General features: G+C 71.2%; 220 protein-coding genes, 6 tRNA genes, 1 other RNA gene and 6 pseudogenes (1 of these 233 cut by a window edge). 94 read left to right on the plus strand and 139 right to left on the minus strand.

Annotated features, from left to right (window positions below):
* Nucleotides 1-36 precede the first annotated feature (36 nt).
* The 3 genes from CV755_RS23660 to rplI are packed head-to-tail and all read left to right on the plus strand — an operon-like array spanning nt 37 to nt 1,368.
* Nucleotides 37-624 carry a single-stranded DNA-binding protein gene (locus CV755_RS23660; RefSeq protein WP_109282300.1) on the plus strand — a complete coding sequence of 196 codons (588 nt, stop codon included), beginning with the start codon at nt 37-39 and terminating at the stop codon, nt 622-624.
* A 42-nt stretch (nt 625-666) separates the two neighbouring features.
* On the plus strand, nt 667-903 hold the full coding sequence (gene rpsR / locus CV755_RS23665) for a 30S ribosomal protein S18 (RefSeq protein WP_004950692.1): 237 nt from the start codon (nt 667-669) through the stop codon (nt 901-903).
* An 18-nt stretch (nt 904-921) separates the two neighbouring features.
* Entirely contained in the window at nt 922-1,368 is a 447-nt protein-coding gene (rplI, locus tag CV755_RS23670) for a 50S ribosomal protein L9 (protein WP_109282301.1), read from the plus strand.
* A 253-nt stretch (nt 1,369-1,621) separates the two neighbouring features.
* On the opposite strand, the gene CV755_RS23675 is transcribed toward rplI, so the two are convergent.
* Nucleotides 1,622-2,962 (minus strand): MATE family efflux transporter, encoded by a 1,341-nt coding sequence (locus CV755_RS23675; protein ID WP_241561369.1) that lies wholly within the window; start codon nt 2,960-2,962, stop codon nt 1,622-1,624.
* A gap of 482 nt (nt 2,963-3,444) precedes the next feature.
* Between CV755_RS23675 and dnaB the strand changes: the two genes are divergently transcribed.
* Complete coding sequence (gene dnaB / locus CV755_RS23680) at nt 3,445-6,123, plus strand: replicative DNA helicase (protein WP_338323688.1); 2,679 nt, start codon at nt 3,445-3,447, stop codon at nt 6,121-6,123.
* Nucleotides 6,124-6,138: 15 nt separating this feature from the next.
* Here the strand turns inward: dnaB and CV755_RS23685 are convergent.
* Nucleotides 6,139-6,983: pseudogene (locus CV755_RS23685) on the minus strand (IS5 family transposase).
* Between the two features lie 127 nt (nt 6,984-7,110).
* Nucleotides 7,111-7,989, minus strand: a complete 879-nt coding sequence (locus tag CV755_RS23690) for a serine hydrolase (RefSeq protein ID WP_193553502.1) — start codon at nt 7,987-7,989, stop codon at nt 7,111-7,113.
* Between the two features lie 212 nt (nt 7,990-8,201).
* Here CV755_RS23690 and CV755_RS23695 point away from each other — a divergent pair, with 212 nt between their 5' ends.
* Both CV755_RS23695 and CV755_RS23700 read left to right on the plus strand, forming a co-directional pair.
* Nucleotides 8,202-8,780: a TetR/AcrR family transcriptional regulator gene (locus tag CV755_RS23695; protein WP_109282304.1), complete on the plus strand. Its 579-nt coding sequence runs from the start codon at nt 8,202-8,204 to the stop codon at nt 8,778-8,780.
* Nucleotides 8,781-8,866: 86 nt separating this feature from the next.
* Complete coding sequence (locus CV755_RS23700; RefSeq protein ID WP_109282305.1) at nt 8,867-9,649, plus strand: oxidoreductase; 783 nt, start codon at nt 8,867-8,869, stop codon at nt 9,647-9,649.
* 30 nt (nt 9,650-9,679) lie between these two features.
* Here the strand turns inward: CV755_RS23700 and CV755_RS23705 are convergent, their stop codons facing one another.
* Nucleotides 9,680-10,132: a carboxymuconolactone decarboxylase family protein gene (locus CV755_RS23705; protein WP_109283477.1), complete on the minus strand. Its 453-nt coding sequence runs from the start codon at nt 10,130-10,132 to the stop codon at nt 9,680-9,682.
* Nucleotides 10,133-10,179: 47 nt separating this feature from the next.
* Here CV755_RS23705 and pdxR point away from each other — a divergent pair, with 47 nt between their 5' ends.
* The 4 genes from pdxR to CV755_RS23725 all read left to right on the plus strand — a co-directional run bounded on the left by pdxR (nt 10,180) and on the right by CV755_RS23725 (nt 15,264).
* Nucleotides 10,180-11,586 (plus strand): MocR-like pyridoxine biosynthesis transcription factor PdxR, encoded by a 1,407-nt coding sequence (pdxR, locus tag CV755_RS23710; protein ID WP_109282306.1) that lies wholly within the window; start codon nt 10,180-10,182, stop codon nt 11,584-11,586.
* Nucleotides 11,587-11,684: 98 nt separating this feature from the next.
* A complete protein-coding gene (locus CV755_RS23715; protein WP_109282307.1) occupies nt 11,685-13,049 on the plus strand; it encodes a serine hydrolase domain-containing protein in 1,365 nt (454 codons plus the stop codon).
* A gap of 63 nt (nt 13,050-13,112) precedes the next feature.
* Entirely contained in the window at nt 13,113-14,279 is a 1,167-nt protein-coding gene (locus CV755_RS23720; RefSeq protein ID WP_109282308.1) for a pyridoxal-phosphate-dependent aminotransferase family protein, read from the plus strand.
* A gap of 208 nt (nt 14,280-14,487) precedes the next feature.
* Nucleotides 14,488-15,264: a TetR/AcrR family transcriptional regulator gene (locus CV755_RS23725; RefSeq protein WP_109282309.1), complete on the plus strand. Its 777-nt coding sequence runs from the start codon at nt 14,488-14,490 to the stop codon at nt 15,262-15,264.
* On the opposite strand, the gene CV755_RS23730 is transcribed toward CV755_RS23725, so the two are convergent.
* Nucleotides 15,248-15,700, minus strand: a complete 453-nt coding sequence (locus CV755_RS23730) for a GNAT family N-acetyltransferase (protein WP_109283478.1) — start codon at nt 15,698-15,700, stop codon at nt 15,248-15,250. The genes CV755_RS23725 and CV755_RS23730 overlap by 17 nt on opposite strands.
* Nucleotides 15,701-15,912: 212 nt before the next feature.
* Between CV755_RS23730 and CV755_RS23735 the strand changes: the two genes are divergently transcribed.
* Nucleotides 15,913-16,542, plus strand: coding sequence for an HAD family hydrolase (locus CV755_RS23735; RefSeq protein ID WP_109282310.1), 630 nt, complete (start codon nt 15,913-15,915; stop codon nt 16,540-16,542).
* A gap of 41 nt (nt 16,543-16,583) precedes the next feature.
* Here CV755_RS23735 and CV755_RS23740 read toward each other — a convergent pair whose 3' ends face one another.
* Together CV755_RS23740 and CV755_RS23745 are read right to left on the minus strand one after the other, a co-directional pair.
* Nucleotides 16,584-17,066 (minus strand): NUDIX domain-containing protein, encoded by a 483-nt coding sequence (locus CV755_RS23740; protein WP_109282311.1) that lies wholly within the window; start codon nt 17,064-17,066, stop codon nt 16,584-16,586.
* A 42-nt stretch (nt 17,067-17,108) separates the two neighbouring features.
* Nucleotides 17,109-18,005, minus strand: a complete 897-nt coding sequence (locus CV755_RS23745) for a LysR family transcriptional regulator (RefSeq protein ID WP_109282312.1) — start codon at nt 18,003-18,005, stop codon at nt 17,109-17,111.
* Nucleotides 18,006-18,261: 256 nt separating this feature from the next.
* Here CV755_RS23745 and CV755_RS23750 point away from each other — a divergent pair, with 256 nt between their 5' ends.
* Nucleotides 18,262-18,495, plus strand: coding sequence for a hypothetical protein (locus CV755_RS23750; protein ID WP_109282313.1), 234 nt, complete (start codon nt 18,262-18,264; stop codon nt 18,493-18,495).
* A 76-nt stretch (nt 18,496-18,571) separates the two neighbouring features.
* Here the strand turns inward: CV755_RS23750 and CV755_RS23755 are convergent, their stop codons facing one another.
* Complete coding sequence (locus CV755_RS23755) at nt 18,572-18,952, minus strand: phage holin family protein (RefSeq protein ID WP_109282314.1); 381 nt, start codon at nt 18,950-18,952, stop codon at nt 18,572-18,574.
* A 94-nt stretch (nt 18,953-19,046) separates the two neighbouring features.
* Between CV755_RS23755 and CV755_RS23760 the strand changes: the two genes are divergently transcribed.
* From CV755_RS23760 to CV755_RS23770, 3 genes are all read left to right on the plus strand, one after another.
* Nucleotides 19,047-19,364: a cupin domain-containing protein gene (locus CV755_RS23760; protein WP_109282315.1), complete on the plus strand. Its 318-nt coding sequence runs from the start codon at nt 19,047-19,049 to the stop codon at nt 19,362-19,364.
* 154 nt (nt 19,365-19,518) lie between these two features.
* The gene (locus tag CV755_RS23765; RefSeq protein WP_109282316.1) at nt 19,519-19,737 is read left to right on the plus strand and encodes a DUF5326 family protein; all 219 of its coding nucleotides are present in this window, start codon (nt 19,519-19,521) and stop codon (nt 19,735-19,737) included.
* A gap of 625 nt (nt 19,738-20,362) precedes the next feature.
* Nucleotides 20,363-20,809, plus strand: a complete 447-nt coding sequence (locus CV755_RS23770; RefSeq protein ID WP_109282317.1) for an SsgA family sporulation/cell division regulator — start codon at nt 20,363-20,365, stop codon at nt 20,807-20,809.
* Nucleotides 20,810-21,026: 217 nt separating this feature from the next.
* Here CV755_RS23770 and CV755_RS23775 read toward each other — a convergent pair whose 3' ends face one another.
* From CV755_RS23775 to CV755_RS23785, 3 genes are all read right to left on the minus strand, one after another.
* Nucleotides 21,027-22,607: an SPFH domain-containing protein gene (locus CV755_RS23775; RefSeq protein ID WP_193553467.1), complete on the minus strand. Its 1,581-nt coding sequence runs from the start codon at nt 22,605-22,607 to the stop codon at nt 21,027-21,029.
* A 76-nt stretch (nt 22,608-22,683) separates the two neighbouring features.
* A complete protein-coding gene (locus CV755_RS23780; protein ID WP_364854428.1) occupies nt 22,684-22,890 on the minus strand; it encodes a hypothetical protein in 207 nt (68 codons plus the stop codon).
* 37 nt (nt 22,891-22,927) lie between these two features.
* Nucleotides 22,928-24,289, minus strand: a complete 1,362-nt coding sequence (locus tag CV755_RS23785; RefSeq protein ID WP_109282319.1) for a YibE/F family protein — start codon at nt 24,287-24,289, stop codon at nt 22,928-22,930.
* Nucleotides 24,290-24,483: 194 nt separating this feature from the next.
* Here CV755_RS23785 and thiC point away from each other — a divergent pair, with 194 nt between their 5' ends.
* Nucleotides 24,484-26,277 carry a phosphomethylpyrimidine synthase ThiC gene (gene thiC / locus CV755_RS23790; RefSeq protein WP_109282320.1) on the plus strand — a complete coding sequence of 598 codons (1,794 nt, stop codon included), beginning with the start codon at nt 24,484-24,486 and terminating at the stop codon, nt 26,275-26,277.
* Nucleotides 26,278-26,499: 222 nt separating this feature from the next.
* Nucleotides 26,500-26,856, plus strand: a complete 357-nt coding sequence (locus tag CV755_RS23795) for a toxin-antitoxin system YwqK family antitoxin (protein WP_109282321.1) — start codon at nt 26,500-26,502, stop codon at nt 26,854-26,856.
* Between the two features lie 119 nt (nt 26,857-26,975).
* Here CV755_RS23795 and CV755_RS23800 read toward each other — a convergent pair whose 3' ends face one another.
* The 4 genes from CV755_RS23800 to CV755_RS23815 all read right to left on the minus strand — a co-directional run bounded on the left by CV755_RS23800 (nt 26,976) and on the right by CV755_RS23815 (nt 31,562).
* The gene (locus CV755_RS23800) at nt 26,976-27,437 is read right to left on the minus strand and encodes a hypothetical protein (RefSeq protein WP_109282322.1); all 462 of its coding nucleotides are present in this window, start codon (nt 27,435-27,437) and stop codon (nt 26,976-26,978) included.
* A gap of 457 nt (nt 27,438-27,894) precedes the next feature.
* Nucleotides 27,895-28,725: a hypothetical protein gene (locus tag CV755_RS23805; protein WP_109282323.1), complete on the minus strand. Its 831-nt coding sequence runs from the start codon at nt 28,723-28,725 to the stop codon at nt 27,895-27,897.
* Between the two features lie 181 nt (nt 28,726-28,906).
* Complete coding sequence (locus CV755_RS23810) at nt 28,907-30,055, minus strand: metallophosphoesterase (protein ID WP_109282324.1); 1,149 nt, start codon at nt 30,053-30,055, stop codon at nt 28,907-28,909.
* Between the two features lie 394 nt (nt 30,056-30,449).
* Complete coding sequence (locus CV755_RS23815) at nt 30,450-31,562, minus strand: LacI family DNA-binding transcriptional regulator (RefSeq protein WP_109283480.1); 1,113 nt, start codon at nt 31,560-31,562, stop codon at nt 30,450-30,452.
* Between the two features lie 326 nt (nt 31,563-31,888).
* Here CV755_RS23815 and hisC point away from each other — a divergent pair, with 326 nt between their 5' ends.
* The 6 genes from hisC to CV755_RS36795 all read left to right on the plus strand — a co-directional run bounded on the left by hisC (nt 31,889) and on the right by CV755_RS36795 (nt 42,235).
* Nucleotides 31,889-32,968, plus strand: a complete 1,080-nt coding sequence (hisC, locus tag CV755_RS23820; RefSeq protein WP_109282325.1) for a histidinol-phosphate transaminase — start codon at nt 31,889-31,891, stop codon at nt 32,966-32,968.
* A gap of 247 nt (nt 32,969-33,215) precedes the next feature.
* Complete coding sequence (locus tag CV755_RS23825; protein ID WP_109282326.1) at nt 33,216-34,787, plus strand: cytochrome ubiquinol oxidase subunit I; 1,572 nt, start codon at nt 33,216-33,218, stop codon at nt 34,785-34,787.
* 33 nt (nt 34,788-34,820) lie between these two features.
* A complete protein-coding gene (gene cydB, locus CV755_RS23830; protein WP_109282327.1) occupies nt 34,821-35,822 on the plus strand; it encodes a cytochrome d ubiquinol oxidase subunit II in 1,002 nt (333 codons plus the stop codon).
* Between the two features lie 13 nt (nt 35,823-35,835).
* The gene (gene cydD / locus CV755_RS23835; protein ID WP_109282328.1) at nt 35,836-39,339 is read left to right on the plus strand and encodes a thiol reductant ABC exporter subunit CydD; all 3,504 of its coding nucleotides are present in this window, start codon (nt 35,836-35,838) and stop codon (nt 39,337-39,339) included.
* Nucleotides 39,340-39,348: 9 nt separating this feature from the next.
* Nucleotides 39,349-41,010, plus strand: coding sequence for a sensor histidine kinase (locus CV755_RS23840; protein WP_109282329.1), 1,662 nt, complete (start codon nt 39,349-39,351; stop codon nt 41,008-41,010).
* 169 nt (nt 41,011-41,179) lie between these two features.
* Nucleotides 41,180-42,235, plus strand: a complete 1,056-nt coding sequence (locus tag CV755_RS36795; protein ID WP_109282330.1) for a M23 family metallopeptidase — start codon at nt 41,180-41,182, stop codon at nt 42,233-42,235.
* A 93-nt stretch (nt 42,236-42,328) separates the two neighbouring features.
* Here the strand turns inward: CV755_RS36795 and CV755_RS23850 are convergent, their stop codons facing one another.
* Nucleotides 42,329-43,189: a Cof-type HAD-IIB family hydrolase gene (locus CV755_RS23850; RefSeq protein ID WP_241561371.1), complete on the minus strand. Its 861-nt coding sequence runs from the start codon at nt 43,187-43,189 to the stop codon at nt 42,329-42,331.
* Nucleotides 43,190-43,237: 48 nt separating this feature from the next.
* The gene (locus CV755_RS23855; protein WP_109282332.1) at nt 43,238-44,140 is read right to left on the minus strand and encodes an LLM class flavin-dependent oxidoreductase; all 903 of its coding nucleotides are present in this window, start codon (nt 44,138-44,140) and stop codon (nt 43,238-43,240) included.
* A 175-nt stretch (nt 44,141-44,315) separates the two neighbouring features.
* On the opposite strand from CV755_RS23855, the gene htpX reads away from it, so the two are divergent.
* Nucleotides 44,316-45,218, plus strand: a complete 903-nt coding sequence (gene htpX / locus CV755_RS23860) for a zinc metalloprotease HtpX (protein WP_109282333.1) — start codon at nt 44,316-44,318, stop codon at nt 45,216-45,218.
* 60 nt (nt 45,219-45,278) lie between these two features.
* The gene (pspAB, locus tag CV755_RS23865) at nt 45,279-45,893 is read left to right on the plus strand and encodes a PspA-associated protein PspAB (RefSeq protein WP_109282334.1); all 615 of its coding nucleotides are present in this window, start codon (nt 45,279-45,281) and stop codon (nt 45,891-45,893) included.
* Nucleotides 45,894-45,947: 54 nt separating this feature from the next.
* Here pspAB and CV755_RS23870 read toward each other — a convergent pair whose 3' ends face one another.
* Entirely contained in the window at nt 45,948-46,475 is a 528-nt protein-coding gene (locus CV755_RS23870; RefSeq protein WP_109282335.1) for a PadR family transcriptional regulator, read from the minus strand.
* Nucleotides 46,476-46,606: 131 nt separating this feature from the next.
* Here CV755_RS23870 and CV755_RS23875 point away from each other — a divergent pair, with 131 nt between their 5' ends.
* Both CV755_RS23875 and CV755_RS23880 read left to right on the plus strand, forming a co-directional pair.
* Nucleotides 46,607-47,200 carry a hypothetical protein gene (locus CV755_RS23875; RefSeq protein WP_193553469.1) on the plus strand — a complete coding sequence of 198 codons (594 nt, stop codon included), beginning with the start codon at nt 46,607-46,609 and terminating at the stop codon, nt 47,198-47,200.
* A gap of 50 nt (nt 47,201-47,250) precedes the next feature.
* A complete protein-coding gene (locus tag CV755_RS23880; RefSeq protein ID WP_109282336.1) occupies nt 47,251-48,579 on the plus strand; it encodes a carotenoid oxygenase family protein in 1,329 nt (442 codons plus the stop codon).
* Here the strand turns inward: CV755_RS23880 and CV755_RS23885 are convergent.
* The 4 genes from CV755_RS23885 to CV755_RS23900 are packed head-to-tail and all read right to left on the minus strand — an operon-like array spanning nt 48,552 to nt 53,136.
* Nucleotides 48,552-49,541 carry a MerR family transcriptional regulator gene (locus CV755_RS23885; RefSeq protein WP_109282337.1) on the minus strand — a complete coding sequence of 330 codons (990 nt, stop codon included), beginning with the start codon at nt 49,539-49,541 and terminating at the stop codon, nt 48,552-48,554. The genes CV755_RS23880 and CV755_RS23885 overlap by 28 nt on opposite strands.
* Nucleotides 49,538-50,410, minus strand: a complete 873-nt coding sequence (locus tag CV755_RS23890; RefSeq protein ID WP_109282338.1) for a metal-dependent hydrolase — start codon at nt 50,408-50,410, stop codon at nt 49,538-49,540. The genes CV755_RS23885 and CV755_RS23890 overlap by 4 nt, the downstream gene beginning before the upstream one ends.
* Before the next feature lie 54 nt (nt 50,411-50,464).
* Nucleotides 50,465-52,291 carry an SDR family oxidoreductase gene (locus CV755_RS23895; protein ID WP_109282339.1) on the minus strand — a complete coding sequence of 609 codons (1,827 nt, stop codon included), beginning with the start codon at nt 52,289-52,291 and terminating at the stop codon, nt 50,465-50,467.
* Nucleotides 52,288-53,136, minus strand: a complete 849-nt coding sequence (locus CV755_RS23900) for a M24 family metallopeptidase (RefSeq protein ID WP_109283481.1) — start codon at nt 53,134-53,136, stop codon at nt 52,288-52,290. The genes CV755_RS23895 and CV755_RS23900 overlap by 4 nt, the downstream gene beginning before the upstream one ends.
* A gap of 243 nt (nt 53,137-53,379) precedes the next feature.
* On the opposite strand from CV755_RS23900, the gene CV755_RS23905 reads away from it, so the two are divergent.
* From CV755_RS23905 to CV755_RS23920, 4 genes are read left to right on the plus strand one after another with little or no spacing between them, the layout of a single operon-like run.
* Nucleotides 53,380-54,369: an ABC transporter ATP-binding protein gene (locus CV755_RS23905; RefSeq protein ID WP_241561372.1), complete on the plus strand. Its 990-nt coding sequence runs from the start codon at nt 53,380-53,382 to the stop codon at nt 54,367-54,369.
* On the plus strand, nt 54,359-55,258 hold the full coding sequence (locus tag CV755_RS23910) for an ABC transporter permease subunit (protein ID WP_109282341.1): 900 nt from the start codon (nt 54,359-54,361) through the stop codon (nt 55,256-55,258). Before CV755_RS23905 ends, CV755_RS23910 begins: the two co-directional genes overlap by 11 nt.
* A complete protein-coding gene (locus tag CV755_RS23915) occupies nt 55,255-56,166 on the plus strand; it encodes an ABC transporter ATP-binding protein (RefSeq protein ID WP_109282342.1) in 912 nt (303 codons plus the stop codon). The genes CV755_RS23910 and CV755_RS23915 overlap by 4 nt, the downstream gene beginning before the upstream one ends.
* A 16-nt stretch (nt 56,167-56,182) precedes the next feature.
* The gene (locus tag CV755_RS23920; protein ID WP_109282343.1) at nt 56,183-56,902 is read left to right on the plus strand and encodes an ABC transporter permease subunit; all 720 of its coding nucleotides are present in this window, start codon (nt 56,183-56,185) and stop codon (nt 56,900-56,902) included.
* 30 nt (nt 56,903-56,932) lie between these two features.
* Here the strand turns inward: CV755_RS23920 and CV755_RS23925 are convergent, their stop codons facing one another.
* The 3 genes from CV755_RS23925 to CV755_RS23935 are packed head-to-tail and all read right to left on the minus strand — an operon-like array spanning nt 56,933 to nt 59,950.
* Nucleotides 56,933-57,868, minus strand: coding sequence for an aminoglycoside phosphotransferase family protein (locus CV755_RS23925; RefSeq protein WP_109282344.1), 936 nt, complete (start codon nt 57,866-57,868; stop codon nt 56,933-56,935).
* Nucleotides 57,869-57,911: 43 nt separating this feature from the next.
* Nucleotides 57,912-59,180 (minus strand): CynX/NimT family MFS transporter, encoded by a 1,269-nt coding sequence (locus tag CV755_RS23930; RefSeq protein WP_109282345.1) that lies wholly within the window; start codon nt 59,178-59,180, stop codon nt 57,912-57,914.
* A 53-nt stretch (nt 59,181-59,233) separates the two neighbouring features.
* Nucleotides 59,234-59,950 carry a FadR/GntR family transcriptional regulator gene (locus tag CV755_RS23935; protein ID WP_109282346.1) on the minus strand — a complete coding sequence of 239 codons (717 nt, stop codon included), beginning with the start codon at nt 59,948-59,950 and terminating at the stop codon, nt 59,234-59,236.
* Nucleotides 59,951-60,033: 83 nt separating this feature from the next.
* Between CV755_RS23935 and CV755_RS23940 the strand changes: the two genes are divergently transcribed.
* The gene (locus tag CV755_RS23940; protein ID WP_241561373.1) at nt 60,034-60,708 is read left to right on the plus strand and encodes a rhomboid-like protein; all 675 of its coding nucleotides are present in this window, start codon (nt 60,034-60,036) and stop codon (nt 60,706-60,708) included.
* A 17-nt stretch (nt 60,709-60,725) separates the two neighbouring features.
* On the opposite strand, the gene CV755_RS23945 is transcribed toward CV755_RS23940, so the two are convergent.
* From CV755_RS23945 to CV755_RS23985, 9 genes are all read right to left on the minus strand, one after another.
* Nucleotides 60,726-61,532 (minus strand): HAD family hydrolase, encoded by an 807-nt coding sequence (locus CV755_RS23945; protein ID WP_109282348.1) that lies wholly within the window; start codon nt 61,530-61,532, stop codon nt 60,726-60,728.
* The gene (gene serS, locus CV755_RS23950; RefSeq protein WP_109282349.1) at nt 61,529-62,806 is read right to left on the minus strand and encodes a serine--tRNA ligase; all 1,278 of its coding nucleotides are present in this window, start codon (nt 62,804-62,806) and stop codon (nt 61,529-61,531) included. The genes CV755_RS23945 and serS overlap by 4 nt, the downstream gene beginning before the upstream one ends.
* Nucleotides 62,807-63,471: 665 nt before the next feature.
* Nucleotides 63,472-64,419: a prephenate dehydratase gene (gene pheA, locus CV755_RS23955; RefSeq protein ID WP_109282350.1), complete on the minus strand. Its 948-nt coding sequence runs from the start codon at nt 64,417-64,419 to the stop codon at nt 63,472-63,474.
* Between the two features lie 86 nt (nt 64,420-64,505).
* Nucleotides 64,506-65,774, minus strand: coding sequence for an iron uptake transporter deferrochelatase/peroxidase subunit (gene efeB, locus CV755_RS23960; RefSeq protein ID WP_109282351.1), 1,269 nt, complete (start codon nt 65,772-65,774; stop codon nt 64,506-64,508).
* Complete coding sequence (locus CV755_RS23965) at nt 65,767-67,686, minus strand: copper resistance CopC/CopD family protein (protein WP_109282352.1); 1,920 nt, start codon at nt 67,684-67,686, stop codon at nt 65,767-65,769. Before CV755_RS23965 ends, efeB begins: the two co-directional genes overlap by 8 nt.
* A gap of 6 nt (nt 67,687-67,692) precedes the next feature.
* The gene (locus CV755_RS23970; protein WP_109282353.1) at nt 67,693-68,154 is read right to left on the minus strand and encodes a copper chaperone PCu(A)C; all 462 of its coding nucleotides are present in this window, start codon (nt 68,152-68,154) and stop codon (nt 67,693-67,695) included.
* Nucleotides 68,154-68,813, minus strand: coding sequence for an SCO family protein (locus tag CV755_RS23975; RefSeq protein WP_109282354.1), 660 nt, complete (start codon nt 68,811-68,813; stop codon nt 68,154-68,156). The genes CV755_RS23970 and CV755_RS23975 overlap by 1 nt, the downstream gene beginning before the upstream one ends.
* Nucleotides 68,814-68,897: 84 nt before the next feature.
* Complete coding sequence (locus CV755_RS23980) at nt 68,898-69,629, minus strand: YcnI family copper-binding membrane protein (protein WP_422070604.1); 732 nt, start codon at nt 69,627-69,629, stop codon at nt 68,898-68,900.
* Nucleotides 69,630-69,768: 139 nt separating this feature from the next.
* Nucleotides 69,769-70,539 (minus strand): hypothetical protein, encoded by a 771-nt coding sequence (locus tag CV755_RS23985; protein WP_109282355.1) that lies wholly within the window; start codon nt 70,537-70,539, stop codon nt 69,769-69,771.
* 178 nt (nt 70,540-70,717) lie between these two features.
* Between CV755_RS23985 and CV755_RS23990 the strand changes: the two genes are divergently transcribed.
* Nucleotides 70,718-71,203: an ATP-binding protein gene (locus CV755_RS23990; protein WP_109282356.1), complete on the plus strand. Its 486-nt coding sequence runs from the start codon at nt 70,718-70,720 to the stop codon at nt 71,201-71,203.
* An 80-nt stretch (nt 71,204-71,283) separates the two neighbouring features.
* Here the strand turns inward: CV755_RS23990 and CV755_RS23995 are convergent, their stop codons facing one another.
* The 3 genes from CV755_RS23995 to CV755_RS24005 form a co-directional block, all read right to left on the minus strand.
* A complete protein-coding gene (locus tag CV755_RS23995) occupies nt 71,284-72,279 on the minus strand; it encodes a polyprenyl synthetase family protein (protein WP_161968737.1) in 996 nt (331 codons plus the stop codon).
* Between the two features lie 173 nt (nt 72,280-72,452).
* The gene (locus tag CV755_RS24000) at nt 72,453-73,922 is read right to left on the minus strand and encodes an aminopeptidase P family protein (RefSeq protein WP_109282358.1); all 1,470 of its coding nucleotides are present in this window, start codon (nt 73,920-73,922) and stop codon (nt 72,453-72,455) included.
* Between the two features lie 99 nt (nt 73,923-74,021).
* The gene (locus tag CV755_RS24005) at nt 74,022-75,428 is read right to left on the minus strand and encodes a PP2C family protein-serine/threonine phosphatase (protein ID WP_193553470.1); all 1,407 of its coding nucleotides are present in this window, start codon (nt 75,426-75,428) and stop codon (nt 74,022-74,024) included.
* A gap of 820 nt (nt 75,429-76,248) precedes the next feature.
* Between CV755_RS24005 and CV755_RS24010 the strand changes: the two genes are divergently transcribed.
* Entirely contained in the window at nt 76,249-76,974 is a 726-nt protein-coding gene (locus tag CV755_RS24010) for a bifunctional DNA primase/polymerase (RefSeq protein WP_109282360.1), read from the plus strand.
* A 333-nt stretch (nt 76,975-77,307) separates the two neighbouring features.
* On the plus strand, nt 77,308-77,916 hold the full coding sequence (locus CV755_RS24015; RefSeq protein WP_241561374.1) for a hypothetical protein: 609 nt from the start codon (nt 77,308-77,310) through the stop codon (nt 77,914-77,916).
* Nucleotides 77,917-78,253: 337 nt separating this feature from the next.
* Here the strand turns inward: CV755_RS24015 and CV755_RS24020 are convergent, their stop codons facing one another.
* From CV755_RS24020 to CV755_RS24030, 3 genes are all read right to left on the minus strand, one after another.
* Nucleotides 78,254-79,222, minus strand: a complete 969-nt coding sequence (locus CV755_RS24020) for a DUF5926 family protein (protein WP_109282361.1) — start codon at nt 79,220-79,222, stop codon at nt 78,254-78,256.
* A gap of 325 nt (nt 79,223-79,547) precedes the next feature.
* Nucleotides 79,548-80,054, minus strand: coding sequence for an ATP-binding protein (locus tag CV755_RS24025; protein ID WP_241561466.1), 507 nt, complete (start codon nt 80,052-80,054; stop codon nt 79,548-79,550).
* Nucleotides 80,055-80,276: 222 nt separating this feature from the next.
* Nucleotides 80,277-81,119: a glycerophosphodiester phosphodiesterase gene (locus tag CV755_RS24030; protein WP_241561375.1), complete on the minus strand. Its 843-nt coding sequence runs from the start codon at nt 81,117-81,119 to the stop codon at nt 80,277-80,279.
* A gap of 260 nt (nt 81,120-81,379) precedes the next feature.
* Between CV755_RS24030 and CV755_RS24035 the strand changes: the two genes are divergently transcribed.
* The 4 genes from CV755_RS24035 to CV755_RS24050 all read left to right on the plus strand — a co-directional run bounded on the left by CV755_RS24035 (nt 81,380) and on the right by CV755_RS24050 (nt 85,444).
* Nucleotides 81,380-82,993, plus strand: coding sequence for a S1C family serine protease (locus CV755_RS24035; protein ID WP_109282363.1), 1,614 nt, complete (start codon nt 81,380-81,382; stop codon nt 82,991-82,993).
* Between the two features lie 893 nt (nt 82,994-83,886).
* Nucleotides 83,887-84,216 (plus strand): hypothetical protein, encoded by a 330-nt coding sequence (locus tag CV755_RS24040; protein ID WP_109282364.1) that lies wholly within the window; start codon nt 83,887-83,889, stop codon nt 84,214-84,216.
* A 49-nt stretch (nt 84,217-84,265) separates the two neighbouring features.
* Nucleotides 84,266-84,355, plus strand: a tRNA-Ser gene (locus CV755_RS24045).
* A 483-nt stretch (nt 84,356-84,838) separates the two neighbouring features.
* Nucleotides 84,839-85,444, plus strand: coding sequence for a GOLPH3/VPS74 family protein (locus tag CV755_RS24050; protein ID WP_109282365.1), 606 nt, complete (start codon nt 84,839-84,841; stop codon nt 85,442-85,444).
* Between the two features lie 123 nt (nt 85,445-85,567).
* Here CV755_RS24050 and CV755_RS24055 read toward each other — a convergent pair whose 3' ends face one another.
* On the minus strand, nt 85,568-86,668 hold the full coding sequence (locus CV755_RS24055; protein WP_109282366.1) for an alkene reductase: 1,101 nt from the start codon (nt 86,666-86,668) through the stop codon (nt 85,568-85,570).
* Between the two features lie 66 nt (nt 86,669-86,734).
* Between CV755_RS24055 and CV755_RS24060 the strand changes: the two are divergent.
* The 4 genes and pseudogenes from CV755_RS24060 to CV755_RS24075 form a co-directional block, all read left to right on the plus strand.
* Nucleotides 86,735-87,082: pseudogene (locus CV755_RS24060) on the plus strand (MerR family transcriptional regulator); the annotation flags it as partial.
* Nucleotides 87,083-87,580: 498 nt separating this feature from the next.
* The gene (locus tag CV755_RS24065) at nt 87,581-88,918 is read left to right on the plus strand and encodes a hypothetical protein (RefSeq protein ID WP_241561376.1); all 1,338 of its coding nucleotides are present in this window, start codon (nt 87,581-87,583) and stop codon (nt 88,916-88,918) included.
* 452 nt (nt 88,919-89,370) lie between these two features.
* The gene (locus CV755_RS24070) at nt 89,371-90,129 is read left to right on the plus strand and encodes a YhjD/YihY/BrkB family envelope integrity protein (RefSeq protein WP_241561377.1); all 759 of its coding nucleotides are present in this window, start codon (nt 89,371-89,373) and stop codon (nt 90,127-90,129) included.
* Entirely contained in the window at nt 90,126-90,662 is a 537-nt protein-coding gene (locus tag CV755_RS24075) for a potassium channel family protein (RefSeq protein WP_109282368.1), read from the plus strand. The genes CV755_RS24070 and CV755_RS24075 overlap by 4 nt, the downstream gene beginning before the upstream one ends.
* Nucleotides 90,663-90,685: 23 nt before the next feature.
* Here the strand turns inward: CV755_RS24075 and CV755_RS24080 are convergent, their stop codons facing one another.
* From CV755_RS24080 to CV755_RS24090, 3 genes are all read right to left on the minus strand, one after another.
* Nucleotides 90,686-91,360: a hypothetical protein gene (locus CV755_RS24080; protein WP_109282369.1), complete on the minus strand. Its 675-nt coding sequence runs from the start codon at nt 91,358-91,360 to the stop codon at nt 90,686-90,688.
* Nucleotides 91,361-91,638: 278 nt separating this feature from the next.
* Entirely contained in the window at nt 91,639-91,842 is a 204-nt protein-coding gene (locus CV755_RS24085) for a DUF7848 domain-containing protein (RefSeq protein WP_109282370.1), read from the minus strand.
* Complete coding sequence (locus CV755_RS24090) at nt 91,839-92,081, minus strand: hypothetical protein (RefSeq protein WP_109282371.1); 243 nt, start codon at nt 92,079-92,081, stop codon at nt 91,839-91,841. Before CV755_RS24090 ends, CV755_RS24085 begins: the two co-directional genes overlap by 4 nt.
* Nucleotides 92,082-92,231: 150 nt before the next feature.
* Between CV755_RS24090 and CV755_RS24095 the strand changes: the two genes are divergently transcribed.
* Nucleotides 92,232-92,474: a GntR family transcriptional regulator gene (locus CV755_RS24095; protein WP_422070605.1), complete on the plus strand. Its 243-nt coding sequence runs from the start codon at nt 92,232-92,234 to the stop codon at nt 92,472-92,474.
* A 361-nt stretch (nt 92,475-92,835) separates the two neighbouring features.
* Here the strand turns inward: CV755_RS24095 and CV755_RS24100 are convergent, their stop codons facing one another.
* A complete protein-coding gene (locus tag CV755_RS24100; RefSeq protein ID WP_109282372.1) occupies nt 92,836-93,552 on the minus strand; it encodes a GbsR/MarR family transcriptional regulator in 717 nt (238 codons plus the stop codon).
* A gap of 228 nt (nt 93,553-93,780) precedes the next feature.
* On the opposite strand from CV755_RS24100, the gene CV755_RS24105 reads away from it, so the two are divergent.
* Genes CV755_RS24105 through CV755_RS24115 form a run of 3 tightly spaced genes read left to right on the plus strand, consistent with a single transcriptional unit; the run spans nt 93,781 to nt 96,200 of the window.
* Entirely contained in the window at nt 93,781-94,446 is a 666-nt protein-coding gene (locus CV755_RS24105; protein WP_109282373.1) for a DUF4097 family beta strand repeat-containing protein, read from the plus strand.
* A 12-nt stretch (nt 94,447-94,458) separates the two neighbouring features.
* Entirely contained in the window at nt 94,459-95,412 is a 954-nt protein-coding gene (locus tag CV755_RS24110; RefSeq protein ID WP_109282374.1) for an ATP-binding cassette domain-containing protein, read from the plus strand.
* Nucleotides 95,409-96,200, plus strand: a complete 792-nt coding sequence (locus tag CV755_RS24115) for an ABC transporter permease (protein WP_109282375.1) — start codon at nt 95,409-95,411, stop codon at nt 96,198-96,200. The genes CV755_RS24110 and CV755_RS24115 overlap by 4 nt, the downstream gene beginning before the upstream one ends.
* Before the next feature lie 119 nt (nt 96,201-96,319).
* Here the strand turns inward: CV755_RS24115 and CV755_RS24120 are convergent, their stop codons facing one another.
* Nucleotides 96,320-96,991 carry a GGDEF domain-containing protein gene (locus CV755_RS24120; protein WP_109282376.1) on the minus strand — a complete coding sequence of 224 codons (672 nt, stop codon included), beginning with the start codon at nt 96,989-96,991 and terminating at the stop codon, nt 96,320-96,322.
* Nucleotides 96,992-97,487: 496 nt separating this feature from the next.
* Between CV755_RS24120 and CV755_RS24125 the strand changes: the two genes are divergently transcribed.
* From CV755_RS24125 to CV755_RS24145, 5 genes are all read left to right on the plus strand, one after another.
* Entirely contained in the window at nt 97,488-97,856 is a 369-nt protein-coding gene (locus tag CV755_RS24125; RefSeq protein WP_109282377.1) for a hypothetical protein, read from the plus strand.
* Nucleotides 97,857-98,013: 157 nt separating this feature from the next.
* On the plus strand, nt 98,014-99,324 hold the full coding sequence (locus CV755_RS24130) for an OB-fold domain-containing protein (RefSeq protein WP_109282378.1): 1,311 nt from the start codon (nt 98,014-98,016) through the stop codon (nt 99,322-99,324).
* Nucleotides 99,321-100,487 (plus strand): lipid-transfer protein, encoded by a 1,167-nt coding sequence (locus CV755_RS24135; protein WP_109282379.1) that lies wholly within the window; start codon nt 99,321-99,323, stop codon nt 100,485-100,487. The genes CV755_RS24130 and CV755_RS24135 overlap by 4 nt, the downstream gene beginning before the upstream one ends.
* 54 nt (nt 100,488-100,541) lie before the next feature.
* The gene (locus CV755_RS24140) at nt 100,542-101,375 is read left to right on the plus strand and encodes a glycoside hydrolase domain-containing protein (protein WP_164503316.1); all 834 of its coding nucleotides are present in this window, start codon (nt 100,542-100,544) and stop codon (nt 101,373-101,375) included.
* Between the two features lie 147 nt (nt 101,376-101,522).
* Nucleotides 101,523-102,053, plus strand: coding sequence for a SigE family RNA polymerase sigma factor (locus tag CV755_RS24145; protein ID WP_109282381.1), 531 nt, complete (start codon nt 101,523-101,525; stop codon nt 102,051-102,053).
* Between the two features lie 19 nt (nt 102,054-102,072).
* Here the strand turns inward: CV755_RS24145 and CV755_RS24150 are convergent, their stop codons facing one another.
* Complete coding sequence (locus CV755_RS24150; protein ID WP_109282382.1) at nt 102,073-102,417, minus strand: hypothetical protein; 345 nt, start codon at nt 102,415-102,417, stop codon at nt 102,073-102,075.
* 34 nt (nt 102,418-102,451) lie between these two features.
* On the opposite strand from CV755_RS24150, the pseudogene CV755_RS24155 reads away from it, so the two are divergent.
* Nucleotides 102,452-102,700, plus strand: a pseudogene (locus tag CV755_RS24155) (AMP-binding protein); the annotation flags it as partial.
* 122 nt (nt 102,701-102,822) lie between these two features.
* On the opposite strand, the gene CV755_RS24160 reads toward CV755_RS24155, so the two are convergent.
* From CV755_RS24160 to CV755_RS24175, 4 genes are all read right to left on the minus strand, one after another.
* A complete protein-coding gene (locus CV755_RS24160; protein ID WP_109282383.1) occupies nt 102,823-103,269 on the minus strand; it encodes a hypothetical protein in 447 nt (148 codons plus the stop codon).
* A 13-nt stretch (nt 103,270-103,282) separates the two neighbouring features.
* A complete protein-coding gene (locus CV755_RS36325) occupies nt 103,283-103,708 on the minus strand; it encodes a hypothetical protein (RefSeq protein WP_109282384.1) in 426 nt (141 codons plus the stop codon).
* A gap of 336 nt (nt 103,709-104,044) precedes the next feature.
* Nucleotides 104,045-104,353 carry a hypothetical protein gene (locus CV755_RS24170; protein ID WP_109282385.1) on the minus strand — a complete coding sequence of 103 codons (309 nt, stop codon included), beginning with the start codon at nt 104,351-104,353 and terminating at the stop codon, nt 104,045-104,047.
* Nucleotides 104,350-104,739 carry an ATP-binding protein gene (locus tag CV755_RS24175; protein WP_241561378.1) on the minus strand — a complete coding sequence of 130 codons (390 nt, stop codon included), beginning with the start codon at nt 104,737-104,739 and terminating at the stop codon, nt 104,350-104,352. The genes CV755_RS24170 and CV755_RS24175 overlap by 4 nt, the downstream gene beginning before the upstream one ends.
* A gap of 250 nt (nt 104,740-104,989) precedes the next feature.
* Here CV755_RS24175 and CV755_RS24180 point away from each other — a divergent pair, with 250 nt between their 5' ends.
* Nucleotides 104,990-106,144, plus strand: a complete 1,155-nt coding sequence (locus CV755_RS24180) for a helix-turn-helix domain-containing protein (RefSeq protein WP_109282387.1) — start codon at nt 104,990-104,992, stop codon at nt 106,142-106,144.
* Between the two features lie 21 nt (nt 106,145-106,165).
* A complete protein-coding gene (locus CV755_RS24185; RefSeq protein ID WP_109282388.1) occupies nt 106,166-106,741 on the plus strand; it encodes an HD domain-containing protein in 576 nt (191 codons plus the stop codon).
* Here CV755_RS24185 and CV755_RS34330 read toward each other — a convergent pair.
* Entirely contained in the window at nt 106,659-107,420 is a 762-nt protein-coding gene (locus tag CV755_RS34330; RefSeq protein ID WP_153068744.1) for a DUF6461 domain-containing protein, read from the minus strand. The genes CV755_RS24185 and CV755_RS34330 overlap by 83 nt on opposite strands.
* Nucleotides 107,421-107,703: 283 nt before the next feature.
* Between CV755_RS34330 and CV755_RS24190 the strand changes: the two are divergent.
* Both CV755_RS24190 and CV755_RS37375 read left to right on the plus strand, forming a co-directional pair.
* Nucleotides 107,704-108,405 (plus strand): annotated as a pseudogene (locus tag CV755_RS24190) (AMP-binding protein); the annotation flags it as partial.
* A 161-nt stretch (nt 108,406-108,566) separates the two neighbouring features.
* Nucleotides 108,567-108,914 (plus strand): DNA-directed RNA polymerase subunit alpha C-terminal domain-containing protein, encoded by a 348-nt coding sequence (locus CV755_RS37375; protein WP_109282390.1) that lies wholly within the window; start codon nt 108,567-108,569, stop codon nt 108,912-108,914.
* A gap of 54 nt (nt 108,915-108,968) precedes the next feature.
* Here the strand turns inward: CV755_RS37375 and CV755_RS24200 are convergent, their stop codons facing one another.
* The 20 genes from CV755_RS24200 to CV755_RS24295 all read right to left on the minus strand — a co-directional run bounded on the left by CV755_RS24200 (nt 108,969) and on the right by CV755_RS24295 (nt 125,338).
* A complete protein-coding gene (locus tag CV755_RS24200) occupies nt 108,969-109,415 on the minus strand; it encodes a hypothetical protein (RefSeq protein ID WP_109282391.1) in 447 nt (148 codons plus the stop codon).
* A gap of 13 nt (nt 109,416-109,428) precedes the next feature.
* Nucleotides 109,429-110,226, minus strand: a complete 798-nt coding sequence (locus tag CV755_RS24205; protein WP_241561468.1) for a protein kinase family protein — start codon at nt 110,224-110,226, stop codon at nt 109,429-109,431.
* Between the two features lie 84 nt (nt 110,227-110,310).
* A complete protein-coding gene (locus CV755_RS36800) occupies nt 110,311-110,442 on the minus strand; it encodes a hypothetical protein (RefSeq protein WP_277751856.1) in 132 nt (43 codons plus the stop codon).
* A 16-nt stretch (nt 110,443-110,458) separates the two neighbouring features.
* A complete protein-coding gene (locus CV755_RS24210) occupies nt 110,459-111,574 on the minus strand; it encodes a radical SAM protein (protein ID WP_109282393.1) in 1,116 nt (371 codons plus the stop codon).
* A 167-nt stretch (nt 111,575-111,741) separates the two neighbouring features.
* Nucleotides 111,742-112,218, minus strand: a complete 477-nt coding sequence (locus CV755_RS24215; RefSeq protein ID WP_109282394.1) for a pseudouridine synthase family protein — start codon at nt 112,216-112,218, stop codon at nt 111,742-111,744.
* A complete protein-coding gene (locus CV755_RS24220; protein WP_109283487.1) occupies nt 112,215-112,631 on the minus strand; it encodes an ATP-binding protein in 417 nt (138 codons plus the stop codon). The genes CV755_RS24215 and CV755_RS24220 overlap by 4 nt, the downstream gene beginning before the upstream one ends.
* 52 nt (nt 112,632-112,683) lie before the next feature.
* A complete protein-coding gene (locus CV755_RS24225; RefSeq protein WP_109282395.1) occupies nt 112,684-112,917 on the minus strand; it encodes a hypothetical protein in 234 nt (77 codons plus the stop codon).
* A gap of 115 nt (nt 112,918-113,032) precedes the next feature.
* Nucleotides 113,033-114,265 (minus strand): helix-turn-helix domain-containing protein, encoded by a 1,233-nt coding sequence (locus tag CV755_RS24230; protein WP_109282396.1) that lies wholly within the window; start codon nt 114,263-114,265, stop codon nt 113,033-113,035.
* A gap of 188 nt (nt 114,266-114,453) precedes the next feature.
* Nucleotides 114,454-114,711 carry a hypothetical protein gene (locus tag CV755_RS24235; RefSeq protein ID WP_109282397.1) on the minus strand — a complete coding sequence of 86 codons (258 nt, stop codon included), beginning with the start codon at nt 114,709-114,711 and terminating at the stop codon, nt 114,454-114,456.
* Nucleotides 114,708-114,953: a hypothetical protein gene (locus CV755_RS24240; RefSeq protein ID WP_109282398.1), complete on the minus strand. Its 246-nt coding sequence runs from the start codon at nt 114,951-114,953 to the stop codon at nt 114,708-114,710. Before CV755_RS24240 ends, CV755_RS24235 begins: the two co-directional genes overlap by 4 nt.
* Nucleotides 114,954-114,988: 35 nt before the next feature.
* Nucleotides 114,989-115,855, minus strand: a complete 867-nt coding sequence (locus CV755_RS24245) for a peptidoglycan-binding protein (protein WP_109282399.1) — start codon at nt 115,853-115,855, stop codon at nt 114,989-114,991.
* A gap of 74 nt (nt 115,856-115,929) precedes the next feature.
* On the minus strand, nt 115,930-117,516 hold the full coding sequence (locus tag CV755_RS24250) for a collagen-like domain-containing protein (protein ID WP_109282400.1): 1,587 nt from the start codon (nt 117,514-117,516) through the stop codon (nt 115,930-115,932).
* Nucleotides 117,517-117,529: 13 nt separating this feature from the next.
* Entirely contained in the window at nt 117,530-118,234 is a 705-nt protein-coding gene (locus CV755_RS24255; protein WP_109282401.1) for a hypothetical protein, read from the minus strand.
* A complete protein-coding gene (locus CV755_RS24260) occupies nt 118,234-119,331 on the minus strand; it encodes a hypothetical protein (RefSeq protein WP_109282402.1) in 1,098 nt (365 codons plus the stop codon). The genes CV755_RS24255 and CV755_RS24260 overlap by 1 nt, the downstream gene beginning before the upstream one ends.
* A 20-nt stretch (nt 119,332-119,351) precedes the next feature.
* On the minus strand, nt 119,352-120,344 hold the full coding sequence (locus tag CV755_RS24265; RefSeq protein ID WP_109282403.1) for a hypothetical protein: 993 nt from the start codon (nt 120,342-120,344) through the stop codon (nt 119,352-119,354).
* 11 nt (nt 120,345-120,355) lie between these two features.
* Nucleotides 120,356-121,258: a phage distal tail protein gene (locus tag CV755_RS24270; protein WP_109282404.1), complete on the minus strand. Its 903-nt coding sequence runs from the start codon at nt 121,256-121,258 to the stop codon at nt 120,356-120,358.
* Between the two features lie 3 nt (nt 121,259-121,261).
* Entirely contained in the window at nt 121,262-123,667 is a 2,406-nt protein-coding gene (locus CV755_RS24275) for a phage tail tape measure protein (protein WP_241561469.1), read from the minus strand.
* 233 nt (nt 123,668-123,900) lie between these two features.
* Nucleotides 123,901-124,389, minus strand: a complete 489-nt coding sequence (locus tag CV755_RS24285) for a DUF7426 family protein (RefSeq protein WP_109282406.1) — start codon at nt 124,387-124,389, stop codon at nt 123,901-123,903.
* Nucleotides 124,389-124,898, minus strand: a complete 510-nt coding sequence (locus CV755_RS24290) for a phage tail tube protein (protein ID WP_109282407.1) — start codon at nt 124,896-124,898, stop codon at nt 124,389-124,391. Before CV755_RS24290 ends, CV755_RS24285 begins: the two co-directional genes overlap by 1 nt.
* A gap of 8 nt (nt 124,899-124,906) precedes the next feature.
* A complete protein-coding gene (locus tag CV755_RS24295; RefSeq protein ID WP_109282408.1) occupies nt 124,907-125,338 on the minus strand; it encodes a minor capsid protein in 432 nt (143 codons plus the stop codon).
* Between the two features lie 38 nt (nt 125,339-125,376).
* Between CV755_RS24295 and CV755_RS37240 the strand changes: the two genes are divergently transcribed.
* The gene (locus CV755_RS37240) at nt 125,377-125,952 is read left to right on the plus strand and encodes an HNH endonuclease (protein WP_206608448.1); all 576 of its coding nucleotides are present in this window, start codon (nt 125,377-125,379) and stop codon (nt 125,950-125,952) included.
* On the opposite strand, the gene CV755_RS24305 is transcribed toward CV755_RS37240, so the two are convergent.
* The 12 genes from CV755_RS24305 to CV755_RS24365 all read right to left on the minus strand — a co-directional run bounded on the left by CV755_RS24305 (nt 125,949) and on the right by CV755_RS24365 (nt 137,291).
* The gene (locus CV755_RS24305) at nt 125,949-126,299 is read right to left on the minus strand and encodes a minor capsid protein (RefSeq protein WP_109282410.1); all 351 of its coding nucleotides are present in this window, start codon (nt 126,297-126,299) and stop codon (nt 125,949-125,951) included. The two genes, CV755_RS37240 and CV755_RS24305, sit on opposite strands and share 4 nt — an antisense overlap.
* On the minus strand, nt 126,296-126,613 hold the full coding sequence (locus CV755_RS24310) for a hypothetical protein (protein WP_109282411.1): 318 nt from the start codon (nt 126,611-126,613) through the stop codon (nt 126,296-126,298). The genes CV755_RS24305 and CV755_RS24310 overlap by 4 nt, the downstream gene beginning before the upstream one ends.
* Nucleotides 126,610-127,002: a head-tail connector protein gene (locus CV755_RS24315; RefSeq protein WP_109282412.1), complete on the minus strand. Its 393-nt coding sequence runs from the start codon at nt 127,000-127,002 to the stop codon at nt 126,610-126,612. The genes CV755_RS24310 and CV755_RS24315 overlap by 4 nt, the downstream gene beginning before the upstream one ends.
* Before the next feature lie 134 nt (nt 127,003-127,136).
* Nucleotides 127,137-127,997, minus strand: a complete 861-nt coding sequence (locus CV755_RS24320) for a N4-gp56 family major capsid protein (RefSeq protein WP_109282413.1) — start codon at nt 127,995-127,997, stop codon at nt 127,137-127,139.
* Between the two features lie 15 nt (nt 127,998-128,012).
* Nucleotides 128,013-128,687 carry a hypothetical protein gene (locus CV755_RS24325; protein ID WP_109282414.1) on the minus strand — a complete coding sequence of 225 codons (675 nt, stop codon included), beginning with the start codon at nt 128,685-128,687 and terminating at the stop codon, nt 128,013-128,015.
* 641 nt (nt 128,688-129,328) lie between these two features.
* On the minus strand, nt 129,329-129,508 hold the full coding sequence (locus CV755_RS24335) for an Rmf/CrpP fold protein (protein ID WP_109282416.1): 180 nt from the start codon (nt 129,506-129,508) through the stop codon (nt 129,329-129,331).
* A 9-nt stretch (nt 129,509-129,517) separates the two neighbouring features.
* A complete protein-coding gene (locus tag CV755_RS24340; protein ID WP_109282417.1) occupies nt 129,518-131,740 on the minus strand; it encodes a phage minor capsid protein in 2,223 nt (740 codons plus the stop codon).
* Between the two features lie 446 nt (nt 131,741-132,186).
* The gene (locus CV755_RS24345; RefSeq protein WP_109282418.1) at nt 132,187-133,665 is read right to left on the minus strand and encodes a phage portal protein; all 1,479 of its coding nucleotides are present in this window, start codon (nt 133,663-133,665) and stop codon (nt 132,187-132,189) included.
* Nucleotides 133,666-133,723: 58 nt separating this feature from the next.
* Nucleotides 133,724-134,968, minus strand: a complete 1,245-nt coding sequence (locus CV755_RS24350) for a PBSX family phage terminase large subunit (RefSeq protein ID WP_109282419.1) — start codon at nt 134,966-134,968, stop codon at nt 133,724-133,726.
* Between the two features lie 3 nt (nt 134,969-134,971).
* Nucleotides 134,972-135,502 carry a helix-turn-helix domain-containing protein gene (locus tag CV755_RS24355; RefSeq protein WP_109282420.1) on the minus strand — a complete coding sequence of 177 codons (531 nt, stop codon included), beginning with the start codon at nt 135,500-135,502 and terminating at the stop codon, nt 134,972-134,974.
* A 101-nt stretch (nt 135,503-135,603) separates the two neighbouring features.
* Nucleotides 135,604-136,596, minus strand: a complete 993-nt coding sequence (locus CV755_RS24360) for a DUF2637 domain-containing protein (protein ID WP_161968738.1) — start codon at nt 136,594-136,596, stop codon at nt 135,604-135,606.
* A 68-nt stretch (nt 136,597-136,664) separates the two neighbouring features.
* The gene (locus CV755_RS24365) at nt 136,665-137,291 is read right to left on the minus strand and encodes a hypothetical protein (RefSeq protein WP_109282422.1); all 627 of its coding nucleotides are present in this window, start codon (nt 137,289-137,291) and stop codon (nt 136,665-136,667) included.
* Nucleotides 137,292-137,725: 434 nt separating this feature from the next.
* Between CV755_RS24365 and CV755_RS24370 the strand changes: the two genes are divergently transcribed.
* A complete protein-coding gene (locus CV755_RS24370) occupies nt 137,726-137,911 on the plus strand; it encodes a hypothetical protein (RefSeq protein WP_109282423.1) in 186 nt (61 codons plus the stop codon).
* Nucleotides 137,912-138,177: 266 nt separating this feature from the next.
* Here the strand turns inward: CV755_RS24370 and CV755_RS24375 are convergent, their stop codons facing one another.
* The 13 genes from CV755_RS24375 to CV755_RS34340 all read right to left on the minus strand — a co-directional run bounded on the left by CV755_RS24375 (nt 138,178) and on the right by CV755_RS34340 (nt 144,577).
* Complete coding sequence (locus CV755_RS24375) at nt 138,178-138,417, minus strand: RNA recognition motif domain-containing protein (RefSeq protein WP_109282424.1); 240 nt, start codon at nt 138,415-138,417, stop codon at nt 138,178-138,180.
* A gap of 150 nt (nt 138,418-138,567) precedes the next feature.
* A complete protein-coding gene (locus CV755_RS24380) occupies nt 138,568-139,353 on the minus strand; it encodes a hypothetical protein (protein ID WP_109282425.1) in 786 nt (261 codons plus the stop codon).
* 83 nt (nt 139,354-139,436) lie between these two features.
* Complete coding sequence (locus CV755_RS24385; RefSeq protein WP_109282426.1) at nt 139,437-139,898, minus strand: single-stranded DNA-binding protein; 462 nt, start codon at nt 139,896-139,898, stop codon at nt 139,437-139,439.
* A 97-nt stretch (nt 139,899-139,995) separates the two neighbouring features.
* A complete protein-coding gene (locus CV755_RS34750) occupies nt 139,996-140,169 on the minus strand; it encodes a hypothetical protein (RefSeq protein ID WP_161968739.1) in 174 nt (57 codons plus the stop codon).
* A complete protein-coding gene (locus tag CV755_RS24390) occupies nt 140,166-140,396 on the minus strand; it encodes a hypothetical protein (RefSeq protein WP_109282427.1) in 231 nt (76 codons plus the stop codon). Before CV755_RS24390 ends, CV755_RS34750 begins: the two co-directional genes overlap by 4 nt.
* 33 nt (nt 140,397-140,429) lie before the next feature.
* On the minus strand, nt 140,430-140,612 hold the full coding sequence (locus tag CV755_RS24395) for a hypothetical protein (protein WP_109282428.1): 183 nt from the start codon (nt 140,610-140,612) through the stop codon (nt 140,430-140,432).
* Nucleotides 140,609-141,322, minus strand: coding sequence for a zinc finger domain-containing protein (locus CV755_RS34755; protein ID WP_161968740.1), 714 nt, complete (start codon nt 141,320-141,322; stop codon nt 140,609-140,611). The genes CV755_RS24395 and CV755_RS34755 overlap by 4 nt, the downstream gene beginning before the upstream one ends.
* Entirely contained in the window at nt 141,322-142,167 is an 846-nt protein-coding gene (locus CV755_RS34335) for a hypothetical protein (RefSeq protein WP_153068745.1), read from the minus strand. The genes CV755_RS34755 and CV755_RS34335 overlap by 1 nt, the downstream gene beginning before the upstream one ends.
* A 160-nt stretch (nt 142,168-142,327) precedes the next feature.
* Complete coding sequence (locus CV755_RS24410) at nt 142,328-142,876, minus strand: hypothetical protein (RefSeq protein ID WP_109282430.1); 549 nt, start codon at nt 142,874-142,876, stop codon at nt 142,328-142,330.
* On the minus strand, nt 142,873-143,874 hold the full coding sequence (locus tag CV755_RS24415) for a hypothetical protein (protein ID WP_109282431.1): 1,002 nt from the start codon (nt 143,872-143,874) through the stop codon (nt 142,873-142,875). The genes CV755_RS24410 and CV755_RS24415 overlap by 4 nt, the downstream gene beginning before the upstream one ends.
* Nucleotides 143,871-144,071 (minus strand): hypothetical protein, encoded by a 201-nt coding sequence (locus tag CV755_RS24420; RefSeq protein ID WP_109282432.1) that lies wholly within the window; start codon nt 144,069-144,071, stop codon nt 143,871-143,873. Before CV755_RS24420 ends, CV755_RS24415 begins: the two co-directional genes overlap by 4 nt.
* 75 nt (nt 144,072-144,146) lie before the next feature.
* Nucleotides 144,147-144,368 (minus strand): hypothetical protein, encoded by a 222-nt coding sequence (locus CV755_RS34760; RefSeq protein WP_161968741.1) that lies wholly within the window; start codon nt 144,366-144,368, stop codon nt 144,147-144,149.
* Nucleotides 144,365-144,577, minus strand: a complete 213-nt coding sequence (locus tag CV755_RS34340) for a helix-turn-helix domain-containing protein (RefSeq protein ID WP_153068746.1) — start codon at nt 144,575-144,577, stop codon at nt 144,365-144,367. Before CV755_RS34340 ends, CV755_RS34760 begins: the two co-directional genes overlap by 4 nt.
* Before the next feature lie 339 nt (nt 144,578-144,916).
* Between CV755_RS34340 and CV755_RS24430 the strand changes: the two genes are divergently transcribed.
* The 4 genes from CV755_RS24430 (at nt 144,917) to CV755_RS24445 (ending at nt 149,244) form a co-directional block, all read left to right on the plus strand.
* Nucleotides 144,917-145,336 (plus strand): helix-turn-helix domain-containing protein, encoded by a 420-nt coding sequence (locus tag CV755_RS24430; protein WP_161968742.1) that lies wholly within the window; start codon nt 144,917-144,919, stop codon nt 145,334-145,336.
* A gap of 26 nt (nt 145,337-145,362) precedes the next feature.
* Nucleotides 145,363-145,743: a hypothetical protein gene (locus CV755_RS24435; protein ID WP_109282434.1), complete on the plus strand. Its 381-nt coding sequence runs from the start codon at nt 145,363-145,365 to the stop codon at nt 145,741-145,743.
* Between the two features lie 89 nt (nt 145,744-145,832).
* Complete coding sequence (locus CV755_RS24440; RefSeq protein WP_109282435.1) at nt 145,833-147,497, plus strand: recombinase family protein; 1,665 nt, start codon at nt 145,833-145,835, stop codon at nt 147,495-147,497.
* Between the two features lie 94 nt (nt 147,498-147,591).
* Complete coding sequence (locus CV755_RS24445; RefSeq protein WP_109282436.1) at nt 147,592-149,244, plus strand: long-chain fatty acid--CoA ligase; 1,653 nt, start codon at nt 147,592-147,594, stop codon at nt 149,242-149,244.
* Nucleotides 149,245-149,347: 103 nt separating this feature from the next.
* Here CV755_RS24445 and CV755_RS24450 read toward each other — a convergent pair whose 3' ends face one another.
* A complete protein-coding gene (locus CV755_RS24450) occupies nt 149,348-150,610 on the minus strand; it encodes an MFS transporter (RefSeq protein WP_109282437.1) in 1,263 nt (420 codons plus the stop codon).
* Between the two features lie 84 nt (nt 150,611-150,694).
* On the opposite strand from CV755_RS24450, the gene CV755_RS24455 reads away from it, so the two are divergent.
* Nucleotides 150,695-151,276, plus strand: coding sequence for a TetR/AcrR family transcriptional regulator (locus CV755_RS24455; RefSeq protein ID WP_109283490.1), 582 nt, complete (start codon nt 150,695-150,697; stop codon nt 151,274-151,276).
* Nucleotides 151,277-151,343: 67 nt separating this feature from the next.
* Here the strand turns inward: CV755_RS24455 and CV755_RS24460 are convergent, their stop codons facing one another.
* Both CV755_RS24460 and CV755_RS24465 read right to left on the minus strand, forming a co-directional pair.
* A complete protein-coding gene (locus CV755_RS24460) occupies nt 151,344-155,534 on the minus strand; it encodes a response regulator (protein WP_109282438.1) in 4,191 nt (1,396 codons plus the stop codon).
* Nucleotides 155,535-155,731: 197 nt separating this feature from the next.
* Nucleotides 155,732-156,154, minus strand: coding sequence for an SSI family serine proteinase inhibitor (locus CV755_RS24465; protein ID WP_109282439.1), 423 nt, complete (start codon nt 156,152-156,154; stop codon nt 155,732-155,734).
* Between the two features lie 253 nt (nt 156,155-156,407).
* Between CV755_RS24465 and CV755_RS24470 the strand changes: the two genes are divergently transcribed.
* The 6 genes and pseudogenes from CV755_RS24470 (at nt 156,408) to CV755_RS24495 (ending at nt 159,747) form a co-directional block, all read left to right on the plus strand.
* Nucleotides 156,408-156,498 (plus strand) — tRNA-Ser (locus CV755_RS24470).
* Nucleotides 156,499-156,656: 158 nt separating this feature from the next.
* Nucleotides 156,657-156,729: transfer RNA gene (locus CV755_RS24475), tRNA-Arg, on the plus strand.
* Between the two features lie 47 nt (nt 156,730-156,776).
* Nucleotides 156,777-156,850 (plus strand) — tRNA-Met (locus CV755_RS24480).
* Nucleotides 156,851-157,026: 176 nt separating this feature from the next.
* Nucleotides 157,027-157,326: pseudogene (locus tag CV755_RS24485) on the plus strand (winged helix-turn-helix domain-containing protein); the annotation flags it as partial.
* A gap of 101 nt (nt 157,327-157,427) precedes the next feature.
* On the plus strand, nt 157,428-158,933 hold the full coding sequence (locus CV755_RS24490) for an MFS transporter (RefSeq protein ID WP_109282441.1): 1,506 nt from the start codon (nt 157,428-157,430) through the stop codon (nt 158,931-158,933).
* A gap of 46 nt (nt 158,934-158,979) precedes the next feature.
* Nucleotides 158,980-159,747: a TetR/AcrR family transcriptional regulator gene (locus CV755_RS24495; RefSeq protein WP_109282442.1), complete on the plus strand. Its 768-nt coding sequence runs from the start codon at nt 158,980-158,982 to the stop codon at nt 159,745-159,747.
* 268 nt (nt 159,748-160,015) lie between these two features.
* On the opposite strand, the pseudogene CV755_RS24500 reads toward CV755_RS24495, so the two are convergent.
* Together CV755_RS24500 and CV755_RS24505 are read right to left on the minus strand one after the other, a co-directional pair.
* Nucleotides 160,016-161,569: pseudogene (locus CV755_RS24500) on the minus strand (MDR family MFS transporter); the annotation flags it as partial.
* A 93-nt stretch (nt 161,570-161,662) separates the two neighbouring features.
* Entirely contained in the window at nt 161,663-162,142 is a 480-nt protein-coding gene (locus tag CV755_RS24505; protein WP_109282444.1) for a MarR family winged helix-turn-helix transcriptional regulator, read from the minus strand.
* Nucleotides 162,143-162,309: 167 nt separating this feature from the next.
* On the opposite strand from CV755_RS24505, the gene CV755_RS24510 reads away from it, so the two are divergent.
* On the plus strand, nt 162,310-162,525 hold the full coding sequence (locus CV755_RS24510) for a hypothetical protein (RefSeq protein ID WP_109282445.1): 216 nt from the start codon (nt 162,310-162,312) through the stop codon (nt 162,523-162,525).
* 5 nt (nt 162,526-162,530) lie between these two features.
* Here CV755_RS24510 and CV755_RS34765 read toward each other — a convergent pair whose 3' ends face one another.
* From CV755_RS34765 to CV755_RS35215, 5 genes are all read right to left on the minus strand, one after another.
* Entirely contained in the window at nt 162,531-163,154 is a 624-nt protein-coding gene (locus CV755_RS34765) for a hypothetical protein (protein WP_161968743.1), read from the minus strand.
* A gap of 187 nt (nt 163,155-163,341) precedes the next feature.
* On the minus strand, nt 163,342-164,175 hold the full coding sequence (locus CV755_RS24520) for an RNA polymerase sigma factor SigF (protein WP_109282447.1): 834 nt from the start codon (nt 164,173-164,175) through the stop codon (nt 163,342-163,344).
* A gap of 199 nt (nt 164,176-164,374) precedes the next feature.
* Nucleotides 164,375-165,271, minus strand: coding sequence for an RNA polymerase sigma factor SigF (locus tag CV755_RS24525; RefSeq protein ID WP_422070586.1), 897 nt, complete (start codon nt 165,269-165,271; stop codon nt 164,375-164,377).
* Nucleotides 165,272-165,472: 201 nt separating this feature from the next.
* Entirely contained in the window at nt 165,473-165,766 is a 294-nt protein-coding gene (locus tag CV755_RS24530) for a Dabb family protein (protein WP_109282448.1), read from the minus strand.
* A 28-nt stretch (nt 165,767-165,794) separates the two neighbouring features.
* Nucleotides 165,795-165,959 (minus strand): hypothetical protein, encoded by a 165-nt coding sequence (locus tag CV755_RS35215; RefSeq protein ID WP_164503317.1) that lies wholly within the window; start codon nt 165,957-165,959, stop codon nt 165,795-165,797.
* Between the two features lie 593 nt (nt 165,960-166,552).
* On the opposite strand from CV755_RS35215, the gene CV755_RS24535 reads away from it, so the two are divergent.
* On the plus strand, nt 166,553-166,930 hold the full coding sequence (locus tag CV755_RS24535; protein ID WP_109282449.1) for an STAS domain-containing protein: 378 nt from the start codon (nt 166,553-166,555) through the stop codon (nt 166,928-166,930).
* A gap of 41 nt (nt 166,931-166,971) precedes the next feature.
* On the opposite strand, the gene lanKC is transcribed toward CV755_RS24535, so the two are convergent.
* Together lanKC and CV755_RS24545 are read right to left on the minus strand one after the other, a co-directional pair.
* Nucleotides 166,972-169,431, minus strand: a complete 2,460-nt coding sequence (gene lanKC / locus CV755_RS24540; RefSeq protein ID WP_109282450.1) for a class III lanthionine synthetase LanKC — start codon at nt 169,429-169,431, stop codon at nt 166,972-166,974.
* A 291-nt stretch (nt 169,432-169,722) separates the two neighbouring features.
* Complete coding sequence (locus CV755_RS24545) at nt 169,723-170,745, minus strand: radical SAM protein (RefSeq protein ID WP_109282451.1); 1,023 nt, start codon at nt 170,743-170,745, stop codon at nt 169,723-169,725.
* 291 nt (nt 170,746-171,036) lie between these two features.
* Between CV755_RS24545 and CV755_RS24550 the strand changes: the two genes are divergently transcribed.
* The gene (locus CV755_RS24550; RefSeq protein ID WP_153068748.1) at nt 171,037-173,094 is read left to right on the plus strand and encodes an ATP-binding protein; all 2,058 of its coding nucleotides are present in this window, start codon (nt 171,037-171,039) and stop codon (nt 173,092-173,094) included.
* Nucleotides 173,087-173,797 (plus strand): response regulator, encoded by a 711-nt coding sequence (locus CV755_RS24555; RefSeq protein ID WP_241561380.1) that lies wholly within the window; start codon nt 173,087-173,089, stop codon nt 173,795-173,797. Before CV755_RS24550 ends, CV755_RS24555 begins: the two co-directional genes overlap by 8 nt.
* A gap of 77 nt (nt 173,798-173,874) precedes the next feature.
* On the opposite strand, the gene CV755_RS24560 is transcribed toward CV755_RS24555, so the two are convergent.
* From CV755_RS24560 to CV755_RS24575, 4 genes are all read right to left on the minus strand, one after another.
* Nucleotides 173,875-173,961: transfer RNA gene (locus tag CV755_RS24560), tRNA-Ser, on the minus strand.
* A gap of 47 nt (nt 173,962-174,008) precedes the next feature.
* Nucleotides 174,009-174,485: a tRNA adenosine(34) deaminase TadA gene (gene tadA, locus CV755_RS24565; protein WP_109282453.1), complete on the minus strand. Its 477-nt coding sequence runs from the start codon at nt 174,483-174,485 to the stop codon at nt 174,009-174,011.
* Nucleotides 174,486-174,514: 29 nt separating this feature from the next.
* A complete protein-coding gene (locus CV755_RS24570) occupies nt 174,515-175,045 on the minus strand; it encodes a tRNA adenosine deaminase-associated protein (RefSeq protein ID WP_109282454.1) in 531 nt (176 codons plus the stop codon).
* 200 nt (nt 175,046-175,245) lie between these two features.
* A complete protein-coding gene (locus CV755_RS24575; protein WP_193553471.1) occupies nt 175,246-175,485 on the minus strand; it encodes a hypothetical protein in 240 nt (79 codons plus the stop codon).
* Nucleotides 175,486-175,644: 159 nt separating this feature from the next.
* Between CV755_RS24575 and upp the strand changes: the two genes are divergently transcribed.
* Nucleotides 175,645-176,280, plus strand: a complete 636-nt coding sequence (gene upp / locus CV755_RS24580) for a uracil phosphoribosyltransferase (RefSeq protein WP_109282455.1) — start codon at nt 175,645-175,647, stop codon at nt 176,278-176,280.
* 67 nt (nt 176,281-176,347) lie between these two features.
* Here upp and CV755_RS24585 read toward each other — a convergent pair whose 3' ends face one another.
* The 7 genes from CV755_RS24585 to CV755_RS24615 form a co-directional block, all read right to left on the minus strand.
* Nucleotides 176,348-177,019, minus strand: a complete 672-nt coding sequence (locus CV755_RS24585; protein WP_109282456.1) for a LytR C-terminal domain-containing protein — start codon at nt 177,017-177,019, stop codon at nt 176,348-176,350.
* A gap of 100 nt (nt 177,020-177,119) precedes the next feature.
* The gene (locus CV755_RS24590) at nt 177,120-177,416 is read right to left on the minus strand and encodes a type II toxin-antitoxin system VapB family antitoxin (protein ID WP_004943146.1); all 297 of its coding nucleotides are present in this window, start codon (nt 177,414-177,416) and stop codon (nt 177,120-177,122) included.
* A gap of 50 nt (nt 177,417-177,466) precedes the next feature.
* Complete coding sequence (gene lepB / locus CV755_RS24595) at nt 177,467-178,330, minus strand: signal peptidase I (RefSeq protein ID WP_109282457.1); 864 nt, start codon at nt 178,328-178,330, stop codon at nt 177,467-177,469.
* 93 nt (nt 178,331-178,423) lie between these two features.
* Nucleotides 178,424-179,200 carry a putative protein N(5)-glutamine methyltransferase gene (locus CV755_RS24600; RefSeq protein WP_109282458.1) on the minus strand — a complete coding sequence of 259 codons (777 nt, stop codon included), beginning with the start codon at nt 179,198-179,200 and terminating at the stop codon, nt 178,424-178,426.
* 129 nt (nt 179,201-179,329) lie between these two features.
* Complete coding sequence (locus CV755_RS24605; protein WP_109282459.1) at nt 179,330-180,793, minus strand: sensor histidine kinase; 1,464 nt, start codon at nt 180,791-180,793, stop codon at nt 179,330-179,332.
* Between the two features lie 4 nt (nt 180,794-180,797).
* Nucleotides 180,798-181,496: a response regulator transcription factor gene (locus tag CV755_RS24610; RefSeq protein ID WP_109282460.1), complete on the minus strand. Its 699-nt coding sequence runs from the start codon at nt 181,494-181,496 to the stop codon at nt 180,798-180,800.
* Nucleotides 181,497-181,646: 150 nt separating this feature from the next.
* On the minus strand, nt 181,647-182,381 hold the full coding sequence (locus CV755_RS24615) for a TetR/AcrR family transcriptional regulator (protein ID WP_109282461.1): 735 nt from the start codon (nt 182,379-182,381) through the stop codon (nt 181,647-181,649).
* A gap of 595 nt (nt 182,382-182,976) precedes the next feature.
* Between CV755_RS24615 and CV755_RS24625 the strand changes: the two genes are divergently transcribed.
* Nucleotides 182,977-184,971 (plus strand): M6 family metalloprotease domain-containing protein, encoded by a 1,995-nt coding sequence (locus tag CV755_RS24625; protein ID WP_109283494.1) that lies wholly within the window; start codon nt 182,977-182,979, stop codon nt 184,969-184,971.
* Between the two features lie 175 nt (nt 184,972-185,146).
* Nucleotides 185,147-185,734 carry an HdeD family acid-resistance protein gene (locus CV755_RS24630; RefSeq protein ID WP_109282463.1) on the plus strand — a complete coding sequence of 196 codons (588 nt, stop codon included), beginning with the start codon at nt 185,147-185,149 and terminating at the stop codon, nt 185,732-185,734.
* A gap of 12 nt (nt 185,735-185,746) precedes the next feature.
* Here the strand turns inward: CV755_RS24630 and CV755_RS24635 are convergent, their stop codons facing one another.
* A complete protein-coding gene (locus CV755_RS24635) occupies nt 185,747-186,163 on the minus strand; it encodes a rodlin (RefSeq protein ID WP_277751858.1) in 417 nt (138 codons plus the stop codon).
* A 165-nt stretch (nt 186,164-186,328) separates the two neighbouring features.
* Nucleotides 186,329-187,417, minus strand: a complete 1,089-nt coding sequence (locus tag CV755_RS24640) for a PP2C family protein-serine/threonine phosphatase (protein ID WP_422070588.1) — start codon at nt 187,415-187,417, stop codon at nt 186,329-186,331.
* A 99-nt stretch (nt 187,418-187,516) separates the two neighbouring features.
* Here CV755_RS24640 and CV755_RS24645 point away from each other — a divergent pair, with 99 nt between their 5' ends.
* Nucleotides 187,517-188,305: an Fpg/Nei family DNA glycosylase gene (locus tag CV755_RS24645; RefSeq protein ID WP_109282465.1), complete on the plus strand. Its 789-nt coding sequence runs from the start codon at nt 187,517-187,519 to the stop codon at nt 188,303-188,305.
* A 685-nt stretch (nt 188,306-188,990) separates the two neighbouring features.
* Here CV755_RS24645 and CV755_RS24650 read toward each other — a convergent pair.
* Nucleotides 188,991-189,884 carry a phosphorothioated DNA-binding restriction endonuclease gene (locus CV755_RS24650; protein WP_109282466.1) on the minus strand — a complete coding sequence of 298 codons (894 nt, stop codon included), beginning with the start codon at nt 189,882-189,884 and terminating at the stop codon, nt 188,991-188,993.
* A gap of 566 nt (nt 189,885-190,450) precedes the next feature.
* Between CV755_RS24650 and CV755_RS24655 the strand changes: the two genes are divergently transcribed.
* The 3 genes from CV755_RS24655 to CV755_RS24665 all read left to right on the plus strand — a co-directional run bounded on the left by CV755_RS24655 (nt 190,451) and on the right by CV755_RS24665 (nt 194,306).
* Nucleotides 190,451-190,981: a SigE family RNA polymerase sigma factor gene (locus CV755_RS24655; RefSeq protein WP_109282467.1), complete on the plus strand. Its 531-nt coding sequence runs from the start codon at nt 190,451-190,453 to the stop codon at nt 190,979-190,981.
* Nucleotides 190,978-191,781, plus strand: coding sequence for a hypothetical protein (locus CV755_RS24660; protein ID WP_109282468.1), 804 nt, complete (start codon nt 190,978-190,980; stop codon nt 191,779-191,781). Before CV755_RS24655 ends, CV755_RS24660 begins: the two co-directional genes overlap by 4 nt.
* A gap of 113 nt (nt 191,782-191,894) precedes the next feature.
* Nucleotides 191,895-194,306: a non-reducing end alpha-L-arabinofuranosidase family hydrolase gene (locus CV755_RS24665; RefSeq protein WP_109282469.1), complete on the plus strand. Its 2,412-nt coding sequence runs from the start codon at nt 191,895-191,897 to the stop codon at nt 194,304-194,306.
* Nucleotides 194,307-194,401: 95 nt separating this feature from the next.
* On the opposite strand, the gene CV755_RS24670 is transcribed toward CV755_RS24665, so the two are convergent.
* Together CV755_RS24670 and CV755_RS24675 are read right to left on the minus strand one after the other, a co-directional pair.
* A complete protein-coding gene (locus CV755_RS24670) occupies nt 194,402-197,050 on the minus strand; it encodes an RICIN domain-containing protein (protein ID WP_109282470.1) in 2,649 nt (882 codons plus the stop codon).
* A 250-nt stretch (nt 197,051-197,300) separates the two neighbouring features.
* Complete coding sequence (locus CV755_RS24675; RefSeq protein ID WP_161968744.1) at nt 197,301-198,029, minus strand: TetR/AcrR family transcriptional regulator; 729 nt, start codon at nt 198,027-198,029, stop codon at nt 197,301-197,303.
* Between the two features lie 100 nt (nt 198,030-198,129).
* On the opposite strand from CV755_RS24675, the gene CV755_RS34770 reads away from it, so the two are divergent.
* The 4 genes from CV755_RS34770 to CV755_RS24695 are packed head-to-tail and all read left to right on the plus strand — an operon-like array spanning nt 198,130 to nt 200,834.
* Nucleotides 198,130-198,477, plus strand: coding sequence for a darcynin family protein (locus CV755_RS34770; RefSeq protein WP_161968745.1), 348 nt, complete (start codon nt 198,130-198,132; stop codon nt 198,475-198,477).
* Nucleotides 198,474-198,905, plus strand: a complete 432-nt coding sequence (locus tag CV755_RS24685) for a hypothetical protein (RefSeq protein WP_109282472.1) — start codon at nt 198,474-198,476, stop codon at nt 198,903-198,905. The genes CV755_RS34770 and CV755_RS24685 overlap by 4 nt, the downstream gene beginning before the upstream one ends.
* Entirely contained in the window at nt 198,902-200,455 is a 1,554-nt protein-coding gene (locus tag CV755_RS24690) for a multicopper oxidase family protein (protein ID WP_109282473.1), read from the plus strand. The genes CV755_RS24685 and CV755_RS24690 overlap by 4 nt, the downstream gene beginning before the upstream one ends.
* Nucleotides 200,456-200,477: 22 nt before the next feature.
* On the plus strand, nt 200,478-200,834 hold the full coding sequence (locus CV755_RS24695) for a transcriptional repressor (protein WP_109282474.1): 357 nt from the start codon (nt 200,478-200,480) through the stop codon (nt 200,832-200,834).
* On the opposite strand, the gene CV755_RS24700 is transcribed toward CV755_RS24695, so the two are convergent.
* The 4 genes from CV755_RS24700 to CV755_RS24715 all read right to left on the minus strand — a co-directional run bounded on the left by CV755_RS24700 (nt 200,798) and on the right by CV755_RS24715 (nt 203,172).
* A complete protein-coding gene (locus tag CV755_RS24700; protein WP_109282475.1) occupies nt 200,798-201,097 on the minus strand; it encodes a hypothetical protein in 300 nt (99 codons plus the stop codon). The genes CV755_RS24695 and CV755_RS24700 overlap by 37 nt on opposite strands.
* A gap of 388 nt (nt 201,098-201,485) precedes the next feature.
* Nucleotides 201,486-202,721 (minus strand): GTP-binding protein, encoded by a 1,236-nt coding sequence (locus tag CV755_RS24705; protein ID WP_109282476.1) that lies wholly within the window; start codon nt 202,719-202,721, stop codon nt 201,486-201,488.
* A gap of 6 nt (nt 202,722-202,727) precedes the next feature.
* A complete protein-coding gene (gene rpmF, locus CV755_RS24710; protein WP_109282477.1) occupies nt 202,728-202,898 on the minus strand; it encodes a 50S ribosomal protein L32 in 171 nt (56 codons plus the stop codon).
* 189 nt (nt 202,899-203,087) lie between these two features.
* Nucleotides 203,088-203,172: transfer RNA gene (locus CV755_RS24715), tRNA-Ser, on the minus strand.
* Between the two features lie 111 nt (nt 203,173-203,283).
* Between CV755_RS24715 and ffs the strand changes: the two genes are divergently transcribed.
* The 9 genes from ffs (at nt 203,284) to CV755_RS24760 (ending at nt 212,510) form a co-directional block, all read left to right on the plus strand.
* Nucleotides 203,284-203,378, plus strand: an RNA gene (gene ffs / locus CV755_RS24720) — signal recognition particle sRNA small type.
* A 66-nt stretch (nt 203,379-203,444) separates the two neighbouring features.
* Nucleotides 203,445-205,757: a DNA polymerase III subunit gamma and tau gene (locus CV755_RS24725; protein WP_109283497.1), complete on the plus strand. Its 2,313-nt coding sequence runs from the start codon at nt 203,445-203,447 to the stop codon at nt 205,755-205,757.
* Nucleotides 205,758-205,861: 104 nt separating this feature from the next.
* Complete coding sequence (locus CV755_RS24730; RefSeq protein ID WP_109282478.1) at nt 205,862-206,200, plus strand: YbaB/EbfC family nucleoid-associated protein; 339 nt, start codon at nt 205,862-205,864, stop codon at nt 206,198-206,200.
* Between the two features lie 106 nt (nt 206,201-206,306).
* Nucleotides 206,307-206,906 carry a recombination mediator RecR gene (gene recR, locus CV755_RS24735; RefSeq protein WP_109282479.1) on the plus strand — a complete coding sequence of 200 codons (600 nt, stop codon included), beginning with the start codon at nt 206,307-206,309 and terminating at the stop codon, nt 206,904-206,906.
* Nucleotides 206,899-207,555, plus strand: coding sequence for a DUF5063 domain-containing protein (locus tag CV755_RS24740; protein WP_109282480.1), 657 nt, complete (start codon nt 206,899-206,901; stop codon nt 207,553-207,555). The genes recR and CV755_RS24740 overlap by 8 nt, the downstream gene beginning before the upstream one ends.
* 248 nt (nt 207,556-207,803) lie before the next feature.
* Complete coding sequence (locus tag CV755_RS24745; RefSeq protein ID WP_109282481.1) at nt 207,804-209,075, plus strand: aspartate kinase; 1,272 nt, start codon at nt 207,804-207,806, stop codon at nt 209,073-209,075.
* 484 nt (nt 209,076-209,559) lie between these two features.
* Entirely contained in the window at nt 209,560-210,147 is a 588-nt protein-coding gene (locus tag CV755_RS24750) for a SigE family RNA polymerase sigma factor (RefSeq protein WP_109282482.1), read from the plus strand.
* Entirely contained in the window at nt 210,144-211,574 is a 1,431-nt protein-coding gene (locus CV755_RS24755; RefSeq protein WP_109282483.1) for a hypothetical protein, read from the plus strand. The genes CV755_RS24750 and CV755_RS24755 overlap by 4 nt, the downstream gene beginning before the upstream one ends.
* A 69-nt stretch (nt 211,575-211,643) precedes the next feature.
* Entirely contained in the window at nt 211,644-212,510 is an 867-nt protein-coding gene (locus tag CV755_RS24760) for an SURF1 family protein (protein ID WP_109282484.1), read from the plus strand.
* Here CV755_RS24760 and CV755_RS24765 read toward each other — a convergent pair.
* The 10 genes from CV755_RS24765 to CV755_RS24810 all read right to left on the minus strand — a co-directional run.
* The gene (locus tag CV755_RS24765) at nt 212,410-214,278 is read right to left on the minus strand and encodes a S9 family peptidase (RefSeq protein WP_109282485.1); all 1,869 of its coding nucleotides are present in this window, start codon (nt 214,276-214,278) and stop codon (nt 212,410-212,412) included. The two genes, CV755_RS24760 and CV755_RS24765, sit on opposite strands and share 101 nt — an antisense overlap.
* A gap of 298 nt (nt 214,279-214,576) precedes the next feature.
* Nucleotides 214,577-215,875 carry an alpha/beta fold hydrolase gene (locus CV755_RS24770; RefSeq protein ID WP_109282486.1) on the minus strand — a complete coding sequence of 433 codons (1,299 nt, stop codon included), beginning with the start codon at nt 215,873-215,875 and terminating at the stop codon, nt 214,577-214,579.
* A 45-nt stretch (nt 215,876-215,920) separates the two neighbouring features.
* Nucleotides 215,921-216,658, minus strand: a complete 738-nt coding sequence (locus CV755_RS24775; protein WP_109282487.1) for a GntR family transcriptional regulator — start codon at nt 216,656-216,658, stop codon at nt 215,921-215,923.
* Nucleotides 216,659-216,700: 42 nt separating this feature from the next.
* Nucleotides 216,701-218,080 carry an aldehyde dehydrogenase family protein gene (locus CV755_RS24780; RefSeq protein ID WP_109282488.1) on the minus strand — a complete coding sequence of 460 codons (1,380 nt, stop codon included), beginning with the start codon at nt 218,078-218,080 and terminating at the stop codon, nt 216,701-216,703.
* Nucleotides 218,077-219,081, minus strand: coding sequence for a proline racemase family protein (locus CV755_RS24785; protein ID WP_109282489.1), 1,005 nt, complete (start codon nt 219,079-219,081; stop codon nt 218,077-218,079). The genes CV755_RS24780 and CV755_RS24785 overlap by 4 nt, the downstream gene beginning before the upstream one ends.
* Nucleotides 219,082-219,132: 51 nt before the next feature.
* Complete coding sequence (locus CV755_RS24790; RefSeq protein ID WP_109282490.1) at nt 219,133-220,041, minus strand: dihydrodipicolinate synthase family protein; 909 nt, start codon at nt 220,039-220,041, stop codon at nt 219,133-219,135.
* A gap of 90 nt (nt 220,042-220,131) precedes the next feature.
* On the minus strand, nt 220,132-221,547 hold the full coding sequence (locus CV755_RS24795) for an FAD/NAD(P)-dependent oxidoreductase (protein WP_241561382.1): 1,416 nt from the start codon (nt 221,545-221,547) through the stop codon (nt 220,132-220,134).
* Complete coding sequence (locus CV755_RS24800) at nt 221,537-221,842, minus strand: (2Fe-2S)-binding protein (RefSeq protein ID WP_109282492.1); 306 nt, start codon at nt 221,840-221,842, stop codon at nt 221,537-221,539. Before CV755_RS24800 ends, CV755_RS24795 begins: the two co-directional genes overlap by 11 nt.
* Nucleotides 221,843-221,984: 142 nt before the next feature.
* A complete protein-coding gene (locus tag CV755_RS24805; protein WP_109282493.1) occupies nt 221,985-223,172 on the minus strand; it encodes an NAD(P)/FAD-dependent oxidoreductase in 1,188 nt (395 codons plus the stop codon).
* Between the two features lie 86 nt (nt 223,173-223,258).
* On the minus strand, nt 223,259-224,056 hold the 3' portion of the coding sequence (locus CV755_RS24810) for an aminopeptidase P family protein (protein WP_109282494.1). It continues 582 nt past the right edge of the window; the window shows 798 of its 1,380 coding nt (coding positions 583-1,380); its start codon lies beyond the right edge, outside the window; it ends in the stop codon at nt 223,259-223,261.

Here is a 224,056-nt window from a genome sequence, read left to right on the forward strand (position 1 = left end):
AGCAAGCAGCCAGCACACCCGCCGAGAGGTTCATCCATGGCAGGCGAGACCGTCATCACGGTCGTCGGCAATCTCGTCGACGACCCCGAGCTGCGCTTCACCCCGTCCGGTGCGGCGGTCGCGAAGTTCCGTGTCGCGTCCACTCCCCGCACCTTCGACCGCCAGACCAACGAATGGAAGGACGGCGAAAGCCTCTTCCTGACGTGCTCGGTGTGGCGTCAGGCGGCGGAGAACGTCGCCGAGTCGCTTCAGCGCGGCATGCGCGTCATCGTGCAGGGCCGGCTCAAGCAGCGGTCCTACGAGGACCGCGAGGGCGTCAAGCGCACGGTCTTCGAGCTCGACGTCGAAGAGGTCGGGCCCAGCCTGAAGAACGCCACGGCGAAGGTCACCAAGACCACCGGTCGCGGCGGCCAGGGTGGTGGCTTCGGCGGCGGCAACGGCGGTGGCCAGGGTGGCAGCTGGGGCTCCGGTCCCGGCGGCCAGCAGGGCGGCGGCGGGGCTCCCGCCGACGACCCCTGGGCGACCGGCGCTCCGTCCGGCGGCCAGCCGGGCGGCGGCGGAGGCGGCTGGGGCGGCGGCTCCGGCAACTCCGGCGGCGGCTACTCCGACGAACCGCCCTTCTAGGGCGAACAGCAACAAACTTCTTGATCACACTGGAGAGAGACAATGGCTAAGCCGCCTCCGCGCAAGCCCAAGAAGAAGGTCTGCGCTTTCTGCAAGGACAAGACCGCTTACGTGGACTACAAGGACACGAACATGCTGCGGAAGTTCATTTCCGACCGCGGCAAGATCCGTGCCCGTCGCGTGACCGGCAACTGCACCCAGCACCAGCGCGATGTCGCCACGGCCGTGAAGAACAGCCGTGAGATGGCGCTGCTGCCCTACACCTCGTCCGCGCGATAAGGGAAGGGTGACCAACTAATGAAGATCATCCTCACCCACGAGGTCTCCGGCCTCGGCGCCGCCGGTGACGTTGTTGACGTCAAGGACGGCTACGCCCGCAACTACCTGGTCCCGCGCGGTTTCGCGATCCGCTGGACCAAGGGTGGCGAGCAGGACGTCGCGCAGATCCGCCGCGCTCGCAAGCTGCGCGAGATCGCCACGGTCGAGCAGGCCAACGAGGTCAAGGGCCGGCTCGAGGGCGTCAAGGTCCGCCTTGCCGTCCGCGCCGGCGAGGCCGGCCGCCTGTTCGGCTCGGTGACCCAGGCCGATGTCGCGTCCGCGATCAAGGCTTCGGGTGGCCCCGAGGTTGACAAGCGCCGCGTCGAGCTGGGCTCGCCGATCAAGACCCTGGGCGCCCACGAGGTGTCCGTGCGTCTGCACGCCGATGTCGTCGCCAAGCTTGGCGTCGAGGTCGTCGCCGCGTAAGCGTCGCGCTCGGCAGAGCATCACAAAGGGCCGCATCCCCCCGGGATGCGGCCCTTTGCCATGGGTACGGCCGGTTCATGGGTGCGCCCGGTGCCGTGCGGGCGGCGCTCCGGTCGGCGGTGTCTCGCTCCGGCGCGGCGCCCGGTGGTGCCTTCGCTGGGCCTCGGCGGAAGCGGCCCCGCGAAAGCGCCTCAGCGATGCGCCTCAGCGGACACGGCCGTTCCGCGGCCCGCCGCAGGCCCATACCCGTCGGTCAGGTCCGCACCGCCCCCGTCACCAGCCAGCGGCCGGAGCGGGTGCGCAGCAGCAGCGTCACCATCCGGGTCAGCAGCATCAGGCCCATCGCCCACCACAGCGCCCCCAGCCCGCCCCCCAGCACCGGCACCAGCAGGGCCACCGGTGCGAACACCGCCAGCACCGCCAGCATCGCCCAGGCGAGATAGGGCCCGTCCCCGGCCCCGGTCAGCACCCCGTCCAGCACACAGACCACACCGGTCACCGGAAGGGAGACGGCCATGATCAGCAGCGCGGGCAGTGCCATGTCCCTTACCGCCGCGTCCGTGGTGAACAGCGGGAGCAGCAGCGGCCGTACGGCCACCAGCAGCAGCCCCAGCACCACTCCGGCGGTCACGCCCCACCGCACCATCCTGCGGCAGGCCGCCCGTGCTCCCTCGGTGTCCCCGGCGCCCAGTGAGCGCCCTATGATCGCCTGCCCGGCGATGGCGATGGCGTCCATGGCATAGCCCAGCAGAGACCACAGGGACAGCACGATCTGGTGGGCGGCGACCTCTCCGTCGCCCAGCCGGGCCGCCACCGCGGTGGCGATCATCAGCACCGCGCGCAGCGCCAGGGTGCGGACCAGCAGCGGGGCCCCGGCCTGGGCGCAGGCCCGGATCCCGGCCGCGTCCGGACGCAGTGAGGCGCCATGGCGGCGGGCGCCGCGCACCACCACGGCCAGGTAGCAGACGGCCATGGCGCACTGGGCGAGCACGGTGCCCCAGGCGCTGCCGGCGATCCCCAGGCCGGCCCCGTAGACCAGGCCGAGGTTGAGCGCCGCGTTGGCGGTGAAGCCGCCGATGGCGACATAGAGCGGGGTGCGGGTGTCCTGCAGTCCGCGTAGCACCCCGGTGGCCGCCAGCACGGCGAACATCGCCGGGATGCCCAGGGCGCTGATGCGCAGATACTCGGCGGCGCAGGGCGCGGCGGAGGGGGAGGCGCCGAAGAGCCGGACGACGGCCGGGGCGGTGGGCAGCAGTGCCAGCGCGATCACGGTGCCCAGCAGCAGTCCCAGCCAGATGCCGTCCATGCCCTGGCGGATGGCCCCCTGGTGGTCCCCGGCGCCCAGCCGGCGGGAGACGGCGGCGGTGGTGGCATAGGCGAGGAAGACAAAGACGCCGACCGCGGTGGTCAGCAGGGTGGCGGCCACCGAGAGCCCGGCCAGCTGGCGGGTGCCCAGGTGGCCCACGATGGCGCTGTCTGCCAGGACGAACAGGGGCTCGGCGACCAGCGCGCCGAAGGCGGGCAGGGCCAGCGCGAGTATCTCGCGGTCATGGCGGCGGGCGGCGCGCCGGGACCACGGAAGCGTATGACTCACAGGTCCCATTCAATCTTCCACAGGTAATGAGCGCAATGGCCATTGGTCACTTACGTCACCCCTCGGTGGGCGATCTTCTCTGCGTCGTTTGTCGTGATCTCATCCCAACCACAGAAGTTTTTCTCCTCAACAGCCGGTGGATGGCAAAACCGCAGGTCAGTGCGGTGGGCTGGCGCCGACTGTGGGTTTGTCCACAGCGGTTTCCCCCGCCCCGTGCACAGGTTGGGGCGAGTTCTCCACAGGATGGGGCCGCTCATCCACAAGCCCTGTGGATAACCAGATTGGCTGACGGTGCCCGCGGGCCTACCGTGGACCGGCGCCCGCCGTCTGTTCCCCGTCTCACGGACCCTCCACAGAGGGTAGGAGACCGACCCGAACCCGACGCCTCCCAACCGGAGCAGGGCGACCTGATTGTCAGAGCCGTGCCCTAAGAAGGATGGGGCACTGCGAGGTCCGCACCGCGGACGGGAGGAGGTGGCAGGGTGAGCGTCCCCGAGCCCATGGACGACCCCTGGGCCGACGGCGGCCCCGGCGACCGGCTGCCCTTCCCCCGCTCCCGGCGCGGCGAGGGCAAGCCCCGCGGCGGCGAGGAGGACGCCCCCTGGCAGAGCTCCCAGGGCGGCTTCGAGCGGGTGCCCCCGCAGGACGTCGAGGCCGAGCAGTCGGTGCTCGGCGGCATGCTGCTCTCCAAGGACGCCATCGCGGATGTGGTGGAGGTGCTCAAGGGCACCGATTTCTACAAGCCCGCGCACGAGACGATCTACCAGGCCATCCTGGACCTCTATGCCAAGGGCGAGCCCGCCGACCCGATCACGGTCGCCGCCGAGCTCACCAAGCGCGGTGAGATCACCCGGGTCGGTGGCGCGGCCTATCTGCACACCCTGGTCCAGACCGTCCCCACCGCGGCCAACGCGGAGTACTATGCCGAGATCGTCCATGAACGGGCCGTGCTGCGCCGCCTGGTGGAGGCGGGCACCCGCATCACCCAGATGGGATACGCGGCCGATGGCGATGTGGACGACATCGTCAACAACGCCCAGGCCGAGATCTACGCGGTCACCGAGCAGCGCACCAGCGAGGACTATCTGCCGCTGGGCGACATCATGGAGGGCGCGCTCGACGAGATCGAGGCCATTGGCTCGCGCAGCGGCCAGATGTCCGGGGTTCCCACCGGCTTCAGCGACCTGGATGCCCTCACCAACGGCCTGCACCCCGGCCAGATGATCGTCATCGCGGCCCGGCCTGCCATGGGTAAGGCGCTTGCGCTGGACACTCCGCTGCCCACCCCTGCCGGCTGGACCACCATGGGCGAGGTCCGGGTCGGGGACTTCCTGCTCGGGGCGGACGGCAAGCCGACGAGGGTGGTCGCCGTGACCGACATCATGGTCGATCGCCCTTGCTACGAGATCGTCTTCGACGACGGCACCACGGTGGTCGCCGATGCCGATCACCAGTGGCTCACCGACACCCGCGCCTCCCGCCGTTCCGGCACCGCCGTGGCCTCGGTCAGGACGACCAAGGAGATCGCCGCGACGGTGCGTTGTGGTGCCGAGCGGCGGATGAACCACTCGGTGCGCAACACGGCGGCCCTTGACCTGCCCGCACAGGAGTTGCCTGTCCCGCCCTATACGCTCGGCGCCTGGCTCGGCGATGGCAGCAGCGGTGCGGCTCAGATCACCACGGCGGATCCGGAAATTCTGCGCCGTGTCGAGGCGGACGGGTTCCGCACCCGGCAGGTGGGCACCACGCTGACCTACGCCCTGCGGCTCTCCGTTGACGAGCCGGAGCTGCTGGAGCGTTCCTGTGTGGTGTGCGGCAAGAGCTTTGTGCCCAAGGTCGCCCATGTGCGCAGCTGTGGTCAGTCGTGCGGCGGCAAGGCGCGATTCATCTCCGAGCCGGTGCCGCACACCACGTGCGCCGACTGCGGCGCGGTGTGTTTCTCGCCATACGCCATTCCTCGCTGCCAGCGGTGCACCCGGGACCATGGCAGCCTGCTGGTCAGGCTTCGAGAGCTTGGTGTACTGGGCAACAAGCATATTCCGCAGGTGTACCTGCGCGGCTCCATCGCCCAGCGCAGGGCGCTGCTGGCCGGGCTGCTGGATACGGACGGTACGGTCAACCGAACCGGATCCGTGCAGTTCACGGTGACCAACAAGGCGCTGGCGGACGGGTTCTGCGAGCTGCTGGCCGGCCTGGGTTACCGGTATGGGCGGCAGGCCAGGCGCGTCAAGGGGCGCTCGGCGGATTCAGCGGTGGCCCATGTCATCACCTTCACGGCACTGGAGGATGTTTTCGGGCTGGAGCGCAAGCGCAAGACGCACCGGGAGCGTCGGCGTCCCGCCACCCCCCGGCTGGGGCAGCGGTACATCGCCGAGGTGCGCGAGGTCGCGAGCGTTCCGGTGCGTTGCGTCCAGGTGGACAACGAGGATCACATGTACCTCGCCACCCGGTCGATGGTCCCCACCCACAACTCCACCTTGGCGCTGGACTTCGCCCGCGCCTGTTCCATCAAGCACGCCCTGCCCAGCGTGATCTTCTCGCTGGAAATGGGCCGCAATGAAATCGCCATGCGCCTGCTGTCGGCCGAGGCCCGGGTCGCCCTGCACCATATGCGTTCCGGTTCCATGACCGACGAGGACTGGACCCGGCTGGCCCGCCGGATGCCGGATGTCTCCGCCGCGCCGCTCTATATCGACGACTCCCCGAACCTGTCGATGATGGAGATCCGCGCCAAGTGCCGCCGGCTGAAGCAGCGCAATGACCTGAAGCTGATCGTCATCGACTACCTCCAGCTGATGCAGTCCGGCGGCGCCCGGCGCCCCGAGTCGCGTCAGCAGGAGGTCTCCGACATGTCCCGTAACCTCAAGCTCCTGGCCAAGGAGCTGGAGGTGCCGGTGATCGCGCTCTCCCAGCTGAACCGAGGCCCCGAGCAGCGCACCGACAAGAAGCCGATGGTCTCCGACCTGCGTGAGTCGGGTTCCATCGAGCAGGACGCCGACATGGTCATCCTGCTGCACCGCGAGGACGCCTATGAGAAGGAGTCCCCGCGGGCCGGTGAGGCCGACCTGATCGTCGCCAAGCACCGTAACGGCCCCACGGCCACCATCACGGTGGCCTTCCAGGGCCACTACTCGCGCTTTGTGGACATGGCGCAGACCTAGGGCCTTTCGTTTGGATCATCGTGCTGACCAAAGGAAGATGCCCGCGATGTGAAGTCCGGCCATGTAGATGGTGGCGGTCTTCTCGTAGCGGGTCGCGATCCCTCGCCACTGCTTCAGGCGGTTGATGCACCGTTCGACGGTGTTGCGCAGCCTGTAGGTCTCGCGGTCGAAGGCCGGTGGCCTGCCGCCCCGGCTGCCGCGTCGAAGCCGGTGGCCCCGCTGGTCCGCCGGGACCGGGATGACCGCTCGGATGCCGCGCTTGCGCAGGTGGTCGCGGATCGCGCGGGACGAGTAGGCCCTGTCCGCCAGGACCATGTCCGGCCTGGTGCGCGGACGACCACGTCGTCGGGGAACGCGCAGGCGGGCCATGACGGCGGTGAAGGCAGGTGCATCACCAGCCTGGCCGGCGGTGAGGACGAAGGCGAGGGGCCGGCAGCGGGCATCGGCCGCGAGGTGGATCTTGGTGGTCAGTCCGCCCCGGGACCGACCGATGGCGTGGTCGGCCGGTTCGCCGGCCGGGGCCCCTTTTTGCGGGCTCCGGCCGCGTGCTGGTGAGCACGCACGATCGTGGAGTCCACCGACACGGCCCAGGCCAGGTCCTCATCGGCATCGGCCTGGGCCATCAGCGTGGTGAAAACCCGCTGCCAGGTGCCGTCGAGGGCCCACATCCGCAGCCGGTTGTAGACACCTCTCCAGTTGCCGTACTTCTCCGGCAGGTGGACCCACTGCGTCCCGGTCTGGAACTTGAAGGAGATCGCGTCGATCATTTCCCGGTGATCCCGCCAGCGACCACCACGCTGCGGTGTCCGGTCCGGGAGCAACGGCTCAATCCGCGCCCACTGCGCATCTGTTAACGGCACACCCGGACCAACGACCGACTGATCCAAACGAAACTGCCTAGGCCCTTTCAAGCAGGGGGTGGACCTGCCGCACCCGCACGCCGCACCGGCCCTCATCAGCCAGGCGTGGCCGGGGAGTTGAGCTACCTCACCACCCCGGCACCGGCGGCATGACCTCTGCCGGATCGGTCGGCGGAGCGACCGTCATCGGCGGTCTGGCATCGGGGTTGAGGTTCCGGTGCACCGCCCTTGCCACGGCGTTTATGGTGCTCACCCCGGTATTCATGGTGCGGTTGTGCTCGGTGAGTACCGAGATGGTGTAGTTGTGGCCGCCGCCGGTGAAGGCCCCAATGCTGTGCACCCGCCAGTCCTTTGAGGCGCTGCGCTGCAACCAGCCGTTCTTTACATGGACCTTGGCGTCGCCCGGCGCCCCGGTCGGGGTGCCCCAGCGCTGGGCCGGGATGACCTCGCTCATCAGGTCCAGGACATAGGCCCGCGAACTCGCCTTGAGCACCGCGTTGTCGGCGGTCAGCAGGGCCAGCAGCCGCTGCTGGTCGCGGGCCGTGATCTGGGTCAGGCCCCAGTAGCCATTGGCCCCGGGGACGGTATGGGTCATTCCGGCGGCCCGTACAAAGGCTCTTACTCTGGCCACGCCCAGCCGTTTCCAGAGTGCGGTGGTGCTGGCGTTGTCCGACTCGGTGATCATCTTCCGCGCCCACCGGGTCTCCTCCCGGGTGAGGGTCCGGTGCCGCTGGTCCGCGTCCCAGAGCAGGGTGGCCAGTACGGTCACCTTGACCACGCTGGCGGAGTCGAAGCGCTGGTTCTCCCGCAGGGTGCAACTGGTCCCGGTGGCCGGGTCGTGCAGGGCGAGCGCGGTGACGGACGACCGTCCGCGCAGGGCCGCCTCAATGTCCTTGACCAGCTTCGCCGCCAGTCCCGGCTTCGCCGAGCTGCAGACCACCCGGGGAGTTGCCGCCGCCGCAGGGGGTATGGCGGCGGCCATCAGGGTTCCGGCGGCCAGAGCCATGGACAGTAAGCCGCCGGTGCGCCGGGATATGCGGTGGTGCGTCACTAACGGTCCCCCCTCGATCGGTCACGGGGAGCACACCGGCGGTGTACTCATCGCACTTGACTGGCCGACCAGGTAAAAGGTTGCGCACCCGTCAACCGGCACAACCGGCTCAACCGGCCGAAGAAGTTCTTGACTTGCGAGTACATTAACCGGCTAGGCTGTGGCACATGGGCAGACCGAAGCAGTTCGACCCCGAACTCGCCGTGGAACGGGCGATGGAGGTCTTCTGGCGCAAGGGCTATGCCGCCACCACGCCGCAGGACCTGGTGGACGCTCTGGGCATCGGCAAGGGCAGCCTCTACCACGCCTTCGGCAGCAAGCGCGCCCTGTTCGACCTGGCGCTGCGCCGCTACCGGGACAGTCGGGCGGTTGCCCTGACCGAACTGCTGGACCGGCCGGGTCCGGTGAAGGAACGGCTCCGCGAGGTGCTGCTGTTGCTGCTGGAGAGGGACTTCGCCGACCCCGACCGGCGCGGCTGTCTGGCCGTCAGCACCGCTGCGCAGCTGGGAAGTTGTGATGAACAGGCCGTGGTCCAGGTGCGCCGGATGTTCGACCGCACCGAGGGCGCGTTCCGGTCGCTGATCGAAGAGGGCCGGCGCACGGGCGAGATCGACGCCTCCCGGGACGCCGCCGCCCTGGGCAGTCTGCTGCTGACCACCCTGGTGGGCCTGCGGACCACCGCCCGTGTCGAGGAGGACCCCCGGCGCCTGCGGCGCGCCGTGGATGCCCTGCTCGACTCACTCTGACCAACGTCTGCTCCATTACGGCCGGTTGACCACCGGCCGCTTTTCAGCCGTAGTTCTGTACCTGTGATTCAAAAAAGGGAGATCCCATGGACCTGCGACTCCACTCCAAGACCGCCGTGGTCACCGGTGCCGGCCGGGGCATCGGGCTGGCCACCGTCAAGGCGCTGACCGCCGAGGGCGTACGCGTCCTGGGCGCCGCCCGCACCATCACCCCGGAGCTGACGGCCACCGGCGCGTTCACCGTCGCCGCCGATCTGAGCACCGCCGAGGGCGCCACCCACCTCATCGAGCGCGCCCTTGACCAACTCGGCGGCATTGACCTGCTGGTGAACAATGTGGGCGTCAATGAGACCGTCAAGCCCGGCGGTTTCGGCGAGACCGATGACGCCGACTGGCAGGCCGTCCTGGATCTGGTGCTGCTGAGCGCGGTCCGGGTCACCCGGGCCGCCCTGCCCAGCCTGATCGAACGGCGCGGCTCGGTGGTCAATGTCTCCTCCATCAACTCCCGTCTCCCCGCGGCCGGTCCGGTGGCCTACAGCGTGGCCAAGGCGGCGCTCACCGCGCTGGGCAAGTCGCTGGCCGAGGAGTTCGGGCCGCAGGGCGTGCGGGTGAACACCGTCTCCCCGGGCGTGGTCCGCACCGCCGTCTGGGACGACCCGAACGGATACGCCGGACAGCTGGCCGAGTCCCTGGGCACCGACCTGCCCGGGCTGCTGAAGTCGGTGCCCGAGCGGTTCGGCATCACCAGCGGCCGGATCACCGAACCGGAGGAGGTGGCCGCCCTGATCGTCTTCCTGCTCTCCGATGCCGCCGGGAACATCCTCGGTACGGAGCACCTGATCGACGGCGGAACGGTCAAGACTCTCTGAACGGTCAAAGCCCTCTGAGCCCGGGGAAGTTCAGCGGACACCAGGGGTGGCGCGGGTGGTGACATTGATGCGGTTCCACACATTGGCCGTGCAGATCACCGAGATCAGACCGGCCAGCTGTGGCTCGTCGAAGTGCTCGGCGGCCTGCCGGTACACCTCCTCCGGGACGCCACCCGGCAGCAGGGTGACCGCCTCGGTGAGGGCCAGCGCCGCCCGCTCGGCCGCGGTGTAGAGCAGCGACTCCCGCCAGCCGCTGAGCTGGTAGATGCGCTGCTCGGTCTCGCCCGCCCCACGGGCGTCACTGGTGTGGTACTCGATGCAGTAGGTGCAGTGGTTGAGCTGTGAGGTCCGGATCTGCACCAGTTCCAGGACCACCGGGTCCAGGCTCTCCTTGGCGGCCGCGTCCAGGGCCAGTACGGCCTTGAAGACCTTGGGGGCGGTGGTGCGGAAGTCCAAGCGGGGGGTGTGCCGTAGCTGAGTCATAAGCACCACGCTAGGCAGCCGGGCGACCCCGGATAGGGTGCGTTTCCATGGCAGAATCCCGGGTCAATTCTCCGCTGGGCACCGATCTGCACCTCCAGCTGTCCGGCACCGGCAGCCGCCGCGCCCGGCTGACCGCCGCACTGCGCCAGGCGATCCGCGACGGCCGGCTGGCGCCCGGCACCCGGCTGCCGCCCTATCGCTCGCTCGCCGCCGACCTGGGCATCGCCCGTAACACCGTGGCCGAGGCCTATGCCGAACTGGCCGCCGAGGGCTGGCTGGCCGCCCGGCAGGGCTCCGGCACCCGGGTCGCCCACCGGCCCGCGCCCCCGCCGCCACGGCGCCATACCGCCGCAACCGAGCAGGCACCCGCCCACAACCTGCGCCAAGGACAGCCGGACGCCGCCTCCTTCCCCCGCACCGCCTGGCTGGCCGCCGCCCGCCGCGCCCTGAACGCCGCCCCCAACTCCGCCTTCGGACCCGGCGATCCCCAGGGCCGTCCCGAACTGCGCCGCGCCCTGGCCGGCTATCTGGCGCGCGCCCGAGGGGTACGCACCGACCCCGAACGCATCGTGATCTGCGCCGGGTTCGCCCATGGCCTGCGGCTGCTGGGGGCGGGGGTGCTGCGCGGCACGGTGGCGGTGGAGTCCTATGGCCTGCCCTTCCACCGCTCCCTGCTGGACGCCGCCGGGCTGCGCACCCTGCCGCTGCCGGTGGACGAACACGGCGCCGACACCGGCCGGCTGGCCTCGGCCAGGGGCGTACGGTCCGTACTGCTCACCCCCGCCCACCAGTTCCCCACCGGCGGCCCGCTGGACCCCGCCCGCCGCACCGCCGCCCTGGAATGGGCCCGCTCCGGATCCGGCCGGCTGGTGCTGGAGGACGACTACGACGGGGAGTTCCGCTATGACCGCCAGCCGGTCGGCGCCGTCCAGGGCCTGGACCCGGAACGGGTGGTGTACCTGGGCTCGGTCAGCAAGAGCCTGTCCCCCGCACTGCGCCTCGGCTGGCTGGTACTGCCCGACCACCTGGTGGACGATGTGCTGCGCCTCAAGGGCGAACGCGAGGGCTACACCAGCGCCCTGGACCAGCTCACCCTGGCCGAGTTCCTGGACTCCGGCGGCTATGACCGCCAGGTGCGCCGGATGCGCCAGCGCTACCGCGACCGGCGGGACCGTCTGCTGGCCACCCTGGACCGGCGCGCCCCGCATATCGCGGTGTCCGGCATCGCCGCCGGACTGCACGCGGTGCTGCGGCTGCCGCCCGGCACGGAGCAGTCGGTGGTACGGGCGGGGGAGCGGCGCGGGGTCGCCCTGGAGGGGCTGGCGGGCTACCGGCACCCGCAAAGCACCGATGCCGCCTATGACGGCCTGGTGGTGGGCTATGCCACGCCCCCCGACCACGCCTTCGCGGGAGCCCTGGACGCTTTGTGCCGGTCGTTGCCGGCGCTGCCCTGAGGGCTGCTTCCCGGTGCGGCCGGGTCGTAAGCACGCCGCCGAACCGCATGGTCACCGGCACCCCGAGCCTCTGACGAGGGCGCCCGTACGCTGCCGGGATGACCGTTGATGAACTGCTGCCCACCACCCGGCGGGCCCTGCTGCACCGGGCCGCCACAGCCCAGCGCGAAGGCCGCCTCCCCTCGCTCTCGGCGGCGGTGATCCGGGGCCGCGAGACGGTGTGGTCCATTGGACGCGGCGAGGTGGCCGGCCGGCCGCCCACCACCGACACCCAGTACCGCATCGGCTCCCTCACCAAGACCCTGGTCGCCGTGCTGGTGCTCCGCCTGCGCGAGGAGGGCCTGCTGGACCTGGGCGACCCGCTGGAGAAACACCTGGAGACCACCGAGGGCGGCGAGGCGACCATCGCCCAGCTGCTGTCCCACACCTCCGGCCTGGCTGCCGAGGCGCGCGGACCATGGTGGGAGCGCACCGAGGGAGCGCTGCGCCCCCAGCCGGCCGATGTCTTCGGCGCGCACCCCCGGCGCCATCCGGCGGGCCGGATCCACCACTACTCCAACCCCGGCTACGCCCTGCTGGGGGCGCTGGTGGAACGGCTGCGCGGGGCCCCCTGGCACCAGGTGCTGCGCCAGGAGGTGCTGCGGCCCCTGGGCATGGAGCGCACCGGCTATGCGCCCCGGGCACCGCACGCGGACGGCTGGGCCGTCCACCCCTGGGCGGACGCGCTGCTCCCCGAACCCGCCGTGGACACCGGGCTGATGGCCCCCGCCGGACAACTATGGTCCACCACCGCCGACTTGAGCCGGTTCGCCGCCTTCCTGCTGCACGGCGACGACCGGGTGCTGGGCGCGGACACCCTGGCCGAGATGCGCGCCCCGATGGCCGGACCCCAGGGCGCGGACTGGTCGGGCGGCTATGGCCTGGGCATCCAACTGCTGCGCCGGGACGGCCGGTTGCTGCACGGCCACACCGGCTCCATGCCGGGCTTTGTGGCCTGCCTATGGACCAGCCCGCGGGACGACCTGGCCACCGTGGTACTGGCCAATGCCACCTCCGGGGACGTCGCCGGCCCCGCCGCGGACCTGCTGGACACCGTGGCCCGCCTGGAACCCCGCATCCCGGAGCCCTGGCGCCCTGCCCCGGACCTCGACCCGGCACTGCTGGAACTGACCGGCCCCTGGTACTGGGGCACCCAGCCCATGACGGTACGGCTGCGCCCGGACGGCACACTGGACCTCGCCCCGCTCGACGGCGGCCACGGCCGCGCCGCCACCTTCCGCCCCGGGCCGGACGGCACCTTCACCGGCCTGGACGGCTACTACGCGGGCGAGCCCCTGCGGCCCGTCCGCCGCCCCGACGGCACCCTCAGCCACCTGGACATCGGCACCTTTGTCCTTACCCGCCGCCCCTACGCCCCCGAGGACGCGATCCCCGGCGGGGTGGACGAGCAGGGCTGGCGCTGAACCGCGCCCGGCAACGTACCCATGCCAAGCCCCACCACCCCCCGTAGGGTCACCCCAGGACCCATGCGCCATCAGACCGGCGCAAACGATTTGGAAGGCACCGTGACCGCAGACACCGCACCGGACCTGCTCCACCTCCCCCCGCTGAGCGCCCCCCACTTCGCCCTTATCGAGGACAAGGTCGCCGCGCTGCTGCGCACCGAGGAGACCGTCATCGCCACCCAGGGCGAGGCGCTGCTCCCCCTGGAGGCATGCATCCGCTCGGCCGTACGCCCCGGCAGTACCGCGCTCAATGTGGTCACCGGCCCCTACGGCGAGACCTTCGGCGGCTGGCTGCGCTCCTGCGGGGCCGAGGTGGTCACCGTGGACGCGCCGTTCAGCGGTGCGGTGAGCGCCGAGCGGATCGCCGACGCGCTGCGCGCCCACCCCGCCATCGACTTTGTCAGCCTGGTGCACGCCGAGGCGGCCACCGGCAATACCAACCCGGTGGCCGAGATCGGCGCCGTGGTGCGCGAGCATGGCGCGCTGCTGATGCTGGACGCGGTGGCCTCGGTGGCCGCCGAGCCGCTGCTCACCGATGAGTGGGGCGTTGACCTGTGCGTCATCGGCGCGCAGAAGGCGATGGGCGGACCGGCGGGCGTCTCCGCCGTCTCGGTCAGTGCCCGCGCCTGGGAGCGGATCGCCGCCAATGAGCGGGCCCCGCGCCGCTCCTATCTGTCCCTGCTGGACTGGAAGGAGCGCTGGATCGACGCCGGGCGCACGGTACTGCCGCACGCCCCCGCCCAGTTGGAGATGCTGGCCCTGGAACAGGCCCTGGACCACATCGGCGAACTGGGCCTGGAGTCGGTGATCACCCGCCACCGCGCGGCCCGGGACGCGGTACGGGCGGGGGTACGGGCCCTGGACAGCGCCCTCGCGCCCTATGTGGTGCGCGACCAGGACGCCGCCCCGGTGGCGACCACCCTGCGGACGCCGGACGGGCTGGACGCCCGGGAGCTGGTCCGGGCCGCCCTGGCGGCCGATGGCTCGGTGCCGCTGCAGGCGGCGGGCGGGGCGCTGGCCAAGGAGATGATCCGGGTCAACCACTACGGGCCGGCCGCCGCCCGCGATGTGGTGCTGGCCTCGGTGGCCGCCCTGGCCGAGGGACTGCGGGCGCTGGGCCATGCCGAGCACCCCGCCGAGGCGCTGTCGGCGGCGGAGACCGCCTGGGACGCCACGCTGATGGGCTGACCGGGGAGCCGTCCCGCCGCTTCGGGCCGCGTTCCGGTGCTTTTCCGCACCGGGACGCGGCCTTTTCTCTTGCCCGGATGCCCGGACGGCGGCCCGGCCGCGCCGTCCATGATCGCGTCCAGCGGCCCGGATAGAATCGGAACTCCTGACCCGGTTCTCTCCGGATCTCTTCCGGCCCCCGTCCGCCCCCCCTCAGAGGTCCCCGCCCATGTCCCGGAACGCCGCCTCCGCCGCCTCCGCCGCCTCCGCGCCGGTCCGCTCCGATGCCCGGCGCAACCGGGCGCTGGTGCTCGGCGCGGCCCGTTCGGCCTTCGAGGAGGCGGGGTTGGCGGTGCCGCTGAGCGAGATCGCCCGCCGGGCGGGGGTCGGCGCGGGCACCGTCTACCGTCATTTCCCTTCCAAGGAAGCCCTGTTCAGGGCGACGGTGGTGGACCGGATCCGGCTTTTCGCCGATACCGCACGGGAGTTGGCGCACTCCGCCGAGCCCGGCCCGGTGTTCTTCCGCTATCTCGCCTCGGTGGTCCGGCTGTCCGCCCTCAACAAGGGGCTGTGTGACGCCCTGGAGGCGGCCGCCAAGGGCCGTTTCACGCTCTCGGCGGGCATCGAGCGGGAGTTCCGCGAGGCGCTGGCGGTGCTGCTGGACAGGGCCCAACAGGCCGGTGCGGCAAGGCGGGACGTCACCGTGGACGATGTGCTGGCGCTGCTGCTGGGCTGTCTGTCCATGGAGCAGCGGCGCGGCCCGGACGGGGTGCCCGGCCGGATGACCACCCTGGCCTGTGACAGTCTCCGTCCGGGGCGGTCCATAACGAAACTCTCCCCGGTTCCGCCCGTCGGCCGTAACGAAACCGGCTGTGCGGTGTGCGGTGAGCCGGTTCCGGCGGCCCGTACCGGCCGGCCGGCCCGCTACTGCGGCGGCGCCTGCCGGCAGAAGGCGCACCGGCAGCGGGCCGCAGCTCGTGCCAAGCGGGTCAGAGCGGGTACTTGAAGCCCAGGTGGGTGGCCTGGAAGCCGAGCCGTTCATAGAAGCGGTGGGCGTCCACCCGGGTGGCGTCCGAGGTGAGCTGGAGCAGGGCGCAGCCCTCGGCACGGGCGGTGTCGATCGCCCAGCGCAGCAGCTCGGTGCCCAGCCCGTGGCCGCGCTCCTCGGGGTGCACCCGTACCGCCTCCACCAGGGCGCGGGTGGCGCCGCGCCGGGACAGGCCGGGTATCAGGGTGAGTTGCAGGGTGCCCACCACCCGTCCGTCGCGTACCGCCACGGTGAGGCGTTGGTTGGGGTCACGGTCCAGTTCGGTGAAGGCCGCCCGGTAGGGGGCCAGGTCGCCGGGGGACTCGCGCTGGGCGCCCAGCGGGTCGTCGGCGAGCAGGGCCACGATGGCGGGGATGTCGTCGGCGGTCGCACGCCGGAACTCCAGATCGCTCATGGGCCGGACCCTATGGCCCGGCCGCTCGTCCCACCAGGCCGGCCGGCGCGCCGCCGGGGCCACCGGAGCCAGGGATTCCACCGCTGCCACCAGGGGTGCCGGCTCCGGCCGCCGGGCCCGTACCGGACCTGGCCGGCGCCCGGCACTGAAGCACCCCGGCGCCGGGAAAACGCGGGCGCATCCGCTCACCGGGTGCGCCTACGCTCGCCCCCATGAGCAGACTCCACTTGTTCGACCTCGACGGCACGCTGATCCACAACTCCGCGGCGGCGATCGAGATATCCCGCCACCTGGGCACCGAGCGGGAAACCGCGGAACTGGAACGGGACTTCGCCGCCAGGCTGCTGACCCCGGCCGAGTTCGCGGCCAAGGCCTGTGCCCTGTGGGGCGAGCGGCTCACCGAGGCGGTGCTGGCCGCCACCTTTGAGGCCGCCCCCTGGCTGGAGGGCATCAAGGAGGTCTGGGCCCGGATCGCCGAGCGCGGCGAGCGGATCGCAGTGATCTCGCTCTCCCCGCACTTCTTTGTGGAACGCCTGCTGGACTGGGGCGCCCACACCGCACACGGCTCCCGCTGGCCCGAACTCCCGCTGCGCGGGCCCATCGACCCGGCCGGCATCCTCAACGCCCGGGCCAAGGTACGGATCACCGACGAACTCTGCGCCCGCTACGGCCTGGGCCGGGCCGACTGTGTGGCCTATGGCGACTCCATGTCCGACGCGGCGCTGTTCGCCGCCGTCCCGGTCTCCGTCGCGGTCAACGCCGATCACCATGTACGCGACCTGGCCACCCACTGCTACAACGGCCGTGATCTGCGCGAGGCTTATGCGCTGACGGCGAGCTGAGCCGGGCCCGCGACCGCAATGCCGTGCGCCCGGCGGGGAGTTCAGCCGAGATCCGGGGCCAGCAGGGCCCGTACCCCCTCCACATTGCCGTCGAGGTAGTGGCGCAGCGAGGGCGGCACCACCTCCACCGAGGCCATGCCCTGGCGGGTGAAGGGGATCCGGACCACCTCATAGGTCCCGCGCGGCTCGTCCACCTCGGGGCCATGCCGCAGCGAGAGGTCCATCGAGGCCAGCCGGCAGACAAAGAAGTGCTGCACCTTGACGCCATGGCGGTGCGGCACCGTGTCCACAAAGGCCGGCACCACATCCACCACCTTGGCGCCCAGTTCCTCGTCCACCTCCCGGTGCAGTGCGGCGACCACCGACTCGTCCTCCGGCTCCACGCCCCCGCCCGGGGTGATCCAGTACGGCGGCTCACCGGGCTTGGTGCGTTTGATCAGGATCAGCTGGGGCTCGCCGGAGGCGGGATCCTCGGCCAGCAGAATGGCGCGGGCGGTGCGTTTGACCACCGGTCGTACGGTCATAAGCGACATCTGCCGCGGGGAACAACCGCCAAAACCCCCGTCTCACCAGGAGACGGCGGCGCGCAGCAGCCACTCATGTGCCCGGGCCAGGTGCGGCAGGGCCAGTGACCCGGTCCGTACCACCAGGAAGTAGGTGCGCAGCGGTGGTACCGGCGGGCTGAGCAGGGCCGCCACCTCACCGGTGTCCAGGGCCTCGGCACACAGATAGCGGGGCAGTACCCCGATCCCGGCGCCGGCCGCCACACAGGAGAGCACCGCCCGCAGATCGGGGACGACCACCGTGCCGGCGGCCACCGGCTTGGCATCGAATACCGCGCTCCAGTAGCGCGAGACAAAGGGCAGGCTCTCATGCACCTCCACCACCGGCAGATGCTCCAGCACCGCCACCCCCTTGTCCCGGACCACGGCGGCCCCGCCCAGCCGGGCGGCATAGCGGGGAGCGCCGATCAGGACATGCTCCTCGTCGCAGAGCGGGGTGGCGGTCAGCAGCCGGCCGCGCGGGCGCGAGGTGGTGATGGCCAGCTCATGGTGGCCGTCCGCCAGCCCCTCGAAGAGCTCCTCGGCCATGCCCTGGGCCACCCGCACGGTCAGCCCCTGGACCACCAGCGGGGCGAGCGCGGGCAGCGCGCGCAGGGCGGTGAACTCCGGGGGACCGGCCAGATGCAGGGTGCGCTGCGGCCACTGCTCGTCCAGCCCGGCCTCGGTGATCTCCTGGAGGGCGTCCACATGCGGCGCAACCTTGTGGGCCAGCTCATCGCCGAGGGTGGTGGGCACCACTCCCCGGGCCTTGCGCAGGAACAACGGGTGCCCCAGGCGGCGCTCCAGGGTCCTTATCTGGCCGGTGACGGCCGGCTGGGACAGGCCCAGCAGAGCGGCGGCGCGGGTGAAGGAGCCTGCCCGGTGGACCGTGACAAAGGTGCGCAACAGGGTCAGATCCATGCCGTCTCCCCGGCTAGCCCGAGCACCGACCGTAGAGAACTATAAATAAGTCGATAGGGCTGTGTCGCCAGGGTGATTGGACACTGACGCTGAGTCAACTAGCCTGATTCGGGCGGAACTTCTCCGTGCGATTCGCATGGAGATCCCGGGCGGCTCGAGCCAAGAGGGGGGAGGCTCGAGCCGCCCTTCCCCATGCGTGCTCCATGTGTGCTCCCGCGCTGTCGCCCATGGCGGGGCGCGTGGCAGTCTGGGGCGCATGGATGAGCACCCATGGAGCTCGCCGGCGCTGCCCGGCGAGCCGCCCTACTACACCACGGACACCTGCGCCGGCTGCGGGGCGATCGTCCACGGCATCCACGGCCGGTGGACCTGTGCCGCCTGTGGCAGCTGCAGCCCCTACCAGGAGCCTCCCGAGGGCTGGGCCAGCGAGATCACCCCCGAGGAACTGGCCACCAATACGGTGGGCTACGACGGGCCCGCATCCCGGTAACGGGTCTTCGATCACTGACCGGTTGATGGTCCGCACGGCCAACCGGTCTGCCGGGGTGCCGGATTGGGCACCGGGCTCAGTCGTTCTCGTCCGGCAGGATCACATGCATCGCCCAGGCCACCACCGAGACGATCACGCCACCGACCAGTGCGGAGCCAAAGCCGTCCACATGGAAGGCCAGATGGAGCCGGTCCGCCAGATAACTGGTGAGCAGCAGCATCAGGGCGTTGATCACCAGGGTGATCAGGCCCAGGGTGAGGATGAACAGCGGGAAGGCCAGAAACTTCACCACCGGCTTGACCAGGAAGTTCACCAGGCCGAAGACGATTGCCACCAGCAGCAGTGAGACCGCCTTCTTCACGGTGGTCGCGCCGCCCAGGCTGATGCCCTTGAGCAGCCAGATGGCGGCGGCCAGGGCCGCGGCGTTGGCGATCGTCTTTACTGCGAAATTCTTCATACATGAGATCGTGGCAGACGGGTCCGACAGGCGGCATAAGTGCCGTCGGAACGAGCGGAGGCGCGCGGGAGCCGCGCGGAGAGGAAGACGGCGCATGAAGGCGTTCCGGCTGGACGAGCTGGAGGCGGAGCGGGCCGCCAACAACGGGGCGTATCTGCAGTTTCTGCGGGAGCGCAATATGTCGGTGGGGCTCTACGCCCTGGACGCCGGCAGCCCGGACCCCCAGGGGCCGCACCAGCAGGACGAGGTCTACCTGGTGATGAGCGGCCGGGCGTCGATCACGGTGGGCACCGAGACCACCGAGGTGGGGCGGGGCAGTGTGGTGTACGTCCCGGCGGGGCAGCCGCACCGTTTCCACCACATCAGCGAGGACCTCAGGGTTCTGGTGGTCTTCTCTCCCCCTGAGAGCTGAGCCCGGCCTCCCCCATCCCGTAGGGGTCCGCTCAGGGGTCTACGGGGGCCGCGAGGCCCCCGCCGGGCCCCCTCGCCGCCCTAGCATCGACAGCAGACGGAAGCGGCTTCCCGCTCCGCAACCATCAATGACGCACAGGAGAGCAGGGGACGACATGACGGAGAAGGGGATACTCGCGGGGCTGCCTTGGTGGGTCCAGTGGATTGTGCTGCCGGTCCTGGTGATCGCGGTGTGCGGCTCGCTGATCCTGAGTGTGCTGGGCTTCCTGATCAGCCTGGTGTTCAAGGCCCTGTTGCTGGTGGCGCTGATCGGCGGCCTGATCTTCGTCTTCAAGAAGTTCACCTCCTCCTCGTCCTCCAGGGGCGACTGGTAGGCGCATGACGGCACATGGGCCCCGGGGTGTCCGATGCCCGCGCCGAACTCGGCGCGGGCCGGACGGACTCCGGCGGTTCGGTGTATTTGTCGCTTCGGCGTCTTTCGCTGACTGTGCCCGCCGATTTAAGTCCTCGGCGGAATTCGGGTGGTTCGTCAACTCAGCGCGGTAATGCCCGGGGTGTACTTTTCCCGTCAGCGGCTACCGGCCTTTCACCCCGGCACCGCGTGTGCGAGCGGGCGCCTTGCGGCTTCTGCCCGTCCTGTCCATCTCGCCACGATTCCAACCTGTTTGCCTGTGACAGGAGTAAGTCCTCGGTACTGCTTGCCGCCCGTGTTTCGCCCGCACGTCCGGCGGTTGGCCGTCCGGATTCCCAGCAGCCCTGCCCCGGCTGCCACTTTGGCCAGTTCCTCGCTGTTGCCCGGAACCGATTCTGCCGGGAACGACTCCGCCCCGTAGTCGAGTCGCTACGCTCCAGAGTCGGAGAGCTCGTACTCTCAGTCTCTATCGGTAACTGAAAAATCACTCCTTGTGATCCGGGCCACCTTGTTGTCAGACTATGGCGTCATTAGAGGGTCATGAGGATCCAATCCCGGCCAAACCGACGAAGACGGGGCATTGGGCGATGCGCGACACAGTTCAGGCAGAAGTGATCATGACGTTCCTCGTCTCCGAGGAGCTGTCCTTCCGTATCCCGGTGGAGCTGGGCTACGACAGCAGCGACCCCTATGCGGTGAAGTTCACCTTTCATCTCCCCGGCGATGCGCCGGTGACGTGGGCGTTCGCAAGGGAGTTGCTGCTGGACGGGCTGAGCCAGCCGTCCGGCGAGGGCGATGTGCATATCGCCCCCGCCTCCGCGCAGCATCTGTCGGACGTCTTCATCCGGCTGCAAGTGGGCGGCGAGGGCGCGCTGTTCCGGGCCGGTGCGGCCCCGCTGGTGGCCTTCCTGGACCGCACCGACCGAGTGGCCCCGCTGGGCGAGGAGCACTCGGTCGCCGACTTCGACTACGAGCTGGCCGCCGCGCTGGACAGCATCCTTGCGGGCAACCCCGAGGGCCAGAACGCGGGTTAACCCCGCGCCCCGCCAGGCGCCCCACCAGGGGCCCACCAGGGGCGCGGGAGCGCTGCTCAATATGCGGCTCCCGCCGCGTGGGCGTGCCCAGCCACGTACGTCCCGCACCCGGCAATCGCACCGGGGCGCCCCGCCAGGGGCGCGGGGCGCTGCTCAATATGCGGCTCCGCCGCGTGGGCGCGCCCAGCCACGAACGACGCGCACCCGGCAAACGCGCTCAGCCCTCCCCGGCCGAGTCACCCTCCCCCGCACCCTCTTCGGAAGGCTCCGCCTCAACCCGCACCCGCTCGGCCCGCGGCGAAGCCGCACCGTCCCCGGCCACCCCGGCCGAACCCGGCACCCCAACCGGATCCGCCACCCCGGCCGAACCCGGCACCGTACTCGCCGGCCCCATGGACGCCAGCAACTGGCGTGCCAGCCCCAGCCCCGTACCCCCCATGGTCAGCGCCTTCGCCAGCATGTCGGACACCCCGTCCGCCCCATTGAGCAGCACCATGTGCTCGACACTGCCAAACGCTTCCGCCCCGGCCCGGACGATCTCCGGCCAGTTCTCGGCCAGTTGCTGGGCCACCACCGCGTCCTGGTTGTCCGCCAGCGCCAGGGCCCGGGCCTTGATGGCCTCCGCCTCGGCCAGGCCCTTGGCCCGGGCCGCCTCCGCGGCCGCCAGACCCTTCGCGCGGGCCGCCGCGGCCTCCGCCTCACCCGTGGCCCTGGTCGCCTCGGCCGCCGCCGTGCCCCGCGCCTTGGTGGCCTCCGCCTCGGCCGAGGCCGCCGCCTTCACCCGGGTCGCCTCGGCCGCGGCCGCCAGCTCCGTCTCCCGGGCCTGGGCCTGGGCGGCCGAGATCCGGGCATCCCGCTCGGCCTCGGCCAGCGTCCGCTTCTCGTAAGCCGCCGCATCGGCCGGCTTGCGCACCTCCGCCTGGAGCTGCTGCTCCTTGCGGTGTGCCGCCAGCTCGGCCACCCGGGTCTCCTGGACCACCACCTCCTGGCGGGCCGCCGCCTCCGCCAGCGGCCCGGCCTGCCGGGCCTTGGCCGCCGCGCTGTCCCGCTCGGCCTGGTAACCGGCCTGGAGGATCTCGCTGTCCCGCTTGGCCTGTGCCATCCGGGCCGCCGCCTGCTGCTCCGCCTCGGTGGCCAGCCGGTCCGCCTCGGCCTGGGCGATCCGGGCGTCCCGCTGCACCGCCGCCGCATGCGGGGCGGAGAGGTTCTTGATGTAACCGGTGGGGTCCTGGATCTCATGGATCTGGAGCGAATCGATGATCAGGCCCAGCTTCTCCATCTCCGTGCCGGAGGCGGCCCGGGTCTCCCCGGTCAGCCGCTCCCGGTCCCGGATCATGTCCTCCACGGTGAGCCCGCCGACGATGGACCGCAGATGACCGGCGAAGACGTTGTGCACCCGGTCGGCCATCACCTTCTGCTGGTCCAGAAAGCGCCGGGCGGCATTGGCGATGGACACCAGATCATCGCCGACCTTGAATATCACCACGCCATGGACCTTGAGTGGAATGCCCTGCTTTGTCACGCAATCCACATGCAGATCGGCCTCGTTGAGGTCCAGCGACAGCTTGCGCACCGCCTGCACCCCGGGCAGCACCAAGGTGCCCCGGCCGGTGACGATCCGGAAGCCCATGCCCTCGCCCAGACCCTCGGTGCGGTGCTTGGAACCGGAGATGACCAGCGCCTCATTGGGCTCCGCCACCCGCCACATCAGCTTGAACAAGCCGATCAGCACGGCGGCCGCGACGACCACGACCCCCGCGACGACTCCGAAGAACACAGTTGAACCCCCCTCTGTCATACGCCCTTGAACAGGGCAAGATGATCAATTCCCCTGGAAACAACGGGGCATGGGCCGGCCGCACAGAACGCGGCGGTCAGCCGCCGTCATAGGCGGCGGTCACATAGACCGTGCGCGGCGGCTGGTAGTCCACCACCATCACCATCGTGCCCCGCTCCAGCCGGGTGCCGGGCTCCGCCGGATACGCCAGGAACGCCTCCGCGCCGCCCCGTACCCGGACAATCACCTCGCCCACCAGTCCGGGACCCACTGTCCCGCTGACTCTGCCCAGTTCACCGACCACCGGTGATCCCCCGTTCTCCCCCAACACCGGCCGCGGTTCAGCCGGCTCGGCGCCGGTGCCCGCCCCTGGCTCTTGCCCTGCCCCTTGCCCCGGGACGCCGCCCGGTACTCACAGTGTGGCGGTCGGCACTGACAACCAGCGCCGCCAGGGCGGTGGTCACCGGCACCGAGAGCACCAGCCCGATGCTGCCGATCAGGGTGCGGACGATCTCCTCCGCCACCAACTCGCTGTTGGCCACGGTGCTCACCCCGCTGTCCGCGATGGAGAACAGCAGCAACAGCGGCAGCGAGGCCCCCGCGTAGGCCATCACCAGGGTGTTGACCACCGAGGCGATGTGATCCCGTCCGATGCGCATCCCGGAACCGTACAGTTTGCGCCAACTCGCCGAGGGATCGGCCTCCTTCAGCTCCCACACCGCCGAAGTCTGGGTCACCGTCACATCGTCCAGCACCCCCAGCGAGCCGATGATGATCCCCGCCAGCAGCAGCCCCCTGATCTCGATATGCGGATACAGGGTGTGCACCAGACCGGTCTGGTCGTCGGTGTCCCCGGTCAGATGGGCCCAGCCGATGAACAGCGAACCCAGCAGCCCGATCACCAGCAGTGAGCCCAGCGTCCCCAGCACCGCCACCGAGGTACGGGCGTTGAGGCCATGGCACAGATAGAGCGCCATCAGCATGATGGCGCTGCCGCCGATCACCGCCACCAGCAGGGGGTCCGAACCCTGCAGGATGGCCGGCAGGATGAACAGGGTCAGCAGCCCGAAGCTGAGCACCAGCGCCACCAGGGCGAACACCCCGCGCAGCCGTCCGATGACCACCACCGCCAGGGCGAATACCCCGGCCAGCACGCCCATCGGCAGCTTGCGGTCCACATCCATCACCGAATAGCGCAGATTCGGCGGGGCCTTGGGGGCATAGGCCAGCACCACCTTCTGCCCCACCGAGTAGTGCCGGGAGGCGCCGGGCTGCACGATCTCGTCAAAAGTGCGCCCCTGGTCCGGCCCCGAGGCGACCTCCACGGTGGTCTTCTCGCACGGCCCCTGCACCGGTGCGGGCTGGCCCTGCCCCTGCGGCGGGGCGGCGGGCTGGGCGCCCAGGGCGGCGCAGTCGGCCCGCTGCACGCCCACCACCCGCCCCGCGCGCGTCTGTTGGTCCAGCCCCACCCCCGAGTGCTGGTGCGGTGGCGCGCCGCCCGGCCAGAGCACCACCAGCCCGGTGGCCACCGCCAGGGCGAAGGGGATCAGTACCGCGGCGATCACCTTGCGCAGATGCGCGGAGACCGGGGCGGCCGGACCATGCGCATGCGCATGGGAGTGCCCGGGGGCGTGGGTGTGCTCGTGCGCGGGGGAGTGCGCCGGGGGTGGGGGCGCAGGGGGCACGGGATCGGTGCGGCTCACCGCCGCATCATGCCAAGGCCCACTGGCCGTGTCCCCGGGCGAGGCGTTAGCGTGGTGCCACCTTTGCAATCGCGGGAGCTCGGAGCACCGGGCTGAGAGGGCGCTGACCTCCGTACGAAGAACAGGTACGGAAGCCGCTGCGTCGACCGCCGAACCTGTTACCGGGTAATGCCGGCGTAGGGAGTTACGGTCTTATGGCCACGCAGGACGCACACACGTCTGCAACCACGTCCACCCACATGTCCGCCGATGCCTCCGCCGAGCGGATCGGCTGGCACAAGGACTACCTCACCGGCTCACGGCCGGACCTCAGGGTGCCGGTGCGCCGGGTGCATCTCAGCAATGGACGGGACGTCCGGCTGTACGACACCTCCGGCCCCTACACCGACCCCGCCGTGGCGACGGATGTACGGCGCGGGCTGGCCCCGCTCCGGGAGAACTGGATCATCGCCCGGGGCGACACCGAGGAGTACTCCGGACGCCCCGTCCGCCCCGAGGACGACGGCATCAAGCACACCTCGCCGCGCGGGGGACTGCGCAATCTGGACGCCGTCTTCCCCGGCCGCCCCCGCCAGCCGCGCCGCGGCCGGGACGGCGCCGCGGTGACCCAGCTCGCCTATGCCCGGCGCGGCGAGATCACCGCCGAGATGGAATATGTCGCGCTGCGCGAAAACGTCTCCCCCGAGGTCGTCCGGGAGGAGATCGCCGCGGGCCGGGCGGTGCTCCCGGCCAACGTCAACCACCCCGAAATCGAGCCGATGATCATCGGCAAGCGGTTCCTGGTGAAGGTCAACGCCAACATCGGCAACTCCGCGGTCACTTCCTCCATCGAGGAGGAGGTGGAGAAGATGACCTGGGCCACCCGCTGGGGCGCCGACACGGTGATGGATCTCTCCACCGGCCGCAATATCCACACCACCCGGGAGTGGGTGCTGCGCAACTCCCCCGTCCCCATCGGCACCGTGCCGCTCTACCAGGCCCTGGAGAAGGTGGACGGCAAGGCCGAGGAACTGAGCTGGGAGATCTACAAGGACACGGTCATCGAGCAGGCCGAGCAGGGCGTGGACTATATGACCGTGCACGCCGGAGTGCTGCTGCGCTACGTTCCGCTCACCGCCCGCCGCAAGACCGGCATCGTCTCCCGCGGTGGCTCCATCATGGCGGCCTGGTGCCTGGCCCACCACAAGGAGTCCTTCCTCTACGAGAACTTCGAGGAGCTCTGCGAGATCCTCGCCTCCTATGACGTCACCTTCTCCCTGGGGGACGGGCTGCGCCCCGGCTGTATCGCGGACGCCAACGACGAGGCGCAGTTCGCCGAGTTGAGGACGCTGGGTGAGCTGAACACCATCGCCAAGCGGCACCACGTCCAGACGATGATCGAGGGCCCGGGCCATGTCCCGATGCACAAGATCAAGGAGAACATCGACCTCCAGCAGGAGATCTGCGAGGAGGCCCCGTTCTACACCCTGGGCCCGCTGACCACCGATGTGGCCCCGGCCTACGACCACATCACCTCCGGCATCGGTGCCGCGATGATCGCCTGGTGGGGCACCGCGATGCTCTGCTACGTCACGCCCAAGGAGCATCTGGGCCTGCCGGACCGGGACGACGTCAAGACCGGCGTCATCACCTACAAGATCGCCGCCCATGCGGCGGACCTGGCCAAGGGCCATCCGGACGCCCAGGAATGGGATGACGCGCTGTCCGACGCCCGTTTCGAGTTCCGCTGGGAGGACCAGTTCAACCTGGCCATGGACCCCGAGACGGCCCGCGCCTTCCATGACGCCACCCTGCCGGCCGAACCGGCGAAGACGGCGCACTTCTGCTCGATGTGCGGGCCCAAGTTCTGCTCCATGCGCATCTCCCAGGACATCCGCCGGGAGCATGGCGGCGAACTGTCGGCCGCCGAGGTCGAGGCCGGAATGGCGGCGAAGTCAAAGGAGTTCGCCCAGGCGGGCAACAGGGTCTACCTGCCGATCGCCGACTAGCTGAAAGCCGGAGGGCTCCACCACACGGAGAGCCCTCCGGCCTGCGTCTGCATGACGACAGTCGGGCAGCTGGGTCAACGGGGCGTGATCAGTTCCAGGTGTGCCGTAGCCGAGCTGGACAAGCTGTCCAGGATCGCACGCTGCTTGACGTCGCGGACGCCCCGAGGAGACGCTGGTCCGCGGTCCGAGAGAGCGGTCATAACCCCCGTGATGGAGCAGGCGATGCGAATCGGCGCTGATCAGGTGCAGCTGGACGAGTACGGGCGCACCTGTTACCAAGACGCACTCTTCACCGGCGAGGTCGAGAGTCACGCGGACAGCGGGCAGCTGGTGATGCTCTTCAGCTACGCCGACGGCATCGAACACGGGCCGCAGCAGGCGTGGTGGCCGGACGGGACCAAGCAGACCGAGGGCGTCACCCGGATGGGCGCCGCCGTGGGTGAGTGGCGGCACTGGCACTCCAACGGCCGGCTGTCGGAGCTGGTCGTCCTGGACGAGCACGGCCGGCTGATGAGCAGAAAGCGCTGGAACGCCGCCGGTGAGCTCACCATGGACAGAGCGATCCGCCGACCCGGCTGATCCGGCCGCGCCGGGCGAGCCGGCCTGAGGTTTCAACGCTCGACCGAGTCAACCGAGTTACTCGTCCTGGCCCGGCAGTCTGTGGGGCCGAGGCCCAGCGGGTGATGCCAGGCCCGTCGTCAGCGGACGAAGATCCGGTGCGGATTGCGGGTGGCGGCGGGCTGGTCCCGGTCCAGGCCGGCCCCCGGGTACGCCTTGCTCGCGCTCCTCACCCCGAAGCTGCCGAGCACGGCGCACAAGCCGGTCACGCCGGCCAGGCCGGGAACAGCGCCGCCGCCCCCGATGAGGCAGGCGGTCACGATCAGGGCCACCCCGGCCAGGAGCATGACCCAGCCGAGCATGCTGCGGTTCTGCTTCTTCTGCGCCGCGGTCGGCGCCGAGTCCAGCACGACCCTGACCGGGACGCGGCAGTGGCCGCAGACAGTGTCCAGGACGACGGACCCCGACTCCGGCCGGTGGGCCGCACCGAGCGGGAACAACTGCCACTGCGAGTGGTAGGTCGTGCTCCGCAGCCCTTCGGTGCGGGTCAGACTCGTCCGGTGGCCCAGGCGTAGCTGCGACACATGCACCGGCGTACTCATCGCTCTTGTCTCCCTCCCCGCACCCGGCTTCCCCAGGCGCCCCCGCGGTCGGCATGTTAGCGAACGAATGTATCCACCATCCGCCGCCCGGCGAGGACATCGGAGCCCGCGGCGAGGACCAGCCATCCGAGCAGGACGGGAGCCGGCAGCCCGCCTGGCTCTGTGCCCGGCAGAACCTTCCCGGCGGCCTGGCCGTGGCTTCCGTACCGAACGTGCCTTACGCGCCGGCGCCAGCCGTTGATCACCGACTCGGCCGTCACCGGGGCCGGGCGGGTGCCTGCTCGCGGGCCGGTCCGGCGGGGATTTTCTGGTGCTCATGGTGAGCATCACCGCCACACCGGACCGTAAGCAGGCGGAAACCCCGACTGCCGCCGTATAAACGGAAGTTCCCTCAATCGGGGCGGATCGGCCGGCTTCCGCTGCGTGAGCCGCTCGCTCGAATGCAAGAGCGGTCTGCTCACTCCTGCCGCTCCTCCGAGGAACCCCCGCCGAAATCAGGGCTGGTGAAACCGGGCCGCGAGTAACCCAGGTGCGGGGTACGGCCGTTCCGGTCCCGGGGCCGGGGCAGGGCGGAAGTGCGGGTCGAGGACGGGGGGTTGGCCAGGGCCTCCCGGAGGAACGGCAGGATGCCGCGCTCCAGCAGGGCCTCCCGCCAGGCGTCCCGGGCCAGATCGACCTCGGTCGGCCGGCGGTGACCGCCGCCCTCCGCACCCGCCCCGCGCCCATTGCGCAGCGCGGTGATCAGCAGTGCGGCCATGGCCACCAGCGCGCCGGCGGCGGTCAGTCCGGCGAACCACCAGCCCACCGTGACCATGGGCCCGCCGACCGAGTCATGGGCCGCGGTCAGCCGCAGCGCATAGCCGATGACCAGGAAGAGCAGCGCGGCGATCCCGGCCAGCACCGGGGCCAGTACGGCCAGCACCGCACCGGCGCCGGCGCCCTCGGAGCCGGTCGCCGCGGTGTCCGTGGCGGAGGTGTGCTCGCCGCCCTCGCCCCGGGCGGACCCGCCGGCGGCGACGGGCTGGGGCGCGGCGGCCGTGCTGTGGGCGCGCTGTTTCTCACGCACCCTGACATAGGTGCGGTATTCCGCCATCGCGCACGCCGAGATGGCGGCCATGGCACCCAGCGCCATGGTGCGCAGTTGTTCGGTGTTCAGCCGCTGTCCCACGGCGGCGATCAGTGCGCTGATTTCCGGGTCTCTGTCCGCTGAACGCAACGCCTGGTCCAGAACCCGCTCGAACTCCGGGCGGTCCTCGGCCAGCAGATGCGGAGCGCTGTTCATGTGCATCCCCCGATGCTCCGTAGGGCCTAGTAGCCGGCTGGTACCGGTCGGTGGGCGGAAACGGAGGAGAGCCTGCTACGGATAAGCCGATGGTAGAGCCGCACCGGCATGGGGTGACAGTGCGTTTTGCGAATTAGCCCATGCCGGTGGAACTCCGTACTTGCCCGTCGTCGGCGCGGGTGAATCGTCAGATGGCCAGGGGAAGTTGCACGACCAGCAGTTTTCCGGCCATGGTGACGCCGCCGTCCATGGCCAGCGCCAGCCCGTCCGCGTAGAGATGCGGACCGCTGACCACCGGCGCGCCTTCCTCGCCGTCCTCGTCCTCGCCGCCGACCTCGCCCAGCAGATAGGGGATGGGGCTGTGGCCATGCACCACCCGGCTGCCGCCATAGGTGTCCAGCAGCTCCCGGGCGGCCTCGCCGCCGGCCTCGTCACGGAAGGCGAACCGCTTGGTGAACTTGCGGAACAGCTCCCAGACCTCATCGGGGTCATTGCGCTGCAATGCCTCGGTGACCGCGTCATTGACGGCCTCGATGGAGTCGCCGTACTCCAGGTACGCGGTGGTGTCGGAGTGCACCAGCAGGTGCCCGTCCTCCTCGGCCATGGCGTCCAGCCGGGACATCCACTGCAGGTGGTGGTCCTCCAGGCGCTCCATATCCGTGCGCTGGCCGCCGTTGAGCAGCCAGGCCGCCTGGAAGGAGGCGGTGCCGGCGCCGGAGTTGACCGGGGTGTCGGCGAACCGCTTGGCGCCGATCAGCAGCAGTTCATGATTGCCCATCAGGGCCTTGCAGTAGCCGCCGGCCGCCGCGGCCTCCGCGGACAGCCGCATCACCAGGTCGATCACGCCCACGCCGTCCGGGCCGCGGTCGGTGAAGTCGCCCAGGAACCACAGCCGGGCGTTGCCCGCGGCCCAGTGGCCCTGGGCGTCGATCAGCCCCTGGGCGGCCAGGGCCTGGTGCAGCTCGTCCAGATAGCCGTGGACATCGCCGACCACATAGAGCGGGCCGGGCCCCGGCGGCAGCGGCTGGGTCTGCGGCGCGCTCAGCGGGGTCAGCTCCACCGTGGGCACATCCTGGGGGGCGGCCTGGGCGATCACCGGGAGATCCCGGGCGGTCGGGGTGTAACCGGCGAGGTGAGCGGTGCCCTCGGCGGGCACGGTCGGGTGATCCATGGCAGGGAATTCCGGGTGCGCGACGGGACGGGCGTATTCGGCGGCGTACGGGGCGGCGGCCTCGGCGGCGTACGGGGAAGCGGCGGGAGGCGCGAGGTATCCGGGGTAGGGCGTGGCCGCCTGAGTGACCCTTCCCGCTGGTTCCTGTCCGGCCCCCTGAGCCATCGACCCCTCCACCGTCGCGCCGCAGTGCACCTTGTGGACCCTGCCTGGTCGCCGGCGGCCCGTGGTGTCGTTCGCCCATCATAGGAATGACCGTCGCGGCTTGTGACGCACCAGGGGCCGTCAATCGGGGAGCGGACCGGGGTTCGCTGGTCATTTCTCCCCAATTGCGTCATTCGCGGCGGTCAACGAGGTGGCGGGCCGTGCCGTCACGGCCGTCGGCCGAACTGCTCGCTTTGCCGTACCCGGGGTGGCCTGTGTTGACGCCGTACGGGCTTGCCGCCGGTGGCGGGCCGTTGCCGCCGGTGGACCGCTGACGTGGTGAGCCGGGGACGGCCGGAGCGCGCCGGAGGGGGCGGGAACGGGATCGGAGGGGGCGCGCGGGGTCGGGCAGGGGTCAGGTGGTGGCCGGGCCGCGCGGGGCGCTGACCGTGGCGCGCGGGGGACGGCGCTCGGAGGAGGTCCGCACGATCAGCTCGGTGGGTATGACCTGCTCAACCAGGCGGCCCTGGTCCAGGCCTTCGATGGCGTCGATCAGCAGCTGGACCACGGCGGTGCCGATCCGGCGCGGCTTGAGGGACAGGGTGGTGATGGGTGGCTCGGTGGTGGCGTAGACGGTGGACTCGCTGCAGCACACCAGCAGCAGATCGTCCGGCACCCGCAGGCCGTAGCGGCGGGCGGCCGCCAGCAGGTCGGTGCCATTGGGGTCGAACAGGCCGTAGACCGCGTCCGGCCGGTCGGGGCGGGCCAGCAGCCGGTCGGCGGCGACCGCTCCGGCGCAGGGGTCGTGGGCGGGGTACTCCTCGTAGACCGGGTCCTGGCCCACCCTCCGGCACCAGTGCAGATAGGCATGGGTGGACAGCCGGGTGTAGGTGTCGGTGGTGGTGCCGGTGAGCAGGCCGATCCGGCGGGCACCGGCGTCGGCAAGGTGGTCCAGGATGCCCAGCACGGCGGCCTCGTGGTCGTTGTCCACCCAGGCGGTGACCGGCAGGCTGCCGGCCGGGCGGCCGTCGGAGACCACCGGGATGCCCTGGCGCACCAGGTCGGAGACGACCGGGTCATGGTCGGAGGGGTCGATGACCACGGTGCCGTCCAGGGCCACATTGGACCAGACATCGTGCCGGGAGGTGGCGGGCAGGATCACCAGGGCGTAGCCGCGGGCCAGCGCCGCGGAGGTGGCGGCCCGGGCCATTTCGGCGAAGTAGGCGAACTCGGTGAAGGTGAAAGGTTCATCCCCGTAGGTGGTCACGGTCAGCCCGATCAGCCCGGACTTGCCCGTGCGAAGGGTGCGGGCGGCGGCCGAGGGCCGGTAGCCCAGCCGGTCGGCGACCTCCCGGACATGGCGGCGGGTGGCGTCCGGCAGCCGGCCCTTGCCGTTGAGGGCGTCGGACACGGTGGTGATCGACACTCCGGCGGCGGCGGCCACGTCGCGGATGCCCGCCCGACCCGCCCGGCCGCCCCTGCGCGCCGACTCCGCGCGGCTCACCTGATGCTTCCCTGGTGCTGTCATGGCGAGCCGATAGTAGGGCTCGGGTGGCTGGTTGGCAGGGCGCTGGAATTCACTGTTGACAGGCACGTTTCTGCATGCCGGTATCCCGGCAATGACCTTTGAAGCAGAGGAAGTTGGGCCGTTCGGCGATAAACCCTCGGCGCCTGGCATATCCACGTCTGATGACCGGTCCGGGTCTCCCCCGGTGCCCAACTCACCTTCACGAGCGATGCGCGCCACGGCGCACGCCAGGGCGCGCGCCGGACCAAGAAGCGCGTCTTCGGCTCTGGACGCCGTATGGGGCAATCCTCATAAGGTGTGCGGTATTCAAGCGAGGAGGATCCACGGTGACCGAGAAGACTCCCAGGCTGCGCCCCGAGCTGGACAGCGTGCCGACCTACAAGCCGGGCCGCCCGGCCGCCCCCGGGGGCCCGGTCGCCTACAAGCTGTCCTCCAATGAGAATCCCTATCCGCCGCTGCCCGGGGTGCTGGAGAGCGCCCTGGCCGCGGCCGGATCCTTCAACCGCTATCCGGACATGGCCTGCGCCGGGCTGATGGCGGAGCTGTCGGACCACTTCAAGGTGCCGCTGACGCATCTGGCCACCGGCACCGGTTCGGTGGGCGTGGCCCAGCAGCTGGTGCAGTCCACCGCGGGTCCCGGGGACGAAGTGATCTACGCCTGGCGGTCCTTCGAGGCGTACCCGATCATCACCCGGGTCGCCGGGGCCACCCCGGTGGAGGTCCCGCTGACCCCCGGTGAGGTGCACGACCTGGACGCCATGCTGGCCGCGATCACCGAGCGCACCCGGCTGATCTTTGTCTGCAACCCCAACAACCCCACCGGCACCGTGGTTCACCGGGCCGAGCTGGAGTCCTTCCTGGACCGGGTGCCCTCCGGCGTTCTGGTGGTGCTGGACGAGGCCTACCGCGAGTTCATCCGGGACGAGAGGGTGCCGGATGGCATCGAGCTCTACCGGGACCGGCCCAATGTCTGTGTGCTGCGCACCTTCTCCAAGGCCTATGGCCTGGCCGGCCTGCGGGTGGGCTTCGCGGTGGCGCATGAGCCGGTGGCGGCCGCGCTGCGCAAGACCGCGGTCCCCTTCGGGGTGAGCCAGATCGCCCAGGACGCGGCGGTGGCCTCGCTGCGCAGCGAGGCGGCGCTGCTGGAGCGGGTGGAGGCGCTGGTGGGCGAGCGCACCCGGGTGGTGGAGGGGCTGCTGGGCCAGGGCTGGACCGTGCCGGAGACCCAGGCCAACTTTGTCTGGCTGCGGCTGGGGGAGCGCACCATGGACTTCGCGGCGGCCTGTGAGCGGGCCGGTGTGGTGGTACGGCCGTTCCCGGGTGAGGGGGTACGGGTGACCATCGGCGAGGTCAAGGCGAACGACCTGTTCCTGCGGGCGGCCGAGGACTTCCGCAAGGAGCTCTGAGCCCGCCGGCTCCGAAACGGCTGAGGCGCCCCGGACCGCAACCCGGTCCGGGGCGTTGTCCTGTCCGGGCTTGAAGTCAAGGGCCGGAGGGGACCCCCCTCACTGGGCCGGAAGGGCCGTGCGTCATAATGGCTTGTGAATGTGAACGCGTTCACAAGCTCGCCTTTATGTCCCGCTTTCAGTGGGGCATACGGGGCAAAAGCGTCGGCGTATGGCGCCGGCGGTGCACGAGGCAAGGAGGGGCAGAGTGAATCTGGCTCTGGCGCCGGAGACCCTGGCGCGCTGGCAGTTCGGCATCACCACCGTCTACCACTTCCTGTTCGTCCCCCTCACCATCAGCCTGGCGGCGATCACCGCCGGGCTGGAGACGGCCTGGGTGCGTACCGGGAAGCAGAAGTACTTCCACGCCACGAAGTTCTGGGGAAAGCTCTTCCTGATCAATATCGCCATGGGCGTGGTGACCGGCATTGTGCAGGAGTTCCAGTTCGGGATGAACTGGTCCGACTACTCGCGCTTCGTCGGCGATGTCTTCGGTGCTCCGCTGGCCATGGAGGCGCTGCTGGCCTTCTTCTTCGAGTCCACCTTCATCGGTCTGTGGATCTTCGGCTGGGACAAGCTGCCCAAGAAGATCCACTGTGCCTGTATCTGGATCGTCGCGGTGGGCACCCTGCTCTCCTCGTACTTCATCCTGGCCGCCAACTCCTGGATGCAGCACCCCACCGGCTACCGGGTGGACCCGGCCACCGGCAAGGCGCAACTCACCGACATCTGGGCGGTGCTGACCCAGAACACCACGCTGGTGGTGGTCTTCCACACCCTCACCGCCGCCTTCCTCACCGGCGCCGCCTTTGTCGTCGGCATCGCCTCGCTCCATCTGTGGCGGGCCAAGCGGCGCCGGCTGCGCGGGGAGGAGCTGGGCGAGAAGCAGCGCCACCAAGTGGGCGCCATGCGGGCCTCGTTGCGGCTGGGGCTGGTGGTGGCGGTGATCGCCGGACTGGGCACCGCCATCAGCGGCGACAGCCTGGGCAAGGTGATGTTCGAGCAGCAGCCGATGAAGATGGCCGCCGCCGAGGCACTGTGGGACACCCAGGCACCGGCGCCCTTCTCGGTGTTCGCGGTGGGGGACGTCTCCAAGGGCCACAACAGCGTGGAGATCGAGGTGCCCGGGGTGCTCTCCTTCCTGGCGCACAGCAACTTCTCCGAGGCGGTGCCCGGCATCAATGACATCGCCCGGCAGGAGGCGGCCCGGTACGGCGGCAAGCCCGATGACTACATCCCCAGCATCTTTATGACCTTCTGGGGCTTCCGCCTGATGATCGGCTTTGGGATGACCTCCTTTGTGGCCGGGGTCATCGGACTGTGGACCACCCGCAAAAAGCTGTGGCTGGCACCGGAGTTCCGCACCGGTGAGGACGAGGTGCCCCGGCTGATGCTCACCCGGACCAGGGAGATGGGGCCTTTCCTCACCAAGTGGTCCTGGCGGATCGGCATCCTCACCATGGGCTTCCCGCTGATCGCCAACTCCTTCGGCTGGATCTTCACCGAGATGGGCCGCCAGCCCTGGGCGGTCTATGGGCTGCTGAAGACCGGCAAGGCCGTCTCGCCCGGAGTGGGCCAGGGCGAAGTCATCACCTCCCTGGCCGTGTTCACCGTGCTCTATGCGGTGCTGGCGGTGGTCGAGGTGCGGCTGCTGGTCAAGTACGCCAAGGCCGGGCCGGACACCGACGAGCTGCCCCCGGCCAGGGATCCCCGGCTGCGGCTGCCCTCGGCACGGACCGGGGCCGAGGCCGACGAGAAGCCGCTGACCTTCGCGTACTGATCCGGCTCAGTCGCCGAACGGAGACAACTCCCCATGCACCTCCATGACTTCTGGTACCTGCTGATAGCCCTCCTGTGGACCGGCTACTTCTTCCTCGAAGGCTTTGACTTCGGCATCGGCGTGCTGACCAGGACCCTGGCCAGGGACCGCACCGAACGCCGGGTGCTGATCAACACCATCGGCCCGGTCTGGGACGCCAACGAGGTCTGGCTGATCACGGCCGGCGCCGCCACCTTCGCCGCCTTTCCCGACTGGTACGCCACCCTCTTCAGCGGCTTCTATCTGCCCCTGCTGGCCATCCTGGTCTGCCTGATCCTGCGCGGGGTGGCCTTCGAGTACCGCCACAAGCGCAATGAGGAGCGCTGGCAGCGCAATTGGGAGCAGGTCATCTTCTGGTGCTCGCTGCTGCCCGCCTTCCTCTGGGGCGTGGCCTTCGCCAACCTGGTACGGGGCGTGCCCATCGGCCCCGACAAGAACTTCACCGGCTCGGTGCTCGATCTGCTGGGCCCCTACGCCCTGTTGGGCGGGCTGTTCACCCTGGTGCTGTTCACCTTCCATGGCGCGGTGTTCGCCGCGCTGAAGACGGTGGGCGAGATCCGTGACCGGGCCCGCGCCCAGGCCATGTGGTACGGACTGGCCGCCGGGGTGCTGGCGGTGGCCTTCCTGGTGTGGACCCAGGTCCAGTCCGGCAACGGCCGCAGCCTGCCCGCGCTGGTGACGGCGGTACTGGCCCTGGCCGCCGCGCTGGGCTGCACCCGGCTGGGCCGCGAGGGCTGGGCCTTCACCTGCTCGGCACTGGCGGTTGTGGCCGCCTTCGCCGTGATCTTCCTGGCGCTGTTCCCGGATGTGATGCCCTCCACCACCGACCCCCGGTGGAGCCTGACGGTCGCCAACGCGGCCTCCAGCCCCTACACCCTGAAGATCATGACCTGGGTGGCGGGCTTTATGACGCCCCTGGTCATCGGCTACCAGGCCTGGACCTACTGGGTGTTCCGGCAGCGGATCGGCACCCGGCACATCCCGGCCGCGCACTGAGGGACCGGTTCACATGAAGCCCGTGGACCCCCGGTTGCTGCGGTACGCCTCCGCCACCCGGTTCTTCCTGGCCGCTTCGGTGCTGCTGGGGCTGGCCGGCGCCGGACTGGTGATCGCCCAGGCGATGCTGATCGCCCAGATCGTCACCGGTGCCTTCCAGCACGGCCGCGGCACCGGCCAACTCACCGGCCCGCTGGTGCTGTTGGCCGTGGTGGCGGCGGGACGGGCGCTGGTGGCCTGGCTCACCGAGCTGGCCGCCCACCGGGCCGCCGCGGCGGTCAAGTCCCAGCTGCGGATGCGGCTGGTGGAGCATGCCACCCGGCCGGGCCCGGACCTGCCCGGCACCGGTGAGCTCACCACCCTGGCCACCCGGGGCGTGGACGCGCTGGACGACTACTTCGCCCGCTACCTCCCCCAGCTCGGGCTGGCGGCCGTGGTGCCGGTGGCGGTGCTGGCCCGTATTGTCACCGCCGACTGGCTCTCCGCCCTGGTCATCGTTCTCACCCTCCCGCTGATCCCGCTGTTCATGGCCCTGATCGGCTGGGCCACCCAGGCCCGGATGGACCGGCAGTGGCGGCTGCTGGCCCGGCTGTCCGGCCACTTCCTGGATGTGGTGGCCGGGCTGCCCACGCTCAAGGTCTTCGGCCGCGCCAAGGCCCAGGCGGAGTCCATCCGGGCCATCACCGCCGACTACCGCCGGGCCACCCTGCGCACCCTGCGCATCGCCTTCCTCTCCTCCTTCGCCCTGGAGCTGCTCTCCACCCTCTCGGTGGCGCTGGTCGCAGTGGGCATCGGGATGCGGCTGGTGAGCGGCGGACTCGACCTCTACACCGGGCTGCTGGTGCTGGTCCTGGCCCCCGAGGCATACCTTCCGCTGCGCGAGGTGGGCGCCCGCTACCACGCGGCGGCGGAGGGCCTGGCCGCCGCCGACCAGGTCTTCGCGGTGCTGGAGCGTAAGCCGCTGCCGGCCGGGGACCGTCCCGCGCCGGACGCCCGCCGGGCGGTGCTGAGCGTGGACCGCCTGATGGTGCGCCACCCCGGACGGGATGCACCGGCCCTGCCGGAGACCTCCTTCGAGCTGCGGCCGGGGGAGACCCTGGCGCTGACCGGGCCCAGCGGAACGGGCAAGTCCACCGTGCTGAACGCGCTGTTGGGACTGGTCCGGCCGAGCGCCGGGCGGGTGCTGGTGGACGGTATGGATCTGGCATCGCTCTCCCCCGAAAGCTGGCGGGCCCAGGTGGCCTGGGTCCCGCAACGGCCCCATCTCTTCGCCGGGACGGTCGCCGAGAACGTACGGCTGGCCCGCCCGGACGCCACCGACGCCGAGCTGCGCGAGGCGCTGCGGGCGGCGGGGGCGCTGGACTTTGTCTCCATGCTGCCGCAGGGCACTGACACCCGGCTGGGCGAGAACGGTGCCGGCCTGTCCGCCGGGCAGCGCCAACGCCTCGCCCTGGCCCGGGCGTTCCTCGCCGACCGGCCGGTGCTGCTGCTGGACGAGCCGACGGCCAACCTGGACGGGGAGACCGAGGCGGAGATCGTCGAGGCGGTCCGGCGGCTGGCCCGGGGCCGTACGGTGCTGCTGGTCGTCCACCGTCCCGCCCTGCTGGCGGTGGCGGACCGGGTGATCGACCTGGGCCGCCCGGACACCGGGCCCGGTGCCGGAGCCGCCAGGGAGGGCGAGCGGGCCGAGGCGCCGCCGCCCGCTCCGTCCGCCGGGGACGCGCCCCGGCCCGCACCCATGGGCGCACCGGTGCGAGGCGCCGGCGCACTCGCCCGGGTACGCGCCCAAGGCAGGCCCTACCGGGGCCGGTTCGCGCTGGCCATGCTGCTGGGGACGCTGGCGCTGGGCAGCGCGGTGGGCCTGATGGCCACCTCCGGCTGGCTGATCTCCCGGGCCTCCCAACAGCCCCCGGTGCTCTATCTGATGGTGGCCGTCACCGCCACCCGTACCTTTGGCATCAGCCGTTCGGTCTTCCGCTATGCCGAGCGCCTGGTCTCCCATGACGCGGTGCTGCGCGCCCTGGCCGGGCTGCGGGTCTCGGTCTACCGGCGGCTGGAGCGCCTGGCCCCGGCCGGGCTGCACCTCACCCGCCGTGGTGATCTGCTCTCCCGGCTGGTGGCCGATGTGGACGCGCTCCAGGACTACTTCCTGCGCTGGCTGCTGCCGCTGGGCGCGGCGCTGGCCGTGGGCGCCGTCTCGGTGGCGGGTGCCGCCTGGCTGCTGCCGGAGGCGGGAATCGCCCTGGCCGCCGGGCTGTTGCTGGCCGGAGCGGCGGTGCCGGTGCTGTCGGTGGCGGCGGCGCGCCGGGCCGAGCGGCAACTTTCCCCGGCGCGCGGTGAGTTGTCCGTACAGGTGGTGGATGTGCTCAGTGGTACCGCCGAGTTGACGGTGGCGGGGGCGCTGGGCGGAAGGCTGGAGCGGGTGCGGCGGACCGACGGCGCACTCACCGGGATCGCGCGCCGGGCCTCCGCCGCCACCGCGCTGGGCGCCGGACTGACCGCGCTGGCCTGCGGTCTGACCGTGGCCGCCACTGCCTGGGCGGGTGTGTCCGCGGTGCGGGACGGCAGGCTGGACGGGCCCTGGCTGGCCGTGCTGGTGCTCACCCCGCTGGCCGCCTTCGAGGCGGTGGCCGGTCTGCCGCTCGCGGCCCAGTACCGCCAGCGGGTCCGCCGCTCCGCCGAGCGGGTGCATGAGGTGCTGGACGCCCCCGAGCCGGTGCGGGACGGCACCGGCCCGGCCCCCGACTCACCCTTCCCGCTCCGGCTGACCGGCCTGACCGCCCGCCATCCGGGCGCCGGGGCCCCGGCCCTGGACGGCTTCGGCATGGAGCTGACCGAGGGCCGCCGGATCGCCGTGGTGGGCCGGTCCGGGGCGGGCAAGTCCACCCTGGCCCAGGTGCTGCTGCGGTTTATGGACGCCGAGTCCGGCTCGTACACCCTGGCCGGCCGGGAGGCCGCCGGTATGGACGGGGACGCGGTGCGGCAGCTGGTGGGGCTGTGCGCCCAGGACGCGCATGTCTTCGACAGCTCGCTGAGGGAGAACCTGCGGCTGGCCCGGCCGGGTGCCGGGGAGGCCGAACTGCGCCGGGCGCTGGCCCAGGCCAGGCTGCTGAGCTGGGTGGACGGCCTGCCGCAGGGGCTGGACACGCTGGTCGGGGAGCATGGTGCCCGTCTGTCCGGCGGCCAGCGGCAGCGGCTGGCGCTGGCCCGGTCGCTGCTGGCCGGCTTCCCCGTACTGGTGCTGGACGAACCGGCCGAGCATCTGGATCTGGCCACCGCCGACGCGCTCACCGCCGACCTGCTGGCGGCCACCGAGGGCCGTACCACCGTACTGATCACCCACCGGCTGGCCGGTCTGGAGGCGGTGGACGAGGTGATCGTGCTGGACGGGGGACGGGTGGTGCAGCGTGGGGCGCCCGGTCAACTGGCCGTGGCGGAGGGCCCGTTCCGGCGGATGCTGGAGCGGGAGGCGGCAGCCGAACAACTACCGCTTTCCATGGCAAAAGGTGCTTATTAGGCTCTGGCTATGGCAGCCACCGCTCAGCCCCCCGACCCCCCGCTCCGCGCCGACTCCCTGGCCCTGGCCACCGAGGCCACCCGCAGTCTGCAGGGGATGTCCACCGAACTGACCGCGCGGATCCCGCAGCTGCTGGAGGCCATGCGCTCGGTGGGCACCGGGCTGGAGCTGCACACCACCCTGGACCGTATCGCGGAGACCGCCGCCGAACTGGCCGACGCCGGGTACGCGGCCATCGGCGTACTGGACGAGACCGGCGAGGGGCTGGCCGACTTCATCACCCATGGCAGCGCCCCCGGCGGCACCGAGGAGGCGGACCGGCTGGCCGAACTGGCCGCCGACCCGCGCTCCCGGGGGCTGTCCCCGGGGCGCGACCTGCTGGCGGTGCCCATCCAGGTGGAAGGCGAGATCTTCGGCAACCTCTATCTGGCCGGGAAACGCGACGGAGGCGAGTTCGGCGTCGCCGACCTGCATATGGTGCGGATCCTGGCCGCCGAGGCGGGCATCGCCATCGGCAACGCCCGGGTGCACCAGCAGGGCCTGCAGCGGATGCGCTGGATCGACGGCTCGGTGGCGGTCACCACCGCCCTGCTCTCCGGCGGCGACGCCGAGGACGCGCTGGCGGTGGTCGCCGAACAGGCCCGCCGGCTGGCCGGTGCCGACGCGGGCATCGTGCTGCTGCCGGACGGGGACGGCGGCCTGGAGATGGCCGCGGTGGCGGCCGGGCCGGACGACCGGTCCCGGCTGCTGGGCACCGTACTGCCGCCGGACCTGCCGGTGGTCGGCCAACTGCTGGCCGGACAGCCGGTGTTCACGGACGACGCGGCCACCGACCCCCGGCTGCGCAGTGCACCCGCCCGGCGCTTCGGCCCCGCCATGCTGCTGCCGCTGAAGAGCGGCGACCGGGTGCTGGGCGCCCTGGCCACCCCACGGCGGCGGGGCACCGCCACATACACCGCCGCCGAGCGCACCCTGGCCGGGCAGTTCGCCGACCAGGCCGCGCTGGCCCTGGTGCTGGCCGAGGCCCAGCGCGACCGGGAACGGCTGGCCGTCTACGAGGACCGCGACCGTATCGCCCGGGACCTGCACGACCTGGTGATCCAGCGGCTGTTCGCCACCGGGCTGGTGCTGGAGAGCGCCCAGCGCCGCGCGGTGGAGGCGGAGGTGCGGCAGACAGTGGCCCGGGCGGTGGACGAACTGGACCGCACCATCCAGGAGATCCGCACCGCCATCTTCGCCCTCCAGCAGGAGCCCACCGAGCTGCCGGCCGGGCTGCGCACCCGGGTGCTGCGGGAGATCGGCACCGCCGCGGTGCCCCTGGGCTTCCAGCCCTCCGCCCACTTCATCGGGCCGGTGGACGCCAAGGTCGGGGAGCGCACCGGAAAGCACCTGATCGCGGCGCTGCGCGAGGCGCTCTCCAATGCCTTCCGGCACGCCAGGGCGTCCCGGATCGAGGTGGTGGTGGACGCCACCGCCCGGCTGGCCGACGGCCGGGAGGCGGTACGGCTGACGGTGGCCGACGACGGGGTGGGCATCCCCGCGGGCGGCCGCCGCAGCGGGCTGCGCAATCTGGCAAAACGGGCGGAGTCGCTGGGCGGCTCCAGTTCCTACGGCCCGGGGCTGGGCGAGGACGGCGGCGGGACGCGGGTGGTGTGGGAGGCGCCGCTGTAGCCGGTCCGGCGGGGCGAAGGGGGGTGCTCCGAACGGTCCTCTGCGGGGGCGGGCAGCCGGACGGCGGGCCACGATCGCGTTCATGCGATCTCTTTGTCGCTTTTCTCGGCTGACCGGGTGCTTTCGCACGCCCTGTCCGGGGCGCGGCATCCGGCGACGGCGCATCGCAGTGGCCGTATGCGCCCTGTGCACGGTGCTGGCGCCGCTGCCGCTCGCCGAGCCCTCGGTGACGGCGCGGACCTCGGCCCGGCCACCGGGCCGGCTGGCCCGGGTCGGTTCGGAGGTGTACCGGCTGGCCCAGGAGGCGGGCCGGGCCAAGGAGCGCTACCAGCGCGGGATGGCGGAGGTACGGGAACGCCGGGAGCTGGCCCGGCGCGCCACCCGGCGGCTGTACGAGCAGCGCCGGATCGCCCGCGAGCTGCACGAGGCCGCTGGGGCCGAGGCCCGCGAGCTCTACCGCACCGGCGGCTTCACCGCACCGGGCAGCGCACTGGCCGCCGATGACCCGGTGGAGCTGCTGACCCTTCAGGAACAGGAGTCCGAGCGGCGGAACCTGCTGGTCACCAGGGTGGCCCAGGCAGATGACCGCAGCCGGGCGCTGGAAGCGGAACAGCGGTCGGCGGCGAACTCCTGGCAGGAGCTGGAAGAGGAGGTGGGGCGGCTGCGCCGGGCCAAGGGCGAGCTGGACGAGCAGCTGACGGAGGCCCGCGAGGAGCTCAGCGGCCTGGCCGAGGCGGCCGTCGGCCATGGCCGGTGCCGACCGGTGGACCGGTCAATTGTGGACGGGGGCGACTCCGCCCACCCGGCGGGCGAGGCGCGGCAGGGCTGGACGCGTCCGGTGCTGGAGTACCAGCTGTCCGCCGGCTACGGCGGCACCGGCGCCAACTGGTCCGGGGTGCACACCGGCCAGGACTTCGCGGTTCCGGTGGGCACCCCGGTGCGCTCCGTCGGACCGGGGACGGTGGTGGCGGCGGGCTGCGGCGGGGCCTTTGGCATCAGCCTGGTGATCCGGCACCCGGGCGGCTGGTACTCGCAGTACGCGCATCTCTCGGCGCCCTTTATGGCCCCGGGGCGGCCGGTGCGGGCGGGTGAATGGATCGGGCTGTCCGGTACCACCGGCAACTCCACCGGTCCGCATCTGCACTTCGAGGTCCGTACCACCCCGGAGTTCGGCTCGGCGGTGGACCCGGTGGCGTGGCTGCGGGGGCACGGGGTGCTTCTGTGAGGAGGGCGGTGCCCGGGGCGTGTTGTTGCCCCGGGCGCTCCGGTGGCGAGGGCGGCGCCCCCGGCACGTCGGTGCGGAGGGCGGTGCCCCCGGTCAGCCCGCCAGCAGCCGCTCGATGACCTTAGCGACCCCGTCCTCGTTGTTGGCCGAGGTATGGCGGTCGGTGGTGGCCAGCACATCGGGGTGGGCGTTGGCCATCGCGTAGGAGGTCCCGGCCCAGCCCAGCATCTCCAGGTCATTGGGCATGTCCCCGAAGGCCACCACCTCCTCGGGGGCGATGCCCCGCTCGGCACAGCACCGGGCCAGGGTGCTGGCCTTGCTGACGCCCGGACCGCTGATCTCCAGCAGGGCGGTGGGGCTGGAGCGGGTGAACGAGCCATGCTCCCCGGCCACCGCGCGGGCGATGGACAGGAAGTCGTCCGGGGGCAGGTCGGGGTGGTGGGCGAGCAGCTTGAGGACGGGGCCGACGTCCGCTCCCCGCTGGGCCAGCAACTCCTCGGCGGCGGCGACCGTGGCGGCGGGGTCGGTCTGGAAGGGCGGGTACTGCGGCTCGTAGTGCATCCCGGTGGTGCGCTCCACGGCGAAGGAGGACCCGGGCACGGCCGCGCGTATGGCATGGACGATGGCCAGCGCGTCGGCGGTCTCCAGCGGCCGGACCTCCACAAAGCGGCCGCCGTCGTGCAGGTCCACCACGGCGGCGCCATTGGCGCAGATGGCCAGGCCATGGCCCTGCACATGGGCGCTGACCACATCCATCCAGCGGGCCGGGCGTCCGGTGACGAAGAAGACCTCGATGCCCGCGGCCTCGGCGGCGGCCAGGGCGGCGACGGTACGGTCGGAGACCGTCTTGTCGTCGTGCAGCAGGGTGCCGTCGAGGTCGGTGGCGATCAGCCGCGGGCGGGGAGCTCTTCGCCGGGCGGCTGGGGTCTCGGGCTGCTCGGTAGCGGAAGTCACCCTCCCATTCTCCGGGAGGGGGCCGGGGCCCGGCATACCGGGAGCGCCTCAGCCCAGCTTGGCCAGGCCCTCGGTGGCGATCCGCTCGAAGACCCCGGGGTCGGCGGCGAAGGCGGAGTCCGGAATGGGCGAGTGGATCACGATCTCGGTGAAGCCCAGCTCGGCATGGCGGCCGGCGAAGTCCACAAAGGCGTCGAAGGACTCCAGCGGACGGTCCGGAGTGAAGCCGGTGAGCAGGATCTTCTCCAGGCCCTGGGGATCCCGGCCGGCCTCGGCGCACTTCTCCTCGATCCGCTCGACCTGCCCGCGCAGGGCGGCCAGCGACTGCTCGGGGGTGCCGGTCTCGAACAGCTTGGGGTCACCGGTGGTCACCCAGGCCTGGCCGTGGCGGACGGCCAGCCGCATGCCGCGCGGCCCGGTGGCGGCCACCGCGAAGGGGATCCGGGGGCGCTGGAGGCAGCCGGGGACATTGCGGGCCTCCTCGGCGGAGTAGAACTCGCCCCGGTGGGAGACGGCCGGCTCACTCAGCAGCCGGTCCAGCAGCGGGACGAACTCGGCGAACCGGGCGGCGCGCTCCCGAGGGGTCCAGGGCTCCTGGCCCAGGGCGGTGGCGTCGAAGCCATCGCCGCCCGCGCCGATGCCCAGGGTGATCCGGCCACCGGAGACGTCGTCCAGCGAGATCAGGTCCTTGGCCAGGGTCACCGGGTGCCGGAAGTTGGGCGAGGTGACCATGGTGCCCAGCCGCATCCGGGAGGTGACCTGGGCGGCGGCGGTCAGGGTCGGTACGGCACCGAACCAGGGGCCGTCCCGGAAGCTCCGCCAGGACAGGTGGTCATAGGTGTACGCGGCGTGGAACCCCAGCTCCTCGGCCCGCCGCCATTCCGCTTCGCCGCCCTCCCGCCAGCGGCGGACGGGAAGGATCACGGTGCTGAGGCGCAGGGAAGTCGTCATGCTTCTGAAGCCTACGTTTCCCCTGTGGCGTTTGAGGCGCCGGCCGTTCGGTAACTGTTCGGCGGCCGCCGACGGCCCTTCTTACCCTGCCTTTTACCGCGCGGGCCGGCGCCGGCGAGGGAGAATCGGGGCAGAGGCACCTACGGGGGCGTGGTGCAGAGCCTTGGAGGTCTCCATGCAAGGCACCCGTTTCGCTCCGGACCGAGGGCTGACCGCCCGCATGGTGAGCACGATGTTCTTTATCGGGCTGCTCTATGTGGTGTTCGTCGGTGTGCTGATGGTGGCCCTGCGCGGAGCCTGGCCGGTCGTCCTGGTGCTGGCGGGCGCTCTGTTCGTCGCCCAGTTCTGGTTCAGCGACAAGATCGCCGCTTTTGGCATGGGTGCCCGGGAGGTCACCCCGGAGCAGGCCCCGGAACTGCATGGCGCGGTGGACCGGCTGTGTGCCCTGGCCGATATGCCCAAGCCGAGGGTGGCCATCGCCGACAGCGATGTACCCAATGCCTTCGCCACCGGGCGCAATCGCGACAACGCGGTGGTGTGCGCGACCACCGGGCTGCTGCGCCGGCTGGAGCCGGAGGAACTGGAGGGGGTGCTGGCCCATGAGCTGTCCCATGTGGCGCACCGGGATGTGGCGGTGATGACCATCGCTTCCTTCCTGGGGGTACTGGCCGGGGTCATCACCCGCGTCGGCCTCTGGGGCGGTTTCAGGCGCGTGGGCGGCCGGGACAGCAACACCGCTCTCCTGGTGGTGCTGATTCCGCTGATCAGCGCGGTGGTCTATGCCATCAGCTTCCTGCTGACCCGGCTGTTGTCCCGCTACCGCGAGCTGTCCGCCGACCGGGCGGCCGCCCTGCTGACCGGACGGCCCTCGGCCCTGGCCGCCGCGCTCACCAAGGTCACCGGGGAGATGGCCCGGATCCCCACCCGGGATCTGCGCCAGGCCGAGCCCTTCAACGCCTTCTTCTTCGCCCCCGCCTTCGCCAAGGACAGCGTCGGCCGGCTGCTGTCCTCGCACCCGACGCTGGAGCAGCGGCTGGACCAGCTCGGCCGGATCGCCGCCCAGCTCGGCCGCCCCTGAAGCCCCGGCCCTCCAAAGCCCCGCCCCCAAAGCTGGCCCGTTCCGAAAGGAGCCTGGTCCATGGGTCTTCTGGACGTCATCCTGGGCCGCAGCAAACCCGTCCGCCCGGATCTCGACCGGCTCTTCGCCCTGCCCTCCGCCGCCCTCACCCTGCAGGCGGGGGCCGGGTTCCGGCCGACCGGGCTGGGCTCGGTGTGCTTCGCCACCGTGGAGGGCGGAGCCTTCGACGGCCTGCGGCAGGAGGTCGGGGAACTGCTGGCCGCGGGCCTGCGGGAGGACACGGAGGACAGCGGGCCACAGGTGGAGTTCAGCCAGGACGGCTACGGCTACACCTGGCTGCTCTCCCGGCACCCGGCCGAGGACACCGCGGGCCTGGTCAACGACCTGCATGCGGTCAACACCCTGCTCCAGGAAGGCGGGTTCGGACCGCAGCTGCTCTGCTCCCTGATGGGCTTCCGCGATGCGGGGCAACGCCCGCTTGCCCTGGTCTACCTCTATAAGCGCGGCACCTTCTACCCCTTCGCCCCGGTGCCGGGCGGGGAGGGCGCAAGCGGCGGGCCGGGCAGGCGGGACAACGGGCTGGAGCTCCAGGTGCGGGCCCTGCTCGGCGATGACCTGCGGATCGAGCCCGACCTGGCCCGCTGGTTCCCGGTCTGGGGCGCACCGGGGCTGTGAGCTCCGGGCTTTACGGCGGCGGGACGCTCCCGTGGCCGGCCCGTCCTTCTTCCGCTACTCGGGGCGCTGCTTGGCGTACTGCTCGGCCGCCCAGCGGGCCCACTCCTCCTGCATGGCGGTCAGCCGCAGCCCGTACTCCAGGGCTATCCGGCCATTGACCGACAACGGGCCTTCGTCCCAGTCAACCCGGGCCTCCACCTCCCGCATGGCCGCGTGCCGGCCGGCCGCGTGGTGTGCCTCGGACTCCAGATAGGCCACCGCTTCCAGCCGGGTGAGGCTGTTGAGGAAGAAGACCCGCAGCATGGCATCGCTGCGCATCTTGCGCTCGGGCTCCGTCTCGGTGAGCCAGCGGTGCAGCTCATGCCGGCCTTCCTCGGTGATGACGTACTCCTTGCGGCCGCGGGCGCCCTCGGTGGAGACCTCCACCAGGCCGGCCGTGGCCAGCTTGCCCAGCTCGCCATAGACCTGGCTCTGGGTGGCCGGCCAGACATTGGCCAAGGAGCTGTCGAATGCCCTCATCAGGTCGTAGCCGCTGGCCGGGCGGTTGGCCAGCAGACCCAGCACCGCATGTCTCAGACTCATGGCGACAGCCTGACATTCCAGTATTGACATGTCAAGGGTGGAGGTTCTAGCTTCGACATGTCACAGTTGGAATGTCGGAGTCATCGGTCGATGACGGACCGGCGAGACCACCGCAACCTGGGGGGCCTGTCATGAACTACCTGCGCGGCTTTATCGCCTGGATCGCCTTCTCGATCGCCGCCACCCTCGACTGGCGCCTGGGAGCCGTCACCGCGCTGATCACCGGGGCGGCGCTGCTGGTCAAGGAGCGCCTGGACGGTTCCCTGGCCGGCTCGCTGATCCTGGAGTACAGCTCGGTGGCCTTCTTCGCCGCCCTCACCGCTCTGGCCCTCGCCCGGCCGCACAGCTGGCTGGGCGCGCACACCGGTGCCGTGTCCTCGCTCTGGCTGGCGCTCACCGCCTGGGCCACCCTGGCCATCGGCCGTCCCTTCACCGAGGAGATAGCCAAGCGCCAGACCTCGCCCCGGGTGTGGAACCACCCGCTCTTCCGCCGGGCCAATGTCGTCATCACCGCCGCCTGGGCCACCGCCTTCACCCTCAGCGCCGCCGCCATGACCGTCGTCTACGCCACCGGCCTCGGCAGCGTGGCCTCCGCCGTCATCCATCTCGCCGGGTTCCTGGTGCCCGCGGTGTTCACCAACCGCTACCGCGCCCGGATGAGGCGGTATGCCGTCCAGGCGGGCCTGCTGGGGCCGGCAGAGGGGAACGCGGCGGTGAGCGGCTGAGCACGGCGCACCCGGCACGGCAGCAACCGACCGACCACAGGAGATTCATCATGACCGCCTCACCCGCCCACCTCGCGGGCAACTACGCTCCGGTATCAGAGGAGTTGACCGCCCACGATCTGCCGGTCACCGGAGCGATCCCGCCCGAGCTCAGCGGCTGGTATCTCCGCAATGGCCCCAACCCACGGGACGCGGCCTCCGGCCACTGGTTCTTCGGCGACGGCATGATCCATGGCGTCCGGCTGGAGAGCGGCCGGGCCACCGCCTACCGCAACCGCTGGGTGCGCACCAGCACCTTCACCCATGGCGCCCGGTACTACGACGAGCAGGGCAGGATCGACCTCACCGCCGGCCATGCCAACACCCATGTGGTGCACCACGCCGGCCGCACCCTGGCGCTGGTGGAGTCCTCACTCCCCTATGAGGTGGACGGCCGGCCGGGGCATGAGCTGGAGACGCTCGGCGTCCATGACTTCGGGGGGCGGCTGACCACCTCGATGACCGCCCACCCCAAGACCTGCCCCAGCACCGGGGAGCTGCACTTCTTCGGCCGCGGCGGCAGCGGGCACCAGCTGGTGTACCACCGGGCCGACAGGGACGGGGAGTTGACCATCAGCAGGCCCATTGATGTGCCCGGCATCACGATGATGCATGACTTCCATCTCACCTCCCGCCATGTGGTGTTCATGGATCTGCCCGTGGTCCTCGATCCGGAGCTCGTCCGGCGGGGCGGCGGCCTGCCCTATGCCTGGGATCCCGGGTACGGGGCCCGGCTGGGCGTGCTGCGCCGCGACGATCCCTTTGGCGAGGTGCGCTGGCTGCCGGTGGACCCCTGCTATGTCTTCCATGCCTTCAACGCCTATGACCAGGGCAAGACCGTCGTCCTCCATGTGGTGCGCTACCCGCACTACGCCGCCCCCGCCCTGGGCCGTGCGGTGCCCGTGCTCTGGCGGTGGACCATCGACCTGGCCCGGGGCACCGTGGCCGAGGAGCAACTGGACGACACCCGCTGTGAGTTCCCGCGCATCGACGACCGGCTGGCCGGGGCGCCCGCCCGGTACGGCCATGCCACGGTCACCGGATCCCCGGGCATCGAACCGGAGCCCGGCACCCTGCTCCGCTATGACCTGCACAGCGGAGCAGTGAGACGGCATGAGTTCGGCCCCGGCCGGATACCCGCCGAGGCGGCCTTCGCCCCGGCCGATGACCGGCCGGGCGGCGCGGGCTGGCTGCTCAGTTATGTCTATGACGCCGCCACCGACACCAGCGATCTGGTCATCCTGGACGCCGATGAGCTCTCCGCACCGCCGGTGGCCGTGGTCCACCTGCCCCAGCGAGTGCCCTATGGCTTTCACGGCAACTGGATAGCCGACCGCTGAGCACCGGCGGCGAGATCGTCCATCACCCTTGCCCGCACCTCCCGTTCGGCGGCCGCGGCGATGAACTCCCCGACATGCTCCTCCCCGACCAGCCGGCGCACCGCCTCTACGGTCCCTGCGGGCAGCGTCACCGGTTCGGTCCGGGGGAGGCCGGGGGAAGGGGCCCCGGTCCCGTCGGGAGCCGGGGGCGGAGCCGAGCGGGGAGCTTGCGGGGCCTGCTCCGGTATCGCGGTCTCGCTGAGGTGGCTGCGCAGGAAGCGGGTGGCCAAGTCGCGCATTGCGCGGGCGAGTTCGGCGTCCAAGGTCTGCTGGGCCAGCGGGCGCAGCCGGCGCACCAGCTGGGCGGCCTCGGCGGCCTCCTCATCGGACGGGGGGTGGTCCAGATAGGGGCGGAAGACATGCTCGGTGGTGAAGTCCAGGAACCGGCCGGCGATGTGCTCCACCTGAACCCGGAGTTCGCGCAGATGGCCCGTGATGGCGGTCAGCGGCACCCCGGCCGCGTACAGCTCGGCGGCCACCGCCAGTTCCCGGGGGCTGGGCACCAGAAACAGGTCGGGGCAGCCCGGCAGCCGTTCCAGGACGCCGAGTTCGACCGCCTCCTCGATGGCGGATTCATCCTGGATGCCGCCGAAGCGGGCGGAGAGCTCGGCGCGGTTGATCCGGATGGCCCGTTCATCGCTCCAGGGGCCGTTGACCTCGGCGACCAGGCCGAGCACCCCGCCCAGGTCCTGGCCGGTGTCCCAGGCGTCCAGCAGCTCCTTGATGCTGGCCAGGGTGTAGCCGCGCTCCAGCAGGGCGGCGATCTGCCGCAGCCGCGCCAGATGGACCTCGCGGTAGACATTTGCCCGGCCGCTGCGCTCCGGCCTGGGCAGCAGGCCCCGGTCCTGGTAGGCGCGGATGGTGCGGACGGTGGCCCCGCTGTGCCGGGCCAGGTCCTCGATCCGGTAGGCCGGCTCGGTCACGAGGCGGCCCGGGCCGCCGCCGGGGAGGAGGCGAGATAGGCGACCGCCGCCTGCAGCGAGCCCTCCTGCGAGGGGTGGTAGGTACGCCGCAGATAGCGCGGGACGGCCGCGCCCAGTTCACGCCAGCTGGGCAACAGCCCTTTTCCGATCGCCCGGTTGTGGGAGCGCAGGGTGTAGCGCACCCGGCCGGCCAGCCGGGGATCGTGCCGGATCAGATAGGTGGCGCCATAGCCCCACAGATAGAACAGCACCGGCGCGGTGATGGCCATGCCCCAGACCCGGCGGGCATAGCGCCCGGGCTCCTCACCGCCGCAGTGCTGGTACATATCGAAGGCCACCGAGCGGTGCTCCACCTCCTCCGCGCCGTGCCAGCGCAGCAGGTCCAGCATCACCGGGTCCGGGCCGGCCCGGTCAAGTGCCTCGGTGCGCAGCACCCAGTCGCCCAGCACCGCGGTGAACTGCTCCACCGCGGCGATCACCGCCAGCCGGAAGCGCAGCCACTCAAGGTCCGGGATCCGCAGTCCGAAGGGGGGCTTGTCGCCGAGCAGCACATCGAAAAGGAAGTCCACCCGCCGGGTGTACTCGGTGGTGTCCAGCCGCTGCTCGGCCAAGTGGTCCAGCACATAGGAGTGCTGCACGCTGTGGGTGGCCTCCTGGCCCATAAATCCCTTGACGTCTCTGAGCAGTTGGGGGTCCCGCACCAGGGGCAGGGCCTCCTTGAAGACCTTGACGAACCACCGCTCCCCGGCGGGCAGCAGCAGATGCAGCACATTGATCACATGGGTGGCGGTGGGCTCGCCCGGTATCCAGTGCAGCGGGGTGCGGTGCCAGTCGAAGGACACCCTTCTCGGCGATATGTGATGGCTCATCCTCACTCCTCAAGATGCTCAGGTCCCCGGGGCCGGGACCCTCAACGGCCCTGGCTACAGCCGGGGTTCGATCCGTGACAGGGCCCGCAGCAGCCGGGGGGCGAAGCGGGACAGCAGCAGTGCGCCATGGGCCTCCGGGGTCACCGGCACCACCGCCCGGTTCTCCAGCACCGTCCGCAGCACGGCGTCCGCCACCTTCTCCGGCGGGTAATTGCGCAGCCGGTAGGCGCGGGCCGCACGGTTGCGCAGCCGCTGCTGCTCCTCCTCCGGCACCCCGGCGAAGCGCGCGGTGCTCACTATCCCGGTGTTCACCACCCCCGGGCAGATCGCCGAGACCCCGATGCCCTGGCCGGCCAGCTCCGCCCGCAGCGTCTGGCTGAGCATCAGCACCGCCGCCTTGGAGGCGCCATAGGCGGACAGCCTCCGCACCGGCTGGAAGGCCGCCGCCGAGGCGATATTGACGATATGGCCGCCCTGCCCGCGCTCGGCCATCTGCCGGCCGAAGAGCCGGCAGCCATGGATGACCCCCCAGAGATTGACGTCCAGCACCCGGCGCCAGTCCTCCGGCGAGGTGTCCAGAAAGGAACCGCCCAGCCCGATACCGGCGTTGTTCACCAGGACGTCCACCACGCCGTACTCCGCGGCCACCCGGTCCGCCAGCTTCTCCATGGCCTGCTCGTCGGAGACATCCACACACTCGGCCCAGGCCCCGGCCGCGCCGGAGAGCCGGGCCAGTTCGGCGGTGCGGGCCGCGCCCTCGGCGTCCCGGTCCACCACGACCACCCGAGCCCCGGCCTCCGCGAAGGCGAAGGCGGTGGCCCGCCCTATGCCGCCGGCCGCCCCGGTCACCAGGACCAGCTGTCCGGCGAAGCGCTGGGCGTAAGCCTCCCGCGCCGTGGCCGGCCGCCGGGCGGCGGCCGCCCGGCCGCCCTGCCGGGTGTGCTGCCGGCCGGCCTGCCGGTCGTTTTCCCGGTCGTTCTGCCGGTTCAGGACGAACTCGGTGATCCAGGCGGCCAGTTGGTCGGGCCGGTGCCGGGGCACCCAGTGCTTGGCCCGCAGGGTGCGGCGCACCAGGCCCGGCGCCCACTGCTCCAGGTCGTCATAGAGGCGCTCGGAGAGATAGGGGTCCCCGGTGGGCGTGATCAGCTGCACCGGCGCATGGGCGTAGGCGTCCCGGCGGGGGTGCCGCAGCCGGGCGCGGACATTGTCCCGGTAGAGCCAGGCGCCGTGCGCGGCGTCCTCGGGCAGCGAGGCGGTGGGGTAGCCGTCCGCCGGGAGCCGTTCCAGCCGCTCCAGCAGGGCGGGCCAGCGCCTGCCCAGCGGCCCCCGCCAGGCCGCCTCCGGCAGCCGGGGCAGATGCAGCGCGGAGACATACCAGGATCTGCGGCCCTGCCCCAGCAGCTGGGCCACCGCCCGCGGGGTGGGCCGGGCGGCCCGGCGCCGCAGCCATAGCCCCAGGTGGTCCAGCGAGGGACCGGAAATGCTGGTGAAGGAGGCCACTCGCCCCTCGGTGCGCCGGGCGGTGGCGAACTCCCAGCCCTGCACCGAGCCCCAGTCATGGCCCACCAGGTGCACCGGGGCATGCGGGCTCACCGCGCCGGCCACCGCCAGGAAGTCATCGGTGAGCTTCTCCAGGGTGAAGCCGCCGCGCAGCGGCCGCGGCGCGCTGGACCGGCCATGGCCCCGGACGTCATAGAGCACCACATGGAAGCGGCCGGCCAGCCGCCGGGCGACCTCGGACCACACCTCCTTGCTGTCCGGATAGCCGTGCACCAGCACCACCACCGGCCGCCCGGCCTCGCCCAGCTCGGCCACGCACAGCTCGACCCCGCCCGAGACCACCCGGCGCTCCCGCGCCCCCTCGATCCCCGCGCCGCTCACGCGGCCACCTCCTCGGCTCGGTGCCGCAGATGCGGCAGGTCCTCGTCCAGCCAGAACGCGCTCTCCACGGGATCCCGGGAGTCGGTCACCACCAGCAGCTCCTCGAACTTGGCGCCGGTGCCGCGGAAGCCCAGATGCGGCTCCACCGCCCACAGCCCGGGCACCGGCGGATGGCCGGAGACCCGGTACGGGCTCCACAGCGGCGACCAGCCCTGACGGTGCCCGCGCAGGGCGTCCGCGGCCAGCCCCCGCAGCGAGTGCACACCGAACCCCAACAGGCTGGGCGCCCAGCGGTGTTGGGGCACCCGGTGCACCTTGTGCGCTATCACCCCGAAGGGATAGGCGCGGTGCCGGTTGGCATAGCCCTGGCGCACCATCAGCGCGTCCACCTCCCGGTAGATCTCGCGCAGCGGCCGCCGCTCGCGCACCTCGCGCAGGATCAGCGCCCGGTGCTCCAGCAGATCCGCGGCCAGCCGTCGGTGCAGGGCGTTGGGCCCCAGGCAGCCCGAGTAGCCGATATCGGCGGTGAAGCCCCGGTACACCGGAGCCAGGTCCAGGATGAACGGCATGCCCGGCGCCAGCTCGCGGCCGGTGGGGAAGAACTGGTGCGGCAGCCGGAAGCCCGTGAAGGCCGTACGGTCGCCGAACCAGGCGAAGGGCAGATGGAACCAGTCCCGCACCCCGCGCTCGCGCAGCCACTCCCGCAGCATCCGCGCGGCCTCCCGCTCGGTCACCCCCGGCCGCAGCCGCCCGGCCACCGCCTCCGCGCAGGCATAGGCCAGCCGCTGCACCTCACGGAAGCCGCGCAGCTCCCCGCCGGGCCCGTCCATGGCATCGGCCGTCATGCCCACCCGCCCGTTCACTGCGCACCGAGTGAAACCCGTTGCGGAATCGGTAAGTTGACAGCAACGAATGTGACAACGTTCAGCGGCTGCGTCAAGGGTCGTGGTCCGGTGCACCGGGGAATGCCAGGGACACCCACCCGTACTTCCGGCCGACCCCCTACGGGTGGGTCAGCCCCGAGGACTACGAATAAGCCACGCTCCAGGCTGACGACGACGGCGCCCGCCCCCACTAGCGTCGAAGGCGTGACAGTGATCGCCATCGACGGCCTCAGCAAGCGGTTCCCCAAGGTGACCGCGCTTGACCGGCTCACCGTGGACATCACCCCCGGAGTGACCGGGCTGGTGGGTGCCAACGGAGCCGGCAAGTCCACGCTGATCAAAATCCTGCTGGGGCTCTCCCCGGCCACCGAGGGCAGTGCCCGGGTGCTCGGCCTGGACGTCGCCACCCAGGGCGCGGCGATCCGGGAGCGAGTGGGCTATATGCCCGAGCACGACTGTCTGCCGCCGGATGTCTCGGCGACCGAACTGGTGGTGCACCTGGCCCGGATGTCCGGCCTGCCGCCGGCCGCCGCCCGGGAGCGCACCGCCGACACCCTGCGCCATGTGGGCCTCTACGAGGAGCGCTACCGCCCCGTCGGCGGCTATTCCACCGGGATGAAGCAACGGGTCAAGCTGGCCCAGGCCCTGGTCCACGACCCCCAGCTGGTGTTCCTGGACGAGCCCACCAACGGCCTGGACCCGGTCGGCCGGGACGAGATGCTGGCCCTGATCCGCCGGATCCACACCGACTTCGGCATCTCGGTGCTGGTCACCTCGCACCTGCTGGGCGAGCTGGAGCGCACCTGTGACCAGGTGGTGGTGATCGACGGCGGCAAGCTGCTGCGCTCCTCCGCCACCAGCGACTTCACGCAGGCCACCGGCTCCCTGGCGGTCGAGGTCACCGACAGCGACACCCACCCCGACGGCACCGCCGCACTGCACTCCGCGCTCACCGCGGCCGGGCTGATGGTGCAGCCTTCCGGCGAGCACGGAGCCCCCGGCTCCGGCCGGGTGCTGCTGGTCGGCCTGGCCGGCGAGGAGACCTATGACATGGTGCGCGACGCGGTGGCCACCCTCGGCCTCGGCCTGGTCCGGATGGAACAGCGCCGGCACCGCATCGCCGAGGTCTTCCAGACCACCGCCGTCCCGACGGCCGGCCCCGCGCAGAAATGGGACAGCCCCGATGCCGCCTGAGTCCTCCCTGGCCCCCGCCCAGGACGTCATCCACAACATCGGCTACCGCAACTACACCGGCGCCCGCCTCGGCCGCCGCTACATCCGGCGCTCGCTCTATGTGCAGAGCCTGCGTGGCGCCTATGGGCTGGGCCGCTCGGCCAAGTCCAAGGTGCTGCCGATGATCCTGTTCGCCGCCATGTGCCTGCCCGCCGCCATCATCGTGGCGGTGACGGTGGCCACCAAGGCGAACAAACTCCTGGTGGCCTACACCGCCTACGCCCCCTATCTGCAGGCGGTCATCGGCCTGTTCCTGGCCGCCCAGGCGCCCCAGTCGGTCTCCCGGGACCTGCGGTTCAAAACCGTCCCGCTGTACTTCTCCCGCCCGATGGAACGCTTCGACTATGTGGTGGCCAAGTTCGCCGCCCTGGCCTCCGCCCTGTTCATCCTCACCGCCGCGCCCCTGCTGATCCTCTATCTCGGCGCCCTGCTGGCCAAGCTGGGCTTCGCCGGTCAGACCAAGGGCCTAGCCGAAGGACTGGTCTCCGTGGCCCTGCTGTCGCTGCTCTTCGCCGGAATCGGCCTGGTGATCGCCGCGCTCACCCCGCGGCGCGGCTTCGGCGTCGCCGCCATCATCGCGGTACTCACCATCTCCTATGGCGCGGTCAGCACCATCCAGGCCATCGCCCTGGCCCGGGACACCACCGACGTCATCGGCTGGCTGGGCCTGTTCTCCCCGCTCACCCTGATAGACGGCGTACAGACCGCCTTCCTCCAGGCCACCTCGGACTTCCCCGGCGGCCATGGCCCGGGCACCGGCGCGGGCGTGGTCTATCTGCTGGTCGTCCTCGGCCTGATCGCGGGCTCCTACGCCCTGCTGATGCGCCGCTACCGAAAGGCCGGGCTGTGACCTCAATCGAGATCGACAAGGTCTCCCGCTGGTTCGGGAATGTGGTCGCCGTCAACGATGTGACCATGCGGGTGGGCCCGGGCGTCACCGGGCTGCTCGGTCCCAACGGTGCCGGGAAGTCCACCCTGATCCATATGATGGCCGGCTTCCTGGCCCCCTCCAGCGGCACCGTCACTCTGGACGGAGCCGCGATCTGGGGCAATGAGCAGATCTACCGGCAGATCGGGCTGGTCCCCGAGCGGGAGGCCATGTACGACTTCCTCACCGGCCGGGAGTTCGTCCGGGCCAACGCCGAGCTGCACGGCCTGGGCGAGGACGCCGCCCAACGGGCCCTGGCCACCGTGGAGATGGAGTACGCCCAGGACCGGCGCATTTCCACCTACAGCAAGGGCATGCGGCAGCGGGTGAAGATGGCCTCCGCGCTGGTCCACGACCCCGCGGTGCTGCTGCTGGACGAGCCCTTCAACGGCATGGACCCCCGCCAGCGCATGCAACTGATGGAGCTGCTGCGACAGATGGGGGCCGAGGGCCGCACCGTGCTGTTTTCCTCGCACATCCTGGAGGAGGTGGAGCAACTCGCCGCCCATATCGAGGTGGTGGTGGCCGGCCGCCACGCGGCCTCCGGTGACTTCCGCAAGATCCGCCGGCTGATGACCAATCGCCCGCACCGCTATCTGGTGCGCTCCAGTGACGACCGGGCGCTGGCCGCCGCGCTGATCGCCGACCCCTCCACCGCGGGTATCGAAGTGGACCTCCAGGAAGGCGTGTTGCGCATCCAGGCCGCCGACTTCGGCCGTTTCACCACCCTGTTGCCCGTCGTCGCCCGGGCCCGGGGCATCCGCCTGCTGGCCGTCTCGCCCTCCGACGAGTCGCTGGAATCGGTCTTCTCCTACCTCGTCGCGGCCTGAAGGGAGCCCCACCGCCATGTTCCATCCCACCGTCGCCCGGCTCACCTACCGCGGGCTCCTCGGCCGCCGCCGGATTGTTGTGCTGCTGGCCCTGCCCGTCCTGCTGTTGCTGGTCTCGGCCGTGGTCCGCGCGCTGACCGGCGCCGACGACGCGACCGCCACCAATGTGCTGGGCGGCTTCGCCCTGGCCACCATGGTCCCGCTGATCGGAGTGATCGCCGGTACCGGAGCCATCGGCCCGGAGATCGACGACGGCTCGGTGGTCTATCTGCTGGCCAAACCGGTCAAGCGGCCCACCATCATCGTCACCAAGCTGCTGGTGGCCATTGGGGTCACCATGGCCTTCTCGGCGATACCCACCCTGATCGCGGGGCTGCTGCTCAATGGCAACAGCGAGCGGATCGCCGTCGCCTATGCCGCCGCCGCGGCTGTCGCCTCCATCGCCTACAGCGCACTGTTCCTGCTGCTGGCCACCCTCACCCGGCACGCGGTGGTGGCCGGGCTGGTCTACGCCCTGGTCTGGGAGGCGTTCTTCGGCAACCTGGTCCCCGGCGCCCGTACCCTCAGCATCCAGCAGTGGGCCCTGGCCCTGGCCGAGAAGATCGGCGCACCGGGAGCCATCACCTCCGATGTCGCCCTGCCCACCGCCCTGGTGCTGCTGGCCGCGGTGACCACGGCCGCCACCTGGTACGCCGGGCAGAAGCTGCGCCGGCTGACGCTGGCCGGAGAGGAGTGAGCACGGCGGCAGGGATCAGGGGAGCAGGGGTCAGCGGCCGAGCAGGGCGCGCACAATGGTGACCTGCTCGGGGATCAGGGAGGTCTCCCCGTCCTCGATGTCCCACAGCGCGTTCTGCAGCACCCGGCCCAGCGTCCAGCACACCGCCCGGTGCCGGTCCAGCTCCAGCACCTCGGTCAGCAGATCGAAGCGGCGCAGCACCGCCCGCGCCGGGTCACCGGTGGCGGCGATGTCGGCCCAGCGGTTGTCCAGGGCCGGGAGCAGGTCGAAGCCCGGGTCGCCGACCAGCGGCTTGGGGTCGATGGCCAGCCAGGGCTCGCGCTGTACTCCGGGCAGCGGGGCCAGGACGTTCTCATAGTGCAGGTCCCAGTGGAGCAGCCGGCGGCCCGGCTCGGCGATCACCTCCCGTACCGCTGCCGCGCAGTCGGCCAGCAGCCGGCGCTCGGCGGGATCCGCCAGCGCGGGGGCGGCCTGCGGCGCGCGCTCCAGCAACCCCTGGGCGATATCCGAGAGTTGGCGCAGCCCGGCGGGGGCGGGGATGGCGTGCAGCCGGTCCAGCAGCCCGGCCAGGTGGTGCAGCGCCACGGTGTCATCGGGGACGGTGGCCAAGGACCGGGCCCCGTCCAGCCGTTCCAGCAGCATGGTGCCCGACTCCGGGTCATGGCCCAGGAGTTGGACCGCGCCATCGCCGCCCCAGGCGCGCAGGGCCAGCGGCTCGCCCACGCTCTCCTCGTCCACCGGCTGGAGCTTCAGCGCGGCCGGGGTGCCGTCCTCGCAGCGGACCGGCAGGATCAGGGCGACCATGCCATGCGCCGGCCGGCCGTCCGGCCGGAGATTCCAGCGGTCCAGGAACTCCGCCGCCAGGTCGGGCAGTGCGGCCACCCACTCCCGGCCGGAGGCGGCGTTGAAGCGTTCATGGAAGGAGGCAAGCTCGGCGGGAACGGTGAGCGATGATGCAGCGGGCACGGCGGCGTCTCCTCACATCGGGGTCGTCACCTCTCCCAACGTCTCAGACCTTGCGATCGCGCCCGGCGCCCAGCCCCAGGAACAGCAGCGCCGCACAGGCCACCAGCAGCAGCCCGATCGGCAGCGTCCAGCCACCGGTCAGCTGGTGCACCGCGCCAATGGCGAAGGGTCCCACCGAGGCCAGCAGATAGCCCCAGGTCTGGGCCATGCCGGAGAGCCGGGAGGCGGTGTGCGCATCCCGGGTGCGCAGCACCATCAGGGTCAGCGCCAGGCCCAGCATGCCGCCCTGGGCCACGCCCATCAGGGTTGCCCACAGCCAGGCGCCGGCCACCGGGGCGGTGAGCAGCCCCACGATGCCGCAGGTCATCAGCGTCACCACGGCCACCGCCAGCGGCCGCTGGTCGCGCAGCCGCCCGGCGATCACCGGGACGAAGAAGGAGCCGACCATCTGGATCAGGGTGTAGAAGGCATAGACCACCCCGGCCTCGCCCTTGCTCATCCCATGGTCGGTGAAGACGGTAGGCATCCAGGCGATGCAGACATAGGCGATCAGTGACTGGGTGCCCATCAGCAGGGTGACCTGCCAGGCGAGCGGGGAGCGCAGCAGATTGGTCTCGGTGCCGCCGGCCGCGGCGCGGGGCGCGGGACCGGTGCCCTGCTGATGCGCCCGGCGGGCGATGACCGCCTGGGGAATCCAGGCCACCACCGCCACCGCGGCCAGCAGCGCCCAGAAGGCCAGCGAGCCCCGCCAGCCGCCCAGGGCGTTCTCCAGCGGCACCGCCAGCGCGGCGGAGCCGGTGGCGCCCAGGATCAGGGTGGTGGAGTACAGGGCCGTCATGGCGGCCGCCCGGTCCGGGAAGTCCCGCTTGACCAGGCCCGGCATCAGTACGTTCAGCAGGGCGATGGCGGTGCCGACCAGGGCGCAGCCCAGGAACAGCGCCACCACCGGGGGTGCCACCCGCAGCAGGATGCCGCCGCACAGCAGCAGCAGCGCACCGCAGAGCACGGTCTCGGTGCCGAAGCGCCGGGCCAGCCGGGGCGCGATGATCGAGCCCAGGCCCATGAACAGCAGCGGGATGGTGGTCACCAGGCTGCCGGCGGCCGCCGCCAGATGGAAGTGGCCGCTTATCTCGCCCATCAGCGGCGAGACCCCGGCCAGCGCGGCCCGCATATTGAGCGAGGCCAGCACCACGCCCAGCATCACCAGGGCGGGGTGGGCACGGACCGCGGCCGGGGCGGCGGCGGTGACGGGGGTGACGGGGGTGGTGGTGTGGGTGATGTCCGGAGGTGTCTGGGACCTCGTTTCCGACATGAAGTGCCTTTCACAAAAGGGGTGTTGCCCGGCTCGCCGGTGGTGCGGCCGGCTCAGCCGTTCTCGGCGAGCAGTGCCTCGACCGCCTGCCTGGGGCGGTCCAGCAGCTCCCGGGCGGCCCGCTCGGCCGCCTCCGGGTCGCCGGAGGCGATGGCGTTCATCAGGGCGTGGTGGTCGCCGTGCACAATGCGCGGCATATCCCGGTCGCCCAGGGCGGTGATCAGCGCTTCGCGCACCGAGCTGCTGAACCAGGCATAGGTGGCGGTGATCGCCGCATTGTGCGCGGCCTCCACCACGGCCCGGTGGAACTCCACGTCATGGTCGGCGTAGAGCTCCAGGCTGCCGGAGTCCGGCTGGCCCTCGGCGTCCTCGAAGGCGGCCTGGGCGGCCAGCGCCCGGCTCATCCGCTCGAGGTCGGCCGGCTCATGGCGCAGCGCGGCCAGCCGGGCCGCCTCCGCCTCCAGCGCGATACGCAGCTCCAGTACGTCCCGGACACCGGCCCGGCGCAGGCCGCGCATGATCTCGGCCGGGTCGGCGGAGGAGACCACAAAGGTGCCCTCGCCCTGCCTGGAGCGCAGCATTCCGGCGTGCACCAGGACCCGTACCGCCTCCCGGACGGTGTTGCGGCCGACGCCCAGCTGCTCGGCCAGGGCGTGCTCGGTGGGGATGCGCTCACCCACCGGCCACTCACCGGCGGTGACCTGGGTACGCAGCTGCTCCACCACGGTGTCCACCAGGGACTGCCGGCCCGCTGCCCGCAGTGCTGCCATGCGCTTGGCCTCTCTCCTTATTCGCCCGGTTGCCCAGTCATCCTACAACTGCGCCCCGACGGTCGCTCGGCTACCGTCGAATGGTGGATCTCCGCACCCGGCTGGCTTCCTGGGTACGCTCCTCGCCCGGCACCCATATCTGGCTGCTGATCATCGGGATCACCAGCCTGGTGATCGCCGCCGCCAGCGAGGGCCTGGAGTTCTTTCTGCTGCACCGCACCAGCAGCAATATCCACGAGCTCAACAAGCATCCGCTGCAGTCGCTGCTGATCAGCGGGTTCTGGATCCAGGACCCGTCCTCGTTCCTGCTCTACGCGGTGCTGTTCGAGCTGATCCACGCCAATCTGGAGCGATGGGTGGGCACCCTGCGCTGGCTGTGGACGGTGGGGGTGGCGCATATCGCGGCCACCCTGATCAGCCAGAAGCTGCTGCTGCTGGCGATCCAGAGCCACCGGGCGCCGCGGGCGATGCGGCATGTGGTGGACATAGGGGTGTCCTATGGGCTGGCCGCGGCGACCGGCCTGCTGGTGTACCGGATCCCCCGGCCCTGGCGGTGGCCGGTTCTGGCCGGAGTGGTGCTGTTCTTCGCGGTGCCGCTGATGACCGGGGCCACGACTTTTACGGATTTCGGGCATGCGATTGCTGCCGCTATTGGGCTGGCTTGCTGGCCGTTTGCCCGGGGGCGGGCGCCGTGGGGCTTCCGGGGGGTCCGGGTGCGGGACGTCCGTGGCTGGTCGCGCAGTTCCCCGCGCCCCTGAGGGGCGCCCAACCGTCCCTACCCGAAGAGCCGTTCCAGGACCACCGCGATGCCGTCCTCGTCATGGGAAGCGGTGATCTCATCGGCCACCGCGCGCAGTTCGGGGTGGGCGTTGGCCATGGCCACGCCATGGGCCGCCCAGCCGAACATCGGGATGTCATTGGGCATATCGCCGAAGGCGATGGTGTCCGCCGCCCGCATCCCCAGCCGCCGGGCCGCCAGCGAGAGGCCGGTGGCCTTGCTCAGGCCCAGCGGCAGCAGCTCCACAATCCCGGCGCCCGCCATGGTCACCCCCACCAGCCCGCCCGCCACCGAGCGCGCCACCTCCACCAGGGCGTCATCGTCCAGGGTGGGGTGCTGGAGGTAGAGCTTGGTGATCGGGGCGGCCCACAGCTCGGCCGCCTCGGTGATCGGGACGGCCGCCACCGGGCCCTCCTTGACCCGGTAGCCGGGGCCGGTGAGCACCTCGCCGTCCAGCCCGTCCCGGCTGGCGGCCAGCCGCAGCGGCCCGGTCTCCGCCTCGATCTTGGCGACCGCCAGCCCGGCCAGCTGCCGGTCCAGGGTCACCTCGGTCAGCAGCCGGTGCTCACCGGCGTGGTAGACCTGCGCCCCCTGCCCGCACACCGCCAGCCCCCGGTAGTCCAGGGCGTCGAGGATGTGCCGGCACCAGGCCACCGAGCGCCCGGTGACCACGATATGGGCGGCCCCCGCCGCCGTGGCCAGGGCCAGGGCGGCGCGGGTGCGCTCGGAGACGGTCTCGTCGGAACGCAGCAGCGTCCCGTCGAGATCCGTGGCGATCAGACGGAACGGCGGCTCGACGCTCACTCGGCGACCGGCTCCAGCAGCTCGCGTCCGCCCAGGTAGGGGCGCAGCACCTCGGGCACCCGCACCGAGCCGTCCGCCTGCTGGTGGTTCTCCAGCAGCGCCACGATGGTGCGGGGTACGGCGCACAGGGTGCCGTTGAGGGTGGCCAGCGGCCGGACGCCCTTGCCCTCGCGCATCCGCACCGAGAGCCGGCGGGCCTGGAACTCGTCGCAGTTGGAGGTGGAGGTGAGCTCGCGGTACTTGCCCTGGGTGGGGATCCACGCCTCGCAGTCGAACTTCCGCGAGGCGGACAGGCCCAGGTCACCGGTGGCCGTGTCGATCACCTGGAAGGGCAGCTCCAGGCTGGTCAGCCACTGCTTCTCCCAGTCCAGCAGGCGCCGGTGCTCGGCCTCGGCCTCCTCCGGGGCGACAAAGGAGAACATCTCCACCTTGTCGAACTGGTGGACGCGGAAGATGCCGCGGGTGTCCTTGCCATAGGTGCCGGCCTCCCGGCGGAAGCAGGGCGAGAAGCCCGCGTAGCGCAGCGGCAGCCGGTCCGCCTCGATGATCTCGTCCATGTGGTAGGCGCCGAGCGGCACCTCGGAGGTGCCCACCAGGAAGAAGTCGTCCTTCTCCAGGTAGTAGACGTCCTGGGCGGCCTGGCCCAGGAAGCCGGTGCCCTCCATGGCGCGCGGCTTGACCAGCGCCGGGGTCAGCATGGGCGTGAAGCCGGCCGCGGTGGCCTGGGCGATGGCCGCGTTGACCAGGGCCAGCTCCAGCAGCGCGCCGATGCCGGTCAGGTAGTAGAAGCGGGAGCCGGAGACCTTGGCGGCCCGCTCCACGTCGATGGCGCCCAGCGCCTGGCCGAGCTCCAGGTGGTCCTTGGGCTCGAAGCCCTCGGCCGCGAAGTCGCGCGGGGTGCCCACCGTCTCCAGGACCGTGAAGTCGTCCTCGCCGCCCTGCGGGACGTCCGGGTGGACCAGGTTGCCGATGCGCAGCAGCAGCCGCTGGGCCTCCTCGGCGGCCGCGTTCTGCTCGGCGTCGGCGGCCTTGACGGCCGCGGCCAGCTCGCCGGTCTTCTTCAGCAGCTCGGCCTTCTCCTCGCCGGCGGCCTTGGGGATGAGCTTGCCCAGCGCCTTCTGCTCGGCGCGGAGCTCGTCGAAGCGAGCGCTGGACGACCTGCGCCGCTCGTCGGCGGAGAGCAGTGCGTCAACGAGCTCGACGTCCTCTCCACGGGCGCGCTGGGAGGCGCGAACACGGTCGGGGTCCTCACGAAGCAGGCGAAGGTCAATCACCCCTCAAGGCTACCGTCGCGCGCTGCGATCACTCGACGCGATATTCCTGTTTGTTGGACTTTGTCCCATTCTGGGATTGCGGAAAAGGCGGAGAGATCCAGAGGGTATCGGTGTTCCGGATAACCGGGAAATTCGGTCTTCCGCCCCAGCGGCCGTTTCCCGGAAAACGCCGGGCAGGTTGCCGGAAAGCTGCCCAGGAGCGGCCGGAAAATGGCCAAAGGGTGCTCAACCGGTGCAGATGATGGCCTGGCCGCGGCCCTCTGACGGGCTGTTGTCCACAGGAACGACCTCTTCCGCTTCTCTGTCCACAGGCTGTGCGTGAAATCTGTGGATCTCGGAAGCTGTTCTTCCGTTTCTATTCACCGGCCCCGCTTCCTTTACGAGGCCGCGGCGGGGTAAACCTCGCGACAGCACTCTTTCGGGTGGCGATTGCTCACCCCAAGGGATTGTTCGAGGCTTTTCGGCTGACGGGTGCTCAGTGGATGACGGCTGTTGACGGGCGCCGGATCTGTGGATAGTCCGATGGGGTGGCTACAGGGATTTGTCGATGTTGACCGTTTTGCGCCCTCGCGGCGCGTCTCGCTCTATCGACTTATCCCCAGATCGAGACCCCCCTGTGGAAAACCTCCCAGGTTTTCCACAGGCCCGGTTTGGATCCGGCCGTCTCAGATCCGGCCGTCCTGGCAGCGGGCCAGCCACTCCGCGGCCGCCACAAAGTCCTCGTCCGAGGTTCCCGGCCGCGGCCGGCCGGTCCGGTCCGTCCGGCCGGCCGGCTCCTCGCCGGCCCGGGGGTAGGAGCCCAGGAACCGCACCTTGGGGCAGGTCCGCTTCAGCCCCATCAGCGCCTCGGCCACCCGCCGGTCCATGATGTGCCCCTCGCAGTCCACCGAGAAGCAGTAGCGGCCCATGCCCTCGCCGGTGGGCCGGGACTCGATGCGCATCAGGTTCACCCCCCGGGTGGCGAACTCCTGGAGCAGCTCCATCAGCGCACCGGGGTGGTCGTCGCGCAGCCAGACCACCATCGAGGTACGGTCCGCGCCGGTGCGCGCGGCCGGCCGGGCGGGCAGCCCGGCCAGCACAAACCGGGTCTGGGCGTTGGGCACATCGTGGATCTCCGTGACCAGCGGCTCCAGTTGATAGGTGGCCGCCGCGAACTCCCCGGCAAAGGCGGCGTCATAGCGCCCGTCCCGCACCAGGCGCGCACCGTCCGCGTTGGAGGCCGCCGACTCCCAGTGGGCGTCCGGCAGTTGGGCGGCCAGCCAGTTGCGCACCTGGGGCTGGGCGACCGGGTGGCCGGTGACCGTCTTGATGTCGGACAGCCGGGTGCCGGGCCGTACCAGCAGCGCGAAGCTGATCCGCAGCAGCACCTCGCGGTAGATGGTCAGCGGGGCGCCGGTGGCCAGTTCGTCCAGGGTGGCGGTGACGCCGCCCTCCACCGAGTTCTCGATCGGCACCAGGGCCGCCGCCGCCTCGCCCTGCCGCACCGCGTCCAGCGCCGCGGGCACCGAGACCATGGGCACCAGCTCCCGGGTGGCCGCCTCCGGCAGGGTGCGCAGCGCGGCCTCGGTGAAGGTCCCCTCGGGGCCGAGATAGGTGTACCGGGTCGCTGACATCACGCGGTCTCCTTGCGGTGGTCGGGAGTGTCCTGGTGATCGAAAGGGCGGGCTGGCCACGATAGCGGTGCCCCGGAGGGAGCCGGTCACCCCTCCAGCAGCCGCTGCCCCACGTACTCGCCCTCGGCACAGCCGCCCGGCACCGCGAACAGGCCGCTGGCCTCGTGCCGCAGAAAGCGCGAGAGCCCGTCCCCCCGGTCCAGCTTCCGCTGCACCGGGACAAAGCCCTTCATGGGGTCGGCCTGCCAGGCGATGAACAGCAGCCCGGCGTCCGGAGCGCCGTCGTCCAGGAAGCCGTCGTGGTAGGAGAAGGCCCGGCGCAGCATGGCCGCGCCCTGGTTGGAGGCCGGTGCCGCCACCCGGATATGGGCGTCCCCGGCGATGGCCAGCGAGCCGTCCGGCAGCGTCTTCGCCAGATCCACCGGGGTGGTCTCGGTGCCGCCGGACAGCGGGGCGCCATCGGACTTGCGGCGGCCTATCACCCTCTCCTGGCGGGCCAGGGAGAGCTGCTCCCAGCTGTCCAGCAGCATCCGGATGCGCCGTACCACCGCATAGGAGCCGCCCGCCATCCAGCCGTCGGCGCCGCCGTGGTCCCCGGGGACGAAGACCTTGGCGGCGAAGTCGGAGTCGGTGGGCTTGGGGTTGTTGGTGCCGTCCACCTGGCCCATCAGATTCCGCGCGGTCCTGGGCCGGTCGGTGGCGCCGGGGGTGCGGTTGAAGCCGTTCATCTGCCAGCGCAGCCGGGCGGTGTCCTGGGCCTGGCGTTGCAGCAGGCGCAGCGCGTGGAAGGCGACCAGGGCGTCGTCGGCGCCGATCTGCACCCAGAGGTCGCCGTCGCTGCGCTTCGGGTCCAGCGCGTCCTGGGTGAAGGCCGGCAGCGGCTCCAGGGCGGCGGGCCGTCTGGCGGTGAGCCCGGTGCGGTCGAAGAAGCTGCGGCCGAAGCCGAAGGTGACGGTGAGGGAGGAGGGCCCGGCGTCCAGGGCGATGCCGGTGCTGTCGCCGTCCGGGACCTGGCCGGCGGTCAGCGCGGCGGCCGTGGCCGACCAGCGCCGCAGCAGGGCGGCGGCGGCCTTGCGGCCGGCGCCCGGGGCCAGGTCGAAGGCCAGCAGATGGCCGTGGGCCTGGGCCGGGTCGGCGATCCCGGCCTGGTGGCTGCCGTGGAAGGGCAGGGCGGCGGAGCCCACGGTGGTGAGCGCGGTGGGCCGCTCGCGCAGCGCCCGGTCCCCGAAGGCGCCCGCGGCGCCGCCCGCGACCAGTCCGGCCGCACCGGCGGCGGAGGCGGTGCCCAGCAGCCGGCGGCGGGTCAACAGCGGCCGGTCGGCGGCCTGTTCGGTCTTGTCAGCCTTCTCAGCCATTGGCGATCTTCACGTTCCCGGTCTCGGTGACCTGGTCGATCTCGGAGGTCCGTACGGTCAGGGTGAGCTGCCACTGCCCGCCCATGGGCAGCTGGAAGCCGGTGGCCCGCCAGTGCCCGGCGGCCTGGTGGGCCAGGGGGGCGCGCAGCGGTCCGATGTTCTTGGTCTGCTGGGTGAACGACAGGCCCAGCTCGGCGACGTCCATGGGGCGCCCGGCGGGGTCGGTCAGCCGGACGTCAAGGGTGTTGCCGCCGGGGCGGGCGGGGTCCATGGTGATGTAGGCGGTGCCCTTGCCGTTGGTGCCGCCGGTGTCGTAGCCGATCCTCAGCCGGGCCGGGCCGGCGGGCGCCTGGGCGGCGGCGGCCTGCCGCTGCTCGGTCTCGGCGCGGCCGGGCTGGGTGCCGGTGAGCACGGTGGTGACGGCCAGCAGCACCACCGCGACCGCGGTTTCGGCGAGCACGGAGCGGCGCAGGCCGCTGCGCCCGGGGTCGGCGTCCCGCTGCCGCTTTTCCGCGGCCTTGGCCAACGCGGCCTGCTGGAGGGCGAGTTGGGCGGCGCGTACGCCGGTGGGGCGCTCGCCCGTGGTCCGGGGCGCCTCGGCGGGCTCGGCGGGCTTCCCGGCCCCGACAGGCCTCCCGGACCCGCCGGACTTACCCCGCGTCGCGGGCCTCGGCCGGGCAAGTGGGGAGCGGTCGGTGAGTTGGGCGGTCCAGCGGCGGGAGAACCAGCCCAGGCCGACCAGTACGGCCACCAGTCCGATCTTGACCAGCAGCCAGCGTCCATAGCCGGTGCCGGTCAGCGCGTCCCAGCTGCCCACCTGGCGCCAGGACTGGTAGAGGCCGGTGACCACCAGGACGCAGACCGCCCCGAAGGCCAGGGCGGAGAAGCGCCGCACCGCGGCCCGTTCGATCGGTTCGCCCGCCCTGAGCACGGCCAGCAGTGCGGCCAGCCCGCCCAGCCAGACGGCGACCGCCAGCAGGTGCAGGATGTCCGCCGGCATGGCCAGCCAGGGCTGGATGCCCACCGAGGCGTGCTCGGCCAGCGACCAGGTGGCCGCCAGTCCGCCCGCCACCAGCGCCCCGCCGGCGCCCAGGCCCCAGGCCACCGCCCGGCGGTCACCCGGCACCGGGGCACCCTCGCGGGCGTGGCCGCCGAAGAGCACGGCCAGGAACACCGCCGCCGCGCTCAGCAGCACCAGCCGGCAGAGCATGGCCGCGCCGGGCTTGGTGGACAGCGCGTCCCCCAGCAGCGAGAGGTCGGCCACCGAGCCCAGTCCCTTGCCGCCGGTGTAGGCGCCGCGCAGCAGCAACAGGGCGCCGGTGGCGGCGAACAGGGCCACCCAGCCGCCGACCGCCACCCGCTGCACCGGCCGCGAGGACCGGCACACCCCGGCGAACACTCCGGCCCCGGCCAGCAGCGCGAAGCCGCCGTAGGCGGTGTAGCGGCCGATGCCGTAGAGGGTGCCGACCAGCGGGTCGGTGGTGGCGGCGGCCGCCTTCACCACGGTCTTGGAGGGGGCGCCGACGGAGAAGGTGAAGGCACCGGCCACCGGGTGGCTGTCGGCCGAGACCGCCTGCCAGGCGACGGTGTAAGTGCCGTCCGCGATACCGGAGTTCAGGGCCACCTCGGCGGTGTCGGTACGGCCGCCGGAGTGCGCGGGCCGGCCCTCGTCCACCCGCTTGCCCTGCGGATCCAGCACCCGCACCGAGTCGGCGGAGAGCAACACCCCTTCGGAGAAGGTGAGTTGCACCCGCTGGGGCGCGCTGGGCAGCACCGACCCGCTTTTGGGGTCAGTGGCGACGAGCGCGGCGTGCGCGGCGGCGGTGCCCGCGCCCACGGTCAGGGTGCACAGCAGCGCGGCCAGGAAGGTGCCCAGCAGCGCCGCTATCCGTCCGGCGGCCGTTGTCCTCATCCGCGCTCAGCCCTCGGGGCGGTAGGTGGGGCTCTCCACCGGCACCTGGATCTTCACCGGCGCGGAGTCGGCGAAGTGCAGGGTGAACTCCACCTTCTCGCCCTGCCTGGGCAGACGGGAGAGCTTGCCCAGCATCAGATGGGTGCCGCCCTTGGCCAGCTTGAGCTCGCCCTTGGCGGGCACCGGCAGCTTCTCGCTGTGCTGCATCCGGGAGCCCTCGGTGGTGTGCAGGGTGATGTCGGCGGAGAGCGGGCTGGTGACCTTGGTGAGCTCATCGGCCTTGCCGCCGTCGTTCTTCACGGTGAAGTACGCGGCCGCCATGTCGTCCATGGCCGGCTTGGGCATATAGGCGCCGCTGACCGAGAGTTCGGCCTTGTCCTTGCCCGAACCGCAGCCGGTGACCAGCACCAGGCCCCCGGCCAGCAGCAGCGGAAGCGCCGCGGCGGCGGCCACGGTGGTCCTGCGCATCACGGGTTCTCCCCCTTGACGATCTTCGGCAGGGCCTTGGCGTACTGGTCCTCGGTGGTCTCGGCGGTGAAGATCCAGTGCGCCTTGTCGTCCTTGGGGGAGAACCCCACGACCTGGGCGCCATGGCTGACGGTGACCGAGCCGTCCTTTTCCTTCTTGGCCTTCTCCACCAGGATCCCCAGCGACTTGGCGGCCGCCTGGATGGTGGCGAAGTCACCGGTCAGACCGGCGATGTCCTGTCCGCCCTGGGCGTCCAGCCACTTGCGCATCCGCTCCGGGGTGTCCCGGTCGGGGTCGGTGGTGACAAAGACGGTCCGCAGGTTCCGCTGCTCGTCCTTGGGCAGCGTCTTGGCCGCGGCGGCCACATCGGAGACCACGGTGGAGCAGACGTCCGGGCAGTAGGTGTAGCCGAAGTAGAGCAGCACCGGGTGGCCCTTGGTCTCCTTGACCAGCTCGTACTTCTTGCCGGAGGTGTCGGTCAGGACCAGGTCCGGCTTGTCCTTGGGGGTGTCGATCGGGTAGGCGAGCGGCTTGTCGGTCGCGCCGGAGACCTCGGCGGCGGGCTTGTCGCCGGAGGACGAGCCGCCGGAACCGCCGCAGGCCGTCAGGGTGAGCGCGGCGGCGGTGGCCAGCGCCGCGCCCAGGAGCTTGGTGCGCATGGAGCTTCTTCTCCAGGGGTGGGTCGGGTGGCGCGGGAGGGCGGAGGTGCGGCTCCGCCCTCCCGGCCGGGTTCCGTACGGGGGTCAGGCGGAGGTGCGGCGGCGTCCGGCGAACACGCCATAGCCCACACCGGCCGCGCCGAGGACGATGCCGGCGATGCCCAGCACCCGGGCGGTGGTGTCGGAGGACGAGCCGCCGGAGCCGCTGTCCTTGGCCGGGGCGGGTGCCGCCTGCTTGGTGTCATCGGTCTTGGCGAGCAGCTTGAGGACGGGCGCGGGGTGCTCGGGCTCCTTGCCGCCCGGCATGGACGGGTCGATCCAGCGGACCACGTCATTGTCCGAGTAGGTCTGGAGCGCCTTGAACACCAGCCGGTCGGCGTCCGAGGGCAGCTGGCCGACGGACAGCGGGAACTGCTGGAACTGGCCCGGCTGGATCTTGCCGCCGGTCCAGGTGACCTTGGTGACCGCCTCGGTGACGGTGCCGTCGTCGGTCTTGACCGGCTGGTCCAGCTTGCTCTTCTCCACCTTGACGTCCCAGCCCGGCACCGGCTGCGGCATCACCGAGGCCAGCGGGTGCTTGGGGTCCAGATCCAGCTCGACCTTGACCGTGTCGGCGTTGTCCTTCTCATTGGGGACCTTGACGGCGATGGTGGCGTAGCCGCCCTTCTGGGCGGTGCCCGGCTGCACGGTGACATGCGCGAAGGCGGGTCCGGCCAGCAGCAGCACCCCGGCGGCGGCCAGTGATCCGGCCACCGGGAGGCGGCGCAGCAGGGACGAGCGGGTACCCGAGGCGTTCATCACGGGCATGGCGGGCATGGCAGACGTGACGGACTTCAAGGACTTGACGGACATGGCGAAACACTCCAGGGACTGTGGAGGCGGTTGAGGGTGTGGACGCGCGCATACGGCCACGCCGCGACCGCCCCCAGCCATAAAGCCGGAGTGCGTCGCGTGATCAGGCCGCGAGAACCGGCCGCGGCGGGCCCCGCCTGATCACAAAGTGCTGGAGTTCCGGCTCTCGCGCCGGACGCCGCTCCCGGCGCTCGCCGCGCCGCACCGGCGCGGCCGGCTCCTCGGCGCCCGGGCCGAGGAGGGTGCGTATCAGGGCCAGCGCGGCGCGCAGCGCACGGGCCGGCGCCACCTCCGCGATCCCGCGCGCCGACAGCCGTACCAGGCGCCACAGCGCGGCCTCGCCACGCCGCAGCAGCCAGCCCAGGGCCAGCGCGGCGAGCAGATGGCCCAGCAGCATCTGCGGCGACAGCGGCAGCAGATGGCCGAGCGTGTCATGACCGGCGGGGGCGGGCATGGCGGCAGTGCCCGGGTGGGTCATCGGGTCCAGCCCGGCGTCGGTGATCACCCGCCGGGCCTGGTCGGGGGAGAGTCCGGGGTGCTGGTTGCACAGCAGCCGGCCGGCGAAGCCGGCCAGCGGGCCGTCGGCCGGCCGCGGGGCGGGCATGCCCCGCTGCCCCAGGCCGAACAGTGCGTGCAGCGCCAGCTGGCCCAGGGCCAGGGCAGCCGCGATGCCCGGCAGCGAGCGCTCCCGCCCGGCCAGCGGCGCGGCCACCGCGAAGACCCCCAGGCCGCCGGCGGCCAGTGCCCACAGCGGCACGCTCATCCCGGAGGCCAGCGCATGCCCGCCCGCGGACAGCACAACGCAGACCGCGGTGAACACCGCGGCCCGGATCAGTCGCAGATCGGCGCCGGCTCGCGCGACGGGGTGAGGCATGACCGCGCCATCATCCCACCGGACCCGTCCCTTCCCCACGGCAGGGTGGGGCCGCATACCTCAATGCGCCGTCCCGTCGCATCCGCCGAATGAGCGGTGTCGGGCACCCGGCAGGCTTACTACCCGTCGCGCGTGGCTATAGGTATCGATATGTCGAGCCGCAGCCAGGAGGCTGAGCATGAGCATCTGGTGGTCACTCCATTTGCGGCGCGAGGCTGCGAGCGTTCCGCTCGCCAGGCGGCTGCTGGTCGGTGCGATGGAGACGGCCGGAGTCGATCCGGAGACCGCTTATGACCTGGCGGTGGCCCTCAGCGAAGCGTGTGCCAATGCCGTGGAGCACGGTGGCGACTCCTCCACCGGTTATCGCGTCACCGCCCGCATCGAGGGGGACACCTGCCGGATCGAGGTCATCGACTCGGGGCCCGGCTTCACCCCACGGTCCCGCCCCTGCCAAAGCCGCCCCGCCCGCCGCAGGCACAAGCAGACCCCGGCCGCCGTCCATGACGAGCATGGCCGGGGTCTCTTCTTGATCGAGTCCCTGGCGGACAACGTACGGGTCCGCAACCGCCCCGGCCACCGGGGCGCGGTGGTCAGCTTTGACAAGATCCTCAAGTGGAGAGAGGGCGGGCCGCCGCCGGCGGTGGCGCTGCTACGGGCCTCCTGACCTGCGCGGCGCGTTCTCAGGATGTCCGCCGTTCAGAACCTCCGTCGTTCAGAACCTCCGTCGTTCAGAACCTTCGCCGGTCAGAAAACCTCCACCGTGCGCGCCAGCGCTGCCAGCCGCTCCCGGTGTTCACCGGCGGGCAGCGCGGCCAGCCGGCCGCGGGCCCGCTCCGCGTGGCCGCGCAGCAGCCCCGCCGCCCCGTCCAGCGCCCCCAGCTCCCTTAGCAGCGCGGTCAGTTCGCCCAGGGCGCGCGGGCCGCGTCCGGCCCGGGGGACCAGCCGCCGCAGCCGGCGCGCCTGGCGCGGTGCCGCCCGTTCCATGGCCAGCAGCACCGGCAGGGTGGGCCGCAGATTGCGCAGATCGCTGCGGGAGGGCTTGCCCGCGGCCCGCCGGGCGCCCTCGTCCCGGTAGGGCAGCAGATCGTCGCGGATCTGGAAGGCGATGCCCAGCGCCTCCCCGTAATCGGCCAGTGCCTCGGCGACGGCCGGGGCGGCCCCGGTGAGCAGGGCGGCGGCCAGGCAGGTGCCGCGCAGCAGGGCGGCGGTCTTCATGGTCACCATGGCCAGATAGGCGTCCGTACCGCAGTCCAGATCGCCGCGCAGCCGCTCCTCCAGCAGCTGGCCCCGGCAGACCTCCACCCCGGTGCTGCCCACCAGGGCGATGAAGTCCAGCTGGCGGCGCGGTCCGACGCCCTCCAGCCGGTGCTCGGCCAGGTCCGCGAAGTACCGGCAGAGCATGGCGTCCCCGCCCAGCAGCGCCTGGGTGGCGCCGAATCCGGCGGGCACCGAGGGGCGGCCCCGGCGTTCGGCGTCCCCGTCGATCAGGTCGTCATGGACCAGGCTGGCGGTGTGGTGCCCCTCCAGGGCCACCGCCAGCGCCGCCGCCTGTCCGGGGTCGCCGCCGAGGGCCGCCATGCACAGCAGGAACAGCCGGGGCCGCAGCAACTTGCCCTGGGGCAGCAGGGCATGGCGGGCCAGCCGGTCCAGCGGGTCCCCGTCCTCGGGCCAGAGCTCCAGGGTGCGCCGACGGTAGTAGCGGGCGAATTGGTCGTCGCTGAAGGGCTGCGGAGAGTTCAAGGCTCCTCGCGAGGGCTCGGCGGGCGGGCTGACACTCCAGCCTTCCAGCGCCTGCCCCCGGTCACACCCCCACCAGCCACGGAAGGGCGCCTTCCGGCCGCGTACCCGGCACGTTCCGCCAGCACGTTCCGCCGACTGATAAGTTCCGCCGGGTACGCGGCCGTTGGAAGGCGTCAGCCCTTGAGGGCCGCCATCCAGGCCTCCACATCCGCGGAGGTACGCGGCAGCGCGTCCGACAGATTGCGGTTGCCGTCCTCGGTGACCAGGATGTCGTCCTCGATCCGGACGCCGATGCCCCGGTACTCCTCCGGCACGGTCAGGTCGTCGGCCTGGAAGTACAGTCCGGGCTCCACGGTGAGCACCATGCCGGGCTCCAGGACGCCCTCCACATAGGTCTCCCGGCGGGCCACCGCGCAGTCGTGCACATCCATGCCCAGCATGTGGCCGGTGCCGTGCAGGGTCCAGCGGCGCTGGAGGCCCAGCTCCAGTACGCGCTCCACCGGGCCCTCGACCAGGCCCCACTCCACCAGCTTCTCGGCCAGCACCCGCTGCGCGGCGTCATGGAACTCGCTGTACTTGGCACCGGGCTTGACCGCCGCGATGCCGGCCTCCTGGGCCTCGTACACCGCGTCGTAGATCTTGCGCTGGAGCTCGGTGTAGCGGCCGTTGACCGGCAGGGTGCGGGTGACATCGGCGGTGTAGAGGGTGTGCGTCTCCACGCCCGCGTCCAGCAGCAGCAGTTCACCGGAGCGGACCGGGCCGTCGTTGCGCACCCAGTGCAGGGTGGTGGCGTGCGGGCCGGCGGCGCAGATGGAGCCGTAGCCGATGTCGTTGCCCTCAACCCGGGCCCGCAGGAAGAACGTTCCCTCGATATAGCGCTCCGAGGTGGCCTCGGCCTTGTCCAGGACCTTCACCACGTCCTCGAAGCCGCGCACCGTGGAGTCCACGGCCTTCTGCAGCTCGCCGATCTCGAACTCGTCCTTCACCAGCCGCTGTTCGCTGATGAAGACCCGCAGCTCCTCGTCGCGCTCGGCGGTGACCTTGTCGGTGAGCGCGGCCTCGATGCCGGCGTCATGGCCGCGCACCACGCGCACCGGGCCGGTGGCCGCGGCCAGCGCCTCGGCCAGCTTGCGGACGTCCGCGCAGGGCAGACCGTAGAGCCGCTCGGCCTCGGCCAGGCTGTTGCGGCGGCCGACCCACAGCTCGCCCATGCCGTCCAGCCAGAACTCGCCGTTCTCCCGGCTGGAGCGGGGCAGCAGATAGAGGGTGGCGTCGTGGCCCTTTTGCCCGTCCGGGGATGCCGTGGGCTCCAGCACCAGCACGCCGTCCTGGGTCTGGTCACCGGTGAGGTAGGCGTACTCGGTCGAGGCGCGGAAGGCGTACTCGGTGTCGTTGGAGCGCGTCCTGAGGTTGCCCGCGGGGATCACCAGGCGCTCGCCGGGGAAGCGGGCGGAGAGCTCGGCGCGGCGCCGGGCGGTCTGTTCGGCCTGGGGTATCGGCCGCAGGTCGCGCTGCTCGGTGTCGGCCCAGCCGCTCTTCATGTTCTCGGCAAGCTCATCGGAGACGGCCGGGTAGAGGCCGTTCTTCCGCTGCTTGATGGGCTCGTCGCCTTCGGGGTTCTCGGGCGCGGGCTGCTCGGTCATGCTCTCCTCCTCGAACGGGGCCGCCCTCCATCGTAGGTGTGGCCGAAAGCGGGGGGAGAGGGCCGAAAGCCATCGGCAAACGGCCGTTATCGGACGTATCTACTCAAAGTAGGCGGCCATGAGCACCACATCATCGGTGACCTCGGCCGTCCCCTCCGGCAGCACGGTGCGCAGCACATGATCGGCGATGGTCTCCGGGTCGTGCCGGGCGGTCCTGGGCACGGTCGCCGCGGCCAGGTGCAGCCGGGCGAAGGCCCGGTCCATGGCGGCGCCGGTGCCCCTCAGCAGCCCGTCGCTGTAGAACAGCAGGGTCTCGCCGGGGGCCGGTTCGATCTCCACACTGGGCGCCTCCCAGCAGGCGAGCATGCCCAGCGGCGCGGACAGCGTGGTCTCCACATAGTCGGTGCGATGGTCGCCCATGATCAGCGGGGAGCAGTGCCCGGCCCCGGCCACCACCACCTTGCGCAGCACCGGCTCGCAGTAGGCGAACAGGGCGGTGGCCGCCCGGGTCGGCTCGGTCAGCCGCAGCAGCAGCTCCAGATCGGACAGGACGGCGACCGGATCCTCGCCCTCCATCACGGCGTAGGCGCGCAGCGAGGCCCGCAGCCGGCCCATGGCGGCCACCGCGGTCGGCCCGGAGCCGGTGATCGACCCTACCGCCAGGCCCAGCGCGCCCTCGGGCAGCGGCAGGGCGTCGTACCAGCTGCCGCCGCCGCGGGAGCCGGGCCGGTGCCGGACGGCCAGCCGGACACCGGGCACCCGGGGCAGCCGGCTGGGCAGCAGCTCGGAGCGCAGGACGGCCAGGGTCTCCCGGGTCCGGTCCAGCTCCAGCAGCCGGGACAGGTGCTCGGTGGCATAGCCGCAGTAAAGGCCGGCCAGGTGCCGGCGCCGCTCGGTGGGCTCGGCCGGCTCCTCGTAGAGCCAGACGGCGGCGCCGATCCGGTGCGGCCCGGCGGCCGAGTCCAGCGGGACGGCGTAGCTGGCGGCGTAGCCCAGCCGGGCGGCCACCTCGCGATGACGGGGGTCCAGGCCGTCCTCGCCGGTGATGTCCGGATGGCTGACGCCGTCCCGGGTGCCGACCTCGGGCAGGTCCTCCAGCAGGCGCACATAGGGGGACCAGGCGCGGGGGGCGGGGTGCTCATGCGGAATGGTCTCCAGATGGCCCAGGTCCGCGCGGTCCAGGCCCAGGCCCACGGTCACCGGACGGCCGTCGTCCGGATGCAGGGTGACCAGGCCGCGTCCGGCACCCACCAGGGACGCCCCGGCGCGCAGCAGTTCATGCAGGGCCTCGTCCAGGGTGGCGGTGCGCAGCAGCCGCTCGATCAGTTCCTGGAGGGTGGTGAGATCGGATACCCAGCGCGCCAGATGGTCCTGGACCAGGGCGCCCGCAGTGGGTGAAGTGGCCGCGGAGGTAGGGGAGTCGGCGGCGGAGGGAGCAGAAGCCGGAGCGGGAGCGGGAACCGGTGGATCGATTCCGGCCACTTTCGGGAGGTGGGGCGCGCTCATGGCCGTCTGCCCCGGCGGGGCGGGGGTGGTCCGGCCGCGCGGCTGGTTGCCCACCGTACGGGCCGCAGCTCACCGGGGCCTTTGCGGTTCCCCGCCGACCTGCGTGATTTCTGGAATAGCACCGCAAACCCCCTGTCGTGGTGCGCGCTATCGGTGGCTCCACATGTACACGCCCTGGTGAGCGGATGTCCAGCATTGGACCTGTGGGAATGATGGTGTCTGAGGGGTTTTGAAGTTGGCCGGAAAATAGTGCTGTGGCGGCCCGATTGTTGTCGACTGGCGTCGTTCGACAGCGCGTCACCGTTACCGCGGTGGGTACGTACTCGAGGACGGGCAAGGGGAGTTGACGGGCTCCGGAACCCGCTGGCGGGTGCCGGGCGTCCTACCCGGCAACGGCCGCGTCCGTCCCCGGGCGGCGTGGGGCGACCCATGCCGATCGGCGAGGGGCGCACCGGTCCAGCACAAAGCGCCACACCCGCGCCACCCTCCGCCAGGTTTCACGCTCGGCCCCCGGCGTGATGCGCTGCGTTGTACGCGCAGTGACTTGTGATCCATGTGGTGCGCCGGTCCCCGAGGGCCACGGCGCGTTGAGCGCCGCGTCCGCGGTGCCCGTAGTGCCATGCAGTTCACGCAGTCCACGTAGTTCACGTAGGCCATGTAGTTCCGCAGTCCACGCGGTGTTGACGCGTTTGACACCGGCGCAGGCGAGTTCTACCCCAGTTCGACCAGCAGTTCCGACAGGCAGTGCAAGACGGCCCTGGTCAGCGGACCGGGACCGCCTTCGGCGTTCACGGACGTTCACGGAAAGGAACGAGCGCTCATGCGCGAGATCCTCGGCAGGCGACGCAAGCTTTCGCTCCGGCGGACCGGCCGTTCCGCGGGGCTCACCGCGGCCCTGACCTACGCCACCGAGTGGCGCTGGCCGGTACTCCCGGGGGTGGGACTGCGGCCCGGCATCGGCCGGGTACGCGAATGCGGCTGCGCCCATCCGGACTGCGCGGCTCCGGGTGCCCACCCCTTCGACCCCGGGCTGCTGGCCGCCACCACCGACGCCAGGATGGTGCGCTGGTGGTGGACCAACCGCCCAGAGGCCCCCATCGTGCTGGCCACCGGCGGCCGGGCGGCCTGTGCGGTGAGTCTGCCGGCGGTGGCCGGGGCCCGCTCGCTGGCCGCCTTCGCCCGGGCCGGGGTACGGCTGGGCCCGGTGGTGGCCACCCCCACCCGCTGGACGCTGCTGGTGGCCCCCTACTCGCTGGAGGTGCTGGGCGAACTGCTGCACCGCCAGGAGTGGGTGCCGGGCTCGCTGCGCTTCCACGGGGAGGGCGGCTATGTGGTGCTGCCGCCCTCGATGACCGGCTCCGGCCGGGCCCGCTGGGAGGTGGCGCCCAAGACCCCGGCGGCGGGGCTGATCCGCGGCGCCCGCCCGTCCCGTGCGTCCCGCCCGGCCGGTCCCTGGCTGCCGGATGTGGCCACCGTGGTGGACATCCTGGTCGAACAGAGCGCGGCCACCGGGATGCCGGAGGGCGGCAGCCGGCTCGCCCACTGACCGGGCTCCACTGACCGAGCTTCACTGACCGGATTCGGCGCGCGGAGCATCCGCCGCGAGCGAGAGTGGGAGCGCGTACGGACGGGAGACGCACGCGCTCTCACTCGTACGGGTGTAAGCCGCGCCGAGAACTGCGGGAATCGGGCGTACTACGGCCGGTCGCGGGGGGTCGGGACCGCTATGTTCGGGCGAGGGCCCGCTTTGGATGCCGCGCAGGGAACCGCCGTCGGGCGGTACGCGCCCGAGGCCCCCGTCGAACGCAGCAGAACGCAGCAGAACCCCATCAGTACGCAGCAAACGAATCAGTCCGCGGCTAGTTCAGCAGGTGGTCCCATGGAGCGTGTGCTCGCCCGCGCCGACGGCGGATGCCGACGGCGTGCGGTGAATGTCCGGATGATGGTGCTGGCCGGCGTGGTGACGCTGGCCGTGGCGCTGCCGCTGGCGGCCGCCACCGCGGGACCGGCCGGGCTGTCCGGCCGGGTCAAGACCGGCCCCGGCAAACGCCAGGACGCGGCCCGCGCCCGGCAGCGTGCGGCCGTCGCCTCGTCCGCCGGCAGCGCCCCGCGCGCCCAGCTCGGCGACGGCGCCCGCCAGGCACCCCGGGACGGCGCCCAGTGCGGCCCCGAACTCGACTCCGGCCAGGGCCTGCAGGCCCAGACCTGTGTGCTGGCCGACGGACCGGACACCTGGGCGCGCACCTACTACCGCAATGGCACCGGCGGCCCGCTGTCGGCCGTGCTGAGTCTGATGGCGCCCGGCGGGCAGACCCTCCAGGTGCGCTGTCCGATGCCCGCCGCCCAGGCTCCGGACGTCTGTGAGACCCCGCCTTCGGCGACTCCGCGCGGACATGGCGCGTATGCGGCGGTCGCGGAGATCGCGGACGGTCAGGGGAATCTGTTGCTCCGCTCCGGTAGCAACTCGCCGGAGCCGGACGAGGATTAGCCGGGGCGGGGGCGCGCGCCGCGGATACCGCGGCCGGACGGTCTGGACCAGGAGAACAAGGGCCTGGTGGGGACGGCACCGGCGGGAGCGCGCGGGCCGGGCCCGGACATGGAAGCGCCCGGTCGCTGGCGACGGGGGATGCACCAGCGACCGGGCTTTTAAAACCGTAACAAGAGATCGGCCGTTCGCAAATTCGATCGTGGATTTCCGGACGCCGATTTCCGGACTCAGAGCGGGAGTTGTGACAGGAGTCACGTAAGTGACGCCTCCCAGCGCCCGGAATGCTTCGTTCCGCAGATTCCGGGCCGACCGGTGGTCGTCTTCCGTTCTACTTCCGCTAGTTGAGGGTGACCTGACGGCTCGTAAGGCCGCTGCGCGCCCGCCGCTCCTCGGCGGACAGCGGAGCGGAGTCGGCCAGCGCGCCGGCCAGCCGCTCCGCGAAGGCGGCGGCGGGCTTCTCCACCTCCGCCGCACCGGTGTCGGACGGCAGGTCCCACACCGGCACGGTCAGCCCATGCGCCCGGAACGAACCCACCAGGCGGGTGCCCTCGCCCAGCGAGGAGGCACCGGCGGCGTGCAGCCGGGCCAGCGCGTCCAGCAACTGCTCCTCGGGGTGGGTCATCACCCACCGCAGGTGGTTCTTCTCCGGCGTGCGGCACCAGTAGGCACCGTCCACCGAGGACAGCTTGGCGGTGGGGATGGCGGCCGCGTTGGCCCGCTCCAGCGAGGCGGCCACCTCGCCGGTGGCGTTCTCGGCGTTCTCGATCCAGAACTCGAACCCGGTGTGCACCACCGGCTCGAAGGGTGCCTCGGCATCCAGCAGGTCCTGCAGCCGGGGCCCGTCGGCGGCCGGCCGGGCGGAGCCCACCGGGGTGCCGGGCTCGGCGGCCAGCGCCCGCAGCAGGGTGTCGGCCAGCTCGCGGCTGATGTCACCGGAGGCGATGTCGTTCTGCAGGCCCAGCAGCACGGCGCCGTTGTCCCGGCGCAGCGCGGGCCAGGCCATCGGCAGCACGGTGGCCAGGGTGACCGAGGGCACCCCCTCGGGCAGCCCGTCCTTGAGGGTGAGCTCCACGGTGGCGGCGGGCACCAGCTCGCGCAGCGCCACCCAGTCCGCCTCGCCGGGCAGCCCCTCGAAGGGGCGCTGCACCAGCTCGGCCACCGCGTGTGAACTCTGGCGCCCATGGCAGGCCTTGTAACGCCGCCCCGAGCCACAGGGGCAGGGCTCCCGGGCGCCGACGACGGGGATCGCACCGTCGCCGGTTACGGGGGTGGCGGCCTTGGTCTGGGGGCGGCGCTTCTTGGCCATGCGTGCGGGTCTCCCGATCGTGCGTCCGGCTCGTGTGCCGGACGGCACACGCGTTGACGGGCGCGAGCCTAGCGCTCGGCCGGGGCGAGGCCCGGCACGCTCGGACATCGTTGTCCGGGCGGAGGCGCCCGTACGCACCGTCACCGCGGCCGGGAGCCGTGGCCGGAGCTGCGGATGCTCCTGGGTGCTGCCGCGCGTACTCCCGCCGACACCGGCGCAGTTGATCTACGCGTCGGTCTGCGCGTCGAGCTACGCGCCGGTCTACGCGTGCTGCCCCGGCAGTTGATCCACGCCTGGCGATCCCGCAGTTGATCTACGCGCGTCGTCAGGCCGACTCGTCGAGATCGGCGAAATCCAGCTCGTCGGGTTCCAGCCCCGCGTCGAGCCGCACATCCGCGTCGAGCTCAACGCGCGTAGCGAAACCGGTGTATGCGGAGAGCGCCGCCCACACCGTCACCTCGCCCGCGCAGTCGCGTACGCCCCAGCTCTGGGAGAGCGCGCTGATGATGTTCAGGCCGCGGCCGCCGCGAGCCGTGACCGAGGGGGTGGCCGGAAACGGGCGGGTCGGCCCGCCGCCGTCGGTGACCTCCACGGTCAGCCGGCCGCGTTCGTCCACCCGCCAGGCGGCCAGCACACCGCCACCGCCCTGCCCCGCTTTCCCGCCGTTCTCCCGGCTCAGCGGGCGTCCATGCCGGTACGCGTTGCTGAGCAACTCCGAAAGAATCAGTACGGCGTCGTCGATGACCGGCTCCGGTACCCCGCTGTCGCGCAGTTCCCCGCGCATCCGGTGTCTTGCCTCACCCACACCGGCGGGACCATGGGGTACGGCCATGATCGACGACGTGGGCACCTCCTGTGCCACCACCAACGCCACCCCCGAGACCTCCTTTGCCCCACGTCAGGGGATGGATGCCCCAATGGCCTGGACCGGAAACCGGCCAACGGCGAACGGCCGGGGTCACTCAGCGGCCCCGGACACGGACCGAACGCGCCGGTGCACTCCGGGTAATGGGGCACGCGCGTACGGTTGTTGGCGAACCCTGGCCAAGGCGCCCTAGCGACGGCCGAGTTGGGTGAGCACCGCCCTGGGGCGGTTGGTGATGATCGCGTCCACGCCCAGCCGCAGGCAGAGTTCGACATCCTCGGGTTCATTGACCGTCCATACATGCACCCGGTGTCCCGCGCGGTGCAGCCGGGCCACATAGCCGGGGTGGCTGCGGACGATCCGGACGCTGGGCCCGGCGATCCGTACGCCGCCCGGCAGCCGTCCGTCCCGCAGCCGGGGAGAGACGAACTGCATCAGATAGACGGTCGGGATGCCCGGCGCCGCCGCTTGGATCCGTTGCAGGGAACGGGCCGAGAAGCTCATCACCCGCACCGGGGAGACCTGGCCGGGCGGCGGCTCGGCCAGGCCGAACCGGCCGAGCAGCGCCAGCAGCCGCTCCTCCACCTGCCCGGCCCAGCGGGTCGGGTGCTTGGTCTCGATGGCCAGCTCGATCCGCCGGCCGGAGTCGGCGACCAGCTCCAGCAGCCGCTCCAGAGTGAGCACCGCGGTGCTGTCCGGGTCGGGGGTCTGCTGGTCGGGCTCCTCCGGGTCGGCGGCCCGGCCCTTCCAGGAGCCGAAGTCCAGGGCGGCCAGATCGGCCAGCTCCAGGGCGGAGACGGCGCCGCGGCCGTTGGAGGTGCGGTTGATCCGGCGGTCGTGCACACAGACCAGGTGGCCGTCGGCGGTCAGCCGGACGTCACACTCCAGGCCGTCCGCGCCGTCCTCGATCGCCTTGCGGTACGCGGCCAGGGTGTGTTCCGGCGCGTCCTCGGAGGCTCCGCGGTGGGCGACGACGGCCGGCGAGTGGCGCCCGAGCCGCAGACCGTCCCGGGCGGGGTGCGCATAGGTCACCGCGTTATGGTGCCACCGCCTGGCACAATCGCGCATGGACCCGTTGTCCGGCCCTGGTCCGGCCGGCCGCCCGGAGCTCCGGCCGCCTGGTCTCCAGTTGGCTGCCATCTGGTTGCCGGCTGGTTTTCCTGCGGCTCTCCGGTGGCATCCGTTCTCGGCGCACAGACTCCGTTTACGACGCTCTGATGCGTCATGGGGGATGCTGGGGCCGGAGTGGCCCGGGCGTGAACCGACTGACGTGTACCTGATGAGGAGAAGCCGTGAGCACCGAGAACGAGGGCGCCGCGACTACGTCCGCGGCCGGGCCGCAGACGGAGTCTCCGGCCACGGGGGTGCCGGAGACTCCGCGCTCCGACGCCGGGTCTTCTGCGCCCGCGGACACTCCGGCCGCGGACACTCCGGCCGCGGGCTCTTCGGCCGCCCCGGCTGCGCCGCCCGCCCCGGCCGTACCGGACGCTCCGGCCGCTCCCCCTGCCTCGTCCGCCTCGGCCGCATCGTCTGCCGCGCCGCCGGTGCCGCCGGCCGGTGCCCCCGCTTCTCCCGGTGCCCACGAAGCCGCCGCTTCCGCCGGTGCGCCCGGCGCCACCGCTCAGCAGCCCGCTGTCTCCCCGGAGGCGGCCGGTGCCCCCACCGGCGCCTGGTACAACGCGGCCGGCGCCCCGCTGCCGTACGGTCCGCCGCCCGGCGGCCCCGCCGGTCCGGGCGGTCCCGGCGCGCCCTGGGGCATGCCCGCTCAGCCGCCCCGCCGCAAGGGCGTGGGCGGGCTGCTCGCCGCGGTGGTGGCCGCCGCCCTGGTTGCGGGCGGCATCGGTGGCGGTATCGGCTACTGGGCCGCCACCCACAACGACAATGGCTCCACCACCATCTCCGCCGCCGCGGACCCCAAGGTGCAGAGCCGTACCCCCGGTTCGGTGGCCGACATCGCCAGCAAGGCGCTGCCCAGCGTGGTCACCATCGAGGCGCAGAGCAACAGCGGTGACGGCGGCACCGGCACCGGCTTCGTCTATGACAAGCAGGGCCACATCCTCACCAACAACCATGTGGTCGCCTCGGCCGCCGACGGCGGCAAGCTCTCGGTGACCTTCTCCAACGGCAAGCAGTACGACGCCGAGGTGATCGGCCGGGCCCAGGGCTATGACGTGGCCGTCATCAAGCTGAAGAACCCTTCCGGCGCCACCCTCAACCCGCTGCCGCTGGGCGACTCCGACAAGGCCGCGGTGGGCGACGCCACGGTCGCCATCGGCGCCCCCTTCGGGCTCTCCGGTACGGTCACCACCGGCATCGTCAGCGCCAAGAACCGCCCGGTGGCCTCCTCGGACGGCGGTGGCGGCGGCGCCTCCTCCTATATGAGCGCCCTGCAGACGGACGCCTCCATCAACCCCGGCAACTCCGGTGGCCCGCTGCTCAATTCGCAGGGCGCGGTCATCGGCATCAACTCCGCGATCCAGTCCGCGGGCAACGGTGGCGGCCTCGGCGGCGGCCAGGGCCAGTCCGGCAGCATCGGCCTGGGCTTCGCCATCCCGATCAACCAGGCCAAGAATGTGGCCGAGCAGCTGATCAAGACGGGCCAGCCGGTGTACCCGGTCATCGAGGCCACGGTGAACATGAAGGACTCCGGCGGCGGCGCCAAGATCGCCTCCAGCGGCAGCAACGGCGACCCCGCCGTCACCCCCGGCGGTCCGGCCGACAAGGCGGGTCTCAAGCCCGGCGATGTGATCACCCGCCTCGACGACACCAAGATCGACAGCGGCCCCACGTTGATCAGTGAGATCTGGACCCACCAGCCCGGCACCAAGGTCACGGTGACCTACGTCCGCGACGGCAAGCAGGCGACGACTCAGGTCACGCTGGGCGAGCGCAGGGGCGACAAGTAGGACTCGCGGTTACTTGCGGTTAATGCGAACTCCCGGCGCCGTGCCGGGAGTTCGGCTTTGCGGCTGCTGTCGGATCACATGCCGGGCGCGGGCCGTCCAAGGCTGGCGGCGCCCACCCGGCGACGCCGCATACCGGACGGCGCCCTGCGCCCCTTACGGGCTCCGGCGGTCGGCCATGGGCCGGCGGCCCGCTTACCGGCAGCGGCCGATCCTGGCCGGGCGGTCGCCCGGCGCGGGCCCGAGGCACGTCCGCCCCGAGCGCAAAGACCGTCCTGGCCTGGGCGGTAGGGTCCGTCCTGCGCCGGGCGGCAAGACGCGTCCGCCCGGCACCAAGTGGTAGGGGTGGCCCTGTGTCGAGTGTGAACGGCCGGTCTGCGCCGGGTGCCAAGGGGCGCTCGGTACCGGGCGGGAAGGGCCGTCCGGTACCGAGTGGCAAGAGCGGTTCCGTCTCGGGAGGTGGGGCCCGTCCGGCACGGGCCGGAAGGGGCCGGCCTCAGACGGGAGGCCAGGTTCGCTCTGGGGCGAGCGGCAAGGGACGCCCTGCGGTGAATGGCAAGGCCCGCTCGGTGCCGGGCGGCACGGGACGTCCTGCACCGGGCAGCAAGGGCCGCCCCGCGCCGAGCGCGCAACGTCGTCCCGTCCCGGCCGGGAAGGGACGTCCCGCCTCGGGCGGCAAAGGGCGACCTGCCGGGAGCGCGAAGCCTCGCCCCACGCCGAGCACCCGAAGCCGTCCCGCCTCGGGCGGCCCGGCCCCAAGCAGCAAAAGCCGTGCCCTCCCCGGCAGCGGAGCCCGCCGTCCCGCACCCGGCCGCACTCGCCGTCCGGCAGCGGGCAGCCCTAAGCGCCGTCCCGTCTCCAGCCGCAAGCGGCACGGGGCAGGACGTCGCTGGATCGTGCCCATCACCGTCAACCTCGTGCTCGGCTACTTCGGCACCGTACCCTTCGGCTACGCCTGGTCGTTCCTTGCCAACTACCCGCTGGCCGCGCTGGGTTGGACCGAGCGCGACCCCTCCGGTATCAGCGGTCTGCCGCTGTGGACCGTCCTGCTCACCGGTGTACTCGGCGGCTTCCTGGCCGGCTGGGCGGGCATCAACGTGCTCGTCCGGAGACTGACCGGGCTGCCCGCCCGCCGCTACTGGACGATGGTCACCCTCGTCCTACTCCTCCCCACCGCCGTCTTCGCCCTGCTCCCCGAGGCGTGGCAACCCCTGGGCCATCCCTGACCCCGACCCGGTAGGCTGTCCCCGCGCAGCGGCGGGCAGCCGGGCGCGGGGAGGCTTGCCCGAGCGGCCGAAGGGAACGGTCTTGAAAACCGTCGTGGCAGCGATGTCACCGTGGGTTCAAATCCCACAGCCTCCGCCAAGGTCAGCGTAGGTGCTGGTCAGAAGGGGTGTCCCTGGTTCGGGGACGCCCCTTTCGCATGGGGCCTGCCTCCCTTTGGCTCACCGGTCTCCTGGAGTTGAGCGGTGCGTGTGGCCCATCTGTGGCCTGTGCCAGAGCGGGCCCGGACGGGGCTTTGGATGTGACGGGACGTCTCCTGGCGCCGGCCTCGGGATGTTGCGCCAAGTCCCGCGGTTGTCGGCCAACTGCTCTGCTGTCAGGAGGTCGTCCATGCTCTTCTTCCGCAGGCGGATCGCGGCCCCGATCAGCGCGTGAAGCGGGGCATGGGTTGCGGTGCGCCGGGGTCGGCGAGCGCGCCGCTGGGGGATGGCGGAGCTGTGGTGCGGGGGTGGGTCGCAGGCCCGGCGGCCCGGGTTCGGGTGGCGTGCCGTCTCCTCGGGCTCATGCTCGGATAGGAAGGACAGGGGGAGGACAAGGAGCCGACGAGGCTGAGGTGGAGTTGCCATGACCACACCCCGGGACTTGATGATCATCGCCATGGACGTGGCCCCCAGCCGCCCCGTGGAGCAGGGCGAGATGTCGCTCGCGCTGGCGGGAGCGGAGCTGGTGGAGCTGCTGGGGGCGGGGGCCGTCACGCTGCGGGACGACCGGATTGTGCCGGGAGGCGCGATGGTGCCGGGGGACCGGTTGCTGGAGCAGGCCGCGGGATCGCTCGTGCGGGAAGAGCCGTATGAGTCGGTCGAGGACTGGCTGTGGCGCAGGGGCCGTGATCTGGCCCCGGCCTATCTGGCCGCTCTGGAGGGGGAGGGGCTGGTCAAGCGGCAGGGGCATGGGTGGATGCCGTTGCGGGAGGGGCGGGTGGCGCTGGTCGATTCGTCCGATCGCCGCCGGGCGGCGGACCGGTGGGCGGCGGACGAGCCGGTGCTGCTCGCGCTGGCGACGGCGGTGGGGATCCGCGACGAGGGGGCCGGAGACACCCCGGAGGTCGCTGATGAGGAGGTGGAGGCGGTGCTGGCGGTGGTCGTCGGGGCGGTGGTGGAGCTGGAGGGGGTACGGCAGCGCCGGGCGATTGAGCAGGAGGCGTTCGACAACATTTGGCGGGTGCCGTAGGGGACCCCCGGGGCCTGCCTGTGCGGTTGGCCGTTGGCCGATCGCTGGGACGCTGCGCGCCGGGCGGACCGGACCAGAGGGGCCGTACCCGGCCGATGGCATGGCCCTGCCGCCAGACGCTGCCTAAGCGGCCGCGGCCAGCGGGGGGTAGTCGGTGTAGCCGGTCTCGCCGCCGGTGTACATGGCGTACTCGTCCCGTACGGGGTTGAGCGGGGCGCCGGTGCGTAGCCGTTCCAGCAGGTCTGGGTTGGCCAGGAAGGCGCGGCCGAGGGCGATCAGCTCGGCGCCGGCGTCCAGCAGCCGTTCGCCCGCCCGGCGGCCGCCGTCGGCGGGGAGGACGGGGCCCAGTGCCGGGTTGGCGATCAGGGTGCCCGGCCACAGCTTGCGGATCTCCTGGAAGAGGGGCTGGTCCGGATCGGCGAAGACCAGGTGCAGATAGGCGAGGCCGGTGTCCGCCAGGGCCTGGACGAGGGTGGGGTAGAGGGCCTCGGTGTCGTCTTCCCGGATGCCGTTGACGGTGTTTCCGGGGGATATACGAATCCCGACCCGCTCGGGGCCGATCGCCTCTGCCACGGCATGGGCCACCTCCACTACGAACCGGACGCGGTGGGAGGCCGGGCCGCCATAGGCGTCGGTGCGGTGGTTGGTGTTGCGGGAGAGGAACTGGTGGAGGAGGTGGCCGTTGGCGGAGTGCACCTCCACGCCCTCGAAGCCCGCCGCCACGGCGTTACGGGCGGCCGTGGCGAAGTCGGCCACGGTGGAGCGGATGTCGGCGGTGCTCATCTCCCGTGGGACCAAGGCCGGTTGACGTCCACTCGGGGTGTGGATCGTCTCGGGGAGCGGGATGGGAGACGGGGAGACGGGCGTCAGCCCGCTGTTGTCGGGGTGGCCGACCCGGCCGCCGTGCTGCAGTTGCAGGAACATCCGGCCGCCTGCCCGCCGCACCGCCTCGGTGACGCCGCGCCATCCGGCCACCTGGGCCTCGGTATGGATTCCGGGGATGTTGGGGTAGGTCTGGCCCACCGCGTTGGGCGTGGTGCCCTCGGCGATGATCAGACCCGCGGAGGCCCGCTGGGCGTAGTAGGCGGCCATCAGCGGGCCGGGGACGCCGTCGGCGCCGGCGCGGTTACGGGTCAGCGGGGCCATCGCCAGCCGGTTGGGGAGTGGGAGCGGGCCGAGGCGGGTGGGGTCGAAGAGGCGGGAGTCGTGTGGGGTGTTCGCCATGTCCGTACGGTAGAAGTTGACACCGGTGTCAGATTCAAGTGCGCGGTCAGGGAGGGGGGATGAGGGTTGCGGATAGGTGAACTCGCCCGGCGCAGTGGAGTCAGCGAGCGGTCGCTGCGCTACTACGAACAGCAGGGGCTGCTGCGTTCGGAGCGGACACCCGGTGGTCACCGCAACTATGGGGAATGGGCGGTGGACCGGGTGATCCGCATCCAGGCTCTCTACGCGGCCGGGCTGTGCAGCAGGAAGATCGCTCAGCTGCTGCCCTGCCTGCGGGACGAGGACGGGGGTCCCAGTGAGGCCGCCACCGGTCGGCTGGTCAGCGAGCTGGTCGCGGAGCGGGATCGCATCAACGGGAAAATCGCCGACCTGATCCGGTCCCGGGCGGTCCTGGAGGAGGCCATCGACTCCGCCTTGGGTGGGCTGGGCGCGGTGGGGGTTGGTGCGGACGGCACGGACAGTGCGGACAGTGCGGACGGGGCCTTGGCCGATTTGGGCGCCGCTTCGGCTTTGGACGGTGCGTCGGGGGTGTCCGGCGCGTCAGTACCCAACTCGTAGGGAAACGCGGGAAGTTAGCCCCTCCGGGGACAGTCCTCCCGGCCCGGACCGGGGCAGCCCGCCCTCGGAGGGGAGCCCTCATGGGACCGCCCTTGGGGCGCAGGCCCGAAGGGCAGGCTGTCGGCGGCTCGGACATGTGCCAGGTGCGGGCTGTGTGTGGCTGGTCGCGCAGTTCCCCGCGCCCCTGATGGGGCGCCCCAGCCGTAGGCCAAGAGCCGTCAGCCGGCCAAGCGCCCGCACCCCTCGCCGCCCGCTCGGCGGAGTTCCGGTCGCCTTCGGGCGGCGGCCGGGTTTGACTGGCGAGCAGTCGAAACCACCTCGCCTTGTGGCGGAATCACGCGCGGAGAGGACGACATGCCGCCCAGTGACGAGGGTCCGGAGCCGGAGGGCCCGCCAGAGCCGAGCTCGGATGAACTACGCAGGCTGCGTAACCGGCTGGACCGGCTGGAGGCCGGTGCGGCGCGGCGCGGCCCTGGGCGGCCGCTGCGCAACGCCGCCGCCGTGGTGCTGATCGTCATCGCCGCGGTGCTGTCCATGCCGGCCGTACTGGCGGTGTGGGCGCACGATCAGGTGGCGGACACCGACCGCTTTGTGGCCACCATGGCGCCGTTGGCCGGCGACTCCGCGGTGCGGGACGCCGCGGCCAAACGGATTGCCACCACCGTGGTGGACAAGGCCGATATCCCGTCCCTGGTCGGCCAGTTGTCCCGGGCGGCGTCCGAGCAGGGGGTGCCGCCCCGGGCGGCCGACCTGATCCATCGGCTCAGCGGGCCGATCGACAAGGGTCTGACCAGCCTGGTGCACGATGTGGCGCACCGGGTGGTGTCCAGCAAGCAGTTCGCCACCGTCTGGACCGGCGCGCTCCGCGCCTCCCACAACGCCTTTGAGAAGGCGTTGAGCGGCCGGGGCGGCGGGGTGCTGGGGATCAAGGGCGACCAGGTGACCGTGGACCTGGCACCCGCGCTGGACCGGGTCAAGAAGCGACTGGTGGACGCCGGGCTGGACGTCGCCGGGCGCATTCCGCCGGTGCATACCGACTTCGTGGTCTTCGACTCCCCGGACCTGGCCCGGTACAAGACCTGGTTCCGGCTGCTGGGGCTGGCCGGTGACTGGCTGCCGCTGATCACCGTGCTGATCGCCGCGCTCGGCGTCTTCCTGGCCACCGGCCGGCGCAAGGCGCTGATCGGGGCGGCGCTGGGCCTGGTGGTGGCCATGGTGGTGCTGGGGGTCGCGCTGGCGGTGTTCCGGTCCTTCTATCTGGACCACCTTCCGGGCGGTGTCTCACCCGGCGCGGCGGGCGCCGTCTATGACGCACTGGTGCGGTTCCTGCGACAGGCGGTACGGGCGGTGGGCGTGCTGGCGGCGGCGGTGGCGATCGGGGCCTTTCTCACCGGGCCCTCGCACCCGGCGGTCACCGTGCGCACCGCCTGCGGCAGCGGGATCGCCGCGATGCGGCGGGTCGCGGAGTCGGCCGGGTTCCGGGCCGGTCCGGCCGAGCGGTTCACCCGGCGGTTCCGGCGACCGATCGGGGTGGCGATCCTGCTGGTCGCCGCCCTGGTGTTCGCATTCTGGGCGCATCCGACCGCGCTGGTGGTCTTCTGGTTCGTGGTGGCCGTGCTGGGGGCGTTCGCCATCCGTGAGTTCCTCGCCCCGGGCCGCGCCGGGGACGTGGATTCCCGGGCGGTGCCATGACGGACCACGGCCCTGAGGGGGCCGGCTCTTCCGGCTCTTCCGGCTCTTCCGGCCCGTCTGGCCCTTCGGGGTCGTCCGGGCGGTCCGGGCGGTCCGGGCCGTCTGGATCGTCTGGTCCGTCGGGGGCATCCGGGCCGTCCCAGCCATCCGGGTCGTCCGGGCGGTCTGGGCCGTCTGAGCCGTCCGGGCGGCCTGGGGCCTCTGGGTCGTCCGAGCCGTCCCAGCCGCCCGGGCCATCCGGGCGGTCGGAGCCGTCCGGCCCGTCCGAGCCGTCCGAACGGTGTGGCCCGTCCGAGCCGTCCGGGCGCCCCTGGCGGTTCGGGCGGCCCCGGCGGTCCGAGCGGTCCGGGCGGTTCCGGCCGCACGGGCATGGGACGGCCCGGCACCCCGGTCACCGGGGCGGGCATGAGCACCCCCGGCTGACCGCCCTGGATCACAAGCGGCGTACCGCCGTGGAGCACCTCAGGGCCGGCGAGGCCGGCACCCTGTGGTCCCGGCTCACCGCGGTGGACTTCTTCGGCAACTCCTTCCAGCTGGCGGCGCTGGCGATCCTCTGCTTCTTCCCCCTGCTGATCGTGATCACCAGCGCGGCGGACCGCAGTACGGCCGCGGTGCTCGCCGGCTGGCTGGGCCTGGACCACCGGGCGTCCCAGGCCGTGGCCACCCTCTTCAACTCCGGCAGCAACTCCAGCGGTCTGACGGTGGTGAGCGTGGTGATGCTGGTGCTCGCCGCCCTCACCGTCGCCGGCACCCTGCAGAACTGGTACGCCAGGGTGTTCGGGGTATCGGTGCACGGCTGGCGGGTGATGGCCGTCCGGCTGCTCTGGCTGGCCTCGATCCTCGGCTACGGGGCCGCGCATGCCGTCGCCGGGCGGGCGCTGGGCAAGGTCGGCGGTCCGGTGCTGCCCTTCCTCGTCGGGTTCGTCCTGTCCACGCTGTTCTGGTGGTGGAGCATGGCGGTCCTGCTGGCCGGAACGGTGCCCTGGCGGGAACTCCTTCCGGCGGCGCTGGTCACCGCCTTCTGCTGGATGGGGCTGGGCGTCTTCTCCGCGCTCTACTTCTCCCAGGCGATCGTCACCAATGAGCAGCGCTACGGCCCCATCGGCGTAGTCATGATCATCCTGTCCTGGGTGGTGGCGGTGGGGGTGGTCATCCACCTCGGCTCCGTCATCGGATACCGCTACCGCGAACGCCGGGAGGCCCGCCGATGAGGGCGCCGGACCGGCGCCGTACGCCGGTTATGGCGGCCCTGCGCCCGCTGGCCACCGCGACCGGCCTGGTGCTGGCCTACTATCTGCTGCCGCTGGACGAGCGGGTACGGGGCGGTACCGGCGTCAGCCTGGTCCTGGGACTCCTCGGGGTGCTGCTGCTCTTCCTCCGGCAGTGCCGTTCCATCGGGTACTCCGCCACGCCCCGGCTGCGGGCGGTGGAGATGCTGGCCACGGTGGTGCCGCTGTTCCTGCTGCTGTTCAGCGCCGTGTACTACCTGCTGGAGCGCAATGAGCCCGGCAGCTTCAGCACTTCGCTCAGCCGCACCGCCGCCCTGTACTTCACGGTCACCGTGTTCAGCACGGTCGGTTTCGGCGATATCGTCCCGCACTCGGACAGCGCCCGGATCGTCACCATGGTGCAGATGGCCGCCGACATCCTGCTCCTGGGCGTGGCCGCCCGGGTGGTGATCGGGGCCGTGGAGACGGGGCTGCGCCGCCGGGACGGTACCGATGAACCGCCCGACGACGCCTGAAACCAGGGGAGTTGGCCCCGGTCCTACTTCCAGGTGATGCCCTTGCCCAGGGTGAAGGGCTCGCCCCAGTACTCGGCCGCGGCGACCTTCACCGAGGACGAGGGTGCGAGCGACACGGCGCAGCCCTGAGCGGTCTTGCCCTGGGTGAAGCCGCTCGGCAGGTCCTCGCGCTTGCACTTGTCGAAGTCGCCTATGACCATGACGTCTTGCGCCTCGGTGCCGTCCGGCAGCAGGCCCTTCATATGGCCCACGGTGCTGTAAGCCAGGTCCGTGTTACCGGTGTTGGTGATGGTGTAGCGGATGTAGTAGGGCACCTTGCCCTTCACCTGGTCGCCGAGGTTCAGCGAGGCCAGGTCGGCCGGGTTGCCCTGCTCGATCGAGGTGACGGCCAGGTCGATCCTGCCCTTGGTGGTGGTGCCGTAACTGAACGGAAGGTGGGCCGCCTGACCCATCTTCAGGGTTTGCCCGGCCTGGGCGTCGCCGCTGTTGGTGTCGCCGCTGTTGCCCGGAGTGTTCGCGCCGGTGGGTGCGGTGGCGTTGGCACTGGCGCCGGCGGCCGGCTTGGACGAGCTGGACGAGCTCGGCGAGCTGGCGTCGGCGGGCTTGTCGTCCGGACCGCAGGCGGTCAGGGCGAGAGCGCCGATGGCCAGGAGACCGCTCAGCCGCAGGGCGGCCTTACGGGTGTTGATGGCGTTCATTGCGTGGTTCCCCCGTGGTGCGTGATGCGTAGTGCGTGGTGCGCAGCGCTGTGATCAGGCTGCTCACTGAGTGACTGTCATGATCATTGCATGACGTGGTGAGGTGTCCGGTCCGCTCGGGTTCGGCTATGTACGGTTCGCTACGGCCTTGCGGCGGGACGGTGACGGTCGTGACAGTGGTGACACGTGGGAGAGGTCAGGCACGGGGAACTGCGCGTCCGGCCACGCACGGGCTGCGGCCGGACGGCGAGGGCCGAGAAAGTGTGAGGTCTGTCAGGTCAACTCGCTCGCCAGTGGCGGTGGATGACCTCGCGGTAGGTGGTGTGGGTGGGGTTGCCGTCGAGGTGCTGGGTGGCCCAGTCGTGGGCCGCTTCGAATTCCGGGTCCGGGCGGGAGGCGGCGCCGCAGACGGTGCAGTGCATGGCGAAGGTGACGGGTGTGGCGCACTCGGCCTCCGGCCGGAGGGTGCGGGTTGTGCTCATCCGGTGCGCCTGCTCGCGGAGTTGGCGGCCTGGACGTTGGCGGTCAACCGCTCGGCGGGGGTGGCGGGGCGTACGGCGTGGGGTTCCGCGTCCCATTCGAGCCCGCCTCGGGGTGGGCGCAGTTGCAGGAACTTGCCTTCCCTGGCCATGACTTGGCCCAGTCGGCCGGTTCGGGTGTCTACGACGTAGGTGCCGGGTTGGGGGTCTTGGGTGGGGGCGGGGTTGGGTTGCGTAGGCATGGGGCTCCGCTCCTGTTGGGTGGGTGGTCGGAGTCACCGGTCGGTGGTGTGCCCACACGGTAGGCGGACCTGTTCAGCCCTGTCCATGGATATACACGGACATCCAGGTCTATGAGCACACGGATATTCGTGCGTACAGTCACCCGCGTGATGGAGTTCAATCCCACGCGCCCGAAGTGGGCCCAGATCGCCGAGGTCATCCGCAAGCGCATCGCGACGGGCGAGTACCCGGAGCACCACAAGATTTCGGAGGTGCGGCTGGAAGAGGAGTTCGGCGTCGCCCGTGGGACGGTGCGCAAGGTTACGGCCGCTTTGCGCGAGGAGGGGCTGATCATTACGACCCAGGGCATGGGGTCGTTCGTTGCGGAACGGGGCGGCCGGAAGCGGGGCTAGCCCCTGCGTTTGGGGGTGCCCCCTCAGGGGCGCTGGGAACTGCGCGACCAGCCACGTGCGGCCCGCACCCGCGCTCCTGCGTATGTCCGTTGCCGGGTGCGGCGCCGTTTCCGCCTGCGGCGGGCTTGCCCCGCCCCGCGCCACCCGTGGAGGTAGTCCGGGTTGGTTGGGCTTTCCTGCTGGGGCTGGGCGCCGTTGGCGGGTGCGGGTGCGTTGCGCCTGCGGCGGGCTACCCCACCCCGCGCCACCCGTGGAGGTCACCCGGGTTGGCTGGACTCTCCTGCTCGGGGCGGGCGCCATTGGCGGCTGCGGGTGCGTTGCGCCTGCGGCGGGCCAAGGGCGCCGTGCGGCTGCGGCCGCGTTAGGAACCCGGGCTCGTGTGGAGGACTTCCCGCACCTGGTCCGCCGCCCGCTCCATGCTCTCGGAGATGAAGTCCAGGAAGCGCGCGACGTTTTCCAGCCGCTCCGCGGCCGGCGTGCCGCGGCCCAGGACGCCGACGCCCTGCCGTGCGGTCTCGGCGATACTCCTCGTGCCGTGAACGCTGGCCATCATCGACTGGTACCAGACATCGTTGTCCACGATGTACCGCTCGCGGCGGCGCTCGTCCCGCTCCCGGCGGATAAGGCCCTGGCTCTCCAGGAACGCCACCGCCTTGGAGATGGACGCCGGGCTGACCTGAAGCCGCTGGACCAGCTCCGCCGCGGTGAGGCTGCCCGTATCGCTGATGCACAGACAGGCCAGCACCCGGGCCATCATCTTGGGCGTGCCGGATGCCATGAGGACGGTGGTGAACACCTCCTCGTACTCGCGCACCGCCTCCGGGTCGCGGCCATGAGCCTGCTCGGACACCGCCGGCCCCCGGGGCGCGGCCTGCTTGCGCCGGTGGGCGCGGCGCTCGGTGGCGCGGTGGGCCAGGTCGGCGCGGTAGGCGGTGGGGCCGCCGTTGCGCATCACCTCACGGGTGACCGTTGAGGTCGGCCGGTCAAGGCGTCTGGCGATCTCCGCATAGGCCAGGCCGTCGGCCAGTCCCAGCGCGATCTGCTGGCGTTCCTGCTGAGTGAGCCTGCCTCCCGGCACTGCGATCTCCCTTCGCGTTTCCCCGATGCCCCCAGTATAGCGTTTCCTTCCACTTCATTGCAACGGCGGTCACGGCTGACGTTGCGTTACTTGTAGGACCGTTGCAACGATTTATCGGCTGTGACCTGCAAATACGTCAATGTTGCGCAACGAGTGTGTTGCCAGGACCTCGAACGCAACGTAGCTTTTCCGTTGTCGGAAACGAACGGCACGGCCAAGGAGCAGACAATGCAGAAGTTCACCACCCCCGCCCCCATCTCCGCCGTCCTGGACATCTCCGCCGGGCGCGTCCAGCTCATCGCCGCCGACCGCGCCGACACCGTCGTCGAGGTCCTCCCCGCGAACCCCGCCAAGGGCCGCGATGTAAAGGCGGCCGAGCGGGTCGAGGTCAGCTACGCCGACGGTGTGCTGCGGATCCGGGACCGCGAGCCCAAGAACGAGATCTTCGGGCCCTCCGGGTCGCTGGAGGTCACCGTCAAGCTGCCGGCCGGCTCCCGGGTCGAGGCCAGGACCTCCTGCTGCGAGCTGCGCGGCGTCGGCCGCCTCGGGGACGTCGAGTTCCGGGGCGCGTACCGCCAGATCAAGATCGATGAGGCTGCCGGCCTCCGCCTCACCGCGATCGACGGCGATGTCGAGATCGGCCGGCTGGGCGGCCCGGCGGAGGTCAGCACCGCACGGGGTGACATCCGGATCCGCGAGGCGATGCGCGGCGAGCTCGTCCTCAGCACCCAGTCCGGCGACATCTCGGTCGGCGCCGCCCCCGGTGTCTCCGCCGCCCTGGACGCCGGCACCGCGTACGGCCGTATCAGCAACTCCCTGAAGAACGACGGCAACACCGAGCTCGACATCCGTGCCACCACCGCCCACGGCGACATCACCGCCCGCAGCCTCTGAGGAGCAGCAGTCATGACCAACCTGGCGATCGCGGCGAAGGGGCTGCGCAAGTCCTACGGCGACAAGGTCGTGCTCAACGGCATCGACCTGGCCGTTCCGGAAGGGACGATCTTCTCCCTGCTCGGCCCCAATGGCGCCGGCAAGACCACCGCAGTCAAAATCCTCTCCACCCTGACCGGCGCCGATGACGGCCAGATCCGCGTCGGCGGCCATGACCTCGCCGCCGAACCGCAGGCGGTACGCGCCGCGATCGGCGTCACCGGGCAGTTCTCCGCCGTGGACGGCCTGATCACCGGCGAGGAGAACATGCTCCTCATGGCGGACCTGCATCACCTGTCCAAGCGCGAGGGGCGGCGGGTCGCCGCCGAGCTGCTGGAACGCTTCGACCTGACCGCGGCCGCGAAAAAGCCCGCCGCCACCTACTCCGGCGGTATGAAGCGCCGCCTGGACATCGCCATGACCCTGGTCGGCAACCCGCGGATCATCTTCCTGGACGAGCCGACCACCGGCCTGGACCCGCGCAGCCGCCACAACATGTGGGAAATCGTCCGGGAGTTGGTCTCCGACGGTGTCACCGTCTTCCTCACCACTCAGTATCTGGAGGAGGCCGACGAACTCGCCGACCGCATCGCGGTGCTCAATGACGGCAGGATCGCCGCCGAGGGCACGGCGGACGAACTGAAGCGGCAGATCCCGGGCGGCCATATCCGGCTCCGCTTCACCGACCCGGGTACGTACCAGTCGGCCGCCTCCGCCATGCGTGACATCACACGGGACGACGAGGCGCTGTCGCTCCAGATCCCCAGCGACGGCAGCCAGCGCGAACTGCGCTCCATCCTCGACTGGCTGGACTCCGTCGGCATCGAGGCCGACGAACTGACCGTGCACACCCCCGACCTCGACGATGTGTTCTTCGCCCTGACCGGCACCGGCCGGACCGACCAGCCCAAGGAGGGCGTCCGATGAGCTCCTTCTCCCTCGCCCTGCGCGACTCGTCCACGATGCTGCGCCGCAATCTGCTGCATGCCCGCCGCTATCCGTCCATGACGCTGAATCTGCTGCTCACCCCGGTGATGCTGCTGCTGCTCTTCGTCTATGTCTTCGGTGATGTGATGAGCGCGGGCATAGACGGCGGCGGTCCGGACCGGGCCAAGTACATCGCCTATATCGTTCCCGGCCTGCTGCTGATGACCACCGGCAGCACCACCATCGGAACCGCGGTCTCCGTCTCCACCGATATGAACGAGGGCATCATCGCCCGCTTCCGCACCATGGCCATCCACCGCCCCTCGGTGCTCGTAGGACATGTCATCGGCAGCGTGCTGCAGTGTGTGATGAGCGTGGCTCTGGTGGGAGCCGTGGCGGTGGCCATCGGGTTCCGGTCCTCGGGGGCGGGCGTGCTGGAGTGGGTGGCGGCGTTCGGGCTGCTGGTGCTCTTCGCAACGGCGCTCACCTGGATCGCGGTGGGGATGGGGCTGAGCAGCCCCAACGCGGAGGCTGCCAGCAACAATGCGATGCCGCTGATTCTGCTGCCGCTGCTGTCCAGCACCTTTGTGCCGGTGCACTCGATGCCGGGCTGGTTCCGGCCGGTGGCCGAGTACCAGCCGTTCACTCCGGCGATAGAGACGCTCCGGGGGCTGCTGCTCGGCGGCCACATCGGCCACAACGGCTGGCTCGCGGTGGTGTGGTGCGTGGGGCTGGCGGTGCTGGGTTACTTCTGGTCAACGGCGAAGTTCAACAGTGACGCGAAGTAGGCCCGGTATCCCCGCCCAGGCGGCGGCTTACGGTCCGCAGCCGCCGACAACGCCCGGCCACTCACGGGCAAGCCCACCACAGGCGGGGAAGCGGCAACGAGCCCCCGACCCCCCGATCTCTACGACGCGCTGCGCCGCACCGGCGGCAGCAGCAAGGTCAGCTGCGCCCCCCGGCGCCCGGCCCCCGCGCGGCGCGCCGGCCCCGCCCGGTGCGCCAACTCCGAAGCGGCAGGACACCAATGGTGCCCCTGCCGCTTCGCTGCGTACATGGCCTCGTCCGCCGCGCGCAGCAGCTCCGGCAGCCCCGCCCCCGGCCACTGCGCCACCCGGCACAGCCCGATGGAGGCGTGCGGCGCCAGGGTCACGCCCCCCGCGTCCAGCGGTGCGGAGAGGTACGCGGAGAGCCCGTAGGCCAGTTCGGCATCCAGATCGGCGTCCGGGGCCAGCCGCACCACGGCGGTGAACTCATCACCGCCCAGCCGGGCGGCGAACCCGTGGTGCGCCTGGCACCAGGCGGCCAGCCGGCGGCCGACCGCGGCCAGCACCCGGTCCCCGGCCGCATGGCCATGGGTGTCATTGATCTGCTTGAAGCCATTGAGGTCCAGCAGCAGCACCGCCGCATGCGGATGCCGGATCGCCCGCGACGCCCGGGAGGTGAACTCCTCGCGGCACATCAGCCCGGTCAGCCGGTCCGTACGGGCGGTACGCAGCCGACGGACCAGGACAAAGGCGTGGGTGGCCCAGCCAATGGCCGGAGCGGCGACGGGCAGAGCCTGGGATATGAGGTTCATCGGACACCTTCCTGTGCGATCGCCGTGCAAGGGGTGGGTCGCGGCCCGTACCGCGGCAGCCGGTCGTGTTCTCGCGGACCGCAGAGGTGTTCGGTCGCGCAACCGGGCCCGGAATGCGGGCGGTTAATGCTGGACGTCCCCCGAATCACCGCCACCGCAGCGGCGCCGGCACATGGGAAATCGCGGCGAATTACCCCGTGGCGCGCGGTGGACGGCAGCCGGGCGTGCCCAATGAGGCGGGCCCCGGCCGGAGTTCATGCTGAAACGATTCATGAGGCGGGGCCTATGGGATTCGGGGGCGATATGGGGAGTCCGATGACAGTGCTCGGTGAGTGATGGAGGTTTATCCCGGGGCGGTCATGCTTGCGAGGGAATGGGGAGCAGCCGGGGGTTCGGTGGAGATTCGGTGGGCAATCTGGAGTCGCGACGTCGATCAAACGCCGGTCGGTCGGCCAACCATCCGGCACAGACGAGTAGTTCGTTCCTGGAGGAAGACATGGCAAGCACCCGCACTGCCGCCCGTGTATTCGCCGCCGCGGCCGCCGTCCCCATGGCGGCCGTGCTCTTCACGGGCGTGGCCCAGGCCGATGACGGCCACCACGGCCAGCGGGCGACCCACGGCGCCAACGCGGCCGTAGCGGAGGTCGTGGGGAGCGGCGTCGGAGGCAGCAACCACGGCAACGCCAGCACCACCGAGCAGGTGGCCACCGGAAGCAGCGCCACCAACCAGGCCAACACCGCCAGCGTCAACAACCCCCTGGGCTATGGCCACACCGCGATCTACCAGGAGAATGTGAAGATCGTCTTCACCAGCATCCACGACGAGCACGACAACCGCTTCTACAACATGCACGAGTTCCGCTGAGCGCGGCGGCCGCCGGGGGGTCCGGGCGGCCGGGGGGACGGTGACACCGATTCGGTGAGGGACAGGGTCTGAAGAGCGACCGCGCGGCGGCACCCCGGTGCCGCCGCGCGGTCGTTTCCCTTGACGGACCAGTCGAGCTGACGCACAGTCAGAAACCGTGAGCAGCGACCTGGACCGGCGGCTCAGGGCGTACCAGGGCAGGCCCGCCGCCTGTGGCACCGGCAAGGACCCGGTCAACGCCCCCATGATCAGGCACTGGTGCGAGGCCATCGGCGACCGCAACCCGGCCTGGGCGGGCAAGGAGCCGCTCGCCCCGCCGGCCATGCTTCAGGTATGGACCATGGCGGGGCTGTCCGGGGGTCCGCCGGTTGATCCGCCCGGAGGCCCCTCCGGCTCACCCCCGCCCTCCGCCCTCCCCGAACTCACCGCCCTGCTCGCCGAGTCGGGCTGTACGGCCGTGGTCGCCACCGACTGCGAGCAGGAGTATCTGCGGCCGCTGCGCCCCGGTGAGGTGATCACCTTTGAGTCGGTGATCGAGTCGGTCTCGCCGCGCAAGAAGACCAGGCTGGGCCACGGCCACTTCATCACCACCGTCATGGAGATCCGGGCGGACGGCATACCGGCCGGCCGGCACCGCTTCCGGGTGCTGCGCTACGCACCCGGCGCCCCGCCGGAGAAGCCGGCCGGGCCCCGTCCGGAGCGGCCGCGTCCGGTGGTCAACCGGGACAACGCCGGCTTCTGGGACGGGGTGGCCGAGCGGCGGCTGCTGATCCAGCGCTGCACGGCCTGCGGACGGCTGCGCTTTCCCTGGCTGCCCGGGTGCGCCGCCTGTGGCTCGCCGCACTGGACGACGGTGGAGTCGGCCGGCACCGGCACCGTCCATTCCTATGTGGTGATGCACCATCCGCCCTTTCCGGCCTTTGATCCGCCCTATGCGGTGGGACTGATCGAACTCGCCGAAGGGGTAAGGATGATCAGCAATGTGGTGGGGGTGGAACCCGGCCGGATCACCGTGGGCATGCCGGTGCGGCTGGAATTCCTGAGTGCCGGGGAGGGCCAACTGCTGCCCGTTTTCCGGGCGGTGGAACCGGGCCGCCGGATGCTGCCGCCGATGACCGTCCCGATAACCCGCACCCTGATCGTGGCGGGTGCGCTGGCCTCCCGGGATTTCCAGGACGTCCATCACGATCCGGAGGCCGCCCGGGCCAAGGGGGCACCCGACATCTTTATGAACATCCTGACCACCAATGGTCTGGTGGGCCGGTATATCGGCGAGAATTTCGGGCCCCGGGCGGTCATCGAGAAGATGGCGATCCGGCTGGGCGTGCCCAACTACCCCGGTGACACACTGACCTTGACCGGGACGGTCGCGGAGGACGGCGATCCGCGCGAGGTGACCGTCACCGGCGTCAATGCGCTGGGCCGTCATGTGAGCGCGGCGGTGGTGCTGCGGGAGGCCGGCCGATGAGCCTGCGGATCCCCGACCGGCTGGGCGGACGGGCGGCCATCGCCGGCATCGGCGCCACCGAGTTCTCCAAGGACTCCGGCCGCAGTGAACTCGCCCTGGCCGCCGAGGCGGTACGGGCCGCGCTGGCCGATGCCGGGCTGCGACCCGGGGAGGTGGACGGCCTGGTCACCTTCACCATGGACACCAGCCCGGAGATCACCCTGGCCCAGGCCGTGGGCATCGGCGAACTGTCCTTCTTCTCCCGGGTGCACTACGGCGGCGGGGCCGCCTGCGCGGTGGTCCAGCAGGCGGCGCTGGCCGTTGCCACCGGCACGGCCGAGGTGGTGGTCTGCTACCGGGCCTTCAATGAGCGCTCCGGCCGCCGCTTCGGCGCGGGCGCCCAGCGCCACCAGCCCTCCGCCGAGGGGGTGGCGCTGGGCTGGGTGCTGCCCTTCGGGCTGCTCACCCCCGCCTCCTGGGTGGCCATGACCGCCCGGCGCTATCTGCATGTCCACGGCCTGCGGCCGGAGGTGTTCGGCCGGGTCGCGGTCAGCTGCCGGCGGTACGCGGCCACCAACCCGGCCGCGTACTTCTACGGGCGGCCGCTCACCCTGGCCGAGCATGCCGCCTCCCGCTGGATCGCCGAGCCGCTGCGGCTGCTGGACTGCTGCCAGGAGACCGATGGCGGGCTGGCGTTGGTGGTCACCTCCCTGGAGCGCGCCCGTGACCTGCGGCATTCCCCGGCGGTGATCCGGGCGGCGGCCCAAGGGGCCGGACACGCCCAGGAGATGATGACCGGCTTCTACCGTGCGGACATCGCCTCCCTCCCCGAACTGGGCGTGGTGGGCCGCCAGTTGTGGCGCAGCACCGGACTGGGCCCGTCCGATGTCCAGGTCGCCATCCTCTATGACCACTTCACCCCTTTTGTCCTGATGCAGTTGGAGGAGCTGGGCTTCTGCGGACCGGGCGAGGGTGCCGAGTTCGTGGCCGAGGACGTCCTGCCGCTCAATACCCATGGCGGCCAGCTGGGCGAGGCATATCTGCATGGGATGAACGGGATCGCCGAAGCCGTACGGCAGTTGCGTGGTACCGCCGTGAATCAAGTTGCGGGAGCGGCGAATGTGCTGGTCACCGCAGGGACCGGAGTTCCCACGTCCGGGCTGCTTCTCGGCGCAGACGGATGAACCGAGGGCGTGTCACCGACCGGAAACCGCGCCGGGCCCCCTTGACTGCGCGGTATGGACCGACGGAGAAAGATCATCGGATATCTCGTCGCCCTATTGGCGGCCCTGGCCCAGCTCCCCGCGGCATACACCCCGGCCACGGCGGCCGCGCCCAAGCCGCGGGCGGTACGGGCCACCGTCTTCAAGGGCCGGGGATTCGACACCTGCGAGGCCCCGCCGCTGACCACGCTGCGCGCCTGGGGCACCTCGCAGTACCGGGCCGTCGGTGTCTACTTCGCCGGCCGCGCCCGCGCCTGTCCCCGCCAGCGCTATCTCAGCTACGACTGGCTCACCGGCGCCCGTGATCTGGGCTGGAAGGTGCTGCCGCTGTTCGTCGGCTCCCAGTCACCCTGTGTGAAGGCGTCCAACAAGCGCGGCTTCACCATTGGCTCCTTCCCCGAGGACCAGGGGGAGGACGAGGGCGACGAAGCGGTGCGCAAGGCCAGTGCGCTGGGCATCGCCCAGGGCAGCGCCCTCTACCTGGACATGGAGGCGTATGACATCAAGGACGAGAACTGCGCCGGCACCACCCTGGCCTTCGTCCAGTCCTGGACCGACACCGTCTACCGGCGCGGCTATGTGCCCGGCTTCTACAGCAGCGCCGAGTCCGGCGTACGGCATATGGAGCTCGCCCGCCGGGCCGGGGCGGACTCACTGCCCGAGATCATGTGGTTCGCCCGCTGGAAGGTGACCCCCTCCACCGACAAGGAGCGCAGCCTGTCCGCCGGCGCCTGGCAGCCGCACCGCCGGATCCACCAGTACGCGGGGGACGTCAGCGAGACCCATGGCGGCCGCAAGCTGACCATCGACCGCAATCTGATCGACGCCCCGGTCGCCGTGATCGAGTGACGTGATCGCGCGAGCCGCGCCCGGCGGATGAGGGCGGCTACCCCTCCAGGAGGTGGGGACGACCCGACCACTACGACCTGAGGGGGATCGCCCTTCGGCACCTCCGGCCGATACGCGGGGCACCGGGCCGCTCCTAGCGTTGAAGGCATGACCACGACCGTGTGCCCCAGCGCGTCCACCGCCGTGTACCCGTCATTCACCAGCTATGTACGGGCACGGGGCCCGGTGCTGCAGCGCACCGCCCGCTCACTGACCGCCAACCCCTGTGACGCCGAGGACCTGCTGCAGACCGCGCTCACCAAGACCTATCTGGCCTGGGAGCGGATCGAGGACCACCGGGCGCTGGACGGCTATGTCCGCCGGGCACTGGTCAACACCCGTACCTCCCAGTGGCGCAAGCGCCGGGTCGAGGAGTACCCCTACGAGGAGCTCCCGGAGCGCGAGGACAGCCCCCTGGCGGACCCCGCGGAGTCCCAGGCGCTCCGCGACGCCATGTGGCGCGCGGTCCACCGGCTGCCGGACCGGCAGCGGGCGATGGTCGTCCTCAGGTATTACGAGGACCTCAGCGAGGCCCAGACCGCGGAGCTGATGGGCGTCTCCATCGGCACCGTCAAGAGCGCCGTCTCCCGCGCCCTGGGCAAGCTCCGCGAGGACCCGGAACTGGCGGGGGCGGCGTGAGGCCGCCCGGGCCGGGCCGTCAGCTCGCGCCTTGCAGCAAGCTCGCCAGGGACGAGCCCTCCGGCAAGGCCAGCGTCAGCGGCGCCTGATCATTGCGCAGCATCTCCATCAGGGGGACGCCGAGGTCGGCGCACTGGTTGACCGGGCTGCTGCCGCCGAGGGTCACCACATCGCCGTTCAGCCCTCCCGCGGAGCGGGCGGAGGCGGCCCGGGCATGGGGGTGGCTGCTGTGGTTGCCGCAGAAGTTGTCGATCACGTCATTGCCGAAGCCGATGACGCTTGTGGCCTGGGCGGGCACGGCGGCGACCGCCGTGAAACAAGCGGTGAGCAGGGCAAGCGCGCCTGCGGTGAGAATCCGGTTCATGCAGGGGCAACGCCCCACGCCTGATCCGGGTACGGATACGGCAGCCCAAACGGTGCATGACTACGAGCGGCTGATCGCGGGCCGTCCGGTGGTGTACGACTGGCCCGGGCTGGACGAACGCAGTGCGGCGGCGATGTGCTACACCTCGGGGACCACCGGTGATCCCAAGGGCGTGGTCTACAGCGACCGTTCGGTGTAGCTGCACTCCATGGAGGTCAACTCCGGGACGTCCTTCGGTCTGAAGCCGGGCGAGATCTGTATGCCGGTGGTGCCGATGTTCCACGACAGTGGTTGTGAAGGGGCACAACGGTGCAGGGCCAGAAAACGACCTCTGACCAGGCACAACGCGGCCCCGGTACTCCTCGGAGTACCGGGGTCGCTCCGTTGGTGTGAGCTGATTGGCCGTTACGTGCCCACCGAGCGCAGGGTCGTGACGAGGTCGGGAAGCTGCTCGCGGGGGAAGTGCAGCAGCGCCTCGGGAGCGATGCCGTCCTGAACGAGAGGCACGTTCATGCGCCAGGAACCCGGGCGCCAGGGGTGGCGGATGCGGTCGCCGAAGGTCGGGGAGGCGTCGAGCAGCTCGACCAGGCGCAGGGCGTCGAAGACGGGGAGTTTCAGCAGGGCCCACCCTCGGTGGTAGGCGATGAACGCGTCACCGCCGTACCCGAGGGGGACGGCGCGCTGCTCGCGGACGCCGGCGGTTGCTTCGCCGACGTCTTGGCAGCAGGCGGTCGTCTTGATGCGCAGTCGCCATAGCTCTCGGACGACGGGGACCATGTCGAGGTCTATCTCGACGTCCTCGCCGGCCGGGGTCGTGAGGGTCTCGTGCGGGTGAATGACGGGGTCGGCCATGAGGTTCCCCTTGTCATCGGCGGTAGGTGGCCCATCGGTGCGCGGCTTCGGCGAGGCCGGTTTTCCATGGCACGTCGGGGGCGTCGTCGGCGATGTCGTGCCAGAGGCGTCGCTGTGCCGTGGCGAAGACGTCGAGGGCGTGGGGTGCTGCGGTGGCCCATGCGGGAGTCTTGGCCGTCCAGAGTTCGGCGTCGGCGGGGGTGTGGCCGGCGGCGATGAGCCAGACGACCCAGCAGGCGGCGTCGATCCACGCGGCGCCGCGGGTGGGCCATGCCCAGTCCACGACGCGTGCGGTGCCTCCGGCGATGAGGACGTTGTCAGGTGTCCAGTCGGTATGCAGCAGGGTGTCGCCGCGGAGCAGGGCGGCGTCGTCGGGGTGGAGCAGAAGGAACTCGCCGAGGAACGGCGCGGCAATGACTTGGTACGTGGGTGCGCTCATGAGGGCCCCCTTTGGTGAGCCGGCGACGGTCGCCGGCTGTTGTGTCTGGAACCCGCCCCAGCCGCCCATGCGTTTCTGCTATCGGCGGGCGGGGCGGAGACTGTGCCCCGTAGGGTCGAGGTGAGCGGGTCGGCCCGGGGTGTCTCAGACTCCGGGGCGGCTCGTTCGATGGTTCAGGTGGGTCCTTCGGCGGATGCTGGTGGTGCCCCACCAGACGGTCCCGGCTTGGGTGCCGGCCGCGAGGTGTTCGGCCATCTCGTCGTGGGTGTTTCCGGCGGTGGTGGGTTCGGCGGAGACGATCAGGCGGACGGGGCCGCCCTCGGCGATGTGCCGTTGTCACTCCTGGCGGGTGCCGGGAATGCACAGCCACCAACGCTCGCCATAGTCGAGGGAGACGACACCTTGATGCAGGTGCAGCCCTGGCCCGACGTAGGGCGGTTCCACGTAGGCGGGCGCGAGGCCGAGACAAGAGGCCAGGGCGCGCATACCGGCGTCGATCCAGTCGAGCGTATCGCCGGGTCGGCGCGGCGGGGTGTGGGTCATCAGGAGTTGGCCAATGGGCCCGTCGTCGCCGTAGTACATGCCGTATGAGTGCGTGATCTCTGCCAGGAAGGCGAGGCCCGGCGTGGTCTCGATGGTGGTCATAGTTTCTCCACTTCGGCCCACACGTACTTTCCCAAGGGCCTGGTGCCGGTGCCCCAGTTGGCGAGGGCGTCAACGATATGGAGGCCGCGGCCCCGGCCGCGTTCGTCGCTGTGCGGCTTCGGTTGGGGAAGCCGGCGGGCGGTGTCGTGGACCTCCACGCGTGTCCGGTCGTCGTCGGTGTCCAGGACGACAAGCAGGGAGTCGCCGGGCTCGGTGCCATACCGGACAGCGTTGGTCACCAGTTCCGATACCACGAGTACGAAGTCCTCGACGTGCTCAACTGGGTTGTGCCCCTCGGTGAGGATCTCGCGCACGAATTCGCGGGCAAGACGAGCGGACGGCGCCATGGCGTCAAGGACGAGCTGTCGGCGCGGGTGCCTGATCACTCCCAGGCGTTGTGGTTTCACAAGGGGACCTCCAGTAGTCCGGGACCGCTCCGGTCAGCCCTTCCTTCAAGAAGAGGGCGAGCCGATGGAGAGCCTCGGCGCCGGCGTGTGTATGCGGTCGCTGTCCGCGACTATGCTCAACGCGCCAGCGGAGGCCCTCGTCGGAGTCTTGAAACTACGGGGGCCGGGCCGGTGAAAAAACTGACGCACGGTACGAGTTGTCAGAGGCCACCCAGTCCGGGAGCAGGTCATGACTCCAACGCGGTCACCAGCACGGCGCGGAACACTGGCTGCCGGTCATGACCGGCCAACTCAGGGCGGTCAAGGGGCCGTTACCGGGCATCTGCTGAAGGTTATCCGCGAGCGCATTCCGCTTACGCAGACACAGCTCGCCGAACGACTGCGCGTCGATCCGACGACAGTGCAGGCGTGGGAATCGGGGCGGCGCCCTCTCGCCGCCGTGTCGGCCGCGCATCTGCTGACGCTTCGGCGTCGGTTGCTGGCCGAAGGGGCGGATCCCGCTTCCCTCGTCCTGCTTGATGTGGCCATGGATGCCGACTCCGTCATCGGCTACGCCCTTGACGAAGGGCGGTCGGCCGGAGAGGTCCGGGATCACCCCTTGGCGGGTTGGGTCTTCAACCGCGCCTCGACCCACGTGATCGCTTGGGCTCTCACAGGTACGCCCCCGGCGGCATTGCCGCCGGCCCCCGCCGTCACACCGCGTCGTCGCGGCCCGTCTCCCCACTCTCCTGTTCTCGCTGCTCCGCAGCGTCGGCAGTTCTTCTCTCATATGCGGCGGTCGGCCGAGATCGCTGAGCGCATCGGTGACGCCGGGGCCCTTCTGCGGCGCCAGGCCGTCTATCTGTGCAGTTACGACACGGCACCCGACACTCGGGAATGGCTTGCCGACATACAGGGCCGCAGGCCCCTACGGTTCAACTCCTCGGCCTGGTCGCCGCGGTGGGCCGATGCGCGGTCACTGGCAACATCGCTGACCAGGTACGGCGATCTCGACCAACTGCATGGCTTTATCGAGCACGGCCTGAGTGACGACTCAGGGGAACTGGCGAACCTGAACTACTGGGCTTATTGGCTCGGGCACGACGCTCTGCCTCGGTCGGACGACTCGTTCATGGCCGACTCGTCGGCGCAGCGGTGGGACGCCGGCGTCCTGCTGCGAAGCCTGGCGGACAGGCTTGACCCTGAGCTGGGGTGCATTGACCTCAATATCCACTCGGTCTGGTCGTTGCTGGCCAACAAGCCGGGACTGCCGACGAGTTATCCGGCTCTCGCGGGAGATCTCCGCCACCGAGTCGCGCGGCTGCTCGACAGCGGTTCGGTCTCGCGACAAGCGCGTCGTGAGCTTGACCAGGTGCACTACGGTCTGAAGCTGAGTACCTACTGATCCATCGGAGGGACGCGCCGCATGACGAACGATCAGCACGCCAAGGGTTCTGTGAGCTACCTGATGGAGATGGGTGCGCTGAAACGGGCCAAGCGCTCGGGTTGGTGGATCGCGGGTGTGAAGGACCCCGAGACGATCGCCGAACACAGCTTTCGCACCGCCGTCATTGGATCTGTGCTGGCCATGATGGAAGGGGTGGATCCGGCAAAGGTCGCGCTTCTGTGCACCTTTCATGACACCCAGGAGACGCGCGTCGGTGACATCCCCTGGATTGGCCGCCGTTACCTCAAGCCCGCCAAAAACGAGCAGGTTACGGCAGATCAGCTGGCGGAAGCGCATCCGGCGGTCGCCGCCGGCATTCAGGCCATCGTCGAAGAGTACGAGAACGGCGACTCTCCCGAGGTCGTGATCGCCCATGACGCCGACAAGCTTGAATGCATGATTCAGGGCCTTGAGTACCTGGAGCAGGGATACGCCAACGCCCAGGAGTGGGTTGACAGTACGCGGGCCAAGCTCAAGACGCCGTCCGCGATCGCGCTTGCGGATGCGGCACAGGGGATGTCGTCGATCGAATGGCAGCGTGTGTATCTGGCCTGATGTTCAACTTTCGCGGCCCTCGGCGAGCTCCCACTTGGCTGACGGTGACGGCACCTTCAGGCACCGGGCCAAAGGTTCCCCTGGGGAGTCCTTCGGGGCCGTGATGGATGGCAGGAATTCTGGCTGTGAGCCCCAGCATGGTCTGCGCTTCGCCGAGGGAGACACCTGTGATCTCGTGGAGCAGGGACAAACCCAAACGCCGGTGGGAACAGGCATGTTCGGCGAAAAACCCGACACGCTGCATCTCGCCGACGAATCGGTCGGGATCTATGCCGCCCTCCTCCGCCCGGCTTTCCGGTGCGGACATGTCGCACCGCATCACACACGTACCGTTCTGCCAGTACTCCACGTAGCACAGCGGTCCGGCCGCGGAGCAAGAGATCACATCGGTGCCGGTTGACGCGGCTTCAAGGCGCTCAGAGATGCTGCCCCAAGTGCTTGCCAGTTCCAGGGAAAAGGCCCACTCGCCTACCTCTCCCGCCCGCGCAGCGCCCCAAGTGTCGTAGTTCTCCATCCCCTCCCAGACAAATTGGAGCGCCGATTCCTCGTCTTCGGGTATGAACATGTCGGCTTCCTCGCAGGACAGCCGTAGCAGGAGCTCGCGCCCGCTGAGCCCCTTGGCGAGCGTCAGGCAGAACACGTCGTAGTCATCGGCGATCCAGTCAAGCGGACACTTCACTGTTGAGCGCCTCCTTCGGATCTCAAGCCGAGTCTCAACGTATGACACTGCAAACGACATCTTCTCGCCGGGGCGGCGGGGCGCCGGCTTGCCGGACGGAGATGATCGTCATGGCCAGGCCGGGCCGGAGTGGCCAGGGAAGGCCCTAGCCATCGTCCCTGTTCGACCGGCCGCGCGTGCGCTCCGCCGGCCGACCCGCCCGAGGTAGTGACTTACCAGGGGAAACCCCAGCACAATCACCCGGAGCAATCAGCCCGTAACGGCCCTCCGGGAGGCACCCCCGATGCAGAGCACCATGCAGGACGTACCACTGCTCGTCTCACGGATCCTGGTCCATGGGACGACCGTCCATGGGCGGGCCGAGGTCCGTACCTGGAACGGGGAAGCGGCGACCCGCCGGACCTATGCCGAAATCGGGGCGCGGGCGGCGCAGTTGGCGCATGCGCTGCGGGATGAGCTCGGGGTGCGGGAGTCGGATGTCGTCGGCACGCTGATGTGGAACAACGCGGAACACCTTGAGGCGTATCTGGCCGTGCCGTCCATGGGGGCGGTGCTGCACACCCTCAATCTGCGGCTGCCCGCCGAGCAGTTGGGGTGGATCATCAACCATGCCGCGGACCCGGTCATCATCGTGGACGGAAGTCTGCTGCCGCTCCTCGCGGCACTGATGCCGCACTTGCCGACCGTGCGGCATGTGGTGGTCAGCGGCCCCGGTGACCGCTCGGTGCTCGATGGTGCCGCCGCCACCGTGCATGACTACGAGCGGCTGATCGCGGGCCGTCCGGTGGTGTACGACTGGCCCGAGCTGGACGAACGCAGTGCGGCGGCGATGTGCTACACCTCGGGGACCACCGGTGATCCCAAGGGTGTGGTCTACAGCCACCGTTCGGTGTATCTGCACTCCATGGAGGTCAACTCCGGGACGTCCTTCGGTCTGAAGCCGGGCGAGATCTGTATGCCGGTGGTGCCGATGTTCCACGTCAGTGGGTCTAAAGGGGCACAACGGCAACCGCCCTGGTCAGAGGCTCGCAGGCCAGGCAGGGCGCGGCCCCGGTACTCAGCGGAGTACCGGGGCCGTTCCATGTGCGGGATCGGCTTGGGCCGAAGAGGTTCCGCTGGCACTTCCTGGTCTGAAATGATCACGCCATGTCTATAACCAAGGAAGACCTGTTGGCGGCTGTACACAGCATGTCCCGGGACGACCTCCGTGAAGTCGTTGAGGCGGTCAAGACCAAGCTGGCCGACCCCGACAGGGGCGAAGAGGGGATGCTGAATATCGATCCGATGCTCCTCCGGCCAATCGAGGACCTGGAACTCACCGTACGCAGCGCCAACTGCCTTAAAGCCGAGGACATCTTTTCCATCGGTGATCTGGTCTCACGCACCGAGGATGAGTTGCTCCGCTCCCCGAACCTTGGCAGAAAAAGCCTGGACGAGATCAAGGCCGCTCTCGCCGCCCGGGGGCTCTCCCTTGGGATGGCTGGGAAGAACTGACCGGCTGACGTCCAGGCGCCAACTGTGGCGGGTCGTACGACCCGTCGGGAGACCCTAGTTCCCCACGGTGCATAGTGCCTCGGCGAGGTCGGAAAGCTGCTCGCGGGGGAGGTGCAGCAGCGCGTCGGGGGCGATGCCGTCCCGGACGAGGGGGACATTCATGCGCCAGGAACCGGGGCGCCAGGGGTGGCGGATGCGGTCGCCGAAGGTCGGGGAGGCGTCGAGCAGTTCGACGAGGTGCAGGGCGTCGGCGATGGGGAGTTTCAGTAGGGCCCATCCGCGGTGGTAGGCGATGAATCCGTCGCCGCCGTACCCGAGGGGGGTGTCGCGCTGCTCGCGGACGCCGGCGGTTGCTTCGCCGACGTCTTGGCAGCAGGCGGTCGTCTTGATGCCGAGGCGCCACAGTTCGCGGACGACGGGGACCATGTCGAGGTCTATCTCGACTGCGTCGCCGGCCGGGGTGGTGAGCGTTTCGTGTGGGTGGATGAGGGGGTCGGCCATGGGGTTCCCCTTGTCATTGACGGAAGGTGGCCCAGTGGTCCGCGGCTTCGGCGAGGCCCGTTTTCCATGGCACGTCGGGGGCGTCGTCGGCGATGCCGCGCCAGAGGCGTTGCTGTGCCGTGGCGAAGACGTCGAGGGCGCGGGGCGGCGCGGTGGCCCATGCGGGGGTCTTGGCAGCCCACAGTTCGGCGTCGGCGGGGGTGTGGCCGGCGGCGATGAGCCAGACGACCCAGCACGCGGCGTCGATCCACGCTGCGCCGCGGGTGGGCCATGCCCAGTCCACGACGCGGGCTGCGCCCTCGGAGATCAGGACGTTGTCGGGTGTCCAGTCGGTATGCAGCAGCGTGTCGCCGCGCAGCAGTTCGGCGTCGTCGGGGTGGTCGAGGTAGTCGGCGAGGCGTTGCTCGATCAGTTTCAGGTCGAGGTCGCCGGGGGCGCGGACGCCGGACAGGGTGATGATCGCCTCGGCGACGAGCGGTAGGTCGTCGGAGTGGGGGCGGTAGTTGGCGGGCCGGCCGTCGAGGTGCTCGAAGCCGAGCAGGTGCCAGTCGTCGTCGCGGACGGTCCACAGCAGGCGGGGGGCGAGGCCGGCAACGTGCGGGTTGATGGCGGCCTCGCGCTGTTGTGTCCACGCGCGGGGGTGATCGTTGCGCAGGCCCTTGACGAAGACGCGGCCGGCGGGGGTGTCGAGGGTGGCGGCGATCTCGGAGTTGAGTCCCTTGTCGGTGGTCGTCGCGGCGTAGATCGGGCCGGTGCGGGCGGCGACGGCGTCGCGGGTGCTGGCGGGTAGGTCGTCCCATTGGAGTCTCATGGTCACCACGGGCGGGAGTGTAGGGCGCGGGTGTGGCGGTGAGGCCGCCCGCGTGGGGGCGGGCGGCCTCGATGGGGTGTCGGTCTAGTACGGGTTGTCGTCGCCGCAACCGCGCATGACCTCGTTGCCGGCGAGGTTGTCGAGGTCCTCGACGAACTCGATGTCGTCCTCGACGGCGGCCGGTGTCGTGGTGATCTCAACGGCGTTAGGTGCCATGGGTGTTCACCTCCTCTCAGGCGTGCTGGCAGTACCGGTCAAGGGGCGCGCTGGCCTTGCGATACAGCTTCACGAGCGGCATGCACGTGGTGCACTTCTCCTGGAGAAGACAGCCGGTGCAGCCGTCTTGGCGCTGTAGGGCGCGGTCGGCGACGTTCCCCAACCGGGCGAGCCCCGCGACCCCTTCTTTGAGGAGCGGAATCGGGTGGTCGCGGGAGACTTTGCAGACGGTCGCGAGGCCGAACGGGGAGACGTTCAGGGACGTGTGTCCGGCGTCGCATCCGGTGAAGGGGCTGCGGCTGTGCAGGTACTCCGGGGCCTGCTGGGCGAGGGGCTCATGTTCGCCGGCGAAGGTGGGCGACATGTGGGTGTACTCGCGGACGCGGGATGCGTATCGCTCGGCGAGGGCGCGCATGCCGGCGGCCTCGTGGTGGTTCTTGCCAGTGATCACGACGCTGAGGGACAGGGGCAGGCCGGCGTCGTGGGCGGCGTGAAGTCCGCGCATGAAGGCGCGGAAGGAGCCGCGGCGGTTGGTGAAGGTGTCCCAGGTGGCTTCGGTGGCTCCGTAGACGCTCATGGTGATGCGGTAGGGCCTGCGCGTAGTCAGCAGGTCGAGCATGCGCGGCCGGGCGAGGGTCGAGCCGTTGGTCAGGATCTCCACCATCATGCCGAGGTCGTAGGCGAGGGCGTACGTTTCGGGGAAATGGCGGTCGATGGTGCACTCGCCGCCGCCTAGCTCGATCCAGACAATCCCGGCGTCGCGCAGGATGTGCAGCAGCTTCTCGCGGGTGGGCCACGCGAGGCCCTCGTGCCGCTTGTGGCCGTAGACGCAGTGGTCGCAGCCCCAGTTGCATCCGTTGTTCACCTCGTAGGAGGCGCGGCCGTGGCCGTAGGGCGAGGGGTCGCGGACGAGCAGGGTCTCGCTGGCGCACGCGTCGGTGAGGTTGAGGCGCCATCGGGCGTAGGCGATGTTGCAGAGCCAGCCCGGCAGGGGACCGTCGGTGGTCGCGGCGCTGTGTAATTCGAGGTAGTGGTGCGCTTTGATCTTCACGCCGCGGGCGTCGCCGGGGTGGAGCAGAAGGAACTCGCCGAGGAACGGCGCGGCAATGACTTGGTACGTGGGTGCGCTCATGAGGGCCCCCTCGGTGAGCCGGCGGCGGTCGCCGGCTGTTGCGGCTGGAACCCGCCCCAGCCGCCCATGCCTTCCTGCTATCGGCGGGCGGGGCGGGGGCTGTGCCCCGTAGGGTCGAGGTGAGCGGGTCGGCCCGGGGTATGTCAGACTCCGGGGCGGCCCGCTCGCTAGTGCAGGTTGGATCGTCGGCGGAGGCTGGTGGTGCCCCACCAGGCGGTTCCCGCGGCGGCGCCTGCCGCGAGATGCTCGGCCATCTCCTCTTGGGTGCTGCTGGCTGCGGCGGGCTCGGCCGAGACGATCAGGCGGACGGGTCCGCCCTCGGCAATATGCCGCTGCCACTCCTGGCGGGTTTCGGGAATGCAGAGCCACCACCGCTCGCCGTAGTCCAGGGAGACGACTCCCGCATGAAGAAGCAGCCGCGAGCCGACATAGGGCGGGTCCTGGAGGATGGGCCCAAGGCCGAGGCATGAGGCGAGCGCCCGCATGCCGGCATCGATCCATTCGAAGGTTTCGCCGAGGCGTCGGGGCGGGGTGTGGGTCATGAGGAGTTGCGCCACGGGGCCGGCATCGCCGTAGTACATGCCGTACATGTGTGTGATCTCTGCCAGGAAGGCGAGGCCCGGCGCGGTCTTGACGGTGCTCACGACTTCTCCACTTCTGCCCATAGGTATTTGCCGAAGGGCCTTGAGCCGGTGCCCCATCGGGCGAGTGCATCGACGATGTGAAGGCCACGGCCTCGGCCGCGCTCGTGGCTCTCGGCCTTCATCCGGGGGAGCCGTCGCGAGGGGTCGTGGACCTCGATGCGCGTTCGGCGGTCGTCGGCAGCGAGTACGACGAGCAGGGAGTCGCCGGGCTCAGATCCGTACCGAACGGCATTGGTCACCAGTTCTGACACGACGAGTACGACGTCGTCGATGTGACCCGCACGGTTATGCTGGTTGGCGAGGACTTCTCGCGCGAAGTCGCGGGCGATCCGAGCGGACGGCTCGACGGCGTCGAGAATGAGCTGCTCTCGCGGGCGCAGAGGGAGGTTCCTAGCTTCGACTCTGGGCATCATCCGGATCACCTCACGCTCTCCCGACCGCGGGCGGGCGCGTGTTGTGGCGTAGTCACGGCGTCCCCCCGATCGAATCGATGGACGGCCCGTCTCCGTTTAGCAGGCGGGAGAGGTCGCGCACTAGTTCCTCGATGTCCGGCCCGCTCATGACCAGGCGGCCGGTCGTGGGCTCGTCGTCGTTCGCAAAGATGCGCAGCGGGATGAAAAAGCGGCCGGCCTTCGTTCGGCCCAACGGCTTGTCGGACAGACGCTCGATGCGCAGCCTGTTGTAACGGTCTTCAGGCATGGTCCCCTCGACTGGCCTTTGTTGTAAGAGAGTTCACCAGGCGTCAGACCGTAGGCCCGGCATGGAAAGGCACCCCGTAAGAAGTTCCGGGGTGCCTTTTTTCCGGGGGCGAGAGTCAGCCAGCGAGCACACCCACGTGTGCCGCGTGATCACGCAACTCGGCGCGATAGGAGGGGCGTTCCCGCTTGAGGAGATCACGTACGGCCTCGCGCACGAGAGGGAAGAACTTGACCTCTTCGGGTGAGGTCTTCCGGATGCGGCCGATCATGTACAGCGTCGCATAGTCGTCTTGCTTGAGCCTGTTGGCGTTCATGACTTCGACCAGGTACCGGGTGCGCCTTTCAAGGGGTAGAACCGGGTTGTCGTCATCGACGTGGTCGGCGAGGCGCAGTGCCTCAGTGGCGTCGCCTTCCTCGCCGGCCAGGTGTACCCCGTGCATGGCAACGTTCGTGGGGCCGAACGAGGTGCGCCAGTCATTGCGGTCGGTGCCGGCGCGGCGCGCGACGTGGTCTGCCTCGTGGAGCAGATCCCAGGCAGCGGCGGCCCGGCTGTCTCGCATGGTGGCGACGGCCGCGGCGAGATGTAGCGCGCCATGAACTGAGAGCAGTTCCGGGGTGGCGTCGTCCCCTGGTGTGGTGGCCTCTATTGCAGCTCGCGCGAGGTCGGCTGATTCTGTGACGTCGCCGCTACTGGTGAGCACGCTGCACATGTTCCATGCGGAGGCGCCGAGCAGTACGGGGTCGCCGATCTGGTCGGCGAGCTGTAGTGCGCGGTCGGCTGCGACGCGGGACAGCGTCCGCTCACCCACTCGACGAAGGTAGACCTGCAACAGGTGATAGAGGCTGATCACCGCGCGGGCGACTACTTCCTCGTCAGGCCCGACGACATTGCGCCATGTGTGCTGGGCTTCTGCGAGCAGTTGTGGCAACTGCGGCCCGACGAGGGCGTATCGATTGACCTCGTGTTCGTATGCGTGCCATGCATCGTCGATGCGCCGCCGTAGTTCGTCAGGCGCCAGGGGCGTTCCAGGCAGGCTGCCCCCGAGGTGGGATGAGATCGAGGTCAGTGCATGGCGGATGGCGGGCACCGACTCGTGTTCCGCCGAGCCATTGGCGGCGAATGTAACGTTTCGTCCGGTCAGCTCCGCCAGCTCCCGGATGTCGAGAACACGGGCGAGATCGAGCAGGACGGAGAGCTTGTCAACGGGGATGACGCCCCGTTCAACCTTGCTTACCCAGTCTTCCGAGCGACCGATCAGGCCAGCGAGGGCAGCCTGAGACAGGCCCTTACGCTGGCGGTATAGCTTGATGCGGTCCCCGGTGGTGAAGTCGTACGCGTAGCTGTTCACCGGTACCCCTTATGGGACGTGACGACGCAGGTCTACAGCCAGAGTACGCGGGCGGTTAGAAGAGGCTGCGACCGTTGAAGTAACGGTAGTTGGCAGCATGGGTACGGGATACGGCAAAAGGCGGCCCGCCCCCACATGGGGGCGGGCCGCGATGCTGTTCCGGCGGCCGTTCGCAGCCGGAGGAAGGTTCAGTGGCCGGTGGTGGCCTGCCAGATCGAGACAAGTAGGCCCGCGATGGCCAGGAGGGCGGCGAGGCTGGGCAGGGGCCAGCGGGCACGTTCGAGTTCGTCGAGGCGGTTCTCGTGGTCAGCGAGTTGCTTGTCGGTCTGGTCGGATCGCTGCACGAGCAGTGCAAGGGAGCCGTCGATGCGGGCGAACCCTACCTCGACGACGCCCCGAAGCCGTTCCAGTTCGAGGGCGACGTCATTCGGGCTGGGATCTGTCACACGGTGCCCCTGTCGGCGGGGTCCGGGGTGGACGGGTCGGTGCGCAGCCATCGGGGCATGAGGGCCTGGACGCCCGGTAGGGCCATGATCCGCGTGAGGGCGCCGGCGACGGCCAGGGCGCCGGCGACCCAGGGCAGGGATGCGGGGATGCCGGAGGCATCGACGATGGCGGGCAGCATGACCGCGATTGCGACGGCGGTCTGCACGATGGTGCGTGCGGTGTGTTTGGCGGCAGGGCTCAAGGGGGGTGGTGCTCCGTTTCGTGATGAGGGTGGGGCTAGACCTTGGGGACCTTGAGGGCGTCCCACTGCCGGCGGCCGGGGATTCCGTCGCAGAATTGCGGGGCGTCGCCGAGCTTCTGCTGCCAGCGTCGGAAGGACTGGGCATCGGCCGTGGTCCACTGGGGGCCGGGGCCGGAGTGGTAGGCCGAACATCCCTCCTCGACGAGCCGTCGGCCCATGGCGGTCACAATGGGGCTGCGGGGGTAGCTCTTGAAGAACTCGACGCCGGGGAACGGCTCGTAGGCCGGGGTGGGGACGGGCTTGCCGGCCTTGGTGGCGAGGCGCCGGTCGATGCGCTCGCGCATCGTCTGCATGGAGAAGCCGCGGGGGTCGGTCTTGGTGTCGGTCCACTCCTTGTGTCCGATCACGGATGCGGCCGACCAGCCGTAGGCGCGGCAGATCGCGGCGGCGGCGCGCTCGATGGCGTCGAGCTGCGCGTCGGGCCACGGGTCGGCGCCGTTGCCCAGGTTGACGCACTCGAATCCGTAGAAGCGGGCGTTGCCGTCCGCGTTCATCTCTGACGGCTCGGGCAGGGACTGCTCGGCGACGACCGCGGCCAGGACGTCACTGTCACCGGCGCCGGCGTGGTTGGCGCGGCCGGCGCTGATCAGGTACACGGTGCCGTCCTTGGCGATCACGCCGTGGCACAGCGGGCCGGGGAGTTCGGCGTATCCGTCGTAGCACAGCTCAACGGATGAGTCGGTGCCGCTGCTCACGGTGTGGTGGATCATCACGCCGTTGATCGGGCCCCACGCGCCGTGTCCGGCGCGGTCGTGGGTGCGCCACGAGCCGTATTCGACGACGCGCACGCCCTCGGCGCGCAGCGCGGCGAGCAGCTCGTCGGCGGTCAGGGGTGTTGCCATGGTGGGTGTCTCCAGACATGAAGGAAGCCCCGGCACACAGGTGCGCGGGGCGTTCGAACGGGGCGTGCTGGGGGTTAGGCGAGGGCCATCCAATAGCGGGTGCAGATGCCGGCCACGGCTGATCCGGTCCAGTTCACCGACGTGGGGAGGGCGGTATTGCCCTTGTCGCTGGACATGGCGAACCGCGGCGGCCTGCTGGCGCTGATGGCGCCGACCTTGCCGGAGGCGTCCATGCCTTGGCCGATGCTCGCGACGAGTGGTGTGTTCGCCGCGGTGGACCAGTTCAGGACGAACGCCAGGACGTACACGCCGGGGGCGAGGGTCTGCGCCTCGGTCAGCGAGAGGTAGGTCGTGCCGCCGCCGACGCTGTGTTCCTCGGCGTAGCGGCCGGCGGCGGACAGATCGGCGGTGGTCGCGAGGCGGGTTCCGCCCGCGGTGTAGATGCCGGCGTATGAGCCGCTGGTGATACCGCCGGACGCCCCGGAATAGCCGTAGGTGTGCAGGCAGATTTTCGAAACGGTGGCGGTGTCCCGCATGACGATCGACGAGTAGTAGATCCGGCCGGAGGCCGGCCGGTCGCCGGGGCCGCCCGCGCTGTTGGGCGTGGCGCCGTCCATGACGGACGGGTCCGCGTTCCACGCGACGAACCCGAGGTCCGCCGGGTACCAGACGTTCGGGTATGTGATCGGCGGGAGCTGCGCGAGGGGCACGTCGCCGGAGCCGTCGAGGGCTGCGACACCGCCGGCCTTCCCGCGGGCGGTGGTGGCCAGCGCGCCGACGTCGGTCGGGGTGAGGGTCACGGCGCCGGTCTTGCCCGCGACGGAGGTCACGGGGACGGCGGACGGCTGGACGTACCGGGCGTCGGCGGCGGCCTGGTCGAGCGCGCCGACATCGCCGGCGGTGAGCTGCACCGCTCCCGTCTTGCCGTTGACCGACTGCACCGCGCCGCCGCCGGAGGACGCGGGGAGCTGCGCGGCGGGCACCTTCCCGGAGGCGTCGAGCTGCGCCACGCCACCCGGGGCGCCGGCCGTGCTGGCCGGTAGGGCGCCGACGTCGGCCGCGGTGAGTACGACGTCGGCCGCGCTGTGCCCGTTGACCGACTGGACCAGGCCCGGGGCACCGGGAGCGCCGTCCCGGCCGGGGACGCCGACGGGGCCCTGTGGTCCCTGTGGGCCCGTGGCGCCGCGGGGGCCGATCAGAGAGGTGAGCCAGTCGGCGGGGGTGCCGGTGAAACCGGCGGCGAGGGCCACCTCGTAGGCGCTCGCGCCCTGCGCACCGCGTGGCCCCTCCGGGCCCACGATGGGGACGTAGTTCGGTTTGCTGGGGTCGGTTGGGGCAATGTCCGCGAGGTCCACGTGCGGCTGGTCGGCCGGTAGCAGGATGTTGTACGAGCGGCCGTTGGGGATGCCGGATAGGGCTTCGCTGACGGTGTAGGACCAGCCGGTGGGGTCCATGTGCGGGGCATCGGTTGCGGGCAGTGTCGCGCTGATCTGCCCTTGGGCGTCGAGCTGGGCGACGACGGGGCCGCCGAGGATGACGTCGGCCTCGGGGAAGGTCACCTGAGCCGGGGCGCGGAAAGTGACGCTGCCGGACAGCGGCCGGCCGTCGGGACTGAGGTAGCGGCCGGTCACCGTGACGACCGGGATGGAACTGGGCAGCAAGCGCCATTACTCCTTAAGTTCGGCAGCCATAAAGCATCTTCGGCTGTGCATAGACATGCCCGTTGCCGCTGGTCCTGCGGGCCTCGACGACGATTTCGACAAGCGATCCGGGGTCACCCCCCACAGCGCCGGTGTAGTCGAAATCCTGGCCGGCGCGCACGGCAGGCCCCCAGACTTGCCCGTTGACCAGCACGCGCACCTCACCGGCAGTACCGCCGTCCGCGGCCGTGTACATGAAAAGGCGGATCTTGGGTTGCCAAAGGGAGTTGAACGAGCGGGCAACGTCCGCGAACGATGCGGAATCGGTCTTGGGCCAGGACGCGGCAATGTCGGAGTTCTGGGGAGGAAGCAGAGCGATGTAGGGGCATGCGATGCCGCCGTTTTTGACGTCGTCGGCCCAGATCTCGTTTCCCTTCGGGTCGAACAGACGCACCGGCTGCGGCATCTTCTCGTCGGTGCCGTTACGGATGGTCATCGCAGGGCTTCCGTCCTGCCGCTTCATGCTCAGGCCGTACTCACCGTTGCCCCAGTGGCCAACGCCGAGGATCTGCTTTCCCTCGGGGGAGAAGACGCCGAACGCTCCGCCCTCGCCGATGCGGACGTAGCCCTTGCTCACCTGGTCCATGGCGGGCCGGATCTGAGACCGTCCGGCGAGTTCGCGCACCTGCCGTTCAAGCTCGCGGATGCGGTCGAGCAGGTCGAGGGGCACAGCGGCCATTAGGCGGCCTCCAAGAAGAGTCGGGCGGTCTCGGCGCGACCGCGCTCCGGTGGGGTGATGGCAAGCCCGACGATGCGGTAACGCCGGTCGAGGGTCTCGGACCACCAGAGATCGCGGATGCGCAGCCGGATGGTGGCGCCGAGCAGGGCCGGCGTGATGGAGCCGTCCATGCGCACGGTGATCTCGGGAATGGTCAGCGGCGCGCGGGCGCGCATCCAGTCCGCGCGGGCGTGGGCGTCGAGAACGCTCTGTGTGATCACGGTCGAGTAGTCGCTGCTGCCATCGAGGCGGGGCCAGCCGGCGGCGATATCAGCGTCGGCGACGAGCAGCTCGGACATGATCGGGTGCGACTCGGCGGCCTGGTTGCGGTTGTCGGTCGCCCCGCGGCACTGCCATGCGTTGGCCAGGGGCGTTGCATCGACCGGCCATGTGTAGGACAGGACGGGCCCGGGGTGGTCGAGGACGATCTCGCTCGTGCCCGTGCGGATGGGGGAGCCGAGCTGTAGCTCTTTGACGCGCCGGCCGGAATCCGGATCGCGATAGGCAGCAATGCGCCACTCGAAACCGTTCTCCGTGGCGGCGAGTTGGTTGATCAGGTCCCGGATCTTCGGCAGGTCATAGCGGCTGTACGAACGGTCGCGGGCGACGCCCGACGGCGCACCGTCGTAGGTGATGCCGATATCCCCGCCATTGGTGCCCTGCACGTAGTCGAGCAGCGTTCTGACGATGTCGTACTGGTCAACTCCCCTGCTGTCCAAGGAATCTGTCAGCATCCGGTGATCGAGGTAGGAGTCGAACGTTCCGGCCTGCACCTGCATGGAGAGAAAGCCGCGGGCGCTGGATTGTAGAGAGGCCGTCCAGATGATGCCGCCCCACCAGATTTCCCGGTCCCGCTCGATCCACAACGCGGTACGCCCGGGAACGACGGTGGCGCGCACTCGGGCGGCCAACTCCGGTGTGGCAATGGGGATTGTGCCGGAGGCGGTGCCCGTCTTGCCTATGTAGTCGTCGAGGGAAATCCCCTGCAACGGCAGGACGTCGAGCAGTTGGTCTGAGCGCAGGTCGCAGAACAAGGCGCGGTAGGTGGGGGCAGCCATCGTTCACCCCCCGGTGGTGCTTAGTCGGTGCAGTAGGTGACGCCGTCGAGGCTGATCCACGCGGGGGCGTCGAACAATTCGAAGGTGCGCAGGACGCCGGCGCCGGTGATCTCCACACGGGTGAGAGCGGGGCCCTTGCTGGTGACATCGCGGGGCGCGGCCCACGCGAATTCACGACCGCCGGCGGGCCGGATCGGCGCCGGAAGAGTGGCGATGGTCGCGCCGTTGGCAATGGTGGCCCCCGACTTGGTCGGGCCGATCCGGCCGCGCAACATCACCATGGCGCCCAGGCGGCGCCACGAGGCCGGCATGCCATGGCCCGGGTTGCCGTAGCCGGCGGCGAGGGTGAGCGGCTGCCAACCGGAGTCGTAGGGGTAGGGTAGCCACGCGCGGGCGGTGGCGTTCCAACGCTCCAGCCCTGTCACGCCGTTGTCGCGGAACTGGCCGTCGTAGGCGCCGTTGAAGGTCATGGCCCAGCCGTGGGGGATGATGCCGCCGTGCGCGGTGGTGTACTGCCGCCGGTCGGCCAGAGCCCGCGTCCAGTCCAAGCCGCCGACGCCGGCCGAGGCTCCGGCCGGTACGGTCACGTCCCACAGCCGGAGCGCGGCCGGGGGCAGCGTGGGCGGGTTCGGGGTCGCGGTCGGCGTGCCTTGGATGATCTCGGCGGCTACGCGGGTCTGCCCGCTGGTGTCGTACATCCCGTCGTAGACCCGCAGCACAACCGAATCGATACGGTCGAACTGCGGGTGCCCGTCGTCAACCGTGAGCGTCTCCGGGGAGGAGACGACGACCGGGTAAGCCCCCTGAGCGAGGGTGCCCTGCACCACGGCCCGGCCGATGCCGAGCTGCACCTGCATCGGGCCCGCGCTGGTGGCGGCAAGCGCCGCCCCGCCGGGAATCACGCCGGCGCGGCTGAGCAACTCCCCCTCGGGCGCGAGGACACCGACGGGGGCGAGGCGGGTGTCTTCACGGGTCTGTGCGTTCGGCAGCAGCCAAGCGGCGCGCACGGTCACGGGCGGCCTCCTTACCAGTAGGCGGAGCGCCACCGCATGGAGCAGGCGGCGCGCGGGTCGGATGATCCGGGCGCGGCCCGGAAGGCGAAGTTGTTCGTTCCCGGCGCGAGGACGAACGTTGCCTCGGGCACGGATTGCGGGGTCACGGTGTACAGGCGCGAGGCGCTGTGGTTGAGGGTGACCGTGCCGGCGGCGGTATCGACGAGCAGCTCGTCGTCGGGAGCGAGGGTGATGTCGTACTCGATGCGCTCGGCCGTGGCGACGTTGGTCAGCGACGGCAGGGTGAGCGGGCCGCGGAAGGAGATCACCGGGTGTACCGGGGCGTCTCCGTCGTTGACCGCCACCAGGGCGCCGGTTGCCCCTGGCGGCCCGAAGTCCAGCGGCCAGGAGAGACCCTCCGGGCCGGGGTCGAGGTGCCAGTCGAGACCGGGCTCGGCCGTGGGCAGGCGCGCGGTGACGAGCTGCTCGTCGAGCGCGTACCGGCGGGGGTCGGTGGCCTCAAACTGCAACGCCCCGCCCGTGGCGACGCCGGCCGCGTAGCCGCGGGTGACGGGCACGGACCGGCGGATGCAGCGGGCCCAGGACAGCAGGGGCGGGCTGTCGTCGAGCCGCACGACGAGCGGCAGCTCGCCGTCGCGCAGCGCGGTCGCCGCGGCAAGGTGCCGCACGACCGCCCCGACCGCTCCCGGTTCGGCGCGCACGACCAGGCCGTCAACGGTGATCGTGCGGGGCTGTGCGAGCAGCCGGCCGGGCCAAGCCCCGTGCGCGTCGGCGCGGTTGACCGTGCCGGAGTCCAGCCCCGGGGAGTCCTCCCACCCGGTGAGGCTCTGCCACCGGTAGGGGGTGCCGGGGCCGAGCAGGACGTCGCCGAACTGGATGTGCCCGGGGGCGGTGACTATGTCACCGGCGGCCATCGCTCACCCCCTGCCCTTGGCATGCCAGGCCAGCGCCGCGGCCGTCTGGTCCGCGGTCGCATCGCCTGCGTGCCAGTTCTCGATGTGGACGGTCGGCGCCGGGGGCCCGAACATCGCGCCCGCCCCCATGCCGGGGGCGCCGGCCAGGGCGAAGCGGGGAGCGGCCGGCACGGTCACGAGTTGGCGCATGGTGCGATCGACGGCCGGGGCGCCGGCCTCGATGCCCGCGACCAGACCGGCGGGAATGAATTTGCCGATCTGGTCGCGCATCAGCCGCGAGGGCGAATGAATTCCGAGGGCCTTGGCGATCGGGCCGGGAATCATGTTTTTCGCCCAGCTCATCAAAGTAGAGCGCAGCCACGATCCCATGGAGCGAATTCCGTTCCACAGGCCGCGTATAAGGTCTGCGCCCTTGTCGTACAGCATCGAACCGAAATTCCCGAAATAGCTTACGATGCGGCCAGGAAGTCCGTGCACATAATCGAGCATGGAACCGGCGACGCGCTGCGTTCCGCTCCTGATGGACGACCAATGGCCAATGATCAGTCCGACGAGCGTCCAGTTCAAAAAGAAACTGACGATGTGGCCGGGGATGTCGCGGACCCAATCAACGATGGCGTTCCAGACGCGCACGGTGCCGGATCGTATGGAATCCCAATGGCTGATGATGATGCCAACGAGCGTGAAATTCAGGAACAGGTCGAGTAGCCATTGCGCAACGCCCTTGATCTTGCCCCAGACCCAATCCCATACCGCCGCCGTGGCCGCCTTGATGCTGTCCCAGTTCGCGACGATCAACGCGACCAGGCCGACGACCGCGGCAATGATCAGCGGAATCGGGCCCATCGCGAGCAGCCACGCCGCAGCCATGCGGGCGCCCTGGGCCATGGCCTGTGCGCCCATAAGCAGCCATGAGCCGGCCACGCGTGCCGCTGCTGCCGCGGCGCCTGCGCCCTGCGCGATCCAGCCGGCCAGAATGACCGCGTTGGAGGCAACGAAGCGGACGGCCCCGGTTGCGGCTGCGGTGCCCTGCGTGGCCCAACTGACCACGACAGCCGTAGCGGTGGTGCCGGCCTGAACGGCAAGACCGATCAAAGCCGGGAGCATCACCACCGTGATCACGCCGGCCGCGATCGAAAGGCTCGTCGAGTGCTGGGAGACGAACGAGCCCGCCGCTTGGAAGGCGCCGCCGAACTTGCCGATCCACTGCGCACCGGTCATCAGCGCAGGAACCATGTAGTTCCCGAGAACGCCGACGACCTTCTGCGTCACACCCCGCTTAAACATCTCAAATTTCGTCGCAGCGTTGTCCCGCAGCGAATTACCGGCCTCATCGGCCGAGCCCTTCACCTTGCCGAGGGCATCAACGGCATGCGCGGGGTCGAGGGCGTAAATCGCCTGCTGCATGTCCTCGGCCTTGGTACCGAAAAGACCGAGGGCGATCTCACTTTTCTTGGCAGGGTCCTGAACCCCGCGAAGCTTGGTAATGACCTGCTCGAAAGCAGCGGCAGCAGACGGGCCACCCTCGCGGAAAACCTTTTGCATCTTCTCGCCGGACAGGCCGAGATCGGCATACGCCTGCTTCGTCTTATCCGACATGCCTTGGGCTTGAAGCGTGAATTCCTTCAAGCTGTCGGCGACGACGTCACTATCGCGCGCACCGCCCTGCAAACCCTGCTGAAGCAGGCCCATCGACGTCTTGGCATCGAGGCCGAGCTGCCGGAATTCGGTGGGGTACTCCGAAAAGGTGTCGAGCAAATCCTCGGCGGCATCGACACCGTTCTGCGAGCCCTTGACAAGGACGTCCATCGCCTCGTCAGCGCTCTTGGCGAGGCCGGTTTTCATCATCGTGCCCACCGCACGAGAGACCTTGCTGACGTCCTCGCCCATGACGGCCGCGGTGTCGGCGACCCGCCGGCCCATGGTCTGGATCTGCGCTTCCGTCGCCTCCGGCGGCAACAGACCATTGCGGGCTATGCCCTTGATGACCTCGGCGCCGCCCTCGACCGAATCGACGATCGCCCCGGCATACAGCGCACCGGCAACCTTGCCGTACTGCTTGGCGACCGGGCCCGTTGCGCCGAGCTGGGCCTGCAAATGCCCGGTGATCTTCGACTGTTCAAGGGCCTGCCCAATGCCGCCGATCAGCGCCGCGCCGATCGTCGAGCCCACCGCCGCGGCGGCGAACCCTTTCAGCGTGGTGACAAGACCCTGCTTGGCGCGTTCACCGCCGCGGGTGGCGCCCTCGGCGACGCCGTCGCCGAGCTGCTCGCCGGCGTGCTGCCCGGCCTGCCCGGCGGACGCGGCCATCTGGTCGCCTCCGGACTGCACGGCCGCCCGCGCACGAGCGACGCCCCGCTCGATGCCGGAGGGGTCAACGGTGATCGTCGCGGCGAGTTCACCCACCATGAGGGCCACGGCTCACCTCCTGGTGATCGGGCCCCCCTTCGCCGAGGGGGCATCGGGCGAGGGGGTGAGCAAGCGGGCGAGCCGCGATTCAGCGGAGAGAAGGCCGAGGACGCGCACGCGCAGCCACCGCCAGGAACGGGAGCGCAGCAGCGCGCGGTCGCCGAGATCGATTCCGTACACCTCGTGCAGGTCGGCCTCGACGAGCGGCCACTCGTCGAGAATCCGGCGCCAGGTCAGCGACTCGGCCGCGCCCGCTTGTTCTTGGCGCGGGTGGTGGCCGGGCGGGTACTCGTACCACTCGTAGAGCCCTGAGACTTCGTCGTATTCGCCCCGCCCGACCGGCTGCGCCGAGCCTGCCGGTTCGGGGCCAGCCGAGAAGGGTCGCCGGCCGCATTCCAGAAACGTTCCGCCGCGGCCTTGTCCTGCGCGATCCACACCATGGCCGTGATCGCGGCGTGCTTGAGCGCGGGCCACGACACGCCGTCGGAAACCATCTGGTCATGGGCGGGGCCGAGGACGTCGCGGAACACATCACGCTCGGCGGCGTCGCTGAGCACCTGCTCATCAACGCGGCCCCCGTCCGCCGCTACCGCGGCAGCGTTGATCAGGGCTTGAACGCGCAGCCCCACCTCGGCGGAGGGCGCCGCAATCGTGTAGGTGCGGCCCTCCACCGGCAGGGGCAACGATTCGGCGAGCAGCTCGCCGAGGGCCTCGAACGCCATTAGGACCCGGCCCCCTTCTGGATGCCGGCCACCGGGTTCGTGATCTCCACCAGCGGCCCGGACCCGGTCAGCTCCATCTTGATGGTGTCCACGTCATCGGCCTTGCCGCCGTCCGGCTCCCACTTCACCAGCGCGGTTCCCTGGTAGGCGTCCGGCTGGCCCGTGCGGTCGTAGTAGCGCACCCGCACATACGACCCAGCCCCGAACGACATGGACGCCTTGCGCAGGGCCTCCTGCGCCGCGTTGAAGGCACCGGTCACGGGGTGGGCGCGGTGCGCCATCGTGGCCTCAATGCTCCATGCCAGCATCGTTACGGCCTGCTCTGTCCACCCGTCGCTGTCGTAGGTGGTGACGTCTTGCTGCGTGGCCTCCACCTTCGGGGTGAACTCGGTGATCCCCGGGACGAGCGTCCATACCGGGGTGGTGCCGTCCTTACTCATGTCCAGCTCAAGCCGGTAGCGGCGGGCGAGTGCGGTGATCGTCTCGGCCGGCGGCGTCGGGGTGCTCAAGGCGCCTCCTATTCAAGGTGTTTGGCCCGGCGGTGCGCGCGGGCGTGGTAGTTGCTGCTGCGCTCCGCGCGCCCGCTGCTGTCGGCGCCGATCGGGGCGGCCGAGGCTCGAAAGATGAGCTGCACGTGGGCGGCGCCCCACTGGAATGGGCCGGCGCCGTGCAGCACGTCGAACACCGCGTCGTCGAGCGCGGTGACGTCACGCGGGTCGAGGCCGCCACGGGTGCGTACCTGGATGCCGGTGGTGGTGTCGGTGAGCGCGGACGACTCGGTGACCGGGTAGGCCGACAGGCAGATCACGCGATCGGGAGTGGGCGGGGTGGCATCGATGGTGATAGCGGTCTCGCTGGCGGCGTACGGGCCGTCGGTCCGGTAGACGCCGACACTCTGCTCGTGCAGCAGGCGGGCGAGACCGTCGAGCAGGTCGACGGTGTAGCTCATGAGGAGTGATGTCCTAGGTGGTGCCTATGCTCGGCGGCATGGCTGAAGGCAGACCGAACATCCCAACGGACCTGAAGCGGGCCGTACTTGTCGAGGCTGGGCATCGGTGCGCGATCCCTACGTGTCGACAGACCCCCGTCGACCTTGCGCACATCACGCCATGGGCCAAGGTGCGAGAACACACCTTTGAGAACCTGATCGCGCTCTGTCCAACGTGTCACGCGCGTTTTGACCGAGGAGAAATCGACCGGAAGGCAATGCTTCAGTACAAGGCCAACCTTGAGATCGTAAATCAGCGGTATACGGATACAGAGCGACAGCTCTTGAGGGTGTTCTTGCGTCAGCTTGAAATAGACGAACGGTTTCGGAAGTCCATTCCCCCGGGTGCTGTGCTGGCGATCTTTGAGCCGAAAGATGAAGCTCAGAAGCGACTCCGTGAAGTCATCCACATACACAGGCCGATGTGGTGGCTGATAGCGAATCTCCTGGATGACGAACTGGTCCGAATGGGAGAGCCTTGGGCGGTAGCGCCGGATCAGAGCCTAAAGCCGCTTGTGTTGACGGATAATGGAAAGGATTTCATTAGGCGCTGGGCAAGTGCGCAACCCCTCTAACGCAGAGTTCGCTTCACCTGCGCGGCGATGAGCGCCTGAACCTCGCCAGCGGTCTCGGGCAGCACGCTTTCGAGGTACTTCGCGCTGCGCCCGGGAGCGTGCCGGGCGGTCAGGTCTTCGTGGACCCTGCGCGCGTACGGGGTGTCGTAGGAGACGGCGGCGGTGGCCTGCTGTTCGTCGACGCTGACGGTGCCGCTGCGTTCGAGGGTGCCCTCTTCGATCGGTACTTTCTGCCGGCTGACCTGTAGGACGTGTTCGGCGCCCAGGCGCGCGCCGCGGGCGGCGGCCTGCCGGATCGCGGCCGTGGCGGCGGAGCCGTTCCAGCTCAGGTGTGCGGACTGGCTCATTCGCAAGCCACCTCCGTACAGGCCGGCACGGGCAGGCCGGGCGCGGTGTGGCGGGTGACGGTGATCGCGGTCGTGGTGCGTCCGTCGGGGAGCGTGATCCGGCTGCCGGGCGGGCAGTCGAGCGTCGGTCCGGCGATCACGGTTGCGGTGGCCTGGACTTGGCGGCCGTCGGCGGCGCGCACCATGCGCGTGCCCTCGCTCACCAGGGCGCGCACGTTCGGGATGGCGTGGCGGTGCTGCGCCCCGTAGGCGCCCTCACCTGCGTACGGCTCCACGGTGATCTGGTGGCGCAGCAGGGCGTCGGGCACTCTCACGAGATCACCCCCGGGAGCAGGCCGGCGGCCCGCAGGGCGCGATGGGCGCGCGGCGCGAGATCGACGCCGGACGCGGCGGGCGGACCGGCCTTGCGGCCGGACATGGACACCGGGCCGATGGATACCGAGTCCCACACGCCGGCGGCGCCGGTGCCGTCGTCGCCCGTGGCGACCTGCCATTCGACCTGTGCGCAGGTGGCATCCCGCAGGGCTTCGACGACGCGCTGCTCGGTGGGGTCGCCGTCGGCGTCCACCGGGTACACGGCCGTGAGCAGCGCGGCGTCAACGTCTTCGGACGCGCGGGCGAGCAGCCGCTCGGCCCCCTCGGGGGCGGGCTGCCCGGTCCACGCGGCGAGCTGCTCGGGGGTGGCGTAGATGCGGGCGGGCACGCCTCACCTCCCGTCGGTCGTGGTGGCCTTCCGCCGTCCGGCCGGGCGCCGGACGGGCTTGGCGGCCGGCGGGGCGTCCGCGGCCTGCGCGGTGGGTGCAGGGGCGTTTCTGCGGCTGTAGTGGCGGCGCAGGATCACGCGGCGCCCCGGGTCGTCAGGACGACGATCCCCTCGTCGTCGAGGCGGTGCGTTGCGTAGTGAACGTTGGTGGTGACCACGGTGGTTCGGGCGAGGATGTCGCGGTCGGTCTCCACGACGGGCTTGCGCTTGTAGAGCAGGCCCAGGGCGCCGCGGCGGATCATCAGCGCGTTGAACGTCTGCGTCTTGCCCTCACCGCCGGGGGCGGTGGTGACGCGGTCGGAGACGTAGACGTTGACGCCGCCGATCTGGCCGATAACGCCCTGCGGGATGACAGAGGCGGAGCCGAACTTGTCGGCGCTGATGAAGTTGGGGTCCTTGTAGATGGCGGCGCGCTGGAGCGAGTGAATCACCAGGCCGGCCATGGAATCGGGCTCCCACTCGTCACCGAAGCGGGCGATGCCGTCCACCAGGACATCCCACGACAGGGCCTTGTCGGCGGCGTTGACGGTGATCGCTCCGGGCGCCTCCGCGGCGGCCGTCAGGTCCTTGTCGATCTTGCGGGCGATCAACAGGGCGAGCTGTCGCTGCGTCTCGGCGAACGGGTCGCCGAAGGCGACAAGCTTCGCCTTGTCGGTGATCTCCACCGCCTTGCCGGCTTCCTTGATGACGGCCTTGCTGCCGGGGTCGGTGCCAAGCTGCTCGGGGCTCATCGGCGTGCCCTCGGTGAGGTCTTCGGCCTCGCCGAGCGCCTTCCACTTCGGGAAGTTCACGGAGTCGCCGGGCTTGCCTTCGAGGGTGGAGTCGTTGAGTGCCAGGGAGCCGAGCACGAGCTTGCCCTTGAGCTTCGCCTGCACCATGTCGGCCCAGACGTCGGGCACGATCATCTGTGCCGAAGTGGTCTTTCCGGTCGCCATGTTCGGCGGCCCTCCTTACTGGGATGCGGCGGACAGCCGCGCGTAGAGATCGGGGTCGGACTGGTGCAGCGCGACGCGCTCGCCGTAGGTCATGGCGACGAACTGCTCAGCGGTCGGGGTGGCAGGGGCGGCGGGGGTGAAGTCCGCGCCGCCCCGGGCGGGCCCGGCGGGCGGGGCGGCCTCGGCGCGCAGATGGGGGGCGGCCTTGACGGCGTCGGCAATGACCGCGGCGAGCTTGTCGCCGAACTGCTTGTCGTCCGGGTCGAGCGCGGCGAGCTGCTTCTCGACAGTGCGGGAGTCCAGCAGGCGGGCCGGGTCGGCGCCGACGGTGTGCGCGGCCTGGTGTGCGGCCAGCTCGACGCGCAGCTGCCGGGCCTCGGCGCGGGCGGCGTCGCGTTCGGCGGCGGCCTGCTCGGCAAGCCGGGCGGGATCAGCTTCGGCGGCGGCGCCGTCCGGGTCGAGGACGCGCCGCAGCGCGGCGAGTACCTCGTCGCGTTCGGCGGCGGCCTGCTGCGCGGCCTGCTCGGCGACGGTGAGGCGCTGCTCGGCGGCCGGATCGATCACCGGGGCGGCCAGGGCGGGGGCCGCGGCCGGCGGGGCGGTAGCCGCGTCGGGGGCGAGCGGGGCGCCGTGGTCGGCGGCCGGCACCGCGGGGGTGACCGGTGCGGCGGGAGCGTTGCTTTCGGACATCGGGGAATCGGCCTCCGGGCGGTGTGTGGGCATGAAAAAGGGGCCCGCAAAGGCGGGCCCCTCATGGGGAGTTGGGAAAGGGCGTGGCTAGGGCCTGGCCGATGGGTCGGACACGCCTTAGGCGAGCCGGGGTTACCCCTGCTCTCCGCAGCCCACCTTGCCCTTCAGGGCGTCCCCGAGGAGGGGGAGCGCGTCAAGGATCTGACACAGGTTCCCTGGGACCTGGTCGGGCCGGGTCGGGGCGGCAACTGCCGGAGTCGCGCAGAACCCGGCCAGGACGAGAACGGCAACGGAAACCGCAGAAACAACGGCAGTGCTACGACGGGCACGATGCATGAGACCCTCATTCCACGGGAAGTTGACTCGCGAAGCTCCTCCACGCTGTACGCCATAACTCCCCAGGCCAGTGCCGGGGTATGTGCAGCACCATACGCAAGCGGGAATCGATGGACGTCCGTCCGACAACTGCCCGGGTTGACAGTTCGAGGCCCTGGGGGGGCCTGTGCTGACCCATCGGACAGGCCCTAGAAGACTGCTGAAGATCTTGCTCCGGCCGCCCGGCTCACCCTGGATTGCCGGTAAATGTCAATCGTCATCAACCGATGCAAGTCGGGCGCGATTTCAAGATCTTCAGGACACTTCTAGTCGGCGGCGGTCTGGTCGTGCTCGTCGTCCAGCGGACGAGCCTTGGCGTATCCGCGAACCCACGCGCTACGCAGCAGGTCGCCCCGGGGGTACGGGCAGACGGTCACCGGTAGATGCTCGCGGCCGGCTGCTGCGCCTTCGTGGATGGCGCGGACCAGTTCGCTCCGCGTTCCCATGGCTGCCCCCTAGAGCTTGTTCTGCTGCGTGGTGCGCGCCTGCCGGGCGGTCTCGGCTGCGGCATCGCGAACCCCGGTCACCTTCTCGGTGTACTCGGCCAGCGTAGTTCGCGGGTGTTCCTGCCACCAGCGAATGAGATCCTCCGACGCACGGGCGTAAGCCACGTGCGACGGGCCCGTGAACAGGCTCCGCGGGTCCACGCCGGCGGCCTCGGCCTTCCGGTTGAGCAGGTGTCCGCGCAGCTCGGTCTCGGCCTCCAACCACTGTGCATAGATGTGCTCTTGGTACATGGCCCGGATCTGCTCGCGGGTGTAGGCCGTGCGCTGCGCGGCGGCGGCTTCCTCGCGTTCGGCGATCCATCGCTCGATAGCGGACAGGCCGGCGTGCCGGTCGCCGTCGAGGGCCAGGTGCGCCCAGTCGTCCGGGCCGGCGACCGGGGCGAGGGCCTCGTCGAGGGCGGCCCGGTCGGCGAGCTGTCCGGCGAGGGTGTGCGCGCCGCGTGCCTCGACGGCCGGGGCGGGCGGGTACCGGCGGTCGAGTTCGCCGGCGATCCGCTCGACCTCGTGCTCGCGGGCGTAGCGGATGGCCCAGCCGAGGACGTCGTCGCCCACGGTGGACAGGTCCGCGGCCAAGGCGCCGCCGGGGAAGACCTGCCGCAGCAGGTCGCGGCGGTCCGCCTCGGTGGCGAGGGTGGCCAGTTCCCCGGCGTCCGCATGGCGGGCGCGGGCGGCGAGTTGAGCGTCGGAGAGGCCGACAAGGTCCCGGCGGGCGCCGGGCAGGGATGCGGTGACGTCGCGGCGGTCCAGCTCGGCGGCTACCCGCAGAACGTCGTCGTCGCCCAGGTGCGGCAGCACGCGGGCGAGATCGTCGTCGCCGAACGCCGTCAGGTCGGCGAGTCGGCCGTGCGGCCGGACGCGGTCAAGCAGCGCATGCTCGTCGCGCCGGTCGGCCTCCGCCCGTATCCGGTGCTCGTCGCGCTCGTCCAGGTGGCCGGAGCCGTGGGCGACGGCGAGCTGCTCGTCGCTCATCTCCCGCAGGGCGCGCTCGTCCCCGGCGCGCACCCGCGCCGCCTCGACGGCAACCCGCGGCGGGCGTGGCGCAGTGCTGGGGAGGTTCCCGGCGCCGGGCTGCTCCCGGTGCCGCTTGCGGATCAACTCCGGGTGCTGCGCGAGGTGTTCGCGCTGCTGCTTCTGCCAGTGCCGCACCTTGGCCTCGGCCGCGCGCTTGGCGTCCGGATCGGTCGCGGCGGCGGCCCGGTTCTTCCAGCGGCGAATGTTGCGCTCGATGGCGCGCTGCCGCTGGGTGGCTTCGTAGCCGTAGGGGTCGGTGGAGTGCTCTACCGGCGCTCGGGTGACACCGGGCAGGTAGGCGCTCGTCGAGTGCCGGCAGTTGGGGTGTTGCAACCCGTGCCGGCGCGCCTCGTCGAGGGAACCGGCGACGTGCACGCGCACGGTGCGGCCGTCCTCGACGGCGTGCTCGGCCTCGACCGTGTGGGCACCGTCCGGTCCGTCGAGGGTCAGCACCTTGCCCTCGAACGGCTTGCACAGAGGGCACTCGTGCGGGGCGTTGGAGACGATGACCAGGGACACCCCCGCGGCGCGCAGCCGGTCGCCGTGCGCCTCGACCGCAGCGCGGCCCACAGCAGTGCGCACAGCCATCTCGGCATACGACGTCATGGACCACGCGCGGCCGGAGCGGTCCACGAACGTGCGCAGACCTCGGTCGGCAAACCGCGCCATGGCGGCCTGCGAGGCCGCGCGGCGGGTGCCCACGCCCAGAAGCGGCGTCGCGGCTACCTCGCTGACCACCTGCCGGTAACCGTCCTCCACGCCGCGAAGAATGCCGCGGTGGGTGGCGGTGACGCGGTCGATCGTCTCGTGCGCGAGGCGGTCAACGGCGCGCGTCCCGGGCGTGCTTTCACCGATCCGGCGGGCGTCCTCGTCGGCCAGGGCGCCGAGTTCGGCCAGCCCCGCGCGGGAGCCGACGTTGTACGCCTCGGCGACGGCGTCGAACACTTCGAGGGCCGTGGCCTTGCCGAGTTCCTCGACGACGCTCTGCGCGGCCCGCCGGAGCGGCTGAATGTCGCGCAGCTTGGCCACCGCCCACCCGGGCGCCTCAAGGCCGGCGGCAAGCTGCCGGGCGACGATGCCCAGCAGCCGCGCCTCGGCGTCCGCGTACAGGTCCCGGACGCCAGCCGACAGGTCGTCAACAAGGGCAGGGGAGGCGGGCACTCAATCCTCCCCCGGGAATTGTGACCTAGCCCACAAAAGCGCTATAGCCGCAGTTATAGTCCGGCGTCAAAAGATTAGCCGATCTTGGAAACGAAGGATAAGCCAGCTTTGAGGGCGACAAAGCTAGGAGTATCCGGCTTCTCCACTCTAATGCATCTGCTGTCGCCAGTCTCAGTCTTACTTTCGAAGGCACGGGCCTTCTGTCATATTGGCGTCGGACACGTCGCGCGCGCACACGCCTCTCCGCAATAGTCACTGGCCGTCACTTTGTAAAGGTCGTCGCCGCATGAACGAGCTAGTCAGCTTCCCGTCCTCGTTGCTGGCCTTCCTCTTATGCCTGGCAGGGGTGGCCATCTCACATCCTGATGAGGATTTCAGGAGACGCGCGGAGCGCATCCTCCTGGCGATCTTCCAGCGGAGGTAGAGCCGATAGTGCTCGGTCGAGATCAGTCCAAGGTGCCCGCCTGCATCGGGTCGGGCACCGCGGCGCCGGTTTCGGTGAGGATGCGCTCGACCTCCTCAGCAACCGCAACGTCGTCCCAGTCCGGATGCAGTGCGCGCACCTTCGTATCGGTGCTCACGGCCTGGGCCTGCTGGAGCAGGGAAAGCGTCTGCGCGACGCTCTGCGGGTCCTCGCTCACCGAGTCGCCGAACGTGATCGTCGGGCGCTCCGGTGTCAGTGCCGGGGTATACAGGGCCCGGTCGAGCTGGAGCATGACGAGCAGCATGTCGGCCAGGGCCGGGGCCCAGTACCGCGACTTCTTGTCGCGGGTGATCATGCTGCGCCGCTCGCGTGCGGTGACCTCGGTTGCGGTCGCCGCGGTCGAGTCGCCCAGCCCGAAGGACTGCGCCGAATACCCGGCGAGCTGCACCGCCTGCCGCATGATGGCGGCGGTGGTGCGCTCGTGCTCGTCCACACGGATGGCGAACTGGGACAGGGTGATGCCGGCGCCGCCGGAGTCGCCCGGCGGGATGGCAAGGGCCTGCCAAATCTCGCGGTCATCGTCGAAGCTCGCGCCGTGGCCGGGGCCGTGGTGGCGCAGGTAGCCGTCGGGGACGATCAGCCGTGCGCGGGCGAGACGGATGTCGCGCAGCCACGACGACCATGTTTCGTCGAGCGCGTCGAACAGGTCGTGCGCGCCCTGGTAGTCGGACCGGCCGAGCGGGGAACCGCGGTGCCGGCGGTTGGGCCGGATGTTGGGAACGTAGGCGGCGGTGAGCCGGTCGAGGCCGGTCGGGATGCTGTCGCCCTCGGGGCCGAGGGAGTCGGCGAGGCCGGCGGTATCGGGGTGCTCGGTGAGCGGTACGCGGGTGCCGAGGTTGTCGGCGGTGCCCTGGTAGAGGCCGTGGACGATCGTCCCGACCTCGTGGCGTTCAAGGTGGCGCCACACTTCCGTTGCCGAGTCGGTCGGCAGCTCCCGCCAGAAGGTGACGGCGGCGAGCTGCCCCCACTGGAATTCGGGGGCTGCGGCGTCGGCGTGTATCGCGGTGAGCAGCGGCCGGGGGGCAAGGGCGGTGTCCCAGGTGACGCGCAGGAAGACGCCGCCGAGGGCGGCACCGACTTCCGCGGCCTCAAGAAGGGTGTTCGCGATGCCGCCGGCCTCGGTGATCTCGTCGAGGCGGGCCTGCGTCGCCGGATCGGTCACGGTGAACACCGGCGGTTCGCTGAACAGAAGATCAGCGGACGTTGTCGCGATGTCCGCGGGAAGCGGGATATGCAGGCGGGTGTCGTGCCGGCCGGGCTGCGGGTGCTGGTGACGGGCCCACAGCCGGCGGCGGCCGTCCTCGCGGTGCTGCTGACCCCGGTAGACGGTGGCGAGGCGGTGGCGGTCACCGGAGTACCACGCGTCATCGGCGCGCATCTCCCGGTACAGGGCGTCGTGTTGGCGCGGCGGCCAGATGGCGCCGTTGTCGGGCAGGGGCACCGTGTCACCCCCTGCCGTGGTCGGACCGATCGCACGCGGCGGCGGTGAGCGGGCAGGGCTACGCGGCGCCGGCGGCCGGCGTGGTGATCAGGTGGCGCCATTCGTGCGCCGTGCTGTGCAGGGCGTAGCGCAGGGCGTCGAGGCTGTGGTCGTCCCGCTTGATGGGGCGGTCTTCGCCGCGGTCGGCCGCGGTGGGGTCCCATGTGTAGCCGGGGAACTCCGTGAGCAGCCCCTCGCATGAGGAGTGCACGGCCAGCAGGCCGGAGTCGAGCGCGGTCGAGACGCTGCGGATTCCGTCGAGCACCTCATTGCGGGCGCGGGCGACGCCGGGGTGTCCGTCTGTCCACAGCTGTGTGGAAAAGCTGGCGGCCGAGGGGTCCACGAACGTGAACTCGGGCTCGACGTCCAGCTCGGCCAGCCACCGGCGGACGGCGGCGCTGTACTGGGCGTCGGTCATCTGCCGGCGCGCGGCGCGCGAATCGTGGCGCCACTCGGAGCAGACGTACAGTCGGCCGTCGGTGCCCTCGCCGAGCAGTAGCGCGGCGAACGGGTTCGTCGTGCCGTAGTCGATGGCGCACCAGTGCCGGCGCATGGGCGGCAGGGTGGCGACGACGTGCCGCTGCTCGTCGAACATGTCGAAGATCGAGCCCTCGGCAACGACCCATGCCCCGTCGATCATGCGGCGGCGCCACAGACCGACGTACTCGGCGGCCAGCGACGCGACATACGCCGGTGACAACGACGGGTTGTCGTCGAGACGGAAGTGCCACGACCGCAGGTCGAGTTCGCCCTCGCGGTCGAGATAGCCCGTCTTGAGCCAGTGCCGCGGGCTGTCGGGGTTCGTGGTCGCGAGCAGCCGCGCCCCGGGAACGGACAGCCGCGCGAGAAGCTGCGTCCAAAACGCCTCGGGGAGCAGCGTTGCCTCATCGACGTAGGCCAGGGAGGCGGTCAAGCCGCGCAGTCGGCCCTCGGCGCGCGCATCGGCCGCGCCGATCAGATGGACGGTGCGGCCAAGCACGGTCGCTGTGGTGGCGCCGCGGGTGTGCCGGATCTGGGCGGCGACCGGCCCGAACAAAGCCGGGTCGGTGAGCGGCTCGAAGACGTTCCGTTCGATCGTCTGCAACGAGCGGCCGACAACGACAATCAGGCCGGACGGCGGGGCCTCGGCGACAGCGAGCAGCCACGCCAGAAGCGAAGAGATCGTCTTCCCGGAGCGTACGGCGCCGTGCCAAATGCAGATACGGGCCGTGGCCTGCGCGACGCTCCGAAGTTGCTTGCGGGACAGCGGCAGGGAGTCGAGCAACGCTCACCCCCTGGTGCCGGCCCCCTCGTCCCCGTCGGCCTGGTCCTCGTCGGCGAACGCGGCACGCAGGCCGCGGGCAAGGTCGGTGAGCATCGAACGGACCTCGCCGGTGCCGGTGCCGGAGTCGATCTCGGCGAGCCGGGCGGCGCTGGTCAGGTACGAGCCGATGGCCTGCGAATGGTGCCGCTCGTCCTGGGCGGGCGGTTCGTCGGAGACCAGCCGCACGGGCCGGCCGGTGGGCAGCAGCTCCACGCGCACGTACTCGGTGGCCTCGACACGGTCGAGATTGGCGGAGGCGCGGGCGTACAGGCGGGCGACGAGCTGTCGGCGCTGCTCGGCGAGATCGAGCTGCCGCGCCTCGGTGGCCGGGGCGATGCGGGCGCCGCCCTCGAACCTGAGCCCCTCCTCGCGGGCGATCTTCGACACGGTCGAGGACGAGCGGCCGATCGCGCGGGCGATCTGGTTCCGGGACCGGCCGGCCGCGTGCAGGCGGCGGACCTCGGCCCGGTCGTCGTCGGTGATGGGGGCAGCCATGGGCTCACCTCCCGGGCATACGAAAGCCCCGCCAACCGGGGGGTGGGTTGGCGGGGCGTTGCGATCAACTTCCGGGCACGCCGGAGGCGCCACCCATTAGATCACGACTTAATAACGGTCGCAACAGGGGTGCCGAGGGCCTGCTCGACCATGCGGCGCAGCTCCCCGCCGCGCGTGCGCTTCACCCCCAACGCCGCGCCGAGAACCTCCGCTGTCGGTCGGGCGCCGGTCTCCCGTCGTATGCGCCGGTACGCGGCAATGGCGGCGGCCGGCGGGGCGTCGGGCGCTGCTGCGTCGGCGGGAGCGCCGTCGTCGAGGACGTCGTCGGGCGGCGCGGGCGTCGGGAGCGGCGGCGCGGTGAACGTCGCGGCCAAGGGGAGCGGCGCCGGAGCGTCGTCGAGGGCGTCGTCGAGGACGGGCGGCGCCTCGACGGCGGCGACGGCGGCGGCGAGATCGACGAGGGCGAGCGGCGGCGCGGCGGTGGTGGTGGTGGTGGTGGTGGTGAGCGCGGCGGCGGCCTGCTCGGCGCGGGCGGCGGTGGTGGCGGCAGCCTCCGCGGCGGCCTGCGCCGTGTCGGCGGAGGTACGGGCGGCGTCGGCGGCGTCCTGCGCGCGCTGGACGGCGTCGGTGGCGGCGGCGACGGCCGGGGCGATGTCGTCGGCGGCCACGGTCTCGGGCGTCGGCAGCATGCGCACCAGGAGTTCCGTTGCGACGAGCTGCGCCACCGGCGGCACGACGGCGATTGCGGCACCGGCGCCGGTGCCGTCGCTGTGCGACACGTTGAAGCAGAGTGACGTCACGGCGAACGCGATGACCGTTGCCCAGTAGGGCGCCGTCGGTCGGCCGGCGCGCCGGGCGGCGATGACGCCGACGGTGCCGACGACGGCGCCGCCATCGACCAGGACAGCGAACATCCACACGATGTCAGGGGCGACGCCGTGCTCGGCGGCAAGCGTGGTGAGGGATGCGAAGGACAGCCGGAACGCCAAGGCGGCGAAACCGGCGGTGACGGCGACGGCCGCAGCCAAAGGCGCCCACGACGGACGGCTCGGGACGGCGGCCGGTGGGCCGACGATAGGGTTGTGCGTAGCCACGGGGTTAGCTCCCGTTCGGTTAGGGCCCGTTCCGGCATGTGGAGTGCTGGGGCGGGCCTGCTTCGTTTTTACTGCTTGTCGGCTTCGGCTGCGGGCCACTCGCGCACGTACACGGCCTCGTCGTCGAGGCCCATGTCGGGGCCTTTCCACATGAGGACGCGGGCGGCCAGGTGCGCGCGGCGGACGCCGAGCATGCCCTGCCGATGTTCGTCGGCGAGGCGGTCGGGGTCGGCGAGTCCGCCCGCCTCGTTGGCGTCGGCGACACCTTCGCCGTTCTCGTCCGCCTGCCACCCCAAGCCGATGTCGGGATCGTTGAACACGTCGATCCGGTACGAGTAGCGGACCTTCTCGCGCAGGATGCGGAAGACGTACGACGGGTTCATGCCGAGGTCCGCCGCGATTTCCACGCCGGAGACGCCGGCGGCGCGGGCGTCCAGAATCAGCGCGGGCACCTCCGGTTCGTACTTCTTCCACGCCTTCCGGGCGGCGCCGGCGGCGGCCAGCCGTGCCCGCACGTCGGCGGCCTCGTGTTCCTCGAAGGCGCGCACCATGTCGCGGGCGAAGGCGGCGAGCTGGGGCCGCTCGGCGATGTAGGCCGCGAGGGCAGAACGCTGCTCCGCCTCGCTCGCCTTGCCCAGCGCCCTATCAGGGCGCCTGCGGTATACGGCTTCGGAAGACTGGTTCTGCTCGCTCATCTGCTGTTCCCTCTGGGCGGGCCCGCCTCGCGGGTGCAGGTGGGTGTCAGGTGGAGTTCGATGAAGATCACTGTACTGGGTGCTCCACTAGGTACACAACGAGGGTGCGGAAAAGGGCCCGGATCAACTCCGGGCCCTCCTATGGCGTCGTGCGCCTGTGCGCTGCGTGATGGCCGGGCCCGGCGGCGCAGTGGCGGTCCGGGCTTCGATCGAGCGCGCGAGCGTGCGCGGTGGCGCAGGACAGAGGAATCGCGCAGGTTGTGCGCCGTTGGTACCCGTGTGGGTGACCTTGCCCAGGCGCTCACTGGGCATTTTCCCCCTGCCGCACTAGCCGCATGCGTTGACGGCCTTCCGCCTGAGCCCGTACTCCTGACGACGCTCGTTGGGGAGGCCATCGCCCACTGGGAACACATACTCCGGAAGGAGCTTCGCCTATGCGTCGCGCCATCGTCACCATGGCCATCGCCGCCTCGTTGGCCGTGCCCGCGCTGCTCGGCACCGCTGCCACGGCAACCGCCGCGCCCAACGTCAGCGTCCTGCTATGCATTCTCGGCCACGGCCGTCCCAGCTTCATCCAAACCTGCGTCGGCGGCGACTACGACGGCCAACCTCTCGGCTAACACCTACGCGGATGGTCCACCGCGGTGCCGTGTCGACCGGCACCGCGGTGGACCACGGGTGCCCCGGTCTCGCTTCCCCACCGCCGTGTGCGGCTGGTGACGAGGCCAGGGAGCCGGGCCCTTGATGGTCGGCAAGGTGCCGCCGCCGAAGAAGCAGGGCGGATTCCCCGACCATCGGCACTCTCAACGCCCGACTACGTAGTCAGCCAACTACACTCACAAACAAGCTCCTGACCAGCGGCAATAAGCGAACTGCAACTGGAGTACTAGGCGAAGTTCACGACGACGGAGCGTCCATCGATATTCTGTTGCTGCATTCCGTTGACGGCGGCCTCCGCTTCCTCCGCGGAGTCAAAGGAAACGAAGCCGAAGCCCCTCGACCTGCCTGTCTGCCGATCCATGATGACTTCTGCGTGCACCAACTCACCGTAGTCGGAGAACGCCTCCCTCAGCGTCTCATCCGTCGTCTTCCAGCTCAGGTTGCCTACATAGACCCTCACCGACATGCCCTGGTACCTCGCTCTCCTTGGCGGATGCCCGCCACGGCTGGGAGACCAGCCAATGGACAACGGTTGAGGAGACAAACTATTCCAGCAGTGCGAGGAAGGCACAACTGCTGCTAGTAGTGCCCGCGATATCGGAATCCTGAATGTCGCTCAACAGGCGGCCAAGGGGTACGACCCCCGTTCGTGCTGCTCCGCGGCGTCGAGTGCGGCGACCAGGGCGGGCAGGGCGTGCCACTCCCACACCCGCCGGCCCGCCGGGGTCAGGGGTACCGGGGCGGGGCACTGCGCCCCCCACCCGCATGTGACCCTCGGCCCCTCGTCCGGGCCGGTGTGCAGCGTCAGCTCGCCCCCACACCAGGGGCACGGCCGGCCGGGAACCGGGGTGGCGCGCTGGTCAAGGCGCAGCGTCCGCAGCAGGCGGCCGGCGCACTCGTGGGCGACGCGAGCGGAGTCGTGCAGCAGGCGCTCGGACACGGGCGCGAACGGCGCATCGGTCGTGGTGCCGTCGGGCTGTTCCTCGGGGGCGGTGTCCTCGTCGAGCAGTCGGCCCTCGACGTACAGCGCGGCCCAGTGCAGGCCGTGCGCCCGGCTGCCGGGGTCGGTGGCGCTGCGGATGATCCACCGGCGCGGGTCGTCGCGGTCAGTGCGCTGGACGGCGGCGGCGAGGACGTCGGCGAGGTCGAACAGGGCGTGCTCGATGGCGAGTCCGGCGTCGAGGGCGTCGAGGTTGAGCGGCGCCGAGTGCTCGCGCAGGACCAGGGGTGCGCGGTCGAGGACGTCGAGCGGCTCGTCGTCGGCCGGGCGCAGCGTGTGCGCGAGCTGCCGCGGGGGCCATACGTCGGCCGGCGGGGTCTCAATGGCGAGCAGCAGCTCGGCCCAGTGCTGCCGGATGATGGCGAGGTGGGCGGCGGCGCGGTGCGCGGCGGGGAGCGGCACGTCGGAATGTCTCCTGGGCGGGGCGGGAAGGGGCTGGGGCCTCGCGCGCACGGGGGGCGGGTTCGACCGGTCGCGGCGAGCGGTTAGAAGGGCGGCTGTTGGACGTACGCGGCGGGGTGTGGGGCCTGAGTTGCCCATGGGTCAGCGACGGCCTGCTGCGGCTGCTGGGGAGCCTTGTTACGGCCTGACTTGGCGACGGTGGCGGTGGCGTTCTTGAGGGTGGGGCCGACTTCTTCGACGTCCAGCTCGAAGACGGTTCGCTTGGCGCCCTCGCGGTCTTCGTAGGTGCGCTGTTTGAGGCGTCCGTGCGCGATGACGCGGGTTCCACGGGTGAGGGATTCGGCGACGTGCTCGGCGGTCTGTCGCCATACGGAGCAGCTCAGAAAGAGGCTCTCGCCGTCCTTCCATTCGCCGCTGGTGCGGTCATAGGTGCGCGGGGTGGATGCGATGCGGAAATGGGCGACGGCGGCACCGGCGGGGGTGAAGCGCAGTTCGGGGTCGTCCACGAGGTTGCCCACGACGGTGATGGTTGTTTCTCCTGCCACAGCGAGCCTTTCTTTCGTTGGCGCTAGATTTCTTTCTTGAAAGGATAGTACGCGGAAGGGTGCCCGTTGCCCCGCGGATTGCGGGCACCCCGCGGGGTCAGACGGTCTCCTGCGCCGTGACGGTCATCCCGTGCTCAGTGAGGGCGACGAGCAGGCGCTCGGCGGCCTCGACAGCAGCCGGATCAACCGGGTGCCCCTGCCGGTCGTAGCTGTCCGGGTGGAGTGCGTGCAGCTCCCCGGCGAGCAAGGCAACGACGGCCCGGGGCGTCACCGGATGCCCCGACGGTTGACCACATGCGCGGCGGCGGTGCGTCCCTCGGCGCGACGAGGGACGGGCGGGCGCTGCATCAGCCGCTCGTGCCGGTCGTGCTCGCCCTCGGCGTGCTCGGCGAGGACGCGCTCGACGAACGCGGCGGTCTGCTGGTCGAGCCGTTCCTCGACGGCCTGTCGGTGCGCGGCTTCCTCGGCCTGCCTGCGCGCCCGCTCCAGTTGGGCCACCAGGGCCGGGCCGTCGAGGGTCCGCTCGTGCTGCTACTCGTAGCCCTTGGATCGTTCGACGACCACCAGGGCGCCGGCGGCGGCCCACTTGCGGGCCTTGGCATAGACGTGGCGGCGGTCGGCGTGCCGGAACCCCACGTTGGTGGTCAGGCCGGGCCACAGGGCGGTGATGCGGTATTCGGTGAGGTTGCGTGTGTTGTCGCGGTGGCGGGTCATGCGGCGACGCCTTCCTGTGCGGCGAGCGCGGAGTCGAACCGGCCCGGGTGGGGCTTCTTGCGGGGCGCGTTGGAGGTCGCCCCACCGCGCGGGGTGATCCGGCGGGAGCGGCAGGGCTTGCCCTTCTCGGCCTCGCACCACGCGCAGGGCACGCTCAACGGGTCGGGCTGACCGGCGGCGACGGTGGCCTCACGCAGGGCGGCCGTCGGCCGGTACGGGGCGAGCTGCTGCCGGATGGCCGACGGGATGTAGGAGCCGATGGAGGCGAGGCGCGCCTCGATGGCGGGGTGAATGCCGCTGGTGAGTTCCCGATGTGTCGAGGGCGCGGCCTGCCCGGTGGCCACCGCGGCGCGGGTGCCGACCAACTCGGCGCGCCACTGCTCGACGTTGTCGGGGTCCACGCTCGGCAGGGGGTCGGTGTGGCGGTTCATCAGCTCGGCGCGGTGCGGCGCCCACGCGGCGAGCAGGTCGGCCGGCTCGATGGGCCGGAACTGGGCGCTGCGGTCGCCGTTGGCCTGCTCGTAGTAGCGGCGCACCGCGCGGGAGGCGTCCCACCCGGCGGTCTCGGCCATGGCCGGGACGTCAGTCAAGGCCGTGGCCCACGTGCGGATGGTGGCGGCGGCCTGCTCGTCGGTGGCCATGATCCGGCGTATCCGGCTGTCGAGGGTAGCGGCGTAGTTGAGGAGCGCGGCGACGTGGCGGGGTTCCATCAGGCGAGTCCTTCCTGCTCCAGCAGGGCAAGCCCTGCGGCGAGGGTGTTCGTGTGGCTGGTGGGCGCGGCGGTGGGGGCGCGGAACGGGACGACGTTCGAGCCGGTCGAGCCGGGCGCCGGCCGGGCGGGGGTGTGGTCGAGGTCGGCCCAGACCTTGAGCCAGTAACGGGCGCTCTTGGGCGGGTCGCCGGGCGTGATCCGGCGGGCGGCGAGTTCGACGAGGGCGGCGACGCCGTGCGTCTGGACGAGCCGGTACGCGTCGCGCTGCTCACCAAGGCCGAGCGTCCAACGGACCTCGACCCCGGCCGCGTCGAGGGCATCGGCGAGGGGGCGCAGTTGCTCGACCACGGGTGAGCGGCCTCGGGACGCGTGCGGCTGCTGTTCCTCTTGGTGTTTGCGTTCTCTTGCGTTCTGGGGTCCGGATTCCGGACCGGTAGGGGTCTCGTTTTCGGACCGGTGGGGTACGGAATCCGGACCGCCGGGGGTCTTGTTTTCGGACCGGTCCGGATTTCGGACCCCTCCGGATTTCGGACCACCAAAACGGGCGTCTTCGGATTCGGCGGCGCGGCGGTGCCCGACGGCGTGCGGGAGCCGGTAGACGGTCTCACCGCGCGGCCCTCGGGCACCCTCGACGATCTCCAACTCGCCGGACGCAATGAGCTTGTCTACAGCGGTCACGACCGACGAGCGGGCCGCGTTCGTGCGCTGGACGAGCATGGTCGTACCGGCGTACGCGACGCACCGGTCATCCGGGCACTTGTCGGCGATGGCGAGCAGCACGAGCCGGGGCGTGCCCTTAGCGGCGGACCGGGTCCACACCCAATCCATGGCGTCGAGGCTCAACAGGGGTTCCCTTACGGTCGGGGCGGCGGCGGTGCGGGCGCTTGGGTGCGCCCGGCGAGGGCGGCCGGCGTGTGGAGGGGGCAGCGGTAGCCGGTGAGGTACCGGCGGGCGCTCGGAGCGCCGCAGTAGCGGCGCCCCGAGCCGTCCCAGTGGCCGCACTTCACGCGGCCTCATCTCCTGCACCGGGGGCAAGGGCGGGCAGGACCAGCGGCGCCAGACCACCCGAGCGCCACGCCTCGCCGACCAACTCGCGCCCGCCCTTGGCGAACCGCACCGAATGCGACCGCTTGCGGGTGGGCCTGATCTCCACGCCCGGCACCTCGTGCACCTCGCCGGATGTCGGATCGACGACCTGCGGCACGCCGGCCGCGGTCATCTCGTCGAGCAGCCGCTCGGCGAACGCCTCGCGCACGTCCTTGACGATCCGTGTCACGCGCTCGGCCGGGAAGGTCTCCCGTGCCCAGGCGATGAACGCGGCGCGGTCGGTGACCTGCGCGGCCGGTTCACCCCCGGTGAGGCTGACCGTTCCCACCTTGCGCCCGTCCGGCAGTTCCGCGTTGAACTGCCGTGCCCCGCTGGCCTCCTGGGCGGCGTCGAGATGGTGCTGCACCTCGGTCCGGGCCTCTTCGTATGCGGCCTTCACTTCGTCAAGAAGGGCTTTCAGCAAGGCCTCACGGGTGGTCGCCTGCTTGATGTCCTCGGCACTCACGCGGCGCCCCCGGCGGCGTCGAGCAGGTCCTCACGCTGTTCGACCAGCTCGGCGACCGTGGCCTCGGCCGGCGTGTGCCCGTAGTGCGCGGCGAACGCCTCGTCGGCCTCCTCGTTGCTCAACTCCGCTGCACAGGCTGCGTCGTACATCGCGGCCAGGGCGGCGGCGTGCTCGTCGTCCTGGTCCTGGTGCTCCTCGACGACGGCCTCGGCCAGTTGCTGCTCGGCGACGCGGGCCCCGGGCTTGTCCCGTCCGATGGCGGCGAGTTGGTTGAGGTAGTGCTGCGGGACACCGGCCCCCTTGGCGTCCTCCCACACCGCCCGGACGGCGGCGGCATCGCTCGCCCGCCGTGCCTCGGCGAGGAAGTCACGCTGCGGCGCGGCGGCCGACGCGGGCGGCTCCTCCTTGGTGTCCTGCTGGATCTCCCCGGCGATGTAGACCGGGTTGCCTTCCTGGTCCACCACCGCGCCGAGTTCCTCGGGGGTGTAGTGGATGCCGAAGAGGGCTTCCTCGCAGGCATCGCGGGCCACCGCCGAGATGGCGCGGGCCTTGAGCATGGCGGCCGGGTACTTCTTCCATACGTCCTTGCCGAGCAGGCCGGCGCGGCGTGCGTCGTCGATGGTGAACCGGGCCTCGAACGTCCAGTCAGGGTCATCGGTACGGATGATCTGCGCTACGGCACAGGTGGCGTCGCCCTTGATGCGCAGCCGGTGCCCGGCGCGGCGGACGAGGGCGGATATCAGGGCGGCCGACGCGGTCGGCTTGCCCTCGATCACGTGCACACCCGTGATGGCGACCATGGGATGCAGGCCGAGGGACTCGGCGTACTCCACCGCGTAGAGCAAGTTCGCGGGCTGTCCGCGGAACTGACGGGGCAGCAGGCCGGACGCGGCGAACGCCTTGCAGTAATCGAGCTTGGACTCGACCGACATCCGCGGGAGGGCCGGGGCGGCAAGGTGCTGGTGGCTTTGGCGGTCGGCGAGGGCGACGACGGTCATGAGGTGATCCCTTCGGGCGTGGCGAGCAGCGGGTCGAGGACGGCGTCGGTGCTCACCGGGCGCCCTTTTGGCAACTGCCGCTCGACGGCGTCGGCGAGAGCGCGCAGACGTTCGGCAGGCGGGAGCGTGGCCAGCCATGACCACAGCGAGGGCACATCAAGCGCCCTGGGCTGCGGCAGGCGCGTAAAGTCGTGCATTGGACCTCTGTTCCTGGCAGGGAATCGGGTGTCTGTGGGGGCTGTCCGGGTGCGATCCGGGCGGCCCCGTTTTCGTCAGGCTGCGGCGGCCAGGGGCGCCGGCCGGGTGCGATCCGGGGCGGCGGCCTTGTGCAAGCGGCGCAGGATGAACTCGATTTCGTCGGCGCTCTTGGTGCTGCCGACGGCGGCGGCTTCGGCTGCGGCCCGGATGGGCATGGAGTCCCGGCGGGCGCGGGCCCGGTCGAGGACAGCGCGGGCTGCGGCGAACGCCTGCTCGCGGGGAGTGATCACGCTCATGCGGCCCGGTCCTCACTGAGCAAGTCGTCAGCGGTGAGTCCGTAAGCACGCTGGATGGCAGCAAGCCCGGCCGGTCCGGGGACATGGCGGCCGGTCGCCCACCGGTAGACGGTGAGGTACGGCAGTTCCATGCGCCGGGCCATATCGGCAGGCGTGTGATCACCGCGAGCCGCTGCGGCGGCGACCAGGGCGCCGGAGGCATAAGACATGCGTATTCCTTTCGCGAAACAACCGTCTCCGGTCTCTCTCATGCTTGAAACATAGCAGGTTCGTTTCGAGCATGAAAGAAGATGGCCGCGCCGACCCCCTGGTGAAACGTGATCATGAAAGGGGCGTAACCACCCACCTCGGGCGACACCCTGCCAGTACGTGCCGGTACCGTTACTGACGTGACAGCTTCGGCAAAGGAGTCCTAAACTCCGCGTCGAAGACTTGTTCGACAACGAGACGAGCCGCGCACTGCCATGTACTGCAACACGGGGGAGGGTGAACTGTGCCGATCAGTGATCCCGCTGTTGCATCCCTTTCATGCGCGATATCTTTCATGTATGACGTCCCGCGACGACTCCCACACACCAGCCACGTTCGCCCACTGGTTGAAAGAACAACTAAGGCTTCACCGTTACGCAGACCGCGGCGGCCAAACGAGATTCGCCGCGGACAGCGGCATCAGCCCCGCAACCGTGTCCCGGCTACTCCGCGGTGACGGACTCCCGGACCTGCGCACCCTCAACGCACTCTCCGAGGCTCTACAAGTCCCACTCTCCGAGATCCTCGTACGCGCCGGCGTCCTCTCCCCCGAGGACCTCGCCCGGACCGCGACCCGCCCCATCCACCCCGAATCCATCACACCCACACAAGCCGCCCGCGAACTCGGAATCACAAGCCCCGAAGGCGTCAAGGCGTTCGAACGGATGGTGAACGGACTCCGCGCCACCGAACCGGACGACAAACGCGCAAGCGGGTAACAGCACAAGAAAGGCACCGCCCCCTGATGATCACGCGCGCGCAGCTCGCAGTCATCGTCTCCAGCCTCGTGTTCCTCGTCGGCCTCGTCATGGTCGTCGCAGGCGCAGTGCTCGGAACGAACCCCCGACTCGCGGACACCGGCTCAACGGTGGACTTCGCAACCCTGCCTCTCGTGATCCTCGCCATCGTCCGGCACCAGCAATACATCTCCAAGGAGAAAGCGGAAGCATTCCGCCGAGAGGGATACCGCCTCGGTCTCGAACACGCCTCCCGCGGACTCCTCACCCCGCCGCCAGTCACAGACGGCGGCCCGCGAACCCCCGACCCCGACTTGGCAACCGTGCACCGCCTCTACGCGGTGCCCGGCCACGACGACGGCCTCGCCGCTTACCAGCAGGCGCAGTAAGGAGCGGCCCTCTGGCACGCACGCGCTACCGCGGGGGGTAGCGCAGCAGCCACCCCACCACCACAACCAAAGAGGGGGAAGACCGCGCAATGACCGAGCCGTACATCGGTTACATCAGAGTCAGCACGTGGCGAGAGGAGAAGATCAGCCCCGAACTGCAAAAGAAGGCCATCCAAGCGTGGGCGAGCCGTACCGGCCGGCGCATCATCGCTTGGATCGAAGACCTCGACATGACCGGCCGCAACTTCAAGCGGAAGATCATGCGCGGCATTGAGATGGTCGAGCACGGACAGGCCCGCGGCATAGCCGTCTGGAAGTACAACCGCTTCGGCCGCAACGACCTCGGCATAGCCGTCAACCTCGCCCGCCTCGAAAAGATCGGCGGTCAACTCCAGTCCGCCACAGAGGAGATCGACGCCTCCACCGCCGTCGGCAAGTTCAACAGGTCAATCCTCTTCGACCTGGCCGTCTTCGAATCCGACCGCGCCGGCGAACAGTGGAAGGAAGCCCACGCCCACCGCCGCGCCATGCAGCTCCCCGCCACCGGCGGACACCGATTCGGCTACATCTGGCACCCCCGCCGCGTCCCCGACCCCGAGCGACTCGGCGAGTGGAAGCTGCAAGACGAGTGGTACCAGGTCCACGAACACCAAGCCCCCTACGCGGAAACCGCCTACGAGCGAAAGGTCGAAGGCACCGGCTTCAACAACCTCGTCCACTGGTACAACGGCGCCGGCATGCGCACCAGCCGCGGCGGACTCTGGTACGTCTCCAGCCTCATCCGCTACATGGACAGCGGCTTCGCCGCCGGCCTCCTGCGCATCCACGACCCCGCATGCAAATGCGCCTACGGCGAGAACAACGGGTGCATCAACAACCGGTGGATCTTCATTCCCGGCGCTCACGAACCCATCATCTCGTGGGACCTATGGGAGGCATACCTAAAGCACAGGCAGGACACCAAGAAGACCCCACCGCGGGCCCGCAAAGCCAGCTACGCCCTTACCGGCCTCGTCCGGCACAACCTGTGCCGCCACCACCTCAGCGCCGCCTCCGACAGCGGTCGGCACGACGGCAAGAACGTGCGCGGTCACTACTACGTGTGCAGCCAGTACAAGCACCGCGGCAAGCAGGCATGCCCCCAGAACATCAACGCCCGACGCCTCGACGTCGAAACAGAAGTACGCCGGTGGCTCAAACGAGAAGCCGCTGCCGGCATCGACGCAGCACCGGCCACCGGGCAGACGCCTACCGCCAAGGACGAGCGAGCCATTGCGGCGCGCGAGCGGGCCCACCTGCAAGTCGAACTGGCCAAGACCGAGAAGGCACTCGACAGACTCGTCACCGACTCGGCCCTCAACCCGGACAAGTACCCCGAGGACGTGTTCGCCCGAGTACGCGACCAATTCACCAGAGAAAAAGCCCGCCTTACCGCCGAGCTGAACAAGGTCGCCGAAGTGGAAAGCATGCCCATGGCCGAGGACTTCCGCCCCATCGTCGTCGGACTCGCCGAAGAATGGGACACCCTCCTCGTTCAGGAGAAGAACGCGTTGCTCAAGCAGGTCATCCGCCGGGTAGTCGTCGGGTACGCAGACGACGGCAAGAAGCGCAACCGCGGAATCGTCGTCCAGGTGCACCCCGTATGGGAGCGGGACCCATGGGAGCCCATCAAGGGCGAAATCCTCGCCCGCGCAGACACCCCCCTCGCCGACGAAGCCCCGGACAAGCGGCCGACCGCCCTTGAGAACGCCTGAGCAACACACCCGAGGTAGTGACTTACCAGCGGGAACCCCAGCACAATCACCCGGAGCAACCACCGCGTAACCGGCCCTCCGGGAGGCACCCCCGATGCAGAGCACCATGCAGGACGTACCGCTTCTGGTCTCGCGGATCTTGACCCATGGGTCAACCATCCATGCCAAAGCCGAAGTTCGCACCTGGACCGGGGAGACCACCCGACGCCGGACCTACGCCGAGGTAGGCACCCGCGCCGCCCAACTCGCCCACGCCCTCCGCGACGAACTCGGAGTGCACGAGTCGGACATCGTCGGCACGCTCATGTGGAACAACGCGGAACACCTTGAGGCATACCTCGCCGTCCCCTCCATGGGCGCGGTACTCCACACCCTCAATCTGCGGCTGCCCGCCGAGCAACTCGCCTGGATCATCAACCATGCCGCGGACCCCGTCATCATCGTGGACGGGAGCCTCCTGCCGCTCCTCGCGGCACTGATGCCGCACTTGCCCACCGTGCGGCACGTGGTCGTCAGCGGCCCCGGTGACCGCTCGGTGCTCGACGGCACCGCCGCCACCGTGCACGACTACGAGCAACTGATCGCCGGCCGCCCGACGTCGTACGACTGGCCCGAGCTGGACGAACGCAGCGCCGCGGCCCTGTGCTACACCTCCGGCACCACGGGGGAGCCCAAGGGCGTGGTCTACAGCCACCGTTCCATCTACCTGCATTCCATGCAGATCAGCATGGCCGAGTCCTTCGGGCTGTCACCCGCCCACTGTTGTGCCCCTTTGGTTCCCATGTTCCATGTCAACGCCTGGGGGCTGCCGCACGCGGCGTTTATGTCCGGCGCCTCCCTGATGATGCCGGACCGCTTTCTGCAGCCCGCGCCGCTGGCCGAGATGATCGAGCGGGAGCGGCCCACCATGACCGCCGGGGTGCCCACCATCTGGCAGGGGCTGCTGGCCGAGCTGGACGCCCGGCCCCGGAATGTCTCCTCGCTCCAGGCGGTGATCAGCGGCGGTTCGGCCTGCCCGCCCTCGCTGATGAAGGACTTCGAGGTGCGGCATGGGCTGCGGGTGGTGCAGGCGTGGGGGATGACCGAGACCTCCCCGCTGGGGGCGATGGCCTACCCGCCGCCGGAGCTGGACGCGGAGGAGTCCTGGCCGTACCGGATCAGCCAGGGGCGGCTGCCCGCCTCGGTGGAGGCCCGGCTGGCCGGGCCGGACGGGCGGCTGCTGCCCTGGGACGGGAAGTCGGCGGGCGAGCTGGAGGTACGCGGGCCGTGGATCGCGGCCGCCTACTACGGGGGCGCGGGGTGCGAACCGGTGCGGCCGGAGGACAAGTTCAGCCCCGACGGCTGGCTGCGCACCGGTGATGTGGGGACCATCAGCCCCGACGGCTATCTGACCATCACCGACCGGGCCAAGGACGTCATCAAGTCCGGGGGCGAGTGGATCTCCTCGGTGGAGCTGGAGAACCATCTGATGGCCCACCCGGAGGTGACGGAGGCGGCGGTGGTGGCCGTCCCTGACGAGAAGTGGGGTGAACGGCCGCTGGCCGCCGTGGTGTTGCGGGACGGCTCCGCGCTGACCTGCCAGGAGCTGCACGCGTTCCTGAGCGGACGGGTGGCGCGCTGGCAGCTGCCGGAACGGTGGGTACGGGTGCCGGTGGTGCCCAAGACCTCGGTGGGGAAGTTCGACAAGAAGGTGCTGCGTCAGCGGTATGCGGACGGGGAGCTGGAGGTGAGCGTGCTGGGACGGTGAGTGCGGTGCCGGGCGGGTGCGGCGCCGTTTCCCCGGCTTCGGTGCGCTGTGATCACCAGCGTGCCGCAGGCGGAAACGAGTGCCGCACCCGCCGGCAGGCGGCTCAGCCCCGCGTCCCCGCGACGGGCCGGAGCCACCCCAGCAGCCCCACCGCCACGCAGGCGCAGGCGATCACACACACCCCGTTCCAGCCCCAGGCTCCGAACGCCGGCCCGGCCAGGGCGGACGCCCCGGCCCCGGCGAGAAACGCCGAGCCGACATAGGCCGTGTTGGCCGTGGACGGGGCATCCGTGGCCGCCAACGCCCGGGTCTGGTTGGCCACTTGCCCGGCGACGAACCCGGCATGGATGAGCACCGCGGCCACGCACAGCGCCCACAACTGCCGCCCGCCCAGCCAGAACAGCGGCACCGACACCGCCACCAGCACATACCCGGCCGCCAGCACCCGCCCGGTACCGAAGCGGTCGATGAACACTCCGCAGACCGGTGCCGCCACCGTGGAGGCCAGTCCGAACAGGCCGAACAGTCCGGCGGTGCCGGTGGACAGGTGGTACGGGCCGGAGGGCGCGGTCAGCAGCAGCGTCACCGCGGTCCACAGCGCGCTCCAGGCGCCGAACAGTCCGCCCTGGCGCAGACAGGCGGCACGCAGCACGGGTGAGGAGATCACCAGGCGGGGCAGTGAGGCGGCGGCCCGCAGCGGGTGGGAGGCGCGGCGGGGGCGGGTTTCCGGCGGCAGCAGCGCGGTGGTCAGCAGCCCCACCGCCACCGTCAGTACCGCCGCGCCCCAGAAGACGGCGCGCCAGCCGAAGGCCTGGCCGGCCAGTCCGCCCAGCACCCGGGCCGCCACCCCGCCGGTGAACAGTCCGGCCACCACGGCGGACACATGGCGCGCCCGCCGCTCGGCCGGGGCCCGCTCGGCCACCAGCGGCACCAGCAGCTGGGGCACCACGGTCGCGGCGCAGGCCACCAGTACGGCCGCCGCCAGGGCGGGCAGTCCGGGCGCCAGGGCGGCCACCACCAGCGCCAGCCCGGTCACCACCGAGAGCACGGCCACCAGACGCCGGCGGTCGGCGGTGTCGCCGAGCGGGGCGAAGAACAGCAGCCCCAGGGCATAGCCGAGCTGGGCCACCGAGGCCACCCAGCCGGCGCCGGAGGCGGGTATGCCAAAGCCCCGGGCTATCAGGGCGAGCAGCGGGATGGCCAGGTAGACATTGGCCGCGGTGACCGCCGTACACAGGGCGATCACCCCCAGCGGAACTCCGCGCGGCCGCCCGGACGGGGCGGCTGCCAAGGCGGGTCCGGCGGCGGGCCCGGGGGCGGACGGGGAGCGCTGCTCGGCGCGGGTGGCGGTGGACGGGGAAGGCATGGGGGGCTCCTAACCAACTGGTTGGTTGTGATCTTCGGCCAGGCCGCCCCGTCTGTCAACCAAACGGTTGGTTACCATGTCGCCATGGCAGCTCCCCGCGACCCCGAAGCGACAAAGGCCCGCATCTTCGACGCGGCCACCGCAGAGTTCGCCGCCCATGGCATCGCCGGCGCGCGGATGGACCGCATCGCCCGCGAGGCCAAGGCCAACAAGCAGCTGATCTATGCCTATTTCGGGAACAAGGCGGAACTGTTCTCCCAGGTGCTGGAGAAGCGGCTGACCCAGCTGGCGGTGGATGTACCGGTGGACGCCCAGGACCTGGACGGCTGGCTGGACCGCCTGATGGACTACCACCAGGCCAACCCGGAGCTGATCCGGCTCTTGTACTGGGAGGGCCTGGAGTACGGCAATGGCGCCTTCCCACGCGAGGAGACCCGCCGGGAGCACTACGACCGCAAGGTGGAAGCCTTCGCCGAGGCCCAGCGGCAGGGCGCCATCAGTTCCGACATCCCCGCCGCCGACCTGCTCTTCATGCTGATCGCCCTGGTCTCCTGGCCCAGCGTGCAGCCGCATATGCGGCGGCTGCTGACCGGGGACGGCGAGCAGGACCGCGAGCGGCTGCGCTCCTCGATCAGGACCGCCGCCCACCGGATGACCCGGCGCTGACCGCCGGACCGCCCGGTGGGGGCGGGATCAGCCGTCGTCCGCCCGGACCGCCCCGGTGCGGGCGGGATCAGCCCGCGTCCGCGCCGATCTTGCCCAGCAGGTCCACGATCCGGGTCTGCACCTCCGCGCTGGTGGACCGCTCGGCCAGGAAGAGCACCGTCTCGCCCGAGGCCAGTCCGGGCAGTTGGGCCGGGTCCATGCCCGCCGAGGTGTAGACCACCAGCGGCGTCCGGCTGAGCAGGCCGTTGGCGCGCAGCCAGTCGATGATCCCGGCGCGCCGGCGGCGTACCTGCATCAGGTCCATCACCACCAGGTTGGGCCGGAGCTGCCCGGCCAGGGTGACCGCCTCGCTGTCGGTGGCGGCACAGGCGACCTGTACCCCGCGCCGTTCCAGGGTCGCGGTCAGCGCGTTGGCGATCGGCTCATGCTCCTCGATCAGCAGCACCCGGGCCGGGTGCATCTCGCTGTCCCGGGGGGCCAGCGCCTTGAGCAGCACCGCGGGATCGGCGCCATAGGCGGCCTCCCGGGTGGCCTGCCCCAGGCCCGCCGTCACCAGCACCGGCACCTCATTGGCCACCGCCGCCTGACGCAGCGACTGAAGCGCGGTACGGGTGATCGGGCCGGTCAGCGGGTCCACGAACAGGGCGGCCGGGTAGGCGGAGATCTGCGCGTCCACCTCCTCCCGGGAGTGCACGATCACCGGACGGTAGCCACGGGCGGTGAGCGCCTGCTCGGTGGACGCGTCCGGCGCGGGCCACACCAGCAGCCGGCGCGGGTTGTCCAGCGGCTCGGGGGGCAGCTCGTCGTCCACCGGCGGGCGGGGGGCCGTCGGCCTGGTGATCTGGCCGGGCTCCGCACCGGCCGGGATCTCCACCGCGCCATTGGGCCCGTCCAGCGGCTCGGGTCCCTCCGCGCCCTCGTCCGGGGCGCCGATGGCGAAGGCCCGGCCCTCCGGAGCGGGCGCCGGGCGCGCGCCGGCCTTGGCCTCGCGCTCGCCCTCCGCCGGGTTGGCGAGCTTGCGCCGCCGGCCGGAACCCACACCGGTACCGCCGGGCGGGGTCGCGTCGGCGGGCATGGCGAAGGGCGCGCCCTGCCCCAGCGTGCGCACACTGATCGGCCGCGCGGCCGCCTCGGGCCTGGTCTGCTGCGCGCCGCCGGGTTCCTCGGCCAGCGGCCGCCGGGCCCGTCGCCGGGCGCCCGGGTTCTCGGGTACGGGCGGCTGCCCGCCGTCCCCACTGGGCCCCCGGTGGGTCCCCGGACGACCGGGCGCCTCCGGGCCCTGCTGCGCGGGCTGTTCCCCGTCAGGCGCGGCCGTCACCGACGCCTCGGTGGCCACCGAACCGTCCGGCGCCGACGGCGCGTTGAGCGGCCGGCGCCCGGCGGGCACGCCGGGGGCGGGGTGCTCGCCGGGGGCGAGGAAGGCGCTGGTGCCGCCGACGCCGGCGGGCCCGGTGTGTGCGGCGTACCCGCCGGGGCCGGCCGCGGTGGACGGTCCTTCGTGCGGCGCGGCACCGCTGTGGGCGGGGGGCGCGGCCGGCCCCTCGGGTGGGGCCGAACCGCCTGGCGCGGTGGGGCGGTTGGGCTCGTCGGGGGCGAGGAAGGCACTGGTGCCGCCGCGCCCGCCCGGTGCGGTGTGCGGGGCGTATCCGCCGGGGGTGCTCGCCGTGGACGGCCCCTCGTGCGCGGCCGAACCGCCCTGCCCGGCAGGGCTGTTGTGCTCCCCCGGGGCAAGGAAGGCGCCGGGAGCGCCCGGTCCGGCATGGGGGCCCGGCGCGCCGTACCCGTCCGCCGTGGACGGCCCCTCCTGGGCGGCCGGACCGCCGGGTGCGGAGGGGTGGTTACGGCCTGCCGGAACGCCGGAGGCGTTGGCGTCGCCGGCCGCCGAACCACCGTGCGCCGCCGCGCCGTTGAGCCCCGCGGGGCCGGCCGGTGCGCCGGGCCGGCCGTATGCGCCGGGGCCGGCGGCCGCCGCCGGGCCGTCGGGAGCGTCCGAACCGCCATGCGGGGCCGGACCGTTGGGCGCACCCGCGCCCCCCGGCCCGTCGGGACGCGGCGAGTTGCCGGGCGCGACCGGCCAGCCATGCGCCCCCGGCACCCCCTCCGCACCGGAAGGACCGCCGGAGCCACCCGGCACCGCGGCCGTGCCCGGACCGCCCGGGGCGGCCACGGCCTCGGGCGCGTCCGGAGCCGCCGCCGCCCCCCGGGCCGCCTGGGGCGGGACCGAGGGGTCCGGGGCGGGGGCATAGGGCGGGCGCGGGCCATCGGTGCGGTCGGCGTCGGCGGGGGGCAGGGCGAAGGCGGTGCGCGGGGCGTCCGGTTCGGTGTCCGCCTGGCCGGGGATGGGGCGCTCGGGGACCTCGGCGACGGCACGCCGGGCCCGGCGGCCGGCGGGAGCGGGGGCCGCCTCGGCGGTGGCGTCGGAACCGGGCGCACGGTCCGCCGCCGCGGGCGGCAGCGCGAACGCGGCCCGGGGCGCCTCGGGTTCGGCCGCCTCGCGGCGGGCCCGGCGGCCGCCGCCCGGCTGCGCGGGCACCCGGCCGGCGCCGGAGGTCTCCTCGGCGGCGGGCGCCCGCCGCCGCCCGGTCGGCTGGGCCGGAACGGTCTCCGGCCGCTCGCCCTCGGCGCCCTCGGCGGCATCCCGCCGGGCACGCCGCCCGCTGCCCGGCTCGGGGGCGGGAGCGGCGGGGGGAGCAGGAGTCTGCGGGGCCCGGGGCGCGGGCATCGGCATTATGGTCGTGCCGCTGCCGATGCTGGCGGGCGATTCGGGACGCTCCGGCGCCGCCGTCACCGGCCCGGCGGCCGCGGTCAGCGGCACCTCCAGGACATACGCCTGGCCGCCCGCCGCCCCCGGCAGCTCATGGGTCTGCAGCACTCCGCCGTGCCGGCGGATCACCGAGCGCACGATCGGCTGGTGCACCGGGTCCCCCCCGGCGTACGGGCCGCGCACCTCGATGCGTACCACCGTGTCCCGCTTGGCGGCGGCCACCACAATGGTGGAGTCCCCGGACGGCGGGCCGCCGGCGGGGGCGTTGCCGGTGGAGTCCACCCCGGCCACATCGGCGATCAGATGGGCCAGCGCCCGGGCGAACCACTCCGGGTCGATCTCGGCCTCCAGCTCGGGCGCGTGCACCGCGAACTGGGCGCGGCCCGGCCCGATCAGCTCGACGGCGCCCTCCACACCGGCCGCCACCACCTCGTCCAGCGCGGCCGGTTCCCGCACCAGCTTGCTCTCGCCGGCCTCCAGCCGCTGGTGGGCCAGGACGTTGTCCACCAGCTTGGCCATCCGCCCGTATCCGGCGGCCAGATGGTGCAGGATCTGGTTGGCCTCCGGCCACAGCTGCCCGGCCGGATCGTCGGCCAGCGAGCCCAGTTCGGCCCGCAGTTCCTTCAGCGGGCCGCGCAGCGAACCCTCCAGCAGCTCCAGCAACTGCTGGTGACGGGCGGCCAGCGCGTCATAGGGGCGGCGGTCGGTGAAGGTCATCACGGCGCCCACCAGCTGGTCGCCGTCGCGCACCGGGGCGGTGGTCAGGTCCACCGGCACCGAGCGGCCGTCCTTGGCCCACAGCACCTGCCCGCGCACCCGGTGCTTACGGCCGGAGCGCAGGGTGTCGGCGATCGGCGACTCCTCGTAGGGGAAGGGCGAGCCGTCCGCGCGGGAGTGGTGGATCAGCGGGTGCAGCTCACGGCCGCCCAGGTCGCTGGCCCGGTAGCCGAGGATCTGCGCGGCGGAGGGGTTGACCAGGACGACCTTGCCCGCGGTGTCCACCCCCACCACGCCCTCGGCCGCGGCACGCAGGATCATCTCGGTCTGCCGCTGCTGGCGGGCGAGTTCGGCCTCGGTGTCCAGGGTGCCGGTGAGGTCCCGTACGACGATCATCAGGAGCTCGTCGCCGGTGTACCCGGCGTGCGCGTCGGCGTAAGGGGTGCGGCCGTCCTCCAGGTTGGCGCTGGTCACCTCGACCGGGAACTCGGTGCCATCGGTGCGCCGGGCGATCATCCGGGTGGGCCGGGTGCGTCCGGCGTTCTTCTCCTCCTCCGGCAGCCGCATCGATCCGGGGATGCGGCGCGAGTCGAAGGAGGGCAGCAGATCCAGCAGCCCGCGCCCGACCAGGCCGGTGCCCGGCACCTCGAAGGTCTCCAGGGCGATGTGGTTGGCGTTGACGACCGTACCGTTGCAGTTGACCAGCAACAGCGCGTCCGGAAGGGCGTCGAGTATGGCTGCGAGGCGAGCAGCGCCTCGGGATGGCCTGCTGCTCACTGCGACGCATCCTCCCTGGTTACCGCACGTGCCACCGCCGGGCCGGTGCCCCAGCGCCCGGCTGGGGGACTGCCGCCGTTCCGGCGTGTTGTCGGAGGGAAGTCTACGGGCTGTGGAGTCCGGTGCGACGGCGGATGAGGGGTGTGCGGGACCCGCCGCGTGTCGCCGCCGCCCCGCTCACCCGGCGTCCGCACCGGCTAACGCGAACTCCCCAGCAGGCGCGAGAACTTGTTCCAGCGGGCGATCTCACAGCCGTTGAGACGGCTGAAATCGGCGCTGACCGGGCGTCCCGCCCAGGTGCCGCCGACATGGGCCCGCTCCGGCCCGCCGTAGATCATCGAGCAGTTACTGGCGGGTGGCACCGGTGCGAAGGGGTCGCTGCCCCAGCGGGTCAGCTGGTCCAGCTGGCGGCAGGCCTCGCCGGGGTGCGGCGCGGTGCCCCCGGTGGGGTGGCAGTAGAGGTCATAGCTGCCGTCATGGGTGGTGTCCCGGAGGGTGACCGTGAGGTGGTCCATCGGCTCGGGGGCGGGCAGCGGGATGGGGACGGCCGTGGCGGTGGCCGTCCCGAGCAGGGCGGGGGCCAGGGCGAGGGTGCCGAGCAGCAGACGGCGCAGGGGCATCGGTACTCCAGGACTGAGGGACGGGTGGCGGGCTTGCCGCCAAGACGGCGCGCTTGCCGCTGCGAGCGGCGGGGCTTGCCATGACGAGCGGCGGGGCTTGCACCTCTAACGCGCCGGGCCGGTGCGCGTTGCGCGCCGGGAAAGTGCTTTGCCCCGTCGGTGCAAAGCCCGGTACCGTAGAGTGCGATTGGTGATCGGCCCGCGGGCTGTGTCATCATCTGCAACGCAACACTCGCGCTCGCGCGGGTGTGCTGGAGGCGTCGCCTAGTCCGGTCTATGGCGCCGCACTGCTAATGCGGTTTCGGCTTTAAAGCTGATCGAGGGTTCAAATCCCTCCGCCTCCGCAGCCGGAGCCCCGGTCGTCCTAGGACGACCGGGGCTCTTCTGTTTGGTGTTTGCGCAGGTCAGGCCGGGTGCGCTTAACGGATTTCGTCTCTCGGCGGGGTTCATGTAATGTTGTTCCCGCAACGCCGACCGGCCGGGAAAACCGCCGGGAAGCCAAGCGCTCGTAGCTTAACGGATAGAGCACTTGACTACGGATCAAGAGGTTGCAGGTTCGAATCCTGCCGAGCGCGCAGCCGAGAGGTTGACATCGAGGTATTGATGTCGGTCTTTCGATCGTCGCGGGGTGGAGCAGCTCGGTAGCTCGCTGGGCTCATAACCCAGAGGTCGCAGGTTCAAATCCTGTCCCCGCTACTGGAGCCCAGGGCCCGGCACTCAGGTGCCGGGCCCTGGGTGTTTTTCCGTACGCGGCCCCGTTCGCGGCCCCGTCCGCACCGCGTTTTCTCAGGTGATTCCCAGACGGCGGCAAGAAGCCTCTCACCGGCGGGCATCACGCTGTGCGCATGACCCTTACAGCTACTGATGCGCGGGTGCTGGTCGTGGGGGATCTGGTGCTCGACGAGGAGAGCCGCGAGTGTTCCCGGGGCGGTGTCCCGGTCCGGCTCACCGGTACCGAGTTCGCGCTGCTGCGCTTTCTGATGCGCAACCCCGGCCGGGTGCTGGGCAAGGCGCAGATCCTGGAGCGGGTGTGGTCCCACGGCTTCTGTCCGGGGGCCCGGGCCAATGTGGTCGAGCTCTATATCTCCTACCTGCGGAAGAAGATCGATGCCGGACGGCCGCCGATGATCCACACCCGGCGTGGGGTGGGGTATCTGCTCAAGCCGGCCTGAGCCAGGGCGGGACCGCTCGCCGAAAAAACTCTTGTACGCCGTATGGCGGCCCTTGTACGGTGTACGACGACCATCGCTCGTACACCGTACAAGGAGTTGCCATGACGGCGTCCACCGCTGCTGCCGCCACCCGGCCACCGCGCCATGCCACACGCTGGGTGATCCTCGGTGCGATCTGTCTGGCGCAGCTCACCGTCCTGCTGGACAACACCGTGCTCACCGTGGCGATCCCCTCCCTGACCCGGGAGATGGGCGCCGCCACCTCCGACATCCAGTGGATGATCAACGCCTATTCACTGGTGCAGTCCGGCCTGCTGCTGACGGCCGGCAACGCCGCCGACCGCTATGGCCGCAAGAAGATGCTGGCCACCGGGCTGGTGCTGTTCGGACTGGGCTCGCTGTGCGCGGCCCTCTCCCAGACCACGGGTGAACTGATCGCCGCCCGGGCCGGGATGGGCGTCGGCGGCGCGCTGCTGATGACCACCACCCTGGCCGTGGTGATGCAGGTCTTCGACGCCGAGGAGCGCACCAGGGCCATCGGCATCTGGGGCGCGGTGGCCTCGCTGGGCTTCGCGGCCGGACCGCTGATCGGCGGCGCGCTGCTGGCCCGGTTCTGGTGGGGCTCCATCTTCCTGGTCAACCTCCCGGTGGCCGCGCTGGCTCTGGTGGCGGTGGTCCGGCTGGTGCCGGAGTCCAAGAACCCGGCCGGGGAGCGGCCCGATGTGCTGGGCGCGGTGCTCTCCACCATAGGTATGACCGGAGTGGTCTTCGCCATCATCAACGGCCCGCAGCATGGCTGGACTTCGAGCTGGGTGGTGGTATCGGCGCTGGTGGGAGCTGTGGTGCTGGCGCTGTTCGCCCTGTGGGAGCGCCGGATCGAGCACCCCATGCTCGATATGCACTTCTTCGCCGACCGGCGCTTTGTGGGCGCGGTGACCGGCGGCATCCTGGTGGCCTTCGGGCTGGGCGGCTCCATCTTCCTGCTCACCCAGCACCTCCAACTGGTGCTCGGCTACGGGCCGTTGGCCACCGGTCTGCGGATGACGCCGCTGGCGCTGATGGTGGTGGTGCTCAACCTCACCGGTGTGGGCGCCCGGCTGCTGGGCAAGGTGGGCACCCCGCTGAGCATCGCCCTGGGCATGGGGCTGCTGGCCGCCGGCCTGGCCGCGGTGGCGGTGCTGGGGGCGCACCACTACCCCGGGATGTGCTTCGGCCTGGTCCTGATGGGAACCGGTCTGGCCCTCGCCTCGCCCGCCATGGCCAACGCCATCATGTCGGCGATCCCGGCCGAGAAGGCGGGCGTGGGGGCCGGAGTCAACGGCACCCTGGCGGAGTGCGGCAACGGGCTGGGGGTCGCCGTGCTGGGCGCGGTGCTCAACTCCCGCTTCGGTGCCCTGCTTCCGGCGGTGGCGGCCGGCGCGGTCTCGCTGCCGGAGGCGCTGGGACGGGCCCGTACCGGCGCCCAGCGTGCCGAGGTGGCCGATGCCTTCGCCTCCGGGGTGCACACCGCGCAACTGGTGGGGGCGGCGGCGGTGCTGGCCGGCGGTCTGCTGGCGGCGGTGCTGCTGCGCCGGGCGGAGCTGACCGGTGACGGGCAAGCCGCTTAGCATTCGACCCGTACCATCACCGGCGCAGCCGAGAGGAAAGCCGCATATGGCCGGCGCAGGACGTACCCCCCAGACCAGCGTCTGGCTCTCCCAGCCCAAACCCCGCCAGGCGGCGGGGACCGGCGGAACGCTGGACCGCGACCGGATCGTCGCGGCCACCGTCCGGCTGCTGGACGCCGAGGGGCTGGCCAAGTTCTCCATGCGCCGGCTGGCCGCGGAGCTCAAGGTGACCGCCATGTCCGTCTACTGGTATGTGGACACCAAGGACGACCTGCTGGAACTGGCCCTGGACGCGGTCTGCGGCGAGATGCGGCTGCCCGATGCCTCGGACCGGAGCGCCGACTGGCGCGATCAGCTGCGCCAGCTGGCCACCGAGTACCGGGACGCGCTGGTCGCCCACCCCTGGGTGACCCAGCTGCTCACCCGGTATCTCAACCTGGGGCCCTCCGCGCTGGCGCTGTCCAACGCCGCCCTGTCGGTGATGAGCCGCAGCGGCGTCCCGGAGGAGAAGCGCAATGGCGCCCTGGGGGCGCTCTTCCAGTTTGTCTATGGCTTCGCCGCCATCGAGTCCGTCTATCTGGAGAGGTGCCGGACCGCGGGGCTGAGCCAGGACGAGTACTTCGCCAGTGTGGTGGAGGCTTTCTCGGAGCAGCTGCGGGGCCCGGACGCCTATGACGAGGTGGCCCGCGCGATGGACCAGAAGGACGGGGTGCCGGTGGCGGAGATGCGCCGCCGGGACTTCGCCATCGCCGTGGAGACGGTGATCGCCGGTATGGAGGCGCTGCGGGACCGGGCGCAGGAAACGGCGGAGTAGCCGGGGGCTCGGAAACCCCGGCGGCCGGTTCTGGGAAATCTCGGCGGAGGGGCTTGGAACCCAGGCGGAGAGGCTTGGGAACCCAGGCGGCGGGGCTTGGAACCTGGGCAGCCCCGGTGGTCCGCGCCGACCGTCCCTTGCCGTGCGCGGACCACCGGGGCCGCAGTGCCGGGAGCCCTGTCCATGCCGTTCGGGTTCCCGGGCCGCCGGCGGGGCGGGGGTCCGCTCGAAAGCGCCCCGCCGGCGGGGTCTTTGCTCAGCCCGCCTGGGCGGCGGGCTCGGTGGCCGGCTGCTCGTCCCCGGAGGCCGCGGTGGGGCCGTGGTGCCGGGACTTCAGGGCGACCTCCTTGATGAACAGGGTCAGCAGGAAGGCGACCAGGGCGCAGGGCGCGGCATAGGCGAAGACATCGCCGATGCCATGGCCATAGGAGGACTCCATGATCGTCCGCAGCGGGGCGGGCAGCGCCGAGGGGTCGGGGATGTCACCGCCGCCGGCACCCTGCTTGGCCAGTGCCGCGCCCTGCGGGCCCAGCGCGGTCAGGCCGTCCACCACATAGTCCTTGACCTTGGTGGCGAGCACCGCGCCCAGCGCCGAGACGCCCACCGCACCGCCCAGGGTGCGGAAGAAGGTGACCACCGAGCTGGCCGCGCCCAGGTCCTTGGGGGCCACCTGGTTCTGGGCGGCCAGCACCAGGTTCTGCATCATCATGCCCATGCCCGCGCCCATCAGCAGCATATAGACGGCCAGCTGCCAGTACGGGGTGTCCGCCCGCATGCTGCCCAGCAGCCCCAGACCGCCGGTGAGCAGCGCGCCGCCGGAGACCAGCCAGCCCTTCCAGCGCCCGGTCTTGGTGATCACCTGGCCGGAGACGGTGGAGGAGATGAAGAGCCCGGAGATCATCGGGATGGTCATCACGCCCGACATGGTCGGCGTCTTGCCACGGGCCAGCTGGAAGTACTGGGAGAAGAAGACCGTGCCGGTGAACATGGCGACACCGACGAAGAGGCTGGCCGCGGAGGACAGCGCGATGGTCTTGTTGCGGAACAGCCGCAGCGGAATGATCGGCTCGGCCGCCTTGGACTCGACCAGCACAAAGATGGCGCCCAGCAGCACCGAGCCGCCCACCATCACATAGGTCTGCCAGGAGATCCAGTCGTAGTTCTTGCCCGCCAGGGTCACCCAGACCAGCAGCAGGGTGGCGGCGGCGGAGATGAAGAAGGCGCCCAGCCAGTCCACCTTGACGTCCCGCTTGACGGTCGGCAGGTGCAGGGTGCGCTGGAGCACTATCAGGGCGATCACCGCGAAGGGCACACCGACGTAGAAGCACCAGCGCCAGCCGAGCCAGCTGGTGTCGGTGATGACACCGCCGAGCAGCGGGCCGCCCACGGTCGCCACCGCATAGGTGGCGCCGAGGTAGCCGCTGTAGCGGCCGCGCTCGCGGGGCGCGATCATCGCGGCCATCACAATCTGGGCCAGGGCCGACAGACCGCCCACCCCGATGCCCTGCACCACCCGGCAGGCGATCAGCATGCCGGTGTTCTGCGACAGGCCGGCCACCACCGAACCGCTGACATAGATCACCAGCGACGCCTGGACCAGCAGCTTCTTGCTGAAGAGATCGGAGAGCTTGCCCCACAGCGGGGTGGTCGCGGTCATCGCCAGCAGGGCGGCGGTGACCGTCCAGGTGTAGGCGGACTGGCTGCCATGCAGATCGTGCATGATCTTCGGCAGCGCGTTGGAGACGATGGTGGACGACAGGATCGCCACAAACATGCCCAGCAGCAGCCCGGACAGGGCCCGCATGATCTGGGCGTGGGTCATCGGGGCGGCCTCGGCGCCCCGGGCTTCGGTGTGGCTGTCCCGCACACCTGACGGTGTGGACTTGGCCATGGATTTCCTTTCCGGTGAGGTGGATTACGCGGGTGTACGGGTGATGGCGGCCGCCCGGGGCTGTGGCGCCCGCGGCCGGCACTCGCCGAAGCCCTCGCGGAGCCGGGCGAGCAGACCGATGAGCCGGGCCACATCGTCGTCCGACCAGTCGTGCAGACAGCCGGCCAGCGCCTCGGCGTAACGGGCCGAGACCTGTTCCAGCAGCGCCTCCCCGCTGGGGGTGATGCGCAGCAGCCGCGACCGCTTGTCCAGCGGGTCGCACTGGCGCTCAAGCCAGCCGCGCTCGGCGGCATGGGCGACATGGCGGCTGGTCACCGACATATCGATCACCATCAGCTCGGCGAGTTTGCTCATCCGCAGCTCGCCGTACTGCTTGAGCAGCGACAGCACGATGGCGGAGGTGGGCGGGCAGTCCGGCGGGAGGACCCGGCTGAGGCCGCGTTTGATCACTCCAATGGCGCCGAGCTGCCGGGAGAGCTCCTCGTACTGCTCGAAGGCGGCCATGGATCCTCCAGTTAGGTTGCTTAAGGCAACCATAGAAAAGTTTGGTTGCTGAAGGCAAGTGAAATGATGGTACGGATGGTAAAGGACTGGCCAAGGATTCATTCGGATGGCGTCAAGCCGGGCCCGGCCGTGCGGGGCGTCACCGCTCTTCGCTAGGGTCCTGCCCCATGGCCAACCCCCATCAGCAGAGCCCCGAGGGCAACTACGACCCGGCGGGCAGCACCCAGATGTTCCGTGCCTTCGTCGACGAGGGCGCACCCGGCCCCCGGGCCTCCGCGCCGGCCGCCCGGGCCCGCTCCGGCGGACCCAGCACCGGAGTGATCGCGGCCGTGCTTGTCGCGCTGGCCGCGGTCGCCGTGGTGGTCTGGCTGGCGGTGAGCTGAGCGGCTCACTCCCACTGGACCCATACGTCCCGCGTCTGAAGACGAGCGCCCGGCGGCACCCGCCGGGCGTCCACGCACACCTGCCAGCTCTGCGCCCTGGCCCCGCCGGGGCCGATCGGCACCGGCAGCGGCCGGGTGACCGGAAGCGCCGCCAGGTCAGCGCCGCCCGCCGCGATCACATGCCCGCCGAAGACCACCGTGCCCCGGGTCACCGGGGCGGGCCCGGCGTTGGCGAACACCAGGGACACCCGCTCACACCACCGCTGCGTGCCGGGCGCCCGGCGCGGGGCGGTGACGGTCAGTGCGGCGCTCGCGGGCGCGGGCGTCGGCGTTGCAGGGGGTACGGGCGTACGAGCCGTTGCGCTCGGGCCGGGCAGTGGGAGATGGGTGCGGCCGCCAACGGGCCCGGTACGGCGGGCGGTTGGCGGAGGCGCGGCCGTGGGATCCGCCGAGGGCAGTGGAAAGAGCCGTACGGCGCCGGTGGGCGGGACCGGGCCGGTGGGCCCGGCGTCGGCCAGTGCCACCCGGCTCTCCGGTTCGCCGCTGCCGCACGCCGCGGTGAGAAGGGTTAGGCACAGTGCGGCAGTTGACACCAGGGCGGGTGCCCGGCGATGCGTTGCCCGTCGCATCGCCTCAGTCTGACTGACGGACCGTCAGGGAGCTAGGGCTGTGCGGGCAGCTCCGCTGGGGTGTGGTGTTTTGGGTGCGGGCCAGTTGTGGCTGGTCGCGCAGTTCCCCGCGCCCCTGATGGGGCACCCCGCGCCCCTGATGGGGCACCCCGCGCCCCTGATGGGGCGCCCCTGACGGGGCGCGCCGCTAGTCCGCGATCAGGCCCTCGCGGAGCTGGGAGAGGGTGCGGGTCAGCAGCCGGGAGACATGCATCTGGGAGATGCCCACCTCCTCGCCGATCTGCGACTGGGTCATATTGGCGAAGAACCTCAGCATAATGATCTGCCGTTCCCGGGGCGGCAGTTTGGCCAGCAGCGGCTTGAGCGACTCCCGGTACTCCACGCCCTCCAGCGCCGAGTCCTCGTACCCCAGCCGGTCGGCCAGCGAGCCCTCGCCGCCGTCGTCCTCGGGGGAGGGGGAGTCCAGCGAACTGGCCGTATAGGCATTGCCCACCGCCAGCCCGTCCACCACATCCTCCTCGGAGACCCCCAGGCACACCGCCAGTTCGGGGACGGTGGGCGAACGGTCCAGTTTCTGGGCCAGTTCATCACTGGCCTTGGTCAGCGCCAGCCGCAGTTCCTGAAGCCTGCGCGGCACCCGCACCGACCAACTGGTGTCCCGGAAGAAGCGTTTGATCTCACCCACCACCGTGGGCATCGCGAACGTCGGGAATTCCACGCCCCGTTCGCAGTCGAACCGGTCGATCGCCTTGATCAGGCCGATGGTTCCGACCTGAACGATGTCCTCCATCGGTTCATTGCGGCTGCGGAAGCGGGCCGCGGCATAGCGCACAAGGGGGAGGTTGAGCTCGATGAGGGTGTCACGGACGTAGGTACGCTCGGCACTGTCCCGCTCCAGCGTGGCCAGACGCATAAAGAGGGTGCGGGAGAGGGTGCGGGTGTCGATGGCTTCGCAGTCGTCGAGCACGGCTGGCGGTGCGTCATTGGCGAGCACCTTAGCGCTGCCCAGGTCTACGGACATGCCACCCCCTTGAGGTCGCGGACGGGCCACGGCGACCCCCTCGGGCGAGGGGTTCAGCCTCCACCTGAATACCGGAGGCTGCGCTGTGGCAAACGCAGTTCCAGCAGAATGTCACATGTCGGCAACGCGCTGTAGCGTCAAGTCGATATATCTGCCCCATGACGCCGCATGACATCGGGGAGGGGGTCCCCCGTAAGGGTTAAGCGTCGATTCGATTTGCGGAGCGCAGCCTGGCGAAGCTCCGGGAGAGCAGCCGGGAGACATGCATCTGGGAGACGCCCAGCTCCGCGCTGATCTGGGACTGGGTCAGATTGCTGTAGTAGCGCAGCAGCAGAATGCGCTGTTCGCGCTCCGGCAGCTGGACCAGCAGATGGCGCACCAGGTCCCGGTGCTCCACTCCGGCCAGTGCCGGGTCCTCGTAGCCGAGCCGGTCCAGCAGGCCGGGCAGTCCGTCGCCCTCCTGGGCCGCCTCCAGCGAGGTGGCGTGATAGGAGCGGCCGGCCTCGATGCAGGCCAGCACCTCATCCTCGCCGATCTTCAGCCGTTCGGCGATCTCGGCGGTGGTGGGGGACCGGCCGTGCAGCACGGTCAGGTCCTCGGTGGCGCCATTGACCTGCACCCATAGCTCGTGCAGCCGGCGCGGGACATGCACGGTGCGGACGTTGTCCCGGAAGTACCGCTTGATCTCACCGACCACGGTGGGCATGGCGAAGGTGGGGAACTGCACGCCCCGGTCCGGGTCGAAGCGGTCGATGGCGTTGATCAGGCCGATGGTGCCGACCTGGATGACGTCCTCCATGGGCTCGTTGCGGCTGCGAAAACGCGCCGCGGCGTACCGCACCAGCGGGAGGTTGGCTTCGATCAGGGCGGCGCGCACGCGGGCATGCTCCGGAGTGCCGGGCTCCAGGGTGGCGAATTCCTTGAAGAGCACCTGGGTCAGCGCCCTGGCGTCCGCCCCCCGGCTCTCGCGCGGACGGGGGTCCTCGGCGCACTCCGGTACGCCGGTCTCCTCCGGGACGGCGGCCGGGTCGTCCGGTCCGGCCGACTCGGGGCGGCGTAGCGGGGCTTCGGGCGCTGTTCGGGCCGGCACGGTCACACACCACCCCTTCGCGGTCATTCCATGCGCAGTTGGGAACTAAGGAGGGCACATCTATCAACAAGGGCGTCAAAAGCGGTCATAGCATCACAAGACATGTCCACTGTGTGCAAGCACCGGGTCACTCCGTGTTGGCCGTGGAAAAGGGCATAAAAAACGGCCCCTCACCAGGTGGTGCGGGGCCGTTGGGAAGGACCGGGCTCAGCAGGGATAGTCGGCGATCACCCACGTGGCGAACTCCCGCCACTGCGCCACACCCGCCTGATGGGCGGGGTGCTCCAGATAGCGCCGCAGGGCCGCCTGGTCGTCCACGGCGGAGTTGATGGCGAAGTCATAGGCGATGGGGCGGTCGGAGACATTCCAGCCGCACTCCCAGAAGCGCAGCTCGGGGATCTCCTCGCCCAGCTTCTCGAAGGTCCGCACACCGGCCGCCACCCGGGGGTCATCGCGCCGGACGCCCTCATTGAGCTTGAAGAGGACCAGGTGACGAATCACGGGGCTGCCGCCTTCCGGAGGTACGGGCTCACTTGATCAGCTGGGTCATAAACTCGCCGACGCTCTTGGCGGCGTCCGAGATCCCCTGGAACCCTATCTGCACCAGTTCGGCGGCCCGGGCGGGGGAGTGGATGATGGTGTAGGCCACGAAGATGCCCACGGCCCAGAGCGCGACCCGCCTCGCTTGCGCCATCGTCGTCCTGCCTCCCCTGGCGGCCGTCTCTCGCCCGTCCCCTCAAACGTGGGCGAGAGTCTAACCGTACATTTGGGCGAACTTGCTCCCCCGGGGGAGGCGCGTCGCTTCCCTCACGCCATCTTTAAGGACTTAAGGCCCGGAAAGCGGGGTCCTTCGCCCGCTGGGGGCCGTGGTCCAAGGGCGCAGGATGGAAGCGAGCGGCCGACGGACCTGGCAGGAATCCGGCGGCCCGGGACGACGGCCCCTCTGCGGGGTCCGGCCGCGTGCTTCCCCCCGAGCGCGGCCGGCACCCGGCGGTCGTCTCCTCGTGAGGGGAAGCGGCTTGTCCCCCCGATGCCGCTTCCCCTCTCCGCTTCTCTTTGCCGCTTTTTGTCTTTTGGCAGCCCCGGCCCGCGGCCGGGGCTGCCGGCGTTTCCCACACCTTTCCCACGCTCCGGTGAAGGGGCGCCAACGCGCGGGCATCGAGCGCCAGTTGACCCTGCGACAGAGGTGAGAACCGCCCACCGCCGGGGCACCAGAAAGACACACGGCCGTCCGAGGGCGTGATCCAGCGCCGTGGCGGACCGGGTGAGGAGAACGGTGAGGTTCGCATGGGCGGGTACGAGCTCGCCTTCACCATGCGGGAGCGTGTGGCGGGGGGAGCGGTCGCGGTGGAACTGCGGGGAGAGATCGACATATTGGCCGACCAGGAGCTGGGCCCCCGGCTGGAGGCGCTGGCCGCCTGCTGTCCGGACCTGGTGATCGACCTGCGGGCGGTGACCTTTCTGGACGCCAGCGGGATGCGGCTGCTGCTGCGCACCCGCGACCGGCTGGCCGCCCATGGCGGCCGGCTGCGGGTGGTACGGGGCGGGCCGCGAGTGAGCAGGGTGATCCGGATCGCGGGGCTGGGGGCGGCGTTCGAGTGGCTGGACGAGGTACCGGTGACCGCCGGGGGGTGTTCCTTCCAGGAGGGGATCGTGCCTGCCTGAGGGCCCGGTGGGCGGGCACGCCCCGTCGGGCGTCGTTCCGCTCACGGTGTGGGTAACGGGTGGTGCACGGGCGGGCGTTGTACGCCCCGCAGGGGCATGCCCGGGAGTGGCGCTGCACCGTGTACGGCGAGCAGTACCCCCGCCGTGCCGGTGGCCAGATCCATGGACAGCCGCTGCAGGCCGGGCAGCGGAAAGGCCGGGCGCCCCCGGAAGGGTACGGCGTGCAGCGCCAGCCGGCGGCGGTGCGGGGCGAGCTCCGCGGCGGGCGCGCCCAGACCGCCGAGCGCATGGAGCAAGCCCGCCCGCCCGTCCAGCAACCCGCTGGACAGCACCAGTTCGGGGGTCAGCTCGCACCGGAGCTCGTTCAGCACCCGGCTCAGCCGGGCGTCCGCCCGCTGCCGGAGGTAGGAGTGCAGGGCGAGAGCGACGCCCGCGCTTCCCCGGTCAAGGGCGGCGGGCCGCCGGCCGGCGTGGAGTTGTTCCAGGTCGCGGTCCAAGGCCAGTCCCGCCCGGTCCAGTTGGCCTCGGTCGCCGGTGTGGGCGTAGAGCTGGGTGAACAGCAGCGCGGGGCCGGACCAGCCGTACATCAGCCCGGTCCCGGCCGGCCCGCCGAAGGCGGCCAGCCGCTGGGCGACGGCCAGCGCCCGTTCCTGCTCGCCGAAGTGCAGCCAGCACAGGCCGATTCCGGCCAGCCCGCCGAACAGGCCCGGGCCGCACCCTCGCAGGTCGAACGCGGCCAGCCGGTCCAGTGCGGCCCGTGCCGCCTCCGGGCGGCCCAGTACGTCCAGCACCCATGCCGTGCCGGCGAGCCCGTCATAGAGACCGGGACGGGGCCAGGCGGTGCGCCCGGCGGCCCGTATCAGCCAGTCCAGATGGCCGGACCAGGCCGGATACCGGTGGCGTCCGGTGGCCCACAGGGCGTACAGCACCCCGGCGGCGCCGTACGCCACGGCGGCCGACTGGCGGTCGAACTGCCGTGGGTCGCCGGGGAAGAGCCGGTCCGCCCGCTCCGGGGTGGCGCTCAGCAGCAGGGCGTCCCGGAGGGCGTCCAGGGTGCGCTCCCGGTGCGACTCCACCGGCCAGGCCGGCTGGGCAGGCTCCTCGGGTGGCTGTAGCGCGGTACGCAGCCGGGCGGTGAAGGCGGGGGGCAGCGGAAAGCGTTCGGCGGCGAAGTCCAGTAATTGGCGGTGCTTGGCCGGGGCCAGCCGGAGCAGTGGGGTGAGCGGGACGAACAGGGCGAGGCCCAGGCAGGCCAGCGCATAGCGGTCGGCTTCGATTCCCGGCGGGATCCAGGGTGCGGTGAATCCGGCGGTGCCCAGGGCAGGTTGGGACGGTTCGTCCAGGGGGCGGGCGGTTTCGAAGTCCACCAGGCAGACGCTGCCGTCCGGGCGCAGCAGGACGTTCCCGGGCTGGAGGTCACCGAAGCAGATGCCCCGGCCGTGCAGTTGGGCCAGCGCCGCCTCGACGCGGTCGAACACCGCACACGCCCAGTCGGTGTGGGCGGCCAGTGCACCGGCCGTGGCCCCCGGGAGCAGCAGCGGGTTGTGGCGCTCCATGGCGTCCTGCAAGGGCTCGCCGTCGATGAACTCCTCGGCCAGGAAGAGGTGTTCCCAGTGCCGGGTGAGCGCGTGGGCCTCGGGGACGCAGTCCAGTCCGGCCAGCCGGCGCAGCATGGCGAACTCGTGCCGGAGCCGGGCGACGGCGTCCCGGCCCTCCCGGTCGGTGCCGGCGTACGGACGGGCCTCACGCAGCACCACGGTGCGGCCGGTGGCCGGGTCCACGGCCCGGTAGACGCCCCCCGCGTTGGAGAAGCGCAGGGCGCCCAGCACTCGGTAGGGCAGGGTGCCGGAGCGGGCCCCGGCGGCCTTCAGCGGGCCGGCCAGGAAGTCCGGCACCTCGGCCCAGGGCGGCACCCGGAAGACGGTGCCTCTGAGGTCGGGGACGGGGGCGCCGTCCGGGCCGGGGAGGGCGGGGACATAGCTGCCGTCGGGGCCGAAGCAGTAGTGGGGCCGGAAGGCTCCGTAGCGCAGGTACAGCGGGCCGTCGCGCCAGCGCAGGTCGCTGAGGATGTAGGGGCCCGGAACTCCGGCCAGGCGCCGGGAGAGTTCGGTGAGGGCTTGTTCCAACTGGTCGTTGTCCGCAGGGTAGATGGTGATCAGCTTGCCGCTGGCCGAGCGGGGGGCGCGCTTGGCGTCGGCGAGTGCGGCGAGGGTGCGGCTGCGGAGGAATTTGAAGGCGGTGCGGTGGGTGGTGCAGTGCGCCCAGACCGTGTCGATGGCTCCGGCCGCCTGGCCGGGGACGGCCGAGACATGGATCTTCCAGCCGTGGGTGGGGAGCGGGGTTTGTTCCGGCCGTAGCCGCACCCAGCCGCCGCCTTCCGTGCGGCGCCAGCCGGGTGGGGAAGGGCGGGTGGCCGCGGCGAAGCGGGTGTTGTGGTCCGGGGTGTGTTCTGGGGCGTCCGCGAATTGGGGGTTCGCGGCCAGGTGGGGCTCGTCGAGCATGGGGTCTCCCGGTGGGGCCGGGTTCGGCGGGGTGGGTTCCCGGTCGCCGGGGGCGGGTGTTGTTTTTCGGGGTGCGGGTTGTTCGTGGCTGGTCGCGCCCGCGCGGCGGAGCCGCATATGTAACCGCCCCGCGCCCCTGGAGGGGGCGCCCCGTCAGCCGGAGCGCCCCTGATGGGGACGCGCTAGTCCGCCGCGTCCAGGTTGGTTGTTGGCCACAGGGTGGGCGCTTCCTCCTCCAGGGCCTGGAGTTCGAGGATGTCCGGCATGGTGTTCACCTCCCTTGTGCGGAGTTCAGCGGGTCAGGCCGGGGCGGGCGGCGATGCGGGCCCGTACCTCCGGGGAGCCGAAGTGCAGGTCGATGCGGCGGATGGCGAGGGCCCAGTCCCGCATGGTGCGTACCGGGCGCAGGGTCTCCACCACAAAGGGGTCGCGGCGCCGGTCCAGGGCCCGTTCCCACAGCCGCATCGGCGGGTCAGTGAGCAGGTTGCCCACCGTGCCCTCGTAGACCGGCATGGCGCGGACCGCCCCGTCCGGCTCCACCTGGAGCATGGCGGGCGCGGGCCGGTCGGGGTGCATCATCAGCTCGCGGTTGTCGGTGAAGGTCACCCGCACCGAGGGCGGGGCCAGCGCGGCGAGCCGGAACAGCCGGGCCGGATGGGTCAGTTCGGCCACCCGTGCGTCGTCCAGCAGCTCGGCCCGTTCGTACTCCGGGCGGCTGGCCAGCCCGGACGGGACGGCGATATTGAAGGCCAGCGAGCGCAGTTCGGGAAAACGGGGCGCGATCTCGGTGCAGAACCGGTCGAGTTGGGCCGCGTTGCTGTGCATCACCGTGCAGTCGATGCCGAAGACGAAGGGCCGGCGGCCGTCCTTGCGGCGCCCTGCGGCCATCTCGTCGAAGAGCGCCAGGGTGGCCATGGCCCGGTCGAAGGAGCCGGAGCGGCCCCGGATCCGGTCGTGCACCCGGGCCGTGGCGCCGTCCACGCTCACCACCACCTCGCCGAAGATCCGGGCCAGTTCCCCGGGCATCCAGGGCGCGGTGCGCCAGCCGCTGGTGTAGACGGCGGTATGGATCCCGGCCGCCGCCAGCCGTTCCCCCACCTCGAAGATCCCCTTCACGGCCAGCGGTTCACCGCCGGAGAGGCCGACCAGCCGGGGCCGCAGCTCGATGATGCCCTCGGTGACCCGGAGCAGGTCCGGCACATCCAGCTGCCGGGCCGGCCGGCGGCCGGATTCCGAATAGCAGTGGGAACAGCGCAGCGGACAGGCGTAAGTGGTGTCCCAGACGACGACTTCGGGGCCGGATGGAAGTCTCATGGATTCCCTCGGATTCCGGATCCGGTTTCGGACTGTTGAGCGCCGGCGCTGTTGTGCGCCGGCTGTTGTGCGCCGGGCGCGGTCCGCGCCGCAGTCTGACGGGCTCCTTGCGCTGACTCATGACCTGCCGTCAAACTGCGGCCCCCCGTTGCGAACTCCCTCAGTATGGGCGGACGTTGGGGCCCCGGGGGAGCCCGGTAGCCCCCAGCCGGTTCTGGAGGTTTTCCGCCATATCCGCCTGGAGGGTCCCCTTCTGGACGCCCGGCCCCGGCCGCTTCGATAATGAGCCGGGTGGAGAGCAGGGGCTGGCCCATGCGGATCGCCGCGGTGTCCGGCGGACTGTGTCTGGCCTGGGCGGGGCTGATCGGTTCGATCCACCTGGACAGCAGGTTCACCCTGCCATGGACGCTGGGCGCGGTGGTGCCCTGCTATTTCGCCGGGCTCTTCGGCTGGTGGTACGCCCCGGCGCACCCGGTGGCCCGCCGGCTGCTGCTGATCGGCAGCCTGCTGGCGGTCAGCATGGCGCTGCGCTATACCGCGATGCTGCTGTCGCTGGGCGTGGGCTGGGGGCGGGAGGACCTGGAGGCCATCCTGCCGCCCGCCGAGGACCTGGTCGTCCTGATGGCCAGCGAGGTGATAGACCTCGCGGTGAGCATCCTGGTGGTCCGGCTGCTGGCGCTGCTGCCGGACGGCCGCTACCGCTTCCCCGGCGAACGGGCGCTGCTGCGCTCGATGTGGGCCCTGTTGCTGCTGCCGGTGGTGCTGCCGCCGGCCGGGGTGCGCGCCGGGACGGTCGGCTATGTGGTCTTCTACTACCCCGAGGCCTGGTTCCCCGGACTGGGCGCCCTGCTGCTGGTCATCCGCGCGCTGCGGGCCCGGGCGGCCGGGCAGCGGGACGCGGCCCGGCTGCTCCCGGCCGCCACGGCGGGGGCCGTGCTGTTCCTGGCCCGGGCCTCGGCCCGGCTGTTCCGCACCTGGCAGGGCGAGGACGGCTTCTTCTATCTGCTGGGCACGGTGCTGGGGGCGCTGCCCTATGTGGTGATCTCGCTCTGTGTGGTCTATGCCGCCTTCCGCTACCGGCTGCTGGGCGTGGACATCGTGCTGCGGCCCTCGGTGGTGCATGGCACCCTCTGGCTGATCATCAACAGCTGGTATCTGGGCATGGCGATGACGCTGGGGCTCACCGCCGGGCAGTATCTGCCGATCGGGCTGGCGGTGCTGATCGCGGTCACCGCCACCGCGCTGTTCCAGCCGCTGCGGGCCCGGCTCAACCGGCTGGCCGAGCGGCGGGTGTTCGGCAGACGGCTGAGCAGCTTCGAGCTGCTGGTGCAGTTCGGCACCACCCTGGAACACGCCTACGACCTGCGGCGGCTCGCCCCGCAGCTGGCCCTCTGCCTCAAGGAGGGGCTCAATCTGCGCTGGGTGCGGGTACGGCTGGGCGGCAGCGGGCTGCCCGCCGCGCTGGGCGCCGTGGGCGAGCAACTGCCGGGACCGCGTGGGGAGTTCCCGCTGTGGTACGGGGACGAGGTGCTGGGCGTCATCGAGTTCGGGCCGCGTACCGACCGGCGGTTCACGCCCGAGGACCACGATGTGGTGGAGACCCTGGCCCGGCAGGCCGCGCTGGCCGTGCACAATGTCCGGCTGACCGCCGAACTGGCCTCGCGGGTGGAGGAAGTCCAGCGCCAGACCCGGGAACTCCAGGCCTCCCGGGCCCGTATCGTGCACGCCCAGGACAGCGAACGGCGCCGGATCGAGCGCCGGCTGCACGACGGCATCCAGCAGGAACTGGTCGCCCTGGTGGCCAAGCTCCGGCTGGCCCGCAACCGGCTGGACCGGGGCGGGGATGTGCTGGCCGCGCTCACCGAGGTGCAGGACGACGCCTACCGGGTGATCGACGAGCTGCGCGAGGTGGCCCACGGCATCCATCCGCCGGTCCTCACCGACCAGGGCCTGGTGGCCGCGGTCACCTCCTGCGCCCGCCGGATGCCGGTTCCGGTGACGGTGCACAGCGCGGCCCGGCTGGAGCGGCTGCGGCTGCCGCTGGATGTGGAGGAGTCCGCCTTCTATCTGGTCTCCGAGGCGCTCACCAATGTCATCAAGCACGCCGCCGCCAACCGGGTCACCATCCGCCTGGCGCTCGGGGCGGGCCGGCTGTCGGTGGAGGTGGCCGACGACGGGGTGGGCTTCGCCGCCGAGCACACCCGGACCACCGGCGGCCTGGGGCTGACCGGGATGCGGGACCGGACCGAGGCGGTCGGCGGTACCTTGCGGATCACCAGCCGGCCGGGCGCCGGCACCACGGTGCACGCCCGGCTGCCGGCCCGAGTGAGGGAGGAAGCCGGTGCCTGACCCCCTGCGTGTGGTGATCGCCGAGGACCACTACCTGGTCCGCGAGGGCACCCGCCGGCTGCTGGAGGACACCGGTGACGTCCAGGTGCTGGCCGCGGTCGGCACCGCCGGGGAACTGCTGGACGCGGTGGCCCGGCTGCGCCCCGATGTGGTGATCGCCGACATCCGGATGCCGCCCGGCCACCACACCGAGGGCATCACCGCCGCCCACGCCATCCGGGCCGCCCACCCCGGCATCGGGGTGGTGATGCTCTCCCAGCACGCCAATGAGCACTATGCCTTCGACCTGTTCCGGCGCGGCACGGACGGTCTGGCCTATCTGCTCAAGGAGCGCATCGGCGAACTGGACGAGCTGCTGAGGGCGTTGCGGGAGGTGGCGGCCGGCCGCTCGGTGGTGGACCCGCGCATCGTGGAGGTCCTGATGGGCAGCCACGCCCGCACCGCGGACGCCCCGCTGGCCGCCCTCACCCGCCGCGAGCTGGATGTCCTGCGGCATATGGCCCAGGGCAAGACCAACCGCTCCATCGCCGAGTCGCTCACCCTGTCCGAGTCCACCATCGAAAAGCATGTCAACTCCACCTTCGCCAAGCTGGGCCTGGCCGAGGAGCCCCAACTGCACCGCCGGGTCAGCGCCGTACTGGCCTATCTGCGGCACGCCCCGGCGCCGGGCCCGGAGGGGCCGGCCGCCTCGGGCGGGGTTTAGGGCCCAGCGGGCCGGCCCGCCCGGGGGCCGCGGTACGCCGAAGGGCCACTCCCGTTGGGGAGTGGCCCTTTCAACAGCGGTAGCGGAGGGATTTGAACCCTCGGTGGAGTTGCCCCCACACTCGCTTTCGAGGCGAGCTCCTTCGGCCGCTCGGACACGCTACCGAGGGAGAGCTTAGCGGACGTTGGGCCGTGCTCCGAAATCGGTTTCCTCAGCGGGCCCGGAAGAATTCGGTGAGCAGGGCCGAACACCGGTCCGCCAGCACGCCGGAGACGACTTCGGGGCGGTGGTTGAGACGTCGGTCACGTACCACGTCCCAGAGCGAGCCGGCCGCGCCGGCCTTCTCGTCGGCCGCGCCGTAGACCACCCGGTCCAGTCGGGAGAGCACAATGGCGCCCGCGCACATGGTGCAGGGCTCCAGGGTCACCACCAGGGTGCAGCCGGTCAGCCGCCATTCGCCCATGGTGCGGGCGGCCGCGCGGATGGCCAGCACCTCGGCGTGGCCGGTGGGGTCGCCGGTGGCCTCCCGCTCATTGCGGCCGCGGCCGATCACCGTGCCGTCCGGGCCCAGCACCACCGCGCCCACCGGGACGTCGCCGGTGGCCGGGGCGCGTTCGGCCTCGGCCAGGGCTTCTTGCATGGACGGGTGCCAGGGGTCGCGGACCGGGTCGGGGACGGTGTGGTTCATGGCACCAGTGTGAGCGAGGGTGCTGTGGGTCAGCGGACAGCCTCCAGCACCTCGGTGCAGCCCAGGGTGTCGGCGATCTCGGTGAGGGCGTCCTCGCTGAGCGAGGTCAGCTCCTTGGCACCGATGCCCAGGTCGGCCAGGATGCCCTGGTCGCCCAGTGGCCCGGCCGGCACCCGCTCGGCGGCGGCGACGCCGTCGTCCTCGGACTCTTCCTCGTCCTCGGGCTCGCCCTCCTCGGTGCCGTCCAGGTCGAGGGTGTCCAGGTCGTCGTCCTCGGCGTCGTCACGGCCGAGGATCTCGTCCACCAGCAGAGCGCCATAGGAGCTGCGGTTGGCGGCGGAGGCGTCCGAGAGGTAGATGCGGGGGTCCTCCTCGCCGTCCACCCGGACGATGCCGAACCAGGAGTCCTCCTGCTCGATGAACACCAGGACCGTGTCGTCGTCCACCGACGCCTCACGGGCCAGGTCGGCGAAGTCGGACAGGGTTTCCACGTTGTCGAGGTCTGTGTCGCTCGCTTGCCACCCGTCTTCGGTGCGCGCGAGCAGTGCGGCGAAGTACACCGTGACTCTCCCACTGGTCATAGGCGGTGCCGGGCCGGACGGGGACAGCACCCCGCCCACTCGGAATCGTGGCAGAAACCTCGCCGTTGCGAGAGGTCTTCCGCGCTGCGTCGTGCAGGAGTCCGAAGAGATGCCGCTCACTTTCCGGCCCGGCGGCCGCCATCCGGGTTGGCCCCGCGGCCTGCCCGGTCAGTCGTGGCTCACCAGCGGAATGTGCGCATCCGGAGCTGCTGGCGCATCCGGGCCGCCCGCGCCCGGCGCGGCTGGACCCGGTCGCGGAGCTCCCTCGCCTCGTTCAGCTCACGGAGGAACTGGGCCCTGCGGTGTCTGCGCTCGGCGTCGCTCTCGGGCGCTTCGCGGACGGGGTCGGTCCTGGTCTGTGCCCGGTCGGCCGGTGTTTCCGGCCGGCTGTCGGGCTGTCGTCGATCACGGTCGGCCATGGGCAGCACCACCTCGTGCCGAGGTCCTCGCCCGGCGGAACGCACCGGGCGTCCCTGACCACTCTCCCCCCACTGGGGGGTTTGATGCCAGCGCGCGGCAGAAGGTACCGGCCGACGGCGCGGGCGCCGGTGCCCGAAAGCTCGGTTAATGTCGATGTCATGCGGATCCACGTCGTCGACCACCCGCTGGTGGCGCACAAACTCACCACGCTGCGCGACAAGCGCACCGACTCCCCCACCTTCCGGCGGCTCGCCGACGAGCTGGTCACCCTGCTCGCCTATGAGGCCACGCGCGACGTGCGCACCGAGCAGGTCGATATAGAAACCCCGGTCACCGCGACCACCGGCGTCAAACTCTCCCACCCGCGTCCGCTGGTGGTGCCGATCCTGCGGGCCGGGCTGGGCATGCTGGACGGCATGGTCCGGCTGCTGCCCACCGCCGAGGTCGGCTTCCTGGGCATGATCCGCAACGAGGAGACCCTCAAGGCGGAGACCTACGCCACCCGCATGCCGGACGACCTCTCCGGCCGCCAGGTCTATGTCCTGGACCCGATGCTGGCCACCGGCGGCACCCTGGTCGCCGCGATCCAGGAGCTGATCTCCCGCGGCGCCGACGATGTGACGGCGATCTGCCTGCTGGCCGCCCCGGAGGGCGTTGAGGTCATGGAGCGCGAGCTGGCCGGCACCCCGGTGACCGTGGTCACCGCCTCGGTGGACGAGCGGCTCAATGAGAACGGCTATATCGTCCCGGGCCTGGGCGACGCGGGCGACCGGATGTACGGCACCGCGGGCTGAGTCTCAGCACTGCGTCAGCACTGCCTCGGCAGCACTGTCCCAGCGGCAGTGCCACAGCAGCAGTGCCTCAGCATTTCGAGGCGGAGGGCGAGGGCGACGGCCGCGGGCTGCCGCTGGGCGGCGCGCTGGTGGCGGCACCCGGCTTGGCCGGGAGTTCCTTGAAGGCGTCACCGATGATCAGGTCGATGTCCTCGCCCTTGCGCACATCACTCTTCACCTCGGCCCCGCCGAGCTGCTCGCCCAGCACCTTCATCGGGCCCTCGGCGGCGTCGGGGGAGCCCAGCAGCAGGGCGGTGCCGGGCACCTTCTTGTCGTACTGCTCCGGGGCGTTGCCCACCTTGCCGATCTTGAAGCCGCGCTGTTTGAGCTCCTCGGCGGTGGTCTGGGCGAGCCGGCTGCGGGCGGTGGCGTTGTAGACGTTGACGGTGATGTCCTCGGGCCTGGGCAACGGCTCCTCACGGGGAGCGCCATGCCCCAGGCGGGCGTCCTTGCCGCTGCCCTCGGCCGAGGCCCTGGCGCAGGGCCCCTCATGCCTGGCCGCCCGGTCGGTGGTGTCCGGTCCGCCGGAGAACACCTCGACCAGCTGCGCCGTACCCCAGGCGCCCAGCCCCAGCACGACCGCGGCGGCGGACGCGGCGAGGGCGACCCTGCGAGGGCTCCTGGTACGCCGCATATGCGGGAAGCGTTGGCCCGTGATCCGGTATTTGCCGCCCATGCCAGGAGGGGTGAGCATGCTCATGGGCGGCAGCGTAGTGCGGGCGGCGGGCGCTGCCTACCAGATGATCAGAGGGTTGCGGGCCGCCAACCCGAAAGGGCCAACCTGCGGGGAGACCGCCGGCTCAGTCCAGCTCGAGGACGCGGGCGTGCAGCACCTGCCGCTGCTGGAGCGCGGCACGGACGGCGCGGTGCAGCCCGTCCTCCAGATAGAGATCGCCCTGCCACTTGACCACATGGGCGAAGAGGTCGCCGTAGAAGGTGGAGTCCTCGGCGAGCAGGGTCTCCAGGTCGAGCTGCTGTTTGGTGGTCACCAGCTGGTCCAGGCGTACCGGGCGTGGGGCGACATCCGCCCACTGGCGGGTGCTTTCCCGGCCGTGGTCGGGGTACGGCCGACCGTTTCCGATGCGCTTGAAGATCACACGGAAAGCCTACCGGGCCGGTGGCTCCCGGCGCAGCCATGGCGCGACAGTCAGGCCCCGGTGGTCCCGGAACCCCGGGCGCCGCGCCTGCGGCGGCGGCGCAGCAGCACCAGGGGCACCGCGCCGGTCAGGGCGACGGCGGCAGGGGCGGCCGGGACGGCGGCCGCGGCGCGGTTGATGCCGGACTGGTGGAAGGTGCCGGGGATCGGCAGGGTGTCCCAGCGGTTGAGCGGCCAGGCGACCACCACGGCGCGGCCCACCACATTGCCCACCGGGACAAAGCCGCCGTTGCGGTCGTCCTGGTGGTAGCGGGAGTCGGCGGAGTTCTGGCGGTGGTCACCCATCACCCAGATTCGGTCCTTGGGCACCGTGACCGTGAACTGGCTCTCCGGGTCGGTGCTGCAGGGGGTGTTGCCCGGGTAGACATAGGGCTCCTTGAGCGCCTTGCCGTTGACCTTCAGCGGGCCGGTGCCCTTGCACTCCACGGTGTCCCCGGCCACCCCGATGACCCGCTTGATGAGGTCCTTCTCATTGGCGGAGGGCATCAGCCCGATAAAGCTGAGCACCTTCTGCACCGCATTGGGCTGTGGAGTGGGCTCATTGGCCAGCCAGTTGTCCGGGTCGTGGAAGACCACCACCTCGCCGCGCTCCGGCTTGGAGCCGAACCAGGGGGTGAGCTTGTCCACCAGGACCCGGTCGCCCTGCTGAAGGGTGTTCTGCATGGAGTCCGAGGGGATGGAGAAGGCCTGCACCAGGAAGGTCTTGATCAGCAGGGCCAGCACCAGGGCGACGCCGACCAGCAGCGGCAGTTCCTTCCAGAACGGCCGCTGCTGCCGCTTCTTGGTCTTGGCCGGGCTCGCGGGTTCGTCCGGCCCGTCCTTCTCGGGCCGTGCGCCGACCGCCAGGTCCCCCATGTCCACTCCTCAGCCCGCCTGAAGCTCGTCCTTGCGAATCCTCGCGATTCCTCCGAAGGAGCCACCCTATGCGACGGGGCGGTAAACGCGGGGTCAGCTTCCGGGCGGGCGGTGGGCCTCGATGACGGTGGCGTCAAGGTCCTCGCAGGTGGCGACGGTTGCCGGCAGTCCGGCGGAGGCGACGGCGGCCAGGGCCGCGTCCTGTTGCCGGCGGCTGGTCTCGGACAGCAGCCGGCCGCCGGGGGCCAGCCAGTACGGGGCCTCGGCCAGCACCCGGCGCAGCACATCCAGGCCGTCGGCGCCGCCGTCCAGGGCCACCCGGGCCTCGTGCTCCCGGGCCTCGGCGGGCAGGAAGGCGATATCGGCGGTGGGCACATAGGGGACATTGGCCAGCAGGACGTCCACCCGGCCGCGCAGGCCGGCGGGCAGCGGTGCGAAGAGGTCGCCCTGGTACACCCGGCCGCCCAGCGGGGCCAGATTGCGGCGGGCGCAGGCCACCGCCGCCGGGTCGATATCGGCGGCGTACAGCTCCACCTCGGTGCCGCGGGCCGCCAGCGCGGCGCCCAGGGCGCCGCTGCCGCAGCACAGGTCGAGGACCACGGCGCCCGGGGTGAGCAGGGCGGCGGCCCGTTCGATGAGGAACTCGGTGCGGCGGCGGGGGACGAACACCCCGGGATCGACGGCGAAGCGCCGGCCGCCGAACTCGGCCCAGCCCAGGACGTGTTCGAGCGGGAACCCGGCGGCCCGGCGGGCGGCCATGGCGGACAGTTCGGCGGGCGAGCCGGCGGCCGAGGCCAGCAGCCGGGCCTCGTCCTCGGCGAAGACACAGCCGGCGGAACGGAGTTGGGTGACGATGGAGGAGAGGGACATCGGGAGCCTTCCGGGAAGATCCGAAGGGCGCTCCCGGCGGTCAGCTCATCCGCGGCGGGACCGCGTGACCTCGGGCGGGAGCGCCCGGCCTGCTACAGCGGTAATGGGGCTCACCTCCTGGGCCGTTGATCACTTGGACGCGGAAACAGTACCCGATCCCGCCGCCAGCGGCAGCCGCACCCGGAACAACGCCCCCTGCCCGGGTGCGGTCTTGAGGTCCACCTGTCCCTGGTGCGCCGCCACCAGCGCCGAGACGATGGCCAGGCCCAGGCCGGCGCCACCGCCCCGGCCACGGCTGCGGGAGGGGTCCGCCCGGTAGAAGCGCTCGAAGACCCGGGCCGCCTGCTCCTCGGTCAACCCCGGGCCCTGGTCGGCGACTTCGAGGACGCCCTGGTCACCGGTGCGGCCCACGCCGATGCGTACCGGGGTGCCGGGCGGGGTGTGGGCCACCGCGTTGCCCACCAGGTTGGTGACCACCTGGCGCAGCCGGGCCTCGTCGCCGTGCACCGGCGCCGGGCCGGGCGGCCCCTCGCCGCCGGGGCCGGTGAGGGTGACGGTACGGCCGGGGTCCAGGGCGCGGGTGTCGTGCAGGGCGTCCACGGCCAGGGTGCGCAGGTCCATGGGGGCCGGTTCCAGGGGGCGTTGCTCGTTCAGCCGGACCAGGGTGAGCAGGTCCTCCACCAGGCCGCCCAGCCGGATGGCCTCGCTCTCGATCCGGGCCATGGTGCGGGCCGTCTCCTCCTCACCGGACAGCGCGCCCATCCGGTGCAGTTCGGCGAAGCCCCGGATGCCGGCCAGCGGGGTGCGCAGCTCATGCCCGGCGTCGGCCATGAACCGGCGCATCCGCCGCTCCGACTCGGCGCGGGCGGCGAAGGCCGACTCCAGCTGGGCCAGCATCTCGTTGAGGGCGCTGGTCAGCCGGCCCGCCTCGGTGCGCGGGGACGCCTGGGGCATCCGATGGGAGAGCGGACGGCCGGCGGCGATCTCCGCCGCGGTGGCCTCGATCCGGCGCAGCGGGCGCAGTCCGGCCCGTACGGCGAACCAGCCGGCCAGGCTGAGCAGGGCCAGGGTGCCGCCGCCGATGGCCAGGAAGGCGGTGCCCAGCTGGTCCAGGGTGGTGGAGACCTCCTGCAGCGGCAGGGCCACCACCACTCCGGCGGGCAGCGAGGGGTCCTTGCTCCGGTCCACCGGCACGATCAGCGCCCGCCAGTGGTCCGGGCCCTGGTCGCCGGGGACCTCGAAGGGGTGGCCGAACCGGGACCGCAGCTGTGCGGCGGTCATGGCGGGCCAGCACGGTCGGGGATCACCGGCGGTCATCGGGCGGCGGAACTTCTCCGAGACCGTGCCGTCGGGGCCCGCGAAGGCCACCACATACTGGCTGGGCAGCCAGGAGCCATGGCCGCCGTGGGTGGCCCGGGGGACGCCCTCGGCGGCGAGCCGGCCGGCCAGTTTGTCGCCGTAGCGGGTCAGACGCTGGTCCACCCGCTGCACCAGCTGCCCGCGCACCACGCCCAGGACGAGCGTGTCGCTCACCGTCAGGCCCAGTGCCACCAGGGCGGCGGCCAGCAGCACCAGCCGGGTGCGCAGTGACATGCCCTCAGCCCTGGGGGTGGCGCAGTACGTAGCCGACGCCGCGCACCGTGTGGATCAGCTTGCGCGGGCCCGGGTCCACCTTGCGGCGCAGATAGGAGACATAGGACTCGACGATGCTGAAGTCACCGCCGAAGTCGTGGTTCCAGACCTCCTCGGCGATCCGTGCCTTGGGCTGTACCCGGCCGGCGTTGGCCATGAGGTGGGCCAGCAGCCGGAATTCGGTGGGGGAGAGGGCGACCGTCCGTCCCTCCCGCCACACCCGGTGGGCCACCGGGTCGAGTTCCAGATCGGCCACCACCAGGCGGCCGTCGTCGGGATAGCCGCCGGTGCGGCGCAGTACGGCCTCGATCCGGGCGATCAGCTCGGCGACGCTGAAGGGCTTGGTGAGGTAGTCGTCGCCGCCCGCGCTCAGCCCGCCGACCTTGTCCCCGACGCCGTTGCGGGCGGTCAGGAAGAGCACCGGCAGCCGGTCCCGCTCCCGCCGCCGGCGCAGCCGCCGGACCACGGCGAAGCCATCCATATCGGGCAGCATCACATCCAGGACCACCAGGTCGGGCCGCTTGCGTTCGATCCGCTCCAGTGCCTGCGCCCCGGTGCCGGCCAGGTCCACTTCGAATCCGGCGAAGCGCAGGGAGGTGGCGAGCAGCTCCCTGATGGTGGGCTCGTCATCGACGACCAGCAGGCTGGCCCGGGGAGCGTCCATGGTCCTCTCGGGGTCGGGGGGGCGGGGCAGGCCGCACGGTATGCGGTTTCCGGGTAAGGGCGCGGTGAGGGGTTGCTGTGCGGGTCCGGCTTGCTGTGCGGGTCCGGGGGCTCCAACTCTCCCAGGCCGGCCGGGAGTTCGTAAGACGGCTTATGGGGCGATCCGGACCGCCAGGCCGTCCAGTACGCGCTGGAGACCGTAGTCGAACTTCTCCTCGCGGATCCGCCGGGGGTCCTTGCCGCGCAGCGCGGCGTACTGCTCCTGCAACTGCGGATGCTCCCGGGCCGCCTCCTCGGCGGCGGGCCAGAGCCGTTCCACCCACTCCTGTTCGGTGTGGCCGCTGCGCGCCAGCATGGTCAGCCGGCCGGCCTCGCTGATGCTCATCCCGATGACATAGGCGGTGAGGCCGGACACGGCGGGGTCGGCCTCCCCGGTGGGCAGGCCCGCCTTCTCGGTCACGGCCAGCATGCCCTCGAAGACCCGCATCGCATTGGGCCCCAGCTGGGTCACCCCCAGCTCGCCCAGCACCGAGGCCATCCAGGGGTGCCGGAGGATGGCGGAGCGCAGGCTGTGGGCGTAGCGCGCCAGGGCCGTCCGCCACTGGGCGGGGTCGTCCAGCCGGGGCACCTCGATCTCGCCGTGGACCTCGTCCACCACGAGCTCGATCAGCTCGTCCTTGTTGGCCACATGGGTGTACATCGAGGTGGCTCCGGCGTTCAGCCGGGTGCCGAGCCTGCGCATGCTCAGTGCCTCGATGCCCTCCGTGTCCAGCAGCTCCAGGGCGGCGGCCACGATCTGGTCCCGGCTGAGCGCGGGCTGTTCGCGCTTGCGCCGCCGGGGGCGGGTCCACACCGAAGGGATCGGCTGCTTCTCGTCGGCCGGCATGCGGCTCCTCTCTCTGGCGGGCTCCAGCATAGCCGCCGACCGTACGACGTACGCCATAGCGAACGTCGTACGGTCTCCGTACAGCGTTTGGTGAGACGTACGGTGTTCATACGTACAAGGAGAGCCGATGTTCCAGCACGGCCCCTTCGGCTCCCGGCACTGGCAGTCCCGGCTGGACGGACTGCGCACCGCCCACCGGGTGCCGGGCGCGACCCTGGCCGTGCTCGCCGGGGGCGAGGGACTTCTCCCCGCCGCTGGAGGTCGAACTGACCCCGCTGAGCGGGACGGTGTTCGGTGGCCTGAACGGGCACGGGCGGCCGTCCGAACGCGGCTTCCGCTGCGTGGGCTTGACGCGTGCGGTGCGGGTGGGGCGGGGGTGCGGGGCGGCCTCTACGGCCCGCACTTGACTGGGCGCAAGGCGGTCCGTACGGCCCAAGCCGGACGGGGCGCGCGTCCGCCCAACCGCCGTGGGATGCCCTGGTGTTGCCCGGCGTCGCGTCCTAAGTTGGCTCGGACACTCCCGTCCCGGAAGAGGTGAGTGACCTTGGCCTTCCGGCTACCGGTCCGGTGTGCCCGGAGTTCCCGGCCCCCGGTCGTGCGAGTCCCCGCCCCGGAGCGAAGACGCACCGGCCGTCGAATATCCGGACTCGGCTTAGCCGCCCTCCTGCTGGGCGTACCGGCCGTCCTTACCACCGGCCCCGCTACGGCGGCCCGCCAACCCCCGCCGCTCGTCCAGCCGATCGACCCCCAGCACTGGCGCAACCCCGACGATATGACCTGGGCCGATTACCGGCCCGTACCAGGGACTCACTGGGCCGATCCCCAAGTCAAGCCGAGCAAGCGGATGTTCCGGGGCGCGCTGGTGCTGCTGGACTACCCCGATGAGGAGTTCTCGGTCACCCGGCCCGCCGGGACGGCGAAGTTCGGCAATCCGCAGCCCTCGGCGGCGGGCCTCCCGCGCGGCCGAGTGCCCGCCTTCTACCGGGACTTCCTCAACAAGCCGGGCGCGCTCAACCATGGTCACACCATCAATGAGTACTGGATGGAGGACTCCGGCGGCCGGCTGGGTGTGGAGCTCACCGCCTTCGGGGTGTACCGGATGCCCTGGAAGTCCTACCAGTACGGGATAGACCCGGAGATGAACCCGGGCGCCTGCCCCATCGGCGAGACCTGCGGCAAGGACATCCGGGCCGACGGCAAACGCGCCTGGACCGCGGACGCGGGCGAGGAGCGCACCCGGCAGTTCGACTTCGTCTTCTATCTCACCGCCGGCGCCGATGAGTCCGCCACCTGGCAGGAGTTCGGCCCGATGAAGTTCGCCGGCCCGGGGGACGTACCGGCCGCCTGGGGTCCGCCGTCCCCCGTCCCGGGCGGCGGCAACGCGGCGCCCACGCGCTATGTCCCGTGGACCTCCTGGCAGTCGGCGGCCCGGATCTGGCCCAATGCCGCCGATGGCTCCTCCGTCCAGGCCGAGAGCTCCGGAATGGCCACTTACGCCCATGAGTTCAGCCATATCCTGGGCATCGGGGACAACTACAACAACCCCTACGGGACACCACTGAGCCGCTCCTATACCGGCATCTGGGGCATGCTCTCCCGGGGTTCCTTCAACGGCCCCGGCGGCCCGCACACCCGATGGCGGATACCGGCCACCGCCGGGGGCTCGATGGGCGCCCAGCACATCCTGCGCGACAAGCTCAAGCTGGGCATCGTCGGGGAGAACCATGTGCTGCGCCTGGACCGTGCCGCGCTCGCGCGATCCGGCCCGGTCGTCGCCCGGGTCACCGCCCGCGCCGCGCCCGCCGGGGACGGGGGGCTGTCCGGCATCACCGTCGCCCTCGGCGGCGGCGACCATTCCCCCGCCTGCGACCGCGGCACCAACCCCCTGTGCGACGGCGGCGGTTATGACGACTACACGGTCGAGGTGGTGGACCGCATGGGCATGGACTCCTTCACCCCCGACAGCGGAGTGCTGCTGAGCAAGACCAAGAAGGCCGATGACGCCCCCTTCGCCTGGGTCATCGACGCCCATCCCGAGGACATCGGCCTGACCGACTTCATCCGCCCCGACGGCACCCCGCAGAAGATCACCATGGGGGATTACCGGCAGCTCAGCGATGCGCTGTTCCACGCCGGAGCGGACTCCGGCAGCTCGTATGAGTATGTGGACCGGGCCAACCGCCTGCACTTCTATGTCCTGGGCGTCCGGCGGGACGCCACCGGTGTCCTCTCCTATGACATCGGGGTGCGCTCCCTGGACGGGGCCGGCTCCGGGCCGCATGGGCTCTCGCTGGGGCGGGGCACGGGCCGGGGCAAGCCCGGCGGGGGCCGGGCCCACTGCACCTTCCCGCTGGTCAACTCGGGTGCCACGCAGGATATTTACCGGCTGGCGGCCACTACCGGCAGCCATGGCTGGTCCGTCTGGCTGCCCAACCGCCTGGCCACCGCCGCCCCCGGCGGCACGGCCTCGGTGGACCTGGCGGTCACCGCCCGCCCGGGCGCCGCCCGCGAGGGCACGGTCCGGCTGCTGGCCCGCTCGGAGAGCGATCCGGGCAAGGTGGCCAGCGCCGTCTGCTCGCTGGGGAAATAGCTCGGGAACGGCCCGTATCCGGGCGAGATCCGGGGGGACCTGGCCACGCACCGGGTGCCCCTGGAATCCGTAATGCGCGCCCCCGGAATCCGCACTGCGTGCCCCCGGAATCCATGCGAGCCTGAGGGAAAGGAGTGAACGGCGGATTCCCTCGACCGACCAGGAGGCGAACGCCATGACTCTGCCCCCCGAAACCGAGGCCGACCGCTTCGGCGGCCTGCCGGTGCACGCCGGCTGGCAGGTGCTGATGGCCGCCGGAGTGGCCTCCACCGCGCTGGGCGCGGTGATCCTGGCCTGGCCCAAGACCACGCTGACCGTGGTCGGCGTGCTGTTCGGCATCTATCTGCTGGCCTTCGGTGCCTTCCAGCTGGCCGGGGCCTTTGGCGCCCATGTCCCCGGGCACCTGCGGGCCCTGGGGTTTGTCAGCGGCGCCCTCTGTGTGCTGCTGGGGCTGCTGTGCTTCCGGGGCCCCACCGAGTCACTGCTGCTGCTGGCGCTGTGGATCGGCTTCGGCTGGCTGCTGCGCGGGGTGATGCTGATCGCCACCGCACTCTCCACCCCCGCCCTCCCGGCCCGTGGCTGGCAGGTCTTCCTCGGCGTGCTCACCCTGCTCGCCGGGATTGTGCTGATCACCACGCCCTTTGGATCGCTCGCCGTGCTCGCCGTGTGGAGCGGAATACTGCTGATCGTCCTGGGCGTGGTGGAGGTGGCGCACGGCATCCAGCTGCGGCTGCGGGTGCGGCGGCACTCCGCCGTACATTGACCGGCCGCTCGGTCACCCTCCGGCGGAACCGTTGTCCGCCACCACCGGGATGTCGTCGAGCAGATGCGACAGGGGGTTGTCGCCATTGCCGAGGGCCGACTGCTCGGTGCACTGCTGCTGTTGCTCCGAGGAGAGCACCGGGATGTCCTGCACCCCGATGTTGATCAGCACCAGTACGGACTGGATGCCGATCTTGCCCAGCCCCACGCACAGCTTGTTGAGCGAACCCTGGACCGCGGTGATCTGCGGGCTGTCCTTGCCGCCCGCCTCGGTGCGCCCGTACTCCGTCCTGGCGCCCGTGCCACTGGTCACATGGCCGCCGGAGGGCTCCGCCGTTGCCGGCCCGGCCAGTACCCCGGCCGTCGAGGCGGTCAGGGCGACCGCCGTACACATCTTCTTGAGCACGTCCCGGCCTTTCCACTGCTCCACTGCTGCTCCATTGCGAGTGAGCGAGTCCGCTGCTGAGGGGGTCCGCCGCGAGGAGCGGCGAACTGGGTAACGGGGCCCGGAAGGGGAGGTTCTGGACGCTCACTCGGTCGGCGGTGCGGGGCCTGGCGGCGCGGGTTCGGCGGCCGGTCCTGCGGGGCCGGGTGCTCAGGCCAGGCGTACGGCCAGTGCGGCGATGTCGTCATCGAGGCGGCCGCCGCTGTACCGGAGCAGATCACGGTGCAGCGCGTCCAGCAGCTCGCGCGGCCCCGCCGGGGGCTGCCGGCGCATCCAGTCGGTCAGCGGGAAGAACCGGCCGTCGCGGTCCCGGGTCTCGGTGACCCCGTCGGTGAACAGCAGCAGCAGGTCGCCGGCGGCGAAGTCAAAGGTGTCCACGCAGTACTGGTCGCCCATCAGCTCCGCCAGGCTGAGCAGCGGTGAGGGGGTGGCGGAGTCCAGGCTGCGCAGTTCCCCGTCGCTCAGCAGCAGCGGCGGGGGATGGCCGCAGTTGAGCACCGAGAGCCGGCCGCCCCCGCCCGGGATCTCCACCAGCAGACTGGTGACAAAGCTCTCCAGCGCCTCGTCGCTGCCGAAGACGGCGCCATAACGGGTGCTGCTGGCCTCCAGCCGCCGGGCGATGCCGTCCAGGCCGGGCTCGCTGTAGGCGGCCTCCCGGAAGGAGTTGACCACCGCCGCGGCCGACCCCACCGCCGGCAGTCCCTTGCCCCTGACATCACCGATGAGCATCCGCAGGCCATAGGGCGTGGTGGCCACCTCGTAGAAGTCGCCGCCGATACGGGCCTCCGCCGCGGCCGCGACATAGAGCGCCTCGATCTCCACCGCGCCATAGCTGCGCGGCATCGGGCTGAGGACCACCTGCTGCGCCGCGTCGGCCACCAGCCGGACCTGGAAGAGGGTCTGCTCCCGTTGCAGCCGCACATGACTGCCATAGGCGGCCGCCACGGTGACCGCCACGATCCCCGCCGAGGTGTACGCCGTCCCCAGGTCCGGGAACTCCAGGCCGAGCCCGATCATCAGCAGCAGACAGAGCGTGCCCAGCAGAACGGTGGGCAGCACCGGCCACATGGCGGCGGCCAGGGCCGGCGCCGCGGGCAGCAGGCGGCTGATGGCGACGCTCGGCGGCGTGGCAAAGGCCAGGCTCGCGATCACCGCGGTCAGGAGCACGGGCGAGAGCAGGGCAGGGGACCACCGACCGTGGGGACGACGGCGGAGCCGCGGCCGGCCAGGCTTGATCACATACGTAGCATATCCATATGAACCGGACATGCGGCTCGGTGTGGAGGCAGGGCCGGGGTTCGCCCTCGCAAGGGATCACGGCGCCGAAGGGCGGCCGCCATGCCTGAGCTGCCGGATGTGGAGGGCTTCCGCCGGGTGTTCCGGTCCTGCGCCCAGGGCAGGCTGATCGAGCGCATCGAGGTACGCGATACGGGCGTCCTGCACGGGACCAGCGCGCGGCGGCTGCGCGACGCCCTGGAAGGCCGGCGCTTCGCCGCCCCCGGACGGCACGGGAAGTGGCTGCTCGCCCGCACGGCCGGCGGTCCCACCCTGATGCTGCACTTCGGCATGACCGGCCGGCTGCTCTGCGGGCGGCCCGAGGACCCGGCCGAGGCCCATGACCGCGTCCTGTTCACCCTGGCCGGCGGCCGTCAGCTTCGCTTTCGCGACCAGCGCAAACTCCAGGGGCTCTGGCTGGCGGAGGACGAGTCGGGGGTGGCCCGGATGCTGGACTGCCAGGGCCCTGACGCCCTGGCGGTGGGCCGCGAGGAGTTCCGGGCGGCCCTGGCGTCCCGCCACGGTGGCGTCAAGGCCGTCCTCACCGACCAGTCCGTCCTGGCCGGACTCGGCAATCTGCTCGCCGACGAGATCCTCTGGCGCGCCGGGCTGCGCCCCACCTGCCCCGTCGGCGAACTCACCGAGGCCGACCTCCGGCGGCTCTACGCGGAGCTGCGCCGCACCCTGCGCTCGGCGGTCACCGCCGGCTGCGTACCGCCCCGCGACTCCTGGCTCACCGGCCGCCGCGACGCCCCCGACCCGGCCTGCCCACGCTGTGGCGGCCCACTGCGCCGGTCCAGGGTGGCGGGCCGCGGCACGGTGTGGTGCCCGCGCTGCCAGCGGGGTGGGTGAGGGGGCGTTCGCGCCATGCGGGGGAGCGGCGGCCGGCGCCCGTACGGCTGGAGCCTCGGGTCCGGCCTTGGCTCTGGCGGTCCGCCGGTGGGCTCGGATGGCCGGGACGGTCGGGACCGCTGCCGGTGCCGGGGACGCGGGCGGGTTCGATCGGCGGGCGGGTCCGATGGCCGGGCGGCCCGGCAACCCGGGGTCAGGCCTGGACCCGGCCGGCCCGGGCAGGCGGGCGGTCCGATCGGCGGGCGGACTCGACAATCTGGGGTCAGCTACGGATCCGGCCGGCTCGGGCGGGCGGGCGGTCCGATCGGCGGGCGGCCCGGCAACCCGGGGGCAGCTCTGGACCCGGCCGGCTCCGGGCGCTGCGGTTTCTCGACGCGTACCGTTCCGGCGGCGGTCTCGGCGACCGGGGAGTCAGCCAGCGGCCAGAGCGTGGCGAGGGTTTCGCCGGGCAGGGGCCGGGTTGCCGGCACAGTCGGCGCCGGCCGGCGCAGGACGAGCCGGGTGAAACCCCGGTGGGCGGCCGACTCGGCCGGGAGCAGGCCGCAGCGGTGCCGCCATCCGCCCGTCCACCGCTCCCGGCGGTTCCGCCGGAGCGGTGCCGGTGATGGGTGCCGGCGCCTCGGCCACCCGCAGGTGCGGGAGCGAAAGCCGGGGCACGCCGCCCCGGGCGCTGCACCTCGGGCGGTCAGACCGCTGTGGCCGGACGCGGGCTGCCGTGGAACACCTGGCTGACATGCCAGGCGCGATGGGACGGCGCGATGGCGCTGACACCCGGTTGAGGGCCGACGAGCGGACGACCCGCGAGCGCTATGACCTGCTCGCGGGCGGCCGGGCTGTGGCCGGTGAACCGCTGTGAGACCAGGATGCGGTGGCCGTCGCCGACTCCGAGGACGCCCTTGTCGAAGAGCTTGTGGTGCAGCGAGCACAGACACAGTCCGTTCTCGACGTCGTCCGGGCCGCCGAAGGACCACCAGCGCACATGGGCGGCTTCCAGGCCGACGGGCATGGCGCCGATCCTGCCGTCGTAGCCGCAAAAGGCACAGCGGTACTCATAGGCGGTCAGCACCAGTTCCCGCATTCGCCGGTCCCGCTGCCTCCGCGCGGCCCCGAGCGGTCCGGTAGCCGCCGGCTCCGGTTCCAGTCCCACGGCCTCGCTCAACTCGCCGTGCAGCGAGGGCGGAAAGTGCAGATCGAGCAGAACCCGGGCCATCCGGCCGAGCAGCGAGGGGTCCCGCCGCAGCGCCGCCCGTAAGTCCGGCGCCAGCCGCCCGGTGGCCCCCGACGCCCTCAACTCCCTTACCCCGCTGCCCGGACTGCCGGGACCGCGATCGGTGCGCACCTCCCACACCCCGTCGCCGGCCAGGTGGTGGAACGGATATGCGGGCGTGGTCCGGTTGGCCGGGCCGTACTCGGCGAGCAGCTGCTTCAGGTCCTCTTCCACGGCGCTGTACCGCAGTTCGCCCTCGGCATCCCGCTGGAACCGGCCCAGGGCGTACAGCAGCAACAGCGGCTTGTGCGGGGCGCGGGTACCGCTCCGGCTCCACTGCCTCAGTTTCGCGGTGCGTTCGAGCCAGTCCATGACCGGTGAGCATAGGGCGGTCCCGACCGGCCCGGCCGGGCCAGGAACGGAGTACGGCTCGGGTGGCTACGGGCCAGGCGCAGGCCGGGGACGCCGAAAAAAATCAGTGTCCGGGCGGCAACCTTTTCCTCCCCTGCGGCAACTGGGTGCCGAAAGGACGAGTCGGACTACCGGATGGACGGGCATGAGGGCAACGAAGCACGCCGCGCCGCAACCGTGGCGCGGGCGCGGACCGGGCGCGGGCATTTCCTTGGGGCTGCTGGTCTTGGGGCTGCTGGTCGCCGGTGTGCCGGTATGCCGGGATTTGACCGCCCGCACCGGGAGCGGAACAGGCGCCGGCGGCCGGCGGCAGTTGCCCCGTGCCGACCGCAACCACGTCCTGTCCGCCGACGCGAGCGTCGCACAGCCGACCGGCGTCCGGTTTGCCCGCCATTGAACAGCCCGCCGGTTGGCTGCCACCGGCCGGGAACCGAGCACAAGCGCCGTTCGGCCCCCGTACTGGGCGTTGTTACGCTGCGCCCCCGTTGTCCACGCGCATATCACTGTCAGGAGAGGGCGACCGAGGGATGCTCCTCGATGACGCGTCCGCGGAGTTCCATGAATTCTTCGAACGCCACTATGCCGAACTCGCCCGTCTGGCACATCTCCTGACCGGCGAGACCGACGCGGCGGACGATCTCGCAGCGGATGCCCTGGTCGCTCTGTGGCAGCGCTGGGACCGGTTGCGGCAGGCCCGCCAGCCGCTCGCATACGCCCGTGGTGTGGTGGCCAACCTGGCGCGCGGACGGATCCGCAGCGCGGTGCGGGAGCGACGCCGGATCACGCTGTTCTGGTCCCGCAGTCCCCAGAAGGTGGAGGGGCCGGATGTGGCGGATGTGCTGGACGTCCGCGCGGCGCTCGCCCGGCTGTCGTTCCGCAAGCGCGCCTGTGTGGTGCTGCGGCATGCCTTCGACCTGTCGGAGAAGGACACGGCGGTGGCGCTGGGCATCTCGGTCGGTACGGTGAAGAGCCAGACCTCGAAGGGAATGGCCGAACTGGAAAGGCTACTTGGCGGGCGAGCGGCCGGGGACCTGGTGGCAGGGAGGAGGAACCGGTGAACGAGGAGTTCGCCCGTCAACTGCGCGAAGCCGCCGAGGCTCACCGGCCCGACCGCGCGAGGATGCTGGCCCGGGTGCAACGCGGCATGGCCGGCCCCGCCGTCCGGCACCGTGCATGGCCGTTGACGAGGTCCGGGACCGGAGTCGCGTTCGCCGGTCTGGCCGCCGTCGGCGTCCTGGCGACCGGCGGTCTCGCCGTCGCGGCCATCGTCGCCGGCTCGTCGCCGTCGGCCACCGTGCCCGCACCCGCCACCCCGTCCCCGACCGCCGGCTCCTCGCAACCGGCCTCGGACCGCCCCACCCGGGTCGGGCCGCCCCCGGTCACCACCCCGGAGAGCTCACGCCCGGCTCCGCGGGCCACCAGTCCTTCGCCGACCGCCAGTCCTTCGCCGGCCATCGGCGACAGCCAGAAAGGGGCTCTGTGGTCGGCCGGATCGGTGGACCCGCACAGCAATGTCTACTGGACGCAGAGCAACCTCGTCCTCAAGACCACCCAGCCGCTCACCTCGCTCACGGTCGAGATGCGGTTTGCGCAGACCGGCGGGGTGCAGAGCACCGGTAGCTGGCAGACGCTGCCGGGTGGTGACTTCACGGTGAGCGTCCAGGAGGCCGGCGGCACGCTGGTCTACCGCTGGGTCCTCAAGCCGGGTCTGACCGTGCCGGCCGGGAGCCATGAGTTTGCCGCCCAGTTCAACCATGCCGCCGGCGTCCGCAGTGCCGCGGGCGACGGCTACCGCGTGGACGGGCAGGGGCCGGGCGGCTCCGCGTCGGTCCGGGGAGGGTTCGTTCCGGCCCGGTGAACGTGGGGCCGGCGGCCGTGAAAATGCCTCCCCCGATCGAGGCAACCTTTGTGCCACTGGCGGCAACTGACGGGCAGTCGGGGCCGGTTGGAGCCCCGCTGTGCCAGGAGGACATGCCGTTGTCACACCAGAACCGCTCCCATCGTCGCCGTCCGGCCACCCGCCGCGTACTCGCCGCCGCCGTGGTCCTCGCCGCCGCGGGTGCCGCCGTACCCCTGGTCGCTCAGGCCGCACACCCGCCGAATGCCGGCACGCTTGCCGCTGCGGCGGCCGGCAGCGGCCGCTACTTCGGTACGGCGGTGTCCTCGGGCAAGCTCGGGGACCCGGCGTACTCCGGCATTCTCGACCGGGAATTCGACATGGTCACCCCGGAGAACGAGATGAAGTGGGACACCACCGAGCCTTCCCGCGGGGTGTTCCACTTCGCCCCCGCCGACTCGATCACCGGCCACGCCGCCGCGCACCGGCAGCGGGTGCGCGGCCACACCCTGGTGTGGCACCGGCAGCTGCCCGGCTGGGTCGGATCCATCACCGACCCGAACGCGCTGCGCAGCGTGCTGGACAACCACATCACCACCGAGATGAGCCACTTCAAGGGCAAGATCTACGCCTGGGACGTGGTCAACGAGGCCTTCGCCGACGGCTCCTCACAGCACCGCGGCTCGGTCTTCCAGAATGTGCTCGGCAATGGCTTCATCGAGGAAGCCTTCCGCACCGCCCGGAAGGCCGACCCCTCGGCCAAGCTCTGCTACAACGACTACAACACCGAGAACTGGACCGATGCCAAGACGCAGGGCGTCTATGCGATGGTCAAGGACTTCAAGTCCCGCGGTGTGCCCATCGACTGCGTCGGCTTCCAGAGCCACTTCGGCGCCGGCGGCCCCCCGGCAAGCTTCCGCACCACCCTGGCCAACTTCGCCGCTCTGGGCGTGGACGTCCAGATCACCGAGCTCGACATCGCTCAGGCGTCGCCTGCCGCGTACGCCAACGCCGCCCGGGCGTGCATAAACGTCGCCCGCTGCAAGGGCATCACGGTGTGGGGCATCCGGGACAGCGACTCCTGGCGCACCGGTGAGAACCCGCTGCTGTTCGACGCGGCCGGCAACAAGAAGCCCGCCCACCGCGCGGTGCTCACCGCCCTGGGCGGCAGCAGCAACGGCACAGCGGACGGGGGCATCACCTCCGGCGCGGTCTACACCCTCTCCGGCGTGGCCGCCGGACGCGTTCTCGACGAGCCCGCGGGACAGAACGGCAACGGCACCCCGCTCCAGGTGTGGGACGCCAACGGCCGGGCCGCCAACCAGCAGTGGCGGGCCGTCCGTAACGATGACGGCTCCTACACGCTGACCAACGTCGCCGGCGGCCGGGTACTGGAGGAGCCGGGCGGCCGGACGGGCAAGGGGACGAGGGCGGAGGTCCGGGACGCCAACGGCGGCGCCAACCAGCACTGGCGGGCCGTTCGCAACAGTGATGGCTCGTACACGCTCATCAATGCGGCCAGCGGCCGGGCGCTGGAGACCCCCGGCGGCCGGACCGCCAACGGCACTCCCGTCCGGACCGGGAAGGCCAACGGCGGCGCCAACCAGCACTGGAACTTCTGGCCGGCCGCGCCGACGGGCGGCACCTGTGACCTTCCCTCGACATACCGGTGGACATCGACGGGTGCGTTGGCGCAGCCGGCGAACGGGTGGGCCGCGGTCAAGGACTTCACCGATGTGGTGTTCAACGGCAAGCACCTGGTCTATGCGTCGAATGTGTCGGGCTCGTCCTATGGCTCGATGATGTTCGGCCCCTTCAAGGACTGGTCGGACATGGCATCGGCCCGCCAGACCGGGATGGGCCAGATCGCGGTGGCGCCCACGCTGTTCTACTTCGCGCCCAAGAAGATCTGGGTACTGGCGTACCAGTGGGGTGGGTGGCCCTTCAGCTACCGCACATCGAGCGATCCCACGAACCCCAATGGCTGGTCCGCGCCGCAGCCGCTGTTCACCGGAAGCGTCCCCCACTCCGCACCGATCGACCAGACCCTGATCGGTGACGGCCGGAACATGTACCTGTTCTTCGCCGGTGACAACGGCAAGATCTACCGGGCGAGCATGCCGATCGGGAACTTCCCGGGCAACTTCGGCTCCTCGTATACGACGGTCCTGAGCGGCCCGACAAAGGACCTGTTCGAGGCGCCGCAGGTCTACAAGGTCCAGGGCCGGAACCAGTACCTCATGATCGTCGAGGCTCGGGGTGCGAATGAGCAGCGTTACTTCCGCTCGTTCACGGCCTCTGCCCTGAGCGGTTCATGGACCCCGCAGGCCGCAAGCGAGAGCAACCCCTTCGCGGGCAAGGCCAACAGCGGTGCCACCTGGACCAACGACATCAGCCATGGCGACCTGGTCCGCAACAACCCCGACCAGACCATGACCATCGACCCCTGTCACCTGCAGTTCCTCTACCAGGGGAAGTCCCCCGCCGCGACCGGCCCCTACGACCGGCTGCCGTGGCGGCCGGGCCTGCTCACCCTGCAGCGCTGACCCGCCTGCCGCACGGTGATCGCGACCGGGTGCGGCCGGCCGGCACCGCGGGCGGAACGGCGCGTACCCGCCGTTCCGCCCACGGGCCGGATGGGTCAGGAGGGGTCGCCGTAAACCACGCCGCGGCCGTAGCCGCCCAGGTAGACCCGGCCGTATACATCGGGGTCGCCCGTGAGGACGCTGATGGCGCTCCCGCCGAACTGGTGCCGGTCGTCATTGATCCGGACCCAGGTCGAGCCGCCGTCAGTGGACCGGAGCAGCCCGCTGACGCCCTTCACCTTTCCGCTGAGGTAGAGGGCCTGGTAGCGGGCGCCCGGCGCGGCCTTGCCGAAGCCGACGGCGGTCGCCTGCTGCACACCGGCGACCTTGGTGAAGCTCGCCCCGGCATTGGTGGAGTGCTGGAGTCCATTGCCCCCGCCCGCGATCCACAGGTCACCGGCGACGCCCGGCACCGCCTTGAGCTGCCCGTCACCCAGACCGGTGGCCCGGGCGGTGAAGTGCTTCCCGCCGTCGGTGCTGGCGTAGAGGGTGCCGCCGCTGAGGGCGTAGAACGTGCTCGCCGCCGAACGGTCGGCGATCACGACCGCGTCCTTGGGCAGGCCCGAGACCGCCGCCCAGGACGCGCCGCGGTCAGTTGAGCGGAACGGCACCTGGCCGGCCGGGGTCCACACCACCGTTGCGCCATCGGCCGAGACGGCCGCGGAACCGCCGCCCGCGTCACCCACCGGCGCCGTCGCGAACGGCGCCCAGTTCGCTCCACCGTCGGTCGAGTAGGCGCCGTGCTGCGCGTTGCCGAGGCCGACGCGCACCATGAACTCCGGCTTCCGCTGTGCGAAGTCGAGGCCCGTGGTGTTGGTGAACTTCGGTCCGGTCAGTGCCTTGGCGGGGACCTTGGTCAGGTCGATGTGCCGGAATCCGCTGACATCGCCGAGCGCGCTGATCAGCGGGAGGCCCGGAGGCTTGATCAGCCCGAGCGCCACGGTCTCCTCCAGGCCCTTGGCCGGGATCGTCCAGTGCGTCGGCCGCCCGCTGTCCGCCGCGGTCACATCGGTGCTGCCCCATATGCCCGATCCGGTGCCGTACAGCACATGCCCGGAGTCGAAGGGGTCGATGGCCAGCGTGCCCATCCAGTGCCCGATGCCGGTACCCACATACGGTGCCGCGGAGTCGTCGCGCACCGAGGTCGCGCCGAGCGCCTTCCAGGTGGCGCCACCGTCGGTGGACCGGTAGAGCTCGTCGGAGGGCCACCAGCGGTCCAGCGTGGTGACCATCACCGTGGCCGGGTGCCGCGGATCGACCGCCAGGCCGGCGAAGCCATAACCGCCGCCGGACGGCGAGGTGTTCTGCCAGGCCCCGGTGGCCGGTGTGTACTTCCACACCGATCCCGCCGTCACTCCGTTGGGGCCCGGTGTGTTGGTGTACGTCAGATAGAGCGAGCCGTCGCCGGACACCACCCCGTGCTGCGGCAGCTGCCCCGTCGGCCGGCCGGGGACGGCCTGCCAGGTGCTGCCGCCGTCGGTGGAGCGGTACAGGGAGGCGGTCTTGTCCGCCACGCCTGCATAGACCGTCTTGCTGCCCGGCCGGCCGAAGGTCACAAAGGACAGGCCGACGCCGCTGCTCGCACCGTCCTTGACGGGGAAGCTGCCGACCTGGCTCCAGGTCGCGCCGTAGTCGGTGCTGCGCCAGAGGCCGTTCTTGCGGGTGCCCAGGTAGAGCCTGCTGTGGTCGGACGGGTCCACCACCAGCCGCTCACCCATCGACCGCCCGTCCTCGTTGCCGCCCAGCTTGAACGGCAGGTCGGTGCGCCGGAACGTCCGCCCCTGGTCGGTCGAGCGGAGGATCGCTCCATTGCCCGCCCACTCATTGGTGTAGGTGCCGCTCGCGAGGTACAGCCGGTTGGGATCGACCGGGTCGGTCGCCAGGCTCTCGATGCCCAGCAGGTTCCGGTCGGCATCACCGATCCAGTCGGTCAGCGGGATCCACTGGCCGGCGGCCGCGTCCCAGCGGTACGCGCCGCCGATATCGGTCCGGGCGTACAACAGGTCCTTACGGGTGGGGTTGAAGACCAGCCCGGTCACAAACCCGCCGCCGACGATCTGCGCGTTGTGCCAGGTGTATCCACTCCTGGGGGATGCCTTCACCAGCCGCCACTGCTGGTTGGTACCGCTCCGGCCGGCGTACCGGGCGGATGGTCCGTCCGCACCGCTGCCGCCGCCCGACACATCCAGCACCATCCCGCTTGTGCGGGAGACGAACTTCACCGCTCCGCCGCCCAGATGCTGCATCCGCCACTGCTGCGCGGCCGAACCGTGGTCGGTCTGCTGCTCGACGGTGGCGAGCGACTTGGACGTGGCGTCCCGCACTCCGATGACCTTGTGGGTGCTGCGGTTCTCCAGCTCGTAGTAGCCGTCCGCGGTCGGCCTCAGCCGCCACTGCTGGCTCGCGGCATCGGCCTCGCGGCTCTCCTGCCGTATCCGGTCGCCGTCCGAGGCGTCCGTCCCGGGCACGCCCAGCGCCGTGTCGCCGCGGGCGGACACCAAGGTGTAGTAGTCGTCGGGATCCACCGTCGCGGCGTTCGAACCGGCCCGCACAAACAGCAGGCAGGGACCGAGTACGGCGGGCACCCCCAGTGCCAGGCTCAGCGTGGTCCAGCGCCGCCGGTGGCGCCCACGCGGGCGCCGTACGCCACCGGCCGCGTGCGCGCGCCGACGGCGGTCGCTCACCGTGGGATCCGTCTCTTTCATGGGGCCACTCCTTGCTTCGGCCCTGCCGCGCGCACCTTTTCGGCTCGGCGGTGCGATGGCGGCAGGCGGCATTGGGATCGGACGTCAGGGTGTGATCACCTTCGGGATCGCCCGTCAGTTGCCGCCGTTCCGGAAAAGGTTGCCGCGCCGGCCAGAGCGAACCGGGCACGCAGAGCCAGGCCCCTGCGCCGTCGAGCGCAGAGACGCCCGCCCCTGCAACGCCGGCCGGCATTTGGAAGCTGCGGGGGCGTTAAATGAGAGGCTCGCCCAAGGCGGCCAGGACTTCGTCGATGGTGCGGTCGAAGAGCGGTCCCGGGTCGGTGAGGGCGAAGTCGAGGTGGCCGAAGACCTCGACGGCGACGGCTCCGTAGAGGCGGGCCCAGCAGGCGACGAAGACGTAGATGGCCTCCAGGGGCACGGGTTCGCCGGAGAGGTGTTCGCGGACCTCCTCCAACTGGGCCGCCCAGGCAGGGTCCAGGCCGGTCGGCGGCTGGATGCCGCCGTTCCGCCACAGCTGGACCATGAGGTCGAGGATGACTCCGCCGAAGCGCCAGCCCGAGTCGTGCGCGGCGGTCCCGGGTGTGGTGTCGGTGTCGCTGACCGGCTTGGCGAACAGCAGCCCGAACTCGCGGGGATGGGCCAGCGCCCAGCGGCGCAGCTCCTGGCACACCTCGCGGAGCTGCCGGCCGGGTTCGGCGGCCGGATGGCGATCGCGGGCGGCGGCCAGGCTGTCGGCCAGTTCGTCGTAGAGGGACGAGGCCAGCGCCTGGATCAGATCCCGATGACCGGCGTAGTAGCGGTACAGGCCCGGCGCGGTCATGCCCATCTCGCGGGCGATGGCGCGCAGCGTGACGGCGGCCGGTCCTTCCTCGACCAGCAGCCGCCGGCCGGTGCGCAGGATCTCGGCCAGCGCCTCTTCGCGGACGCGGTGGCGGCGCCGGCCCGTGGAGGTTCCGGAGGTTCCTGGAGTGCTCTCCACAGCGGCCTGCCCTGCCTTCCCACTTGACAAAGTTAACGCCTGTAACTTTAGCTCACTCCGGAAAGTTAACAGCGTTAGCAACTACTCAGGGGGAGCTCTTATGAAGTACGGCATCGTCCTCACCTACACGGTCACCCAGCGATGGCTGGCGCTCTCCCGGGAGCAGCGCAACGCGATGCGCGCAACGCATCTGGAGCCGGTCTTCGCCACCTACGCAGACCGGGTGAGGGCCCGCTTCTTCGACGCCGAGGCGTTCAACGGCCGCTTCTCGGACTTCGTCGTGCTGGAGACCGAGGACCTGGGCGCCTACTACTTCCTGGTCGAGGGCCTGCGCGACACTCCCGTGGTCAGTGAGGGCTACCTGACCTTCGGCGAGATCTTCCTGGGCGTCGAGGACGGCTTCCAGGCGTACGAGCAGGCCCAGGGCAGCCGGACCGAATCCCGGTGAGCGCGCGAGCGGGGTATGAGCGCCGCTGGCCGGTACGACTGCTGCGCGCCACGGCCGTACTCGTACTCCTGGACACGCTCCTCCAGGCGGCCCTGGCCGGCCTGTTCGTCACGGGCGATCTCGATCTGCTGGCCTGGCACGCGGCCAACGCCGGTGTGCTGAGCGCGCTCACGGTCGTCCAGACCGTGGTCGCGGTGGTTGTGTGGCGTCTGCTGCGCGCGCCGGGCGGGCCGGCGGCGGCGAGCGCGGTGCTCGCCTGCCTGGTGAGTGTGCAACAAGGGCTCGGTGAAGCCCGTGTGCTGGCGGCCCATATGCCGCTGGGGATGGCCATCTTCGGCTGCGCGACGGCCCTGACGTACTGGGCGTTCACCTATCGCACCAGCACCACGCCGCAGACCGGGCCGTCCATGGCGGAGGTGGCCGAGTGAAGCGCCCGAGCCGACGGAGGATCCTGGGGCTGGCGGCAGGTACCGGGGCAGCGGTGACCGTGGGGGCGGCGGGCTGGTCCCAGCTGGCCGGCGCACCGACTGAGCGGGTCCTTGCCAGCAAGGCGCTGCTGCCCGAACCATTCGGTGTTCCGCTGCCGGTGCCGCCGGTGGCCCGGCCGGTGCGCGGCGAGCAGGGAGCCGACGTCTACGCGGTCGAGCAGCGTGAGGGCCGCATCGAGATACTGCCGGGCCTCAAGACCACGGTGTGGGGGTACGACGGAATCTTTCCCGGCCCGACCTTCAGTGCCCATTCGGGGCGCAGGACGGTGCTTGAGGTGCGCAACAGCCTCACCGTCCCGACGGTGACGCACCTGCACGGCGGCGTTACTCCGCCGGAGTCCGACGGATACCCCACCGACCTGCTGCTGCCCGACCGCTGCTCACCCGGCCAGGCGCATCGGATCCACGGCGGCATGGCGGGCGCCCACGAGGGCCGGACAGCCGTGGGCCACCGCACCTACGAGTACCCGCTGCCGCAACGCGCTGCGACGCTCTGGTACCACGACCACCGCATGGACTTCAGCGCCCCACAGGTCTGGCGTGGCCTGGCGGGCTTTTTCCTCATCCGCGACGAGGAAGAAGCCCGGCTCCCGCTGCCCGGCGGCGAACGCGACATCCCGCTGATGCTGTGCGACCGCTCCTTCGAGGAGGACGGCTCCTTCCGCTACCCGGCCCACAGCCACGACTCCTTCCCCGACGGAGTGCTCGGCGACGTCCAGCTCGTCAACGGCGCACCCTGGCCCGTCCTGGAAGTGTCCGCTGTCCGCTACCGCTTCCGCTTCCTCAATGCCTCCAACGCCCGCCGCTACCGGCTCCGCCTGGAGGCCGGGGGAGGCAGACGCGGACGGTTCGTCCAGATCGGCAGCGATGGCGGCCTGCTGGCCGCACCCCAGCCACTTGCCTCGGTCGATCTCGCGCCCGGCGAACGATGCGACACCGTCATCGACTTCGCCGCCTTTCCCGTGGGCAGCCGCATCACCCTGCGCAACACGGCGGCCCAGGGCGGCATGCGCGAGGTCATGCGCTTCCACGTCGTCCGCAGGGAGAGGAAGGACGACAGCCGTGTGCCGACCCGCCTCGCCGCCTCCTTCGACAAGCTCATGCCGAGCGCGGCGATGCCGGTACGGGTCTTCGACTTCCGGCGGACCCACACCGCTGATGACCGGCAGATGTGGACCATCAACGGCCGGCCGTTCAGCACCGACACCGTGCTGGCATCCCCACGCCTGGGCAGCGTGGAGCGATGGCGCTTCAGCAGCGACTTCCACCACCCCGTGCACATACACCTGGCCCGGTTCCAGGTCGTTGCCCGCGGCGGCAGACCACCGGCCGCCGCTGACGCCGGCTGGAAGGACACTGTGGACGTCCGCCCGTACGAAGTGGTGGAGGCCCTTGTGCGGTTCGCCGGCTACAAGGGGCGCTACATGCTGCACTGCCACAACCTCGAACACGAGGACATGGCCATGATGGCCAACTTCCAGGTCACTTAGCCGGGCGGTCCGTCCCTGGTGAGTGGCGGTTCATGCCGGTCAGGCGGACCAGGGCGGCGAAGCCGTCGGCCTCTCCACTGTCTGCCGCACCCTCACCGCGCTGGCCGAGGCCGGCCGTGCGGACGTCTTCCGCGACACCAGTGGCGAGCGGCTCTTCCGCCACTGCCCCGGCCCCGACCACCGCCACTACCCGATCTGCACCGAGCGCGGTCTCAGCCTGCCCGTCGAATCCGGCCCGGTGGAGAAGCGGGCGGACCGGATCGCCCGGACCTCAGGGTTCACCGATGTCCGGCACGCCCGGACTGCGGCCGGAAGGCAGATCAGGCACGGACATCCCGGGGGTCAGTGGTCGTCCCAGTGCCCGTCGTGCTGGGCGTGACGGTGCCCGTCGTGGATGTAGTCCATGTGGTCGCCGTGCGGCACGGCGACATGACCGCACCCCGCACCGTGCTGGTGCGCGTGCTCCTGGTGGACGGTGTGGCCGGCGGGCTCGCACTCGTCGGTGTGGTCCTCGTGTATGCGGTGCAGGTGCCCGTCGTGGACGTAGTCGATGTGGTCGCTGTGCGGTACGGCGACGTGCCCGCACCCCGCACCGTGCTGGTGGGTGTGGTTCGCGTGAGAAGTGTGCGTACTGGTCAGCATGGCAAATCCTTCTTTTCTCCCCCGATGAGCGGATCTGTTCCGACGGGAGAGCCTGCCCTTCCGGTGTTAACCGCGCGGGGGATTCACGAAAGTTGCCAGAAGTCGGCTGAAAACACGTCATGCGGCAGAAGGTGACTCGCGCATCACATGGCTACCGCCCCGGCGCAGCCCGCCGACGTGAACCCTGCGGCTCGTAACCGCTGCCCTCGCCCACCCTCTTGCGACCAAGAAGCAGCTGGGTGTTCGCTCGGATGGACAACCGCATCAGCGAAGAAGGAGTGCGGGCCATGACCGTTAACACGCCGTCCCCGACATGCAGTTCAGGCTGCACCTGCGGTCCGGGCTGCAGCTGTGGATGCCAGTCCGGCGGCCCGTGCCAGTGTGGCGGTTAGCCGGACACCGCCCACTGTGCCAAGGGCCACAATGAGACAGATGCCGGCGTCATTTCGCCGACTGCCTCCGGCTCGTGGTGGTCGTGCTCGCAGGTGACATCGTCCAGGCCGTGGACGTCCCAGGCGGGGAAGGGATCGGACCATGACGTCCCTGCCTCGTCCGGCCGCACCAGGCAGGCGGAGAGCGCCTGTTGCAGTGCTTCCGGGCACAACTCCGTGCCGATGAAGACGAGTTCCTGCCCTTGTCCGCCCGGCTCGCGGGCAGCGGCGGGCTCGAAGCGGGCCACGGCTCCGGCCTGCGACCACAGCCCGGTCACCCGATCACGCCCGGCCAGCCAGAAGAACCCCTTGGAACGCAGCACTTGGCCATAGGTCCCCGAGTCGAGTTCCTCGGTGACGAATGTCCACAGGCGCTGCGGGTGGAAGGCCCGCTCGGCGCGGAAGACCGTTGAGGAGATGCCGTACTCCTCGGTCTCGGGCGTGTGGTCGCCGTTGAGCTCCCTGACCCACCCGGGCGCCTGCTGGGCACGCTCCAGGTCGAAGAGGCCGGTGCCGAGGATCGTGGACGGGTCCACCCGGCCGTGCTCGGCCGGCACGATGCGGGCGGCCGGATTGAGACGGGCGAGCGCCGCCCGGAGCCGGCCGGCATCCGCCGCGTCCACCAGATCGAGCTTGTTGACCACGATGACGTCGGCGAACTCGATCTGGTCCATGAGGAGATCGCTCACCGTCCGCTCGTCGTCCTCGTACTGGTCCAGGCCGCGCTCCACCAGGCCGTCGCCACCCGCGAGCTCGGGGAGGAAGTTCGCTGCGTCCACGACCGTGACCATGGTGTCGAGCCGGGCCAGGTCTCCGAGGGTGGCGCCGTCGTCCCGGGGGAAGGCGAAGGTGGCGGCGACGGGCATCGGTTCGGAGATGCCGCTCGACTCGATGAGCAGGTAGTCGAAGCGGCCTTCGCGGGCCAGCCGGTCCACTTCGTCCAGGAGATCGTCCCGCAGGGTGCAGCAAATGCAGCCGTTGGTCATCTCGACCAGGCGCTCCTCGGTCCGCGACAGCGCGCCTTCGCCGCCCCGCACCAGCGCGGCGTCGATGTTGATCTCGCTCATGTCGTTGACGACCACGGCGACGCGCAGCCCGTCGCGGTTGGCCAGGACGTGGTTGAGCAGGGTCGTCTTGCCCGCGCCGAGGAAGCCGGAGAGGACGGTCACCGGCAGCCGGTGATCAGTGGCCATGGCCCGTCAGCCCTCCGGGTGCAGCAGCCCGCGCTCATACGCCTTCACCAGGCGCTGCGGAACCAGATGCACGGCGCCCTCGATGGTGACCGGCACCAGCTGGGGCGTGCTCGCCTTCCACTGGGCGCGGCGGTGGCGGGTATTGGAGCGGGACATCTTCCGCTTGGGCACGGCCATGGGTACGAAGACCTCCGTCGTCGGTGCGTGGCGTAAACGCTACATGAAAACGGAAACCGTTACCAAGAGGGTGTCCCGAGTGGCTCGGGCGGTCGTTGACGACAACTGCAACCAAAACTGCGACCGGACAACGACGAGACCCCCGACCGGAATCCGGTCGGGGGCCTCGTTTGCCCAGGTGGGCGAGTGCGGAGGATACGAGATTCGAACTCGTGAGGGGTTGCCCCCAACACGCTTTCCAAGCGTGCGCCCTAGGCCTCTAGGCGAATCCTCCGCCGCAAACAATACAAGACGCGGAGGAGTGCTCGCGAACCCGTTCCCGGGGGTCTTGATCACATCGGGCGGAGGGGGCCGAGCACCCTCCCGGATCCGCTAGGGTGGGAGGCAAGCCCCTCACGTGGCGCTATCTCACCGAACTCCCCCAGGGCCGGAAGGCAGCAAGGGTAAGTGAGCTCTGGCGGGTGCGTGAGGGGCCCTTTGCGTTGGGGTGGGTGGGGAGATTGTGACCGAGGCCACTTGTCGGTGGGGCCCGATATCGTCGTAGGTGTGTCGTCCCTCGCGCTTTATCGCCGCTACCGTCCCGAGTCCTTCGCCGAGGTCATCGGGCAGGAGCATGTAACCGGCCCGCTGCAGCAGGCGCTGCGGAACAACCGGGTCAATCACGCGTACCTGTTCAGCGGGCCGCGCGGCTGTGGCAAGACGACCAGCGCGCGCATCCTGGCCCGCTGTCTCAACTGTGAGCAGGGCCCCACGCCCACCCCCTGCGGCGAGTGCCAGTCCTGCCGTGACCTGGCGCGCAACGGACGCGGATCGATCGATGTGATCGAGATCGACGCCGCCTCCCACGGTGGTGTGGACGACGCCCGCGAGCTGCGGGAGAAGGCCTTCTTCGGGCCCGCCGCCAGCCGGTACAAGATCTACATCATCGACGAGGCGCACATGGTCACCTCGGCGGGCTTCAACGCCCTGCTGAAGGTGGTCGAGGAGCCGCCGGAGCATCTGAAGTTCATCTTCGCGACCACCGAGCCGGAGAAGGTCATCGGCACCATCCGGTCGCGTACCCACCACTATCCGTTCCGGCTGGTGCCGCCCGGCACCCTGCGCGATTACCTGGCCGAGGTCTGCGAGCAGGAGGCGATCCCGGTCGAGGACGGGGTGCTGCCGCTGGTGGTACGGGCCGGGGCCGGCTCGGTGCGTGACTCGATGTCGGTGATGGACCAGCTGCTGGCCGGTGCGGACGAGGCCGGTGTGACGTACGCCATGGCCACCTCCCTGCTCGGCTACACCGATGGCTCGCTGCTCGACGCCGTGGTGGACGCCTTCGCCGCGGGCGACGGCGGTGCTGCCTTCGAGGTGGTGGACCGGGTCATCGAGGGCGGCAACGACCCGCGCCGCTTTGTCGCGGACCTGCTGGAGCGGCTGCGCGATCTGGTGATCCTGGCCGCGGTGCCGGACGCGGCGGAGAAGGGGCTGATCGACGCCCCGGCCGATGTGGTGGAGCGGATGCAGGCCCAGGCCGCCGTCTTCGGGGCGGGCGAACTCAGCCGGGCCGCCGATCTGGTCAACGAAGGTCTGACCGAGATGCGCGGGGCCACCTCGCCGCGGCTTCAGCTGGAGCTGATCTGTGCGCGGGTGCTGCTGCCCGCCGCCTTCGACGACGAGCGGTCGGTACGAGCCCGGCTGGACCGGCTGGAGCGCGGTGCCGCCTTCGCGGGCGGCGGCGGTGGTGGCGCTATGGCCGCAGGTATGGGCGGCGGTGTCGGGTATGTGCCGGGGCCGCAGGGGCATGATCCGGCGGCCACTCCCGGGCTGTCCGGGCCGGCGGCGGCCCGCGCGGCGGTTGTCCAGGGGGCGGCAGCACAGGGGGGTCAGCAGGGACCGATACAGGGTGGTCAGCTGGGTGGTCAGCAGGGCGGCCAGGGGCAGGCACCGGCGCAGGCGCCTGCGCCGGACGCTCCCGCGCCCGGTGCGCCCGCGCCCGCCGCACCGGTGAGCGCGCCCTCCGGGCCGTCCGCGCCCCCCGCCGCACCCGCACCCGCCCCCGCCACGCAGAACGGCGGTGCGCGCCCCGGCGCCTGGCCGACCGCGGCCGCTCCGGGGCAGGGCGGCCCCGCGCCTTCGTCCGCCCCGGCGGCGTCCGCCGCGGCCGTCCAGCGGCCGGGCGCCTGGCCCACGGCGGCCGCCCCCGGCCAGGGCGGCGGCGCGGCGGCGGTGCGGAGTGCGCCCGCGGCCTCGTACCAGCAAGCCCAGCAATCCCAGCAACCGCAGCAGCCCCAGTCGGCCGCGGGCCAAACGGCACCCCAGCCTCCCGCTCAGCCCCGTGGTGACGCCGGCCAGATCCGTCAGATGTGGCCGCAGGTCCTGGAGGCGGTGAAGAACCGCCGTCGCTTCACCTGGATCCTGCTCAGCCAGAACGCTCAGGTCACCGGCTTCGACGGCAGCACGCTCCAGGTCGGCTTCTCCAATGCCGGTGCCCGCGACAGCTTCGCCAACAGCGGCAGCGAGGAAGTGCTCCGCCAGGCGCTGGGCGATGCGCTCGGGGTGCAGTGGAAGATCGAGCTGGTCGTCGATCCCAGCGGCGGCGGAGCCGCCCCCTCCGCTCCGTACAGCGCGCCCGCCCCGGCCGTGGCCCCGCCGCCGCACCCCCAGGCGCAGGCCCCCGCGCCCGCCCCGGCGCAGCCGGAGCGGCCCGCGCCGGCGCCCGCTCCGCAGGCGGCCCCGGAGCCGCCCCCGGTCGCGCCCGAGGACGATATGCCCGCCGAGGACGACCCGGATCTGGACGACACCGCCCTGACCGGCCATGACCTCATCGTCCGCGAGCTGGGTGCCACCGTCATCGACGAGATCCCGCACGAGTAGGGCCGGGGGGCCGGGGAAGCTTTTCCCCGGCATGGCGCACCGCCCCCGGTGAACACGTAGGCTCGCACTACCGACCCATTGTCGCGACAGCACAGGAGCAACCCGTGATTCCCGGTGGTGGCCAGCCCAATATGCAGCAGCTGCTTCAGCAGGCCCAGAAGATGCAGCAGGATCTCGCCGCGGCTCAGGAGGAGCTGGCGCGCACGCCCGTCGAGGGTTCGGCCGGCGGCGGCCTGGTGAAGGCCACCGTCAGCGGTGCCGGTGAGCTCCAGGCCCTGGTGATCGACCCCAAGGCGGTGGACCCCGAGGACACCGAGACCCTGGCCGACCTGATCCTGGCCGCTGTGCGGGACGCCAACGCCTCCGCCCAGCAGCTCCAGCAGCAGAAGCTGGGCCCGCTGGCCCAGGGCCTCGGCGGCGGCATCCCCGGTCTGCCCTTCTAGCCACCGCGGCCTCACCGCGGCTTCATCGCGGCCTTGTCGCCGCAGCCCGGCCGAAGCCGACGGCCGGACAACCGAAGACACAGGAAGAACCAGGAGAACCCGATCCGTGTATGAAGGCGTGGTCCAGGATCTGATCGATGAACTGGGCAGGCTGCCCGGCGTCGGTCCCAAGAGCGCCCAGCGGATCGCGTTCCATATCCTCCAGGCCGAGCCGGCCGACGTCCGCCGGCTCGCGCACGCCCTGACCGAGGTCAAGGCAAAGGTCCGGTTCTGTGCCCTGTGCGGCAATGTGGCCCAGGAGGAGCGGTGCCGGGTCTGTCAGGACCCGCGCCGCGACCCGGCCGTCATCTGTGTGGTGGAGGAGCCCAAGGACGTGGTGGCGATCGAGCGGACCCGCGAGTTCCGGGGCCGCTACCACGTCCTCGGCGGGGCCATCAGCCCCATCGAGGGCGTGGGCCCGGACGACCTGCGGATCCGTGAGCTGCTGGCACGCCTCGCGGACGGTTCGGTCACCGAGCTGATCCTGGCCACCGACCCCAACCTGGAGGGCGAGGCCACGGCCACCTACCTGGCACGGATGGTGAAGCCCATGGGGCTGAAGGTCACCAGGCTGGCGAGCGGGCTGCCAGTGGGCGGAGACTTGGAATACGCCGACGAGGTCACGCTCGGACGTGCCTTCGAAGGGAGACGACTTCTCGATGTCTGACGCAACGCTCCATGACGCCAAGCGCGATCCCGACGATTTCGCCGTCTCCATCGCGGACTCGATCGAGAGCTTTATCGTGGCCGTCGCCGAGGTGTCCCGAGGCGACGAGCCGGACAGCGCCGTGCCCTTCCTGCTGCTGGAGATCTCCCAGCTGCTGCTGACCGGCGGCCGGCTGGGCGCGCACGAGGACTTCGTACCGGACGAGCGGTACGAACCGGACGTCGGCCCCGAGCCGGATGTGGACGAGCTGCGCGAGCGGTTCGCCCGGCTGCTGGACCCGGTGGACGTCTACTCCGAGGTCTTCGACCCGTATGTACCGCGCACCGCGCCCGTCGCCTGCCGGATCTCCGACGACCTCGCCGACATCATCACCGACCTGCGGCACGGCATGGCCCACTACCGGGACGGCCGGGTCAGCGAGGCCCTGTGGTGGTGGCAGTTCTCCTATCTGTCCAACTGGGGGCCCACCGCCTCCGCCGCCCTGCGCGCGCTCCAGTCGCTGGTCGCCCATGTACGGCTGGACCAGCCGCTGGTCGAGCTGGACGGGCTGGACACCGATGCCGTGGGCACCGAGGAGCAGCTGGCCGAGGAGGCGGGTGAGGTGATGGCGGCGGAGATCGGCGTTGCCAAGGGGCTGCGCTCGGTCTGAGCCGTCCTGTCCGGCCGGCCGCCGCTTGCCGTCTTCCGGCCGGGTGCCGGACGGCGCACCTTCGGGACGTGCGCCGCGGCGCGTCTCGTGAGCACCCCGCGCCGCATCCCGCGACGCGTCTCGGAACGCATTCGCATTTCAGGAAGCGTCTCAGGACTCATCTCAGGATGCGGAGCCCCAAGGCCCCAATCGCGCCCATCGATAGACTCTGAATCGTCCGCAATACACAAAAGCTGCGAGGAGCGCACGTGGGCCTTGTCGTGCAGAAGTACGGAGGCTCCTCCGTTGCCGATGCCGAGGGCATCAAGCGGGTCGCCAAGCGAATCGTGGAAGCCAAGAAGAACGGCCATCAGGTGGTCGTCGTGGTTTCCGCGATGGGTGACACGACGGATGAGTTGATCGACCTCGCCGAGCAGGTATCTCCGATGCCTGCGGGGCGCGAGTTCGACATGCTGCTGACCGCCGGAGAGCGTATCTCCATGGCGCTGCTGGCGATGGCGATCAAAAACCTCGGTCACGAGGCGCAGTCGTTCACCGGCAGCCAGGCCGGAGTGATCACCGACTCGGTCCACAACAAAGCGCGGATCATCGACGTCACGCCGGGCCGTATCCAGCAGTCCGTGGACGCGGGCAATATCGCGATCGTGGCCGGCTTCCAGGGTGTGTCCCAGGACAGCAAGGACATCACCACGCTGGGCCGGGGCGGCAGTGACACCACCGCCGTCGCCCTGGCGGCCGCGCTGGACGCCGAGGTCTGCGAGATCTACACGGACGTCGATGGCGTCTTCACCGCCGACCCCCGGGTGGTGAAGAAGGCCCGCAAGATCGACTGGATCTCGTTCGAGGACATGCTGGAGCTGGCCAGCTCCGGCTCCAAGGTGCTGCTGCACCGCTGTGTCGAGTACGCACGCCGTTACAACATCCCGATCCATGTGCGGTCCTCCTTCTCGGGGCTCAAGGGCACCTGGGTCAGCAACGAGCCTCAAGGGAGCGAGCCGATGGAGCAGGCGATCATCTCGGGTGTCGCACATGACACCTCCGAGGCGAAGGTCACGGTCGTCGGGGTGCCGGACAAGCCGGGCGAGGCCGCGACGATCTTCCGGGCGATCGCGGACGCCGAGATCAACATCGACATGGTGGTGCAGAACGTCTCCGCCGCGGCCACCGGACTGACCGACATCTCCTTCACCCTGCCCAAGACCGAGGGCCGCAAGGCGATCGAGGCGCTGGAGAAGACCCGCTCCCGGGTCGGCTTCGACACCCTGCGCTACGACGACCAGATCGCCAAGATCTCGCTGGTCGGCGCCGGAATGAAGACCAACCCGGGCGTCACCGCGATGTTCTTCGAGGCGCTGTCCAACGCGGGCGTCAACATCGAGCTGATCTCCACCTCGGAGATCCGCATCTCGGTGGTCACCCGCGCCGACGACGTCAATGAGGCGGTTCGTGCCGTGCACACGGCCTTCGGCCTGGACAGCGAGAACGACGAGGCGGTCGTCTATGGAGGCACCGGCCGCTGACGCCACCGGGCCCCGGGCCTCCGGCCCGGCTGTCCCGGTCCGTGGACCGCGGCCTGCCCGGCCATTGCTCGGCCCGGCGAATCCATGGCGCCGGGCCGAGCCCCTCGGCAATACTTGGGGGACGTGTGAAGGTTCTGTGATCAAGGCGTTGGTCCAAGCTCCTTGAGCGGCGCACACGGCGTGTTCGAGGATGCGTTCCCCGCCCCCGGCATCCGGCCGAGGAGAACGGCGACTTCGCCGTTCTCCGTCTCAACAGGGCGGTGAAGTCCGGGGGTTGGGGCATGAGGGAAGAGCTGATACGCATGAGGGCAGGTGACCCGCCGCGACGCCTCGCGACGTCGGCCATGGCGCCCGCGTACAACCCTGACGGGGGGACGGGTGTCCAACAGGCGTGGCAGCAGAGGTCATCAGCATCGCGACAGCCCCGGGCCGTGGCGCCGTGGCGGCGCCCCCATACGCCCGGCGGGCCCGTGCGGCGGGCGGCATGCCGGTGATCGCTCCCTGGTCCGCGCCGGCCTCGGCCCGTATCCCCGCCCAGGCGTCCCCCCAACAAGGGGACGCTGACCAGGCGATGGCCGCGGGTACCACAGTCGATCACCTCACCGAGACCTACCGAGCCCACTACCGGTCGCTGCTCGGGCTGGCCGCGCTGCTCCTGGATGACACCGCCTCCTGCGAGGACGTGGTGCAGGAAGCTTTCATCCGGGTGCACTCCGCGCGGAACCGGGTCCGTGACCCGGAGAAGACCCTGGCCTATCTGCGGCAGACCGTGGTCAACCTGTCCCGCTCCGCACTGCGCCGCCGCATCCTCGGACTGAAGCTGCTGTCCAAGCCGATGCCCGACATGGCGAGCGCGGAGGAGGGGGCCTATGAACAGCTGGAGCGCGACCAATTGATCAAGGCGATGCGCGGGCTGCAGCGCCGCCAGCGCGAGGTGCTGGTCCTGCGCTACTTCGCCGATATGACCGAGGCGCAGGTGGCGGAGGTACTGGGGCTGTCGATCGGCTCGGTCAAGGCATATGGCTCGCGGGGCATAGCGGCGCTGCGCATCGCGATGGAGGCCCCGGCATGAACCACCGAGACCAGCACGGGCAGCACGGCCCCAACGGCCCCAACGGTCCCAACAGTCCCAATGGCCATGATGGCCACGATGGGCCGAACACCCCCGACGGCCCGCCCCGCCCCGACGGCCGGAACGGCCTCAACGGCCCGCACGACCGCCGACACAAGGCGCACGACTCGCACAACGCGCACGATCCGTATGACTCGCACGACCAGCAGGACGCCAATGAGCCCTACCGGTCTGACGAGCCCTGCGGAACTCCGAAGGCCCTTGGGGCGCACCAGCCCGGCGAACCCATTGACCTGAACTCCCGCCGCGAACGAGCCCGCGAACGCTCTCCCGAACGCACCCGCGACAGCGTGCCCGGCGTACCCGGCTCATCCAGCGCGCCCGGCGCGCCCGGCGCGGTTGGTGAGGCCGGCCCCGACTCCCGGGAGGAGGCGCTGCGCCGACTGCTGCACGACGCGGTCGAAGGGATCGAACCCGCCGAGGACGCCCTGGAGCGGCTGCGCCGTGCCGTACCTGCCCGCCGGGCCCGCCGCCGCCAGGCCATGGGCGGCGCGGTGGCGGCCGCGGTGCTGGTCGGCGCGGCGCTGCCCGCCCTGCTGCGGGTGGCGGACGTGGCCGACCACACCGCCGACAGCCGTTCGGCCAGCGCGGCCACCACCCATCAGCAGTCCGGCGCCGCCGAGCAGGGGCAGCCGCAGGGCAACACCGGACCGGCGGCCGGTCCGGTGCCGGGCGCCACCGGCCAGGACGCCTCCCGCGATGGAACTCGCAAGGGCGACCCACGCAAGGACCGCGGCACCGGCCGGGCCACTCCGGCCGGCACCCCCGGCGTCGATCCCCGCGCCAGCCTGGAGGCGGTGGCCCCGGTCTGTGTCCGGGGCCAGCTCGGCGACGGCACCGGAACGGTCGGCCCCGCGGACAAGGCGGGCCGGGTCTACGGCGCCTTCCGCGTGGTCAACGTCTCCCAGGCCACCTGCACCGTGGCCGGGCCCGGACTGGTCTCCGCCCACACCGAGGGCGGCGTCAAGGACACCAAGGTCACCGTCCTCGACCACACCCCCGGCGACCCCGCCACCGGGCTGCCCGACCCCAGCGGCGACAACCAGGTGCTGCTGAAGCCCGGACAGGCCTATGAGGTCAAGTTCGCCTGGGTGCCCGCCACCACCGGAAGCGGACAGAACAGCTGCGCCGGCACCGACGGCGCCACCCCCGCGCCCACGGGCAGCCCCTCTCCGGCCGTCGTCCAGCCGACGCCGGCCACCGGGCCGGACACCCCGCAGACCGCCCCGCCCAAGCCCGTGGCCAACCTGGTGGTCAGCCACACCCCCGACGCCGGCGAGCCGGTGGCGGCACAGGCCCGGATCCCGGATGCCTGCACCGGGACGGTCTACCGCACCGGCGCCCTCGCCGTCCCGCCGTCCGCCTAGCCCTACCGGCCTGCCTAGCGCGCCGGGGGCCGGTGCCGTCGCACTGGCGCGGGCCCGTACCGTTGAGGTGTGTATCGGTTCCTGCTGACTCCCCGCTGGTGGGGGATCAACGTCTTCGCACTGGTGGCCATCCCCTTCTGTCTGTTCATGGGCAGCTGGCAGCTGGGCCGCTTCGAGACGCGCGTGGATTCGCACCGGGAGCAGCGCATCCAGGCCGACACGGCGCGCACCGCCAAAGCCCGGCCGCTGGGCGACCTGCTCCCGGTGACCACCGAGACCTCGGGCCATCAGGCATCGGCGACCGGCAGCTATGACACCGATCACCAGCTGCTGGTGCCCAACCGCGACCTGGGCGGCCGCAAGGGCTTCTATGTGCTGACCCTGCTGCGCACCGACGGCGGCAAGGCGCTGCCGGTGGTACGCGGCTGGCTGCCGGGTGACGCGGGCTCCAAGGCAGACACCGCCAAGGTGCCCGCCCCGCCGGCCGGGCGGGTCACCGTGTCCGGCGCCCTCCAGGCCTCCGAGAGCGCGACCTCCCAGGGCGTTGGCGCCTCCGGGGGCCTGCCCAAGGGCCAGCTCGGGGTGATCAGCGCCGCCTCGCTGGTCAACCTGGTGCCCTACCAGGTGTATGACGCCTGGATCACCGAGCCGAAGGCCGCTGGAGCGATGACCCCGGTGCCTCCGGCCGCGGCGCCCAACACCGGCCTGGATCTCAAGGCCTTCCAGAACCTCGGCTACACCGGCGAGTGGTTTGTCTTCGCGGGCTTTGTTGTCTTTATGTGGTTCCGCCTCTTCCGCCGGGAGGCCGAGGCCGCCCGCGATCTGGCCCTGGGCATCACCCCCGACCAGTCGGAAGACCGGAACGATCCTGGTCCGGACGATCCGGACGGCCCAGATGACGCTCGGCGAACGCGATCTCCAGCCGGAGCTGCTTGATCCGCTCCTCCACCACCAGCGAACCGTGGCCCGCGTCATAGCGGTAGACCTCGTGCGGGTGGCCGCGCTCCTCCAGGCGCCGCACATAGTTCTCGATCTGCCGGATGGGACAGCGCGGGTCGTTCATCCCCGCCGAGATATAGACCGGCGCCCGGACCTGGTCCACATAGGTCAGCGGCGAGGAGGCGGCGAACCGCTCCGGCACCTCCTCGGGAGTGCCGCCCAGCAGCGTGCGGTCCAGGGCCTTCAGCGCCTCCATCTCGTCGTGGTAGGCCGTCACATAGTCGGCGACCGGGACCGCGGCCAGGCCCAGCGCCCAGGAATCCGGCTGGGTGCCCACGCCCAGCAGCGTCAGATAGCCGCCCCAGGAACCTCCGGCCAGGACCAGCCGCCGGGGGTCGGCCAGACCGGAGGATATGGCCCACTCGCGGACCGCCGCGATGTCCTCCAGCTCGATCAGGCCCACCCGGTGCTTGAGGGCGTCCGTCCAGGCCCGGCCGTATCCGGTGGATCCGCGGTAGTTGACCCGGACGACTGCGAAGCCATGGTCCACCCAGGCGGCGGGGTCGGCGGCGAAGGCATCGCTGTCATGCCAGGTGGGGCCGCCGTGGATGTCGAAGACGGTGGGGAACGGGCCCTCCCCCGCCGGCTTCTGCACCAGGGCGTGCACCTTGCCGCCCGGGCCTTCCACCCAGACGTCCTCGACCGGGACGGAGTCCGGGGCCTGGCCTATACCGTCCGGCCCGGCCGGCGGGTCCAGCACTATGTGCCCGGCCGTGGACCGGATGACCGGCGGCTTGGCAGCCGAGGACCAGAGGTATTCCACCGTCCCGTCGGGCCGGGGCAGAGCTCCCGAGACCGTGCCGGGCGGGGTGTCCAGCCGGGTCAGGGAGCCGTCCGCCAGTTCATAGCGCCACAGCTCGCTGCGGGCCCGGAAGCTGTGCTCGATCAGCAGGGCCGAGCCATCCGGGTACCAGTCGGCGTCCAGGTCGCCGGGCAGGTCGATGGGGAGCGGGGTCTCCTCGCCGGTCAGCGCGTCCCACAGCATCGGCTCCCAGCGCCCCCGCCGCTGGTGCCCCACCAGCAGCCGGCTGTCGCCGTCCACCGGAGCGAAGCCCATCACCGACAGCCCCAGCTCCTCGGTGGCGCCCCGGGTGTCGTCCAGCTCGGCGACGGTGCTGCCGTCCATGCGCACCACGCGGATCGCCGAGTGCATGGCGTCGCCGTGCTCGGTGTGCTCGATGGCGATCAGGGTGGCATCGTGCGAGAGGTCACCGACGCCGGCCGACTGCTCATGCCGGTAGATCTCCACCGGAGCCGCGCCCGGGCGCATCACATGGACCGTCGAGCCGCCCTTGTCGGTGGAGCTGCCGATGACCGCGGTGCCGTCCCGGCCCAGGGCCAGCCCGGCCGGGTAGGCGGGCTCCAGGCCGGGTGTGGCCGGTTCGTCCGGACCGCCGTGGAAGGGCTGGCGCATCCAGCTGCCGAACTCGTCGCCATCGGTGTCCGAGAACCACCAGATCCACTCGCCGTCCGGTGACAGCACCCCGCCGGTGGTGCCGTTGGGCCGGTCGGTCACCTGCCGCTGCTGCCCGGTGGACCGGTCCCAGGCGTAGATCTCGAAGGTGCCGGTGGCGTTGGAGGTGAACAGCGACCGGTCCGGCGCGTACTCCGCCCAGCCGGGCAGGCCCACACGCGGCGCCCGGAAGCGCTTCTCCCAGTCGGGCAGGGACGCGCCGGCCCCCGGGGATCCGTTGCTCTCAGTCATGCCCCCATTCTGCGCCGAACCGCTGACATCGTGGCCTGGCCCGGCCAGATCTGTGGAGAGTTCACCGGTTGTGGATAACTCGCTCACTCGACCGACTGATCTCCCTTGGCGGAAGGCCGAGTTGGCGGATTCAGCCCGCACACTCGGAGACATGTACGAGACGCCTGCGGACATCACCGCCCTCCAGCACCCGCTCAACGAGAGCTATGCCACAGCCGGCCCGCATTCGCGGTGGCGCGGCGCCGAATCTCCGGGCGCCGGCCCCGGCTGGGCCGGCGGCCGGGGGTCCGGGCGCCGGTCAGGCCCGCCCGGCGGCCAGGTCCATCAGCCGGGAGAGCACCCGGGCGCCGGATGCGCTGATCCCGTCATGCTCCCATTCATTGGTGACCCAGACCTTGGCGGATCCGACCCTCCGGGCGGTATCCAGCGAGAGCCCGGCGTCCACGTATATGTCGTCGTGGTAGACGATCGCCGCCAGCGGCACCGAATTGGCGGCCAGCCGCCGGGGGTCGTACAGCGGTGGCCAGTCGGCCCGTTGGGCCAGCAGCCCGGCCGCACCGGCGAAGGGACGCAGGCCGCTGATCTCCTCGAACATCCAGGGATAGATCATCTCGCCGGTGAACAGCAGCGGTTCGGCGTCCTCGGCGAAGGCGGGGTGTCCGGCCAGGGCCCGGTCGGCGGCCCAGCCGGTGTGTGCCGTGCCCTGGGCGTATATGGACTCCTGCAGCACCGCGTAAAGCGGGTTGTCCACAAAGCCGGTCAGTCCCATCACCTGGTGGAGGAAGGAGTCGGTCAACTCCCCTCGTGCATCCAGGGCTTCATCAAGCAGCCAGTGGACGCGCTCAAAGCCATCGCCCATGCCGAGCGCCAGCCCCAGGGTGCGCAGTCGGCGCGGGGTCAGCCGGTCACCGTTCGGCAGCCGGACTTCGGTGGCCGCCAGCAGGTCGGCTATCCGGCGAAGCAGGGGAGCGTCTCCGGGATAGCGGTCATAGTGCTCCAGGACCCGGTCCCGGACCCGGGGATAGGTATGGGCATAGACCTCGTCGGCGGTCGCGGTCAGACCGGGCAGGCCGCCCGCGACATAGCAGGCCCGCAGCCCTTCGGGCGCCTGGGAGAGATAGGTCAGCGTAAGGAAGCCGCCATAACTCTGGCCAAGCGTCTCCCACGGCTGCCCGCCGCAGAGCTCGCGGCGGATCAGTTCGGCGTCGGCGACGATCGAGTCGGCGCGGAAGTGGGAGAGATAGGCGGCTAGTTGGGCGGCGGAGGAGAAGCGCGCGGCGGAGCGGGCGGTAACCGGTGTGGAGCGGCCGGTGCCGCGCTGGTCGAGCAGAAGCACCCGGTGGGTCTTCAGGGCATGGTCCAGCCAGCCGGGCGAACCGGCGGAGGGACGGGGCGACTTACCACCGGGCCCGCCCTGCAGATACAGCAGCCAGGGAAGTTCCTCGCCGGCCCGGGCCGGGTCGGCCACTTCCCGGGCGAACACCTGGATGGTGGCGGCGCCGCCGGACGGAGCCGAAGCCAATGCGGCAGGGGAGGAGGAGAAATGGTCCAGCGGGACGGTGAAGAGATGGTCAGTGATTGCGTACGCGGGGTTCATAAGTCACTTTCACATTGGCGGCCGACCGCCAAGGTGGGCCAATTGTCAGCGCACTGGGCCCAGTTGGCGCTTGGGGCGCTGGGCAGACTGTTCCGCGCCCGCCCCGGCCCCGCTCGTACCGCCGCCCCTCGCCCAGAGGGAGCGGACATGGCCGAGGTGGCGGGCCATGCACTTCTCGGCCCCCTTGGCGTCGCCGGCGAGCATCAGGTCGAGCAGTTCCAGGTGCTCCTCGGCGGAGGGGATGAGTTCGCCGCGCTCGTCCAGCGCCGTCAGCCCATAGAGCCGGGAGCGCTTGCGCAGGTCGCTGACCGTCTCCACCAGGCGCTCATTGCCCGAGAGAGCCAGCAGGGTGAGATGGAACTGCCGGTCGGCCTCCAGGTAGCCGATGAGGTCGTGTTCCCGTGCGGCTCGCACGATCTCCTCGGCGACCGGGCGCAGGGCCTCCAGGTCCTCCCGGGAGGCGGTCCTGGTGACCCGGCCGACCATGGGCACCTCGATCAGGGTGCGGATCTCGGTGTACTGGTCGAGGTCGCGCTCATTGACCTCGGTGACCCGGAAACCCTTGTTGCGGACCGGCTCGACCAGACCCTCACGGGCGAGATCGAGCATCGCCTCCCGCACGGGGGTGGCGGAGATGCCGAAGTCGTCGGCGAGCACCGGGGCCGAGTAGACCTGGCCCGGGCGGAGTTCACCGGAGATCAGCGCGGCGCGCAGGGCATGGGCGACCTGGTCGCGCAGCCGTTCCCTGGTGGTGATGAGGTTCCGCGCACTCAGGTGCCCCATGACATTCCTTCCGGTGACCGAGCGGACCCCCAGCGTACAATGTCACGTTGCTTTGGTCGGTACCAATGTGTAGGTCCTGCCTGCGGTGTAGAACTCCAGCGCCGCGCGGCCCTGTTCGCGGGGACCGTGGCCGGAGGCTTTGGCCCCGCCGAAGGGCAGATGGAAATCCACGCCGGTGGACGGGGCGTTGACGCGGATCAGGCCGGTGTCCAGTTGGTCCAGGCCGTGGAGCGCGGTGTCGAGGTCGCCGGTGTGCACCGAGGTCACCAGGCCATAGGGCACCGAGTTGGTGATGCGCACCGCCTGGTCCAGGCCGTCAGCGGGCAGCAGGACGGCCAGGGGGCCGAATACCTCCTCGCGCAGCAGGCGGTGGCCGGGAGGCACCTTCTCGGCCAGGACGGGGGCGGTGTACCAGCCGGGTCCGGCGGGGGAGTTGCCGCCGGTCAGCAGGGAGAGCCCTTCGAAGGCCCGGGTGACCCGGTCGCGGGCCTGCTCGCTGATCAGCGGACCGCATACGGTGGCCGGCTGGGCCGGGTCGCCTACCGGGAGGGCGCGCAGGGCCTCGGTCAGGGCCTCGCGCAGCGGGTCGAGGGCCGCACCGACCGCGATCACCCTGCTGGTGGCCGTGCACTTCTGCCCGGCGTATCCGGCGATGGCGGCGGCGATCTCGGTGGCGGCCCGGCCGATGTCGGCGTCGGGCAGCACGATGGCGGCATTGAGTCCGCCCATCTCGGCCTGGACCGGCACCCCCCGGGCGGTGGCGGCCTGGACCACCGACCTTCCGACGCCGGTGGAGCCGGTGAAGGAGAGGACATCGGCGGCTGCGGTGATGGCCTCGCCCTCGGCAGGGCCGCCCGGCACCACGGTGAACACCCCGTCCGGGAGGGCACCTTGGGCCAGCTCGGCCAGGCGCAGGGCGCAGGCGGTGGCCTCCGGAGCGGGTTTGAGGACGACGGTGTTCCCGGCCGCCAGGGCCGGGGCCGCCTTCCAACTGGGAATGGCGAAGGGGAAGTTCCAGGGGGTGATGAGTCCGGCTACACCATGGGGGCGTCGCCGGGTGAGCAACAGACCGGGCCCGCCGGCCGGTTCATGAACGGCGCCGGTGGGCTCATAGGGGGCCTGGGCGTAGTAGCGCCAGATGGCCACCGTGCGGGCCACTTCGGCCCGGGCCTCGGTGAGCGGTTTGCCCACCTCGCGTACGACCAGACCGGCCAGTTCACCGGCCGCCGCCTCGATGGCGGCGGCCAGGGCGGCCAGGGCGGCCGAGCGCGCGGCCGCTCCGCCGGCCAGCCAGCCGGGCTGGGCGGTCCGGGCCCGGTCCACGGCCTCGGTGGCGGCCGCGGCACCGGGCAGCGGCCGCCGTACCAGTACATCGGAGGGGTCGGCCGGGTTGTGCGACAGAAGCAGTGGGGCGGCGGTCACAGGAGGAAGCCTCCGGGGAAGGGGTCGTCCGGGTCGAGGAAGTACTGGGCGGTGCCGGTGATCCAGGCGCGGCCGGTGATGGCGGGGACCACGGCGGGGATGCCGCCGATCTCCGTCCGTCCGGTCAGCCGTCCGGTGAACTCGGTGCCCAGGAAGGACTCATTGATGAAGTCCTGTTCCAGCGGCAGTTCACCGCGGGCGTGGAGCTGGGCCATCCTCGCCGAGGTGCCGGTGCCACAGGGCGAGCGGTCGAACCAGCCGGGGTGGATGGCCATGGCATGCCGGGAGCGGCGGGCGTTGGAGCCGGGGGCGGCGAGGTAGACATGTTTAAGACCGTTGATCTCCGGTCTTTCCGGGTGGACGGGCCGGTCCGGGGAGGCGTTGACCGCGTCCATGATGGCCAGCCCGGCGGCCAGCAGGTCATCCCGCCGGGCCCGGTCGAAGGGCAGGCCGAGGGCGTCCAGTTCGACAAAGGCGTAGAAGTTGCCGCCGAAGGCCAGGTCATAGGTGACCGTGCCATGTCCGGGCACCGTCACCTTGCGGTCCAGGCCCATGCTGAAGGCGGGGACATTGGTGAAGGTGACGGCCTTGGCCGCGCCGTCCACCACCCGTACCTCGGCCGATACCAGCCCGGCGGGGGTGTCCAGCCGCACCGTGGTGACCGGCTCGACCACCGGCACCATTCCCGTCTCCACCAGCACGGTGGCCACCCCGATGGTGCCGTGGCCGCACATCGGCAGCAGGCCGGAGACCTCGATATAGAGCACCCCGTAGTCGGCGTCCGGCCGGGTCGGCGGCTGGAGGATGGCGCCGCTCATCGAGGCATGGCCGCGCGGCTCGTACATCAGCAGGGTGCGCAGATGGTCCAGGTGCTCGATGAAGTGCAGCCGACGTTCGGCCATGGTGGCGCCGGGGATCACCCCCACCCCGCCGGTGATGACACGGGTGGGCATGCCCTCGGTGTGGGAATCGACGGCATGGAAGACATGACGGGTGCGCAACGGGCGTCCCTTTCACGGGTCGGCGGTCGGCGGTCGGGGAGCGGGGGTTGGTCAGTGGTGGCCGGCGGCTATCGCCTTCTCGGTGGCGGCCCTTACCTGGGCCTCGGCCTCGCCGGTCAGGGGGAAGCGCGGCGGCCGGGTGGGTCCGCCATGGCGGTCGGCGAGGTCCATGGACAGCTTGATGGCCTGTACGAACTCGGTCTTGGAGTCCCAGCGCAGCAGCGGGTGCAGCGACTGGTAGAGCGGGAGGGCGGTGTGCAGGTCCTTGGCGACGGCGGCACGGTAGAGCTCGGCGCAGCTGGCCGGGAAGGCGTTGGGGTAGCCGGCCACCCAGCCGACCGCGCCGGCGAGCGCCAGCTCCAGCAGGACGTCGTCCGCGCCGATCAACAGGTCCAGCTCCGGGGCGAGTTCGGCCAGTTCATAGGCGCGGCGCACATCGCCGCTGAACTCCTTGACGGCCACGATGGAGCCCTCGCCATGCAGCCGGGCGAGCAGTTCGGGGGTGAGGTCGGTCTTGGTGTCGATGGGGTTGTTGTAGGCCACCACCGGCAGCCCGGCCTTGGCGGCCTCGGCGTAGTGGGCAAGGACGGCCCGGCGGTCGGCGCGGTAGGCGTTGGGCGGCAGCAGCAGCACCGAGCCACAGCCCAGCTCGGCCGCCTGCTCGGCCCAGTGGCGGGCTTCGGCGCTGCCATAGGCGGCGACCCCGGGCATCACCCTGGCCGGATCGCCCGCCGCTTCCGCGGCGGTACGCACCACCCGGGCGCGTTCCTCGGCGGTAAGGGTCTGGTACTCGCCCAGCGAACCGTTGGGCACCACCCCGTCACAGCCGGAGTCGATCAGCCGGCGGACGTGTCCGGCATAGGCGTCGTAGTCGATGGAGAGGTCCTCGCGCAGCGGGAGCGCGGTGGCCACCATGATTCCCCGCCAGGGGCGGTCGGCGGTCCAGGTGATCTCGGGCATGCCATTGACCCTTCTATATCGTGTGACATTTTATTGATGGGCGCAGTGCCCCACAAGAGCCGAGTGCCCACAAGCGGCTTAGGGGCAAGGTCAGTTGGGCTCGTCAAGAGCGGCCAGAGTGCCCAGCGGCACCGGAACCGCGAATGGCCGCCGCTCCTCCGAGGCCGCCGCACCCCCGCCGCCCGCCGCCAGGCAGGCCACCGCCGCGCCGCACATCCGCCCCTGGCACCAGCCCATCCCGGCCCGGGTGAGCAGCTTGACCGTACGGGCGTCCCGGGCCCCCAGTTCGGCGACCGCCTCCCGGATGCTCCCCGCGGTCACCTCCTCGCAACGGCACACCTCGGTGCCGTCCTGGAGCCAGTGCGTCCAGCCGGGGCCGGGGCGGTGGGCGGCGCCCATGGCCTCGGCGAAGCGGCGCATCCGGTCCCGGCGGCGGCGCAGTTCGCGGACGCGTGCGGGGGCCGGGCGTCCGCTCAGCCGGTGTGCCACCGCCAGGGCGGCCAGTTCCCCTTCCACCGCGGCCAGTTGCCAGCCGCCGATGCCGCCGGTCTCGCCCGCGGCCCACAGGCCGGGGACCGAGGTCTGCTGCCGGTCGTCCAGTACCAGCACCGAGGTGCCGTCCGGTGCCTGCCGGGTCGCACAGCCCAGCGCGGTGGCCAGTTCGATCCGCGGGACCAGCCCATGACCCACGGCCAGGGCGTCGCAGGCGATCCGGCGGCCAGTGCCCGGCAGGGGACGCCAGTCGCGGTCCAGCCGCCGCACGGTGACCGCCTCCACCCGGTCGGTGCCATGCACCTCGGTGACCGCGCTACGGGTGCTCAGCCGCACCCGGTGGCGGGCCAACACCTTTGCGTGCAGCGCCCCTTCGGCCAGTTTGCCGGGGTTGGCCGCCAGCGCCCCCGGGTGCCGGGCATAGCCCAGATACCCGGCGGCCTCCGCCACCAGTGGCACCCGGGCCCCGGCGGTGGCCAGCGAGGAGGCCGCCGCCAGCAGCAGCGGCCCGCTGCCCGCCACCACGATCCGCCGGCCGGGCAGCACCAGGCCGGACTTGAGCATCGCCTGAACACCCCCGGCGCTCACCACTCCGGGCAGCGTCCAGCCGGGAAAGGGCAGTTGGCGCTCATAGGCGCCGGTGGCCAGCAGCAGGGCGCGGGCGCGGATACACACCGGGCGCTGCTCCTCGCCGTCGGCTCCGGTGAGGGCATGCACCGCCCATGGCAGATCGCCGTCCCTGGTGACTGTCCACACATGGTGGCCGGTCAGATGGTCCACCGCACTGGCCGCCAGACGGGAGCGCAACTCCCGGAAGGCGGACCAGTGATGGTGCAGCGCCTGCGGCCGGCCGGCCTTCAGGGCCGGTGCCGGATGCCGGAAGAACTGCCCGCCGGCCTGCGCGGCGTCATCCAGCAGCGCCACGCTCAGTCCCTGCCCGGCCGCATGGACGGCGCCCGCCAGACCGGCCGCCCCTGCACCGATCACCGCCAGGTCATAGGGTTCAGCGCTCATGACCGTCTCCCTGCTGGGTGGTGACGGCATCGCCGGGACGGGCCGGGACCAGGCAGGCCCGCCGGTTGGGCCGTCCATTGACGGTGGCCAGGCAGTCGTAGCACTGTCCGATGCCGCAGAAGGCTCCGCGCGGCCGTCCGCCCCGGCGGGTGGTGCGCCAGGCGAGGATGCCCGCCGCCCAGAGAGCGGCGGCCACCGACTGGCCGGGCAGGGCGGTGACGGTACGGCCGTCGAACGTGATCTCAAACGGCGGACCGGGCCGGGCCCCGGCCAGTTCGATGGGATTACGGGCCACTGCGGCCTCCTCTCGGAGCGGTGGAAGGGGGATGGAGTGCGGAAGCGTCCATGGCGGCGGGGCGGTCCCGGCAAACGGGGGAGCGCTCGCGGGCGTCGGCGGCGCGGCGGACTTCGGACGGATCATTCGGGTGGGTCCCGGGTCAGCGGGGTGTCGAAGCACGACCGGACGTCCCGGACGTGCCGGACGCCCCGGCGAAGCGCCCAGGGCCGAACGGCCCCGGGTCCAGGGGCGGTTTGTCACCCGTCACCAACCGGGCGATGACCAGCCCCGTGGCCGGAGCCAGGCCTATCCCCGCTCCCTCGTGCCCGCAGGCATGCAGCAGCCCGGGGACGGTGGGGTCATGGCCGATGGCGGGCAGGTGGTCGGGCAGATAGGGGCGGAACCCGGCATAGGTCCGCATCGCCCGTACCCGGGCCAGCACCGGGAAGAGGGCGACGGCCTGAGCGGCCAGCCGACGCAGGGCCGCCGTGGAGAGGCTGCGGTCGAAGCCCACCTGCTCCCGGCTGGCGCCGATCAGTACCGGTCCGGCCGGGGTGCCCTCCACCACGGCGGAGGTCTGCAACTCGGCGGAACCGCTGGCCACATCGGCCACATATTCCGCCGAGTACACCTTGTGCCGCACCAGTTGGGGAAGCGGCTCGGTCACCAGGACAAAGCCCCGGCGGGGAAGCAGCGGCAGGGTGGCGCCCGCCAGCCGGGCCAGTTCGCCGCCCCAGGCGCCGGCCGCGTTCACCACATAGGGAGCGTGCAGGGCGCCCTTACTGGTGCGTACGCCCTTGAGTTCACCACTGGCGCCCTTGAGGAAGCCGGTGACCTCCTCGCCCAGGCGCAGTCGGGCGCCGGAGGCGCGCAGCAGATGGGCGGCCGCCAGGGCGGGCTGGACCTGGGCGTCCTGGGGATAGTGGACGCCACCGGCCAGGCCGGGGGCCAGATGCGGCTCCAGTCCGGGCAGCCGCTCCGGCGGAATCTCCTCCGCCTTGACACCCGCCGCCCGCTGCCCGGCCGCCAGCTTCCGCAGGGCGGGCAGCCCTTCGGGAGCGGAGGCGACCACCAGGCCGCCCTTGGGCTCGTACTCGATCTCCGGCGGAAGCGCTTCGCTCAGCTCCCGCCACAACGCCAGGGAGATCAGGGCGAGTTCCAGCTCGGGGCCGGGTTCCTTGTCGGAGACCAGCAGATTGCCCTCGCCCGCCCCGGTGGTGCCGCCCGCGACGGCACCACGGTCGAGCACGGTGACGGACAGGCCATGGCGGGCGGCGTAGTAGGCACAGGCCGCCCCGACCACGCCCGCCCCTATGACGATCACGTCCGAGGAGTCTGTGGTGGACACGCCAGTAATATTTCACATGGCACTGGCCCTGCCAAGGTCTTCACCTGCAAAGATCTTCACCCCAAGGCCCCCGCCCGCCAAGGCCGTCACCCGCCAAGCCGCTCCAGCAGACCGCCCATCCACTCCTCCACCGCGTCCGGCGTGCGTGGCAGCGCCCCGGACAGCAGTCGTGCGCCATCCGCGGTGATCACCAGGTCGTCCTCGATCCGCACCCCGATGCCGCGCAGTTCCGCGGGCAGCGTCAGGTCGTCGGGCTGGAGGTAGAGCCCTGGCTCCACGGTGAGCACCTGGCCCTCCGCCAATACCCCGTCCAAGTAGGCGTCCGCGCGGGCCTGGGCGCAGTCATGGACGTCCAGGCCGAGCATGTGCCCGCTGCTGCACAGGGTGTAGCGGCGGTGCAGATCGCCCTCGGGGCTCTTCAGCACGCCCCACTCGGCCAGGCCCTCGGCGATCACCCGCATCCCGGCCCGGTGGAAGTCCCGGAAGCTCGCGCCCGGTTTGAGCGCGGCCATGCCCGCTTCCTGGGCGGCCAGCACCAGTTCATAGACCTGCCGCTGGACCGGTGAGAAGCGTCCGGACAGCGGCAGGGTGCGGGTGATGTCGGCGGTGTAGAGGCTGTCGGTCTCCACCCCGGCGTCCAGCAGCAGGAGTTGGTCCGGGTCGAGGCGGCCGTCGTTGCGTATCCAGTGCAGCGCACAGGCATGGGCGCCGGAGGCGGCGATGGTCTCATAGCCGGTGCCATTGCCCTCGGCGCGGGCGCGCAGCGCGAAGACTCCCTCGATCCAGCGCTCCCCGCGCGGGTGGGCCAGGGCATGCGGCAGGGCGCGTACCACGTCCTGGAAGCCCGCAGTGGTGTGGTCCACCGCCAGTTGCAGCTGCTCGAT

It is taken from the genome of Streptomyces orinoci, assembly GCF_003121295.1.
Classification (GTDB): domain Bacteria; phylum Actinomycetota; class Actinomycetes; order Streptomycetales; family Streptomycetaceae; genus Streptomyces; species Streptomyces orinoci.

Excerpts from the sequence above, each read along its gene's own strand:
- CV755_RS23660 (WP_109282300.1), top strand. The coding sequence starts at position 37 with ATGGCAGGCGAGACCGTCATCACGGTCGTCGGCAATCTCGTCGACGAC.
- rpsR (WP_004950692.1), top strand. The coding sequence starts at position 667 with ATGGCTAAGCCGCCTCCGCGCAAGCCCAAGAAGAAGGTCTGCGCTTTC.
- rplI (WP_109282301.1), top strand. The coding sequence starts at position 922 with ATGAAGATCATCCTCACCCACGAGGTCTCCGGCCTCGGCGCCGCCGGT.
- CV755_RS23690 (WP_193553502.1), bottom strand. The coding sequence starts at position 7,989 with ATGGCTCTGGCCGCCGGAACCCTGATGGCCGCCGCCATACCCCCTGCG.
- CV755_RS23695 (WP_109282304.1), top strand. The coding sequence starts at position 8,202 with ATGGGCAGACCGAAGCAGTTCGACCCCGAACTCGCCGTGGAACGGGCG.
- CV755_RS23700 (WP_109282305.1), top strand. The coding sequence starts at position 8,867 with ATGGACCTGCGACTCCACTCCAAGACCGCCGTGGTCACCGGTGCCGGC.
- CV755_RS23705 (WP_109283477.1), bottom strand. The coding sequence starts at position 10,132 with ATGACTCAGCTACGGCACACCCCCCGCTTGGACTTCCGCACCACCGCC.
- pdxR (WP_109282306.1), top strand. The coding sequence starts at position 10,180 with ATGGCAGAATCCCGGGTCAATTCTCCGCTGGGCACCGATCTGCACCTC.
- CV755_RS23715 (WP_109282307.1), top strand. The coding sequence starts at position 11,685 with ATGACCGTTGATGAACTGCTGCCCACCACCCGGCGGGCCCTGCTGCAC.
- CV755_RS23720 (WP_109282308.1), top strand. The coding sequence starts at position 13,113 with ATGCGCCATCAGACCGGCGCAAACGATTTGGAAGGCACCGTGACCGCA.
- CV755_RS23725 (WP_109282309.1), top strand. The coding sequence starts at position 14,488 with ATGTCCCGGAACGCCGCCTCCGCCGCCTCCGCCGCCTCCGCGCCGGTC.
- CV755_RS23730 (WP_109283478.1), bottom strand. The coding sequence starts at position 15,700 with ATGAGCGATCTGGAGTTCCGGCGTGCGACCGCCGACGACATCCCCGCC.
- CV755_RS23735 (WP_109282310.1), top strand. The coding sequence starts at position 15,913 with ATGAGCAGACTCCACTTGTTCGACCTCGACGGCACGCTGATCCACAAC.
- CV755_RS23740 (WP_109282311.1), bottom strand. The coding sequence starts at position 17,066 with ATGACCGTACGACCGGTGGTCAAACGCACCGCCCGCGCCATTCTGCTG.
- CV755_RS23745 (WP_109282312.1), bottom strand. The coding sequence starts at position 18,005 with ATGGATCTGACCCTGTTGCGCACCTTTGTCACGGTCCACCGGGCAGGC.
- CV755_RS23750 (WP_109282313.1), top strand. The coding sequence starts at position 18,262 with ATGGATGAGCACCCATGGAGCTCGCCGGCGCTGCCCGGCGAGCCGCCC.
- CV755_RS23755 (WP_109282314.1), bottom strand. The coding sequence starts at position 18,952 with ATGAAGAATTTCGCAGTAAAGACGATCGCCAACGCCGCGGCCCTGGCC.
- CV755_RS23760 (WP_109282315.1), top strand. The coding sequence starts at position 19,047 with ATGAAGGCGTTCCGGCTGGACGAGCTGGAGGCGGAGCGGGCCGCCAAC.
- CV755_RS23765 (WP_109282316.1), top strand. The coding sequence starts at position 19,519 with ATGACGGAGAAGGGGATACTCGCGGGGCTGCCTTGGTGGGTCCAGTGG.
- CV755_RS23770 (WP_109282317.1), top strand. The coding sequence starts at position 20,363 with ATGCGCGACACAGTTCAGGCAGAAGTGATCATGACGTTCCTCGTCTCC.
- CV755_RS23775 (WP_193553467.1), bottom strand. The coding sequence starts at position 22,607 with ATGACAGAGGGGGGTTCAACTGTGTTCTTCGGAGTCGTCGCGGGGGTC.
- thiC (WP_109282320.1), top strand. The coding sequence starts at position 24,484 with ATGGCCACGCAGGACGCACACACGTCTGCAACCACGTCCACCCACATG.
- CV755_RS23795 (WP_109282321.1), top strand. The coding sequence starts at position 26,500 with ATGCGAATCGGCGCTGATCAGGTGCAGCTGGACGAGTACGGGCGCACC.
- CV755_RS23800 (WP_109282322.1), bottom strand. The coding sequence starts at position 27,437 with ATGAGTACGCCGGTGCATGTGTCGCAGCTACGCCTGGGCCACCGGACG.
- CV755_RS23805 (WP_109282323.1), bottom strand. The coding sequence starts at position 28,725 with ATGCACATGAACAGCGCTCCGCATCTGCTGGCCGAGGACCGCCCGGAG.
- CV755_RS23810 (WP_109282324.1), bottom strand. The coding sequence starts at position 30,055 with ATGGCTCAGGGGGCCGGACAGGAACCAGCGGGAAGGGTCACTCAGGCG.
- CV755_RS23815 (WP_109283480.1), bottom strand. The coding sequence starts at position 31,562 with ATGACAGCACCAGGGAAGCATCAGGTGAGCCGCGCGGAGTCGGCGCGC.
- cydB (WP_109282327.1), top strand. The coding sequence starts at position 34,821 with ATGCACCTCCATGACTTCTGGTACCTGCTGATAGCCCTCCTGTGGACC.
- cydD (WP_109282328.1), top strand. The coding sequence starts at position 35,836 with ATGAAGCCCGTGGACCCCCGGTTGCTGCGGTACGCCTCCGCCACCCGG.
- CV755_RS23840 (WP_109282329.1), top strand. The coding sequence starts at position 39,349 with ATGGCAGCCACCGCTCAGCCCCCCGACCCCCCGCTCCGCGCCGACTCC.
- CV755_RS23855 (WP_109282332.1), bottom strand. The coding sequence starts at position 44,140 with ATGACGACTTCCCTGCGCCTCAGCACCGTGATCCTTCCCGTCCGCCGC.
- htpX (WP_109282333.1), top strand. The coding sequence starts at position 44,316 with ATGCAAGGCACCCGTTTCGCTCCGGACCGAGGGCTGACCGCCCGCATG.
- pspAB (WP_109282334.1), top strand. The coding sequence starts at position 45,279 with ATGGGTCTTCTGGACGTCATCCTGGGCCGCAGCAAACCCGTCCGCCCG.
- CV755_RS23870 (WP_109282335.1), bottom strand. The coding sequence starts at position 46,475 with ATGAGTCTGAGACATGCGGTGCTGGGTCTGCTGGCCAACCGCCCGGCC.
- CV755_RS23875 (WP_193553469.1), top strand. The coding sequence starts at position 46,607 with ATGAACTACCTGCGCGGCTTTATCGCCTGGATCGCCTTCTCGATCGCC.
- CV755_RS23880 (WP_109282336.1), top strand. The coding sequence starts at position 47,251 with ATGACCGCCTCACCCGCCCACCTCGCGGGCAACTACGCTCCGGTATCA.
- CV755_RS23890 (WP_109282338.1), bottom strand. The coding sequence starts at position 50,410 with ATGAGCCATCACATATCGCCGAGAAGGGTGTCCTTCGACTGGCACCGC.
- CV755_RS23900 (WP_109283481.1), bottom strand. The coding sequence starts at position 53,136 with ATGACGGCCGATGCCATGGACGGGCCCGGCGGGGAGCTGCGCGGCTTC.
- CV755_RS23910 (WP_109282341.1), top strand. The coding sequence starts at position 54,359 with ATGCCGCCTGAGTCCTCCCTGGCCCCCGCCCAGGACGTCATCCACAAC.
- CV755_RS23920 (WP_109282343.1), top strand. The coding sequence starts at position 56,183 with ATGTTCCATCCCACCGTCGCCCGGCTCACCTACCGCGGGCTCCTCGGC.
- CV755_RS23930 (WP_109282345.1), bottom strand. The coding sequence starts at position 59,180 with ATGTCGGAAACGAGGTCCCAGACACCTCCGGACATCACCCACACCACC.
- CV755_RS23935 (WP_109282346.1), bottom strand. The coding sequence starts at position 59,950 with ATGGCAGCACTGCGGGCAGCGGGCCGGCAGTCCCTGGTGGACACCGTG.
- pheA (WP_109282350.1), bottom strand. The coding sequence starts at position 64,419 with ATGTCAGCGACCCGGTACACCTATCTCGGCCCCGAGGGGACCTTCACC.
- efeB (WP_109282351.1), bottom strand. The coding sequence starts at position 65,774 with ATGGCTGAGAAGGCTGACAAGACCGAACAGGCCGCCGACCGGCCGCTG.
- CV755_RS23965 (WP_109282352.1), bottom strand. The coding sequence starts at position 67,686 with ATGAGGACAACGGCCGCCGGACGGATAGCGGCGCTGCTGGGCACCTTC.
- CV755_RS23970 (WP_109282353.1), bottom strand. The coding sequence starts at position 68,154 with ATGCGCAGGACCACCGTGGCCGCCGCCGCGGCGCTTCCGCTGCTGCTG.
- CV755_RS23975 (WP_109282354.1), bottom strand. The coding sequence starts at position 68,813 with ATGCGCACCAAGCTCCTGGGCGCGGCGCTGGCCACCGCCGCCGCGCTC.
- CV755_RS23980 (WP_422070604.1), bottom strand. The coding sequence starts at position 69,629 with ATGCCCGCCATGCCCGTGATGAACGCCTCGGGTACCCGCTCGTCCCTG.
- CV755_RS23985 (WP_109282355.1), bottom strand. The coding sequence starts at position 70,539 with ATGCCTCACCCCGTCGCGCGAGCCGGCGCCGATCTGCGACTGATCCGG.
- CV755_RS23990 (WP_109282356.1), top strand. The coding sequence starts at position 70,718 with ATGAGCATCTGGTGGTCACTCCATTTGCGGCGCGAGGCTGCGAGCGTT.
- CV755_RS24000 (WP_109282358.1), bottom strand. The coding sequence starts at position 73,922 with ATGACCGAGCAGCCCGCGCCCGAGAACCCCGAAGGCGACGAGCCCATC.
- CV755_RS24005 (WP_193553470.1), bottom strand. The coding sequence starts at position 75,428 with ATGAGCGCGCCCCACCTCCCGAAAGTGGCCGGAATCGATCCACCGGTT.
- CV755_RS24010 (WP_109282360.1), top strand. The coding sequence starts at position 76,249 with ATGCGCGAGATCCTCGGCAGGCGACGCAAGCTTTCGCTCCGGCGGACC.
- CV755_RS24015 (WP_241561374.1), top strand. The coding sequence starts at position 77,308 with ATGGAGCGTGTGCTCGCCCGCGCCGACGGCGGATGCCGACGGCGTGCG.
- CV755_RS24020 (WP_109282361.1), bottom strand. The coding sequence starts at position 79,222 with ATGGCCAAGAAGCGCCGCCCCCAGACCAAGGCCGCCACCCCCGTAACC.
- CV755_RS24025 (WP_241561466.1), bottom strand. The coding sequence starts at position 80,054 with ATGGCCGTACCCCATGGTCCCGCCGGTGTGGGTGAGGCAAGACACCGG.
- CV755_RS24050 (WP_109282365.1), top strand. The coding sequence starts at position 84,839 with ATGACCACACCCCGGGACTTGATGATCATCGCCATGGACGTGGCCCCC.
- CV755_RS24055 (WP_109282366.1), bottom strand. The coding sequence starts at position 86,668 with ATGGCGAACACCCCACACGACTCCCGCCTCTTCGACCCCACCCGCCTC.
- CV755_RS24065 (WP_241561376.1), top strand. The coding sequence starts at position 87,581 with ATGCCGCCCAGTGACGAGGGTCCGGAGCCGGAGGGCCCGCCAGAGCCG.
- CV755_RS24075 (WP_109282368.1), top strand. The coding sequence starts at position 90,126 with ATGAGGGCGCCGGACCGGCGCCGTACGCCGGTTATGGCGGCCCTGCGC.
- CV755_RS24080 (WP_109282369.1), bottom strand. The coding sequence starts at position 91,360 with ATGAACGCCATCAACACCCGTAAGGCCGCCCTGCGGCTGAGCGGTCTC.
- CV755_RS24085 (WP_109282370.1), bottom strand. The coding sequence starts at position 91,842 with ATGAGCACAACCCGCACCCTCCGGCCGGAGGCCGAGTGCGCCACACCC.
- CV755_RS24090 (WP_109282371.1), bottom strand. The coding sequence starts at position 92,081 with ATGCCTACGCAACCCAACCCCGCCCCCACCCAAGACCCCCAACCCGGC.
- CV755_RS24095 (WP_422070605.1), top strand. The coding sequence starts at position 92,232 with ATGGAGTTCAATCCCACGCGCCCGAAGTGGGCCCAGATCGCCGAGGTC.
- CV755_RS24105 (WP_109282373.1), top strand. The coding sequence starts at position 93,781 with ATGCAGAAGTTCACCACCCCCGCCCCCATCTCCGCCGTCCTGGACATC.
- CV755_RS24110 (WP_109282374.1), top strand. The coding sequence starts at position 94,459 with ATGACCAACCTGGCGATCGCGGCGAAGGGGCTGCGCAAGTCCTACGGC.
- CV755_RS24115 (WP_109282375.1), top strand. The coding sequence starts at position 95,409 with ATGAGCTCCTTCTCCCTCGCCCTGCGCGACTCGTCCACGATGCTGCGC.
- CV755_RS24120 (WP_109282376.1), bottom strand. The coding sequence starts at position 96,991 with ATGAACCTCATATCCCAGGCTCTGCCCGTCGCCGCTCCGGCCATTGGC.
- CV755_RS24125 (WP_109282377.1), top strand. The coding sequence starts at position 97,488 with ATGGCAAGCACCCGCACTGCCGCCCGTGTATTCGCCGCCGCGGCCGCC.
- CV755_RS24135 (WP_109282379.1), top strand. The coding sequence starts at position 99,321 with ATGAGCCTGCGGATCCCCGACCGGCTGGGCGGACGGGCGGCCATCGCC.
- CV755_RS24140 (WP_164503316.1), top strand. The coding sequence starts at position 100,542 with ATGGACCGACGGAGAAAGATCATCGGATATCTCGTCGCCCTATTGGCG.
- CV755_RS24145 (WP_109282381.1), top strand. The coding sequence starts at position 101,523 with ATGACCACGACCGTGTGCCCCAGCGCGTCCACCGCCGTGTACCCGTCA.
- CV755_RS24150 (WP_109282382.1), bottom strand. The coding sequence starts at position 102,417 with ATGAACCGGATTCTCACCGCAGGCGCGCTTGCCCTGCTCACCGCTTGT.
- CV755_RS24160 (WP_109282383.1), bottom strand. The coding sequence starts at position 103,269 with ATGGCCGACCCCGTCATTCACCCGCACGAGACCCTCACGACCCCGGCC.
- CV755_RS36325 (WP_109282384.1), bottom strand. The coding sequence starts at position 103,708 with ATGAGCGCACCCACGTACCAAGTCATTGCCGCGCCGTTCCTCGGCGAG.
- CV755_RS24170 (WP_109282385.1), bottom strand. The coding sequence starts at position 104,353 with ATGACCACCATCGAGACCACGCCGGGCCTCGCCTTCCTGGCAGAGATC.
- CV755_RS24180 (WP_109282387.1), top strand. The coding sequence starts at position 104,990 with ATGACTCCAACGCGGTCACCAGCACGGCGCGGAACACTGGCTGCCGGT.
- CV755_RS24185 (WP_109282388.1), top strand. The coding sequence starts at position 106,166 with ATGACGAACGATCAGCACGCCAAGGGTTCTGTGAGCTACCTGATGGAG.
- CV755_RS37375 (WP_109282390.1), top strand. The coding sequence starts at position 108,567 with ATGTCTATAACCAAGGAAGACCTGTTGGCGGCTGTACACAGCATGTCC.
- CV755_RS24200 (WP_109282391.1), bottom strand. The coding sequence starts at position 109,415 with ATGGCCGACCCCCTCATCCACCCACACGAAACGCTCACCACCCCGGCC.
- CV755_RS24205 (WP_241561468.1), bottom strand. The coding sequence starts at position 110,226 with ATGAGACTCCAATGGGACGACCTACCCGCCAGCACCCGCGACGCCGTC.
- CV755_RS36800 (WP_277751856.1), bottom strand. The coding sequence starts at position 110,442 with ATGGCACCTAACGCCGTTGAGATCACCACGACACCGGCCGCCGTCGAG.
- CV755_RS24210 (WP_109282393.1), bottom strand. The coding sequence starts at position 111,574 with ATGAGCGCACCCACGTACCAAGTCATTGCCGCGCCGTTCCTCGGCGAG.
- CV755_RS24220 (WP_109283487.1), bottom strand. The coding sequence starts at position 112,631 with ATGATGCCCAGAGTCGAAGCTAGGAACCTCCCTCTGCGCCCGCGAGAG.
- CV755_RS24225 (WP_109282395.1), bottom strand. The coding sequence starts at position 112,917 with ATGCCTGAAGACCGTTACAACAGGCTGCGCATCGAGCGTCTGTCCGAC.
- CV755_RS24245 (WP_109282399.1), bottom strand. The coding sequence starts at position 115,855 with ATGGCAACACCCCTGACCGCCGACGAGCTGCTCGCCGCGCTGCGCGCC.
- CV755_RS24255 (WP_109282401.1), bottom strand. The coding sequence starts at position 118,234 with ATGGCCGCTGTGCCCCTCGACCTGCTCGACCGCATCCGCGAGCTTGAA.
- CV755_RS24260 (WP_109282402.1), bottom strand. The coding sequence starts at position 119,331 with ATGGCTGCCCCCACCTACCGCGCCTTGTTCTGCGACCTGCGCTCAGAC.
- CV755_RS24270 (WP_109282404.1), bottom strand. The coding sequence starts at position 121,258 with ATGGCCGCCGGTGACATAGTCACCGCCCCCGGGCACATCCAGTTCGGC.
- CV755_RS24275 (WP_241561469.1), bottom strand. The coding sequence starts at position 123,667 with ATGGTGGGTGAACTCGCCGCGACGATCACCGTTGACCCCTCCGGCATC.
- CV755_RS24285 (WP_109282406.1), bottom strand. The coding sequence starts at position 124,389 with ATGGCGTTCGAGGCCCTCGGCGAGCTGCTCGCCGAATCGTTGCCCCTG.
- CV755_RS24295 (WP_109282408.1), bottom strand. The coding sequence starts at position 125,338 with ATGAGCTACACCGTCGACCTGCTCGACGGTCTCGCCCGCCTGCTGCAC.
- CV755_RS37240 (WP_206608448.1), top strand. The coding sequence starts at position 125,377 with ATGGCTGAAGGCAGACCGAACATCCCAACGGACCTGAAGCGGGCCGTA.
- CV755_RS24305 (WP_109282410.1), bottom strand. The coding sequence starts at position 126,299 with ATGAGCCAGTCCGCACACCTGAGCTGGAACGGCTCCGCCGCCACGGCC.
- CV755_RS24320 (WP_109282413.1), bottom strand. The coding sequence starts at position 127,997 with ATGGCGACCGGAAAGACCACTTCGGCACAGATGATCGTGCCCGACGTC.
- CV755_RS24325 (WP_109282414.1), bottom strand. The coding sequence starts at position 128,687 with ATGTCCGAAAGCAACGCTCCCGCCGCACCGGTCACCCCCGCGGTGCCG.
- CV755_RS24335 (WP_109282416.1), bottom strand. The coding sequence starts at position 129,508 with ATGGGAACGCGGAGCGAACTGGTCCGCGCCATCCACGAAGGCGCAGCA.
- CV755_RS24355 (WP_109282420.1), bottom strand. The coding sequence starts at position 135,502 with ATGGCTGCCCCCATCACCGACGACGACCGGGCCGAGGTCCGCCGCCTG.
- CV755_RS24365 (WP_109282422.1), bottom strand. The coding sequence starts at position 137,291 with ATGAGCGAGCAGAACCAGTCTTCCGAAGCCGTATACCGCAGGCGCCCT.
- CV755_RS24370 (WP_109282423.1), top strand. The coding sequence starts at position 137,726 with ATGCGTCGCGCCATCGTCACCATGGCCATCGCCGCCTCGTTGGCCGTG.
- CV755_RS24375 (WP_109282424.1), bottom strand. The coding sequence starts at position 138,417 with ATGTCGGTGAGGGTCTATGTAGGCAACCTGAGCTGGAAGACGACGGAT.
- CV755_RS24395 (WP_109282428.1), bottom strand. The coding sequence starts at position 140,612 with ATGACCCGCCACCGCGACAACACACGCAACCTCACCGAATACCGCATC.
- CV755_RS34755 (WP_161968740.1), bottom strand. The coding sequence starts at position 141,322 with ATGGAACCCCGCCACGTCGCCGCGCTCCTCAACTACGCCGCTACCCTC.
- CV755_RS24415 (WP_109282431.1), bottom strand. The coding sequence starts at position 143,874 with ATGACCGTCGTCGCCCTCGCCGACCGCCAAAGCCACCAGCACCTTGCC.
- CV755_RS24420 (WP_109282432.1), bottom strand. The coding sequence starts at position 144,071 with ATGCACGACTTTACGCGCCTGCCGCAGCCCAGGGCGCTTGATGTGCCC.
- CV755_RS34760 (WP_161968741.1), bottom strand. The coding sequence starts at position 144,368 with ATGAGCGTGATCACTCCCCGCGAGCAGGCGTTCGCCGCAGCCCGCGCT.
- CV755_RS34340 (WP_153068746.1), bottom strand. The coding sequence starts at position 144,577 with ATGTCTTATGCCTCCGGCGCCCTGGTCGCCGCCGCAGCGGCTCGCGGT.
- CV755_RS24430 (WP_161968742.1), top strand. The coding sequence starts at position 144,917 with ATGACGTCCCGCGACGACTCCCACACACCAGCCACGTTCGCCCACTGG.
- CV755_RS24435 (WP_109282434.1), top strand. The coding sequence starts at position 145,363 with ATGATCACGCGCGCGCAGCTCGCAGTCATCGTCTCCAGCCTCGTGTTC.
- CV755_RS24440 (WP_109282435.1), top strand. The coding sequence starts at position 145,833 with ATGACCGAGCCGTACATCGGTTACATCAGAGTCAGCACGTGGCGAGAG.
- CV755_RS24445 (WP_109282436.1), top strand. The coding sequence starts at position 147,592 with ATGCAGAGCACCATGCAGGACGTACCGCTTCTGGTCTCGCGGATCTTG.
- CV755_RS24450 (WP_109282437.1), bottom strand. The coding sequence starts at position 150,610 with ATGCCTTCCCCGTCCACCGCCACCCGCGCCGAGCAGCGCTCCCCGTCC.
- CV755_RS24455 (WP_109283490.1), top strand. The coding sequence starts at position 150,695 with ATGGCAGCTCCCCGCGACCCCGAAGCGACAAAGGCCCGCATCTTCGAC.
- CV755_RS24465 (WP_109282439.1), bottom strand. The coding sequence starts at position 156,154 with ATGCCCCTGCGCCGTCTGCTGCTCGGCACCCTCGCCCTGGCCCCCGCC.
- CV755_RS24490 (WP_109282441.1), top strand. The coding sequence starts at position 157,428 with ATGACGGCGTCCACCGCTGCTGCCGCCACCCGGCCACCGCGCCATGCC.
- CV755_RS24495 (WP_109282442.1), top strand. The coding sequence starts at position 158,980 with ATGGCCGGCGCAGGACGTACCCCCCAGACCAGCGTCTGGCTCTCCCAG.
- CV755_RS24505 (WP_109282444.1), bottom strand. The coding sequence starts at position 162,142 with ATGGCCGCCTTCGAGCAGTACGAGGAGCTCTCCCGGCAGCTCGGCGCC.
- CV755_RS24510 (WP_109282445.1), top strand. The coding sequence starts at position 162,310 with ATGGCCAACCCCCATCAGCAGAGCCCCGAGGGCAACTACGACCCGGCG.
- CV755_RS34765 (WP_161968743.1), bottom strand. The coding sequence starts at position 163,154 with ATGCGACGGGCAACGCATCGCCGGGCACCCGCCCTGGTGTCAACTGCC.
- CV755_RS24520 (WP_109282447.1), bottom strand. The coding sequence starts at position 164,175 with ATGTCCGTAGACCTGGGCAGCGCTAAGGTGCTCGCCAATGACGCACCG.
- CV755_RS35215 (WP_164503317.1), bottom strand. The coding sequence starts at position 165,959 with ATGGCGCAAGCGAGGCGGGTCGCGCTCTGGGCCGTGGGCATCTTCGTG.
- CV755_RS24535 (WP_109282449.1), top strand. The coding sequence starts at position 166,553 with ATGGGCGGGTACGAGCTCGCCTTCACCATGCGGGAGCGTGTGGCGGGG.
- lanKC (WP_109282450.1), bottom strand. The coding sequence starts at position 169,431 with ATGCTCGACGAGCCCCACCTGGCCGCGAACCCCCAATTCGCGGACGCC.
- CV755_RS24545 (WP_109282451.1), bottom strand. The coding sequence starts at position 170,745 with ATGAGACTTCCATCCGGCCCCGAAGTCGTCGTCTGGGACACCACTTAC.
- tadA (WP_109282453.1), bottom strand. The coding sequence starts at position 174,485 with ATGAACCACACCGTCCCCGACCCGGTCCGCGACCCCTGGCACCCGTCC.
- CV755_RS24575 (WP_193553471.1), bottom strand. The coding sequence starts at position 175,485 with ATGGCCGACCGTGATCGACGACAGCCCGACAGCCGGCCGGAAACACCG.
- upp (WP_109282455.1), top strand. The coding sequence starts at position 175,645 with ATGCGGATCCACGTCGTCGACCACCCGCTGGTGGCGCACAAACTCACC.
- CV755_RS24585 (WP_109282456.1), bottom strand. The coding sequence starts at position 177,019 with ATGAGCATGCTCACCCCTCCTGGCATGGGCGGCAAATACCGGATCACG.
- lepB (WP_109282457.1), bottom strand. The coding sequence starts at position 178,330 with ATGGGGGACCTGGCGGTCGGCGCACGGCCCGAGAAGGACGGGCCGGAC.
- CV755_RS24600 (WP_109282458.1), bottom strand. The coding sequence starts at position 179,200 with ATGTCCCTCTCCTCCATCGTCACCCAACTCCGTTCCGCCGGCTGTGTC.
- CV755_RS24605 (WP_109282459.1), bottom strand. The coding sequence starts at position 180,793 with ATGTCACTGCGCACCCGGCTGGTGCTGCTGGCCGCCGCCCTGGTGGCA.
- CV755_RS24610 (WP_109282460.1), bottom strand. The coding sequence starts at position 181,496 with ATGGACGCTCCCCGGGCCAGCCTGCTGGTCGTCGATGACGAGCCCACC.
- CV755_RS24615 (WP_109282461.1), bottom strand. The coding sequence starts at position 182,381 with ATGCCGGCCGACGAGAAGCAGCCGATCCCTTCGGTGTGGACCCGCCCC.
- CV755_RS24630 (WP_109282463.1), top strand. The coding sequence starts at position 185,147 with ATGACTCTGCCCCCCGAAACCGAGGCCGACCGCTTCGGCGGCCTGCCG.
- CV755_RS24645 (WP_109282465.1), top strand. The coding sequence starts at position 187,517 with ATGCCTGAGCTGCCGGATGTGGAGGGCTTCCGCCGGGTGTTCCGGTCC.
- CV755_RS24650 (WP_109282466.1), bottom strand. The coding sequence starts at position 189,884 with ATGGACTGGCTCGAACGCACCGCGAAACTGAGGCAGTGGAGCCGGAGC.
- CV755_RS24655 (WP_109282467.1), top strand. The coding sequence starts at position 190,451 with ATGCTCCTCGATGACGCGTCCGCGGAGTTCCATGAATTCTTCGAACGC.
- CV755_RS24665 (WP_109282469.1), top strand. The coding sequence starts at position 191,895 with ATGCCGTTGTCACACCAGAACCGCTCCCATCGTCGCCGTCCGGCCACC.
- CV755_RS24670 (WP_109282470.1), bottom strand. The coding sequence starts at position 197,050 with ATGAAAGAGACGGATCCCACGGTGAGCGACCGCCGTCGGCGCGCGCAC.
- CV755_RS34770 (WP_161968745.1), top strand. The coding sequence starts at position 198,130 with ATGAAGTACGGCATCGTCCTCACCTACACGGTCACCCAGCGATGGCTG.
- CV755_RS24700 (WP_109282475.1), bottom strand. The coding sequence starts at position 201,097 with ATGCTGACCAGTACGCACACTTCTCACGCGAACCACACCCACCAGCAC.
- CV755_RS24705 (WP_109282476.1), bottom strand. The coding sequence starts at position 202,721 with ATGGCCACTGATCACCGGCTGCCGGTGACCGTCCTCTCCGGCTTCCTC.
- rpmF (WP_109282477.1), bottom strand. The coding sequence starts at position 202,898 with ATGGCCGTGCCCAAGCGGAAGATGTCCCGCTCCAATACCCGCCACCGC.
- CV755_RS24740 (WP_109282480.1), top strand. The coding sequence starts at position 206,899 with ATGTCTGACGCAACGCTCCATGACGCCAAGCGCGATCCCGACGATTTC.
- CV755_RS24750 (WP_109282482.1), top strand. The coding sequence starts at position 209,560 with ATGCCGGTGATCGCTCCCTGGTCCGCGCCGGCCTCGGCCCGTATCCCC.
- CV755_RS24755 (WP_109282483.1), top strand. The coding sequence starts at position 210,144 with ATGAACCACCGAGACCAGCACGGGCAGCACGGCCCCAACGGCCCCAAC.
- CV755_RS24765 (WP_109282485.1), bottom strand. The coding sequence starts at position 214,278 with ATGACTGAGAGCAACGGATCCCCGGGGGCCGGCGCGTCCCTGCCCGAC.
- CV755_RS24770 (WP_109282486.1), bottom strand. The coding sequence starts at position 215,875 with ATGAACCCCGCGTACGCAATCACTGACCATCTCTTCACCGTCCCGCTG.
- CV755_RS24775 (WP_109282487.1), bottom strand. The coding sequence starts at position 216,658 with ATGGGGCACCTGAGTGCGCGGAACCTCATCACCACCAGGGAACGGCTG.
- CV755_RS24790 (WP_109282490.1), bottom strand. The coding sequence starts at position 220,041 with ATGCCCGAGATCACCTGGACCGCCGACCGCCCCTGGCGGGGAATCATG.
- CV755_RS24795 (WP_241561382.1), bottom strand. The coding sequence starts at position 221,547 with ATGAGCGCTGAACCCTATGACCTGGCGGTGATCGGTGCAGGGGCGGCC.